Genomic DNA, 178141 nt, shown 5'->3' with positions numbered 1-178141 from the left:
CCCGTTCGCGTTCGACCAGCAGGGGCAGCGGCTCGGAGGCGGTGAGCAGGTCCCGCAGCGGATACCGGGCCAGGACCGCGTCCACCTCCGGCGTCGACGCCGCCGCCAGACGGGTCGCGACCGGGAGGGAGTCGTCGCCCAGGGCCCGCGCCGCCTTGAGGACCGTCGTACGGGGCCGGCCCCTCGGCACCCCGGCCGCCGCGCGCTCGTACAGCTCGGCGCCCTCCTCCAGGACCAGCCCCGCGTCGATGCCCGCCGGGACCTTGACCCGTGCCGTCCGGCGCCAGGTGGTGACCGGGTCGCTCCAGGCCTCGACGGCGTACGTCCAACGGCCCGGCGCGTCCGGGGTCACCTCGGCGCCCCAGCGGTCGCTGCCCGGGGCGAGTTCACGCATCGGCGTCCACGGACCGCGCCGGCCCTTGGGGCCGCGCAGGACGACATTCGCCGCCACCGCGTCCTGGCCCTCCCGGAACACCGTCGCCGTCACCTGGAAGCTCTCCCCCGGGACGGCCTTGGCCGGGCGTCTGCCGCCCTCCACCGCAGGCCGCACGTCGCGGACCGGGATCCGGCCGATGACAGGGGTCGGGCTCATTCGTCTCACCTTCGTTGTGCTCATGGCCGGGCTAACGGCCGGATCGGCCGCGCGGTTCTGCACCGGGTCGTCCGTCCGGCCCGCGGCCGGGTCTGTCGTCGTGTTGTCCGCCGGGCCCGCCGCCCGGCTCCCGCTCCGCAGCCGGAACGGGTCCGCCGTCACGGCATCGCCGGAGCGAGCCGGGCCACCGCCCGGCCACCGCGCCGCACGGCCCCGGTCGGCCGCGGCCGACCGTCCTGCTCCTGCAGATAGACGGCGAGCGTGGTGCGCAGATACCGCTCCGCCGCGTCCGCGGCCTCGCGCGCGCAGCGCTTTCCCATGAGCACACACAGGGTGTAGCCCGAGTCCTCGAAGGTGGCCCGCACCGCGCGGTCGGCCGGGGAGGCGAGCATGACGCGCTCCCACGCCCGGTACCGCCGCAACTGCCTGGCGACCTCGGTCTTGGCCGGTAGCAGCATGACGCAGTCACCTTTCGGGCTCGATGAATGTTTCACTCATGGTGCACGCGCCGACACCCAGCGTCTTGTTGGATCTTCAATCACCCCGGAGTGCGCTCGTGTTGCACGAATGGACTAACACCCGCACTGTGGGAGGTGACTCAGAAGCGATCAGCGCTCACCCTCCGTATATTCGGCCCGCGGGGCCCCACGGAGCGGGAGCCTCGCCGGTGAGGAGCGAACGACGATGAAGACCGCAGTTCCCTGCTACTACCACCTCGACGTGGACGTCAGTCCGGAGCGCGTCGCACAGGTCGGCCGGATCCTGGCCGCCCATCTGAGGTACTGGGACCTCGAAACCCTCGTCGCCCCCGTCTGCGGCGGCGCCGGGATGCTGTTGAAGGCCATCGACGAGCATGCGAGGGACAAGTCCCTCTCGATCGAGATGTGGTGGAACGGCCAGCATCTGATCACGGCCGTCGGCGGCAACGACCGTGAGCTGCGCCCGGACCAGGACCTGCGGAGCTGCCTGGAGCGGATCGCCGCGATGAGCGACGGCTGGGGCTGCTGCGCCACCGACACCGGAGCCAAGGTCATCTGGTTCTCGCAGCGCGCCCGTTCCGGCGAGCGCGTCCCGCTGGTGCCGACCGCGCCGTCGCCCAGTCTGCGCGAGGGGCGCCGGGTGCCCCGCGCACTCCCGGTGGCGGCGCTGGCCGCACCGGCGGCCGAGGAGTCCGGGGTCCTGGAGGCCGCCCGGTGATCTCACCGCCGTACCGGAACGCAGGGGTGCCCGCGTGGAGTGGGCACCCCTACCCGCTGGGCGCCGACTTCGACGGGAAAGGCACCAACTTCGCACTGTTCAGCGAGGTCGCCGAGCGGGTCGACCTGGTGCTCGTCGAGGACGACGACAGTCACCGGAGCGTCCCCCTCACCGAGGTCGACGGCTTCGTCTGGCACGGCCACCTGCCCGGAGTCGGCCCCGGACAGCGCTACGGCTACCGGGTGCACGGCCCCTGGGACCCGGCCGCCGGACACCGCTGCAACCCGGCGAAGCTGCTCCTGGACCCCTACGCACGCGCCGTCGACGGCCGGACCGACAACCACCCCTCCCTCTTCGAACGCGCCGGGGACGGCCCCGACCCCGCCGACAGCGCCGGGCACACCCTGCTCGGGGTGGTCACCGACCCCGCCTTCGACTGGGGCGAGGACACCCCGCCCCGGCGCTCGTACGCCGACACCGTGATCTACGAGGCCCATGTCCGCGGACTCACCCGCACCCACCCCGACGTCCCGCGCGCCCTGCGCGGCACCTACGCCGGCCTCGCCCACCCGGCGGTGACCGAGCACCTCACCTCGCTGGGCGTGACGGCGATCGAGCTGATGCCGGTCCACCAGTACGCGCAGGACGGCGTGCTCACCGACCGCGGCCTGTCCAACTACTGGGGCTACAACACCATCGGCTTCTTCGCGCCGCACCACGCCTACGCCGCCCACGGCACCCGGGGACAGCAGGTCACCGAGTTCAAGGAGATGGTGAAGGCGCTGCACACGGCCGGCCTCGAGGTGATCCTCGACGTCGTCTACAACCACACCGCCGAGGGCAACCAGAAGGGCCCCACGCTCTCCTTCCGCGGCATCGACAACGCCTCGTACTACCGCCTGGTGGACGGCGACTGGGCGCACTACTACGACACTACCGGCACCGGCAACAGCCTGCTCATGCGCCACCCGTACGTCCTTCAGCTGATCATGGACTCGCTGCGCTACTGGGTGACCGAGATGCACGTCGACGGCTTCCGTTTCGACCTCGCGGCCACCCTGGCCCGGCAGTTCCACGAGGTGGACCGGCTGTCGGCGTTCTTCGACCTGATCCAGCAGGACCCGGTGATCAGCCGCGTCAAGCTGATCGCCGAGCCCTGGGACGTGGGCGAGGGCGGCTACCAGGTGGGCAACTTCCCGCCGCTGTGGTCGGAGTGGAACGGCAAGTACCGGGACGCCGTACGGGACTTCTGGCGGGCCGAGCCGCACTCCCTCGGCGAGTTCGCCTCCCGGCTGACCGGCTCCTCCGACCTGTACGCCCACAGCAGGCGCCGGCCGCGCGCCAGCGTCAACTTCGTGACCGCGCACGACGGTTTCACCCTGCGCGACCTCGTCTCGTACAACGACAAGCACAACCAGGCCAACGGCGAGGGCGACCGCGACGGCGAGAACCACAACCGCTCCTGGAACTGCGGGGCGGAGGGCGAGACCGACGACCCGGCCGTCCTCGCCCTGCGAGCCCGCCAGCAGCGCAACCTCCTCGCCACGCTGCTGCTCTCCCAGGGCATCCCGATGATCGGCCACGGCGACGAACTCGGCCGCACCCAGCACGGCAACAACAACGCCTACTGCCAGGACAACAAGGTCTCCTGGGTCGACTGGCGGCTCACCGAGGAGCAGCGCCGGCTCACCGACTTCTGCCGCCGCCTCGTCGCCCTGCGCGCCGCCCACCCCGTGCTGCGCCGCCGCCGCTTCTTCCTCGGCGAGACCGTCACCCACGCCGGACAGCCGCTGCCCGACCTGGTCTGGCTCCAGCCGGACGCCCGCGAGATGCGCGACCGCGACTGGCAGCGCTCCGACGCCCACAGCGTCGGCGTCTTCCTCAACGGCGACGCCATCGCCGAACCCGACCCCCGGGGCCGTCCGGTGGTGGACGACTCCTTCCTCCTGCTCTTCAACAGCTACTGGGAACCGGTACCCTTCCGCCTGCCCGGCACCGCCTACGGCGAACGCTGGACGGTCTGCGCGGACACGGCGGAACCGGACGAACCCCGGGACGAGACGGAGTACAAGGCGGGCGGAGAAGTGACCCTGGAGCCCCGCAGCCTGATCGTGTTGTCCCGCCCCCCACGCCGATCGGAGTGACCGAAGGGGCGCGAGGCTCCCCCTTCAGGGGCGCGGCTACCTCTGACGACGCGACGTCACAGTGAACTGCGCCCCATCCGGATCCCGGAGAATCGCCTCCTCCTCCGACTCCCGCAACACACTCCCCCCGTGCTTCTCGGCGGCCCGCACCGCCCCCGGAACTTCGCCGACGGCAAAGTGCACCTGCCAGTGCGGCCGAATGGTGGGATCCGGCGCCGCCTCCAACGCCCCCGACTCGATCCGGGCCACGACATCGCCCCCGCTGCGCAGCACGACCTCGCCGCCCTCGTACCGCACCTCGCAGCACCCGGGCCGGTCCGTGGCCCAGTCGAGGATCTCGCCGTAGAAGATCGCGGAGTCGAACGCGTCGCGGGTGTGCAGCCGGATGAAGGAGGGGGCGGCCTGCCGCCACGCCTCCCAGTTGCCGATCAGCTTGCCCTCCCAGACGCCGAAGGTCGCCCCCTCCCGGTCGGCCAGCAGGGCCGCCCGGCCCGGCGGCAGCGAGATCGGCCCCACCGCCACGGTCCCCCCGCGCTCCCTGGTCCGGGAGGCGGCCTCGTCGGCGCTGGGGACGGCGAAGTACGGCGTCCACGCCACCGCCATCTGCCACATCGCGGCGACGGCGGCGATCCCGGCCACCGGGACGTCGTCGACCAGCGCCGTACGGAAGTGTTCACCCAGCGTGCCGCGGCGCCACCGCCAGCCGAGGACGGCCCCGTAGAACTCCTGGGTGGCCTCCAGATCGCGGCTGGTGAGACTGACCCAGCAGGGCGCGCCGAACACGGAGTGGGTGGAGAGGACTTCTTTCGGACCGTGGGCTGAGGACGGGTGATCGTTCATGGGGGCTCGCGTTCCTGTCTCCCGGCTCTCCCGGCCGACGGCCGGAGGCTCTCCTCCAGTGTCCGGCCGGAGTCGGCGGCGGCGCCTGCCGAGGACGTGGTGGCACGATGGAGTGGTGGACCGAGTACCGCGCGACCCGGGCGACGAAACGGCCCGGATCCTCCAGCTCCAGCAGGAGGTCGACCAGCTCAAGGAGGCGGTCGCCTCGCATGCCGTGGTGGATCAGGCGATCGGTGTGATCGTCGCGCTGGGGCGGGTGTCGCCGGACGAGGGCTGGGTGATCCTCAGGGAGGTCTCCCAGCACACCAACATCAAGCTGCGCAATGTCTCGGAGCTGATCCTCATCTGGGGGCGCAGCGGAGAGATGCCCGAGCGGATCCGGGCGGAGCTGGAGGTCCTGCTGGACCAGCACGGCCCGACGCAGATCCCCGGCGCGCCGCCATGGGAGTGAGCGCTCGGGATGAGGCGCTCGGGACGGGGGCGCTCGGGAGGGGGCGCTCAGTCCGCCTCCGGCACGACCTCCTCGCGCAGCCGGGCGAAGCAGCTGCTCAGCAGCCGTGAGACATGCATCTGCGAGATGCCGAGCCGCTCGGCGATGGTGCTCTGGGTCATGCCCTGGAAGAACCGCAGATAGAGGATGGTCCGCTCGCGCTCCGGCAGGGCCCGCAGGCAGGGCGCCGCGGCGACGCGGTCGACGACGGTGTCGTAGCCGGGATCGGGATCGCCGAGGGCGTCCGTGAGGGCGTAGCCGTCGGTGCCGGGCATCTCGGCCTCCAGCGACAGCGCGGAGAAGCACTCCAGCGCCTCCATGCCGGTGTGCACCTCGTCCTCGCTGAGCTGCGCGTACGCGGCGATCTCGGCGACGGTCGGCGCCCGGCCGGGGGTCGTCTGGGCGAGTTCCTTCGTGGCGTGCCGTACCCGGTTGCGCAGGTCCTGGACCCGGCGGGGCACATGCAGCGTCCACATGTGGTCGCGGAAGTGGCGCTTGATCTCCCCGGTGATCGTGGGCACCGCGTAGGCCTCGAAGGCACGGCCGCGGTCGGGGTCGTAGTGGTCGACGGCCTTGACCAGGCCGAGGGCCGCGACCTGGTACAGGTCCTCCAGCGTCTCGCCGCGCCCGCGGAAGCGGACGGCGATCCGCTCGGCCATCGGCAGCCACAGCCGGACCAGTTCGTCCCGCAGCGCCTGGCGCTCCGGCCCGTCGGACAGGGCGGCCAGCCGTGCGAAGGACTCGGTGGTGTCCGGGGCGTCGTCGTGGGGGTGCTGCCGGGTTCTGACGGTGGTACGCATCGCGCGTGCCTTCCCGAAGGGGGTGCCGAACGATGGAAGGACACCGTGGAAGACGCGCACTCGGACGGATTCGGCGATCGCCCGGGACGGCCCGCTCGGCGGGGATCCCACGGACGTGCCTCCTGTCCGAAGCACAACGTTGCGCTTTCCCTCTGATGGGCGTTCTGAAACTGTTGGTTCATATATGCCCGAAATCTTTTTTGACTTTCTCCGGGGGAATTTACCTCTGACTCAGAGGTAATCTCGACGGTGTGGACGAGGAGACCTTCCCGGAAGAGCTCGCCGACGCGCTCGTCGGCATCCAGCGACTGCTGCGGCGCCGGCTGCGCGCCGGGCTGACCGTGCCCCGGCTGCGCGGCGCCGAGGTCGAACTGCTGCGGCTCGTCGAGTCCCGCCCCGGCATCGGCGTCTCCGACGCCGCCAAGGAGCTGTACCTCGCGGGCAACTCCGTCTCGACCCTGGTCAACCAACTGGTCAGGGACGGGTACCTGGTCCGCGAGACCGATCCCGCCGACCGGCGCGCCGCCCGGCTGCTGCTCACCGAGGCCGCCGAGACCCGGCTGCGGGCCTGGAAGGAGCGGCGTGCCGCGCTCGTCCGCCGGCATGTCACCGGGCTCGACGCCGCCGACCAGGAGAGCCTGCGCGCAGCCCTCCCGGCGCTGCGCTCGCTCGCCGTCAGTCTGCACGAGGAGGCCGAGGAATCATGACCGCCGCCGTCACCTGCACCGCGCTCGCCCACGCCTTCGGGGACACCAGGGCCGTCGACGGGCTCGACCTCACCGTCCGCGAGGGCGAGGTCTTCGGTCTGCTCGGCCCCAACGGGGCGGGCAAGACCACCGCCCTGCGCTGCATCACCACCCTGCTGCCCGTCCCGTCCGGCATGGTCGCGGTCTTCGGCCGGGACGCCGCCCGCGACCGCATGGCCGTACGGCGGCTGCTTGGGTACGTCCCGCAGCAGCTGTCCGCCGACCAGAACCTCACCGGCCGGGAGAACGTCGCCCTGTTCGCCCGAGTCTTCGACGTGCCCCGCCGGGAGCGCGCCGCACGCGTCGCCCAGTCCCTGGCCGCCGTCGACCTCACGGACGCCGCCGACCGGCTGGCCGGCACCTACTCCGGCGGTATGGTCCGCCGCCTCGAACTCGCCCAGGCCCTCGTCAGCGCACCCCGGCTGCTGATCCTCGACGAGCCGACCATCGGCCTCGACCCGATCGCCCGCACCGGCGTCTGGGAGCACATCGCCGCCGTACGGGAGGCCACCGGCATGACCGTCCTGGTGACCACGCACTACATGGACGAGGCCGACCGGTACTGCGACCGGGTCGGTCTGATGCACCGCGGCCGCATCCGCGCCCTCGGCACCCCCACCGAGCTGCGACAGGGGCTCGGCGAACGCCGCGGCCTCGCGCCCACGGACCCGCTGCCCAGCCTGGAGGACGTCTTCCGGGACGTCGCCGGCAGCGGCCTCGACGACACGTCAGGAGACTTCCGCGATGTCCGAAGCACCCGCCGCACCGCGCAGCGCGTCGGCTGACCGGGCCCACGAGCGAGGCATCGACCTGCTGCTGAAGCCGCCCGTGCCGCGGGCCGGCTGGCGGTGCTCCCGGCCCGGATCGGCGCCCTGTGCACCGTCGAACTGCAGAAACTTCGCCATGACCGCACCGAGCTCTACACCCGGGCCGTCCAGCCCGCCCTCTGGCTGCTGATCTTCGGCCAGACCTTCAGCCGCATCCGGGCGATTCCGACGGGCGGCATCCCCTACACCGACTACCTGGCGCCCGGCATCATCGCCCAGTCCGCCATGTTCATCGCCATCTTCTACGGCATCCAGATCATCTGGGAGCGTGACGCCGGGGTCCTCGACAAACTCCTCGTCACGCCCACCCCGCGCTCGGCGCTGATCACCGGCAAGGCGTTCGCGGCCGGGGTGAAGTCACTGATCCAGGCCGTCGTCGTGATCCTCATCGCCGCCCTGCTCGGGGTCGCCCTGACCTGGAACCCGCTGAAGCTGCTCGGGGTCGCCGGGATCGTGGTCCTCGGCTCGGCGTTCTTCTCCTGTCTGTCCATGACCATCGCGGGCATCGTCCTCAGCCGCGACCGGCTGATGGGCATCGGCCAGGCGATCCGGTACCGCTTCCAAATGCCGGGGGAGTGGTCTGGGGTGATGCGCGATCAGGGGCCGCGTCTTGACTGCGGGCGGTTGGTGTCAGTTCGCTGATGGCCGGAGGCCGGGGAAGAGCATATGTGCGCTCTCGTGCACGATCTCGATGGCTTCCCGGCCCTTCAGCGGTGCGCTCTCGTCGATCTTGGGGACGGTGGCTCCCAGGTGTTCGACGAGTGTGAGGAAGCCGTGGAACATGGCGGTGGCGAGGGGGTTCAGTGGCGCGTCGGGCGGAATCATCGCCTGGTTGAACTCGGGGACCGGCCGGGCCGTGACATCGGGCCAGTCCTGTGGGTCGCGGGGCTCGTCGAGGGTCAGGAGGGAAGTGAGGTCGGGGGCGTTGGCGTCCCTTGCGGTGAGGGCGTGCCCGAGGCTCCACCGTTCGCGCAGGGTACGGATGACCGATGTGTGGTGGTGCACTCCGTTGATCACTGTCCGGGCGGGCAGCCACGCGGAGATCGCGATCGCGGGCAGACGGACGCCGAGCCGGTCGAAGGCGAAGCCCATCTGTCCGGGCGGCGCGGCGGGGTCCGGAGGGACGGCCGCGGGCGGGGGTACGTGGTCGTAAGTGCCGCCGTGCTCGTCGAAGACGACCATGAGCAGCGTGTTGTACGCGTTGGACCCGTCGGACGAGGTCGAGGAGCGGACGGCGTCGTACACCTTGGCCAGCAGTGCCTCCCCGCCCAGCAGCGACGAGGGCGCATCAAAGGGGATCCCCTGGAGCAGAGCGGATTCCGGCGGGTGCATGTCGTTGTGGCCGTGCCAGAGGTTGGGCTCGATGAAGGAGTAGGTCGGCAGCGTGCCGGCGGCGGCGTCCTCCAGGAAGCGGTCCATGGTGACGAAGTGGGTGGCGAACCGCTGCCGCAGCCTCGGGGCGTGGATCAGGCCGGTGAAGGGCAGGGGGCTCGGCGCGTCGACGTAGACCCGCCAGGTCAGGCCGCTGGCCTCCAGTCGCTCGAAGACCGTTTCGGCGTTGTTCTTTATCGGGAAGGTGCCGTAGGGCGCGTTGACGACGAAGCCCGACGCCTGTGCGGCGTGGAAGAACGAGCGGTTCGTGAACGTCTGCGACGGCACTTCCGCGAACCAGTGATCGAACGTGCCGAAACCACGCGCCAGCGCTGAGATCACAGGGAGCTGGTCCGGAGTGTACCCAGCCATGATCTGTGCGTATTCGTGGTGCTTCGGCTGCCGACCCATCTCCGCCGTGAAAGCGCTGATGTAATCGGTGACGAAGCCGTCCATCGTCGGCGTACGTCCGGGCGGTGGCGCGTTGAACGGGGCGGCCATGTGCTCGGCCAGCACCCCGCGGTTGGCTTCGGGGTCGATCACATTGAAGAGCTGTGTGTTGACGTGCTGGTACTCCTCGCCCGGATCCGGGTTGGGCGTGTCCATCGTCTCGGCAACGCCGAACGGGACGCTCTGGTGGCCGGAACGGTCCTCGGCCCAGTCCGGGATCGGATTCGACAGGTTCCTTCCGAGAACACCCTCGAACCTGGGAACCTCATCGGGCTGGTAAAGCTGTCCGAGAAGCGTGTCGAACGAGCGATTCTCGAACATCAGGGCCACGACGTGGTCCAAGGCCTGGCTGCGGTCGCGGGGGGCCATCGACGACCTCCGATCGGTCGAGCGATCCGTCCCGAGAAGTCCACTCCACTTTTGTCCGCTCAGGGGTGGGTGTCAAAACCTGGCCGATCGCGCGGGCCGCGCCCAGCCCATCGGGCGATGTCGGTAACGAGGGTGCCGTCTCCAAGCCGGGTGGTGTGCGGCTGCGTGGTGGCCGTTGGATCGAAGGCGAAGATCTTGTCGTTGCCCAAGAGTCCGCAGCACACCGACTCACTGGAACAGCTTGTGGACCGGCATTGACCCAGGCCATCACCATGCCGCTGTTCTTCGGGTCCAACGCCCTCTACCCGGTCGCCGTCATGCCGGGCTGGCTCCAGGCGATCAGCAGGATCAACCCGCTCAGCTACGAGGTGGACGCCCTGCGCGGTCTCCTCCTCGGCACGCCCGCGCACCTCGCGCTCGACTTCGGGGTGCTCGTCCTGGCCGCCGCGCTCGGCATCACCGCCGCCTCCGCACTGCTCGGCCGGCTGGCCCGGTGAACCCGGCCGGGATCCCGCCCCGTGATCTTGCCCGCCGATCTTGGCGCGACGTGATGTGCGGCACGCCCGCGGCACGCCCCGCGGCGGCCTTCGGCGGATTCTTCCTGCGCACGGCTTGATCGACGATCAAAAGGGGTGAACCCCCTGGCCACAGCGCATTCCGCTCATTTGACAGTGCGCTGAGCACACGGATAGGAAGCAGCCGGTAGAAGTCGAGAGGTGGACTGTGGACGAGCCGAACGTGGTCGGGGACTGGCAGGAGTACGACGAGCATGCCGGTCTGCGGGTCCGTGTCCACCAACTGGAGCAGTGCGAGCCGCCCAGGGGCCGTGACGACGCGGCCGAGGGGCTGACCTATTTCCGGCTGCGGGTGACCGTCGAGAACCGCGGCACGGGACACTCCACCATCCACCTCGAGGACGGCCAGATCGACGTACGGATCGGGCCCGACGGCGACAGCGCGTTCATCGACTGGCGCAACTCGCAGTTCATCGAGGGCTTCGACGTCTACCCGCTGCGCCGCGCCACCGCCGTCCTCTACGCCGCCGGCCCCGAGGCCGCGCTCGGTCAGGTGGATGTGCAGATCCAGCTGCGGGTCGACGACGAGTGGGCCGACCGCCGGCTGTGGACCGGCGGCATCGGCCTCCAGGACGGGGCGCCGCCGACGGGGACGTGCCGGGACAGCCTGGCCCGCCAGGTGAGCAACTTCCTGCGGGACCAGGCCGAGGAGGGCACCGCCTGAGGGTGCCCCGGGCCATGAAAGCGGCGCTCAGTGCGGAATGCCGTCGATGATCTCGCGGGCGCCCTGCCGCAGCAGCGCCACCGCCACCGACGTACCGAGCGTCGCCGGGTCGAGCCGCCCCGCCCACTCGTGGGCGTTGAGCCGCACCTTGCCGTCGGGCGTGAACACACAGGCCCGCAGCGACAGTTCCCCGCTGCGGTCCACCCGGGCGAACCCGGCGATCGGGCTGTTGCAGTGCCCCTGGAGCACATGCAGGAACATCCGCTCCGCCGTGGCCTCGCGGTGGGTGGCCGGATCGCCGAGCCCGCTGACGGCGTCGATCAGCTCGGTGTCGCCCTCCCGGCACTGGAGCGCGAGGATGCCCGCGCCGATCGGCGGCATCATCGTCTCCGGCGAGAGCACCTCGCTGATCACGTCCGTGCGGCCGATGCGCTCCAGACCGGACACCGCCAGCAGCAGCGCGTCCGCCTCGCCCGCCGCCAGCTTCTCCAGCCGTCGGTTGGCGTTGCCGCGGAACGGCACGCACTCCAGCTGCGGGTGGGTGGCGGCCAGCTGGGCGACCCGGCGCACCGAGGACGTGCCGATCCGGGTGCCGTCCGGCAGTTCGTCGAGGGTGAGCCCGCCCGGGTGGATCAGGGCGTCGCGGATGTCGTCGCGGCGGAGGAACGCGGCGAACACCGTGCCCGCGGGCAGCGGCCGGTCCGCCGGCACGTCCTTGACGCAGTGCACCGCCAGATCCGCCTCGCCGGCCAGCAGCGCGGCGTCCACCTCCTTGGTGAACGCGCCCTTGCCCTCGACCTGGGACAGATCGCCCATCCACTTGTCGCCGGTCGTCTTCACGGGAACGACCTCGGTGCGCACCCCGGGATGCAGGGCGGCCAACTCGGCTCGGACACGCTCCACCTGGGCCAGCGCCATGGGGGAGTCACGGGACACGATGCGGATCAGTTCCGGAACGGACATGCGGGACACGATAGACCCTCGTGCCCCGCACTCCGCACCGCTTCCCGCTTTCCGGCCACGCGTCACGGTGTGAAGCGTGGCCGGACCGGGTAGAACGGACCGTTCCGCACCGCTCTACGCGTTGGGGTCGAAGGTGATCCCCGACGGCTTCGCCGACGTCAGATGGGCGGCGAAGTTGGCGTCCTTGAGGCCGAAGTTGGCGCTGCCGAAGTCGTACGCGCTCAGCTTGTCGCGCAGGCCCGACGGGTAGCCGTTCCAGCCGACCAGCGGCGGGTACTGCCAGGTGTGCTTGTCGTTCTCCGGCGGCTCGTCATTGGAGTTGCCCAGCCGGAAGCAGTGCGTGCTGATGCCGTCCTTGTGGTAGACGATCTTCGCGTGCGTGCCCTCGAAGCGGACGTCGGACACGGGGTGCACGGTGAACGAGCCGTGGTTGGACGTCGACACGTACTGGATCGTGCCGTTCTGCACCCAGACCACGACGTGCTCCCAGTCGTGCCGGTGCCCGCCGATGCTGCTGTTCGCGAGCGCCTGGTCCTTCTCGAAGTACAGGCCGTACATGTACGCGCACCAGCCGTTGTTGCACTTGTAGCGCGAGTAGCTGTTGGTGTTGTCCAGGTCGGACGCGTCATGGCATTCGCCGCTGAGCGAACCGGTCGGCTTCAGCCCGCCGTTGACGGTGCCGTCCGGGCCGATGGCCGGGGTGGAGTAACAGCCGTCCGTGTCGTAGTCGAACGCGGGCTGATACGTGAGTTCGGCCGCCTCGGCGTTCTGCGGCAGCGCCGCCGGGGGAGCCGCGAAGGCGACCGAGGGGACGGCGAGCACGAGCGCGGCGGCACCGGCGAGTCCGGTGAGCCATCTCCTGCTGTGGGCCTTGAACGTAGATGACGACACTGCGTCCTCCTCGTGATCCGGGCGCAGCCGAACGGCTGTGGGGGAAGGGGGAGTTGAAGGAAGCTCAGCTTCCACGGTTTTCGCTCCCACGCCAAGGGGTCGCAGGCGTATCAGTGGTGAAGCACAGCCCAACAGTTGGCCATTCGGTGCCGTGTCAGGCGGAGTTGTCCGGAAGGTCCGCCGCCGACTCCTCCGCTGTGAGGTCGGTGCGCAGCCGCAGCCAGGAGGGCTGGCGCAGCAGTCCGGCCCGGGTCCGGGTGCTGTAGCGGACCTCGCCGACCAGCCGGGGTGCCACCCAGCGGGCGCCGGGAGCCGGCGGTACGGGATCGAAGGGGCACACGTCGGTGGCCTCGGCCCGCAGCAGCGCGGCGAGTTCGGTGCGCTCGGCCTCGCTCCAGCCGGTGCCCACACTGCCGACGTACCGCAGCGCGCCCGCGGAGGTCCGCTGTCCGACGAGGACCGCCCCGGGCAGCCCGGTCAGCCGTCCCTTCCCCGGCGACCAGCCGCCGACCAGCACATCGGCGGTGCGCATGTTGCGGATCTTGATCCAGGCCCGGGAGCGCACCCCGGGCTCGTACACCGAGTCCAGTCGCTTGCAGACGAGACCCTCCAGACCGTGGACGCGGGTCGCCTCCAGGGCCTCGCGCCCATGTCCGACGAGCGCGCGCGGCGTCGACCAGAACGGCCCCTCCAGCCCGAGCGCCTCGAGCCGCGCCCTGCGCTCCCCGTACGGCACCCGCAGGAGCGGGTCCCCGCCGAGGTGCATGACGTCGAACAGCACGAGGTGCACGGGCACCGAGGCCGCCATCCGCGCCGCCTTCCCCGGCGCCTGCACCAGCCCCATCCGGGACTGCAGCAGCTGGAAGTCGGCCCGGCCCCCGGCGTCCAGCGCCAGCACCTCCCCGTCCAGCACGGCGGCCGTCGCCCCGAGCGCCCCGCCCAGCGGCCGCAGCTCCGGATAGGCCCCGGTGATGTCCTCGCCCGACCGGGCCCGCAGCCGGAGCGTCCCGTCCCCGGCGAGATACACCACGGCCCGCTGTCCGTCCTGCTTGGTCTCGTAGGCCCAGCGTGCGTCCTGGGCGACGGGCGGCAGCCGGCCGGGCGTGGCGAGCATGGGCGGGATGAGAGGGAGCGTCACGGGTGAGGTGTCGACCCCCGTGCCCCGCGCCACGCGCCCGGCGCGGCGGTTTCCCCCGAACGGCGGCTCAGTCGCCCGAACAGCCGAAGATGCCGAGGTGGCTCGGCCGGTCGCCGGTGTAGAGGACGACGTACCGGCCCGTCCAGCGCATCGCGCACTCGGCGCTCAGCGCGGGCCCGGAGTCGTACACCTCCCGGAACCGCTGCGGTGTGGGTCTGTCGGTGCCGAAGTGGTGTCTCACCCGGCCCGGGGCGAGCGGCCGCAGGGTGTTGTGGTCGTCCGCGGCGTGTTCGTTCGGCGGTGTGCAGGCGCCGACGACATGCAGGATGTCCAGGATCGAGTGCGTCCCCTCCTCGCTCATGAACTCCGCGTCCGCCCAGAGCTCCTCCAGGCTCGCGTACGTGTCGTCGTCGCCGTACTCCCGTGCGAACTCCTCGGCGTGCAGAGCCCTCAGGGACTCCTCGACGTCGCCTGTGTACGCGGTGACGTAGTCCCAGCCGCTCGCGCCCATCGCGCCCCCCTTGGCCCTCGGTGATCGCCCTCGGTGAACCACCCTGTGATCGCAAAGGTAGGGCAGGGCACTGACAACGGGCCGTCAGCTCTCCGCGCCCGGCGGGGGCGGGGCCTGGACCAGGCCCGTCTGGTAGGCGATGACGACGAGTTGGGCGCGGTCGCGGGCACCGAGCTTGGTCATCGCCCGGTGGACGTGGGTGCGCACGGTGAGGGGGCTGACGAAGAGTTTCCCGGCGACCTCCTCGTTGGAATGCCCCTCGGCCACCCAGGCCATCACCTCGCGTTCGCGGGCGGTGAGCACGGCGAGGTCGGCCGGGACGGCGAGCCGCGCGCCCTCCGCGGGGGCGGCGAGGAAACGGGTGATCAGGGAGCGGGTGGCGAGCGGGGAGAGCAGGGACTCGCCGGACGCGACCGTGCGGATGCCGTCGAGCAGCGCGTCGGCGGTGACGTCCTTGCCGAGGAAGCCGCTCGCCCCGGCCCGCAGCGCGTGGGCGACGTACTCGTCGATCTCGAACGTCGTCAGGATGAGCACGCGCGTGTCCGACAGGCCGGGGTCCGCGCAGACCGCGGCCGTCGCGGCGAGCCCGTCGGTGCCGGGCATGCGGATGTCCATCAGGACCAGGTCCGGACGGTGGCTGCGGGCGAGCGCGACCGCCTCCGCGCCGTCGGTGGCCTCGGCGACCACCTCCATGTCGTCGCAGGAGTCGATCAGGATCCGGAAGGTGGCCCGCAGCAGGGCCTGGTCGTCGGCGAGGAGCACGCGGATGGTCATGGGGTCCGTTCTCGGGGTGCGGGGGTGTCGGGGTACAGGGGGAGCCGGGTGGTGACCTGGAAGCCGCCCTCGGGGCGGTGTCCGGCCTGGAGCGCGCCGCCCACCGACTGGGCCCGCTCGCGCATGCCGATCAGACCGAAGCCCCGGCCGTCGCCGGACGCGGAGGGCGCCGCGGTGCCGTCGTCGGTGACCGTGATCGTCAGCCGGTCGCGGCCGAACCTCAGCCGCACCTGGGCCGTGCGCGCCGCCGCGTGCCGGGTGACGTTGGTCAGCGCCTCCTGCACGATGCGGTACGCCGTCAGATCGACGCCGGGGGTGAGCGGCCGCGCCGTGCCCTCCAGGGCGACCCGCACGTCCAGCCCCGCCGAGGCGCAGGACTCGGCCAGCTCGGACAGCTGTCCGAGGCCGGGGCTCGGGGCGAGCGGCGCCTCGCCCTCGTCCGCCTGGCGCAGCAGGCCCACGGTCGCCTTCAGCTCGCGCAGGGCCGAGGACGTCGTACCGGTGAGGTCCGTCAGGATCCGCTGGGCCTGGTCGGGGTGGGTGCGGGCGAGATGGGCCGCCGTGCCCGCCTGGGCGTTGGCCAGGGCCAGATGGTGGGCGACGACGTCGTGCAGCTCGCGCGCGATGCGCACCCGCTCCTCCACGACCCGGTGCCGCGCCTCCTCCTCCCGGCCGCGTTCGGCGTACTCGGCCCGCGCCTGCACGGCCTCCACATAGCGCCGCTGCAGCCGGACGAGGCTGCCGGTGACGACGGGGAACAGCAGCCAGACCGCGGGGCTGACCGTCTTCATCACCCAGGGGTGCGCGACGGGATCCAGGAGCAGGGCCGCCGGGACGATCAGCGCGAGGGCCGTGAGATAGCAACGGCGGGTCGTGCGGCGGCGGGTGGTCGCCGCCACCCGGTACAGGGCGACCATCGTCGGCCCCAGCAGCAGCGGGGTGATCAGATGCCCGAGCGCGGCGGCGCCGGCCACACAGCACGCCGTCACGGCCGTGGTCGTACGGGGCCTTGTGCGCTGCCCCAGCAGCAGGGTCCCGCACGCGACGGCCGCGAGGACGATCGTGGGGACCGTCGCGTCCGGCTGGTCCGTGTGGGGCATGGTGATCTCGCTGCCGAAGAGGAAGACGGCGAACAGCAGGGCGGCCGTCATCGTGTCCACGGTGCGGGCGTGACCGTCCGCGTAGCGCTGCCAGGAGGTGAGCATCGGATTCTCCGGTCGGGCTGGTCCCATGGCGGGCGGCTCCTCCGCCCCTTGGAAGACAGGGGGAGCGGTCAGAAGCGGTCAGACAGGGGCAGCCTCCCGTTCCGCCGGCGCGGCCCGCCGGGTGAGGGACTCGCCCTCCACGGCGACGCCTGGCAGCAGCCGGGTCGAGCCACTTCGGCAGCCACCACGCCGACCTCCCGAGCAGGGCCGGCACCACGAACGCGTCGAGCAGCACGGCCGCCGCCGGTCCGAACCCGATCCGGTCAACGCCATCCGCGACGACCGGCCGCGCCGATCATGATCGCGGTGTCCGGCAGGCGGACCGTGCGGTCGCTCACCACACGCACGGCAGGTCCACCTCCACCACCGTCGGCCCGCCCACCGGGCTGGTGAGCCGTACCGTCCCGTCGAGCGCGGCCACCCGGCGCCGCATCCCCAGCAGGCCCGAGCCCGCGCTCTCGTCCGCGCCCCCGCACCCCTCGTCCCGCACCCGCGCGCTCAGCCCGGTCCGGGAGCGGGCCAGCACCACCTCGGCCCGCTCGGACCCGCTGTACTTCGCCGCGTTGGTGAGCGCCTCGGCGATCACGAAGTACGCGGCGGCCTCCACGGCGGCGGGTGGGCGCGGCCCGTCCGCCACCCCGTCGTCCCGCACGGTCACGTCCAGCCCGCTGCTCGCCGCCAGCGCCCGTACGGCCCCCACCAGCCCCCGGTCGGTGAGGATCGGCGGATGGATGCCCCGGACGACGTGCCGCAGCTCGGTGAGCGCCTCCTCGGCCTGCGTCTGCGCGTCGGCGAGCAGCTTGCGCGCCGCGTCCGGGTCCGCGCCGTAGGCCCGCTGGGCCAGCCCGATCCGCATGGACAGGGCGACGAGACGGGCCTGTGCGCCGTCGTGCAGATCGCGCTCGATACGGCGCAGCTCGGAGCCGTGCGCGGCCACCGCGCCCGCGCGGGTGGCGGTGAGCTGCTCGACCCGCTGGGCCAGCAGCGCCTTGGGGGAGGGCCGCAGCAGCGCGGCCGACCAGGCCGTCTCGACCTCGGCCAGCCGGACGATCAGCGGCAGGACGAGCGCCCGCCGGCCCAGCAGGGCGCACCACACCCCGTCGACGACCAGCCCGACCGGCCACAGCGGCAGCATCAGCACGGTCAGCCAGGCGTAGCCGTAGTACGCGGCCATCCAGCGCGCGTCGGTGAGCGTGCCGGGGTCGCGCACGGCCGTGCGCAGCCGCTGCCGCAGCGGACCGGTGAGCGGCGCGTACGCCTCGGGGATCTCCCGGCCGGTCCAGGACGCCGTCAGCCGTCGCTTGGCCCCGGCGATCCGCCGGATCAGCAGCACGGTCTCCGGCACCAGCCAGATCCCGACCAGCACGGCGGCGCCGGTGGCGGTGATCAGCAGGACGGTGATGAAGATGTACGACCCGAAGGCCATGGCAGCGGCCAGCACGAGGTGGACCGAGGCCCGCGCCGCCTGTCGCAGGGTCGCGCGCATACAGATTCCCGGGGGTGAGGGGGAGAGGGGACGGGGACCGGCCGCCGGGCGCACCCGGCGGCCGGTTCACGGACCGTGGGCTCAGGCCTCCAGCGTGACGACGACCTTCTCCGCGGCGCCCGGCGTCAGCGCCAGCTCGAAGGCGCGGTCGGCCTCCGCGAACGGCACCCGGTGGCTGATCAGCCGGGCGAACCGCTCCCGGTGCTCGACCAGCTCCGGCGTCACCTCGAAGATCTCGGTGGGGTAGCCCTGGGAGGGGACGAGGGTCAGCTCGCTGCGGAGCATGCCGCCGAGGTCGATCTCGCCCTTCTTCTGCACGGCCACCATGACCAGCTTGGCGTGCCACTTGGCGTTGGCCACGACGGTGTTGAACACAGCCGGCGCGCCGGCCGCGTCGAGGTAGATGTCGGTGCCGACGCGGGGCTGGCCGAGCGCGTTGACGGCCTCGCCGTGCAGCTCGGTCAGCCGCGCGGTGACGTCCTCCTCCGCCGAGTTGATCACGGCGTCCGCGCCCACGGCCAGTGCCTTCTCCAGCCGGGAGGGGATGACGTCGGCGACGACGACGTGCTTGACGCCGCGCAGCTTGAACCAGATGGCCGCGCCCAGGCCGATGGGTCCGGCGCCGAAGACCACCACCTTGTCGTCGGGGCCCGCCTCGGAGCGGTTGACGGCGTGCCGTGCCACGGCCATCGGCTCGTTGAGCGAGGCCACGTCGAAGGGCACGGTGTCGGGGAAGACGGCGACGCTCCTGCCGACCTCGGCGTTCTCGATGAGCAGGAATTCGCTCATGCCGCCGTACTTCCCGCCGCAGCCGATGATGCCGGTGGGGGCGTCCTGCGGGTTGACGACCACCCGGTCGCCGATGTTCAGGCCCTCCACCTCGGAGCCGAGCTCCACGACCTCACCGGCCGGCTCGTGGCCGAGCGCCACCGGGACCGTCTCGCCGCCCAGATGGGCGCGGGCGGGCATACCGCCCATGTGGAGGAACGTGACGTCGGTGCCGCAGATGCCGCAGGCGCGGATCCGGACCAGGACGTCCTTGGGGCCGGGCACGGGCCGCTCGACGTCGACGACCTCGATCTTGTCGACGCCACCGGTCTGGACGGACTTCATCGTGCTCATGGGGAGAACCTCTCTCAGGTGTCGCTGGTTCGCTTGTCGCTTGTCGCTCATCGGTTATCGGTTATCGGGCATCGGCCGTGCACAGCGGTGGTCACACGCCGAGGCGCTCCAGGACGGCGTCCGCCATGCCCTGTTCGCCGCGTTCGTCGGGGTGGACGGCGGCGGCCGGGGCCGGCGGCACGAGCGGCTCGACCCGGCGCACCCGGCGGCCGGCGCAGGCGTCCCGCCCGACCGAGGGCGTGTGCGTGTCCACACAGCCCGCGGTGAGCCCCGTCTCGGCGCCGCAGCCGGCGGTGTGCGGGGGCAGGACCGCCGGGTGGCCGACGACGTGGACTCGGGCCTTCGGTGCGCCGCCGGACCTCGGCCGGAGCCGTCGCCGGCCGCGCGTCCGCCGCGTCGATCCGCTGCCGTATCCCGTCGGTGCCCTCGGAGACGTACCGGGCACGACAGAGCGCCTCGCTTCCCGGGCCGGCCCGCAGGGCCTGTTGCGAAAGTCCCTCCCCCAAAGGGGGTACCCCCAGCCCGGCGACGCCTGGCACGGCCTCCCGCCGCGCCGGGCGAAGCCCCAGGTGCAAGACCGGTCCGGCCGGTGAGCGCGGACAGCTGTGCGGGGTTGGTGCCGCGGTCCGTGGACTGCGGCGCGGTCAGGTCCGCCAGGGTCGCGCCGCTGCAGCTGACGTCACGGAAGTCGGCCGCGGGGGCCGGGTGGTTGCGGTCGGAGCGGTCGCAGCCGATGGGGGTGCCGGTGCGGTCCGGGATCTCGGGGCGCGCGGTGCGGGAGTCGCCCAGCGCCCCGTACGGGCCGCGCGGCGGTGGGGGGTCGGCCGGGGCGTCGTGCCGGCCGGCCACGATCGCGGTGGTGAGCACGCCGCAGGCGAGCGCCCCGGCCGGCGCGGCGCGTACGGGGGTCTTCATACGGAGGTCTCCAGGGGAGGGGGGTCGGTCGGTCGTCCCGGGGGATCCACGCCGGAGGTGGTGTCCCCGGGCCCGGGGCCGACAGGGGGGAGCGCGTCGGCGGCCGGGCCCGGGGCGTGGGCCGCTCCCCGTCCCCACGGGTGCGGCGCCGGGGAGCCGCCTCCGCTCAAGGCGGCTCCGGTCCGGGTTGCTTGAGTTAGGCAAACACATGTGGATTACTTGAGTCAAGCAAACTTGAAGATTTACTTGAGTTAGGCAAGCAGAAAGGTAGGGTGAGACCCATGTCCCCCTCACCGCCCGCCGTGCCGGTCGCCTCGCCCGCAGTGGTCGAGATCGAACGGTCCCTCACGCGCGTCGCCTATCTGAGCGTCCGCGCACGTCGGCACGACCGGCTGGTCGCCATGGCGGGCGTACCGCTGGACCGGGCCGCCGTCGCGATGCTGCGCCGGATCGCCGAGCACGATCCGCTGCGCCCGGGGGAGCTGGCCCAGGTGCTCGCCGTCCAGGCCTCGCACGTCACCCGTCAGGTGCAGCGGCTCCAGCAGGCCGGATACGTCACCCGGGTCCCCGACCCCGAGGACCCCCGCGCCCGCCGGATCCGCCTCACCGCCCTCGGTGAGGACGCCGTGGCCCGGCTGGGGGAGGCGGGCGCCCGCGGCATGCAGATGGTCCTCGCCGACTGGTCACCGACAGAACTGAGACTGCTCGCCCGACTGGTGCGCCGTATGGCGGATGTCCTGCTGTCGGAGAAGGCCGTATCCGACAGTCCCGCTGCCTCTGGGGATCCCGCCGGGGTCGCCGACCCCGCTGCGGTCGCCTGCCCCGCCACGTCCACCACCTCCACCACGCCCCCAGGGGAAAGGCCCGGTTCCTGATGCGTGCACCCCGACAGTCCCGGCGTGACGATCGTCGGGTCAGCGGTCTGCGGTATTCCGGCGGTCCCGCCGAACCGCCCGGGCCGTTATCCCGTCCCGGACTCTCGCGTACGGTCTCGCCCATGGCCGCCGACCCGCCCGTGAAACCCTCGCTCGCCCGGGGGGCCGGGCAGTATGTGCTGATCCTCGCCGGTGAACCCGACACCGCCGAACTGCTCGCCACCACGCTGGAGTTGGCCGGCTACCGGATCGGCCTCACGGGCACCGCCGCCGACGCGCTGGCCCGGCTCGACGCGGACCGCTTCGATCTGCTGGTCGTCGACACCACCCTGCCCGATCTGCCCGGCATCGCCCGCGCGGGCCGCCCGGTGATCGCCCACCGGCCACCGGTCCTCTATCTCACCCCGTACGACTCCCTCGGCAGTCTGCTGCCCGAACTCGGCCTGGGGGAGAAGGACTACGTCACCAAGCCGTTCAGAGTGGCCGAGGTGCTGGCCCGGATGCAGGTCCTGCTGCGCGGCACCGCCGCCCCCGGCCGCCCCGGCCACTCCCCGTGCTACGACGACCTCGTCCTGGACGACACCCTCTGCCGGGCCTGGCGCGGCACCCGCGCCCTCGACCTCACCCCCGCCGAGTACCGCCTGCTCCGTCACCTCCTCGTCAACGCGCACCGGGTGCTCTCGAAGGAGCAGATCAGCCGGTACGTCTGGGGCGACTTCCGCGGCGACAACGCGATCGAGCAACTCCTCTCCCGGCTGCGGCGCAAGGTGGACCGGGACATGCCGCCGCTGATCCACACCCGCAGGGGTTTCGGCTACTGGCTGGGGAGGTCGGACGTCGAGGACTGACGGACCGTCGGGCGGCGGGTGGGCCGCCCTCAACTCGCCATGTGATCCAGGTCACGTCAGGTTTCTGTCAGGGAACTGACCGCAAGCCGTCAGCCCCCTCTGTTTGCCTGGGCCCATCGAGGACTCGACCCCCTTCCCTCCCCCAGTTCGACCCGGCGTTCCGGCCCGGCCGGAAGCCCCCCCCACCACCGAGGAGAGCCATGGCCGACACGCTGACCGGGCCGGTGCCCGGAGCCCCGGACGCGGTCCCCGAGTTCCCGATGCCGAGGGCGGCCCGCTGTCCCTTCGACCCGCCGCCCGCCCTGCGGGAGCTCCAGGAGCGGGCGCCGCTGTCCAAGGTGCGGCTCTGGGACGGCACCGAGCCCTGGCTCGTCACCCGCTACGCCGACCAGCGGGCGCTGCTGGGCGACCCCCGGGTCAGCGCGGACACCGACAGCCCCGGCTACCCGACCAAGGCCAGCCCCGAGGGCGGTGAGGGCAAGCTCGGCTTCATCATGATGGACGACCCCGAGCACGCTCGGCTGCGCCGGATGGTGACGGCGCCGTTCGCCATCAAGAAGGTCGAGGCCATGCGCCCGGCGGTGCAGCGGATCGTGGACGACCTGGTCGACAAGCTGCTGGCCGGCCCGAAACCGGTGGACCTGGTGGAGGAGTTCGCGCTGCCGATCCCCTCGCTGGTGATCTGCGAACTGCTCGGCGTGCCCTACGACGACCACGCCTTCTTCCAGGACAACACCAAGACGATGGTCCACCGGGACGCGACGCCCGAGCAGCGCGGGGTGGCCGGCCGCGAGATCGCCGCGTACCTCGGCGGACTCATCGGCAAGCGGCTCGCCGAACCCTGCGACGACCTGCTGTCGAGCATCGCCGGCCGGGTCGCGGCCGGCGAGATCGACCACCAGCAGGCCATGGAGATGGCGCTGCTCCTGCTCTTCGCCGGCCACGAGACCACCGCGAACATGATCGCGCTCGGCACCCTGGCCCTGCTCCAGCACCCCGACCAGCTGGCCCTGCTGCGCGAGACCGACGATCCCAAGCTGGTCGCCTCCGCCGTCGAGGAGCTGCTGCGCTATCTGCACATCACCCACCTCGGCCGGCGCCGCGCGGTCCTCGAGGACATCGAGATCGGCGGCCGGGTCATCAAGGCCGGCGAAGGCGTGATCATGGTCAATGAGATCGGCAACCGCGACCCCGAGGTCTTCGCGGACCCCGACCGGCTCGACATCACCCGGGACGCGCGCCGCCATGTCGCCTTCGGTTTCGGCGTCCACCAGTGCCTCGGCCAGCCGCTCGCCCGGATGGAGCTCCAGGTCGTCTACGGCACCCTCTACCGGCGCATCCCGACCCTGAAGCTGGTCGGCTCGCTCGACGACGTCCGCTTCAAGCACGACGCCTTCATCTACGGCGTCCACTCCCTGCCCGTGACCTGGTGACGGTTCCCCGTCCCGCACAGCACGACCGCAGTCGCACACGGAACGCGAAGAACAGAAAGAACAAGGGGAATCCCATGACCTCCCACAAGGTGGAGCTGGAAGCCGACAAGTGCGTCGCCTCGGGACAGTGCGTGGTCGCCGCCATGCAGGTCTTCGACCAGGACGACGACGGCATCGCGATCCTGCTGGAGGAGTCGCCCGGGCCCGAGCTCCTCGACGACGTCCGCGAGGCCGTCGCCGTCTGCCCGGCCGCCGCGATCCGCCTGGTCGAGCAGTGAACCGGATCGTGGTCGTCGGGGCCTCGGCCGCCGGACTCGCGGCGGTCGAGACCCTCCGCCGCGAGGGGTACGACGGCATCCTCACCCTCGTCGGCGACGAGGCGCACCTGCCGTACGACCGCCCGCCGCTGTCCAAGCAGCTCCTCGCCTCCGAATGGGAGGAGGACCGCCTCGCCCTGCGCCGCCCCGAGGACCTCGCCGCCCTCGGCCTGGACCTGCGGCTCGGCACCGCCGCCCACGGCCTGGACGTGGTGGAGCGCCGGGTGCGGCTGGCCGACGGCACCGCGTTGCCGTACGACGGACTGATCGTCGCCACCGGTGTACGGCCGCGGCGACTGCCCGGCGAGGGGGCGCATGTGCTGCGCACCCTGGAGGACGCCCTCACCCTGCGGGAACGGCTGGAGCCGGGCTGCCGGCTGGTCGTCGTCGGCGCCGGTTTCCTCGGCGCGGAGGCGGCGGCCGTCGCCTGGCGGCTGGGCGCCCTCGTCACCCTGCTGGAACCGGCGGCGGTGCCCCTGGCCCACGCCGTAGGCGAGGACGTCGGACGCGTGCTGTCCCAGGCCCATCGCGACCGGGGCGTCGACCTGCGCTGCGGGGTGACCGTCACCGAGGTGACCGAGGACGGCGTCCGGCTCGCGGACGGCGCGGTCGTCGACGCCGACGAGGTGCTCGTGGCGGTCGGCTCGCTGCCCAACACCGACTGGCTGGCGGGCAGCGGACTGCCGGTCGGCGACGGTGTCGTGTGCGACGAGTACCTGGAGGCCGCCCGGGGTGTGTACGCCGCCGGGGACGTGGCCCGCTGGTACAACCCGCTGTTCGGCACGGCGATGCGGATCGAGCATCGTACCAACGCGGCTGAGCAGGGCATGGCCGCCGCGCGCAATCTGCTCGCCGCCCCGGAGGCCCGCAAGCCGTTCGCGCCGGTGCCGTACTTCTGGTCGGACCAGTACGACATGAAGATCCAGGCCCATGGCTTCCTGCGCGGCCACGACGAGGTGGCCGTGGTCGAGGGCGACCTCGCCGCAGGCCGGTTCGTGGCCGCGTACCGCACCGGCGACCGGGTGAGCGGGGCCCTCGCGGTCGGCATGCCGCCGAAGGCGATCCGGCCGTGGCGCCAGGCGATCGCGACGGGAGCGGCCTGGGGCGAGAGCGTCCGCGTCCCGGCGTAGGGAGCCGGCGTAAGAGTGACGAGCGGGGCCCCGGCGGGCGGTGCGAGCCTGCCGGGGCCCTTACGCTTGCCCCGGCATCGTCCTTCAGAAGGAGATGTGCGTCAACGCACGCAGTAACTTACTTGAGTTACGCAACAAGATGGTAAAGTGGGTCGCATGTCCACCGAACCGCTCCCCCTGCCCGCAGTGGCCACCCCGGAAGTGACCGAGATCGAGCGCGCGCTCACCCGGATCACCTATCTGAGCACCCGTGCCCGCCAGCACGACCGGCTGATGGCGCTGGCCGGCGTCCCCCTGGACCGGGCCGCCGTGGCGCTGCTGCGCCAGGTCGCCGACTCCGAGCCGCTGCGCCCCGGGGAGCTGGCCCAGCGCCTGGGCGTGGAGGCCTCCCATGTGACCCGCACGGTGCAGCAGCTGCAGAAGTCCGGCTATGTCACCCGGGTCCCCGACCCCGACGACGGCCGGGCCCAGCGGATCCAGCTCACCGACGCCGGCCGCGAGGCCATCGACCGGGTCCGGGACGCGGGCGCCCGCGGAATGCAGCTCGCCCTGGCCGACTGGTCCCCCGAGGAGCTCGGCCAGCTCGCCACGCTCTTCCACCGCATGGTCGACGACTTCCTCTCCTACGCCATCGACGAGGAGAACGAGCAGCCGACACTCAGCGCCTGACCCGCTCCGGGCCGGCCGCGGGGGCGGCGGCCCCGCCCGGCTCCGGCAGCCCCCGCAGCAGCAGCCAGGCCACCACCGGCGGGAGCAGCAGGGGGACCAGGCCGGTCCGCAGGCTCGTGGCGTCCGCGAGCGCCCCGAGGGCCGGAGCGGCGAGCCCTCCGACGCTCACCGTCAGCCCCAGGGTGACGCCGCTCGCCGTGCCCATGTGCCGGGGCAGACAGTCCTGGCCCAGGGTCACATGCAGCGAGAACGGCACGTACAGCCCGGCCGAGGCGAGCGCCACGCACCCGTACAGCGCGGGCCCCGGCACCAGCAGCACCCCCGCGACGGCGATCAGGGTCACCCCGTACGAGCCGCGCACCACCGGGAGCCGGCCGTACCGCTCGGCCAGCCTGCTCCCGGCCAGCGTCCCCACCGCGCCGCCCGCGTAGAGCACGCACAGCGCGACCGTGCCGGCCGCCGCACCGCCCCCGGTGCGCTCCCGCACGTACAGCGCGACGAACGTGCTCAGCCCGACGAAGACCACCGAGCGGCACAGCACGGCACCCGACAGCCGCAGGAACGCCGGCCAGTCGTCCCGGCCCGCCGCCTCGGTCCCGCCGGCCCCCGCGGCCCGGGCGCCCGTCGAGCGCACCGCAGCCGCGCACAGCACCACCCCCACCACGGCGGGCACGGCCAGCAGGGGAGTCGCCCGCAGTCCCCAGGTCGCCACCACGCCCGACACGAGCAGCGGGGCGCACGCGAAGCCGACGTTCCCGCCGAGCGCGAACCAGCCCATCGCCGTATGGCTGCCGCCCGACACGGCCCGCGCGGCCCGTGCCGCCTCCGGGTGGTAGGCCGCCACGCCCACCCCGGACACCGCGACCAGCGCCAGCGTGAGCGCGTACGAGCCGCCGGTCCCGCTCAGCGCCACGCCGGTCCCGGCCGCCGCCGCGCTCAGCGGCAGCAGCCGGGGCAGCGCCCGCCGGTCGGTGAGCAGCCCGAACAGCGGCTGGGCCACCGACGACAGCAGCGAGGCCGCGAGGACCACGCCCGAGGCGGCGGCATAGGACCAGGCGCGCTCGGCGACGAAGAAGGGGACCAGGGCGGCCACGGCCCCCTGGTACACGTCCACGCACGCATGGCCCAGGGACATCAGGGTGAGAGGCCGGTTCACCGGCGGTCGCTTCGGCACACCGCGATCCTCGCGACCTCCGCCCCTGTCGCGCTTCCGATAATCTGCCCGACTGTGTCGAACATCCGCCACACCGCCCCCGGTGAGGGCCACGCCCCGGCCGCCGTCCGCCACGCCGCCACCGCCCCGACCCGGGCCAGGGTCCTGGCCCCCGGTGAGCGCATCGACGCGCACCGCCACGACGACCACCAGATCGTCTACGCCGGTTCCGGCGTCCTCGCCGTCACCACCGACGCCGGCACCTGGTTCGCGCCCGGCACCCGCGCCCTGTGGGTGCCCGCGGGCACCGCGCACGCCCACCGGGCCTACGGCCATCTCGACCTGCACCTGGTCGGGCTGCCCGCCGAGGACAACCCGCTCGGCCTCGACACCCCCGCCGTCCTGGCCGTCAGCCCCCTCCTGCGGGAACTGATCCGCGCCTACACCGCCGACCCCGAGGACACGAGCCCCGAGCGGGCCCGGCTCCTGCCCGTCCTCCGTGACCAGCTGCGCGTCTCCCCGCAGCAGCCGATGCGTCTGCCCACCCCCGCCGACCCCCGGCTCGCCGCGGTCTGCGCGCTCGTCCACGCCGACCCGGCCGACCAGCGCACCCTCGCCGCGCTCGGCGCCGCCACCGGCACCGGGGAGCGCACGCTCAGCCGCCTCTTCCGCCGCGAGTTCGGCATGACCTTCCCCCAGTGGCGCACCCAGTCCCGGCTCTACCACGCCCTGCGGCTGCTCGCCGACGGCACCCCCGTCACCACGGTCGCCCTGCGCTGCGGCTGGTCCTCCGCCAGCGCCTTCATCGACGTCTTCCGCCGCTCCTTCGGCCATACACCGGGCCGCTACGGCCGCGAGGACTGACCGGGGCGCCATCGGCACCGGCGGGCAAGGGAGTTGCTGCTCCCGTACGGTCGTACCCCCGCCTCCGGAGCCTCGACTACCGTCCAGTAATGTCGGCTGCCAGGACTTCAGAGGAGGAACCTTGTCCCGGTCCGGACGCTCACCCCTGCTGCTGGCCGGCCTGCTGGCCACCGCGGGCGTGGCGCACTTCGCCGCCCCCCGCTCCTTCGACGCGACGATCCCGCGCGCCCTGCCGGGCTCGCCCAGGGCCTGGACGTACGGCAGCGGCGCCGCCGAGCTCGCGCTGGCGGCCGGACTGGCGCTGCCCCGGACCCGCAGGGCGGCCGCCCTGGCCAGTGCCGCGTTCTTCGTCGGCGTCTTCCCCGCCAACGTCAAGATGGCGCTGGACTGGCGCGACCGTCCCACCCCCCTCAAGGCCGCCGCGTTCGGTCGGCTGCCCCTGCAGGTGCCCCTCGTGCTGTGGGCCCGCAGCGTCGCGAACGGCACGGAAGGACGGTCATGACGAAGACGCTGGAGACCGGCGACAAGGTCGAGGACTTCTCGCTCCCCGACGAGACCGGCACGCCGCGCAGCCTCACGGAACTGCTCGCCGACGGCCCCGTCGTCCTCTTCTTCTACCCCGCCGCCCTCAGCCCCGGCTGCACCGCCGAGGCCTGCCACTTCCGCGACCTCGCCGCCGAGTTCGCCGCCGTGGGCGCCCGGCCGATCGGCATCAGCGGGGACTCCGTCGACCGCCAGCAGGAGTTCGCCGGCCGCCACACCCTCGGCATGACCCTGCTCTCCGACACCGACGGCAGCGTGCGGGAACGGTTCGGCGTGAAGCGGGGCGTCTCCCTGATGCCCACCAAGCGGGCCACCTTCGTCATCGCCCAGGACCGCACCGTCCTGGAGGTCGTCCGCAGCGAACTGCGCATGAACACCCATGCCGACCGCGCCCTGGACGCCCTGCGCGCCCACCGCGCCTGACCGGCCCCGCGCGGAACCCTCCGCTCCACGACCGGCCCCGCGCGGTTGATGCACCCGGGCAAAGGGACCATTCTGGACGACATGGAGCATGTCGTCGCTGCGGCGGTCATCGATGCCCGGGGCGTCGTGACGGGCTGGAGCGAGGGTGCCCGCCTGCTGACGGGCCATCCGGCCGAGGAGGCCGTGGGGCGGGCGGCGACCGACCTGCTCGCCGAGGAGCTCCCCCGGCTTCCGGCGCCGGGGTGGACGCGGCCCGTCGTCGTACGCCACCGCGACGGCCACCCCGTCGCCCTCACCGTCACCGCCTGCCCGGTCCTCGGCCCCGACGGGGAGCCGGTCGGCTGGACCCTCACGGCCGTCCGGCCCTCGGCCCTGGAACCGACCGTCGCGGGACGGGCCTTCCAGCAGGCGTCCATGTCGATGTCCGTCTTCGACCCCGACCAGCACTATCTGCGGCTGAACGAGGTCGCCTGCAAGGTCATGGGCGTGCCCGAGGACGTCCTGCTCGGCCGCCACTTCCCCGACACCGTCGCCGAGGCCGAGCACAGCCGCGGCTTCAACTGGCACCTCCGGCAGGTCGCCGAGACCGGCCGTCCGCTCCGCTACGAGAGCTGGACCGGCGCCCCCTCCCTCAACCGGGAGCACGCGTGGACCACCGAGATGTGGCCGGTGCGCGAGCCCTCCGGAGAGGTCGTCGGGGTCGCCCTGGCCGCGTTCGACAGCACCGAGCAGTACCTGGCCCGCCAGCGGCTGGCCCTGCTGAACGAGGCGGCGGCCTCCATCGGCACCACCCTCGACGTGGTGCGCACCACCGAGGAGGTGGTCGATCTCCTCGTCCCGCGGTTCGCCGACTTCGTCAGCGTCGACCTGCTGGACTGGGTCCTCGGCGCCGACGAACCGCCGCCCGTCCCGGACGGCGAGGTCGTGCTGCGCCGCGTCGCGCACGGTTCCGCCCGCGAAGGCACCCCAGAGGCCGCGGTCCGGCTCGGCGAGACCGACGTGCATCCGCCCTTCAGCCCGCCCGCGCGCGCCCTGCGGGAGGGGCGCGCCGTCCGCATCCAGGCGGGCGAGCCCGACTTCATGCGCTGGCTCGTCGAACGCAACACGCGCGCTCCCGAGGGCCGCCGCTTCCGCACCGGGGTCCACTCGGTGATCTCGGTGCCGCTGCGCGCCCGGGGCACCACCCTGGGCGTCCTGGTCGGCGTCCGCATCGCCCACCCCGACGACTACGAGGACGACGACGCCGTCTTCGCCGAGGAGCTCGCCAGCCGGGCCGCCGTCTGCATCGACAACGCCCGCCGCTTCGCCCGCGAACGCAGCACCGCGCTCGCCCTCCAGCACAGCCTGCTGCCGCGCGGACTGCCCGGACAGGCCGCCGTCGAGGTCGCCCACCGCTATCTGCCCAGCGGCTCCACGGCCGGCATCGGCGGCGACTGGTTCGATGTGATCCCGCTCTCCGGCAGCCGGGTCGCCCTGGTCGTCGGGGACGTGGTCGGGCACGGCATCCCGTCCTCGGCCACCATGGGCCGGCTCTGCATGGCCGTCCGCACCCTCGCCGACGTGGACCTGCCGCCCGACGAACTGCTCACCCACCTCGACGACCTCGTCACCCATCTGGCGGGCTACCAGGAGGGCGGCGACGGCGAGGAGGTCGCCGAACTCGGCGCCACCTGCCTGTACGCCGTCTACGACCCCGTCAGCCGCCGCCTCGCCCTCGCCGCAGCCGGCCATCCCTCGCCGGCCGTCCTGCTGCCCGACGGCCGCGCCGAGCTGGTCCGGATGACCCCCGGCCCGCCGCTCGGGGTAGGCGGGCTGCCCTTCGAGGCGGTCGAGCTGGAGCTGCCCGAGGGCGCGGTCGTCGCCCTCTACACCGACGGCCTGATCGAGGACCGGGACCGGGACGTCGACCGTGCCACCAGTGAGCTGTGCAGCGCCCTCACCGCACCGGCCGCCACCCTCGACGCCCTGTGCGACACCGTGCTCAAGGCCGTCCTGCCGGAGGAGCCCGGCGACGACGTGGCCCTGCTGCTGGCCCGCACCCGCGCCCTCGGCGCCGACCGGGTCGCCACCTGGGACGTGCAGCCCGACCCCGCCCATGTCGCCGCCACCCGGCAGGCCGCCACCGAGCAACTCGCCGCCTGGGGGCTGGAGGAGACCGCGTTCGTCACCGAACTCGTCGTCAGCGAACTGGTCACCAACGCCATCCGCTACGGCGAACCCCCCATCCAGCTCCGGCTGATCCGCGACCGCAGCCTCATCTGCGAGGTCTCCGACGGCAGTTCCACCTCCCCGCACCTGCGCCGCGCCCACGCCTTCGACGAGGGCGGGCGCGGCCTGCTGCTGGTCGCACAGCTCACCCAGCGCTGGGGCAGCCGGCAGACGGACCGGGGCAAGACGATCTGGGCGGAACAGAGCCTCGACCCGCAGTGACCCCCAGCACGCCTTCGCAACGCAACGCCTCGGCCGCCGCTGTCCCGGTTTTGAACCTCAGAACTCCTCGTGGGTCTCCGGATCGCCGCCCAGCCGCTCATGGACCCGGTCCGCGATCGCGCTCATCTGGGCGGGACCGAGGTCGAAACCGAAGACGTCCAGGTTGGCGCCCTGACGGCCGGGATCGGCGGACTTCGGGATGGGGACCGCGCCGAGCTGGACGTGCCAGCGCAGCACGACCTGCGCGGGGGTGACCCCGAGCGCCTCGGAGACCTGCACCACCGCGGGGTCCTGGAGCAGGGCCGAGCCCCGCCCCAGCGGGCTCCAGCTCTCCGTGACGATGCCCTTCGCCGCGTGGAAGGCGCGCAGCTCGTCCTGCGGGAAGAGGGGGTGCAGCTCGATCTGGTTCACCGACGGCAGGACACCCGTCTCCTTCGCCAGGCGCTCGATGTGCTCGGGCGTGAAGTTCGAGACGCCGATCGAACGGACCAGGCCCTGCTCGCGGAGCTCGATCATCGCCCGCCAGGAGTCGACGTACCGGCCGACCCGGGGGAGCGGCCAGTGGATCAGATAGAGGTCGACGTGGTCGAGGCCGAGGCGACGGCGGGACTCCTCGAAGGAGGCGAGGGTCTCCTCGTAACCGTGATGGCGGCCCGGGAGCTTGGTGGTGACCACGAGCTCCTCGCGCGCCACCCCGCCCCGCGCCACCCCGCGCCCGACCCCGCTCTCGTTGCGGTAGTTCGTCGCCGTGTCGATCAGCCGGTAGCCCCGCCCGAGCGCCCCGGCCACCGCCTCCTCCGCCTGCGCGTCGTCCATCGGCCAGGTCCCCAGACCGAGGGCCGGGAGTTTCGTACCGTCGTTGAGCGTGTACACCGGGATGTCGATCACCGTCTGCCCTTCCGCTGGAACGGGACTCGTCACTCCAGCCTCACGGATGAAGAGGTCACGATCAACCGGGCCCGCCTCCCGGGGCACTGTCGCCACGGCGGCGATTCACTGTCACGATCTTCGGCGAGGGTGTTCACGACGATCGGAGCGGGCATGACGACGGACTTCGACAGCCAGGCGACGGGGGCGGCCGGGGTCGAGGTGAAACCGGTCGCCGGGCACATCGGCGCCGAGATCGAGGGCGTGGACCTGGCCGCCGGCCTGGACGATGCCCAGGTCGCCGTGATCCGGGCGGCCGTGCTGCGCTGGAAGGTGGTGTTCTTCCGCGGACAGCGCCTCGACCACGCCGGACACGTGGCGTTCGCGCGACGGTTCGGCGAGCCCGTCGTGCTGCGCAAGCGGGGCGGCGCCTCGCCGGCGGACTTCCCGGAGATCGAGACCACCGCCGACCGGCTCGAACTGGGGGGCAGGTTCGGCATGGAGCACGACGAATGGCTCCAGCGCCGGCGGCACACCCTGCTGCGCGGCTGGCACTGCGACCACGGCGCCCGGATCGACCCGCCCGCCGCGACGATCCTGCGCGCCGAGACGGTCCCGCCCTACGGCGGCGACACCACCTGGTCGAACCTGGCCGCCGCGTACGCCGGACTGTCCGCGCCCGTACGGCAGTTCGTGGACGGCCTCAGGGCCGAGCACCGCCTCGGCGTCGGCTACCAGCCGCGGCCCGGTGAGGACGCCTACGTCCGCCATCTGCTCGACCACCAGGTCGCCGCCCTGCACCCGCTGGTCCGCGTCCACCCGGAGACCGGGGAGCGGATCCTGTACGTCAACGGCTACTACGTCGAGCAGATCGCCGACGTCTCCCGGGCCGAGAGCCGCGCCCTCCTCGATCTGCTGCTGGAACAGGCGGTGCGCCCCGAGTACACCGTCCGCTTCCGCTGGGAGCCCGGCAGCGTGGCCTTCTGGGACAACCGGGCCACCATCCACCTCGCCCCGTCCGACAACGCCCACCTGGGCTTCCCCCGCACCATGCACCGCGTGATGCTCACCGGCGACATCCCGGTCGGGGTGGACGGCAGGCCCTCGGAGCCGATCACGGGCACAGAACCGGGCCGCTGGTGAGGCTCGATCCGGGCCGCTGAAACAGGAGGGAGCCGGCACAGCGCAACGGCCGCCCGCTCGTGACCCGGCCGCCGCACATCCCGTGGAGAGGCCCGCGCCCCGGTCCGGAACACCGCCCTCCCGTCCGGGGTCCGCGACGGTCAGCCGGTCGCCGTCGGGTGCCACCCCAGCGCCGGGCCCAGCTTCGTCGCCGTGTCGGTGAGGATCTGTACGTAGTCCTCGTGCTCGAAGGTGAAGGGCAGCGCGAAGGCCACCTCGTCGATCTCGCGGAACGCGGCGTGCGCGTGGAGCCGCTCGGCGATCTCCTCGGAGGTGCCGACCAGGTCCGGTGCGAACAGCAGCCGTGCCGGACCCTGCGGGGACCGGGTGCGGGGCAGCCGCTTCGCCGCGAACTCCTCGTACCTGGCGCGCTGTTCGGGCGAGGCGGAGTCGGTGGGGATGACCACGAGCCCCTGGGAGACGCGGGCGGCCTCACCGTCGGGGTGCGCGGCGCGGAAGGCCTGCACGTGGGAGAGCTGGATCTCGGCGAAGTCCCGTGTGTCGTCCGGGCCTTCGGCCTTGACGACGCTGCTGGTGAGGAAGTTCATGCCGTGTTCCCCGGCCCACCGGGCCGAGCTCACGCTGCCGCCGCCGTACCACAGCCGCCGCCCGAGGCCGGGGGAGTGCGGCTGCACCCGGTCGGAGAACACCTCGAAGCCCTCGACCCCGCTGAAGTCGCTCGCGGACTTGCCCCGCACGAGGTCCAGCAGCCGCCGCACCCGCTCGTAGCCGAAGTCCTCGGCGTCGGCCGTGTCCGGGTACAGGGCGTCCTTGACCTGGTCGTAGTGCATCGGCGGGCCGACGCTCACCCCCGGGTTGAGCCGGCCGCCGGACAGGACGTCGACCGTGGCCAGGTCCTCGGCCAGCCGCAGCGGGTTCTCCCAGCCCAGCGGGATCACCGCGGTGCCGAGCTCGATCCGGCGGGTGCGCTGCGAGGCGGCCGCCAGGACGGCGACGGGGGAGGAGATGCCGTACTGCAGATGGCGGTGGCGCACCCACGCGCTGTCGAAGCCGAGCCGCTCGCCCAGCTCGATGATCTCCAGCGTGGTCTCGTGCCCGCGGCGCGGGTCGTCCCCGTCGAACAGCCCGATGGTGAGGAATCCCAGCTTGCGCAACGGGCGTGAGGCGGGCGGCACGGGCTCCTCCAACGGTCGTACAGCGGTTCTCCCCCGATTGTGACAGCCGAACATTGCGGGCGTGTGATCAGATCGCGAGCGGGATGACCACCTCGTCCTCGACCGGGGGGTTCAGCTCCTGGGCGCGGTTGCCGGTGGCCGCGTGACAGCGGAGACGGATCGACTCCGGGGTGACGTCCAGGCGCAGGAAACACTTGAAGAAGGGCGGGCTGTACGTCGCGGAGCTCGGGGAGAACAGCTGCGTGTAGATCTTGCGCACCGGGAGGCGCAGGCGCCGCCGGCGTTCCGGACGGCTGCCGGTGCCCAGCAGACCGGCGATCAGCCGGATCCGGCGGGTGACCCGGACCTCCGGCCCGGGGGTGCGGGTGGCCGGGATGCCGAGCCGTTCGGCGACGACGGCCTGGGCCTCGGCCTCGCTGAGGGCGAAGAGGCGGCGCAGCCGCAGCCGGCGGCCGTAGAGCCTGCTGTAGAAGGCGAGGGAGTCGCCGCGCAGCGGGTAGCAGCGGAAGTCCCGCTCGGTGACCCCGGCGATCGAGACCCGGGGAATGGTGTGCGTGGCGTGCATGAAGGCCCCGCCGCCGCCCGACACGACGTACTGCAGGGTGCGGCCGTCCGCCAACCGCACCGGATAGCGCTGGTAGTTGTGGATGTCGCCGCCGATCGCGGCCACATAGTGGTGCTCCGGCGCGCGCACGATCTCGTCGACCGTCCCCCCGCCCTCGATGGGGCAGGGGTGGTGCTCTCCGTCGACGTACAGCGGCGAGCCGGTGACGAGTATCTTCGGGCGGGGCCCCCGGGACACCTCGCGCAGCCACGCGCCCTGTGCGGCGTCGAGGGTGCCCAGCAGACCGGTGTCTATGCCGATGATCCGCACCGGCCCGGCGTCGATCGCCCAGTACGGCCCGGGCTGTACGGCCTGTTGGTCCGCCGCCGACCGTGACTTGCGGGCTTCGTCGAGGTGCCGGCCGTCGTGCGGGCGCGGCCGGTGCCACAGCAGCGAGCGCAGCCAGGCGCCGGTGAGCGGGCGGGCCGCGGGTTCGGCGGGCAGCGGCGGGGCGTCGTCGCAGAAGACGCGCATGAACCCGCCGAGGTCCTCGTACCAGTCGTGGTTCCCCGGTATCGCGTAGATGGGCGCGCGGTAGTCCCGGTACGGGCGGAAGAACTTGGTGCCGTAGTCGTCCGCGCTGCCGACCGGGTAGATGACGTCGCTGGCGAGGACGGTGAAGGCGGTGCCCTGACTCACCTTCAGGAATCCCGGCACGACGGCGTACTGGGGATCGTCGCCCTCTCCGGTGTCGCCGATGACCATGAAGGAGAAGCGGTCCGGGTCCGCGCGTCGGATCACCTTGTCGGCGGGTGCCCCGGCGGCCTGCCGCTGCTCCACCCACCGGTCCCGGGTACGGCCCGTGGGGTCCCCGAACCAGGAGGCCAGCACCCCGTTGCGGGCGGCCCACAGCATCCGTGGATCGAGCCAGGAGATCTTCTCGACCCGGCCGGGCATCAGCGTCCGGTACGCGCCGGGTTCCGCCTCGCCCCAGCCGGCGCCCGCGGCGGTATCACGTGAGGAGTCAGACACGGGGTGCACCGTAGCAATGATCGACGCGCGCCTCTCAACCGCCGCTCCACGACCGGCTGACCTGCCTCTTGGCGGTCTCGGTCCGCTCCTTCGGCGCGAGCCGGTTCCACTCCCCGTCGCCGAGCACCAGCAGCGGGTCGAACATCACCACCACACCCGCGAGGAGCAGGAAGATCACCGGCCCGATCAGCATCGGCAGCAGCAGCGAGGTGGGGGAGTCGCCGGCCCACGACGACGTGGTGCCGTGCACATGGACGCCGACCGCGGCCATCGCCGTGTAGTGCATCCCGGACACCGCGAGGCCCATCAGCAGGCTGGCGCCCAGACTCGTCAGAAGGCCGCGGACCGTGACGGCCGCCCACAGCGCGGCGGTGGCCGCGACGACCGCGATCAGCACCGAGAGGGCGACCAGGAGCGGGTCGTAGGCGATGCGGCCGTTGAACCGCATCGCCGCCATGCCCAGGTAGTGCATCGCGGCGACACCGAGACCGGTGAGGGCACCCGCGAGCGGCAGCGCGCCGCGGCCCGCTCCCCGGCGGCCGACGAGGAACACGCCGACACCGACCACGGCCACCGCGACCACGAGGCTGAGCACGGTCAGTCCGACGTCGTAGCCGATCCGGGTCTCCTTCACCCGGAAGCCGATCATCGCGATGAAGTGCATGGTCCAGATGCCGCAGCCGATCGACGCGGCCCCGAGCGCCAGCCAGCCCGCCCTGAAGGAGTCCTTGTCCATCAGCGACCGCACGATGCAGCGCAGCCCCAGGGCCCCTCCCAGGCACGCCATCAGATAGGCCGCCACCGGCGTCACGATGCCGTACCGGAAGCCGTCAATCGTGCCTTCCATCGCCAACTCCCCCCAGAGTCACGCATGTTCGTGGAGGATTGTCTACGTGTAAGAGTGGGGTGAGGGCAAGCGGTTCCCGCGTGTCGCGCACGACGGACAGTGAAGACACAGCCTGCTCACAGACATGCCGGGGGGTGACGGTCCGCGTCGGGCCCGGCACCGAGGGATAACCCTCGAAGCGTCCTGCTCGGGCTGACATGTAACCGTCAACCCTGCCATCCTCCCTCCCAACTACCGCACACCAGCGGCACGTTGCCCCCACCTTGTTCCACGGTCCCGCACAACTCGGCTCGTCCCGGACAGCACACCCGTCTGCCCGGTCTGTCACCGGCCGTACCCCGCGGCCGCCGCAGTAGGAGAACGAGTGAGATCCAACCCCCGCAAGCGGACCGCGGTCGGAGCAGCCCTGCTCTCCACCGCCGCCCTTCTGGCCCTCGGCGTCCAGTCGGTTCCGGCAGCCGCGAAGCCCGCAGCCCCCCACCCCACCCCCCTGCGCAGCGGCGGCCTCGCCGCCGACGTCACGCCCGCCCAGCGCACCGCGCTCATCAAGGGCGCCCAGGCGAAGACGGAACAGACGACGGAGTCCCTGGGCCTGCCCGCCCAGACGAAGCTCATCGTCAAGGACGTCGTCAAGGACAACGACGGCACCGTGCACACGCGCTACGAGCGCACCTACGCCGGACTGCCCGTCCTCGGCGGCGACTTCGTCGTGCACACGGCCCCGGCCTCGCTGGCCGCCGGCACCGTGAGCACGACGTTCAACAACAACCGCCGCGCCATCTCGGTCAAGTCGACCAAGGCGACGTACAGCAAGGCCTCCGCCGAGACCAAGGCCCTGAAGCGGGCCGCGGCGCTCGACGCGACGGACCCCGCCACGCAGAGCGCCCGCAAGGTGATCTGGGCCGGCGAGGGCACGCCGAAGCTCGCCTGGGAGACGGTGGTCAGCGGTCTGCAGGACGACGGCACGCCGAGCCGCCTGCACGTCGTCACCGACGCCCTGACCGGAGCGAAGCTCTCCGAGTTCCAGGACATCAAGACCGGTACCGGCAACAGCCAGTACAGCGGCACCGTCACCATCGGCACCACGCTGTCCGGGTCGACGTACCAGCTGTACGACACCACGCGCGGCGGCCACAAGACGTACAGCCTCAACAACGGCACGTCGGGCACCGGCACCCTGATGACCGACACCGACGACGTGTGGGGCACCGGATCCGGCTCCAACACCCAGACCGCCGGTGTCGACGCCCACTACGGCGCGCAGGTCACCTGGGACTTCTACAAGAACACCTTCGGGCGCAGCGGCATCAAGAACGACGGCGTCGCCGCCTACTCGCGCGTCCACTACAGCACGGCGTACGTCAACGCCTTCTGGGACGACGACTGCTTCTGCATGACCTACGGCGACGGCTCCGGCAGCACCCACGCGCTGACCTCGCTCGACGTCGCCGGCCACGAGATGAGCCACGGTGTCACCTCCAACACCGCGGGCCTGAACTACTCGGGCGAGCCGGGCGGTCTGAACGAGGCGACCTCGGACATCTTCGGCACGGGTGTCGAGTTCTACGCGGCCAACTCCAACGACGTCGGTGACTACCTCATCGGCGAGGAGATCGACATCAACGGGGACGGCACCCCGCTGCGCTACATGGACGAACCCGACAAGGACGGCGGCTCCGCCGACAGCTGGTACTCCGGCGTCGGCAACCTCGACGTCCACTACTCCTCGGGCCCGGCGAACCACATGTTCTACCTGCTCTCCGAGGGCAGCGGCAGCAAGACCATCAACGGCGTCACCTACAACAGCCCGACCTCCGACGGCGTCGCCGTCGCCGGCATCGGCCGGGCCGCGGCGCTGCAGATCTGGTACAAGGCGCTGACGACGTACATGACGTCCAGCACCAACTACGCGGGCGCCCGCACCGCCGCCCTGAACGCCGCCACGGCGCTCTACGGCTCCAGCTCCACCCAGTACGCGGGCGTCGGCAACGCCTTCGCCGGCATCAACGTCGGCAGCCACATCACGGTCCCGTCGACCGGCGTCACGGTCACCAACCCGGGCAGCCAGTCCACGACCGTCGGCACCGCGGTCAGCCTGCAGATCTCGGCCAGCAGCACCAACAGCGGCACGCTGACCTACGCCGCGTCCGGTCTGCCCACCGGCCTGTCGATCAGCTCGACCGGTCTGATCTCGGGCACACCGACCACGGCCGGCTCCTACAGCACCACCGTCACGGTGACGGACTCCACCGGCGCCACCGGCACCGCGTCCTTCACCTGGACGATCAGCTCCTCGGGCGGCGGCTCCTGCACCTCGACCCAGCTGCTGGGCAACAACGGCTTCGAGTCCGGCAACACCACCTGGACGGCGTCGAGCGGTGTCATCACCAACTCGAGCAGCCAGGCGGCCCGCACCGGCTCGTACAAGGCGTGGCTCGACGGCTACGGCTCGACGCACACCGACACGCTGTCCCAGTCGGTGACGATCCCGAGCGGCTGCACCAACACCACGTTCACCTTCTACATCCACATCGACACGGCCGAGACCACCACCAGCACCCAGTACGACAAGCTGACGGTCACCGCCGGATCGACCACCCTGGCCACGTACTCGAACCTCAACGCGGCCTCCGGGTACGTCCAGAAGTCCTTCAGCCTCGGCTCCTACGCGGGCTCGACGGTGGCGCTGAAGTTCACCGGCGTCGAGGACTCCTCGCTCCAGACCAGCTTCGTCATCGACGACACCGCCGTGACGACCGGCTGATCCGCACCACCTGACCGACGTCCCGCACGCAGGCTCCCCCCGCGTGCGGGACGTCGTCGTGGACGAGGGACTCCTGCTGTCCCACGTCGTCGAAGGCGAACGTGTACGCCTTCCCGTCGGCCGTCCGAGCGTGGATCGCGCGGGCGTAGTGGTTGGTCACCGCGTCCTGGTGGAAGTTCGCCGCGGTGGTGTCCGGCTGGTCGGGGTCGATCAGGAGCGTCGACCGGTTGAAGCCGGCGCACAGCGTGCGCGAGATCGGCCCGCGCACGGCGTCGTTCGGGGCCACCAGCAGCTTGTGGCAGCCGAAGACACTGGCCGCGTCCGGCTTCCGGAAACCGGTGACGACCGCGCCGGAGGCGTCGGTGAAGTTCATGACCCCGCCCGAGACCCGGCCGTGGTACTTCGTGCCGGGCTGGTCGGCGAACGGCGTCACGGTCAGCGTCGTGGTCGTGTACTTCTGCCGGACGCGGTCGACGTAGTCGTCCATGACGGTCGCCGGAAGGGCGCCGGTCTCCACCCCGTACAGCGGCGAGAGCGCACGCAGGACCGTGTCGTCGGAGCGGGTCCGGATCAGGTTCGCCCAGCCGCCGGACCGACCGCGCAGGGCGTCGAGGACCCCGTTGTAGCCGCCCGCCTTGAGGTGCCCGGTGCTCACCGTGGCGCCGTCGGCGCGCTGCACACCGACCGCGTAGGGCGCGGAGAACATGTCGACCTGGGTGCTGTTCAGCCACAGGCCGGAGTCGTCGAGCGTGTACTCCGACCAGTTGAACAGGATGTCCCGGTTGGGGTCGCTCGGGTTCTGCACGGCCGGCTGCACCAGCCCGCCGGTGGTCAGCTGGAACACGAGCTTGCGGCCGTACGAGAAGTAGATCCGGCCGGAGAACCTGGGGATCCGGATGGTTGTCGACCGCCCGGCCGCAGGGCCGGGGATCGAGGCGTCCGGGGCCGGTGTGGGCGGGTTGCCTCCGGCGGGCCAGGCGTGGAAGCCGCCGTTCGCGTCCGCCCAGCCCTGCTGACCGGTCGTCAGCAGAGTGCCGGGGTCGTAGACGTAGAGGGCCTCGCCGCGGCCCGAGTCGTTGGTGATCGTGAGCGGGACGGCGTCGGGGACGGCGGCCCCGGCCGGTGGTCCCAGGGTGAGCAGCGCGCCGACGAGCGCGACCGCCCCGAGCAGTGCCGTGATGTCACACCGGGGTGTGCTCATGTCAACGAAACGGACCGAAGAGGGCGCCCGGGGACGTGGCCGGCCCCGGGCGCCCCGCCGTCAGAAGGTCCGCTTCAGCAGGTCCAGCAGCGCCGCCCAGTGCCGCTCCGCCGCCGCCTCGTCGTACGACGCGGTGTCGGCCTGGGTGAAGCCGTGCCGCGCGCCCTCGTAGACCTCGCAGGTGTGCCGTACGCCGGCCGCCGTCAGGGTGTCCTCCAGCCGCTGGATCTGCTCGGGCGGCAGCGACTGGTCGTTGTCCGCGTGACCGAAGTAGAGCTCGGCGGTGATCCGTTCGGCCACCAGGTGCGGGCTCTCCGGGGTGTCGGTGGCGAGCCGTCCGCCGTGGAAGCCCGCCGCCGCCGCGACCCGCTCGGGATGGGTGCCGGCGGTCAGCAGGGAGAGCCGGGCGCCCATGCAGTACCCGGTGAGCGCGACCGGGCCGTCCGCGACCAGCGGGCTCTCCTCCAGCCAGCGCAGATAGGCGCCGGCGTCCCGCTCGGTGAGGTCGTTCGTCAGGGACTGCATGATCGGCATCAGACTGCCGAAGATCTCCGGCCGCGCGGCGGGGTCGATGAACTCCGGCATCTCCACCACCGGCGCCCGCCCGTGACGGTAGAACACGTTGGGCACCAGGACCGTGTAGCCCGCCGCCGCGAGCCGGTCGGCCATCGCCTTCAGATGCGGGCGCAGTCCGAACGCGTCCTGGTACAGCAGAACGCCCGGCCGGGGCGTCCCGTCGCCGGGATGGGCGAGGTAGGCGTCCGCGACGCCGTCCTCGGTGGGGATGTCCACGGCGGTTCCCTGTACGGAGGTCATGGGGGGTGCCTCTCTGCGCGGTTCACGGGTGCGGCGGCACTCATCGTTGCACGCACCACCCAACCGCCCACGAGGCCCCCCGCCCAGCCGCCGTTGCCGTTCCGTTATCGCTCGGTCCAGGCCCGGTCACAAGCCCGCTGCACCCTCGTGGACCGTGATCATGCACGGCCTCCCCGCGGCCCTTTCCGAGATGAGACAGGTGATCAGCATGTCCGGATCCCCCAACAGAGGTTTACGAGTCGCGGCGGTGATCGCCATGGCGGTCGTCCTGGCCGCGACCGGGACACCGGTCATGAGCCAGACCTTGGCGGCGGCCGCCGACGCGCCGATCGGCGCGAAGAGCGTACGCACGGTGACGCTGATCACGGGTGACAGGGTGTCGGTCGCCCCGGACGGCTCCGTCACCGGGATCCAGCGGGCCAAGGGCCGCGAGAAGGCCTCGTTCCAGGTCCGGAAGATCGACGGGGACACCTATGTCGTTCCCGGCGACGCGGCGCTGCCGATGATCCAGGGCAAGCTCGACCGGCGGCTGTTCGACGTGACGCGGCTGCTCGCGGACGGCTACGCCGACAAGAACGGGTCCGACCTGCCGCTCATCGTCACCTACACCGGGGACGGGACGCCCGCCGCGAGCGCCTTCCGCCCCGCGCGGGCGAAGGTGAGCAGGACGCTCGACGAGGTCAACGGCGTGGCGCTGCGCGCCGACCGGCGCGGGGGTGCCGCGTTCTGGGACACCTTCACCGACGGCGGCGACCGCGGCGAGGGCACCGCGCGCCTGACCGGGTCGCCCGCGGTGAAGAAGGTGGAGAAGGTCTGGCTGGACGGCAGGCGCAAGGTCACCCTGGACCGGAGCGTGCCCCAGATCGGCGCGCCGACCGCCTGGGACGCGGGGTACGACGGCACGGGCGTCAAGGTCGCCGTCCTGGACACCGGTGTGGACCGCAACCACCCCGACCTGGCGGGCCAGGTGATCGCCCACCGGAACTTCTCCGATCCCGGCTCCGAGGACAACGTCGACGTCAACGGCCACGGTACGCACGTCGCCTCCACCATCGCCGGTACGGGCGCCGAGTCGCAGGGCAGGTACAAGGGCGTCGCGCCGGGCGCGCGCATCCTGGACGGCAAGATCCTGAACGACCGGGGTTACGGCTGGGACTCCGACATCATCGCGGGCATGGAGTGGGCGGTCGCCGAGGACGCCGACGTCGTCAGCATGAGCCTGGGCGGCACCGACACCCTGGGCGTCGACCCGCTGGAGGAGACGGTCAACCGTCTCTCGGCCACGACGGACACCCTGTTCGTCATCGCCGCGGGCAACGAGGGCTACGCCGGCGAGAGCACCGTCGGATCGCCCGGCAGCGCCGAGTCCGCGCTGACGGTCGGCGCGGTGGACAAGGACGACCGGCTCGCCGACTTCTCCAGCCGCGGCCCGCGCGTCGGGGACGGCGGGCTCAAGCCGGACCTGACCGCACCGGGTGTCGACATCACGGCCGCGGCCTCCACCACGAGCGACATCGAGGACCACTACCCCTCCGGGACGCCCGGCTACGCCACGCTGAGCGGCACCTCGATGGCCACCCCGCACGTCGCGGGCGCCGCCGCCCTCCTGGCGCAGGAGCACCCGGACTGGACCGGTGAGCGGATCAAGGCCGTGCTGACCGGCTCCACCGAGCCCGGCCCGTACAGCGCGTACCAGCAGGGCACCGGCCGCACCGACGTGGCGCGGGCGATCGGGCAGACCGTCGTCGCCGAGAACGGCCCGATCGGCTTCGGCCGGCCCGCGTGGCCGCACACCGACGACGAGCCGGTGACCAAGGAGATCACCTACCGCAACCTCGGCACCGCGCCCGTAGTCCTGGACCTGTCGATGGACGCGCTCGGAGTGGACGGCAAGCCCGCCCCCGAGGGCCTGTTCGCCATCTCGGCGCGGCAGGTGACCGTCCCCGCGGGCGGTACCGCGAGCGTCACGGTGACCGCCGACACCCGGGTCGGCGGCGAGGTGTACGGCTCCTGGGGCGGCTCGGTGACCGCGGCCTCGGCCGACGGCCGCACCTCGGTGCGCACCGCGTTCGGCGTGGAGCGCGAGGCCGAGTCGTACAACCTGACCATCAAGCAGCTCGACGACGAGGGCAAGCCGTCCGGCAACGGCTACACGATGATCGACGGCCGGGACCGCGCCTACACCGCCGACCTCGCCGAGTCGGACGGTGAGGCCACCGTGCGCCTGCCCAAGGGCAGTTACGCCCTCACCGGGATTCTCGGCGGGGCCGACGAGTCCGCCGCGGACTCGTACTTCCTGGCCCCGACCGTGGAGCTGGACAAGGACACCACGATCGTCATGGACGCCCGCGAGGCCGAGTCCGCGCGGATCACCCTGCCCGACGCCGAGGCGAAGAGCACCCACGCCCAGCTGATGCCGGGCTACACGAACACGGACGGGACGGCCCTCGACACCGTCTCCGTCTTCGCCTTCCCCGACTTCCAGAGCTTCAAGGTCGGGCAGATCGGCGACGAGACGCCGAAGGACGTGGCGTACGCCCAGTACAGCGGCTTCTGGACGCGCGAGGACGCCGACGGGCGCGCCGTGACCTACCGCATGGCGTGGAACCGTACGGGTTCGCTCGGCGGCTTCACCGCGGACGTCCGGCGCGAGGACCTCGCCAGGATCGACATGACGTTCGGCGCGCCCCTCCGGGACACCGGGATGGTCTACGCGATGCCCTACTCGCCCGACGAGCGGATCGCGGCCGACTTCAGCACCCCCGTCTGGCGGGACCTGCCGCAGCGGACCACCGAGTACATCCTCGGCAACGGCGTGAAGTGGGCGTACGCCGCGGAACAGTGGAACTCGCTGTCCTCGCTCCAGGGGCAGTTCAAGGCGTACGAGCCGGGCAGGAGCTACACCAAGCGGCTCAACATCGGTGTCTTCGGTCCGTCCCTGCCCTCGTCCCAGGGCGAACCGGCGGACCTGCGTCCCGGGCTCGCGCGGCGCGGGAACACCGTGAAGGCGGTCATGCCCCTGTTCGGCGACGGCGAAGGGAACGTGGGCTCCAGCCCCTACACGCTGGACGCCTCGCTCCGCGCCGACGGCGAGGAGATCCCCGTCAACGGCGATCCGCTGTACCGCGCCGAGTACACCGTTCCCGCGGAGGCCCACCGGTACGAGCTGACCCTCGACGCGACCCGGGACCCCGAGATGCACCCGGTCAGCACCCGGGTGCGGGCGCGGTGGACGTTCCGCTCGGCGGAGGCGGCCGACGACAGCTGGACCAGGCTGCCGCTGTCCGTGGTCCGGTTCTCCCCCGAGCTGTCGCCCACCAGCACCGCCAAGGCGGGCCGACGGTTCGAGGTGCCCTTCACCGTGGAGGGCGCCGCCGACCGGCGGACCGTCAAGAAGCTGACGTTCGAGGTGTCGTACGACGAGGGCGGGACCTGGACGCCCGCGCGGACCGTGCACGGCAACCGGCTGTCGCTCGAGCACCCCGCCGCGCCGGGCACCGTCTCCCTGCGGGCCAGGCTGACCGACCGTGACGGCAACACCCTGGTCCAGACGATCGACCGGGCCTACCTCACGGTCCGGTAGGCGGACGAGCACACGGCGTGTCGGGGACCCGCTCCCGTCCCGGACACGCCGTCCTCGGCCGTGCGGCTGTCGCCGGCCGCCGGCTCACTCGAACCGCGAGGTGTCCCCGGCCCCGTGCCGGACGACCACCGCCTCGCCCTCGGAGAAGTCGATGACCGTGGTCGGCTCGGTGCCGCAGTCCCCGGAGTCGACCACCCCGTCCACCACATGGTCGAGCTGGTCCTTGATCTCCCAGCCCTGCGTCATCGGCTCCTCCTCGCCGGGCAGCAACAGCGTGCTCGACAGCAGGGGTTCGCCGAGCTCGGTGAGGAGCGCCTGGGTGACGACGTGGTCGGGGATGCGCACGCCCACCGTCTTCTTCTTCGGGTGCTGGAGCATGCGCGGCACCTCCCTCGTCGCCGGGAGGATGAAGGTGTAGCTGCCCGGCGTCGTCGCCTTGACCGCGCGGAACACGTCGTTGTCCACCCGCACGAACTGCCCGAGCTGGGCGAAGTCCTGGCACACGAGTGTGAAGTGGTGCCGGTCGTCCAGTTTGCGGATGGCCCGGATCCGGTCGATGCCGTCCTTGCTGCCCAGCCGGCAGCCCAGCGCGTAGCAGGAGTCCGTCGGGTACGCGATCAGCGCGTCCTCCCGGATGGCCTGCGCGATCTGAGCGATGGTGCGCGGCTGGGGGTTGTCGGGGTGCACGTCGTAGTACTTGGCCATTGGCCGAGCTTATCCGTGGACCCTATTCCGTGGATCGGCCGAGCAGCTGCACCCAGCTGTCCGTGAGCAGACCGAGCGCGGTCTCCGGCTCGCCCTGCCAGCCGTGCCGCATCCACTGCCGGGCCAGCCGGTCGAGCTGGGCGAGCGCGAGGAAGCCGCGGATGCGCCGGGAGCCCGGATCGAACCGGCCGGCCCGGTCGAGGGCGGCCTGGACGTCGGCGACCAGCCCGTCGAACCGGCCCTCCACCAGCTCACGCACCTCCGCGTCCACGGCCGCCGCCTCCTCCGCGGCCAGGACGTACGGCCGGGTCGCCGGCCAGCGCTCCGCCGTGGCGCCCAGCCAGGCCCCGATGCCGTCCCGCCCGCCCTCGCGCACGACGCCGACCAGACCCTCGGTGTCCTCGACGGTCAGCTCCGCCAGCTCGGCGCAGAGCGCCGTCATCAGGGCCGTGCGGGAGGGGAAGTACGCGTAGAAGGTCACCCGGGTGGTGCCCGCGGCCCTCGCGATGTCGTCGACCGTCGTCCCCGCGTAGCCGTGCTTCCCGAACAGCTCCAGGGCCGTCGACAGCAGCAGCCGACGGGTCCTCTCCTTCTGGGCGGCACGCAGATGGGCCACGGCCCCATCGTACGGCGCACCTCTCGCCCCACCCCCACCGACGACGCGAGGGATCCGCGCCGCGTGTCCGGGGTCCCGTCCCGCCACCCCCTGAGATCGCGCCCCAGCCGCCTGAGCTCGGACCCGGTGTTCGTGTGAGGTAACGTCCCCGACCGAAATGACTGGTCCCGGTCCCGAGCGGGCCGGGCGGGACGAGAAGAGCGCGCGCATGGCCGGCCGGGACGACGGGAACCGCCACACCGAGGCGACGGGCGGCGCGGACTCCTCATGGGCGCAGGAACTCCTCGACCACCTGCGCCCCGCCGGGTCCGGCGTCCGCCGGATCGTCGGCTGGCTGGCCACCACCCTCGACGCGAGGGTGTCCCTGCTGGACCGCGGCGGAGAGCCCCTCGCCGGCGAGCGGATGCCGCTGGACGAGGACCTGTTCGCCGACCTCGTCTGCGGCCGCCTCGCCTCCGCCGCCTGGGAGGGCGACGGCCGCCATCTGCGGCTCGTCAGGGTCGAGCTCCCCGGCCCCGGCACGGCCGGTGTCCTCGCCGTCAGCCGGACCTCCCCCTACGACCGGCGCGCCGCCGACATCCTCCAGCGCGCCGCGAGCGTCCTGGAGCTGCTGCTGCGCGCCCAGCAGACCGTGGCCACCGGAGACCGCCTCGCCCGCGCCACCGCCGACCTGCGCCTGGCGATCCTGCAACTGCTCATGGTCGAGGACATCGTCTCCGCCCGCCGGGTCGCCGCCGGACTCTGGCCCGGCCTGCTCGACACCGACACCGCCTGCGTCTACGTCGTCGAGACCAGCCCCGCCGACCGCGACCGCCTCGCCGAGGCCTGCGTCGCGGCCACCGGCGACGAGGCCCTCGTCGTCCGCTGCCCGGCCATGGACGGCCATGTCATCGTCGTCGTCCCCGACGACACCACGGCCGCCGCACTGCGCGCCGTGTGCCACGACACCCCCGACGCGCTGCTCGGCGGCAGCGCCCGGCAGAGTCTCGCCGGCACCGCCACCGCCTACGGCCAAGCCGTCAGCGCGCTCGCCGTCGCCCGCTTCCGCCCCGACCAGAGCGCCGTCTACGCCGAGCGCACCCACCCCGAACGCCTGATGGACCCCGACGTCCTGCGCTCCTGGACCACCCGGCTGCTGCGCCCCCTCGACACCCTCCCGCACCACACCCGTGCCGAACTCCTCGCCACCACCCGGCTCGGCCTGGAGTTCACCGCCGTCAGCGCCGCGAAGGTGCTCGGCGTCAGCCGCAACACCGTCCGCGCCCGCATGGAACGCGTCGAGAACCTGCTCGGCACCGACTTCTCCGACCTCACGGTCCGGGCCACCGTCCATCTGGCACTCAACACCGAGGTCGCCCTCACCGAGGACGCCACGGGCCGCCAGGCCGCCCCCGCCCGGCTCGGCGACCTGCTCACCGGACCCGCCCTCGGCACCTGGGCCAGGGACCTGCTGGCCCGCCTGGACACCGACGCCCGCGATCTGCGCCGCACCCTGCGCGCCTGGATCGCCGCCGGCGGCAACGCCGAACGCGCCGCGCAGCTGCTCGGCGTGCACGCCCAGACCGTGCGCGAACACGTCCGCAGCGCCGAACCCGTCCTCGAACGCCAGCTCCTCGCCTCGGGCAGCGACCTCTACGAAGTCGTCCTCGCGCATCTCGCGACCCGTGAACTCGACCAGCCCGACCTGCGCGGGGACCGCTGAGGGCCAGGGACAGGCCATGGAATCGGGCCATCCGGACTCACCTGTGCACAACTGAGTCCTCGGCACCCGCAAACGGGCATTGCCACGATTCACAAGCCCGTCATCAGGCACGTAGGTTCGAAGCACCGCGGGGGCGCGACCGGTACGGGGGACTGGTCGCACCCTCGCGTGCGCCGTCAGCCGCGCAGCCGCACGGGGATCTCCTGCCAGCCGTACGCGATGAACGACGGCACCTGCTCCAGCTTTCCGTCCGCCGCCCGCAGTTCCGGGAACCGCTCGAACAGCGCGCTCAGCGCGATCGACGCCTCCATCCGCGCCAGCGGCGCCCCGATGCAGCGGTGCACCCCGATCCCGAACGACAGATGGTCCTCCGCCGCGCGCGTCGCGTCGAACACGTCCGCGTCGGGCCCGTAGTGCTCCGGGTCCACATTCGCCGCGGCGTACGTCGTGATGATCGCGTCCCCGGCCGGGATCGTCACCTCGCCGACCTTCAGATCACTCACCGCGAACCGCAACGGCAGCGAGGCGATCGAGGGGTGCGCCCGCAGCGTCTCGTCGATCACCGCGTCCCAGGAGATCTCCCCGCCGCGCACCGCCGCCAGCTGCTCGGGCCGGCCCAGCAGCGCCACCACCGCGTTCCCGACGAGGTTCACGGTCGTCTCGAACCCGGCCCCGATGACCAGCAGCAGCGTGTACAGCAGCTCCTCGTCGCCGAGGCGGTCCCCGTCCTCGTCGCGCACCCGGATCAGCTCGGTCGTCATGTCGTCGCCCGGGTGCTCCGACTTGTGGGCGATCAGCCCGCCGAGGACCGCGCCGATCTGCTCCTGCACGAAGGCGGCGTGCTCCGGGCTCGGATCCGAGGTGTCCATGATCGCCGCGATCAGCCGGGCGACGGAGTCCCGCATCTCCTCCGGCACCCCGAACAGCTCGCAGATGATCCGCATCGGCAGCGGGTGCGCGAGCCCCGCCCTCAGGTCCACCACCTCGCCGCCCCGCTCCAGGTCGTCCAGCAGCTCGGCGGTGATCGCCTCCACCCGCTCCCGCAGCGCCTCGGTGCGCCGGTGCGTGAAGCTCGGCGCGACCAGCCTGCGCAGCCGCGTGTGGTCGGCGCCGTACGTGGACAGCATGTTGACCACCCCGACCCAGCCGAGGATCCAGCCCCAGGACGGGTGCTCGCCGAGCTCCGGCCACAGCCGCCAGTGCTTGCGCGGGTCCTTGCTGACCTCGGGGTCGAGGATCAGCTGTTTCAGCGTGTCGTACCGGGTGGGCGCCCAGGCGGGGATGCCGCCGGGCAGCTCGACGGGCACGACCGCGCCGAGGGCACGCAGCCGGGCGCTCTCGGCGGTGATGTCGGCACCGAGCGGGTCGAGGGCGATGCGGTCGGTCACGGTCACGAAGGCACTCCTGGCTGGTCGAACGGCTGGTGCAACCGCTGGTCGAACGGCTGGTCGGACGAGGGCGAGCGCGGGCTGAAACGGACGGGCAGGGCGGTCAGCGAGCGATGGAACGGCCCGGGCCGCCAGGACAGCCGTGCGCGGGGCAGCACCGGGTCCAGGTCCGGCAGCCACTGGGTGAGCTGCTCGATCGCCTCGGTCACGAGCAGCAGCGTGTGCTGCTTGACCGGGCAGGCGTGCGCGCCCGCGCCCCACGACAGGTGCGAGGCGTCGTTCGGATGCCGGCCCTCGGTGACCTCCTGCTCCGAGAAGTGCCCGAGCGCCCCGTACGACACCACCACGGGCACCGCGTCCCGCAGCCACACCCCGTGGAAGGAGACGGGTCTGCGCGCGTAGTAGATGCCGTAGTTGGCGAGCGGGGTCTCGTGGTGCAGCACCTCCACCACCGCGTCCAGCACCGGGCGGGCGCCGCTGGTGAGGGTGGAGTAGTAGGCCGGGTTGCCGAGGATCCGGGACAGGGTGTTGGACAGCAGGTTCGCGGTCGGCTCGTAGCCCGCCCCGAGAGTGAGGAACACCTGCCAGGTGACCTCCTCGCGGGTCAGCCGGGCCGGATGGTCCAGCAGCCGGCTCGGCAGATCGTCCCCCGGTGTGCGCGCCTTGGCGTCGATCAGTTCCAGGACGTACTGGGCGTACTGGGCCTCGCCCTCGGCGGCCTGCGCGCCGCCCTCCATCATCTTGCCCAGGCTGTCGTTGAGCCGGTCGCCCTCGTGGTCCGGCAGTCCGAACAGGTCGTTGAGCACCAGCGCCAGCAGCGGGCGCGCGAAGTCCCCGACCAGATCGGCCTCGCCGCGCGGACCGATCCGGCCCGCGAGCAGGCGTACCGCCCGGTGCACCCGGCCGCGCAGATCGTACGGCTCCACCAGGTCGAACACATCGATCAGCGTGGTGCGGTAGCGGGCGTGGGCGGCGCCGTCGGAGAACAGCGCGTTGGGCCGCCAGCGCATCATGCCGAGCACCGGCGAGTCGACCGGGACGGTGGTCTCCCAGGCCCTCGGGTCGTGCGAGAACGTCTCGTCGTCGTGCAGCACGTCCAGCGCGGCCCGCCGGTCCGTCACCACGTACGCGGGCACCCCGGGCGCCAGCTCCGCCCAGCCCACCGGCCCCTGGGCGCGCAGCGCGCCGTAGTAGTGGCGCGGGTCCGAGGCGAAGCCCTCCTCCCACAGGCGCACCGGCGCCGAGCGCGAGAAGTCCCGCCGGTCCGGGGGATAGGCGGTCACCGGGCCTCCACCGGGTCACGGGTGAGCAGATGGTCGACCAGCGCCAGTAACGCGTCGATCGAGGAGTTCGCGTCCCGCGCGTCGCAGGTCACCATCGGGGTGTCCGCCTCCAGGTCCAGGGCCCGGCGCAGCTGCTCCACCCCGTGGTGCCGGGGCGCGTCCGGGAACTCGTTGAACGCCACCGCGTACGGCAGTCCGCTCTCCTCGACCAGCCCCAGCACATCGAACGACGCGTCGATCCGGCGGCTGTCCACCAGGACCAGCGCGCCCAGCGCCCCGTAGGCGATGTCGTCCCACAGCGCCCGGAACCGCTCCTGGCCGGGCGTGCCGAACAGATACAGGACCACCCCGCCGGGCAGGCTCAGCCGGCCGAAGTCGATCGCGACGGTCGTCGTCGTCTTGTCCCGCACCCCGGCCAGATCGTCCACGTCCGCGGACGCCTCGCTCAGATGCTCCTCGGTGTGCAGCGGCCGGATCTCCGACACCGAGCCGATCAGGGTCGTCTTGCCCACCCCGAACGGCCCCGCGACCAGGATCTTCACCAGGTCGCGGGCGGTGTCGGGAAGATGGACGCGATCCGTCGTCCGGGGTGCGCCGGTGGTGCTCGAGGGTGCGCTAGTCGTGCTTGAGGGCGCGGAGGCCATCGGCCACTCTCTTCAGCAGGTCGGGGTCGAACCGCCCGGCGGGCGGGATGGGCGGCCGGGCGAGTACCAGGCGCCGGTCGGCGAGGTCGGCCGCCAGCACCCGCACCGCGGACACCGGGAGCCGCAGCAGCGCCGCCGCCTCCACCACGGCCAGCGAGCCGCCCTCCAGCGCTTCCAGCAGGGCGAGTTCCGCGGCGGGCAGTCCCTCGGGCGGGCCTTCGGGCGGGCCCTTGGGCGGCGGCTCGCCGGTGAGGGCGAGCACCGTCAGCCGCTCCATGTGCGGGCGGCTGGGCCGGGCCACGCCCCCGGTCGACAGATACGCGGGGACCAGGGGGCGCCCGGCCGGGCGGCCGGTCATGCCGGCGGGGTGTCGTCGGCTCCTCTGGGCGCGGCCGTCATGGCCTTCTCACCCAGTCGCGCCACCTGGGAGTGCACGCGGTGCGCCAGCAGGTCGAGGCGCGCCTCGACGCCGCCGTACGCCGCGACACAGGTGCCGTGGTCCGTCGGCACGATGAGGACGTACCCGTGGTCGGACTCGATGACGATCTGCCGCACCTCCGCCCGATCCCGGTCGGCGAAGGCGGCCGCGGCGGTCCGGCACGCCCCCTGTACGGTGCTGGTGATGGCGGCCACCCGTTCGGCCGACGGCTGCGACAGCGCGTCGGTGTATCCGGTCACGAGACCGTCCCGGGTGAGCATGACGGCGGCCACCACGTGCGGCACCTGCAGGATCGGCTCCAGCACCCATGCGGTGTCGCCCGTGTCGCGGCTGGTCATCGGGCCGCTCCTCCTTCTGCGTGGTCGGTCTGGTCGGTCTGGTCGGTGTCGACCCCGGCCACCTGCTCGGTGACGGGTTCGTCCGCGCCGGAGCGGGCCGCCGCGGTCCCGGACTGCAGCGCGCCGAGTGCGGCGGCGGCCTCCTCCGGACGGCGGGCCGGCCGGACGGCCGCGGAGTCCTCGGGCACGGCCGCCCGGGTACGGCGGCGGCGCTGGGGCAGGCCGTCGGCGTCCCGGGAGCCGTGGTGCCCGGCGGGCTCCGCGACCGGGTTCTCCGTTCCGTACGTGTGGGAGGGGGCCGTGCGTTCAGGTGCCGGTCTGCGCGTGGTGCGCGGGGCGCTGGCCGCCGGGGGCCGTTCCTCGGGGTCGACCTTGCTGAGCAGATGGCTGTCGACGCGCAGCACCGCGCGCACCCCGCCGTAGGGGGAGGCCGAGGAGACGTCCACGCCGAGGTCGAACTGGCGGGTGAGGCGGCCGATCGCGGCCAGTCCCAGGCGCGGCGGATCGCCCAGCGCGGTCAGCAGGATCGGCTCGTCGCCGGCCACCAGCCGCTGGGCGCGCTCGCGTTCGTCGCGGGTCATGCCGAGGCCCGCGTCGTCGATCGTGACGCACACGCCGTGGTGGACGTGTTCCAGGCCGACCACGACGTCGGTGTCGGGGGAGGAGTGCCGCAGCGCGTTGTCGAGGAGCTCGGCGACGATGATCGCGACCGGCTCGACGGCGTGCGAGACGAGCGCGGTGCCGGGCTCCAGATGGTTGTGGACCCGCACCCGCTGGTAGCCCGCGAGCCGGGCCTGCCCGCCGGTCACCGCGTCCACGACATGGGACTCCTCGCGGGCGAGCCCCACCCAGGCTCCGCAGACCACCGCGGTGACCTGGGCGCGGCGCAGCGACTGCTCGTTCTCGTGGTCGAGCCGGAACAGGGTCTGGGCCAGCTCCGGGTCGTCATAGCGCTGTTGCAGCACGCGCAGCGCGTCCTGGAGGCGGTACAGGGCGGCCTGGATCTCCCGGGTGGCGCCGCGCATCCCGGCCTGCGCGGCGGCGTCGACCCGGGTGCGCTGGGCGAGCACCTCGGACTGCAGCGCGAGCAGCACGTTCTCCAGGGCGATACCGAGCGGGGTGCCGACGGTCAGCGGCTGGAGCGGGCCCGGGACGTCGAGATGCCGATGGGCCACCTGGCGGGCGGCGGCGGGTACGCGGTGGGCCGCCAGATGCTCGACCTCGGCCGTGAACGCCCGGACGGTGCCGTCGAGTTGGGTGCGCAGGGCGGCGATCTCCGCGTGGGCGCGGGCGCGTTCGCGCCGGGCCCGCAGCAGGCCGCCGCCCAGGGCGAGCGCGGACAGTGTGCCGACGGCCAGACCGCCGGCCACCAGGTCCGGTAATTCGATCATCGATTCGGGTTTTCCAGGAAGGGTCGCATCAGGAGGGGTCGCATCGGGGTTCTCGCAGCACAGTACACACCGTCATTCGTCGATCTCGCACGGCCGGGCGAGACTTCGGTCCGAAAGCGACCGGCTTCTGTTCGGTTCTGCGTCGAGTGCCTGAAATGCCGTTGCCCGTTGATGAGTTGAAAACCCCGGAGGCTACTCCGCGCCGAGCGGGGTCAGCACGGCCAGTGTGCCGTTGGCCTGGCGCAGTGCCAGTTCCAGCGTGCCGGGCGCGTGCAGGGCGCCGGTGCCGTCCGGTGGCACGAGCCACTCCAGGAACCGGGCCGACCGGTACGGCGGAGGCACCGCGACCCAGGACCCCCGGCGGGCGTGCCGCAGCCCCGCCCCGATCCATCGGCTGCCCGGGTCGGGCGGCAGGAAGAAGCCCACCCGATGGGCCGCGGTGTCCACCAGAGTCGGCCCCGGCACCGGCAGCGCCGGCTGCCACAGCAGATCCAGGGTGAGCAGACCGAGCCGGTCGGGGACGCTCAGCACGTCCCAGTACCGGCCGGCCTGGAGCAGGGCGATCCCGTCGCCCTGGTCCCACTCCCGTTTGCAGACCCGAGGGTCCGTCGCGGCGGCGGAGAGCCACTCCACGCCGCGTTCCCACATCGTTTCGCTCATCGTTCGTCCGGCTCCGTGTGCTGTCCCCAGGGACCCGGCGACGCGGACCAGCGCGGCACCGGGCAAAGCCGTCGGCCGCACTGTGCCGACTCGGCATATGCATGCTGGTAGATATTTCTACCTGGCGGAAGGGGTGGCGGACCGTGGCGTTTTGGTCTGTTTCGTTCGACCTCCGCACCGGCGTTCGACCGGGAACGACGACCGGCCCTAGTGGTCGTTCTCCAGGTGCAGCTTGAGCAGGTCCACGCCGTAGTCGCCGCCGTTGGGGGTGCGGATGATGGTGTGGATGTGCTGTTGGGTGGGGTTGCGGTTCTGGGTCTCGTAGGCGATGGGGGACTGGGCGTCGTACTCGATCAGGACCACCGGACTGTGCACGCGGTAGTAGAAGGCGGAGGAATCCTTTGTCTCGCCGATCCAGTGGAAGTATGTGTCGTCGAGGTGCTTCTCGACCTCCGTCAACTTCACCTCGGCGTGGCCGTCGTCCAGGTTGCCGACATAGACGCGGACGAGGTCGAGGAGGTTGTTCCGCTGCTCCTCGGTCCAGTCCTTGGCCGCCAGCCCCTGATAGGCGATCCGAGCGTTGTCCTGCCCGGCGCCGGCCTTGAAGTTGTCGCCGGCCTTGGCCTCCGAGGAGACGACCTTCTTCTGCTGGGCGGCGGTCAGCGACCGCAGCAGCGTCAGCCCGGCCTTGGTCTCGGTCCTGAAGAGGGTGATCTTCTCGCCGTTGTAGGTGGCGGAGGTCGGCTCCGAGCCCATGAAGGTCGGTGTCATCACGACCTGGTCGCCGAGGACGAAGTAGTTGATGGCCAAGTGGTGGCCCTCGTACTGGAAGCCCCAGGGCTTGGTGGTGGACGGGGTCCCCATGAAGGTGAAGAAGTACGCGCCCTCGGTCAGGGTCTCCTTGCCGCCGCCGCTGTACTCGCCCAGGTAGCCGTTGAGCTTCATGATGTTGCGGGACCGGGTGAGCCCGTCGGCGGACAGAGCGGCGCCGAGCAGGGCGAAGCCGAGGTTCCGCTTCTTCTCGGTCAGGTCTCCCATCCGGGCGCCCTGACGCTCGTACCCGTCGACGTTGCTCCATTTCAGCCACTCGTCGTCGTCCACGTCGAAGACGGACGCCTTGCGCTCCTTGCCGGTCAGCCCGTCCAGGAAGTCCTGCGCGGCCTGGACGACCTTGTCGGTGGAGACGTCGGTCGAGTGGACGGAGTACAGGTCGTCGACGACCTTGCCGTCCGTGGTGACCCCGGTGAAGTCCGCGTACTTGACCTCGCTCGCCCCGGGACCCATGCCGCCGGCGCCGCCGCCGGGCCCTCCGGAGGGCATGCCCGAGGGCATCTGGCCGCCGGGACCCCCGTACGAGGCGGAGGCCGCCGCGCCGGAGGAGTTCGAGGAGCATCCCGTCATCGTCGCCACGGCGGCGACTCCGCCGGCGAGCAGCGCCTTGTTCATGAACCAGCGGCGGCTGCGCTCGGCTTCGGGGGTGCGGGGTCGGTGTCCGTGGTCGTGTCCGTGCATGCGGCCGAGGCTCCAGGGCCCACCTGAAGCGAAGCTGAAGACGGCCGCACACCGTCCGTCACGGCCCGCGCCGGGTCCACCGTCACGGCCGTCGGACACCGCCGTGCGGTACCGGCAGCGGCGGATCGGCCTGGCGCAGCTCGGCCAGCAGCTCGTTCTGGCCGGCGAGGAGTTCGGTGAGGATGCGTCGGGCCGCCCGCAGCAGTTCGGCCACGTCGCCGCCGGCGAGCGCGTAGCTCACGGTCGACCCCTCCCGGATCGACACCACGATCCCGGAGCGCCGCAGCACGGCCAGCTGCTGGGACAGGCTGGACGGTTCGATCTCGATCTCGGTGAGCAGGTCCCGTACGGGGACGGGGCCGCCCTGCAGCAGTTCGAGGACCCGGATGCGCACCGGGTGCCCGAGCATGCGGAAGAACTCGGCCTTGGCCTGATAGAGGGGGACCTGCATGGTCAATCGCTCGCTCCTGCCGCGTTCGCTGGATGGTTCCCGCCTGCGCGGCGGCCCGGCGTCGTCCGCCGCCGCGCATGGTCCTGCGTCGGGATCCCGCGTCCCGATCCTCCTGGCTGGGGGCTCCGCACACCCGTGTGATGCGCTGATCTGGATGTGTCGAGATGAAGAAATCTTCAATTCGTGGGCGTGCGAAGCCGAGGATCCCGGGGGGTGTCTACACCTCGATCTCGTTCTCGATGCGCTTGAGCTGGTGGCGGGCCATGGCCAGGTTGGAACGCTCCCGGTCCAGCACGAGATAGATGAACAGCCCGCTGCCCGTACGGCCCTTGACGAGCCGGATGAGGTGGTACTGACTGCCCAGGGTGATCAGGATGTCCTCGATCTCGCCCTTCAGGCCCAGGTGTTCCATGGTGCGGACCTTGGCCCGGATCACATCGGTGTTGCCCGCGGCGGCCACGGCCAGGTCGAGGTCCTTGCCGCCGCCCATGGTGCCCAGGGCCATCCCGCTCGTGTAGTCCACGACGGCGGCTCCCATCGCGCCCTCCACCGCGGTCATCATCTCCTTGAGAGAGATCTCCACATTCGCCATGGCGCTCCTCCTGCCGGTTGCACGGGCCCGGACCGCTCCGGACCCGCTCGTGCCACCGAACGTACGGACCGGGTGCGCCGTGAGGGCCGTGTGCTCCGGGACTGGCCCAAGGACGTTCGAAATACGAAGATCCACGCGACTTTTTGACCGCCGGGATGTGGGAGTTGACCGGATGCCCCTCGCTTGCGGTGGGTCGGATCGGCAGGCAGGGTTCCGTGCCGTGGCCACCTTGCTGATCGTTCATCACACCCCGTCCCCCCACTGCCAGGCGCTGTTCGAGGCAGTGGTCTCGGGGGCGACCGACCCGGAGATCGAGGGCGTACGGGTCGTCCGGCGGGCCGCCCTCGCCGCCACCGCCTCCGACGTCCTGGAGGCCGACGGCTATCTGCTCGGCACCCCCGCGAACCTCGGGTACATGTCGGGCGCGCTCAAACACTTCTTCGACCAGGTCTACTACCCCTGCCTCGACACCACCCGGGGCCGCCCCTTCGGCTACTACGTCCACGGCGGCAACGACGTCACCGGCGCCGTCCGCGCCGTCGAGACCGTCACCACGGGCCTCGGCTGGCGCCGCGCGGCCGAACCGGTCGCCGTCACCGGGGAGCCGGGCAAGGCGGATCTCCAGGCCTGCTGGGACCTGGGAGCGACGGTGGCCGCGGGCCTGATGGGGTGAGCCCGGCTCAGTCCCAGAGCGGGTAGGTCACCACACGCGGGAAGTGGTCCGGCCGGGCCCCGGTGTAGGTGAGGGTCATCCGGCTGTAGTGCTGCACCTGCGGGTGCTTCTTCCACGGCTTGGGATGGTCGAGCGTCACCTTCACGGCGTACGGGTGGAAGTGCCCGGCCGCGCAGTACGGATCGCAGTCGTTGACGACGTTGATCCCGCTCGCCCGTGCCGACTGCGTGCCCCAGTGGCTCCAGTGCAGCGAGGTCAGCCGGCTGTTGCCGTCGCCGCAGGCCAGCAGGAAGGCGCTCGGCCGGACCTGCGGGTGCCAGAAGCAGTCCACCAGGACCGGCGCGGCCACCTGCCGTGCCGTGGCGGCCGGCGCGCCCGGCGTGGCCGAGGCGGTGCCGATCGCCGCGGTGAGTCCCAGTGCCGCACAGAGCATCACCGCTGTCCTCGTGACGTGTCGCATGTCGGCTCCCGCCCGCCTGCCCGTCCCGGGACCGGGTGCGTCCCGGGGAGTTCCGTACCGACGCTACGACGATGTGCGGACGGCGACCACTCGAACGGAGCAGTGCTTACCCGTATGGCGTATCCCGCCGACGGCGGGCGGCCGAAAATCTGCGTCCGCGGAGCCGAATCCCCAGTCGGGCCTGGTCATTTCCGGCCGAAGTTTTGGCATTCCCATGACAAAGCTGTGCACCCGGTGCCACTCTGCTGCGGGCATTCACCCTTCCTTCACATCCACCTCATCAGGTGGATGCCCCCTCACCCCCCACTCCGCCACCCCCCACCTCCTTCCACCCGCCTGTCGTGCAGCGCACCGGACCGGCCCATCCCGTCGGTCCGCCCCACCTCGGCCCCGACCAGAGGCCGACCGTCGCACCGAAGGAGAAACCGTTGCCCCGGCGACACCCTGCCACCCCCCGGCGCAGACGCGCCTCACTCATCGCCCTCGCCACCGCCGGCACCCTGCTGACCCTCGGGGTCCAGACCGGCACCGCCTCCGCGGCGCCCGACGACCGAGGGCCCGCGAAGATCACCGCCACGCCCCGTGCCGGCGCCGAACCGATCGCCCTGTCCCCGGCCCGCCGCGCCTCACTGATCAAGAGCGCCCGGACCGCCGCCGGTACGACCGCCCAGCGGCTCGGCCTCGGCGGACAGGAGAAGCTCGTCGTCAAGGACGTCATCCAGGACGCCGACGGCACCACCCACACCCGCTACGAGCGCACCTACGCCGGGCTGCCCGTCCTCGGCGGCGACCTGGTCGTCCACGTCAGGAGCGGCCGCACCACGGTCAGCAGGGCGAGCGATGCCACCCTCGCGGTGTCCTCCCTCACCCCGAAGCTCTCCGCGGCCTCCGCCGACGGCAAGGCACTCGCCGCCGCCAAGAAGGCCGAGGTCAAGAGCGCCGGGACGGAGAACGCGCCCCGCCTCGTCGTCTGGGCCGGCACCGGCAAGCCGGTCCTCGCCTGGGAGACCCTCGTCGAGGGCGTGCAGCAGGACGGCACCCCGAGCGAGCTCCAGGTCGTCACCGACGCCGGCACGGGCAAGCAGATCCTCGCCGCCGAGAAGGTGCACACCGGCACCGGCACCGGCCAGTACGCCGGCAGCGTCCCGCTCGGCACCACCGCCTCCGGATCGACGTACCAGCTCGTCGACGGCGAACGCGCCGGACACAAGACGTACGACCTGAACCAGGGCACCTCGGGCACCGGGACCCTCTTCACGGACGACAACGATGTCTGGGGCGACGGCACCCCGTCCAACCGCCAGACCGCCGGTGTCGACGTGGCCTTCGGCGCCGCCGCCACCTGGGACTACTACAAAGAGGTTTACGGCCGCAACGGCATCCGTAACGACGGGGTCGCCGCCTACAGCCGCGCCCACTACGGCAACTCCTACGTCAACGCGTTCTGGCAGGACAGCTGCTTCTGCATGACGTACGGCGACGGCTCGGGCAACACCCACCCGCTGACCGCCCTCGACGTGGCCGCCCACGAGATGAGCCACGGCGTCACCGCCGCCACCGCCAACCTCACCTACTCCGGGGAGTCCGGCGGTCTGAACGAGGCCACCTCGGACATCTTCGCCGCGGCCGTCGAGTTCTACGAGAACCTCCCGGCCGACCCCGGCGACTACCTCGTCGGCGAGAAGATCGACATCAACGGCAACGGCACCCCGCTGCGCTACATGGACAAGCCCTCCAAGGACGGCTCCTCCCGCGACAGCTGGAGCTCCACCCTGGGCAGCGTCGACGTCCACTACTCCTCGGGCCCCGCGAACCACTTCTTCTACCTGCTCTCCGAGGGCAGCGGCGCCAAGACGATCAACGGCGTCTCCTACGACAGCCCGACCTACGACGGCCAGGCCGTGTCCGGCATCGGCATCACCAACGCCGCCGCGATCTGGTACCGGGCGCTGACGACGTACATGACCTCGTCGACGAACTACGCCGGGGCCCGCACCGCGACCCTGTCGGCCGCCGCCGACCTCTTCGGCGCCTACAGCCCGACCTACCTGGCCGTCGCCGACGCCTGGGCGGCCATCAACGTCGGCAACCGGATCGCCCTCGGCGTCAACGTCGCCCCGATCGCCGACCAGACCAGCGGCATCGGCCAGGCGGTCAACCTCCAGGTGGACGCCTACACCACCAACTCGGGCGCCGGCCTGACCTACGAGGCGAGCGGACTGCCGGACGGGCTGAGCATCAGCGCGAGCGGTCTGATCTCGGGCACGCCGACCACCCTCGGCACCGGTGACGTGACCCTCAAGGTCACCGACAGCACGGGGGCGTCCGTCACGGACACCTTCAGCTGGCGGATCGCGTACATCTACGCCAACGCCACCCGGGTCGACATCCCCGACAACGGCGCCGCCGTCGAGTCCCCGGTCACCATCACCGGCCGCGACGGCAACGCCTCCGCCACCACCTCGGTCTACGTCAACATCGTCCACACCTACCGCGGTGACCTGACGGTCGACCTCGTCGGCCCGAACGGCACGGTCTACTCGCTGCTCAACCGCAGCGGCGGCTCCGCCGACAACGTCGACCAGACCTTCACCGTCAACGCCTCCGCCCAGCCGCTCAACGGCACCTGGAAGCTCCGCGTCCAGGACCGTGCGTCGATCGACGTGGGTTACATCCAGAACTGGCAGCTGACGCCCTGACCCCGGTCATCAGCCATCCCTGACCTGGCCATTCATCGATCTCGGGTCAGGACAACGCTCCACGACCGCCGCCCGGGCCCTCGAGGCCCCGGGCGGCGGCCCGTTTCGAGCCCCCGCCAGGGGCGGGCGGCTCACCGCCGGGCGCGCCGGGGCAGGGGAGCGGCGTCCGCGGCGAGCTGGGCCAGGGGGGTGCCGCCCGCCCACAGCAGCAGCCGGGGGCCGTCGATCAGATGCGTGTGGCCCCGGCGCGCGGCCCACACCTCGTCGCGGTGGGTGAACGTGCCCCGGTGCACCACGAGCCGCAGCGCGGGCCCGGACCACCCGCGCGCCGCCGCCCGCGCCCGGCAGGAACAGGCCTCGTCCTCGTCGGGCAGCGGTTCGGCCACCGGACGGAACGCCACGTCGAGTACCCGCCCCCGGCCGTCCCGGGCGGCGAGGTGCAGGGTGTCGTGGCGCGGCGGCGGCAGCACCCGCCAGCCGTCCCGCCGCAGCATCCGGGCCACCGCCACGACCAGCGCCGGCATGTCCAGCTCCGCCAGCTCCTGCGCGGTGTAGCGGCCTGCGCGCCGCCGGGTGTACGGCCGTGACCGGCGCCGTACGACCGTACCGGTGGCGGCCAGTACCAGCAGGACCGGGACACAGGCCCCGGCGCCGAAGGTCCGGGCGACCAGCACCAGCCCCACGACCAGCGCGCACACGGCCACGACCAGCAGGGCGAGCGCCGGCAGGACCTCCGCCAACCGGGGCCCGGCACGGCCCGCCGCTCGCAGCTCCCGCACCGCCCGGCGCCGCCGGGCCCGCCCCGACGCGCCCTCCGGTAATCGCTCCCGCCCGCCTGCCGTCACGGTCGCCCCCCAGCCCGTTGCACCCCGATGTGCGAGTGAGAGCGGGCTACCCGTCGACGCGCGGGCGATGCGGAGAACGCTTCCGTGCGCCCCTTTCCGCCCCGCACTTTGGCCGAAGACCGCTCCTGCCGCTTCCACCGCTCCTGCCGCTCCCATGTCCCATGGCCTCGCCCCCGCTCCGGGCGGCTGTCCCGGGGCGTTGTCAGTGGGTCGTGCCAAGCTGCTCGTCATGGACGAGGCTGAGTTCTTGCGGGGCCGGGTGTACGGCGCCGATCACGACGACGCGGGCCCCCGCCCGGACCGCGCGTACGCCGAGCTGGTGGGCGGCCCGCTCGACGGCCTGCTGCTCGACGTCACGGACCGCACCGACCACGAGCGGGGCGAGGTGGAACTCACCACGGAAATAGGCCGCTACGGCCCGGGCGGCCGGACCCTGTACGTGCGGCGGCCCACCGACACCGCCCGCTTCGACTGGCGCGGTGACACTCCGGGGAGTCCCTGACGCAGTGTCACGGAGCGTCTGTACCCGACCACTGTCCGCTGCTACCATCAAATCGACTGGGCTCAAAGAGGAGATCTGGAGGCCGAGGTTGATCGTGAAAGCGCAGGAAGTTGCGGCGCGAAGCGTCAATGCCGACTTAGAGATCCTGCCTCTGTACAACGAGGTGGACTTCGCTTTCGATGTGGCGCGGGCGAAATTGGACGGACGTCATCCGGTATGCGTCAACCACGTCAGCGACAGAATGTACTACTTCCTCTCCGGTGAAGCCACCGTCACCATCGGGAAGAAGACCTACACCGCCCGCGCGGGTGACACAGTGATCATCCGAAAGGGAGAGTGTCATGGTCTGCTGGGCTCCGCTGAATACCTCGTGGTGACCTCACCGTCCTTCAAACCGGAAAACGAGTCCTGGCTTTAAGGAAGCCACATGAGGACGATCAGGATCGGGAATCCTGGCAGAGGCCGTCGGCCCCTTCCCTGCGGTGCAGGCGAACGTACGGTGATCATTGCGAGCGTCGGCACATCGCAGTCGTCCGATTCCACCGAAGTGGAGTTCAAGAAGTGCGTGGCCGCGGCGAACGCCGGAGCGGACGTCGTCGCCGACCACAGTTTCTACGGTGACATACCCGCATTCCACGCCCGCGTCGCCGCGGACGTCGACGCCTGTCTGTCGACCGTGAGCTGTTACGAGTTCGCCGGCCGCCATCCCAAACGGGAATGGCCGCGGCTCGACTCCCGGCGCATGGTGGACCTCGTGGCCGAGCAGGCCGCACGCGGCGTGGACCTGATGACCGTCCACGCCTCTCTCACCCGCGCGGAGACCGCTCGGATCGACCGCAACGCCCGGCTCATCCCCACGACGAGCAAGGGCGGCGGAATCATCGCCAACTACATGCGCCTCACAGGACGCGAGAATCCCTACTACGAGCACTTCGACGAGCTGCTCGACGTCCTCGCCGACGCAGGAGTCACGCTGTCCCTGGGCACCACCTTCCGGGCCGGATCGGTCTGCGACGGGTGGGACGAGCTGATGGCCGGTGAGATGCGGCGCATGGGGGAACTGGTCGAGCGCGCGCTGGCGCGCGGGGTGCCCGTCATGGTCGAGGGCCTCGGCCACGCCGCACTGTCGGCCATCCCCACCTACATCCGGCTGGCCAAGGCGTACTGCCGCGGAGTGCCGTACCGCGTGCTCCCCATGGCGACGGACCGCGCGCTCGGCTACGACCACATCTCGGGAGCGATCGCCGCCAGCGTCGCCGTCGCGCACGGCGCCGATGTCGTGACCGCCATGAGCCGCGCGGAACATATCGGTCTTCCGAACTGGGAAGACATGGAGGAAGGCATCATCGCCACCCGGGTGGCCGTGGCCTGTGGGGAACTCACCAAGCTCGGGGATTTCGAGCGCGAGCGACAGATGAGCCGCGCCAGATGGGCCCAGGGGTGCAAGGGGGACTGGAGAATGGCCGTGTATCCGGAAGGCGCCGAAAGAGCCCTGGCGCAACGGGGGCGCCGGCACGATCATTTGATCCAGTGCGGTATGTGCGGTGATTTCTGTGGAATCAACGCCGGGATCGCCGCGGTCAAGCTCGGTCCCACACGGTTGACCGATGATTGACTGGATATCGCGTCGCGCACATCTGGCCACCCTCGTCATCACGTTTCTGGTGGCCGCGGTGTCGGGACTGTACATCAATGTGCTGACGTCCCGTATGGACGAGGACCGGGGGATCGGCTTGGGAGCCGCTTTCTCGGATCTCGGCATGTGGCATGCGGTCGGCCTGCTCGCCTTCGCCCTGCTGGCGTTACAGTACCGGATCTCCACACACGCCGACCGGACCCTCGTCGCCAGTTCGGACGACCTGATCAAAGAAGTTCTCAAAGCCGCCGCGAAATCCCTGGTCTTTCCGAGCACCCTCAGTAACATCCGCGGTTTTGTCAAGATATTCGACCCCGACGGCGACCGGCTCCGGGTGCATTATTCGTATCACGCTTCGGGTGACGCCGAACGCATCGTTTCGTATCCCGCGAGCTTCGGCGTCAGCGGGCAGGCATTCACCCAGCGGCATGCCGTGTTCAGTGAACTTCCGCCCGATCATCTGAACCAGTACAGCCCCGAGCTGCGCGGCCAGATCCATCCGGACATCCGCACGGTCATCGCGGCGCCCCTCATGCGATCGTTCCACGACCGCTCCCGGCCCCTGGGCGTGCTGACCTTCGACAGCACCCTGCTGCCCCATGAACTCGGGATGGACCGGCCCGAGGCGAAGGTCCTGGTGCAGCAATGGGCCGACGTCATCGCGCAGTTGCTCATCGCGAAAGGCGTCTGATCCATGGCCCCCATCGAGCTGCGCCTCGCACCGGGATTTCCCGGCTACGCCCGGCACCTGTTGGAGAAGGCGGCACGGCTGATCGCCGACCCGCACGAGAACGCGGGGGCGGTACTGCTCGACGGCACCGGCGCCGAGTTCGCCGCCTCCACGGCCGACCTCGCCGACGGCTGCGCGGAGCCCGTCGTGGTCGACATGGCCAGGCGGGCCGGTCTGCTCGACCTTCGCGTCCTCGCCCTGGTCACCGCCGGCGCACCCAACACCGGCGTCACCCTGCCCTGCGGCGGCTGTCGGCAGATCCTCTGGGAAGCCGCCTTCGCCAACGACAGGGACATCGAGATCTACTGCGCCGACGCGTCCCTCTCGGAGATCGTCCTGGTCACCGCCACAGAACTCCTTCCCCGATAGGACGCCGCGGTGATGCGAGAGTACGGATTCGTCCGCACCCCCCGTGCCGTCTACCGGCTGTTCGGCCGGCATCACCCGCCGGGAAAGGCCCTGCTGCTCCTGCGCTACCACCACTCGGCCGGACGCTGGCACAAGCCCGGCGTCTTCGAGGCCGAGGTGATGTCGGGAGCCGTGCTCGACCTGTACGACGTACCCCTGTATCCCGTCCATCACTACGGAATCGCCCTCGGGGTCGCACCGCTGGATTCGGACACGTTCACCGAGTACTTCGATCCCCTGACCGCGGCCCGGGGATCCGCCGTTCGCACCCTCTGCCTGGCTGCCGGGCTCCCCGAGGGCATGGTGGGGGTCACGGGATCACGCCTGGTCGGCCTCGCGCACCGGAACTCCGATCTGGACCTGGTCGTGTACGGGCCGAACGGGCCCGCGGCCGGGGCGGAGCTCCTGAGAACGAGTTCCCTCTCGCAGGACCGAGCAGCCGAAATGTCGTCCACGATGCGACGGATGCGCTCCCTGAACGGCATCCCCGTTCCCCGCGAGACCGAACGGAACATCTTCAAAGGAGTCATCCGCGACGGCGACCTGCCGCGCAAGCTCGATCTGCACTACGCGGAGAGCGACGAGGACGCCACCTCGCTTCCGCTGCCCGCAAGCATCCCGGTCGCGGAGCGGCACCTTCGGCAGGTCACCGTCGTCGACGCAGGACGACGGCACCTCTTTCCGGGGCATCTGGAGTGCCGGACGGCGGACGGCCGGGCGTGCCGTATGGGGATCAACGACCATGTGCTGAGTCTGCTGCTCCCCGGAGACCGTTTCTCCGCCCTGTGCACCGAGGTCAGGGGTGAGTCGGACGACGTGGCGCGGTATGTCGCCCGCACCGTCACCGAGGTCGCCCTGCGATGACGGCCGGGAAACTCATCGCCTTCGAGGGCCTGAACGGTGTCGGCAAGACGACGCTGGTCCGTGGCGTCGCGGAGGCGCTCGCCCTTCCCCGGGTAGCCACCCCGCCGGCCGCGGCCTCGGCCGCGCGCGCCGCCTTCGACGAAGCCCCCTTCTCCGAAGCGGCGTTGCTCTTCTATCTGAGCTGGGTGAAGCACACCAGCGACAGGCTCGCGGTCGGCGACCCGGGCCCGGTCGTGCTGTGCGACCGGTACGTGGCCTCCACCCAGGCGTACTTCACGGCCGCGGGACTGCCCCTGGCCCGGACGCTGATCGCCGGCCTGGACATCATTCCGCCCGCACTCACCGTCCTGGTCACCGCCGACGAGCCGGTCCGTGTGGAGCGGCTGGGGGCACGTGACCGCCGCCGGGCGATCGACAGGGCGACGTGCGACGACGATTTCCGTACCGTCGTACTGCGCGTCTACCGGTCCCACAGCCCGCTCTGCGAAGTCGATTCGACCAGGTGCTCGCCGCGGGATCTGATGGACCGGACCGTCGAGCAGATCCGTGGTTTTCTGTGACGCAGTGCCCCCGGACTTCTTGGGAGACCCCGTCATGACCCATGTCGCGCACCCCGAGCGATACGACAACGGAATGCTCTACCGCCGCACCGGACGCTCCGGCCTCGACCTCCCCGTCCTGTCCCTCGGGTACTGGCACAACTTCGGTGACGACCGGCCGTTCGAAAAGCAGCGGGAGATCGCGCTGCGCGCCTTCGACCTCGGGATCACCCACCACGATCTGGCGAACAACTACGGTCCCCCCTACGGCTCCGCCGAGCTCAATTTCGGCCGCCTGATGAAGCAGGATCTCGGGCCCTACCGCGACGAGCTGGTGATCTCCACCAAGGCCGGATGGGACATGTGGCCCGGCCCCTACGGACAGGGCGGCGGCTCGCGCAAGCACCTCCTGGCCTCGCTGGACCAGTCCCTGCGCCGCATGGGCCTCGACCACGTCGACATCTTCTACTCCCACCGCCTCGACACCACCACGCCCCTCGAAGAGACGATGACGGCGCTCGCCACGGCGGTGCGGCAGGGGAAGGCCCTCTACGTCGGCATCTCGTCCTACGACGCGGAACGCACCCGCGTCGCCGCGGGCCTGCTGCGGGAACTGGGAACGCCGCTGCTCATCCATCAGCCGTCGTACAGCATGCTCAACCGCTGGATCGAGACCGACGGCCTGCTGGACGCCGCCCAGGAGGAGGGGGCCGGAGTCATCGGATTCACGGCGCTGGCCCAGGGCATGCTGACCGGGCGTTATCTCGACGGCGTCCCCGAGGACTCGCGGGCGGCGCAGGGCACCTCGCTGGACGCGGCCTGGCTCTCGGACGACATGCTCGGGCGTCTTCGTGCCCTCGACGACATCGCGGCACGCCGCGGCCAGAGCCTGGCGCAGATGGCGCTCGCCTGGGCGCTGCGCGACCCGAGGGTCACCTCCCTGGTCATCGGGGCCTCCAGGACCGGGCAATTGGAGCAGAACGTGGCCGCGCTGAAGAACCTTCACTTCGGCGCCGAGGAACTCGCCGAGATCGACCGGTACGCCACCGACGCCGGCGTCGACCTGTGGCAGGACGCCCGCCTCGGCAGGCTGCGCTGAGTCCCGGGGCGCCACAACGCGAGGTGGCCGAAAGTGTGTTCGTTCGATCGTACGAACATGCTCGCCATGGGGTTACTTCTCTGACAGTGGCTTGATAGGAAACTTTCCTGTCAGTTCGCTCACCCCCCACTCCCTGGAGCCACTGTGGTGCCCATACCCGCCTCCCGCCGTACCTTCCTCGCCCTCACCGGAGCCCTGGCCGGGGCCGTGGCGGCCACCCCGCTGCTCGCCCCCTCCCGGGCGGGCGCCGTGGCCGCGGCCGGGCTCGACGACCCGGCGAAGAAGGAGATCGCGATGAAACTGGTGTCGAGCGCGGAGAACTCCTCGCTCGACTGGAAGGCCCAGTACAAGTACATCGAGGACATCGGCGACGGCCGCGGCTACACCGCCGGGATCATCGGCTTCTGCTCCGGCACCGGCGACATGCTCGACCTGGTGGAGCTCTACACCGACCGCAAGCCCGGCAACGTCCTCGCCAAGTACCTCCCGGCGCTCCGCTCGGTCGACGGCAGCGACTCCCACGCGGGGCTCGATCCGAACTACCCCAAGGACTGGCGCAAGGCCGCCCAGGACACCGCCTTCCAGCGGGCGCAGAACGACGAACGCGACCGGGTCTACTTCAACCCGGCCGTCAAGCAGGGCAAGACGGACGGCCTGCGGGCCCTCGGCCAGTTCGTCTACTACGACGCGATCGTGATGCACGGCGACGGCGACGACCCCACCAGCTTCCGCAACATCCGCAAGCGCGCCTTGCGCAGCGCCAAGCCGCCCGCCCAGGGCGGCAACGAGACGACGTACCTCAACGCCTTCCTCGACGCGCGCGTCTGGGCCATGAAACAGGAGGAGGCGCACAGCGACACCAGCCGCGTCGACACCGCCCAGCGGGTCTTCCTGCGCAAGGGCAACCTCGACCTCGACCCGCCGCTGGACTGGAAGGTCTACGGCGACAGCTACCACCTCGACTGACCGGCGCCGGCGCTACCCGGGACCGGGCGGTGCCTCGACCACGTCGAGCGTCGCCCGGCCGACGGTCAGCACGCCGTCGGACAGCGGCGTGCACCGCACACCACCCTTGTCGCGCAGCGCGCGCCGCGCCCCCGGCCCGACCGTGACGTCCATCCAGGCGCACGGCCGGGCCGGCCGGTTCACGGCGAACACCACGGGACCTGCCCCACTGTCGAGCGCGATCGTCGAGCCCACGCAGGCGTCGATGTCGAAGCCCCGGAGCAGGATGTTCCGCCGGGTCTGCCGCAGGCCCAGGAAACCTCCTGGCCGCTCCGGCAGACTCTCGGCCGCCATGATGGTGACCGCCGCGTCGCGGTGGGCCGGACGGCCGAAGTACCGGTCGCCGACCAGCCCCAGGCCCCGCCGGACCTCCACCCGCGACACCCGCTCGTCCTCGGGCCCGTCCGCCGGTCCGGCCGAGGGACGTCCCGCGAACCGGTGCGCGGTCGACACCAGCAACTCCACCACCTCGACCTCGGTCATGACCTCAGCCTAGGGCCCTGCTGACGGATCTCCGCGGCGTCGCGACCCCCGGTGCTATGGCTTCAGCGGCAGCGTCGAGCAGTTCGACGACGCGGGCCGGCCGTCGAGCCGGTCGGTCAGCCACGAGATCGCGTCGCCCTGGTCGGTGAGCAGGGGAGCGAAGTGGTTGAGCAGCGCCCGGCCCAGGCCGGGCAGCACCACCGGCTTGTACGTGACGTCCACGCCCTTCGCGCACCAGGCCACGGCGAGCGCCCGCGCCTGGGCGTGGGGGACGAGATCGTCGGCCGTGCCGGTCGCCAGCCGCACCGGGGACGTCGGCCTCAGCGTGCCGATGCGCTGGTCGGCGAGGAACGACTGGAGCGCCGGCTCCTCCTCGACGATGTCGCTGATCGAACTGCCGTCCGTGGTCCAGGAGGTGCTGCGGGCCGAGTTGTAGGCGAGCAGGGCGTCGCCCACGCACATGGTCGACAGGTCCTTGAGGGCCGCCTTGCCGGCCGCGTTGAGATGCGCTTCCGCGATCGGCTTCAGCCTGGGGTCGGACTCCACGAACCCGTTGACCGACCAGCCCAGCGCCCCCGCGAGGTCGCTGCCGTCGATGGCCCGGGTGACCGCGGCCAGATCGGCGGGCGGGGCGCCGGTGTAGGTTCCGGCGAGGGTGACGTCGGGGGCGTAGGAGGGCTGGAGTTCGGCGGCGGCCGCCGTGGCCCCGCCGCCCTGGCTGTAGCCGTACAGCGCGACCCGGGAGGCGGTCGTGAGGGACGTACCGCCGAGGGAGCGGGCGGCGCGGACGGCGTCGAGGACTGCGTGCGCCTCGTCGACCCGGTTGACGTAGGTGTGCAGCCGGTCCGTCGCGCCCAGGCCGGGGTAGTCGGTGACCACGACGGCGATGCCGCGCGCGAGCAGCCGGTAGATCGCCAGGTTCTCGTAACCGACCGACAGCGTCTGCAGATTGACGGTGAGCGGGTGCTCCAGTCCGAGGGAGGCGGCGCACTGGTCGCCCTGTCCCATCGTGCCGGGGGCCACCGCGACCAGCGGCCGGGCCCCGCTGCCCCGCCAGGCGGCCGTCGGCTCGATGTAGGCGCCGGTGACCGCGACGGGCCCGCCCGCGGAGTCCGTGGACTTGTACATCAGCCGGGTCGCCGTGCCGGGGAGCGGGCCGTCGACGCCGGGCAGGATCAGGGCGAGGGGGAGGGCTTCGGTGCGGACCAGGGCGCCGTCGGCCGCCGGGAGGGTGGCGGGCGGGTTGTAGAAGGTGGGGACGGTGACACCGCGCGAGACGACGGCGTCCGTGGCCGTGTCGTCGGCGGCGGCGGCCGGGACGGCCGTCGTGCCGAGGCAGGCGGCCACGGTCACGGCCGCGGCCAGCAGTCTGGTGGGGGTGGGCATGGCGGACCTCCGGGGGAGAAGGGAGGCCCGAGCCTTCCTCTGCGGCTCGGGTGGGGGACGGCACGGAGTGCCGGTCGTCCCGACCGCAGCCCCGTACCGCTCTTAGACGAACTGTCAGGACGGTACCGACCAGGGGGTTACCGCGGGTACCAGCCGGTAGGTTACGGTTCGGTAATATGACTGCGGGTGCTCGGGGGGCCACCCTCAACAGGGGCTACGACCTGTGTGGTTGACTGCTTGAATGTTGCGAGAGTCGGTCTTCCGAACCATGGACCTGCCGCCGCGCGACCGCTTCGACGCCTGGGCCCAGCGCATGGGGAGCACCCACGCACCCATGCGGCTCACCACCGACCGCACCGAGGACTACCGCGGCCATCAGCGCGTGATCGAGCTGGGCGAGGTCGTCGTGTGGCCGGCGACCATGGACCCCCTCAGGTTCCACCGCACGGCCAGACTCGTCCGGCAGTCCGACCCCGAGACGTACCATCTGTCGCTCCTGCTGAAGGGCGAGGGCGCGGCCGTCTGGGACCGGCGCCAGGCCGTCTACCGGATCAACGACTTCCACACCAATTCCTCGTCGCGGTCCTGGGAGGTGTCCACCGGCCCCGACCCCGTCACGATCGTCGGCGTGGAGATCCCGCGCACCCTCGTGGCCGTACCGGGGCACCGCGTCGACCGGATCCTGGGCGGCCTCGTCTCGGGCCGCGAGGGCAGCGGCGCGCTACTGGCCCAGTTCCTGCGCCAGCTGATCTCGGACACCGGGCCCTACCGGCCCTCCGACGCCCCCCGGCTCGGCACGGTCGTCGCCGACCTGGTCACGGTCGCCTTCGCGAACGCCGTGGACGCCGACCCGAGCCTGCCGCCGGAGACCCGCAGCCGCACCCTCGTCCTGCACATCAAGGACCATGTCCGCCGCCACCTGGCCGACCCGGACCTCACACCCGCCCGGATCGCCGAGGCCCACCACATCTCCCGCAGCTATCTGTACCGCCTCTTCCAGGACGAAGGCGTCGGCATCGCCTCCTACATCCGCGACCAGCGGCTCGCGGGCGCCCACCGCGACCTCACCGACCCGGCCCTGAGCGGCCTGCCGATCCACGCGGTGGCCGCCCGCTGGGGCTTCTTCCGCGCCGCCGAGTTCACCCGCGCCTTCCGCACCGCCCACGGCCTCCCGCCCAGCGAAGTACGGGAGCGGGCGCGGGCTTCGCGCACCGGCGAGCCGGGCGCGGGGGTCGTGACTGCGGGGGTGGTGACTGCGGGTGTGGTGACTGCGCGCGACGGCGCGCGGGACGCGGACGTGGTGACGGCGTGAGGCGGTGCTCCCGGTGCGGCCGCGGTGCCGTCGCGCGGCGGTGAGCCGAAGTCGGCCGCGGTGACGTCGTACGAGGACTAGCCGGATGTGGACGCGGTGCCAACGAGCCGTGGACCGTGCGCCAACGACATACCGCCTGCACCTGGCGCATCCTGGTGATCAACCGCGGCACGGATATCCGCGGGGCCGGCGCCGGGCCAGGACTGCGGGGGAGTCCTGGCCCGGCGCCGCCGTGTCCCCCGGGTGATCGAGTGGTGACGGCCTGGGCGGGGGCGTACGGTCGAACGGTGGATCCGGCCCTGGACACCACCGTCCACGGTCACCTCCCTCGGGCCCGCTCCGGGCGGGCTACACGACGCCATGACCAGCGCTCCGCAGCCGACCCCCGCGACCGAGACCACCGCCCCGCAGAACGGCGGTGGCGGACACGCGATGGCGCTGCTGGTCATCGCCTCGTGCCAGTTGATGGTGGTCCTCGACATCACCATCGTGAACATCGCGCTCCCCGACATCCAGCGCTCCCTGGACTTCTCCACCACCAGCCTGTCGTGGGTCGTCAACGCCTACACGCTGACCTTCGGCGGCCTGTTGCTGCTCGGCGGCCGGGCGGGAGACATCCTCGGCAGACGGCGCGTGTTCATCGTCGGCGTGCTGGTGTTCGTCCTCGCGTCCCTGCTCGGCGGCCTCGCCCAGAACGAGGGCCAACTCCTGTCCGCGCGGGCCCTGCAGGGCGTAGGCGGAGCCATCGCCTCCCCGACCTCCCTCGCCCTGATCAGCACCACCTTCCGTGAGGGGCCCGAACGCAACCGTGCCTTCGGCGTGTTCGCGGCGGTCTCGGCGGGCGGCGGCGCGATCGGCCTGCTCGCCGGCGGCATCCTCGTCGAGTATCTGAACTGGCGGTGGGTGCTCTTCGTCAACGTCCCCATCGGTCTGCTCATCGCGCTCGCCACCCCCCGCTACATCAAGGAGTCCGAGCGCCACCCGGGCCGCTTCGACCTCGCCGGCGCGTTCACCTCCACCCTCGGCATGGTGCTGCTGGTCTACGGCTTCATCCGGGCCGGACAGGACGGCTGGCGCGACACCCTCACGCTCGCCTCGTTCGGCGCGGCCGTCGTCGTCCTCGCCGTGTTCATCCTGATCGAGCGGCGCTCCCGGCAGCCGATCACCCCGCTGCACATGTTCGCCGACCGCAACCGGGCGGGCACGTACGGCATCATGCTGTGCCTGGCCGCCGCGATCTTCGGCATGTTCTTCTTCCTGACGCTCTTCGTCCAGAACGTGCTCGACTTCAGCCCGCTCGCCGCCGGCTTCGCGTTCCTGCCGGTCAGCGCGGTCATCGCGGTCGGCGCCGGACTCGCCTCACGGTTCCTGCCGACGTACGGCCCCAAGCCCTTCATGGTCGTCGGCGCGATCCTCGCCGCGGCGGGCCTCGGCTGGCTCACGCTCACGGACGTCGACTCCACCTACGCGGGCAGCATCCTCGGCCCCATGCTCGTCTTCAGCCTCGGCATGGGCATGGAGTTCGTGTCGCTGACCCTGATGGCCCTCTCCAACGTCCCCACGCCCGAGACCGGCGCCGCCTCCGGCCTCCTCAACGCTACGCAGCAGGTGGGCGGTTCGCTCGGCCTGTCCATCCTGGTCACCATGTACGGCACGGCCAGCCGCAACGAGGCGAACGACCAGATCCCGGCCTTCCTCGCCCAGGCCACCCCCGCCGAACGCCTCCGCTTCCAGCGCACCGGCCAACTCCCCGCCCCCTGGTCCGACCACGTCCTCACCGCCGGCGTCTCGGCCGCCTTCGTCATGGCCGCGATCTTCACCGTCCTCGCCGCCCTGATCGCCATGGTGGTCATCCAGGTACGCCCCTCGGACCTGGAACGCCTCCAGGGCGGCGCGGGACCGCCCGGGGCCTGAGCGGCTGCCGCCGCAGGGGTGGCGCAGGGATGGCGCAGGAATGCCGCAGGGATCAAGCGCCGTCCTGCGATCCGGTCGAGGCCGGAGCGGTCCGTCGGTAGATGGTGCCGCCGGGGGCGTACCAGCCCGCCTTCTTGCGTACCGCGCGGCTCGGGTCGTTCGCGTGGGACGCCCGCAGGGCCGCGGCGGCGCGTGCGTCGGAGTGGGCGAACTTGCCGACCAGTTCGGCGGCCCTCGCCCGGACCTGTGGGTCGGGGTCCGCGGCCAGGTGACGGAGGGCGGGTTCGAGGACCCGGTCCGGGCCCGGAGCGCAGGTCTCGCCCTTGCACCGGTCACAGGCCAGCGCATGGAATGCCGCGATCCTGACGCGAGCGTCGGGGTCGTCCGCCATGGCGACGAGTTGACCCATCGACCCGGTGTCGACCAGGTGATCGAGAAGGCGGCAGCAGCCCTCACGGACGGCCGGATCCGCGTCGCGCAGGCCGACGCGGATCGCGCTCAGCGCGTTCTCCCCGCGGCGCAGCAGCTCGCGGTATGCCGCCACGGTGCGTTGGGGATCACCGAGGCATGAGACGAGGGCTTCGTTGTCGGTCCTGACGAATCCGAGCATGCCCTCAGTCTCGGTTCACGGGGCGAAGTCCGGCAAAGGGATTTTTCAGGTCATCGCCCCGCGTCCCGGCGGCGCAGGATCACACGCCCCTCCCGCACCGCCGCCGCCATCGCGAAGTCGTGCGTGTCCGCCTCCAGGCACAGGGTCATGTCCTCCGGGTGGATCCCGCGGTGGCCGCGCCGGACTCCGTCGGCGAGTCCCGCGGCGGCGGCGGAGGCGGCCGCGCGGTGCAGATACGGTGCCGGGTCCGCCGTACGCCCGGCGGTCAGGTCGGCGATGTACTCGGCGCAGGCGAGGTCCTCCTCGGCGCGCCCGTCCCGGCCGGTGATCACGTACGTCACCCGCCGGGGCCGTACGGCGCGGAGGGCGCCGGCGGTCGCGGCGGCCACGGTGAAACCGGCGCACAGCAGCAGCGGGGCGTTGCGTGCGGCGTGCGCGCCGACGGTGCCGTGGGTCGTCTTCTGCACGAGCGTGCGCCCGGCCAGGTCGAGGGAGCGCACCAGGGCGGGGGAGTTGACGGTGTCGAAGCCCGGCTCGGGTGACCCGTCCTTGAGCGTGATCCACTCGGGGTTGCCCGACTTGAGGGCGCGCGCCTCCTCCAGCGACTCGGCCAGGAAGATCCGCTCCGCGCCCCGGGTGAACGCCCAGGCGGCCGTGGTGAAGGCCCGCAGCACGTCGATCACGACGACCGCCTCGACGCCGTCCCAGCCGTCATCGCATTCGGGTATGCCGATGAAACGTTGCTCCATCCCGTCATGATGACCGACTCGGCGCCTCAACGGGGCGTGAATGCACGCCTCTTGACCTCGTGTGAGAGGGCGGCATAACGTTCCGGCGTTTTGAGAAGGGGATTGAAACGATTCACTCCATGCTTCACTCCTCCTCTCGTGGTCACGACCCTGGGGAGCGTCCTGTGCCGGAGAGCGTCTCGTCGCGCGGCCTGTCCCGCCGTACCGTCCTGGCCGCCGGGCTCACGGCGGGAGCCGTCGCGACGGTGGGACCGGGACCCGCTGCGGCGGCGGCCGTGGCGGGTCCGGAGACCGCCCATGAACACGGCCCGTCCGCCGGCTGGTTCGCCGATCCGGTACGCGGCCTGCGCCCGAAGTTCCGCTGGTGGTGGCCCGACGGTCTGGTCGACCCCGACGAGATCGCCCGGGAGGTCGACGCGATCGCCGACGCCGGGTTCGGTGGCGCGGAGATCGCCGCGGTCCACCACAGCGTCAAGGACAAGTCGGTCCTGGACACCGCCCACCACGGCTGGGCGAGCCGGCCGTGGCGCGAGGGCGTCGAGGCGGCCCTGCGCCGCGCCGCCCGCCGGGGCCTCACCCTCGACCTCACCCTCGGCCCCAGCTGGCCCGTCGCCGTCCCCGGCCTCACCCCGGACGACGAGGCCGCCGCCCGCGAACTCGTCCTCGGACGGGTCCGGTTGACCGCCGGAACCCGCTACGAGGGCCCGGTGCCCGCCCCCGGCCGCGCCCCCGCCACCGGCGTGACCCGCCAACTGCTCCTCGCCGTGCAGGCCGCCCGGATCGAGCCCGCGTACTCCACCCGCAAGGAACTGGGCCTCGACCCCTCCAGCGTCCGCGACCTCACCGCCACCGTCACCGGCGCCGGCCTGACCTGGACCGCGCCGGACGACGGCGACTGGGTGCTGCTCGCCTACTGGCTGCGCGGCTCGGCCCAGCAGCCCGAGTCCGGCCCCCACTCCGCGCCCGCCGCCTACGTGGTCGACCACCTCGGCGCGGCCGGCACCGCCGCCGTCACCGGCTTCTGGGAGCGGGAGATCCTGACACCGTCCCTGCGCGGCCTGCTGAGGGCGGCCGGCGGCGCCTTCTTCGAGGACTCCGTGGAACTGGAGACCGCCGGGCTGACCTGGACGCCCGCTCTGCCGGAGGCCTTCGAGCAGCACACCGGACGCCCCCTGCTGCCGTATCTGCCCGCCGTGATCCTCGACGGCTCCAACCAGGTGTTCGCCTTCGAGGCGCAGCTGACCCGGCAGATCCGGCACGACTTCTGGGAGACCGTCTCCGGCCTCTTCAACCGGCACCATGTCCGCGCCCTGCGCGACTGGGCCCACTCGCTCGGCATGAACCTGCGCGCCCAGCCCTACGGCCTGCAGACCGACGCCATCGCCTCGGCCGTGATCCTCGACATCCCCGAGGGCGAGTCCCTCGGCTTCAAGAACCTCGACGACCATCGCTGCCTGGCCGGCGGCCGGGACATGGCCGGGCGCACGGTCCTGTCCTGCGAGGCGGGCGCCTACAACGGGTCGGCGTACAGCACCACGTGGGACCGGTTCCTGCGCACCATGGGCGGCGCCTACGCGGCCGGCGTCAACCAGACCGTCGTGCACGGCTTCTCCTACGCCACCGTCCCCGGGGCGAGCTGGCCCGGCTTCGCCGCCTTCAGCCCCTACAACGGCGGGCCCGGCTACGGCGAGTCATGGGGCCCGCGCCAGCCGACCTGGCGCCACCTCAACGACATCGCCGACTACCTGGGCCGCGTCCACACCGTCCTGCAGTCCGGCACCGCCCGCGCGGACGTCGCGATCCTCCGCCAGACCGGCTACACCGCGACCGGCATCGGCGCCTCCTGGTTCACCGCCACCGGGGTCCCGCTCGGCTGGACCCACCAGTTCCTCAGCGGCCCCCTGCTGAGCCTGCCGAACGCCACGGTGCGCGGCGGCCGACTCGCCCCCGAAGGACCCGCCTACAAAGCCCTGTTCGTCGAAGGGGACTTCTTCTACGGCTCCACCCCCACCCTCGCCCTCACCGACGCCCGCAGACTGCTGGCCCTGGCCAGCGCCGGACTGCCCGTCGTCCTGCTGGGCGCCTTCGACCAGGCCGTCACCCCCGGCGTCCCCGACGACGGCGAGACCGAGCGGCTCCGGGACGTCCTCGCCCGTCTGCTCGCCCTCCCCACCGTCGTCCGCGTCACCGACAAGGCGGCCGTCGGCGACGCCCTCGCCGGCCTGGGCGTCACCGCCGACGTACGCCACGCCACCGCCTCCACCCTCCTCAACGCCCACCGCGCCACCGAGGACGCCGACTTCTACTACCTCTGCAACGGCAAGCACGCGGAGACGGTCAAGCCGCCCGTGGCCGCGCTCGACCACGACGTCACCCTGCGCCGCACCCGGGGCCGCACGGCCGTGCCGTATCTGCTCGACCCCTGGACCGGGCGGGCCGTGCGCCTGGCCCGCTACACCGAGGACGGCGACGACCTCACCCTGCGGGTCACCCTCCAGCCCGGACAGGTCGTGATCGTGGCCCTCGGCCGCCCCGGCCTCTTCGGCGACCGCCACGGAGGCCGCCCGTACGCCGTCACCACGGACGCCCCCGAAGTCCTGTACACCGAACGGGGGTTGACGGTCCGCACCGCCACGCCCGGCACGTACACCACCCGTCTCTCCACGGGCCGTACCGTCACCTCCACCGTCGCGTCCGTGCCCGACCCGATCACCCCGGAGCGGTGGGACCTGGAGGTCGAGGACTGGTCGCCGGGGGCCGGACCGACGCAGACCGAACGCCTGCGCCGCACCCTCACGCTCGACACCCTGCTGCCCTGGTCGCGCATCCCCGACCTCGCCGACTCCGCCGGCATCGGCCGCTACCGCACGACGGTCACCCTGCCGAAGGCATGGACGGCCGCCCACGACGCGCGGCTGGAGCTCGGCGTGGTCAGCGACACCGTACGGGTGACGGTGAACGGGACACGCGCACCGGCGGTCGACCGGCTCCACCCCGTGGTGGAGGTCGGCGCGCTGCTGCGCCCCGGCCGGAACCTGATCGAGGTGGAGGTCGCGACCCCGCTGGTCAACCGGCTGAGGGTGGCGCAGCCCGCCGTCTTCGGCAGCGTCGCCCGCCAGGACCACGGACTGTCGGGGCCGGTACGGCTGGTGCCGTACGCCCGCAGAGCGCTCGCCTGACGGGCGCCGGGGTCAGCGGCCGTACCGTCCCCTGCCGAGGCGGTACAGCACGGCGTCCGCCATGGCGGCCTCGCCCTTGGCGTTGGGGTGGGCGGGCGCCGCCGGGGAGGCGGGCCTGAGCGGCTCGATCCAGCGGTCCGCCGCGGGCTTGCACATGTCGTGCCCGACGGTCGGCCCGTAGGTGTCGACGTACTCCGCCCGGCTTCCGTACGCCACCAGACGCAGCATCAGATTGAGACGCTTCTCGGTGTCCCGGAGGTAGGGGAAGTCCCCCGCCGCGAAGGGCACCGAGGGCGCGCAGCCGCTGCCGTCGTCGGGCAGGAGGTCCGGGTAGCCGACGACGAGCACCCGCGCGTGCGGCGCCCGGCGGTGCACGTCCCGCAGCACCTGGGCCACCTTGGGCGCCGTCCTGGCGATCGTGACGCTCAACTGGTCGACCCCGGAGGCCCCGTAGTACTTCTGGCAGGGGTTGCCGGCCGGGTCCTGCGCGGCCAGCGTGGCGCAGGTCCCGATGATGGTGCCGAAACCGATGTCGTTGCCGCCGATCTGCACGGTCACCAGGTCGGTGTTGCGGCCCACCGCGTCGAGCTGGGGACCGTTGGTGCCCTGCGCCTTCCACATGTGCTCGGTCGTCGCCCCGGAGCAGCTGACGTCCTTGAAGGGGGTCGCGCCGAGCCGCGCGGTCACGAGCGACGGGTAGTTGTGGTCGGACCGGGCGCAGTTGACGTCTATCTGCTGCGGGATGAAAGGACCGGAGGTGTACGAGTCCCCGAGGGCCACGTACTCCTTCGTCTTCCCACCGCCCTCACCGCCCCCACCGTGCGCCGCCGCGGGCACCGCCGAGGCGGCGACCAGGGCGCAACCACCCAGCGCCGCAAGCAAGGTGACCCCTCTGTGACGCCGTCCGAGCGAAACCTCTCCGCGTACCTCGCGCTGCATCGCAGCTCCTCCCCCCGAGCCCACCCGGGCCGGCGCCGGCGGCCCGAACGGCCGCCGTGCTGTTCGCCGGAGTTTGTATACCGCCCGGTAGCCCGCCAGGGCCAGAGGTGGGAGGGACTGTGTTCGCGCGCGTGTACGGGAGTTGAGGATCCGGGGCCCGCAGGTGCGGGCCGTCCGTCACGGGATCAGCCGGCGGCCGATGTCACGCGCTGCCGGGCCGGTGCCATCGCCCAGCGGATCGTCGCGGTCGTGGCCCGGCCGAGGGGCAGCAGGCAGACGTCCTCGACCAACGGCAGCCTGGGCAGCCGTAGTTGCTCGGTCGCCCACCGGGGCAGCAGCGCCACGGCGTTGGCGGCGAGCACCCCGTACGGGAGCCGGACGACGAGCGGCACGGGCGGGTGCAGCAGCAGGAAACGGGCGGCTTCCCGGGCCTGTTCGGTGACGGCCAGCTCCGGGCGGTAGGCGGCCAGCCGCTCGGAGAGTTCAGCCCTGCTCCGGGGCGGATCGGGGATGCCCAGCTCCACGGCGACCCGCGCCATGTCCTCGACATAGCCGTCGCACTCCGCGTCCGACAGCGGATGCGCGCCGTAGCGCTGATGGGCGCGCAGGAAGCTGTCCGTCTCGGCGATGTGCACCCATGCGAGCAGATGCGGATCGGAGGCGTGGTACGGCTCACCGCTCCCGGTGAGCCCCCGCACCCGCTCGTGCACCGCCCGCACCCGGGCACACGCCTGCTCGGCGTGCTCGGCGGTGCCGTACGTCGTCGTGGCCAGGAAGGCGCTCGTGCGCTGGAGCCGGCCCCACGGGTCGCCCCGGTACCCCGAGTGGGCGGCCACGGCGGCCATGGCGAGCGGATGCAGCGACTGCAGCAGCAGCGCGGACAGACCGCCGATGAACATGGAGGCGTCCCCGTGCACCCGGCGGACCGGACGCTCCGGCCCGAACCAGCGCGGGCCGGGGGTGCCGTGGATACGGGCCCGGCGGCGTTCGCCGTCCGGTCCGGCGACCCGGGTGAAGAGGCCCTCGCCCAGACGCGCGCGGGGGCCGCGGCCCCCTGCTTCGGCCGGTCTCATGGGTGCGGTGACCTCCTTGTCGCCGCGGTGGGCGCCCGTCGCCGCCCACCGCCCGGAACCGCGCCCTCCGCGGCCATGGCCCAAACGGTTCGAAGTGCCTATATTTCTTTCTACCTCCGCCGGGCCCGGCGATGCGAAGGGCGTCGCGCAGTCGGGCTGCCCCGCGGAGGCGGCGAAGCGGTCGCCGGAGGTGCCGATGAACTCCTTTCCCTCCCTGAACTGGCGTGAGGCGGCGGCCTGCCGTTCCGAGGACCCCGAGCTCTTCTTCCCGATCGGCGAGGACGGCCCGTCCCGGCGGCAGATCGAGCAGGCACGGGCGGTCTGCCGCCGGTGCCCGGTGATGCGCGCCTGCGGGACCTGGGCGGTCCGGCACGGCGAGCGGCACGGGGTGTGGGGCGCGATGACGGCCGGGGAGCGCCGGAGTCTCCGGCCCAGCCTGCCGCCGCTGAGCGCACCCTGAGAGGTACCGGTCAGGCGCGCACCCCCCGCATCAGATTGCCGACCAGGCTCGCCGCGAACTCCTCGGTGACCGGCAGGTCGGGCAGCAGCAGCCGGTGGTAACAGGCGCCCCAGAGCTGGTCCACGAGGACCTCGGGATCGACGTCGGGGCGCAGCTCTCCCTGCTCCCGTGCCCGCCGCATCCGCCGGACCGCCAACTCCCGGCGCGGTCCGGAGTAGCGCTGCCGGAGGGCGGCGGCGAGATCCGGGTCGGTCTGGGCCTGGCCGATCAGCTCGGCGATCACCCGGCCGGCCGGGGTCCCGGTGAGGACCCGGACGAACGACCGCAGCTGTGCCGTCAGGTCCGCCTCCAGATCACCGGTGTCCGGGAAGGCCGGCGCGGACTCCACGGCGTGGAAGTAGCCGTCGAGCGCGAGCGCCCCCTTCGACGGCCACCATTTGTAGATCGTGGTCTTGCTGGCCCCGGCCCGCTCGGCGACCGCCTCGATGGTGAACGCGCCCATGCCCCTGTCGAGCAGCAGGGCACCGGCCGCGTCGAGGACGTCGGCGCGCACCTCGTCGGCGGCGGCTTTGCCGGTTCTGCTGGTTCCGCTGGTCCCGCCATTCGGTGCCGACCTCCCGGGTTTCGTCCGACCGGCTCACCCTGAGTGAAGGTGTTCAGTGAAGAGTGGGGGCAAGGCATGAACATGCCCGAGAGCAAGCGGACCCCGCGGGTCGCCCTCGTCACCGGTGCCTCCGGTGGCATCGGCCGGGCCGTCGCCCTGCGGCTCGCCGCCGACGGCATGGCCGTCGCCGTGCACTACGCGGGCAACAAGACCGCGGCGGACGAGACCGTCGCCGCCGTCGAGGCCGCCGCCGGCAGCGCGGTCGCGGTCGGCGGGGACGTCGCCGACGAGGACGCGATGGCCGCGGCGTTCGACGCGGTGGAGCGGGCCTTCGGCGGGATCGACGTCGTGGTCCACACCGCGGGCGTCATGGTCCTCGGGCCGGTCGCCGAGTACGACCTCGACGCGTTCGACCGGCTGACCCGGACCAATGTGCGCGGCACCTTCGTGGTGGCCCAGCAGGCGGCCCGGCGGGTCCGTTCCGGTGGCGCGGTCGTCACCTTCTCCACCTCGGTGACCCGGCTGTCCTTCCCCGGCTATGCCGCCTACGCGGCGAGCAAGGGGGCCGTGGAGGCCATGACGATGGTGCTGGCCCGTGAGCTGCGCGGCCGGGACATCACGGTGAACGCGGTGGCCCCCGGGCCCACCGCCACCCCGCTGTTCCTGGAGGGCAAGGACGAGGAGGCGATCGCCCGCCTCGCCGCGCAGCCCCCGCTGGAGCGGCTGGGCACCCCGGAGGACATCGCCACCACCGTGGCCTTCCTCGCCGGTCCGGGCCGCTGGATCAACGGGCAGATCGTGTTCGCCAACGGGGGCATCGCCTGAGCGACGGCGGCATGCACCGGTCGGCCTTCGCCCTGGTAGGGCCTGTCCGGGAGCCGTCTTCAGGGCCGCGAGCGCGCGACACGCCGAGCGCTGTCACTCACACGGGTTGTCCTTGCCGTGGATCCGCCGCGATCCCGAATGCCCAGGTCATATGCGGAGCAGCATCCGGCCATGGAGAATCCCGCATCCGACAGTTCGCCCGAGGCCACCGCGGCCCGGCGCGGACCCGCGGCCGTCTTCACCGCGGACTTCACCTCCACCAGCCAGTGGGTGGCGGGGCGTTCGTGGGCGTATCCGAACGGCGGACCGATCAATCCCGACGACAACAAACTGGACTACCTGGTCTCGGATCCCGCCTACTCCCGGTCGGGGACGTTCCGGGCCACCCGCCGCCGCGACGGGCGGTGGAACGCGGGCCTGCTCACCACGGAGGGGAGCGAGGAGGCCTTCACCGTCCGCACCGGTGACGTGCTCGAGGCACGGGTGAGACTGCCGTACGAGATGGGGGCCTGGCCCGCCATCTGGACCTGGCGGGACGGCGACCAGGAGATCGACGTCTTCGAGTACCACCCCGACAACCCCGATCTCCTGGAGCTGAGCAACCACGTCCGCGGCGGCAACCTCTACTACCGGGACCCGGCGATCCGCCCCGGCGCCTGGATCGACCTGCGCGTCGAGTTCGGCAGACGGTCTGTCGTCTGGTGGGTCGACGGCCGGCAGGTGTTCGTCGACCGGCGGGGAGTGGGACGCGGCTGGTACGCGTACCTGATCGTCAACCTCTCGGTGTGCGCGGGCCGCTACCACCCGCCGCCCGATCCCGGGGTCACCGAGATGTCGTACGAGGTGCAGCGTCTCGTGGTCATGCGCCCGCCCTACCTGCTGGAGGAGGACGACGAGTCCGAGGAGCCCGAGGAGTTCGCGGGGGTCGAGGCGGCCAGGGAGGTCGAGGAGCTCGAGATCGACGGGGATCCGGTGTGAGCCGGAGGGCCGCTAGGCGGGGGTGTCGGAGTCCAGGATGCCGCCGAGCTCCGCCACCAGCGCGGGCATCTCCCGGCGGAAGGCGGCCAGGTCCAGGCCCTCGTCCGCCATGACGGCGAGCAGCGCGCGCTCCCCGACCGCCGTGACGATCACATGCCCGGCGCTGCACTGGGCGCTCATCTCCCGCAGGGTGCCGGTGGAGGCCTGGTCGGCGAGGCGGCGCCCGAGGGACAGGGTGGCCGCGGCGACGGCGGCCATGGACTCCGCGTGTGTCTTGCTGACGTCGCTGGCGACCACCAGTCCGTCGACGGTCGCGAGCGTGCTTTCGGTGACACCCATCACCTTGTCCCGCAAGGAGATGAGGATGTCGTTCACGGGGTCGCTCATGTTGTCTTCTTCCTGGTGAGCGGTTCGGGCGGGGACGGGACGGGCGCGACGGGGGAACCGGCCGCGTCAGGGGCGGCGCTCGGAGGGGTCCGGGGCGGCCGGCTGAGGGCCGGGGCGGCGCGTCAGGCGCCGGGGGAGTCCGGTCGTCGCGGGGGCGGGCGGGGCCGAGGGGGAGGGGGCGGGGGTACGGGGCGCGGTGCTCGGGCGTCCGGCGGCGCCCGGCGGGGTCGGGTACTCGACGAGCCGGAGCCCGAGCAGGTACCCGAGGTCGAGGAGGACGGCGAACAGACCGCGGCCCAGCGAGAACGCGAGGTCCCGGGGCGTCCGGCGCCCGTCGACGGCGGACAGGAGGTCCAGGTGGCGGGGAGAGAGCCGGGCGGTGGACTCCGGCAGGCCGGCGGAGGGGGTCGGGTGGACACGGTCGCGGGCGGACCGCGCGATCGCGCCGGGCTCCTTGTCCAGCATCCCGAAGCGGCGCGTCGTCTCGGCGACGAGCCGCTCCGGCGGCACCCCGGCTCCGGCGTACAGCACGGGGACGGGATCGCCGACCTCCCAGTCCGTCGGCCGGTTGAGGGAGAGGGCGAAGGCCGCGTCGAACAGCGCGCCGAGGCTGACGACCTCCAGCTCCCCGGCGCCGATCAGCTCGGCGGCGACCAGCTCCCGCGCCAGATGCTCGTGGGTGCTGTCGGTGGCGCGTACGGCCGTCCACGCCTCCTCCGTGAGACGGCCGGACTTGAGCAGGATCGCCTCGGCCCCGGGGGCCCCCGGAGTCTCCATGGCGACCACCAGCCCCTGGCGGACATGGATGGTGCCGCCGGGACTGCCGGAGACGGCGACGGTGCAGGAGCGGCGCTGAGCGTGCAGACCGGACAGGAGGGAGGGGAGGTTGCGGGGGGCGGGGGACTTCTCGGCGTCGTCGTTCCCGCTCATGCCAGCAGTGCGTCCGCGTGCCGGGTGAGGTCCTGCAGTACCCAGGCGAGGTTCGTCCGGTCACGGTCCACGGTCGCGCACAGCAGGACCGGATCGCGGTCCCGGGCGATGCTCAAGGTCACATGGTGGGTGCTCGGGGTGGTGACGACGATGCTCTCCAGCTCGTCGGCGCATCCCGCCTGCCGCAGGCCGCCGTCGGCGATACCGACGAGGGCGTGGGCGTCCCGGCTCGCGCCCGTTTCCCCCAGCGAGGCGTAGGAGAGGCCCGTCACCGAGTCCACCACAGCGGCGCCGGCGATGCCGGGCGTCTGCAGAACTCGGGCGAGGGCGGTCTCGAGTAGAGCCATTGGTTGCCCCTTCGCTTGCCCTGCCGAGCACAGTACTTTATTTGCCAACTATCGCAAGGCTGGCCAAAGATGAGCTCGTTCGAAATCAACGCTCCCAGAAATAACACTGGTAGTCGTTGTAAACGATCAACCCCGGTCGGTCTGTACGGAAATGAGGCACCAGCGTGAACATTGAGAGCACGCTCAAGGAAGCGATGAGCATCGAGGGTGCCCTGGGGGTGGCCCTCGTCGACTACGAGAGCGGGATGTCGCTCGGTGTGCTGGGCGGTGGGCCCCAGCTGGACCTGGAGCTGGCGGCGGCCGGCAACACCGAGGTCGTCCGGGCCAAGCAGCGCACGCTGAAGTCGCTCGGCATGCAGGAGGAGATCGAGGACATCCTGATCACCCTCGGCCAGCAGTACCACCTGATCAGGCCGCTGGCCCGGGCGCGCGGCGGGCTCTTCCTGTACCTCGCGCTGGACCGGGGCCGCAGCAACCTCGCCCTCGCCCGCCACCGGCTCAGGGCGCTGGAATCCGAACTCGAGATCTGAACCCGGTAACACGCGGACCCCGCACCACAGTAGGGGTGCGGGGTCCGTATCCGAGCGCCGGGCAGGCCTTGCACCTGCATTTCCCCGCAGGAAGCGGGGCGTCTTTCCTTGGACCACCAACGCATCACCGAGGAACGGAAGTTCCGCTCTTCAGCTCTGGCCTTAGCTTAGCGCATGGTTACAGCATCGCTGCACCATGAAACGGAGTCATAGCCTCCGATTTGTCAGAGGCGGCCATCCATGGTCATGGCACTGGGCCGAACCGGGGACAATGCGATGATGTCGTCGACACCGGTTTCGCTGCGGGCCGTCAGGCGACGTCACGGCAGCGCCGATTCGCCCGCCGGATCGGTGCCGTGTCCGAAGCCGTTCCACCGCGTCGGCCCGTCCGACCGTCCACGAAAGCAGAGCCCGCCCGTGTTCTCCGTCTTCGACGACACGCCGATCTACCACCGCCTCATCAGTGAACGCGGTGACATCCCCGCCCAGGTGCGCGGCGAGGCCGAACGCATCAAGCGCGACCTCGACCGCGTCATGGCGGGCGGCCCCTCGCTCAGCCCCGGCCTGCCCGCACCGAGGGGCTTCTTCTCCTGACGGCGAGGACGAAGTGACCACCGCACCCCGTCCGCTCACGCTGTCCGACGGCCGGCCCGCGCAGGCGGGCTGGACCCTCGACCCCGGCCTGCGCCACCTCAACCACGGATCGTTCGGCGCGGTCCCGGGCGTGGCGCAGGACCGGCAGAGCGCGCTGCGCGCCGAGATGGAGCGGGCCCCCGTGGTCTGGTTCCCGACGCTGCCCGCCCGGCTCGCGGCGGCCAGGGCGGAGATCGCCGACTGGCTGCGCACCGACCCCAAGGACCTGGCGCTCGTCCCGAACGCCAGCGCCGGCGCCAGCACCGTCTACGCCGCGCTCGCCGACCGGCCCGGCGGGGACATCGTGGTCACCGACCACGGCTACGGCGCCGTCACCATGGGCGCCGACCGGCTCGCCCGCCGCTGGGGCGGCCGGGTGCGCACCGCGCGGGTACCGCTCGCCGCGGACGCCGACCAGGCGTACGACGCCGTGCTGGCCGAGGTGGACGATCGGGTCGCGCTCATCGTCCTCGACCAGATCACCTCCGCCACGGCCCGCCTGATGCCCGTGGAGCGCGTCGCGGCCGAGGCGGCACGGCGCGGCATCACCCTGCTCGTCGACGGCGCGCACGCCCCCGGCCTCCTCGCCGCGCCGCTGGCCGGCCTGGACTGCGACGCCTGGGTCGGCAACCTGCACAAATGGGGCTGCGCACCGCGCGGTTCGGCCGTGCTCGTCGCCCGCGGCCCGCTGCGGGACGACCTCCACCCGCTGATCGACTCCTGGGGCGCGACCGCGCCCTTCCCCGACCGCTTCGACCACCAGGGCACGCTCGACGCCACCGGCGCCCTCGCCGCGCCCACGGCGCTGCGGTTCGTCGAGGACACCTGGGGCTGGGACACGGCCCGCCGCGCCATGGACGAACTGGCGGAGTACGGCGCCCGGGTGGTCGCGGACGCCTTCGCCCGCACCGGGACCCCGTCCGAGCCGGTCGACGTGGGCATGCCGGTCCCCGGTATGCGCCTCGTCCGGCTGCCCGGCGGCCTGGGAGCGAGCCGGATCTCGGCCGACGCACTCCGCGACCGGGCGCCCGCCGAACTCGGCGTCGAGGCCGCGTTCACCAGCTTCGAAGGCCTCGGCTACCTCCGGCTGTCCGCCCACGTCTACAACACGCCCGAGGACTACGAGCACTTCGCCGAGACCTGCGTCCCGGTCGTGGCTCGCTGGGCCGGCGAGATGTCCGGATAGGGCGGACGCCGACTTCCGGCACCGGAACCGCGCCCTCCGTCGTCCCGCGGTCGCCGGAGCACCCACCTTCGTCGCAGCGGCGCCGACCATCGGCCGACTGCGCGCGCCTCCTCGCCCCGACACCGTGGAGGCATGGAGAACACCGAAGGGATCAGCCGGGCCCGCTTCCTGGGCGGGGCCGCGGCGGCCGGCGTGGCGGCCGCAGTCGGACCGGCGGGAGCCGCCCGCGCCACCGGAGCGCGCCGCGGCCTGCGGCACCGGGGCGTCGTCTACACGGTGGGCGAGGGCGAGACCCCGGCGACCGCCTGGAACGCCCACCGGATGCGCGCCGACCTCCACGCCGTCCGACGAGACCTGCACGCCGACACGGTCGACGTCACCGGCGACGGTGTGGAACGCCTCGAGGCCACCGCCTGCGAGGCCGCCGAACGCGGACTGCACGTGTGGCTGCAGCCCACCCCGGCCGACATCCCGCAACGCGACATCCTCGAACACCTCGCCGAGACCGGCCGGTTCGCCCGGCACCTGCGCCGCCAGGGGGCGAGCGTCGACCTGAGCGTCGGCTGCGAGTTCCAGCTGTTCGTGCCCGGCATCGTCCCCGGCGACACCGTGCTCGAACGGGTGCGCAACCTCATCGACGGCGCCTACGACCCCGTGGCCACCCGGCGCAGGCTCGACGCCTTCACGGCCCGCGCCGCCCGCACCGCCCGCTCGGTCTTCGACGGACGCCTCGGATACGCCGCCGCGCAGGACGACCACGTCGACTGGTCCCTGTTCGACGTGGTCGGCATCGACTACTACTCCGCCCACCCGCGCCCCGCCGACCATGTGCGCGAACTCCGCCGCCACCTGCGCCCGGGCAAGCCCCTGGCCATCACCGAGTTCGGCACCTGCACCTACCGCGGCGCCCCCGAGGCCGGCGGCATGGGCTGGGACGTGATCGACCACGACAGGCGACCGCCGGAGATCAAGGGCGACCTCGTGCGCAGCGAGCGCACCCAGGCCGAGTACCTCACCTCGCTGCTACGGGTCTTCGAGTCCATGGGCCTGTACGCGGCGATGGCCTTCGAGTTCGTCACCCCGGACACCCCGCACCGCGCCGGCGATCCCCGCCACGATCTCGACATGGCGAGCTACGCCATCACCCGGACCGTCCAGGACCGCCCCGGCGACCCCCGCTCCGACTGGCACTGGGAACCCAAGCAGGCCTTCCACGCCCTGGCCCGCCACTACGCGGCCGCCGCCCGGGCCGGCGGCCGCGGGCGAAGCGCTACGGACAGTCGTAGGTGAAGGCGGCCCGCGCCGTCCGGCCGGCCGGGGACAGCACACGCAGCTCCGCCGTCGCCGCGTAGTGTCCCTGCCCCTGGAAGGTCCACAGCAGATGCACCCGCACCTCCCGGCGCCCCTCGGCGACCGTGGCGTGCAGGACGTCGGACCGGGTGCCGTCGTTGCGGATCCAGCGGTAGGACAGCCGACCCGCGTGGCCGTCGGTACGGACGACCCCGACGACGTCCGCCGTCGTGTCGCAGCCGGTGCTGCCCCGGGCGGCCGCCGCCGACACGCCCCGTACCGAGAGGCCGGGGGTGTCGTACTGCCGCCACAGCAGGAACAGTACGGCGGCGACCAGCACGAGCGCGGGCAGCGCGTGCCGGCGCAGACGGCGGTGCCGACGGGCCGGGGGCGCGGCGGGCACGGTCACCGTGTGCACCCCGGACACCGACCCCGCGGTCACGCCCGGCCTCGCGGTGACGCCGGGCCCGAACCGCAACACGGTTCCGTCGACCCGCCCACGCGGAACGGCGTCGCCTTCGTCGGCGCGGTCCGCCATCACCGCCGTACGCTCGTCGGACGCGGGGTCCAGCATCGCCGTACGCTCGTCGGACGCGGGGTCCAGCATCGCCGTACGCTCGTCCGACCCGGGGTTCAGCACCGCCGTACCGTCGTCGGAGCGCGCATGGACCACCGTCGTGCCGTCGTCGCCGCGTTCGACCCAGAAGCTGTCCAGTGCGGTGGCGCTGTAGTCGTCTCCGTCGTGGTTCTCGCGAGGGGTGGTCATCGGAGTTCGCACCCCCGGGTCAGGAGTTGCTGGGAGGCGCCGCCGTCCGCGGAGGCGGGGCTGGTGGAGGCCTGCACGGTCCAGTAGCAGCCGGTTCCCCGGAAGGTGTGCTCGACCGTCAGCGAGTACTGCCGGGCACCACTGCGCCGGTACGACTCGGTGCCGTCCGCCGTCCCCGCCTGTCCGGCCACGTTGCCCGTGAACCAGGCCAGGGTGACGGTGATCGGGCCCGTGCCGTCGGCGGTGACCGTGATCGTGGTGGTCGCCGTGGTGGGGCCCGTCTGCCGGAAGGCGGACACCGTGACGTCTTTGACGGCGGTGGAGACGGACGGGGACGAGGACGGGGACGGGTCGGCCGACGGGCTCGCCGGATCGCTCGGGGTGGGCGCGGTCGAGGACGCGTCCGGTGAGGCCGCCGGGTCGGTGGCGACCGCCGAAGGCGAGGCGGGCCCGGCACCGGCCGAGTCCGACGGCGAGGCGCTGGGCAGTGCGGAGGACTCGGTCGCCGACGGTGAGGCCGAGGCCGAGGCCGTGGCCGACGGCGGCGGACCGGTGTCGGCCGGCGGGGTGGGGCTGGTCGTGGCCGACGCCTGCGTCTCCTGCCGGGAGTGCGCGCCCGCGCCCTGGCCCACCCCCTGGCCCAGGAGCAGCGCCACGAGCACGGCGGCCGTCGCCACGGCCGCGCCCGGCACGGTGGGACGCCACGGGCGCAGCCGTCCGCCGGAGGCGTCCCGGCCGAGCACGGTGCGTGCCTCGTCGGTGGTGGTGCTCGTACCGGACTGGGTACGGCCCGAGGGCAGCAGGAAGAGCAGCGACGCCACGAGGGCGGCCAGCCGGCCCCGCCCGCGTTCCTCCCACTCCTCGCCGTACTGCCCCACGGCGGCCCGCTCCAGGTCCGCCACGAAGGCCGCCGCGTCCGAGGGGCGTTCCGCCGCCGACTTGGCCAGTCCACGGCGGACCAGGGCGCGTACGGCCTCGGGCACCTCCGCCGCCGGGACGGGGTCCTCGGCGTGCTGCACCGCCAGCTCGGCCATGTTCTGGCCGGGGTAGGGCTTGCGGCCGGTCAGGCACTCGAAGAACGTGGCCGTGGCCGCGTACACGTCTCCGGCGGGGGAGGCCGGTGCGCCGGTCCACTGCTCCGGCGCCATGTAGGCCGGCGTGCCCGCGACGCCCGCGCTGAGACCGGAGTCCACCGCGATCCCGAAGTCGACGAGCTTGGACGCGCCCTCCGGGGTGACCAGGACGTTCGCCGGCTTGTAGTCGCGGTGCACCACACCGGCCCGGTGCGCGTCGGCCAGACCGAGCAGCGATCCCTTCAGGACGGCCAGCGCCGACTCCGGCGACAGGGGGCCCTGCCGGGCGAGCAGCGTCCGCAGGGACACGCCGTCCACCAGCTCCATCACGATGGCGGCGCCCTCGGTGGCCTCCACGTACTCGTAGAAACCGGCCACGTACGGGCTGTGCAGACCGCCGAGCAGTTCCGCCTCGGCGCGGAAACCGCGCAGGAAACCGGGGCGAGTGCGCAGCGACTCGCTGAGGTACTTCACGGCCACCGGCACACCGGTCGGCTCGTGCAGGGCGAGCACCACCCGTCCACCGGCTCCGGAACCGAGTTCCAGCGACTCGGAGTACCCCGGTACGGCCCATGTGCTCATCGCCACCCCCCTTCCTAGGCGCGCCCGCGCCTTTCCGGCCCCGGGATCCGTCGGGCCACGGCTGCTGAGACACGTTTTCGGCCACGACGGTTGCACTCCCGCCGCCGATCGGAAAGGGGTCCGCCCCACTATCGCACCCGTGTGCGATAGTGGGGCGCCATGTTCGCCACGGCGCCCGATCATCCACACCGGACGAGACACATGGGCAGGTTCACCCCGGCCGTCTTCGTCGCCGCCGGTCTGCTGTTCTTCACCGGCTGCGAGGACGTCCTGGGTCCGCCGCCCCCGCCCCCGGACGGGCCGTCCTCCGTCACCGCCTGTGTGACGGACTCGGGCGAACTGATCGCGGACCTCAACGACGACGGCCGCCCCGACCGGGTCGCCGACCCGACGAGACAGGGTGCCGGCCTGACCGTCGCCTTCGGGTTCGGCACGCCGTACGAGAACAGGGCCGGGCGGCGCGCCCTCGCCGATCACGCGGGGACCCACCAGAACTACGTCCGGGCCGCCGTGGCCGACTTCGACCGGGACGGCTGGAGCGATCTGGTCGTCGTCGCCGGCGAGAACCAGCTCGGCGACGACCCGATCCCCCCGAAAGTCGCCGAACTGCGCTTCGGCCCCTTCTCGAACACCGGCCGCGCCCGCAGGATCCGTCAGCTGGACCTCGGCCCCACCAAGGACATCGAGGTCGCCGACTTCAACCACGACCGCTACCCCGACCTCTCGGCGTACACCTACACGGGCGACGGCGTGTACGCCTGGGAGGCGCGGCTGGGGGAGCCCGGTCGCGGACTCGGCCCCGACACCCGGGAGTTCACCGTCGACGACACCGGCCAGGCGGACCCGTCGACCTTCCCGGCCACGGATCCGGCCCTGTTCTACCCCCGCTGCTGATCCGGTTCGTCCGTCAGCAGACCGACGAGCGCCCGTACGGCGTCGGCCACGACGGGAGTGGCCAGCACCAGCACGGGATCCGGTTTCAGGAAGGGGCGTCCGCTCCAGACCCGGAAGACGGCGACGGCGACGGCGTCGGTCCGGTCCCAGGCGAAGGAGACGAACCCCGGGACATCCCGCACGTCGTCGCGCCCGCCGGGCATCCAGGGCGGCGGTCCCTCCGCGAGCCGCAGCGAGTTGTGGCTGAACGACGGATACCACCGCCTCAGCGCGCTCTCCCGCGCGACGGCCCGCAGCAGTTCCCCGGCGACCGGAGCGATCCAGGAGTCGGTGCCCCGCACCGAGGAGTCGAGGGTCCGCGCGTCCACCCGGGCCGAGGCCCAGGCCTCGTCCAACGACCATGTTCCGCCCTGCGTCATACCCCCAGTGTGGACAAAGCGCCGCATCCGGGAAAGCCTTCCCGTGACAGCGCAACGGTAATGTCACTGTCCTGTTGAAGAATGCGCGGAACAGAGATCAACTTCGCTCCAACGGGGTAGACGGTGTACAGCCGTTGTCCCTGAAAGAGGTCACCGCCCATGCCGCCCGCCGACGCTCCGCGCCTGTCCGACGCCCCTCGCCGCAACGCCCCGCTCACCCGGGCCGAGGCGGACGTACTGCGGATCGTCAGTGATGCGAGCCATCCCGTCTTCGTGACCGTGCAGGCGAACGGGCGGCATCGGTACAGCTATTGGCGGCCGCTGGACTCCGCCACCGGCAAGGGCGGTTGCTATGTGGCCCTGCCGACCGCCGAGTGCGACCAGCTGCGCGCCACGGGCCGGATAACCCTGGGCGAGCCCGTCGCCGACCGGAGCCGCACGACCTACCGGGTACGTGCCGTACGACCCCAGGCGGCGCCCCCTCGCCTCCAGGCCCCGCCCCAGTCCCCGCCCGTGCCGGCCACCGTCCCGGTGCTCGCGGCCCGCCGCCGGGCACGCGCGGCCTGACCCGGATCCCGGCCGCACGCCGCCCCCTCGCTGCACCGAGGGGCATTGTCAGTGGTGGCAGGCAGGATGAAGGGCATGACGACACCTGGTGCAGTTGCAGTGATTGTGGACGCCGAGGCCTACGCGCGTGCCGTGCGGGACGCGGTGCGGGCGGCCGCCGCCTACTACGCGGGCGGTACGTCGGCGCTGGACGACGACGCCTACGACCGGCTGGTGCGCTCCATCGCCGAGTGGGAGGCCGAGCACCCCGAGGAGACGCTGACCGACTCGCCGGCCGGAAAGGTCGCCGGCGGCGCGGCCGAGGGCGATGTGCCGCACACGGTGGCGATGCTCAGCCTGGACAACGTGTTCTCCCCGCAGGAGTTCACCGCCTGGACCGCCTCACTGGCCCGGCGCGTCGGCCATGACGTCACCAGGTTCAGTGTGGAGCCCAAGCTCGACGGCCTCGCGATCGCCGCCCGCTACACCGAGGGCCGTCTGACCCGGCTGATCACCCGGGGCGACGGGACGGCCGGGGAGGACGTCTCGCACGCGATCGGCACCATAGAGGGCCTCCCGGACCGGCTCACCGCACCCGTCACCGTCGAGGTGCGCGGCGAAGTCCTCATGACCACCGCCCAGTTCGAGCACGCCAACGAGGTGCGCACGGCACACGGCGGACAGCCCTTCGCCAACCCCCGCAACGCCGCCGCGGGCACCCTGCGCGCGAAGGACCGCGCCTACACCGTGCCGATGACGTTCTTCGGCTACGGCCTGCTGCCCCTGCCCGCCACGGAACCGGCCCTCGCCGCGTCCCTCGCCGACGGCGCGCACAGTGACCTGATGACCCTCACCGGTTCCTACGGCGTGAACACCACCGCCACCACCGCCGTCCCCGGCACCACGGCCGCCGACGCCGACGAGGTGCTGGCCCGCGTCCAGGAGATCGCCGCGCTGCGGGCCGAGCTGCCGTTCGGGATCGACGGGATCGTCGTCAAGGCCGACCTGGCCGCCGACCAGCGCACCGCCGGCTCCGGCTCCCGCGCCCCGCGCTGGGCGATCGCCTACAAGCTCCCCGCCGTCGAGAAGATCACCCGCCTGCTCGCGGTCGAGTGGAACGTCGGCCGCACCGGTGTCATCGCCCCGCGCGGCGTCCTCGAACCCGTCGAGATCGACGGCTCCACCATCACCTACGCCACCCTCCACAACCCGGCCGACATCACCCGCCGCGACCTCCGCCTCGGCGACCACGTCATGGTCCACCGGGCCGGTGACGTCATCCCCCGCATCGAGGCCCCCGTCGCCCATCTGCGCACCGGCGACGAACAGCCCATCGCCTTCCCCGAGTCCTGCCCCCGCTGCGGCGCCGGCATCGACACCAGCGAGCAGCGCTGGCGCTGCGAGAACGGCCGCAACTGCCACCTCGTCGCCTCCCTCTCCTACGCCGCGGGGCGCGACCAGCTCGACATCGAGGGCCTCGGCCACACACGCGTGGTTCAGCTCGTCGAGGCGGGCCTGGTCGCCGACCTCGCCGATCTGTTCACCCTCACCCGCGACCAGCTCCTCGGCCTGGAGCGGATGGGGGAGACCAGCACCGACAACCTCCTCACCGCGCTCGGCAGAGCCAAGGACCGCCCGCTGTCCCGGGTCCTGTGCGCCCTCGGCGTGCGCGGCACCGGCCGCTCCATGTCCCGCCGTATCGCCCGGTACTTCGCCACGATGGACGCCCTGCGCGCCGCCGACGCCGAGGCGGTCCAGCGGGTCGAGGGCATCGGCACCGAGAAGGCCCCGTCGATCGTCGCGGAACTCGCCGAACTCGGCCCGCTCATCGACAAGCTCGCCGCGGCCGGCGTCAACATGACCGAGCCCGGCGCCACACCGCCGTCCGCCGCGGACACCGACACCGACACCGGCCCGGAGGGCGACGCCGCCGCCCCGGCCGCGCAGCCGGCCGCGGCCGGTCCGCTCGCGGGCATGGCGGTGGTGGTCACGGGCGCGATGACCGGCCCGCTGGAGAAGCTCAGCCGCAACGAGATGAACGAACTGGTCGAACGGGCCGGGGGCCGCGTCTCCTCCGGCGTCTCCAAGAGGACCTCGCTGGTCGTCGCGGGAGAGGGCGCCGGCTCCAAGCGGACCAAGGCCGAGACCCTCGGCATCCGCCTCGCCACCCCGGACGAGTTCGCCGTCCTGGTCGCCGACTTCCTCGGCACGGGGAACTGAGGACCGCCCGGGCGGCCTCTCACCTCACGGCTTGCGGGCCAGCCCGCCGTGCTCGCCGATGACCTGCGGCTCCGGGGAGCCGGCCTCGGGACGCCACAGCGGGACCGGGACGACACCCGGCTCCAGCAGCTCCAGACCGTCGAAGAAGGAGGTGATCTGCTCGGGCGTCCGCAGGTTGTACGGGACGGCCCCGCTCTCGTTATAGGCGTTCTGGGCCCGCTCGAAGACCGGATCGATGCCCAGCGAACCGTCGTTGACGGAGAGATGGCTGCCGGACGGCAGAGCGCCCATCAGCCGGTCGACGACCGAGCGGGCCTCGTCGTGGTCGGCGACATGGCCCAGGATGTTGCTGAGGATCAGGGCGGTCGGCCGGGAGAGGTCCAGTGTCTCGGCGGCGGCCGCCAGGATCCGCTCCGGGTCGAGCACATCGGCGTCGACGTAGGCGGTCGCCCCTTCCGGCGAGGAGTACAGCAGGGTACGGGCGTGCGCCAGCACCATCGGATCGTTGTCGACGTAGACGATCCGGGTCTCGGGCGCGATCCGCTGCGCGACCTGGTGGGTGTTCTCGGCGGTCGGCAGACCGGTCCCGACGTCCAGGAACTGCCGGATGCCCGCCTCGGCGACAAGATGGGTGATGGTGCGCTTCAGGAAGGCGCGGCTGCTGCGGGCGATGGTCACGATGCCGGGGAAGACGGCCGTGTACGCGTCACCCGCCTCCTTGTCGACGGGGTAGTTGTCCTTCCCGCCCAGCCAGTAGTTCCAGATGCGGGCCGAGTGGGGCACCGACGTGTCGATCTGCTCGTGCGCCGCCGCTCCGGGCGTCGCCCTGTGCTCGGTCATGAGGAGCGTCCGTCCTCCGGTCGGTTCAAGGGTCGGTCACCGCACAACATACGTCCCAACGTCCCTTCTGCGTACACCAGTTCACGCTTTCCGCAGGGGTGCGCGCGGCGGACGGCGGCCCCATCGCCGGTAAGGTGGCGAGGGTGATGGTGGGCACCGCGCAGACCCGGCTCGTCGTCCTGCGCGGGAACTCGGCCTCCGGAAAGTCCTCGGTCGCGGCCGGTCTGCGCGACCGCTTCGGACGGGGGCTCGCGCTGGTCGGCCAGGACCACCTCCGCCGGATCGTCCTGCGGGAACGGGACCGGCCGGGCGCGGCGAACATCGGCCTCATCGACACCGTCGCCCGCTACTCCCTCGACGCCGGCTACCACGTCGTCCTCGAGGGCATCCTGTACGCCGACCGCTATGGCGACATGCTCGCGCGGCTGCGCACCGACCACCGCGGCCCCACCCACGCCTACTACCTCCATGTGCCGATGGAGGAGACCCTCGCCCGGCACGCGACCAAGCCGATCGCCCACGAGGTCGGCGAGGCCGAGCTGCGCGACTGGTACCGGGAGCTGGACCTGCTGCCCGGCGGTGTCGAGACCGTCATCGACGCCGCGAGCACCCTGACCGAGACCGTCGACCGCATCCTGCGCGAGACCGGTCTCGACGCCATCCCGGCCCGGGAGTAGGGAGGGCCGCCTCCCTACCGGCTCTCAGCGCAGGGGAGCGGTCTCCAGCAGCTCGCGCGCCCTGCGCAGGGCCGGTGCCTCGGTCTGCTCGGCCACCTGGCGGAAGGTCTCCCGGGCGGCGCGGGCCGGCCACGCGGGCGGCAGATGGCGGGCGGGCAGCCGGGGGTCCGTGCGGATGGTCCACAGCCATTCGCTGACCAGCCGCAGCCGGGTGCCGATCGGATCCTCCCCGGAGCCGGCGCCCAGGTGCGCGGTCCAGCGCTTGTCGAAGGTGACGTACCGGGCGGCGATGCCCTCCAGGTCCCAGGTGTCACGGATCATCAGCTCGATGTCGGTGGCCTGGTCGGCCCGGGCGTGGAAGATCTTGACGTGGTCCGCGAGCCCCAGCTCGCCGACGACGGCGGACACGTCGACGTCGCCCGGGGCGATCCACAGCCCGCTGTACAGCGCGCCGAACCCGGACCAGGCCAGCCGGGAGCGCAGATCGTGGCGCTGGCGCTTCCAGGAATCCGGGAGGGAGAAGCCCAGCAGGGTCCAGGAGCCGTCCCAGTCGTCGTTGACGGCGCCCTGCCGCCAGATGCGGGTGCGGCCGTCATGCAGGATGCGCGTCGCGTGCGGGGTCAGGCCGAAGTACATCCGGCGGCCCTCCCGCTGCCGTCGGAGCAGCCCCCGGTTGACCATACGGGTCAGGGTGGACCGTACGGCCTGCTCGCCCACCCCGACCCGGCCGAGGACGTCGATGATGCTGCCCGAGTACACGCACAGCTCGCCCTCCTCCAGCACGTGGTTGCCGAAGAAGGCGAGCATGAGCGACTGCGGGCGCGACTGGGGAGCCTCCGAGGAGTCGCTGTCCGAGGTGTCCAGGATGTCGTTGTCCGCCACGGGAGCAAGCGTACGACCGCCCGCCGGTCCTGCGGCGGGCGGTCGTACCAGGTCACCGGCCGTCGGCCGGGTGGGCAAGGTCGTAGGGCCGCAGGTACGGGGTGGGGCGGTAGGCGGTGTAGCGGGCGGGTGAGGTCGAATCGGCCGCCGCGGCCCGGGAGTTGAGCGCGCCGGCGTCCGTCGCCGGCCAGTGGCCGGTGCTGAGGCGGTCCTCCAGGGTGTGCAGTGCGGCGAGCTGTTCGGCGGCGCTGAAGGTGCAGTGCCCGGCGTTGTCGGTGTACGCCTGCCGCAGCAGCGCCGACGACCCGGCGGCGGTGACGGCCCGGCGCAGGGCGCTCTCGGTCTGCACCGGGACGAGCGCGTCGCCGGTCGTGTGGACGGAGAACTGCGGCTTGGTCAGTTTCCCGGTGAAGGAGCTGGTGCGGCTCATCCAGGCGACGGCCTCCGGGTCGGCGCCGATGCGCGGGGCGCGGTTGAGGGTCGCGAGATCCTTGCGCAGGGACAGCCCGGCCTTCCGGTACAGCTCGGTGACCTCCTTGTGTACGGACGACTCGGCGAGGAGCCGCGCGTAGTCGACACCGGTGTTCCACGCCATGTTGCCGCCGGCGCGGGCCTCGGCCTCCTGGCGCCGGTTGAAGCCGGCGTTCAGCAGGCCCCTGACGGCCGTGTACTGGTTGGCCTGCTGCGCGTCCCAGTCGGTGGCCGCGGGCCGGACCTGCGAGGGCTGGTTCCAGACGGGGATGTTGTGCAGGGCCGCGGCGAGCGCGATGCGGGCCCGGCCCTGGGCGGTCGTCTGCGCGGAGTCGACCGCCGCCGTCAGCACGGTCGCCGCGGCGGTCGCGGTCTGCTGGTCCGGCAGGTCCACGAGCGGGACGTCGGAGCCCGGCGCGAGGAGCGTCTTCAGGGCGAAGACCGGGTCGAGGGTGTTGTTCCAGTTGGCGACGCCGCCGTGGACGAGGCCGCACAGGGAGAGCGAGCCGTCGATGCTCTGCGGGGCGCGCTCGGCGAGGGCGGTGGTGACGAGTCCGCCGTACGAGCGCCCCCAGGCGATCGTGCGGGAGGCGGTGCCGAACCGCTCGGTGAAGGCGGTGAGCGTGGCGAGCTGGTCGGGGACGGCGTCGGTGACCGCCCAGCCGGTGGTGGCGTAGGAGGAGCCGATGAGGGCGTAGCCCTGCTGGAGGAGCAGCGCCTTGGTCGCCTCGTCGGGGGCGTCCTGGGCGGGGTTGGCCGGGCCGGCCGCGTAGCCGTGGCTGAACAGCAGGACCGTGCCGTTCCAGTCGGCGGGGACGTCCATCAGGTACGTCGCCCCGGAGGGGAGCCGGCCCTCCACCCGGGCCGGCTCGGCCGTCGCCGCTCGGGCCGTGGCCTGCGGTGTGGTGAGTAAGAGCAGGAGCGCTGCCACGGAGGCGGTGCGGGTGCGGATCGTCATGCGGTGATCTCCTGGGTGTGGGGGGCGGAGGAACTCTCGGCGGGGTCGCCGGAGAGGGACGTACGGCTGGTCTCGCGGACGAAGCACACGGTCAGCGCGGTGATGAGGGAGCCGCCGCAGAGCAGCACGGCGACGGGGGTGCTGCTGTGGCTGCCGGCGACCAGGCTGCCGGCGATCATCGGGGAGAAGCCGGCGCCGATGAGGGTCGCTCCCTGGTAGCCGAGGGAGGCGCCCGTGTAGCGGACCCGGGTGCCGAACATCTCGCTGAACAGGGCGCCCAGCGGCCCGTACATCGTGGACTGGGCGATGCCGTGGCCGAGGACGACGGCGAGGATCAGCAGACCGGGGGACTTCGCGTCGACGAGGGCCATCACGGGGAAGGCCGTCGCCGCCGAGAGGAGGGCGCCGACGAGCACGACCGGGCGGCGCCCGACCCGGTCGGACAGCGCGGAGACGCAGGGCAGGACGACCAGGGCGACGGCGGCGGAGACCGTGAGCGCGGTCAGCACCTGCGGGCGGGCGTAGCCGATGCCGGTGGCGTAGGCGATCAGATAGCTGGTCAGCAGCGACTGGGCGGTGAAGGCGCCGATGCCGACACAGCAGGCCAGCAGCACGGGACGCGGCTGCCGCAGGACGTCGAGGATGGGCAGCCGTGCCTCGGTGCGCCGCTGCTTCACCTCGGCGAAGAGCGGGCTCTCCACCACCCGCAGCCGGACGAACAGCCCGACGCCGAGCAGCAGCACGCTCAGCAGGAACGGCACACGCCAGCCCCAGGCGGTGAACTCGTCCTTGGGGAGGGTGACGACGAGCGCGACGACGGCGGCGGAGATCAGGGAGCCGAGCGGCGCCCCCATCTGGGTGAAGCTGGACCACAGGCCGCGCCGCCGCTCCCCGGCGTGCTCGACGACCATCAGCGTGGCGCCGCCCCACTCGCCGCCGATGGCGATGCCCTGCACCACCCGCAGGGTGATCAGCAGGACCGGCGCCCAGACGCCGATGGTGTCGTACGTGGGCAGCAGACCGATGACGAAGCTGGCGCCGCCCATCAGGCCCATCGTGAGCAGCAGCATCGACTTGCGTCCGAGCCGGTCGCCGAAGTGGCCGAAGAGGATGCCGCCGAGCGGGCGGGCGACATAGCCGGCGGCGAAGGTGCCGAACGCGGCGATGGTGCCGACGGCGGGATCGGCGCCGGGGAAGAACAGTTCGCCGAAGACGAGGGCGGCGACCGTGCCGTAGACGAGGAAGTCGTAGAACTCCACGGCGGTGCCGAGCAGTCCGGACAGGGCGACCCTGCGCAACTGGCGGATCTGTTCGGAGGACGGGATCGGGGACGGGGTGGGGGACGGGGACATCGCGGTCTCCCTTGAGCGGGGGGAGGGACAACCGCGAAGTTAGGCTCTCTGGTGATGCTCGTCAAGAAAGTGCACAACATTGGCTGATGGAGGCGGCCGTGTCGGCGAGGGGGAAGCGCGCGCCGAGATGTCCGTCCGGGCGGACGACGAACCCGGTCGGCCCGTCGGGTCGGTACAGCCGGGCGAACTCCCCGCCGGTGTCGCGGTACGCGGCGACGGCCAGCGTGTCGGGGGCGACCGCGGCGGCCTCCCGGGCGAGGACGGCCACGGTCGTCGGCCCCGCCGCCCCCGCCGGTTCCACGGCCGAGGCGACCGCGTCCGCCGCCTCGGCCAGATCGCCCGCGTGGGCGGCGTACAGCAGCACGACATGCCCGGCACGGCCGCGCATCACGTCGAGCAGCCGCAGCGGGAACGCCGCCAGGGGCAGCGTCAGCCCGGTGCAGTCCGGTGCCCGGTCGCCCGGCTGGGGCGCGTCGGCGGGCCCGTACGGACGGCCGGCGAGCGGACCGCCCCGGTAGCCGACGAGCAGCTGGGCCTCGCGCAGCAGGAGGGTCCGCGGGTCGTCGGGGTCGGCCTCGATGCCCCGCGTGGCGTGTCGCACGGTCCGCCTGACGACCTCCTCGCCCACCGGCCGCCGCTCGGCGTCGTACGTCTCCAGCAGCCCGGGCCCGGCCCGGCCCCGCAGGACGAGGGCGAGTTTCCAGGCCAGGTTGACGGCGTCCTGGATGCCCGTGTTCATGCCCTGGGCGCCGGTGGGCGGATGGATGTGGGCGGCGTCGCCCGCGACGAAGACCCGCCCGTCGCCGTACCGGTCCACGATGCGATGGCTGATCCGGAACACCGAGGACCAGCGCAGCCGGGACAGGACGGCCCGCTTGGGGGCGAGCCGGTCGACGACGGCCTGGAGATGCGACAGCTCGGGGGCCCGCCCGCCTTCCAGGCCGTGCGCGACCCCGTCCCCCTCGCCGGACGCCCGCGTGGACAGCTCCGGCGGCACCAGCATCGACATGCGGTACCGCCCGGCGCCCGGCAGCGGGATGCACACCAGCACATCGTCGGTGGAGCCGTCGTCCGCGCGATGGCTGGAACGGATGCCGTACCCGTGCGGCATGTCCCAGTCCGCCTCGACGTCGCCCAGCATGTACTCCTCGGCGAAGGCGGCCCCCTCGAAGGCGAGCCCCAGCCCCTTGCGGACCGTGCTGTGCGCCCCGTCGCAGCCGACGAGATACCCCGCCCGCAGCTCCTCCTCGCCCCCGGCGGCGGTCCGCAGCCGTGCGGTCACCCCGTCCGGGTCCTGGACGAAGTCCAGCAGCTCGCTCCCGCGCTCGACGACCGTGCCGAGGCCCGCGAGGTACTCCTCCAGCAGCCGTTCCGTCGCGTACTGCGGCAGCGCGGCGAAGCCGTACGGCACCTCGGGCGGCAGCGCCAGCTCCCAGCGCGCCGTCTCCCGGCCGTTGACGTGGACCAGCTGGCCGCGCAGCACGGCCGCCGCCTCCAGAACCGCACGGGCCAGGCCCATCCGGTCCCAGATCTCCAGGGTGCGTGGCTGGATTCCGACCGCCTTCGCGTACGGCAGCCGGGCCGGCAGCCGGTCGACCAGCCGGCACCGGACGCCGTGCCGGCCCAGCTCGGCGGCGGCGCTGAGCCCGACCGGGCCCGCTCCCGCGATCAGCACGTCGACGGTCGGTGTGTGCGCCACGGGTGCCTCCCAGTGTCTGACGGTATGTCAGCGGTCGGTCGGTGACCGGTCAGTCGACGGGCCAGGTGTGCACGGGGGCGTTGAGATGCATGTAGTCGATGTACTGCTGGGTCATCAGCCGCAGCGCCTCATGGCGGTCCAGGTGCGCGGCCGTGCCGATGCGATGGAACATCTCCTTCTGCCAGACGGCCCCGTTGCGGGCGGTGACACAGCGCTGCTCGATGACGCCGAGCAGCGGCTCCCGCCAGGCCGCGTCCATGCCCGACAGCTCCAGTCCGCGGTGCGCCAGCGGCAGCAGCCGGCGCAGCACGAGTTCCGGCACCGGCACCTCGCCCATGCCCGGCCAGTACAACGGGGCCTCGATGCCATGGCGGGCGGCGGTGTGCAGATTGTCCTCGGCGGCCTGGAACGACATCCGCGACCACACCGGCCGCTCCTCCTCCACCAGGGCGCGGGTGAGCCCGTAGTAGAACGCGCCGTTGGCGAGGGTGTCGGCGACGGTCGGCCCGGCCGGCAGACAGCGGTTCTCCACCCGGACGTGCGGCTGGTCGTGGGCGACCGCGTACACCGGTCGGTTCCAGCGGTAGATGGTGCCGTTGTGCAGGGTCAGCTCGCCCAGCTCCGGGATGTCGCCCTCGTCGAGGGTCCGGGCCGGATCCTGCTCGTCGCACAGCGGCAGCAGCGCCGGGAAGTAGCGCAGGTTCTCCTCGAACAGGTCGAACACACTGGTGATCCACCGCTCCCCGAACCACACCCGGGGCCGTACGCCCTGCGCCTTGATCTCCTGCGGGCGGGTGTCGGTGGCCTGCTCGAACAGCGGGACGCGGGTCTCGTGCCACAGCTCCTTGCCGAACAGGAACGGTGAGTTGGCCGCCAGCGCGACCTGGACCCCGGCGATGGCCTGGGCCGCGTTCCAGTAGGCGGCGAACTCCTGCGGGGAGACCTGGAGATGGAACTGGGTACTGGTGCAGGCGGCTTCCGGGGTGATCGTGTCGGCGTAGGTGCGCAGCCGGTCGACGCCGTCCATCTCGATCCGCAGATCCTCGCCGCGCGCGGCGAAGACCTGGTCGTTGAGCAGCCGGTAGCGCGCGTTCTCCGACAGGGTGTCCTCGCCGACGTCCTCCTGGCGCAGCGTGGGCAGGATGCCGATCATGATGAGCCGGGCGTCGGCCGTCCTGGCCCGCTGGTCGGCGTGGTTGAGCGCGGCGCGGATCTCGGACTCCCAGGCGTCGGGGCCGCCCTCCGTCAGCCGCCGGGGCGGAACGTTGATCTCCAGGTTGAACCGCCCCAGCTCGGTGGACCAGGCCGGGTCCGCGATCGCCTCCAGCACCTCGCTGTTGCGCATCGCCGGCTCGGCCTCGTCGTCGACCAGGTTCAGCTCGATCTCCAGCCCCACCCGGGGCCGCTCCGACTCGAACCGCTCCTCGCGCAGCATCTGCGCGAGGACCTCCAGACAGTCCTGCATCTTGATCCGATAGCGGCGGCGGTCCTCGCGGGTGAAGACCAGCGCCGGGACGTCGCGCCCCATCGGTCCTCCCGGCTGCTCCTAGGACGCCCCTCACCTCCAGCGTCCCACCACGTCCGGCAGCTGACCATGCGAGCGGCCCCGAGGGGCTCCCACCGGCCGCGGGCCCGTGCTTCTCCGCGGCCGGCAGACGGGCGGGTGTCAGTCGGCGTTCGCGCGGAGCCTCAGGTGGTTCTGCGGGTCCCGCAGCAGCTCGGCGGCGGCCGGGTCGGCCAGCATCCGGCGTACCGCGGGCGTCGGCATCCGGACGACCACCGGCTCCGGCAGCGTGACGTCCTGCACGGCCGTCGACCGCTTCCCGGAGCGCACCCGGTCCGTCACCTCCGCCACCACCCGTACGTCCAGCGTGAACTGCACCAGCACCGATTCCGACTTGGGCTTGTGCAGCGGCATGGAACCGGCCGCGTTCGCCGCCGTCGAGGTGGCGCTGCCGGAGCCGTCCACGACCCCGAGGAGCTGGTTCATCCGGAACTCGTCGGCGTTCAGCGTGCCCGCGCCGAACAGACCGCGCGCCGACCTGCCGTGCTCGTTCGCCTGCTGACCGTCCGTACCCGTCGGGCGCGGCGCGTCCAGCCCGCTCTGGGCGACGGTCTCGAACGTCATCTTGTCCCCGACGCCCAGCACCCGCCCCGAGCGAAGCCGGGCGTGCAGCGAGGCGCGCAGGTCCTGCCCCGACGCACCGGTCGCATGGATCGGCGGAAGATCCACGCCCGCCGAGGTCAGCAGCGGCAGCGCCGCGATCAGCCACTCCGTGGACACGGCCTCGCGCAGCAGATGGAACGCCGCCTCGCCACCGGTACGGAAGCGCGCGTTCCCGCCCGCCCGCTCGACCGCGTCGTCCACCGCCTGCCGTACCCGGGGCGTGCCCGTGAACCCGTTGACCTGCGCCTCCATGGGCAGCCGGGCCCCCGCGCGCCGCCACGGGCCGAGCCGGTCGGCGCCGCCCTCCTCGGGATCGGCCGCGTGCCGGCCGGCCTGCCCGGGCGGGACCGGGGCGAGCCGCGACAGGGCGCGCAGGTCGGCGGCGAGGGCGCGGTGCGTCAGGCTCAGGCCGTCCATACGGGCCAGGGCCACCCGGCGGTTGCCCGAGAAGATCTCCAGGGTCGCCTCGATCGGTACGTGCATCCGGGCCGACGGCGCGGCAGACGCCTCGGCGACGGTCTTCACCCCCAGCTGGGCCCGCCCGACGCTCGTCGAACGGCGCGAGTCGCTCGCCGAGAGGCCGAGACCGGCGGCCGCGCCGACGCTCTTCACCTGACCGGTGCCGCCGTCCGGCTTCCCGGAACCGGCGAGCACGGCCTCGACGCCCCGGGTGTCGCTCTCGTCGTGGGCGGCGGCCCGCTGGGCGGCGGCGGAGGTGACGTACTCCATGTCCCGGCCGTCGGACGCCGTCTCGGCGAAGCTGCCCCGCCCGGTCCTGCGGATGCCGAACACCGCCCGGTACGGCCGTTTGCGCCCGTCGAACAGCTCGACGCCCACGCCCCCGTCCATCGCGCTCGACAGCAGACCCGCCGAACCGGCCCGGTCCAGCACCCGCAGCAGCCGCTGGACATTGTCGTTGCGGTCCGTCAGCCGGGTGCGCGGCAGCAGATCGTCGGCGAGGGAGGCGCCCAGCCGGCCCCGGATCCGGTCCAGCAGCGGCACGAAGTCGGGCAGGTCCTCGATCATGCCGAAGCCGAGGGGGAGGGACTGCGCCAGCGCCGGGACGGTGACCGGCGGCAGCATGGACGAGCCCGCGGACGTGCCACCGGAGGTCTCCGGGGCGTGGCCCTTCCCGGCTGTCTTCGCGCCGCTGTCCGGCTTCGCCGACGAGGTGTCCGACCCGGAGGCGACCGCGGCCCCGCGGCCCTCCTCGCCCGGCACCTTCAGCCCCGCCGCCCGCAACTGGCGCTCGGTCAGCCACACGCCGACGGCCGCCGGCACCGTACGGCCGCCCCGCGCCACGTAAGGACCGCCGCCGGCCACCGCGACCTCCGCGACCATCCGCACCACGAGGTCGCACCGGACCAGGTACAGCGGGCTCTTGCGCGAGGTGTGCGCGTTGCGTTCGACGGTGCCGACGAGGGTGGACGCGGTCGTGTCGCCGTGCCCCAGGGAACGGCCGGCCGCGACCCCCTCGGCGATACGCCACTCGGTGCCGTTCTCCGCCCCCGTCAGACCGCCCTGCGCCGAGACGGTACGACTCGTGCCCTCCTGCCCCGTCACCTGGTGTCCGCCCAGGACGAAGGTCTCGGTGCCCGCCCCCGTGCCCTGGTGGACGACCCGCGGCGCGGTCAGCGCGAGACGGGTGCCGACCGCGCCGTTCAGCGCGGCCAGCCGCCGCGCGTACCGCAGGTTCTGCACCACCCAGCCCGCGGAGACGGCCTGCCGCAGCGCGGCCGTCACGGCCTGCGGGCCGAACCGCTCCTCGATCGCCAGCCGCGGCGCGAGCCCCTCGGTCTGCAGCGCCCGGTCCTCCCGTGCCTGCCGGTTGCGGGCGGCCGCCTGCGCCAGCAGCTCGAACGCCAGGTCCCGCAGCGGCTGCCCGTCCCCCACGGTCTCCACCAGTGTCCAGTCCCGGACACGGCGGCCGCTCAGCTGCCGAGGGAGCAGGCCGGCCAGGTCGCCGATGCCCGCCGCCGCGAAATCGGCGGGTGGGTCGTGCCGGCCGGCCGTGCGCGCGGAGCTCCCGGTGTCCAGCCGCCGCTTGGCCTCGTCGTCCAGGGTGAACGCGGTGGGGGTGAGCAGCCGCACGTCCTGCGCGTCGAGGGGCAGCGTCCCCAGCTCCTCGACCTCGGGCACGTCCCGGCCCGGCGCGCCGGGCGTGAGGGAGCGGGCCGTCTTGCGCTGCCGGGTCGTCATCGTGACGCCGACGTTCAGGCTCAGCGCGCCGCCGAACACGCTCGCGTCCTCGGACCCGTTGGTGAGGACGTCGGTGCGCAGGGTCGGCCCCGCCTGGCCGCGCCGGGTCGTCGTACGGCCCTTCTCGCCCCGCGCCGACAGTGTGAGGGCGCCGGGGATCAGCCGGAACTGCCCCAGGGCCATCCCGCCGACGCTGCGCGAACTGGCCCGCCCGCTCTGCAGGTTGCTGTTGACACCGGAGTGGCTGCGCACCAGCCAGTCCTCGGTGTCGCCGAGGTGGCCGGTCTCCCGGAGCGAGCCGGTCACCCTCAGCTGTACGTCATGGGTGTGGAGGCGGGACTTGCGGCGCAGCCGGACCCGGATGCCCGTCGACAGCAACTGGTCCTTGTTGACACGGAGGTTGGTCTCCGACAGTACGGTGACCAGCTCACGGTAGTTGCGCCGCTGGACCTCGGCCTCCTCCGCGCCGGGCTCACGCGGCTGCGCCTCCTCGCCGAAGGCGGGCAGATAGCCGGCGAGCCGGGGATCCGTGGCGAACAGCTCCCGTACGGCCCGCATCATCGGCGCGGTGTCCAGCCGGCTGATCGCCACGCTGGAGCCCATCGCGCCGAAGGGCAGATGCCGTACGAGGTGCTGGGGCGCCGCGCTCGCTGCCGCGTCCCGCCCGGCCGCCTCCTGTTCGGTCGCCCGTGCCTTGCCCTTGGTGTCGCCGCTGCCCTGCTGCTCCTCGCCCTCGGTGTCCTGCGCGGTCCGTGGCGGACGTTTCACGAACTCCCCGGCCGTCACGCCCTCGGGCAGTGGCAGCCCCAGTTCCTGGGCCTCGTCGGCGCGCAGGCTGATCCAGACCTGCATGCTGTGCCGCGCGGTCCGACCGCCGCCGTGCGCCCGGGTGAGGGGGGACGAGGGCCCGGCGCCCTCGACGGTGAACAGCACGGTGCCCAGATAGAGCACCTTGTCACCGCGCACCTCCGCGCCCTGCCTGCTGGAGAGCGTCTGCTCGGTCACGCTGAACCGGCTCTGGCGCGCGCCCACGACCGGCATGACGGTGCCCCGCACGGCCGCCGCGTTGCCGAGGACACCGAACCCGCCCGCCGGGCCGATGCCGAAGGCGCCGCCGCGCCCCTTGCCCGCGGTGTCCGTCACCCCGTGCTGCGCCTGCTGGTGGGTGCGCAGCTGGGTCTTGCCGGTGCTCCAGCCGGGGGCCAGCGCGGTGATCGTGGCGTGCATCCGGTAGGTGCCGGTGGTGGTGCCGTCCCGGCTGGTCAGGTCCTCGCCCACGATCCCGTCCCGCAGCAGCCGGGGCAGGTCCTCCAGCACGGTCGCGGTGGCCGTGGCCTCGTACAGCCGGGCCCGGCCGGGGGCGCCGGGCCAGGTCAGCGACGGGTGCAGGGCCGAGGCGACCGCGTCGAACAGCCCGCCCCCGCCCTGGTGCGGGGCGGCGGAGTCGGAGACGGCGAGCGGGGCCATGGAGTCGGCCCCCGACACCGCCCGCGCGGTGTCGGGGGCCAGCGGCGCCGGACGCGGGGCGGGCGCGGCGTCGCCGGCCGGCACCAGATGCTCCACCGGCACCCGCATGGTGAGCGTGCCCGGCCCGCTGAAGTGCTGTGCCTCCCGTGCGCCGTCCTTCATGACCCGCACGCCGTAGTGGATCCTGCGCGGCGCCTCGACGGACCCCTTGTCGCTGCGCAGCACGCGCGGCTCGGCGATGTTCCGCTGGGCACGGGAGTCCCGGGACGACTGGAACGGCTGGGCGTTGACGGTCGCCGCCCCGCCGACCCAGACGCCCGGCGCCACGGGGGCCATCCCGAACGCCGTGAAGGCCGCGCCCTTCGACGCGGACGAGCCCGTGCTCTGGGACACCGTGGCGGCGGTGTTGTGCTGCACGTCCACTTTGGTGGCCGCGTCCTCGGCGCCGGGACCGTCGGGGGAGAAGAGGGCGTGAGGGTCGTCGTCGGCGCGGGAGACGCGGACCGTGACGTCGTAGCGGTCCGCGCCCCGCGCACCGGTGACGGCGAAGGCCCGTCCGCTCCCGTAGAAGGACTCGGGCCGCCCGGCGAGCTCGGCGGCGATCTCGGCGACCACGCCGTCGCGGTGCCCGACGGCGTCGGCCAGCGTGGCGGTGACGAACTCCTGGCCGGTGAGCCCGTACGCGGTGGACAGCCCCGGCGCCGCCATGTCCCGCAGATACGGCGGGAGTTCCAGGGCCCCCTCCTCGACGACGGCCGGCAGCGCCGCCATCGGGGCCCGGTCGCGGACGGCGGCCGGGCCCGCCGCGCTCATGGCCGCGACGGTCGCCGCGTTGCCCGCGGTCTGCTGCAGTCCCAACAGGGGGTTCGGGCGACCGTTCCGCCCGGCCGAGCGGGGCGCCGGAACCGTCGGGGAGGACCGGGGGGACCGCTCGCGGGCGCTGCCGTGGCGGCCGTCGCCCGCCTGTAGATGATCTCGCACGCGCGTCAGCGTAAGGACGCCCCACGGCCCGTGCGGGTCTCGCGGCCAGTGTTCAACTTCCGTATACCCAGGGGTCGTTCGCGCCGCCAAAGGGACACCCCCTCGGAGCCGTCGCCCGCCGTGCGCCCGTCGCGCCCGACCGCCTCGGGGTGCGTCCCCGCGCGTGCCGTCGCAGACCGGCCGGGTCAGCCGAACGCACACGCGAGGCAGTGGGTGGTCAACGCCTACCTGCTGGCCCTGGCCGCGTTCTTCGGCCTCGGCGGTCGCGTCGCCGACCTGTGGGGCCCGCGCCGTGCGGTCGTCGCGGGCACGCCGATCTTCGTGATCTCCTCGGTGCTGTGCGGCTGTGTTCCCACCGGGGACTCCGCGCTGACCTGGCTGGTCGTGTTCCGGGCGACCCAGGGCCTGGGCGCGGCGCTGCTCTTCCCGGCCGCGCTCGCCGTCGTCGTCGCGGTGTTCCCGGTCGACCGGCGAGGGCGCGCCCGCGCCCTGTTCTTCGGCGTCACTGGCGCCCTGGCCGCCCTCGGACCGCTGCTCGGCGGCTGGCCGGCGGGCCGGACCGGGCGCGCGATCTTCCGGGTCGACGTCCCCGTCGCGGTCGTCGCGCTGATCCTCACCGCGCTCGACCGCATCTCCGACCGGCGCCGCGACGAGCCGCTCGACGTCAGGGGAGCCCTGCTCATCGGGGTCGGCACGGGCGCGAGCGTCCTCGGCTTCCAACAGGCCTCGGTCTGGGGCCGGGACAGCGCGGCGACCTGGGCCTGCGTCATCGGCGGGCTCGCCGTCCTACGCCCGGAGGCGCCCTCACCCCGCCCCGTCCGTCAGCAGCCGCCACCCCGGCGCGTAGTTCCCGTGCAGGACCAGTGACGCGGCCCCGATCGCCCCCACCGTGTCGCCGATGACGCTCTGCTCGATCGCCACCGGGCGGATGGAGCGGGCCACCGAGGTGCGGTTGACGGCGCTGTCGATCTCCTCCAGGAGGATCGGCTCGATGCCGCGCAGCGCCTCGCCGCCGAGGACGACCCGGCCGACGTCGAGCAGGCTGGCCGCACCGCGCGTGGCCTGGGCGATCAGGCGAGCGGCGCGTCGTACGACGTCACCGGCGGCGGGGTCACCGGCGCGGGCGGCCCGGCGCAGCGCCTTCCAGTCGTCGTGGAGCGAGGCGGCCGCGCCGGTCACCCCGATGCGGTCGGCGGCGACCGGGCCGTACCGCCGCAGCAGATCGTCGATGATCGCGGACGGGCTGCAGTAGGGGCCGAGGCAGTCCATGGCGCCGCAGTGGCAGACCCGGTCGCCGGGCTCGACGGGCATATGGCCGAACTCCCCGGCGTTGCCCGAATCCCCGTGCAGGACGGTGTTGTTGAGGACGATCCCGGCGCCGATGCCGGTGCCCAGGTAGATGAAGAGGAAGCTGCCGGCCCGCGCCTCGCCGCCGATCCAGCGCTCGCCGATCGCGGCGGCCGTCGCGTCGTTGTCCAGGGCGACGGGCAGACCGGTGGCCTTGGCGAACATCTCGACCAGCGGCACCCGGTCCCAGCCGGGCAGGTTCGGGGGCGCGACGACACAGCCCGAGGAACCGTCGATCGGGCCGGGCGCGGCGATGCCGAGGCCGAGCAGCCGGGCCGGGTCCACCGCGGAGCGGACGATCAGCCGCTGCACCGCGCGGGAGACCCGGTCCACGACGTCGGCGGGCACGTCCGGCGCGGTGAGCCGCAGCCGACGGCTGACGATCACCTCGCCCGCCAGGTTCACCAGCACGATCACGGCCGAGTCGGGATCGAGATGGACGCCGACCGCGTACGCGCCGTCCGGGCGGGGTGAGAGCAGCGTACGGCGTTTGCCGCCGCTGGACGGGGCGTGCCCGGTCTCGGTGACCAGACCGGCGTCGAGCAGCTTGCGGACGACGTTCGACACCGTCTGGTTGGTCAGACCGGTGAGCGCGGCCAGCTCGACCCGGCTGACCGCGCCGCGCGTGCGGATGGCGTCCAGCACCACGGCCTGGTTGTAGCCGCCCACCCGCGGCAGATTCGTTCCGCCGAGCGTCGTCACCTGTCCATCACCTGACCCCCGCCTCATGTCCACATCGCGACGTTCCCGCCATCACACCACGCCGCATGGCCGGAAGTTTACATGCCGGAGGCGTTGACTTAGTCCATCCATTGGATTTAGCTGTCGCCCACCAGACCGGGTCGAAGGGACCGGGCGCGCAGGGTGGCGCAAGGGAGGCGCCGTCCGCACCGAGCCGGCGCGTTCGCGTCCTACGCGGCTTCCCACAGGTTTTTTCGTTCCGGAGGAAACCCAGTGCGCTCGAAACTCGCCATCATCACCGCCCTCACCGCCGCCACCGCCCTCGCCGCGACCGCCTGCGGATCGGGCTCCACCGGGAGCTCCGACAAGTCCATCAAGGTCGTCTACTGGCAGAACCTCAACAGCAGCAACAAGCTCCAGGCGAACTACCTCGCCTCGATGGTCAAGGAGTTCACCGAGGCCCACCCCGGCACCAAGGTGAACCTCGTCCCCGTCACCGCCTCCGAGAACGACTACTACACCAAGATCCAGCTCATGATGCGGTCCCCCTCGACCGCCCCCGACCTGGTCTACGAGGACACCGCGCTGATCAACTCCGACATCGCGGGCGGCTACCTCAAGCCCCTGGACGCCTACACCGCGAAGTGGGCCGACTGGTCGCAGTACGCCACCGCCGCCAAGGGCGCGGTCAACGGCGCCTCCGACGGCAAGGTGTACGGCGTCCCGGACAACACCGACACCCGCGGGATCTGGTACAACAAGACGCTCCTCGCCAAGGCCGGGATCTCCGTGCCCTGGCAGCCCAGGACCTGGGACGACGTCCTCGCCGCCGCCCGGAAGATCAAGGCCGAGCTGCCCGGCGTCACCCCCCTGAACATCTACACCGGCACCGCCGGCGGCGAGGCCTCCTCCATGCAGGGCTTCGAGATGCTCCTGTACGGCACCCCGGCCGCCGACAAGTCCCTCTACGACGCGAGCCGGAAGAAGTGGGTCGTCGGCAGCCAGGGCTTCAAGGACGCGCTGACGTTCGTCCACACCGTCTTCAGCGAGAAGCTCGGCCCCTCCGTGGACCAGGCCCTCGGCGCCAACTTCGGCACCACCGTCGGCACCGAGCTGATCCCCGAGGGCAAGCTCGCCATCGACATCGACGGCTCCTGGATGCCCAACAACTGGGGCTCGACCAGCGCCAAGCCGTGGAGCGCGTGGCAGAGCACCATGGGGACGGCCGCCATGCCGACGCAGAACGGACAGGCGCCCGGCAAGACATCGATGTCAGGCGGCTGGGCCTGGTCGATCCCCGCCAAGGCGGGCAACGCCGACCTCGCCTGGAAGTTCCTGGCGTCCATCCAGACCAAGACCAACTCGGCGAAGTGGAACGCCCTCAACGCCACCATCGCCACCCGCACCGACGTCGCCACCGACCCGACGTATCTGAAGGCCGTGCCCACCAACGAGTTCTTCACCGCCCTCGTCGCCGACACCCACTACCGGCCGGGCCTGCCCGCCTACAACCAGGTCTCCACCGCCATCCAGAAGGCCATGGAGTCCGTGACCACCGGCCAGGCCTCCGTCGACAAGGCCGCCGCCACCTACGACAGCGACGTGGCCGCCGCCGTGGGCGACGACAAGACGGTCAAGGGCACCTCGTGACCGCACTCGCCCCGACTTCCCGCGGGACCGACGGCCACCGCCGGTCCCGCGGGGTCCCCGCACCCGTCCGCGGCCTCCTGCGGGGCCTGCCGCTGCTGCCGGCGGTGGTCCTGCTGGCCGTCTTCCTCGCCGGACCGATCGCCTACTGCGTGTACTACGCCTTCACCGACATGCAGTTGACCGGCGCCTCCGGCACCCACTTCACCGGCTTCGACAACTTCACCCGCGCCTTCCGGGACTCCGACTTCCTGAACGCCGTACGCCTCACCCTGGTGTTCGTGGTCGGCTCCGCCGTCGTCGGACAGAACACCCTGGGACTGGCCCTGGCCGTCCTCATGGAGAAGGCGTCCAAGCCGGTCCGCTCGCTCACCAACGGCGTGGTCATCGCCGCTTGGGTGCTGCCCGAGGTCGTCGCCGGCTACCTCATGTACGCCTTCTTCTACGACCAGGGATCCCTCAACTCGCTCCTCCAGACCCTGCACCTGCCGCGGCAGAACTGGCTCTACACCCTGCCGATCCTCGCGGTCTGCCTGGCCAACGTCTGGCGCGGCACCGCCTTCTCGATGATGGTCTTCTCCGCCGCCCTCAACGACGTGCCGAGGGAACTCGTCGAGGCCGCCGAGATGGACGGCGCCGGCCCCTGGCAGCGGCTGTGGCGGGTCACCCTGCCGGTCATCCGGCGGTCGATCCTGACCAACCTGATGCTGATCACGCTCCAGACGCTCTCCGTCTTCGGCCTGATCTACACCATGACCCGCGGCGGCCCCGGCAACAAGAGCGAGACCCTCCCCGTCTTCATGTACCAACAGGCGTTCCAGAACAGCCTCATCGGCTACGGCACCGCCATCGCGCTCGTCCTGCTGGTGGTCGGCGCCCTGTTCTCCGCCGTGTACATCCGGCTGCTCCGACTGGAGGACGAGTGATGGCCGTCGCCGTCAAGACGCCCACCGGCACCGCCCGCCGCGACCGGTCCACCGCACGCCCCGCCTCCCTGCGGCGCCGCTCCCGCCTCGGCCGGATCGGGGTGAACCTCGTCCTGCTCGCGGTGTCGGTGACGTACGTCCTGCCGCTGCTGTGGATGGCCCTCGCCTCCGTCAGCGACCTCAACACCTTCCGGCTGAAGTGGCCGGACACCTTCACCCTCGACAACTTCGACGCGATCCTGAACGTCGACACCACCTACCGGCCGATGCTCAACAGCCTGCTGCTGTGCGGCTTCGGCACCCTGATCACGGTCGTCGTCTCGATCCTCGCGGCCTACCCGCTGTCCCGCTACCGCTCCCGCCTGCGCCGGCCGTTCCTCTACACGATCCTGTTCTCCACCGGGCTGCCCATCACCGCCGTGATGATCCCGGTCTACAGCATGTTCGTGCAGGTCGACCTGATCGACTCGATGCCCGGCACGACCCTGTTCCTGGCGGCCTCCGCGCTGCCGTTCGGGATCTGGCTGATGAAGAACTTCATGGACGGCGTGCCGATCGTCCTGGAGGAGGCGGCGCGCATCGACGGCGCGCACGCGATGCAGGTGCTGTGGCGGGTCGTCCTGCCGCTGATGCGCCCCGGCGTCACCGTGGTCACCATCTTCACCTTCATCGGCATGTGGGGGAACTTCTTCGTCCCCTTCATCCTGCTGCTGTCCCCGGAGAAACTCCCCGCGTCCGTCAGTGTGTTCACCTTCCTCAGCGCCCACGACCAGACGCAGTACGGACAGCTCTCCGCCTTCTCGCTCATCTACTCGCTGCCCGTCGTCATGCTCTACCTGCTGCTCTCCCGCAAGCTCGGCGGCGGCTTCGCCCTCGGCGGAGCTCTGAAGGGCTGAGCGCCGCCGCCAGGAGATCAGCACCCCTCACGCGACCCCCCACGGAGAAGACAGCCATGCACAACGACCGTGAACTCACCGAGCAGCGACTGCGCCGGGTGCTCGACGAGCGCATACGGCCCGCCGTCCACGCCCGCTCGGTCCCGCTGCGCGTCGAGGTCTGGGACGTCCCCGGCGAACCCGTGCCCGTACGCGAGGGCCTGACCGCCCCCTACCGCCCCGCCCGGACGGGCGACCGGTGGGGCCCGGCCTGGACGACCAGCTGGTTCAAGGTGAGCGGCACGATCCCGGCCGACTGGGCCGGACTCCCCGTCGAGGCCGTCCTCGACCTCGGCTTCGCCACCCACTCGGCCGGCTTCTCCGCCGAAGGGCTCGTCCACCGCGCCGACGGCACCGCCGTGAAGGCCCTCAACCCCCGCAACACCTGGCTGCCGGTGACCGGATCCGCCGTCGGGGGAGAGGAGTTCAGCGCCTACATCGAGGCCGCCGCCAACCCGGTCGTGATGCACACCGCGCCCGGCGAACTCACCTTCGGCCCGACCTCGGTGGGCGGCCGCGCCCCCTGGCTCGGCGACCCCGCGGCCGACCCGGGCGAACCCCTGTACCGGCTGCGGCGGTTGGACCTCGCGGTCGTCGACCGACCGGTGTACGAGCTCGTCCAGGACCTCGACGTCCTCGACCAGCTCATGCACGAACTCTCCCCCGACTCACCCCGCCGCTGGCAGCTCCTGCGCGCCGCCGAACAGGCCCTGGACGCCGTCGATCTCCAGAACATCGGCGGCAGCGCGGCGGCCGCCCGCGCCGCGCTGGCCCCCGCCCTCGCGGCCCCCGCGCACGCCGGCGCCCACCGGATCTCCGCCGTCGGACACGCCCACATCGACACCGCCTGGCTCTGGCCGCTGCGCGAGACCGTCCGCAAGGTGGCCCGTACGGTCTCCAACGTCACCCAACTCATGGACGACCACCCGGAGTTCAAGTTCGTCATGTCCCAGGCGCAGCAGCTCGCCTGGCTCAAGGAACACCGTCCCGAGGTCTACGCCCGCGCCCAGGAGAAGGCGAAGACCGGGCAGTTCCTGCCCACCGGCAGCCTCTGGGTCGAACCCGACACCAACATCAGCGGCGGCGAGGCCCTGGTCCGCCAGTTCGTCCACGGGAAGCGGTTCTTCCTCGAGGAGTTCGGCGTCGAGACCGAGGAGATGTGGCTGCCCGACACCTTCGGCTACAACGCCGCCCTGCCCCAGCTGATGAAGCTCGCCGGGGTGCGCTGGTTCCTCACCCAGAAGATCTCCTGGAACACCACCAACAAGTTCCCGCACCACACCTTCTGGTGGGAGGGCATCGACGGCACCCGGATCTTCAGCCACTTCCCGCCCGTCGACAGCTACAACGGCGAACTCTCCGGTGCTGAAGTCGCCCACAGCGTACGGAACTTCCAGGACAAGGCCGGCTCCAACAGCTCCCTCATCCCGTTCGGCTACGGCGACGGCGGCGGCGGCCCCACCCGCGAGATGCTCTCCCGTGCCGCCCGGATGGCCGACCTGGAGGGCTCCGCCCGCATCACCGTCGAGGGCCCCGCCGACTTCTTCCCGCGCGCCCACGCCGAGTACCAGGCGGGCGGCGGCGCGCCCGTCTGGTCCGGCGAGCTCTACCTCGAGTTCCACCGCGGCACCCTCACCAGCCAGCTCGCCACCAAGCAGGGCAACCGGCGCAGCGAACACCTCCTGCGCGAGGCCGAGTTGTGGGCCGCGACCGCCGCCGTACGGCACGCACACCCGTATCCGTACGACGCCCTGGACCGGCTGTGGAAGACGGTCCTGCTCCACCAGTTCCACGACATCCTGCCCGGGACGTCCATCGCGTGGGTGCACCGGGAGGCGGAGGAGACCTACGCGGCCGTCGCCCGGGAACTGGAGGACCTGATCGACGCGGCGCAGGGGAGCCTCGCGGACGACGGCGAAGGCACCCTGGTCTTCAACGCCGCCCCGCACGCCCGCGCCGGCGTCCCCGCCTTCGGCGCCGTACCCCGCGCCGACGACCCCGCCGCCCCCGTGCGTCCGCGCGCCACCGCCGACGGCTTCGTCCTCGACAACGGGCTCGTCCGCGTCACGGTCGACCCCCAGGGCCTGATCACCTCCGCCCACGACCTCACCGCCGACCGCGAGGCCCTCGCCCCCGGCGCCCGCGCCAACCTCCTCCAGCTCCACCAGGACTTCCCCAACCAGTGGGACGCCTGGGACATCGACGCCTTCTACCGCAACTCCGTACGCGACCTCACCGAGGCCGACTCGGTCACCGCCGGCGAGGACGGCGCCGTACACGTCGTCCGGTCGTTCGGGGCGTCCCGGATCGAGCAGACCCTCACCCTCCCCGCCGGGTCACGGCGGCTGCTCGTGGACACGGTCGTCGACTGGCACGAGCGCGAGAAGCTCCTCAAGGCCGCCTTCCCGCTGGACGTGCGGGCCGCGCACTCCACCGCCGAGATCCCCTTCGGCCACGTCGAACGCCCCACCCACACCAACACCAGCTGGGACGCGGCCAAGTTCGAGGTCTGCGCCCACCGCTTCCTCCACGTCGGCGAACGCGACTGGGGCGCCGCCCTCGTCAACGACTCCACCTACGGCCACGACATCACCCGTGACGTCCGCCTCGACGGCGGCACCACCACCACGGTCCGCCTCTCCCTCCTGCGGTCCGCCCGCTTCCCCGACCCCGACCAGGACCAGGGCGTGCACCGCCTGCGCTACGCCCTGCTGATCGGCGCCGACCTCGCCGACGCCGTCCGGGAGGGCTACCACCTCAACCTCCCCGAACGCACCCGGCCCGGCCGCACCCCGGTCGCCCCCCTGGTCACCGTCGACCACCCGGGCGTGGTCGTCGAGGCCGTCAAACTCGCCGACGACCGCGGCGGGGACGTCGTCGTCCGCCTCTTCGAGGCCCACGGCGTCCGTGCCCGGGCCACGCTCACCCCCGGCTTCCCCCTCGCCTCCGCCGAGACCACCGACCTCCTGGAACGCCCCCTGCCCGACCCGGCGAGCCACCGCGTCACCGACGGCGAGGTCCACCTCACCCTGCGCCCCTTCCAGATCCTGACCCTGCGCCTGCGCCGCTCGGACGGGCCCGTTGTCAGTGGCGGCTGACACACTCGGCACCATGACCAGTACACCCCAGCACTTCGCACCCCGATGGAGTGACGACGACCGCCCGGCCCTTCCCGGCGCCGGGGGCGAGCGGGAGACCCTGAGCGCGGTCCTGGACTGGCACCGGGCGACCCTCGCGCTCAAATGCGCCGGCCTGTCACCGGAACAGTTGAACGAACGGGCGATCCCGCCGTCCACGATGTCCCTGCACGGCCTCGTACGGCACCTCGCCGGTGTCGAGCGCTGGTGGTTCCGCATCCAGTTCGCCGGCGAGGACATCCCCCTGCTCCACTACTCCGACGACGACCCCGACCAGGACTTCGACGACCTGGACGGCGATGTCGCCGAGGACTTCGCCCTCTGGCGCGCGGAGTGCGACAGGTCCCGGCAGATCACGGCGGCCGCGGCCTCGCTGGACGCGACCGTCGTCCGCAGGAGCACCGGTGAGCCGTTCTCGCTGCGGAGGATCATGATCGACCTCATCGCGGAGTACGCCCGGCACAACGGCCACGCGGACCTCCTCCGCGAACGCCTCGACGGGACCACCGGCCAGTGACCACCTACGACGCCCCGGCCCCTGACCCGTAGGCTGTGCGGCGTGCCGCCCTCCCGCCTCCGACGCGTCGCCGTCCTCGTGCTCGAAGGCGCCAAGCCGCTCGACGTCGGCATCCCCGCACAGGTGTTCACGACCCGCGCCAGCATGCCCTACGAGGTACGGGTGTGCGGGGCGGAACCCGGCCTGGTCACCGGGGGCGACGGGCTGTCGTACCACGTGGCCCACGGTCTGGAGGCCCTGGAGTGGGCCGAGATCGTCTTCCTCCCCGGCTACCGGTCCCCGGACCGCGAGGACCCGTCGCCGCAGGTCGTCGACGCCCTGCTCGCCGCCCACGCCCGCGGCGCCCGGCTGGCCGCCATCTCGACCGGGGCCTTCGCGCTCGCCGCCACCGGCCTGCTCGACGGCAGACGCGCCACCACCCACTGGCACTACACCCGGGCCCTCGCGGCCAAACACCCGCTCGTGCGGGTCGACGAGAACGTCCTGTTCGTGGACGAGGGCACGGTCCTCACCTCGGCCGGCGCGGCCTCCGGCATCGACCTGTGCCTGCACATCCTGCGCGGCGACCTCGGCGTCGCCGCCTCCAACCACGCCGCCCGGCGCCTGGTCGCGGCGCCCTACCGCAGCGGTGGCCAGGCGCAGTACGTGCCGCGCAGCGTGCCGGAGCCGCTGGGCGAACGGTTCGCCGCCACCCGCGAATGGGCCCTGCACCACCTCGACGAACCCCTCACCCTCGACACCCTCGCCCGGAACGCGGCGGTGTCCCCGCGCACCTTCTCCCGCCGTTTCGTCGAGGACACCGGATACACCCCCATGCAGTGGGTGATGCGGGCCCGGATCGACCGGGCCCGTGAGCTGCTGGAGCGGTCCGAGCGCGGGGTCGAGCAGATCGCGGCCGACGTAGGACTCGGCACCGGCGCGAACCTGCGGCTGCACTTCCAGCAGATCCTCGGCACCACCCCCAGCGAGTACCGGCGCACCTTCACCCGCGGCGAATAGCACCGCCCCCCACGGCTGGCGAGATCCTTGCGAACCATGGCGCTCACGCCGTGGCCGCGGCCGTCCGCCGCAGGCGAGGCTGGGGGCGACTCGAAGGGACACGATTCATGACTCGCATCGCCATCAACGGATTCGGCCGCATCGGACGCAACGTGCTGCGTGCGCTCCTCGAGCGCGAGACCGGCCTCGAGGTCGTCGCCGTCAACGACCTCACCGAGCCGACCGCCCTCGCGCGCCTCCTCGCCTTCGACTCGACGTCCGGCCGCCTCGGCCGTCCGGTCACCGTCGAGGACGGCGCGCTCGTCGTCGACGGCCGCCGGATCCAGGTGCTCGCCGAGCGCGACCCGGCACAGCTGCCGTGGGCCGCGCTCGACGTCGACCTCGTGCTGGAGGCGACCGGCCGCTTCACCTCCGCCAAGGCCGCCCGCGCCCATCTCGACGCGGGTGCGCGCAAGGTTCTCGTCAGCGCGCCCTCCGACGGCGCCGACGTCACCCTCGCCTACGGCGTCAACACCGACGCCTACGACGCGGAACTGCACACGATCGTCTCGAACGCCTCGTGCACGACGAACGCGCTCGCCCCGCTGGCCGCGGTGCTCGACGAGCTGGCCGGCATCGAGCACGGCTTCATGACGACCGTGCACGCCTACACCCAGGAGCAGAACCTCCAGGACGGCCCGCACCGCGACCCCCGCCGTGCCCGCGCCGCCGGGGTCAACATCGTGCCCACCACGACGGGCGCCGCCAAGGCGATCGGCCTGGTACTGCCGAACCTCGACGGCAAGCTGTCCGGCGACTCGATCCGCGTGCCCGTCCCGGTCGGCTCGATCGTCGAGCTGAACACCACCGTCGCCCGTGACGTGACCCGCGACGAGGTCCTCGCCGCCTACCGCACGGCCGCCGAGGGCCCCCTCGCGGGCATCCTCGAATACTCCGAGGACCCCCTGGTCTCCTCCGACATCACGGGCAACCCGGCCTCGTCGATCTTCGACTCGGAGCTCACCCGTGTCGACGGCCGCCACATCAAGGTGGTCGCCTGGTACGACAACGAGTGGGGCTTCTCCAACCGGGTCATCGACACCCTGCAGCTCCTCGCCGCCCGCTGACCCCGCGGCCTCCCGTCCCCTACGGCACGTCGATGCCGTGGCCGTAGGGGAAGACGGGGTTCGTAGGGCCTACGCCGAACTCGTCGTCGTCATGGCGGCCTCCCCGCAACGCGCCGCCGAAAGCGGCGAGTCGAAGGAGGCCACCGACGTCACCGAGGTCGCAGAGGAGACCGGCGCGGTGATGGACGGACCGCGACTCCAGTGGGTCCTCGACCCACGACGCTTCGACCTGGCCGGCCGCTTCCGCGCCTGCGCCGACCGGCTGCCGCGCTCGATCACGACGCGGGCGACGGGACTTCCGTAGCGGCCGGGTACCCCCTAGCCGATCGGCACGGCCCGGCCCGTGACCCGGGTCCGCTCGAGCTCCGGGGCCACCTCGATGAGCAGATCGCTGGGGCGGCCCATGGCCTCTCCCTGACGGATCGTGATCCTGGCCGGGGCCGTGACGAGCCCGAGCGCGCGGAGGTAACCGCCGAAGGCCGCGGCCGCCGCGCCGGTCGCCGGGTCCTCCACCACACCGCCGACGGGGAACGGATCACGCGCGTGGAAGCGCTCCGCCGACTCGCGCCACACCAGGTGGACGGTGGTCCAGCCGTGCCGCCGCATCACCTCGGCGAGGCCGTCGAAGTCGTAGTCGAGGTCCGCCAGACGAGCCCGGGAGGCGGCGGCCAGGATCAGGTGGTCATTGCCGGCGAACGCCACATGCGGCGGCAGCGCCGGGTCGAGATCGCCGACCGCCCAGCCCAGGGCCGCGAGTGTCGCGTCCAGTTCGGCGCCGGAGGCGGGGCGGGAACGCGTCGGGACACTGGTGAGGGTGGCCAGCACCGCGCCGTCCTCACCCTTTTCGGTCGCCACGGGGATCTCACCGGCGGGGGTGTCCAGCACGATCTCCCCGGGACCCAGCCGCTCGGCGAGGGCCACCGCGAGGGCGACGGTCGCGTGCCCGCAGAAGGCCACCTCGGCCAGTGGGCTGAAGTAGCGCACCCGGAACCGCCGCGCCGCGTCGTCGCGATCCGTGACGAAGGCCGTCTCGGAGTAGCCGACCTGCGCGGCGACGGCGAGCATCGCCGCCGCGTCGAGCCCGGCGGCGTCCAGCACGATCCCGGCGGGATTGCCGCCCGCCGGGTCGCGGGTGAAGGCCGAGTAACGCAAGGTCTCGACGGCCGCTTCGGGCCGCTCCACGGGGCTCGCCCCGTCGGCATCGATGGTCATGGGCCCACGCTGCCACCCCGCGCGGACCGAGTCCACCGGGAAGATCGAACTGTTCCGGGTCCATGTGCCGAAGGCGCGGCGGACGCCGCGAAATGATGTCGCCGTCCGCAGGAGGCGCCTGGCAGGCTGGCGGCCATGGTGGACACGCAGTTCTCCGACTCCCGGATCGCCGCGCTGTACGACCTCTACTGTCCCTGGGACGCGCGCGGGGACTTCACCCTCTATCTGCCCCTGGTGATGGCCGCTCGGTCCGTCCTGGACGTCGGATGCGGGACCGGCGCGCTGCTGCGCAGGGCACGGGAGGACGGACACACCGGCCGGCTGTGCGGTCTGGACCCGGCCACCGGGATGCTGGAGGTGGCCCGGACGCGCCCGGACATCGAGTGGATCCTCGGCGACCTGACCGCGGCACCGGACTGGGACCGTGAGTTCGACCTCGTGGTGATGACCGGTCACGCCTTCCAGGTCCTCCTCGACGACGCCGAACTGCGCGCCGCGCTGACGAGGATCGCCGCCGCCCTGACCGACCGGGGCAGCTTCGCGTTCGAGATCCGCAACCCTCTCGTACGGGAGTGGGAGGACTGGCGCATCCGGTACTCGGGCGAGGTCGTGGACCCGACGGGCACCGTGGTGCACTGCGCCTGCGAGGTCGAGACCCCGGTCCGCGGCGACCGCGTCGCGTTCACCCACACCGACACCGGCCCCGACTGGACCGTCCCGCACCGCAGCCGAAGCGTGCTGCGCTTCCTCGCCCCGGACCCCCTCTCCCGCTTCCTGACGGAAGCGGGCCTGGTGGTGTCGGAACAGTACGGCGACTGGGACCGCAGCCCAGGTCAGCGGCTGCGGATCGCACTGGTGGCGAAGAATCCGGTCGCGGCGGCGGTGATGAGGGCACAGACGGCGAGCAGCGTGGTACGGCGCATGGAACGGCCTTTCCCTAGGAATGGAGGTGCGTCATGTGCAACGCCGGTCGGGCCGCCGTTGACGTGCCGCGGCCCCGTTTCCCACCCGCTTGGCTGTCACATGGACGGCCGAGGGCGGCCCCGGCGAGGGCCGGGGACGCCGGGAACCGAAAGCCGGCCCGCCGCACCTGCGGGGAAGTCGGGGCGCCGCGATTGAAGACCGCTTCCGTTGAACAGGTACTCCCCATGGCTGACATGGTTTCCGCGGTGACCGGGATCGGCGGTGCTCTGCTGGGCACCGCGGTCGGTGCGTTCGTCACGCACTTCCTGCAGCGGCGCAACACGTCCATGGCCCGTCTGCACGAGGAGCGCATCTCGGCCTACGTCGCCTTCGCGGAAGCGGTCATGGAGCTCCGCAGGGAACTCATGGATCGCTGGTTCGCCGAACACAACGGCGCCGCCCACGACTCCACCCCGGTCTACTCGGCCCGCAGCACCATGTGGACCGCCTACTACCGGGTGACCCTGCTCGCCGGCGACGAGGACATACGGCAAGCGGCCGCAGCGGCACGGGAGACCGTTTCCTCGATCAAGAAGGCAGCGGACGTGGACCTCATGAAGGAGCGCTCCGACCTGACGCGCGACGCGGTACGCCGGTTCGTCGACAGCGCCCGTACCGAAGTGTCCCGCTAGGGGGTTTCGTCACCCCGTAGCACCTTCCATCCCTGCAGTCCAGATCCTTTGCCCGGCCCTCACCCGCCTGCCACGATGGCCGGGTGACGGACAGCGACCGGGCGACACGCCGGGCACCCAAGGCATCCCCCCTCGACACCATCATCACGGCCTTACGCACGCACGGAGTCCCCCTGCCCGGAGACCTGTCACCGGCCATGCGGAAGTGCGTGCGTCCTGTGAGGCTGGACGCCGTCTCCGTGGATCCGGCGCCGGACGACCTGGTACGGGCCTGGAAGGCGACCAGAGAGCATCGGAACAAGGAACCGCGCGAGGCGGTGTGGATTCCTCTGCTGTACATGTTCCGCGAGTACTTCTCCCGACGTGGTCCCGGCCTTGAGGCAGCCCTGCGGGCCGAGGGGATGCCGCTCATGCTCACCCGGCGCGAGGTCTCCCTGCAACTCGGCAGCAGATGTTTCCACCTCGGGCAGAAGCTTTTCATGGACGGGCAGCGCGAGCCCGGCCGGTTCCTGTTGAACGAGGCCGTCCGGGCCCTCGAATGGGGCGACCGCAACGGACAGAAGATGCCGATCGCAAGGCGCTGCACCTGCAACGGCCAGCTCGCCGTCGCACTCGTCCTGCTCGCCCGGGATCTGGACGAGACCGATCCCGAGGCCGTCGGCCTGCTGCAGCGCGCCGAACGCCACTCGGCCTTCGCCGAGCAGGAGGACAAGAGCGAGGAACACTTCGCCTACCGGGCCGAGATCCATCTCCGTCTGTTCCGCGCCGAGCGCACAACCGCTCACCTCGAGAAGGCTCACACCGTCCTCCTCGCGCTCCGCCGTCCACCGGCCTCGAGAGGGCTGCGGGCGACAAGGGCGGACGTCCTGGCCGGGCTCGGCCTCGTCAGGCTGCGCAGCGGGCAGTTCGACGAAGGGATCCGGCTGCTGCGCGAGGCGGAGGCCGCGTACTCCGACGCCCGGGCGACGGGCGGACCGTCGAACCTCCAGGGGGCCCACCCCGGGTACCTCCTGGCCCGGCGCGGCCACGTGCGGCACCAGCTCTACCGCTTCGACGTCGACGCCGTCGGCCGCCGCAGCACCGCACGACTCGAGGACGCGCTCAGCGACCTGCTCGCTCCTGAAACCGCCGGTCACATGAGCGGCCGAGTGATCGCCGCAGCCCTGGTGGACCGCTCCCGGGTCCGGCAGCGACGCCGCGACCGGGCCGGTTCGGCCGCCGACCTCGTCCAGGCGCGCGCCCTGCTGGACACCTCGCCGGAATCAGCCGGCCTCGCCGTGAAACTGCGCGTACGGGAACTCGACGACGCGGTGGATCGTGCCGTGGCGGACAGGGACACCGACGCACTGCGCCGACTCGCCGGAGAGATCGTCGCGTTGCCGTCCGACACGCCCATTCCGAGTACGGCTCTGGCCCGTGCGTGCCGGAGCATGGTCGTCGCAGAGGGCATCGACCGGTGCCGCCTCCTGTTGGAGGACGCGCTGGACCGCATCGAAATCGACATCGTCCACCCGGAGTTGTCGCCGCCCGGGCAGCGTCACGTGGCGGGCAACGCCGCACTCGTCGCCCGCCTGCTCGCCCGGGCCGACGAAGAGGCCGCACCCGCCGCCCTCGACCGAGCTCTGACCCTGTACCGGCTCAGCTTCGACGCGTTGGACGACCCCGCCGGCACCGATGCCTACGCCGACGCCGGTGCCTGCGCCCTCGACCTGGCCAAAGCACTGGCCGCCGGCGACGACGCCGACAGCGAGGACGCCGCCGGACTCCTGCACGAGGCGGTCGGCTGGCTGCAGAAGTCACTGGCCAAGGCCGGCAACGCCTCGTCCGTGGTCCGCCCCGACTACGACCCGGTCATCGTCCACAGCCGCCTGGGCGAGGCCGCACTGCGCTCCTACGCACTCACCCCCACCGACCGTCTGCTCGAGCTGGCGATCAAGAACCTGGAGGAGTCGCTGGCACTCGAGTCCGCAGACGGGGAGACGGCGCGCCTCCGGCCGGAACGGGATCGGACCGCGATCGTCGGCCACCTGGGAGACGCCTACTACCGACGCGGTACGAGGAACCGCGACGCCGACGATCTGAAGCGCGCCCTCGAGCTCAAGGAAGAGACCTACACCGGCGGCAACCGGGCCCGCGAGAACCGTAGTCTTGCCGCGGCTGCCGCCGAACGCCTGCACCGCATCACCGAGGACGACACCCAGCTCACCCGCAGCGCGGGATGCGCACTTCAGGCGGCGACCTGCGACCCCGCCTGGCCCTGGCCGGTGCTGCAGCTCGCCGACCTCGCCCGGCAGCACGAGACCCTCGACCCGTCCCACCTGGCCGGTCTGCCCCCGGCCTTCCTGTCCGAGCCGCTCCTCGCGGGCGACCGGCCGGCGCTTCTGCAGCGGGCCGCCGAACTGGCCGCCCGCAACCGTGAGTTCGCCGCCTCCGTCCTCGGCGGCCAGCGGAGGACCGGAGAACAGGGGGTGTTCGTCCTCAACGACGGTCACCGGCTGATCGAGCAGACCATCGTCCTCAAACGACTGGACGCGGCGGCAGCGGCCCGGGAGTGGGAATGGACGCAACGCTTCCGTCAGTGGCTCACCGAACGGCACGCCCCGGCGGACTGGCAACTGCCCGAGCCCCTCGGACTGGTCCCGGTCGAAGCACCGCCCGAGACAGTGCTCGAACAGGAGGCGGTCTATGTCATGCGGCGCATGCAGGGACGGCTCCTGGGCGCGACCGTGACCGACCGGATCGCCGGCGGTGAGGGAGATCCGCTTCCCCACTTCGCCCGTGCCCTGCGTTACCTCGCCGCCTTCCAGGCCTGGCGCGCCCTCGACGACGCGGGCACACCCCGCACCGCGACCGCCCGGCACGCGCAGGACTGGGCCGCCCAGGTGACCAAGGCCTGCGACAAACTCGACGCGTCCGGCGGCCTTCGCAAGGCGCTGCAGGACTTGGTTCACCCGCTCGCGGCGCCGGGCAGGGCGGTCGTGGCCAAGAAGGATCCCCACCCCGGGAACTGGATCCTCACCCGGCACGAAGCCCTCGTCCTCATCGACGTGGAATCCAAGACGACCCTGCCGCTGCTGCAGGAGGCCGTCACGGTCATCGACGACCTTCCCCTCGTCCCCCTGGACGAGGAGGGCTGGGCGCTACGAGAAGAGCTCTGCGCCGAATACCTGGCGGCACTGACCGAGTTCGGGCTGCCGATGCCCGCCGGGGCGGACGTCCTCGCCGACAGCCTGGAAGCCCTCGCCGTCCTCCACGCGGTGAAGGGCATCGGCCGTATCCGGCGCTGGAGCCACGACGTCTCCTCGTTCACCCTCTCCTTGCGCGGTGTGCAGTACGCGCACTACTGGAGCATCCTGGACCATCTCGCCGCCCACGGGCGCGACCGGACCGCGCGTGCCTTCTGCCGGCTCTTCCTCACGGAGTTCCGGCGCGAGCCCGCCGCGATGGGCTGACCCCGCCCGGCTTTCCCGGCCTCACCGCTCCAGACTCAGATCGAAGGAGGGGAGGCCGGGACGCTTGCGGTCCTCACGGATCGCGTCGACGCAGACGGTCAGCTCCGTGCCCCGCGCATAGGAGGAAGGCCGCCGTCCCGGTTCCAGGTCACGTGCCCGGATCAAGCCGTTGAAACCGGGGAGCACCTCGACGAAGACCCCCACCGTGTCGACGGCATTGCGTACGCGTCCGGTGAGAACGACGCCTTCCCGTACACCCGCGTCGGCGAGCTGCTGCTCCAACGGGGGAGTCTCCAGGTTCCGCAGATCCAGCTGGATCTGCGGAGTGTCCCGATGCAGGGTGACCGCCTTCACCGTGCCGGTCACTTCCTGTTCCGGCGTCAGGATGTGGGGGAGTACGAGGACGCCGTGGACGCCCACATCGGCGGCGAGCACGGTCGCCGTCAGCCCGTCCGGGAGCCGGAGCCACGCACGGCGGAGCTCGGCACTGACCCGGTGGACCACGGCACCGACCCACGCCCCGACCGGGTAGCGTGCACCTGCCTCGGCCAGGGTCGGGACCGGATCCCCTCCGCCGTCGGTCTCCTGCCCGGCCGTGCCGGTGACGGGACCGGCGGCGCCGTCCGTCGGTCTGAGCGTGAGCATGCCGTAGCCCTGTCGGTCGAAGACACCGGTCACGAGACCGGTGAACTCGCCTCCGACGACAAGGGCGTCCGCGATCGTTCCCTGACCGGCCCCCAGGTCGCGCTGGGAGACGGTCGCGGGAACACCGTCGAACAGGCGCAGCCAGGCGCGGCCCAACTCCGCCTTGACGGCCGTCACGACGGCGGTGACCCGCGTGCCCACCGGATGCATCACTGTGACCTCGGCCGCGGGCAGACGCAGTTCGGCAGGCAGTTCCACGCGGACGGCGGCGGGCAGATCGACGGGCTCGCGGTCGGTGCCCGGACGCAGCACGGGTTCCGTCCGCGACGGACTGTGGTGACGGCTCCGCGCCCACCACAACCAGACGTCACGGACCCAGGTGGCGTCCAGGGCCAGTTCGGCGAGTGCGATGGCGCTGCTGCGGCTGACGACGCGCTCCGCCCTCAGGAAGACCCCGCTGCCCCCCACTTCCGGCAGGGGCCCGTCCGGCAGGCCGAGCAGGGACGCGTCGGGCAGATCCTCGACGACGTCTGCGACGGGACGCAACGAGCGCCCCTGCAAGGAAAGACGAGAGCGTTCCTGGTACAGGCGCACGACGACGGGCGCCTCCGGCTCGGGCGGTGACGCCCCGGCCGACGCGCTGATCACGTGGCGCAGTCCCGTCCCGCTGTCGTGGGTCAGCAGACGGACGTTCACGAAACCGCTGCCGTTGGGAACGCCGGTGACCACGCCGGCCACGTCACGGGCGCCCTTGGCGGCCGCCTGGACATGGTGGTGGGCCAGGTCGACGAGTGTGACGGTGAAATGCCCCGACTGGCTGCGCGGCAGGACGGTCGCGGTGACCGTGGTGCCCTCGACGAGGTCGGCCAGCTGACCGGTGTCCCGCCGGTGGAGGGCCACGGCGAGCTGGGCTCGTTCGTCCTGCCGTGCCGGATTCGGATCGGCCTCCCGCAACAGGAACCGGCCCCGGCCGTCGGCACGCGTCAGCACGCGCAACTCCCCGTCGTGGTCGCCGACCAGGGGACCGACGACCACGTCGATGTGGTCACCCGCCTGCAGATCGGGGTGGGCTCCAGGACCGTCGGTGTCCTCGGGGCGGCGCCAGTCGGGACGCAGACAGACCAGTGGTTCCCCGTCGGGCGTGACGTGGTACCCGACCACCTCGTACCAGCCGTCGCCGTTCAGGCCGCCTTCCTGCGCCAGGACGAACGGCCGGGAGACGTCGGTGCTCCCGGCCGACGCCGGCCGTCCGGGCCCGCGCGGGACGCCGGGCGCCCCACCGCCCGCGGCCGTACGGGGGGCGTCGCACGCGGCCAGGTCACCGGCGAGGCAACGGGAACACCGCCCGCACGCCGTCTCGTCGGCTTCGACGTCACGGTGATCGAGGACAGCGGTGCGGGCCAGGGCCTCGACGTCGGGGATCCGTTCCTCGCTCGTGGGCCAGCTGCGATCGGTTTCCGGAGAGGCGTCCACAAGCGTCGCCGCCCCTCCGTGAGCGAGCTGCTCCTGAGCGTCCAGCGCGGCGAGTTCCCGTGCAGCCTCGGGGAGGGGAGACGGAGCGTGCCGGGCTTCGACGTGTCCGGCCACGGGCCGACCGACGGCGTCCCGGTCCAGGTGCAGCAGGGCCCGTGTGCCGGCGGGCCATTCCGCCAGGAGGGCGCGGATGACATCGCGGCGCGGTTCGGGCCGGGCGTGGAGGGCGCCGAGGGCCAGGAGGCGGGCGGCGTCGGCGGGTCCCGTGGTGTCGGACGCCCCGTCCAGCGCCCACGGCTCGGCGGTGACGAGGTGTGCCAGGCGGGTCCCGTCGCGGCCTCGGACTCGGGAGAGGGGGATGACCCGTTCGGGCAGCCGGGTCAGCTGCCCGGCATGGGCGGCGCACGGTGCGGCCTGCCCGCCGTGGACGGCGACGTAGTCGGTGCCGTGCAAGACGTGCTCCAGGTCGGCGAAGGCCCGGGTGATGGCTCCGCGGGCGCGGCGCAGCAGCGACGGCTCGACGAACCGTTTGACTTCCTCCTTCATGGCCGGGGACAGGCCGCCGAGGATGTCCCGGCGGGTGGCGGCCGCGGTCACCAGACGGTCGTTGCCGACCCACCAGCGACGTGCCCATTCCGTCCGGGCGGGGGAGGCCTCCCACGGTGGGGTGTCGGGATCGGCGCGCTCCCAGCCCGCGACGATCTGCAGCACCAGTTCCGCGTCGTCCTCGCAGCCACTGGCGAGGGCACGATGGCGCTCCGCGGCCTCGTACCGCCATTCGTCCGGCCAGGAGAAGTCGGTCAGCAGCAGGCCGGTCGGGCCGACGAGACGTGACGGCGCGGTGAGCAGGGCCAGAACGGCGGTCACCTCGGGCAGACACGCCAGACGGTCGGCGTGCATGACGGCCAGCGCGGCACCGGTGGAGCCCAGGACCTGGAGGCGGTTCAGCTCCTTGCCGAACGTCGTGGGATGGCCTCCCGCGTCGAGGGAGCCATTGGTCTGAAGAGCCCGGTCGGCTCGGTGCAGCTCTTCGACGAACGTCTTCCGGGACGCTTCGGCGGCCTCGCCGAGCGCGAGGGGCGGCGGGGGGACGAACGCGGCCGGCCAGGGGAAGTCGACGACGGAGTCCAGGCCGCCCATCTTGGCGGTCATCACCAGACGTTCGAGGTTCTCACGGGTGGAACCCGGAGCGGTGTCCTCGGCGAGCCTGAGCAGCTGTTCCTTGCTGTACAGCGGAAAGACCCAGCCCGGAGCCTTGCGCCCGACCCGCCCCCAACGCTGTTTGATCCCGGCCTGCGAGTGGGCCTTGGTCCTGATGCTTCCCTGGGCCGTGTCCACGTCCCACTCGGACTGGGCGATGAGCCCGGAGTCGACGACGAACCGGACCCCCTCGACGGTCAGGGACGTCTCCGCGAGGTTGGTGGATATGACGATCTTGCGGCGGTCGCCCTTGCGCCGCGCGGCCAGGGCGGCGCGCTTGTCCTCCACCGGCAGGGACGACAGCAGCGCGTACACGTCGACGCCGTCGCCCAGACCGGCGCGTATCAGCTCGCAGGCCTCCTCGATCGCCTTGCCGGTGGGAAGGAACCCGAGAATGTCGCCGAAGATGTCCGCGGCATCCAGCCCGCGGGTGAGCCGGACCACGAACTCCGCCAGCACGGAGGGCATCTCGCGCTGGACGGTCACGGCCCGGTAGAACCCGACGACCGCGGAGTCCAGGCCCGTCTGGTACATGTGCAGGGTCAGGGTGCGCCGCCCGTGATCGGTGAGGGCCGCCAACTGGTCCAGGCTCGTGCCGTACACGAATTCATCCGTCTGTGCGGCGGGCCGGGGCCGGGAGACCTCGGCGTTGCGCAGCCACGCACCGTCGATGAGGACGTCCATCTCGCTGTGCCGGATCGACAGCAGTGCCAGACGCAAGGTGACATCGGCCCGTGCGGGCGGCTCGTCGGCCAGGCGAAGGCACCTGAGGGGAAACGGGTGAGCGGCGGCGGAGCCGTCGCGGTAGGCGACGGGTACGTCGATGCGTCGGTCGGGTTGTCCGTCGACGTACTGCCGCAGCACCCGGGTCAGTACGCGGTTGTGCACCCCGGAAGGACTGACGGCCCGTCGGTCGGCCGCGTCGGGGCGGACGGCGGCCGCCACTTGGGCCCGGAACCGCGCCTCCACGGCCCGTCGGCCCTCCACGCCGTCGGGAGCGCGCCAGGGGTCCGCCACCTCGGGAGCGGGCGCCCGGCCGGGCGGGTGGCGGTCGGTGCCTCCGGGCGCGAAGGGGACGGTGACGGCCACGACGATGTGGCTCTCGGCCAGCCAGCCCAGAACCAGACGCGCCGCGTGGCCGGGCACGCGGTCGGCCAGCGGAGAGCCGAGCGGATCCGGCAGGTCGGGGGCGGCCACCGGCAGGCCGGGGCCGTCGGGTGGTTCGTCCAGGACCACGCAGGGGGCACCCGTGGCCGCGGCGTGCCAGGCGTGGCTCTCCAGTTGGGAGCACAGACGCTCGTAGCGGACGACGTCGGAGCGGTCGCCGGGCTCGGCGACGGCCGACCGGCGGGCGGCTGTGGCGATGTCTCCGACGAGCGCGCGGAGGTGCCCGTCCCCGGGCAGGGACACGAGCGTGGTGGTGTGAGTGGTTGCCGTCATCCGCGTGCGAGCCTCGAAGTGAGCAGTTTTTCCTCGATCGCCCGGTCCAGGTCGGCGAGGCGGTCCGGACAGCGCAGCACGGGCACGTCGGCTTCGAAGGGCAGCCGGGTGTCCTGCGGAAGCAGCAGTGCTCCGGCGGTGCCGCGGGTGCGCAACGCCCGTACGACGGCGCGATCACGGTCGCTCACATGGACCCTGGGGAGCACGGTGAGCGATCGGGCGGCGGGAAGGGCGCTGTCATGGGCCGACCAGGGCGGGATCACCGGGTCCGGCATGTGGTACTCGACGGCGGCGGTGTCCTCGTGGACCGTCCAGGTCACTCCCGCACTGACGTCCTCCGCGATCCGTACGCCGTCCGTGGCACCCGCACTGTCGCGGCCGTTGAGCCGGCGGAAGTACATGCCGGCCATGAGGGCCGCACGGCAGACATCGGATTCCGCCTGCCGCAGGGACCGGTGGGTCCAGTCGGCGCCGCCGGCAAGAACGGACGCACCCTGTTCACTCGTCGCGAGCAGCAACTCGAGTTCGAGCTCACGCCATACCTGGGAGAGCAAGGCGTAGCAGACGCGCTCTGGGCCGATGCCGTCGGTGGCCACGGCCGATCGAACCCGTTCACGCAGCCCCCGGGGCATGGGGGTGACGGCCAGGAACAACTCCCTCGCCTCGGCGGGGCTGATCGACGCGGGGTCATCGGCTCCCAGAGGCACACCCCGGGTGCGTCCGTAACGACGGAGGCCGGCAGGGACACGGCCTTCGGGATGGCCGGCGTAGCGGATCGTGCGTCCGTCGAGGTGCACCGACGCCGGCCGGTCGAACCGGACCTCGATGGTGCCGCCGCGGGCGAAGGCGTCGCACAGCATCAGCGCCGCCAGGGCGCGGTTGGCCTCGTGAGTGGCGACATGTGGCACTTCGGCCGTCATCCAGGCGGGCACCGACAGACCGTCGAAGGCGCTGTCCTGGGCGATGGCCGCGTAGCCGACGACGACGTTCTGGCAGGCCAGCCGCACCGGCCGGACGACGAAGTCGCGGGGGCGTCTGTCATGGTCGATGAAGGCGCGTTCGTAGGCGGGGCCGATCTCGTCCAGCATGCGGGTGAGCCCGGCCTCCCGCGCCGACAGCTCCTCTTCGAGAGAGGCGATGTAGAGCAGCGGATCGACGTCCAGAAGAGCGAGTTGGCGACTCGGCGGCACATCACCGAGAAACAGGCGTACGACCGTGCCGGGAGCGAGGGTGCGGTCACCGTCGCTCAGGGGCTTCAGCACCGCACAGGCCAGGGAGGCTTCGTCGACGACCGCCAGGGGGACCAGCGAGGAGAGCAGATCGGCGGGCACCACACGCCGTAACGTCTCCCGCGCGTCTTCGAGCGTGTGCGCGGTGCCGTGCGCGGCGGGAGCGAGCAGCAGCTCCCGCACGGATGCGGACCACTGATTGACGTACGTGAAGGCCAGTGAGCGCAGGACGTCCTGATCCAGGGCCCCGGCGGGGCCCGTCACCGGTAGGGCCCGGTCTCGCGCAGGATGCCGGCGAGTCTCTCGATCTCCTCGTTCACCCTCGTGCCGCTGAGATCTCCCGTCAAGGTGACCTTTTCCGTAGCAGGCGTCTTTGCGACGTTGGTGGATTCAGGGCCCTTGAGACGGCGGATGAGAACCCTCACCTCGCCCTTGTACGGGTCGTGAATCACGTGCAGGTGAGGGTAGGCGTTGCCCTGCACGGGCTGTCCTCGCTGGTCGAGCCAGGAGTGGACGAGATCCTCCGTGCCGGGAACGGGTTTGTCGCCCTTCCAGTCACCCATGCGGCTGTAGGCCGGCTCGTCTTGAGCGCTTTTCAGCCGCATGCCCTCGGGAGGGACGTCCGTGGCCCGAGCCGCCTTCCAGTTCTCGATCGAACGCTGCACCGCGGCGGCGCGCTCCGTTCGCTGGAACTCCTCGATCGCGATGCGCCCCAAGTCGTGGACAGCCGTGGGAGCTTGGGACAGATGTGATCGACCGACGTGATTGTTGCCGCAAGCCACGGCCCGCACCCCCGAGATGTACCTGCGCCCCGATCCCGGCCCCGCTGTGCTCTCGGTTTCGTGAAGCACAGGTGGTCCGGAGACACCATAGATACCTGTATTCCCTGTCGCCGTCCCTGAAATCAGCAAACATCGCCCCAAATTTGCTCGGGGCGGCCGACGGAACGGCGGCTCACGGCGACGCTGGTGACGGGACTTCAGCCTCCCGCAACACCCCGGTGCTCCCCCGCACGATCACCCCCGGCACCGGCACCCGCACGGTCCCCGCCGGCCCCCCGTCCAGCAGCGCCACCAGCTCACGCGCCGCCGTCCGGCCGAACTCCCCGGCCGGAGGTGTGGGCGCGGGTGAAGAAGGCGGTCGCGGACGGGCGGTTCGTGCCGGCCGGCGGGATGTGGGTGGAGTCGGACACCAATACGCGTGCCGTGCAGGTGCTGTCGCTGCCGCCGGGGGAGCGTCGGCTGGTGATCGACACGGAGGTCGACTGGCACGAGACGGAGAAGTTCCTCAAGCTCGCCTTCCCGCTCGACGTGCACGCCGAACGGTACGCGTCCGAGACCCAGTTCGGGCACGTCCGCCGGCCCACCCACACCAACACCAGCTGGGAGGCGGCCCGGTTCGAGGCCTGCAACCACCGCTTCGTGCACCTGGAGGAGCCGGACTGGGGCGTCGCCGTCGTCAACGACTCGACGTACGGCCACGACGTCACCCGCACCGTCCGCGACGACCCCGGCGCCGACGGCGGGACCACCACGACCCTGCGGGTCTCCCTGCTGCGCGCCCCGCGCTTCCCCGACCCCGAGACCGATCAGGGCGTCCACCGCTTCCGGCACGCCCTGGTGCCGGGCGCGACGATCGGCGACGCCGTGCGCGAGGGCTGGCGGATCAACCTGCCCGCCCGCACGCTCACCGGCGCGACACCGGTCGCCCCGCTGATCGGCGTCGACCGGGACCAGGTGGTGGTCACGGCGGTGAAACTGGCCGACGACGGCAGCGGCGATGTGATCGTCCGCTTCCACGAGGCGCACGGCGCCCGCGCCCGGGCGACGCTCACCGCCGGCTTCGGCATCACCGGCGCCATCCCCACCGACCTGCTGGAACGGCCGCTCGCCGACGCCCCCGCACTCGAGGTCGAGGGCGCGCGGATCGCCGTACGACTGCGGCCGTTCCAGCTGATGACGGTCCGCCTGCGGCGGGACACGTAGGAGGCCCTGGAGCGTGTACGGGACGGTCCGCGCTCGGACCGTCCCGTACGGGGTGGCGGCTAGCCGCCGACGGCGCGCCTGCGCCTGATCCACAGGAGTGCCGTGCCGACGGCGACGAGGGCGGCGGCGATCCCGGCGACCGTCAGGACCCGGCTGCCCGTGTCGGCCATGCTGCCGCCCCGGTCGCCGTTCCCGGCCGGCGTGCTGCCGTGGCCGCCGTTGCCGGACGGCGCCGGCGCCGGGGTGGCGGTGGACGGCGGGGTGCCCGTCGGCCGGTCGGAGGGCTTGCCGGTCGGGCTGCCCGACGGCGACGGCCCGGGCGCACCGCCGCCGGAACGGCCGCTGTTGTCACCGCCCATCACCGTGGTGCCGGTCGCCTGGTAGCCGAGGGCCTCGCCCCGCGAACCCCTGGTCACCGAGGGCAGGTTGGGCTTCTCGGCCTGGAACTGTGCCTTGCTCACCTTGCGCTGGGGCTGCTTGGTCAGGTCGACACCGCCGACGGTGTACACCCATACCTCGCCCCCGACGGGGATCTCGTACTTGAAGTCCCCCTCGGTGTACGACCGTTTCATCTCCTTCCAGACGGTCATCTTGTCCCAGTCGGCGTTCTTGCCGCGCAGGGGCCAGCGCTTGACCTCGTTGCTGTCGATGATCTTCTTGAAGGAGCCGCCGAAGGCGTTCCGGTCCTGCGCGACGGTCTGGCGGACGTACTCGGCGGCGATCCGGGCCTTGTAGACGCGGCGCAGATCGGCGTACTTGGCGTCCTCGTTGACCTGCTTCTCGACCACCGGCAGGATCGTCTGCCGGTAGACCTCCATGTTGTGCGCGGTCTGCGCCTCGGTCAGGGTGCAGGGCATGCCACCACCGGGGCCCGGAGTGCTGTAGTCCTGGGCGACGGTCTTGACCTCGAGCGGGGCGCTCAGGATGTAGGCGCCGTCGTCCTCGATGCGGACCTCGGCCTTCTTCGGGACGATCCAGTTGCGGGTGGAGCCCATGCAGGGCTTGCCGTCGACCCGCGTGATCCCGTCCCAGAACCGCTTCCCCGCCTCGGTCTTCGGATCCTCGGCCCGACCGAAGTCGTGCTTCATTTCCATGTCGGCCTCGAGGAGGACGCGACCGGCGTCGGTCTTGTCGAACGGCGCCTTCATGATCGTGGCCGGGTCGTCCGGGTTGAGGTTGACCCAGAAGTGATCGGGCGTCAGCGCCAGCCAGGTGAAGAAGGCGTCCGAGATGAGCTCGGCCTTCTCCTTGCCGCCGTAGCCCGGGGCGGTCTCCTCGTCCGCGTTCTTCGCACCGAACGCGTACGACAGGTTCCCGGTCTCCGTCTGCCCGATGTAGGAGATGTCGAGGGTGGAGAAGTCGACCCCGCCGGGGCTGCGCAGACTGTTGCCCGGCTGCTGGATCAGACCGCGCGCCCGCTCGATCTGGCGGCGGGCGTCCTCCGGGGTGGGGGCGGACCTGCGGGCCATGTCGGCGCCCGAGCCGAACGACGGCCGGTTCGGGTCCGGGGTCATCAGCCGGTTGTCGCGGGGCGTGTATGTGCCGACGGTGTAGCGCGGGTTGGGAGTGGCCGCGTGCCGGTAGTACTTCACGCCGGCCTCGGTGTACTTCGCGATCGTCCTCGCGTCGGGCTCCTGCCCGTTGATGTACACGACCCGCCAGCCCCGGCGCACGAGTTCGGCGTCGATCTTCAGCTGGCGGGAGTCGTAGCCCACCCCGGACTTGATCTCGTAGACCGTCCGGGTCCGCTGGTTGACCGCGTCGAAGACCCGGCCGTCCTTCATGACGTCCCGGCCGAGCGTCCGCTCCAGGTCCCTGTACAGCGAGGGGTTCAGGTCACGGAGGTTCTTCTGGCAGATCCAGTCCACCCCGCCGAGGTCGAAGTACTTGACGACCTCGGACTCGAAGGCGTTGCCCCGCTTGTTGTTGCCCTCGTTGCGCGAATAGACGTTGTTCAGCCACTCGTTGAACGAACCCGCGTAGGGCTTGCTGCCGGCCTGCTTCTCCTTCCAGGTGGCCACCGCGTTCTCCGGCGTCCCCCACCCGTACTTCTTCGGGTTGTCGCCCTCGGGCAGGTCGATCAGATCCGGGTCGGTGAGGGCCTCGAAGCCCTTGGCGAGATTGTCGTAGGAGTAGAAGCGGTCCTCCGCGTTCGGTGACTTCCACTGATTCGGGCCCGCGGGCTTGTAGCCGGGCAGCCGGTACGCCGGCGGCGGCGTCGCGCCCGTGCCGTACTTGTCCATACAGCGGCCCAGCATCGGCCCCGGCGCCGCGTCGGCGGCGTCGTCCAGGCCCGGCAGCGGACCGGCGACCAGCACGGTCGCGCCGAGCACGACGGCCGCCGCACGGACTCTTAACCAGCCGCGGAGATGTATCGCAGAAAGCATGGTGTGTTTCCCTCGTGGGGGCGGGTCGCAACCCCTGTACGCAGGGCGAGGAAAGGAAGAAGGTCGGGCGGTGCATGGCCCCCGTCGATGCCACCGCCCTCGGCACCCTAGACCCTGACTCCCGTCGCCCACAGGAGTTGCACAGGTACGGCGCACAACAACCACACCTTCCGCGAAGCCACTTGAGAGGCCCTAGGCTTCGCGGCCATGACCACCAACCCGGACTCCCCGGCCCGTGAGCGGCTCCTCGACCGGTGGCTCGACGATCTGCAGGTGCTCGCCGCACGGCTGGAACAGGTGCATCTCCCGGACGACTTCCCCTTCGACTACACGCCCGCCTCGCTGACCGCCCTCGAACAGCGGCTGCTCGACGAGGGGCCCGAGGACGACGTGCGCCGGGCCGTGCTCCCCTACCTCGGGGAAGTCCTCATGGACGTGTGCGGGGGCCGGTGGGACATCGACCCCGACACGGGAGGCGAGGACGGCGACCCGCTGGTCCGGCCCGATCCCGCCCTCGGTCTGCCACCGCTGTCCGTGGGCACCCTCGTCGACGTCGCCCTCGCCGAGGGCAGCGGCGAGGTGTTCACCCGTGAGCTGGAGCAACTCGCCGACGCGGTCGCGGCGTTGCGGGCGACCGTCCCCGGCTGGGAGCCGGTCAAGGAACGCTCCCCGCTCGACCCCGTCGGCCCCCAGCCCATGGACGACCGGCTCCGGCGGTGGCTCGCCGACCGGCAGGACGACCACCCGCACTGGGCCGGCTCCGGTGACAGCGGGCCGTGGGACTTCTCCGCCGGCAGCCTGGACGCGCTCGAACGGCGGGTACGCGACCGGTACCGCACCCTCGCCGACTTCGACGCCGACCGCGAGGGCCCCTTCCTCCAGGGAGCCGTCTGGTACCTGGGCCAGATCCTGTGCCTGCACCACGACAGCACCTGGGTCCACTGGGCGATCGAGCCGGACGCCCCGCTCGGCAGCCACCACCACGCGGACAACCCCTGGTCCGGCATCCCCTTCACCCACCAGCCCCACCGACGCAAGGCCCGCCCCTGCAACCCGTACGACACCCTGCGCGGCCTGCTCCGCTACGGCCCCGGACACCACCTTGCCGACGTGACCGCCGACATCTGAGCCGCCCGCGCGAAACCCCTGGTCGACCGGCAGACGGACCCACTGTCAGTGGCGGGCCGTACCTTGGCGAGCAGTGGAACACCCGAGGACAGGAGCACTTCTCATGGCGTCCAGCGACAGCCCGGCGGCCGTCCCCACCCCGTGGGAGGCCACGCTGAACGGTGCCTTCGACATCCTCCTCGGCGGCAAACCCGCAGCCGACGACCCCGCCACGAGATACGGCGTCCACTACGCCGACGACTCCCTCGACGAGTTCCTCTTCCCGAACACCTGGATCACCCCGGAGACGCTCACCGACCCGGAACCGAGGGAACTGCCGCTCCAGGGCGGGGGCGAGTACGTGTTCTCGCCGTCGGGATGGCGCTTCGACCTGAGCGAGTCGCTGTTCCGCTTCGACGCCCACCTGCTGGACGGGACGGGACCCTGGGGCGAGGGCGGACACAAGGGACCCCGGCCGTTCGGGGACGACTTCGTCGCCGACGTACGGGCCGCCTCGCTCGACGGCGCCCGTGAGGTACTGCTCCGCGGCGCGGAACTCGGCCCGCTGCTCCGGCGGCACGGCGTGGACCCGGCCGACTCCGGCTGCAAGAAGCTCAACATCTGGCTGACCGTGCTGCTGCGCGTCGCCACCGACGGCACGCTCACCGACGCGATGCGCGCCGCGACCTTCACCGCGCGCGGCCCCGGACATCTGACCCCGTTCGACCAGGAGGACCACGGCGTGACGGCCGAACCGCGCTGGGAGGAAGCGCTCACGGCGATACCCCATCCCGGACTCCGTGACCACCTGCGCATGCTCTGCCTCGACGAGGAGGACGCCCGCGACGGCGGCGCCCACTACAGCGGTGGCGACCGCTGGCCCTTCACGACCGACATCCTCGACGACCTCGGGTGCTCCCTCGTCGCGGGATGGGAGTTCGGCGAGTCGCAGGCCGGCACCGCCGTCGTACGGCTGCCCGTGGCGCCGCCGGCCGGCTGACCACGGCGGCCGCCCCGGCTCAGCCGCGCTCAGGAGCGGCGTTCCAGGAGGACGTACCCGTAGGCGGCGTCGAGGAGGCTGTATCTGGCGTCCGGATGGAGCTGCCGGGCGTACGCGTCGATGTCGCGGATCCCGTGGCCGGAGTTGTCGAGAGCGATGTAGTCGGGGGTGATGCGCCCGGTGCCGCCGGTCCAGAAGACACGGCACCGGGAGGTGAGGCGGCTGGTGGGGCCGATGTTGGCCTCGACCGTCGCGCCGTCCGGGATCCGGTGGAGGAGGCGCTCGACGCGGGTGACGCGTGCGGGGACGTCGTAGGCGGCGCGCTCGGTCAGGGCGGAGAGGGGGAGCGTGGTCGTCAGGGCCAGCGCGGCCGAGGCGACGGCCGCCGGCAGCTGCTGGGCGTACGCACGCAGCCACGGCCGGGGACTCGTCCGCGCACGGGGGAGCGCGTCGGCGAGGGCCAGGAAGACGACCGGCATGAGGATCGCGCTGTAGTGCCAGTCGGAACCCCAGTAGTGGCTGTCGGAGGAGAGGAAACGCCAGCCGAGGGTGGGCAGGGCGACGACGAACAGGGGGGAGCGCAGGGCGAGGAGCCCACTGGTCGGGATCACCAGCCACAGGAGGGTGCGGATTTTGGTGTCCGTGCCGTCGAGGGGGGAGAAACCGCCGTCGACCTTGGTCCAGTAGTCGTAGTCGCCGGTCGTGTTGAAGGCCGGGACGACGGCCAGGAGCGTGACCACGGTGGCCATGACACCGAGTACGGCGAGAGCGAGGGCGTACAGGGCGGCGCGGGGGTGTCGGCGGCGGGCGCGCAGGGCGACGACCAGGGCGACGGCCGCGACCGTCAGGCCCAGATCCTCCTTGACCAGCACCAGCGGGGCCGCCCACAGCAGCGCGTGGCGCCACCGGCGGGCCAGGACGTTCTCCAGGCTGAAGGCGACCAGGGGGACGGCGCAGCAGATCTCGTGGAAGTCGAAGTCCACGGCCTGCTGGAGTCCCCAGGACAGGCCGTACGCGATGCCGAGTGCGAGGCCCTGCCGGCGCCCCAGCATCCGGGCGGCCGCCCGGGTCACCGGTACCGCCGAGAGCGCGAACAGGGCGGCCTGGGCGACGAGCAGGGTGACGGGAGTGGGGAAGAGCCGGTAGGCAGGGGCGAAGAGAGCGGTGACCGGGCTGAAGTGGTCCCCGAGGATGTTGAAGCCGGGGCCCTTCAGATCGACGATCGGGGCCCGCAGATGCGCGTACGCACGGACCGCCTGTTCGAAGATGCCCAGGTCCCAGGAACGGGTGCCCAGGTGGCGGTAGCGGAGGGTGGAGAGCGTCGCGTACACGGCGAACAGGGCCGTCGCCAGGACGTACGGGTCCCTGCGGCCGGGCGGGGCGGGGCGCCGGTCACGCGGGGGAGGCGTGACCGGCGCCGGTATGGAGGGCGCGGGCGGCGGCGGTGCGGGGAGCGCGGGTACGGGCGGGGCGTCCTGGGGAGCCTGGGGCACGGGCGTGACGTCCTTACGAGCCGGAGGCCGGGGCGAGCGCGGCGGCGGACCCCGCCGAGGTGTCCGAGGGCCGGGCCGACCCGACCGGGTCGGAGGCGGCGCTGTCGTCCGGGGACGGCGAGACGGCCGCGCGTCCGGAACCCTCCGCGCGCGGGGCCGTGGGCGCCATCGAAGGCGAGGCCGAGTCCGTGGCGCCCGTGCCCCCGGACGGGGCGCCTCCGTAGGCCGGGGCGCCGGAGCCCGTCGGCTGCGGTGCGAGGGAGGAGGAGGCGGACGGGGAAACGGTGGGCGACGGGGACGGCGAGGGCGTGAGCGGGGGAGACGGGGGAGGCGTGAAGACCGGCGCGGCCGGGCGGGTATCCGGCTGCAGCCGTACGGCGGCCACGGCCCCGGCCGTGCCCAGCACACCCACCGCGCACACCACGGCGGTCGCCAGCATCCGGTGCCTTCGCCGGGCGCCCAGGGCCTCGATGCGGGCGACCGGCACCGGCACCACCCGGTCGTGCACGTCCGCGGCCCGCTTGAGGGCGGCGGCCAGGGCGTCGTCCGGTCGCCGGCCGTGGGGCTCGGTGGGCTCAGACACCGTGGTCCTCCTTGTACGCGGCATCGGACAACTGCGCGGCGAGCTGGGTGCGGGCCCGGGAGAGATGGGTCTTCACCGTGCCGGCGGAGATCCCGGTCTCGGCGGCGACCTGGTCCACGGTGAGATCGCAGACGTAGAACAGGACGGCGATCCGGCGCTGCCGCTCGGAGAGCCGGCGCAACGCCGTCACCAGGGCGACGGTGTCGGGCTCGGGGGCCGGTCCGCTGTCCGCCCGCCCGCCCGCGTGACGCCGCCAGGCCTCCAGGGACCTGCCGCGCCTGCGCCACCGGCTGACGGCGAGCCGCCAGGCGACGGTACGGATCCACGCCTCCGGCCCGGCGTCCCGGTGCAGCCGCGCCCGCCGGGCCCAGGCCCGCACGAACGCCTCCTGCACGACGTCCTGCGCCTCGTGCAGATCGCCGGTCATCAGATAGAGCTGCCCCACCAGGGACTGCCGGGAGCGCGCATAGAACTCCTCGAACTCCTCGACGGTCATGGGACTCCCCGCTGGTGATCACGTTTCACGGTCTGTACGCCCCGGGGAGGCACTCGGTTGACACCACGCGGGAACTTTTTTCACGGATCCCGGCACGGTACGAGGGCGCGCTGTGAGAGACCGTCAGAGCGCGGCGGAACGCGTCAGCGCGCCGAGGAGGGTGAGGGCCTCGGCGTCGGGCCCGGTGGGGTCGGCCTGGTAGACGACGAGTTGCTGGCCGGGGGAGTCGCGGACGTCGAGGGCCAGGTAGGTGAGGGTGAGGGGGCCGACGTCCGGGTGGAGGAAGTGCTTGGCCTCCTGGGTCTTGCCCCGCACGGTGTGGGTGTTCCACAGGCGGGTGAAGTCGGCGCTGTGGGCGGAGAGAGTCCGTACGAGTTCGCCGAGTCGGGGGCTGTCCGGATCGTGGCCGGCCGCCTCGCGCAGGTGGCCCACGACGGCCTGGGCCGTCCAGTTCCACCGGGTGTAGAACAGGCGGCCGGCCGGGTCGAGGAACGTCATCCGGGCGAGGTTGTCCAGTTCCTCGAAGGGCGAGTGCAGGGTCTCGGCGAGGGCGTTGGCGGCCAGGACGTCCAGGGTGCGGTTGACGACGTACGCCGGAGAGCCGGGGTGGCCGTCCAGGAGCCGGCGCAGGGCGGGGCTCACCCGGTCCGTGGTGTGGCCGAGGGGCAGGGCGGGGGCCGTGCCGGCCAGCCGGTGCAGGTGTGCCTGGGCGTCGGCGTCCAGCCGCAGGGCGCGGCCGAGCGCGTCGAGGACCTGGGCCGACGGCCGGCGTTCACGGCCCTGTTCCAGACGGGCGTAGTAGTCGGCGTTCACCCCTGCCAGGACGGCGACCTCCTCGCGGCGCAGACCGGCGACCCTGCGGACGCCGTACGCGACCATCCCGACCTCGTCCGGCCGCAGGGCGGCCCGGCGGGCGCGCAGGAACTCTCCCAGGTGGTTGTCGGCCATGCCCGCACCCTAGGCCAAGGGCACGACGGCCTGCCTGGGTGCGGTGCACCCGGGCTGCACACGTCCTGGCCGGCGGTCGTCGGCCCGCCCAGACTCGGTGGCGCAACCCCACTGCCCTCACCGAACGGAAGTACAGGCATGACTCACGCATCCAAGGTCGTCGCGGTCACCGGAGCGAGCAGCGGCATCGGAGAGGCGACCGCCCGCCGGCTCGCCGCCGACGGCCACCGTCTGCTCCTCGGGGCGCGCCGCACCGACCGGCTGGAGACGCTCACCAAGGAGCTCACCGCGGCGGGCGGCACCGTGTCCTTCCGCCACCTGGACGTCACGGACGCCGCCGACGTCCGCTCCTTCGTGGCCACGGCCCGCGAGCGCCACGGCAGGCTGGACGTCATCGTCAACAACGCCGGCGTGATGCCGCTCTCCCCGCTGGAGGCGCTGAAGGTCGACGAGTGGGACCGGATGATCGACGTGAACGTGCGGGGTGTGCTGCACGGGATCGCCGCCGCCCTGCCGGTGATGCGCGCCCAGGGCGGCGGGCACGTCGTGAACATCGCCTCCGTCGGCGCGTACGAGGTCTCGCCCACCGCCGCCGTCTACTGCGCCACCAAGTTCGCCGTCCGCGCGATCACGGAGGGGCTGCGCCAGGAGTCCGCCGGCGACATCCGGGTCACTCTCGTCTCCCCGGGTGTCACGGAGTCCGAACTCGCCGACGGCATCTCCGACCCGGCCGCCCGCGAGGCCATGAAGGCCTACCGGGCGGTCGCCCTCCCCGCCTCCGCCGTCGCGGACGCCGTCGCCCACGCCGTCTCCCAGCCGGTCGGGGTCGACGTCAACGAAATCGTCGTACGGCCGACGGCCAGTGCCCAGTGACCGCGCCCGGCCGGGTCCGAAGGGCCCCTGCTCATGCGTCCCGGTCGACGGGCGCCAGGCGTTCCGTCGGGCCGCCGAACGCGAGGTGGAGGGTTCGGGTGGTGAGCAGCCAGGTGTCGTCGATCCGGCGGAACGTGTCCTCGTAGTGGCCGATGTTGGCGGGCAGCCGGGGGGTGACGAAGGTGCCCTCCGTATGGCCGTCGACCCGGTAGGTGGCGAAGTAGGTGGTGGCCGTGGCGGTGTCGGGCGTGTCGACGGTGACCAGGAGGTTGGTGCAGACGCGGCGGGAGAGGCGGTCGGCGGGGCGGGAGCCGAAGTAGGCGCGGAGCGCCTCGCGGCCCTCGACGCGCCGGGAGTCGTGCGGCCACTCCCAGACGCCGTCGGGGGTGAAGAGGTCGCAGACCGTGCTCGGGTCACCGAGGTCGAGACGGCGGACGAACTCCAGGATCACCCGCTCGCAGGCGCGTTCGGCGAGAAGTCGCTGCGACGGGTCGAGATCATGAGAGGCCATCTGCCCTTCCTACCAGGCGCGCGAACAGATCCACGACCCCTTTGGCCTGGCCTTTCGGCCCCACGATTCGGACAGATGGTCGTAGCCGGTCGCGCTGTGACAGGGCTGTGACTGGAAAAGTGACGTGCGTCACGGCCGGGGGATCGTGCGCACATCAAGATCATCGGGTGCGAAGAAACTTTTTACCGGCCCGTCTGACGGGCCGTCCGGTCGTCGCGGGTGCGGCGGCCATCGGCGTGGTCGCGGGAGTGCTCATCGGCTGGCCGGGTCTCGACACCGTCAACGGCTGCGGGATCGCGGTCAATCGCTATCCGTCGGAGACGGCGAAGGACTGGGTGCGGTACGCCGACGTGGTGGTCGTGGGCCGCGCGGTCCAGGAGCGGGAGAGCGGGCGGGAGGAGCTGTCGGCCGGAAGCTACAGCTACGAAGTGGAGCGGACGGTCGAACTGGAGGTCCAGGACAAGCCGTTCACCTCCACCGCCCGCTCCCATCCCGCCGTGGGGTCCTCCCTGGACTACATCGGCCTGGGCTGGAACCTGCTGCGCTCCGACGGAAAGACCCTGATCCCCGAGCTGACCGGCGACGCCCCGCGCGTCGTGCCGGACCACACCTACATCCTCGCCCTGCGCTGGGAGGACGAGCGGTGGGTGTCGCTGGGGGAGGGCGCGGTGGTGCCGTTCGACGGGCAGTCCGTCGGCAACGGCGAGTGGTGCGGGGAGGTCGTGGACACCGACGGCTTCGCCCAGGGCGAGCGGACGGGCCGCAAGAGCGACCACAGCCTGGAGAAGACACTTCTCGGGGAGGGGGTGCCGGCCCTGAAGCGTGCTCTCGACGCGGCGGCCGGGAAGTCGTCCTAAGGGGTGCGCCCCCCGCGTGCGCTCGGTGTTGCGGACGCCCCCGGCGCCGCCCGTCCATGCCCCGGCCGTCGTCCCGGGTCATGTGAAGGCCGGGGCGTTGCGGGCCGCCCACTCGGTGAAGGGGCGGGCCGGGCGGTCCAGGAGCCGTTCGACGTCCGGGCTGACGCGCAGGAGTCCGGCGGACGGTGTGCCGAGTATGTCGAGGGTGCGTTCCACGATCGGCTCGGGCATGAACCGCGCCATCGCCGCCCTGGCCTCGTCCCGGCTCTGTTCGACGAACCGCACCGGTTCGCCGAGCGCGTCCGCGATCGCGGCGGCCTGCTGCCGGGGTGAGACCGGGGCCGGTCCGGTGAGTTCGTAGACCTTGCCGGTGTGCGCGGCGTCCCGCAGGGCCACCGCGGCGACCTCGGCGATGTCGGCCGGGTCGACGACCGGCAGGGCCACATCGCCGAACGGGGCCGTCACCACCCGGCGTGTGCGCACCCCGTCGGCCCACTGCAGGGTGTTGGAGTGGAAGCCGCCCGGCCGCAGCAGCGTCCAGTCCAGGCCCGACCGGGTGACGGCATCCTCCAGTTCGGGGGAGTGGTCGCCCGTGCCGACCCCCTGCGAGGACAGCAGCACGACCCGGCGGACGCCGGCGGCCCGCGCCGTTTCGAGGGCGCGGCCGAGGTCGCCGCCCGCCGCCACGAAGTCGCCGGAGGTCAGCAGGAACAGCGCCTCGGCCCCGTCGAGGGCGGGCGCGAGACTCCGCGGCTCGGCCAGGTCCCCCTGGTGCTGCCGCACCCCCGTCGGCACCTCGTTCGCCGGGACGCGCCGGGAGACGGCCGTCACCCTTTCGCCCGCCGCCGCGAGCGCCCGCACCAGCGGCTGTCCGACATTGCCCGTCGCACCGGTCACCACGATCATCTGCACTCCATTCCGAGTTCCTGGGGACACGGCGAAGCTACTATCGACAGGACAGTAGGTACCTAGAGGAAAGTATCGGGAGAAGGGACTGGATGTGACGGAGAGCACACCTGGAGAGGACGAGGTCGCGCCGGAGAACGCCTGCCCGATCGCCCCCGTCGTCGACATCGTCTTCAGCCGCTGGACCACCCCGATCCTCTGGACGCTCAACGAGTACGGCCGCCAGCGTTTCGTCGAGCTCGAACGCCGGATCGCCACGATCACCCCCAAGGTGCTCACCGAACGCCTGCGCCGGCTGGAACGGGACGGTCTCGTGGTGCGGACCTACCACCCCGAGGTGCCCCCGCGCGTGGAGTACGAGATCAGCGCACTCGGCCGCAGCCTCGCCCCGTTGTTCGCGACTCTCGCCGAGTGGTCGCCCAACCTGGACAAGGTCGAACAGGCCCGCCGCGCCTACGACGCCAGAACCGGCACCCGATAGCACCGAGGGCGGCCGGGGAGCCCGGCCGTCGAGGCCGGATCAGGTCCGTGTTCGGGGCGCCTACCGGTCCAGCCGCAGCACGAGCCGCAGGGTGTCCGTGAGGACGGCCGTCGGGACGGACGGGTCGGCGACGCGCTGGAGGCCGAGGCCGATGCCCAGGCTGAGCAGGGTCATCGCGGCCTGCTCGGGCGGCATGGCCGGCGAGGTGCCCAGTTCCTGGGCCAGCGCCTCGATGAGCAGGGCCAGCGCCGCACGGATCGCGGTGACCCGGGCCGTGATCTCGCGCCGGAGTTCCTCGTCGTGCCGTGCGCCGGTGAGGAACTCGACCTCGAGCACGGTCCACGTCTCGGCGCCGATATGGGCCTCGCTCCAGGCGGCGAAGGCCGCCAGCCGGTCCTCGGCCCCCGGATCGCGCATCACGGATTCCGTGAGCAGGGCGAGCTGTTCGGCCCGGATGTCGTCGAGCACGGCCAGACACAGATGGCCCTTGCTGCGGAAGTTGGAGTAGACGGCGCCCTTGGAGTAGCCGGCCGTCTCCGCGACGTCGCTGAGCGAGGTCACTGCGTAGCCGTCGCGCAGGAAGAGTTCCCGTGCGGTGGCGACGAGTCGCTCGCGCGTACGCTCCTGGCTCTCGACGCGGCTGAGCCGGGCCATGTCTCGCTCCCTCTCCCGACCTGCGCGGTGTCCTGTGTCTCGGGGCGGCCCCCGAACCCCTCGGATCTTAACTCCGCCGAAGGGCTGCCCCCGGCTTTCGGATACCGCTAGTATCCCGATCTCGTCGGTATCCCGAAGAGGCCAACAGGGCGGAGAATCCACGTGACCGCGACGGGCACACGTACGACCCCTTCCCGAGGACTGGTGCTCGGCTGTGGCGGAACGCTCGGCGCGGCCTGGACGGTCGGCGCACTGCACTCCCTCCAGCGGGCCCTGCAGTGGGACCCCTGCCGCGCCGAGGTGCTGGTGGGCACGTCGGCCGGGGCGGAGCTGGCCGCTCTGCTCGGCAGCGGTGTCACCGTGGACGAGCTGCTGGCGGCGCAACTCGCCGCCGAGGACGCGCGTGCGGAACTGGTCCGGCACTTCGCGGGCCCGCCCCGGGCGGTCCCGCCGCGGCCCGCCTTCTTCCCGGGCTCGCCGGAGCTGGCGCGCCGGGCCCTGCGGCGCACGGCTCCCGCACTGGCCGGGCTGTCCGGCCTGCTGCCGCAAGGGCGGGGCGACAGCGGGTGGTTGGGGGCCCTGGCCGATGTGCTGGCCCCCGGCGGCGGCTGGGTCGGGCATCCGGCGACCTGGCTGGTCGCCACCGACTTCGACACGGGACGCCGTACCGTCTTCGGACACCCCGACACCCCGCCCGCCGCGCTCCGGGACGCACTGCGCGCCTCCTGGGCGGTCCCCGGCTGGTTCCCGCCCGTGCGCATCGGCGGCCGCCGGTTCGCCGACGGCGGCATCCTGTCCACCGCCTCCGCCGACCTTCTCGTCCCCCTGGGCCTCGACGAGGTGTACGTCGTCGCCCCCATGAGCTCGGTCGCCCCGGGTCCGCGCCGGGGACTGGGCCGGGCCGAGGCGCTGCTGCGCCGGGCCATGACCCGCACCCTCGACGCGGAGTGCGCCGCGCTGCGCGCCGCCGGCACCGAGGTCGTCCGGATCGAACCCACCCCCGCCGACCTGGAGGTGATGGGCGGCAACTTCATGGACCCGCGGCGGCGGCTCACCGTACTGGAGACCGCCCTGCGCACCACGCGCGCGCTCGTCCGCGACCGAGTCCGCCGGACCGCCCCGACCGCCCTGTCAGCCGCCTCCACCCCGACTGCCGACCCCCGCCCCGACACCCACCCCGGCACCCGGACAGGAGCCTGACATGCCGCACCCCGAGCATCCCACCGCGGCGACGAGCCCCCGGCCGCGCACCGTCGAGGCGCTGATCATCGGAAGCGGTCTGTCCGGCATCGGGGCCGCCGTCGAACTGCGCCGGGTCGGCGTCCAGGACCTCGTCGTCGTCGAGAAGGCGGACGACCTCGGCGGCACCTGGCGGGACAACACCTACCCGGGGTGCGCCTGCGACGTCCCCTCCGCCCTGTACTCCTACTCCTTCGCACCGAACCCCGAGTGGTCCCGGGCCTTCGCCGGCCAGCCCGAGATCCGCGCCTACCTCCGCGACACGGCGGCCAGGCACGGCGTCACGCCCCTCATCCGCTTCGGCACCGAGGCGCGGCGCGCCCAATGGGATCCCCGGGAGGCCCGCTGGCGGGTCGAGACCACCCGCGGCGACTACCTCGCGCGCTTCCTCGTCGCGGCGGCGGGCCCCTGGCACGAACCCCTGCTCCCCGACATCCCGGGTCTGGCCGGTTTCCCCGGCGAGGTCTTCCACTCCGCGCGCTGGCGCCACGACCACGAACTGACCGGCGCCCGGGTCGCCGTCGTCGGCAGCGGCGCGTCCGCCGTGCAGTTCGTGCCCGCCATCCAGCCGCGCGTCGCCCGGCTGCACCTGTTCCAGCGCACCGCCCAGTGGGTGCTGCCCAAGCCCGACCACCACGTCCCGACCGCCGAGCGCCGGCTGCTGCGGCGCCTCCCGGCCGCCCAACGGGCCCTGTGGGGCGCGGAGTACGCCGCTCTGGAGGCCCTCGGCATCGGCTTCCGTCACCCCTCCCTCCTGCGCGCGGTGCAGAAGGTGGGCGCACTCCATCTCAGGGCCGCCGTCAGGGACCCGCTGCTGCGCCGGGCCCTGACGCCCGACTACACCCTCGGCTGCAAACGGCTGCTGCTGTCGAACACCTACTATCCGGCCCTGACCCGGCCCAACGTCACCGTCCACCCCACCGCGGTCAGGGCCGTCGACGGCAGCCGCGTGATCGGCGCGGACGGCAGCACGGCGGACGTGGACACCATCATCCTCGGCACCGGCTTCCACATCCTCGACATGCCCATCGCCGGGCGCGTGTTCGACGCCGACGGGGTGAGCCTCGACGACCACTGGAAGGGCAGCCCCGACGCCTACCTGGGCACCACGGTCACCGGTTTCCCCAACGCGTTCATCCTGCTCGGCCCGCATCTCGGGACCGGCCACTCCTCCGCGTACACCATCCTCGAAGCCCAACTCGCCTATCTGACGGGGGCGGTACGGCACTTCCGCTCGGCGGGCTGGACCCGGATGGACGTGCGCCCCGAAGTGCAGGCCGCCTTCGGCGCGGAGGTCCAGCAGGCCCTGCCCTCCACCGTCTACAACGCGGGCGGCTGCTCGAGCTACTACCTCGACGGCAACGGCCTCAACAGCTTCAGCTGGCCCTGGTCGACGGGCCGGCTGCGCCGCAGACTCGCCCGGTTCGACCCCGAGGCGTACGACGTCTCGTAGGACCTCCGCCGGCAGGCTCAGCGCCCACACCGCCGGCATCGGCTTCCCCGGCCCGGCCCTCCAGGGGTCCGGGCCGGTCCGGCCGGGACGGCATCGCGCCGGGCCGGCACCGTCTCCTCAGAGTCGCCAGGGTCGTACGGGGCAGCCTCCCGCTACACCGCCGCGCCCCACTCCCCGCCGCGCGCGGCCGCGCGCGCCAGCACGCCGGCGGCACCCTGACACGCCTCCCCCGTACGCCCCTGACGCGCTGTCACCAGCTGTGCCTTCTCCCGTACAGTCCGCAGTGCCGGTGCTCCGACCCGAGCGCGACGGCAACGGTCGACCAGGAGAAGGAACTTGGACAGCGAAGCAGGCCTCCGCCCCCTCTCGGACGTTCCCACGGCTGGACACCCGCTCCCGGAAGCCAAGCCGGGGCTCGTGGCGCGGTGGCACGCGGCCGGAGGCGAACTGGTCGACCTGTTGACCCAGGTGCGGGAAGAGGTCGGCGGGGTCGCCGGGTTCCGGCTCGGGCCGGGCCTCACCGTGCTCGTCACCGACCCGCACGCGGTGCAACATGTGCTCGCCCGGCAGCCGGACCGCTACGTCAAGCGCTCGCACCGGGCCCGGCTGCTGGTCGGTGACGGTGTCCTCTCCGCCACCGGCGAGGCCTGGAAGCGGCAACGCCGGTTGCTCCAGTCCCAGTTCACCGGGACCGGGATGCGCCGCTACGACGGGCGGATCTCCGAGGCCGCCCGGCTCACCGCCGCCCGCTGGAGCGCGTACGCCCGTACCGGGGAGACCTTCGAGGTCGAGCAGGAGATGCGCCGGTTCGCCCTGGACGTCATCTGGCGCTCCCTCACCGGGCACCCCCTCGACGAGGAGACCGAGCGCGAACTGACCGCCGTCGGGGCGGTGGCGGCCGCCCTGCCGACGCTGCCCGCCGACGCCACGGACGCGCGGGACGCCGTGGCCGCGGACCTCGCGCGGATCGACGCGGTCGCCCTGCGCGCCATCGAGGCGGCCCGCGCGGGGGTGGCGGGTCCCGACGGCCCGGGCCTGCTGCACGTCCTGCTCGACGCCGCCACCGATCGGCCGGAGTACACCGACCGGCTGATCCGCGACGAACTGGTCACGCTCCTCGTCGCCGGGCACGAGACCACCGCCACCACCCTCACCTGGCTCCATCTCCTCCTCGACCGGAACCCGGCCGCCCGCGAAGAGGCGCTCGCCGCCGGCGCCGGCGCCGACGGCTCCGCGCAGCGCCGCCAGGCCCTCCAGGCCCTGGTCCACGAGACGCTCCGGCTGTACCCGACCGCCTGGATCCTGCCGCGCCACGCCGCGGAGGACGACGTCCTCGCGGGCCACACCGTCGAGGCGGGCACCGACATCCTCGTCTGCCCCTACCTCACCCACCGCGACCCCGAACTCTGGCCGGATCCGGAGCACTTCGACCCCCGCCGCTTCACCACCCCGGACGGCCGGCCCACCCAACCGGGCGCCTACCTCCCCTTCGGCATGGGTCCCCGCGCCTGCCTCGGCCTGCAGTTCGCCCTCCGTGAATCCACGGTCCTGCTCGAACACCTCCTCCCCGCCCACACCGTGACGTTCCACCGCACCCCCACGAAGACGTCCTACGGCATCACGGTCCGCCCCGAGGGCCCCACCACCGCCACCCTCGCAGCACCCCGCACCTGAACTGACATCGTGTGCCGTATGGCTGAACTGGTCGACCGAGTCGACGAACAGGACCGGGTGCTGGGGGTGGTCGATCGCGCGGAGGCGATACGTCGTCGCTGGCTGCACCGCATCGCGACGATCGTGTGCCGTGACGCGGACGGGCGGTTCCTCGTCCACCGCCGTCCGGACCGTGCGAGCCGTTTCCCCGGTCACTACAACTGGATGCTCGGCGGAGCCGCCGACGCCGGCGAGTCGTACGAAGAGGCGGCGACGCGAGAGCTCTCCGAGGAAGTGGGGGTGTGTGCCGCCCCGCGCCTGGTGCTCACGTTTCTGTGCGAGGGCGTGATCAGCCCCTACTGGCTCGGTCTGCACGAGGTCGTCATCACCGAGCCGATACGGCCGGACCTCGAGGAAATCGCCTGGCACGACTGGCTCACCGAGGGGGAACTCGAAGCGCTCGTGCGGCGGCGGGAGTTCGTGCCGGATGCGCGGGAGGCGTTCGATCGGTACCGGGTCGCGGTCAGATGATTGTAAAGAACCTTGACAGTTAAATGGTCTAGTCCAACGATGGTCGCTGTTCACCCGTGGGCCCCGTGCCGCCGTGGCCCCGTCCCGCCCCTTCACCACGGGAGCGTCAGTGAGACGACCTGGTTCTGTGCGTACGTTGCTGTCCTGCCTGAGCGCGACCTCTCTGTCCATCGGACTCCTGGCCCTCGGGGGAGGGGCCGCGCTCGCCGCCCCGGGCCCGCTCCCGGCCTCCGCCAAGCCCATGCCGGCCCAGGTGGTGGCGCCGTACTTCGAGGCCTGGACCGGGGAGAGCCCGGCCGAGCTCGCCGCCGCCTCCGGCAACAAGTACCTCACCCTGGCCTTCCTGCAGACGGCCACGCCGGGCTCCTGCACCGCGTACTGGAACGGTGAGCCCGGCCAGCCGATCTCGAAGGACACCTTCGGCCGGGACATCGCGCGGATGCAGGCGCGCGGCGGCAACGCCATCCCGTCCTTCGGCGGCTGGTCCGCGGACACCACGGGCACCGAACTGGCCGACAGCTGCACCGACGTCGACGCCATCGCCGCCGTCTTCAAGAGCCTCGTCACCACCTACGGCATCACCCGCATCGACCTCGACGTCGAAGGCGACTCCATCGACAACGCCGCCGGAATCGACCGCCGCAACAAGGCGATCGCCAAGGTCCAGCGCTGGGCGGAACGCACCGGCCGCAGCGTCCAGTTCTCCTACACCCTGCCGACCTCCACGACCGGACTCGAGGCCAACGGCCTCGCCGTGCTCCGGAACGCCGTCGACAACGGCGCACGGGTGGACGTCGTCAACCTCATGACCTTCGACTACTACGACGGGGCCACCCACGACATGGCCGCCGACACCGCGACGGCCGCCGCCGGTCTGCACGGCCAACTCGCCGCGCTCTACCCGAAGAAGAACTCCGCCAAGCTGTGGAACATGATCGGCGTCATCGAGATGCCCGGCATCGACGACTACGGCCCCGAGGAGACCTTCACCACCGAGGACGCCGTGACGGTGGAGAAGTGGGCCGCCGCCCGGCACATCAACACCCTCTCCTTCTGGGCGCTCCAGCGCGACAACGGCGGCTGCGTCGGCACCGGCGGCTCCGACTCCTGCTCCGGCATCGCCCAGGACACCTGGTACTTCAGCCACACCTTCGAGGCGCTCACCGCGCCGCACCGCCCGCGGTACTGACGACACGACGACGCCGGGGTGCCCTGCGGCACCCCGGCGTGAGGTCGGGGGAGAGGAAAGCGAACGGACTGGATCAGGGAGAGTGAGGAGAAGGAAGCCCGTTCATGGCCTCGCCCGAAGGCAACGGTAACAGTCAGCGGGGGATCAGGTCGCGCAGGTTTTCCCGGGTCACGACCACCGAATCCGGGTGCAGCCCCTCGGGCCGCTCCAGACCGACGTACATGACCGGCCCGTCCGGGACCGTCCCGCCGTCCCACACCGTGATGGTCGCGTCGGCCATGAGGTCGATGAGGTGCCGGACCGTGAGCTGGTCCCGCTCGACGACGGCACGCACCAGCCTCGCGACCGAGACCCGGTTGCCCTCGACGCGGTTGAAGGCCACCCTGCCCCGCAGATACAGGTGCAGCCACTTCGCCCGCCAGCCGCCGTCGGGGCCGCGCAGGAACACCAGCGGCAGCGCGACCCGGCCCGGGCCCCGCAGCTCCGACTTCATCCGCACGGTCCGCGCCTCGAAGGGCCGCCCCCGCTGCTCGGCGTCCCGCAGCATGAAGCCGAAGAACGACTCCTCCACCTCCTCGAACCCCTCGCCCGAGAAGATGTTGACCTGCGGAACGATGAAGTCCCCGCGCGCCGCCCCCAGCCGCAGATCGATGAATTCCGAGGCGCCGTCCGGGGCGTCGGTGATGTCTCCCGAGTGCTCGCCCTCGACCTGGGTGAGCTCGGTGTACGACAGCCGGCCGAGGCCTTCGTACGAGGCGTCCAGGAACAGCGCGGACAGATCGAAGTCGGTGGTGCGGCTCGTCTGCTTCCAGTACACGAAGAACCGCAGCAGCTCCCCGTCGACCCGGGACAGGGAGCCGCGCGGCAGCACGCCGAGCCCGGCCGCCGTCGCCTTGCCGCTGAGCGGCAGTGCCACGTCGAGCACATCCGGGTCGACCAGCAGATGTGCCGGCTCCGGAAGGCGACGGCGGGTCTCCGCGTCCAGCACCTCGATCAGCCGCGCGCGTTCCGGCGCCGTCACCGGCGGCCGGCTGTCGGCCGTGACCCAGCCGCGGCCCGTGCGGTTGACGAACACCCGGCTCCCGGCGGGCTCCCCGGTCCGGTTGTGGAAGTGCTCACGCACCGACAGCAGCACCCGCCCGGAGACCTTCGGGGCGACCCGCTCGGCGGCGGCCACGACGGTGTCGCGCTCGTCCTGGGTACGGCAGACGCGCAGCAGACGGTCCAGGGAGCGGAACAGCCTGCCCGGGGCCGCCGTCAGCAGCTGCGCCGCCGCACCGACGTCGTGCGCGCCCAGCCGCTCCTCCACGCGGCTGTCGAAGGACGGGGCCGCCTGTTCGCCCCGCGCCACCGCGAACACCTCGGCGGCGTGCGGCCACTGCGGGTACTCGTGCGGATGCAGCCGCTCGCCGAGTCGCTTGAACGCCTCGCGGTGCGCGCTGACGTCGGCCAGCTTGGCGGGGGCCGCGGCCACGACCCCGTCGAGGCCGGCGAGCAGGGCCCGCCGCACCGGCCGGGACGGCGACCGCAACCGCGTCGGCTCCACGAGGGTCACATCACCGCCCGACAGCGCGCAGGCCAGCCGGAGCACATCGGTGACCGTGTCCAGCAACAGGTCCGCGCCGACGCGCAGGCGCGCGAGGTTGACGACGGCGCGGTTCTCCCGGACGGGAATCGCCTCGGGCCGGGGACCGCCGACGCAGCACTCCGCGAGTACCCCGAGGTCGCGCAGACCCGCCTCGCCCAGCGGGGTGACGCTGCCCGCGAGGGCCAGATACAGCGCGGTCACCTCGTCCTCCGGGGAGCCGCCCAGGTGCAGGACCGTCAGACGGTCGCCCGCGGCGGCGATCAGCTCCTCGTGCGCGGCGAGCATCTCCTCGTACGAGTGCTGGTAGACGCCGTACGACGGGAGGGTGAGGAGGTCGATCACGCCCGTGCTCAGCTGGGCGAGCGTGCTCTCGCGGGACGCGTCGTCGGCGAGCGCCTCGTTGATGCAGCGTGTCCAGAAGTCGTACGTGTCCGGCACGTTGGCCGGGAAGTCGACGAAGTAGACGTTGTGCCGGACGTGGTCGCCGACCATCTCGCGGACGGTCTCCAGCGTCCGCACGGCGGTGTCCACGACGGTTTTCGCGTCCAGTCCCGACAGATGCCCGAGCAGGTCCGCCGAGAGCTTGAAGCCCACCGACAGCAGAGCGGCGTCCAACTGCCGTGCCGCGCCGCCTCCTTCACCGGCCGGACCGGAGAGGGCGGGAAGTCGGTACGTATGACGGATGACCAGGTGTTCGAGGGACCGGAACATCCCGGCATGATCGCAGAACGGCACCGCTTCGGGCATTCGGGTTATCGGACCCGCTGAGACACGCCGGGACCGGGCCCGGGCACGACCTGCCTAGGCCCGGATCCCGTCGCAGGCGATCCGCAGCTGCCGGGGCCCGCGCAGTACGGCGTTCTGGCGGTACGGCGGCGGATCCTCCAGCAGTCGCGGGTTCTCCAGCCGCCGGGCCAGCTCCGCCAGGGCGAACTGGGCCTCCAGGCGGGCGAGGGGCGCGCCGAAGCAGCTGTGGATGCCGCTGCCGAGGCCGAGGTGCTGGATGTCCCGGCGGTCCGGGTCGAAGCGGTCGGCGTGCTCGAAGCGCCGGGGGTCCCGGTTGCCGGACGCCAGCACCAGCCAGAGGGAGGCGCCCTTGGGGATGGTGACCCCCCGCACCTCGATGTCGGCGAGGGTGACGCGCTGCGGAACGAGCTGCACCGGCGGCTCGAAACGCAGCAGCTCCTCGACGACGGGCACCGCCAGCCGGGGATCGGCCCGCAGCCGTTGCAGTACGTCGGGGTTGCGCAGCAGGGTCAGCATGCCGTTGGTGACGAGGTTGACGGTGGTCTCGTGGCCCGCGATCAGCAGCAGCGCGGCGGTGCTGAGCAGCTCCATCGTGGTCATCGAGCCGTCCTCGCCCTTGGCCGTCGCCAGCGCGGAGAGCATGTCGTCACCGGGCTTTCTGCGGCGCTCCTCGATCAGCCCGGCCAGATACATGCCCAACTGCATCCGGGCGTCGTGCGCGCCCTTGCCCCGCTCGGCGGGATCCGCGTCCGGATCGGGGTCCAGGCTCTGGGCGATGGCGTCCGCCCAGGTGTGGAACCGCGCCTCGTCCTCGCGGGGGATCCCGAGCAGCCGGCAGATCACCGTCACGGGGAAGGGGTACGAGAACCGGTCCACCAGGTCGAAGCCGTCCGGATCGCCGATGCCGTCGACGAGACCGGTGACGATGTCGCGCAGTTCGCCCCGCATCCCGTCCACCCGGTGCGGGGCGTGCGGCGGTCCGAAGGGACGGTTCGTCATCCGGCGCAGCCGGTCGTGCTCCGGCGGGTCGAGCCGCAGGAAGCTCGGCGGCAGCGCGCTCTCCTGCTGGTCCGGCTCGGCCAGCGGATCGTGCGCGGCCCGGGGCAGATTGCGGGAGTCGGAGCTGATCCGGGGATCGTGCAGCAGACCGAGGATCTCGTAGTAGGTGCTGACGACGTACGGCCCGTCCTCCTCGTGATGGACCGGCGTCTTCCGCAGCTCCTCGTAGATCGGGTACGGATCGGCCCGGTTGGCGTAGTCCAGGATCTGGTGCAGCGGCGATGGCGTCATGGCGGGTCCTCGTGGCTCGTGGCCGTGGCGGGTCGGTGCGCGGGGGTCAGTGCGCGGGGGTGAACGTCATCCGGCGGTCGGCCGGCGAGTACCCGCTCAGGGTCACGGTGGGGCCGTGGGTCGGCACCGACGGGTCGGGGAAGTCCGCGTCGAGCGCGCGCCGGCCCTCCGCCCGCCGGTCGACCGTGGCGAACTCCGGCGGGAACGGCGCGGTGGTCTCGATCAGCCCCTGGTAGAACGGCAGCCAGCGGGCCTGGTCGAAGGCGACCGCGCCGATGACCCGCCCCTGGTACCCGTACACGCCCACGAACCGGCGCTCCTCCAGGGAGCCCTGGGCGATCAGGATCTCCGTCCCCAGCGACGGCACCCCGACCGACTTGATGTTCACCCCGAACTGCGAGGACCAGAAGGCCGGCACCTCCATGTGGGGGATCCGGTCGGTGCTCTCGTTCAGCATGTTGTGCGCCGCCACCCGTGCCTGGGAGACGGCGTTGCCCCAGTGTTCCAGCGACAGGAACTGATAGCCGAACAGCGGGTGCGGGCAGCGGGCGACGTCGCCCGCCGCGAACACGTCGTCGGTGACGATCCCGCGGATGTCGAAGGCACGGCAGCCGGCGTCACAGGCGATACCGCGGGGCCCGGCGCCGAGTCCGGACCCGGCCAGCCACTCGGTGTTGCGGATGGCGCCCAGCGAGACGACCACCACGTCCGTCTCCACGGTGGAGCCGTCGGACAGCTGCGCGGCCCGCACCCGTCCCGAGGCGTCGCCCTCCAGCGCGGTCACCATCACCCCGCACCGCAGGTCCACCCCGTGCCGCCGCTGCAACTCGGCGGCGACCGCGCCGACCACCCCGCCGAGCGCGCCGACCAGGGGCGAGGCCCCGCGCTCGGCGACCGTGACGGCCAGACCGCGTTCGCGGCACGCGGCGGCGATCTCCGAACCGGTGAACCCGGCCCCGACGACCAGCACCCGCTTGGGCCCCGCGGCGAGCCGCCGCGCGAGCGCCGCGCCGTCGTCACGGGTCCGCAGCAAGAACACCCCGTCGAGCTCCGCCTCGGCCTCCCGCGGCCATGGCCGCGCCCGCACACCGGTGGCGATCAGCAGCCGGTCGTACGGCACCTCGTCGCCGTCGGCCAGCCGCACCCGCCGGCCCGCCATGTCCAGCCCGGTCGCGGCGACGCCGAGCCGCCAGGTCGCGTCGACGGCCCGGAGCCCGGGCAGCGCGGTGCGCTCGGCGGCCGCCCTGCCGAGCAGCACCGTCTTGGAGAGCGGAGGCCGGTCGTACGGCTCGTGGGGCTCGTCCCCGATCATCGTCAGGGAGCCCGCGAAGCCCTTCTCGCGCAGGGTCTCCGCGGCCCGCAGACCCGCCAGCGAGGCGCCCACCACGACGACCCGGCCCTCGCGCCGGAACCGTTCCAGCGACCCGTCACCGATCATCGCCCGGACACCGCCTCGGCCCGCCCGTCAACCGCGTTCACCACGTCCACCGCATCCACCAGGACGGCTTGCACCGGGCAGGCCGCTGCGGCCTGCGCCAGCTTCTCCCGCTGCCCCTCGTCGGGCTCCGGGTCGTACAGCAGCGCCTCGTCCCCGTGCATGGCGAAGACCTCGGGGGCGAGGAACGCGCACTGCGCGTATCCCTGACAGCGGTTCAGATCGACGGCAATCCTCGGCACGGGATCGCTCCTCTCCTACGGCCCGCTCGAGCCCCCTGCGACCAGCCTCGGGGGCCGAAGGCCGGGCGGCGACGAGGAGCGGCCCGTTCGGGTGAGAGCGGCGGCCGGCCCGCTCACGCCGAGGTGGCCCGCCGTCCGGTCGGCGTGGCGCGTCGGCCCCGGAGGATGTCGATGCCGACGATCAGCGCCCAGGCCGGGAAGACCATCTCCGACCAGGGCAGACTCGTCCCGGCGAGCAGCAGCGTCAGGCCCGTGGCGAAACCGAGGAGCACGAGCGGGCGCGGCAGGACGCCGAGCCGGCGGCCGATGGTCGAGGTCGTGATGATGAACACCGCCGCCATCCGCATCGAGTACGTGGTCAGCAGGGTGTAGGCGAAGTTGCGGCCGAAGGGGGCGTTCTGCTGGTCCTCGTCCAGCACGGTCACCGCCGCCGCGGCGCACCCGAACAGGGTGGCGACGAAGATCAGGCCGCTGCCGAGGAACACCGTGGACATGAACCGGTCCTCCGCCTCCCCGGCCTGCTCGCGCAGGGCCCCCATGAACCACAGGAACGCGATCCCGGCGTACGGCAGCAGCCCCAGCGCCGTCTGCACGGTCTTGCGCTGGGCCGCGTCGACGGTGATGTGATGCCCGCCGGCCCCGCCGGGCAGGGCGGTCCGCAACAGGACGATCGCCACGCCCATCAGGACCGCGAAGACGACACCGGCGATCCCGGCGGCCCGGGCTGTCCCGAGGGGCTCGCGCTTGCGCTCCATGGTCTCCCGCTCTCTGTGCGCACCTCTTGCGTCCAGACACCCGCGATCCGGGGAGTTCCGCCACCGGGACCACCCGGGAGGGAGCGAGCGGTGGGCCGTACAGGTCACACGGCGCGCTCCATGCACACCAGCCGCCCCCGCTCGTCCCATGACTCGACGACGGTGAAACCGAGCCGCTCGTACAGCGCGATCGCCCCCGTCCGCCACTGCCACACGGACAACCGCACCGTGCTCACCCCACTCGCCCCGGCCTCGGCGAGCGCGGCCCCGATGAGGGCGGACGCGACACCGCGGCCCCGCAGCGCCGGCTGCGTCCACAGCCGCTTCACCTCGCACAGCCCGTCGACGGGCCCGGTCACCACCAGACAGCCCACGGCGACGCCCGCGCTCACGGCGACCAGCACGACATCACCCTCGAACGCGGCCCTCGGGTCGAGCACCTCGCCCCGATACCGGTCCGGCAAGGCGTCCACATCGTCGACGGCCTCCCCCTTCTCGGCCTGCGTCCGCAGGTGGTAGGCCGCCAGCAACCCGGCGAGTCCGCGTTCCAGGGAAGGGTCCTGATCCGCCCGGCGGACCAGGACGGCCTCATGTCGATCCGTCACGCCGCCAGCATCACACACCGCGCCGGGTCCGGAGCGGGCGGCCCGGTCACTGCGGGCGGGCCATCAGGACCGCGACATCGTCCTGGGCGGGGTGCGGCAGCATCTGTTCGAGGACGCCGTCGCAGAGCGCGGCGAGCGACGGGGCGGGGCGGCGCAGGGCCCGGGCGAGGCGGTCGAGGCCCTGGTCGAGGTCGCTGCCGCGGGCCTCGATGAGCCCGTCGGTGTACAGGACCAGCAGGCTGCCCGGCGGCAGCGGGACCTCCTCGGTCGCGAACCGGCGGCCTCCGGTGCCCAGCGGGGTGCCCGGCGAGCCGTCGAGGAAGGTGATCGCCCCGTCGGGGGACAGCACCGCCGGCGGCGGATGACCGGCCCGGGCGATCAGACAGCCGCCGGTCGCCGGATCGTGCACGGCGTACACGCAGGTCGCCATCTGGTCCTCGCCCATGTCGGACACGACGGCGTCCAGCGAGCGCAGCATCCGGGCCGGACGGATCCCGTGCCGGGCGAGCGACCGCACCGCCGCGCGGAGCTGGCCCATCACCGCCGCGGCATGGATGCCGTGCCCCATCACATCGCCGATGACCAGCCCGGTCCGGTCGTCCGGCAGCGCGATCACGTCGTACCAGTCGCCGCCGACGTCGTGCTCACTGGCGGGCAGGTACCGTCCGGTGAGATCGAGCCCGGGCACGTCCGGCAGCGCGCTGTTGGTCAGGCTGCGCTGCAGGGTCAGGGCCGCCGCCCGCTGCCGGGTGTACATCAGGGCGTTGTCGATGTTCAGGGCGGCGCGCGCGGCCAGCTCGTCGATGAGCACGCAGTCCTGCTCGTCGAAGGGCTCACGGCTGCGCAGCCGGGTCACCACGATCGCGCCCAGCGCCTTGCCCCGGGCGACCAGCGGGACGAGCCGGGCCGAGCCCAGACCCATCAGGTACGCGCGGAGCTCGTCGGCGCGCGGGTCGGTCACCAGGGCCCGGACGTCCGACCGGTACAGGTTGGTGGGACGCCCCTCGGTGATGACCCGCTCGTACAGGGAGCCCTGCTCCAGCCGGGACGTCAGGCCCGGGCGCAGCTTCGCCCGCGGTGCGGCGGGGTCGGCGAAGAGGGCGGCCATCCGCCGCACCACGCCGTGCACGGCGTCGGCGGGCTCGTCGGGGGCCAGCACCTCCTCCAGGAGCTGGACGTCGGCGGAGTCCGCGAGCTGCGGCACCAGCATCCGGACGATCTCCTCGGACGTCTGCTGGAGGTCCAGGGTGGTGCCGACCCGGGTGCCGGCCTCCGCCAGCAGCGCGAAGCGGCGCCGGGCGCGTTCCGCATCGCGTTCGGCCTGCTGGCTCTCGGTGATGTCGATGAGGGACGCGATCAGCCCCAGCGTGCGGCCCGCGCCGTCGAGCAGCGGGGCGTAGGAACAGGACCAGGTGCGCTCCCGATGGGGGTCGGCCGAGGTGTGCCCGCTGCGGCGGACGTCGACGACGGCCGTGCCCCGGTCCAGCACCTCCTGCATCGTCGACTCCAGGGCCGGCGCGTTGACCCCGGGCACGACCTCCGTGAGCCGCTTGCCGACGTGCTCGGCGGCGGAGACCCCGTTCATCCGGGCGAGCGCGTCGTTGACGCGCAGGAACCGCAGATCCGTGCCGAGCGTGGCCAGGCCGATCGGCGACTGGCTGAACAGGCTCTCCAGCGCCGCCAGCGAGTCCCGCATCCGCAGGACCTGGGAGGTCTCCACGGCGATCAGCATCGCCCCGGCCCGCCCGTCCGGACCGGCGGCCGGGACGATCCACATCTCCATCGTGACCTGATGGCCGTCGCGATGCCGCACGGACAGGGTCCCGACGACCGTCTCCCCGCCGTGCACGCGAGAGGTGAGCTGATCGGCCAGCTCACGGTTGCCCTCGGGCACCAGCAGCGCCGAGGCGGGCCGGTCGAGCACGTCCTCGGCCCGGTACCCGAGCAGATCCTGGGCCGCGAGCGACCACTCCACGATCAGGCCGTCCGCGTCCTCCCGCCACAGCGCGATCGGCAGCAGCTCACGCAGCACGCCCGCGTACCCGACCGCCTCCAAGGGCTGTTCCGGCACCTGGCCCGTCCTCTGGGGAGCATCCACCGTATGACCTCACCCTGGGCAACATTTCATACGAAAACACCATATCCGGAACCGTGGCGACCGCCGTGTCCGGCGGCGTCGACGCCGGCCGCCGCGACCGGTGCCCCCCGTCTCCGGGTCAGGGCCGTTCGACCCTAGCGACGCCTGCGGCGCCCTGACTTCACTGATCGCCAGGACCGAACGGAAGGGCGCCGGGACGGCGTCGTACGGCGGGAAGGAGCGGTGGATGATCGCGGTCGTGGGCCACGCCGACGTGACCTCGGAGAGCCTCGGGCTGCTGGAGGCCGAACTGGTGGCCTCGCTGGAGCGTGCGCCCGACGGGGAGCCCGGAGTGGTGCGCGCGGGCGGGGGCGCCCCGGTGGCGTTCGGGCGGGCGCTGCGGGAGGCGGGGCGGGACCTGGTCGTGGTGATCCCGACCCGCGGCATGGTGCCCGCGCTGCTGCCGGAGCGGGACCGGGTGCCGACGGGGGAACTGCTCCTGCTCGCCCGGGAGGTACGGCTGCTGACGTACGACCCCGGCGACCGCGACGCGTGCGTCGGCGCCGACGAGGAGATCATCGCGGGCTGCCGGCGCCTGGTGGCCGTGTGGGACGGCTCGCCGTCCAACGGCCGGGACGCCACCGCGCATCTGGTGGCCTACGCCCGCTCCCGCGGCGTCGAGGTCGAGGTGCTCTGGCCGGCGGGCGCGACCCGCGCGGGTCTGCGCGCGGCCCCGGGGCCCCGGTGACGCCCGCGTCCGGCACGGCCGCCACGGAGGTCCCCGGGACACGCGAGCCGGTGCTCGCGGCCCCGGGCGCGACCGGCGCCTCCCGCGCCCTCGCCTGGCTGCTGATCGTCACCGCGACCCTGGGCGTCCTGGCCTCCTTCGTGATCACCGTGGACAAGTTCCGGCTGCTCCAGGAGCCGGGCTTCGCCCCCTCGTGCAATCTCAGCCCCGTGCTGTCGTGCTCGAACGTGATGCGCAGCGACCAGGCGTCCGTGTTCGGCTTCCCCAACCCGCTGCTCGGCCTCGCGGCCTGTCCGGTGGTGATGTGCACCGGGGTCGCGCTACTGGCCGGGGCCCGCTTCCGGCGCTGGTACTGGCTCGGACTGAACCTGGGCACGCTGGTGGGCGCGGGCTTCTGCATGTGGCTGATGACCCAGGCCCTGTACGAGATCGGCGCGCTGTGTCTGTGGTGCTGCCTGGCCTGGGCGGTCACGATCGCCATGTTCTGGTACGTCACCGTCCACAACCTCCGGCACGGCGTCCTCGGGGCGCCCCGAGGGCTGGTCGCGGGGGTGCGGGAGTTCCACTGGGTGGTGCCCGTCACCTGGTGTCTGAGCATCGTGACGCTGATCGGGACCCGCTTCTGGCCGTACTGGCAGACCCAGCTCTGACCTGGGGCAAGAGAGGACGTTGGGCCCCCGCCTCCGGGACCGGCAGGGACCGTTCGACCCTATCGGCGCCTCCCTCCCCTGCGGTGATCTTGGGTCGGCACTGACCCAAGGGGAGGACACGAACCGGTGGACGAGGTACGTACGGAACAGGTGGAGACCGCGCGAGCCGGCGCCGCGCCCAGGCCCTCCTGGGTGGAGTGGCTGACCACCACCGACCACAAGAAGATCGGCACGCTGTATCTGGTCGGCGCGTTCGTGTTCTTCGTCGTCGGCGGCGTCCTGGCGCTGCTGATGCGGGCCGAACTCGCCCGGCCGGGACTGCAGGTGATGTCGAACGAGCAGTTCAACCAGGCGTTCACGATGCACGGACGTCGCCTTCCCCCGGCTGAACATGCTGGCCTTCTGGCTGTTCCTGTTCGGCTCCTCGATCGCGGCCTTCGGGTTCCTCACCCCGGGCGGGGCGGCGTCCTTCGGCTGGTTCCTCTACGCGCCGCTGTCGGACTCCGTGCACTCGCCGGGCCTCGGCGCCGACCTGTGGATCATGGGCGTGGCACTGTCCGGGTTCGGTTCGATCGCCGGCGCCGTCAACTTCATCACCACGATCATCTGTATGCGCGCCCCCGGCATGACCATGTTCCGGATGCCGATCTTCACCTGGAACGTGCTGCTGACCGGCGTACTGATCCTCATCGTGTTCCCGGTCCTCGCGGCGGCGCTGTTCGCGCTGGAGTGCGACCGCAGGTTCGGCAGCCATGTCTTCGACGCGGCGAACGGCGGCGCCCTGCTCTGGCAGCACCTGTTCTGGTTCTTCGGCCACCCCGAGGTCTACATCCTGGCGCTGCCGTTCTTCGGGATCGTCTCCGAGGTCATCCCCGTCTTCAGCCGCAAGCCGATGTTCGGCTACATGGGGCTCATCGGCGCGACCATCGCCATCGCCGGCCTGTCGGTGACCGTGTGGGCCCACCACATGTACGTCACCGGCGGGGTGCTGCTGCCCTTCTTCTCCTTCATGACGTTCCTCATCGCCGTCCCGACCGGGGTGAAGTTCTTCAACTGGATCGGCACGATGTGGAAGGGCAGCCTGTCCTTCGAGACCCCGATGCTCTGGGCCACGGGCTTCCTCATCACGTTCGTCTTCGGCGGACTCACCGGAGTGATCCTCGCGTCACCCCCGATGGACTTCCATCTCTCCGACTCGTACTTCGTCGTCGCCCACTTCCACTACACGGTCTTCGGCACGGTCGTGTACGCGATGTTCGCCGGCTTCCACTTCTGGTGGCCCAAGTTCACCGGCAGGATGCTCGACGAACGCCTCGGCAAGATCACGTTCTGGACGCTCGCGGTCGGCTTCCACCTCACCTTCCTGATCCAGCACTGGCTCGGCGCGGAAGGCATGCCCCGCCGCTACGCCGACTATCTGGCCGCCGACGGCTTCACCGCCCTCAACACCCTGTCCACCATCGGCGCGTTCCTGCTCGGCCTGTCGATCCTGCCGTTCTTCTACAACGTGTGGAAGACCGCCAAGTACGGCAAGCCGGTCACCGTGGACGACCCCTGGGGCTACGGCCGCTCCCTGGAGTGGGCCACCTCCTGCCCGCCACCGCGCCACAACTTCACCAGCCTGCCCCGCATCCGGAGCGAGTCGCCCGCCTTCGACCTGCGCCACCCGGAGATCGCCGCGCTCGAGACGGAGGGCTAGCCGTGGTCCAGCCCGTCGCCGCGCTGGGTGTCGCGATGGTCACCGTGTCCGGCTGTGTCTGGTATCTGCCGGCCCTCGTCGATCTGCGGGCCGGCGCCGACCGCCCCGACTCCCGCCGCACCGCCGCGGCCTCCTGTCTGAGCGGCTGGGGCACGACCGGGGTGATCGCCCTGCTGCTCCTCCTGGTGGAGATGTGGTGGGCGCCCGTCGCCGCGGCGGTCACCGGGGCGGCCGTCACGGCGGGCCTGCGGGGCCGTGCCGTCGTACAGCGGCGGCGCGAGACGCGGCAGGCCGCGCACGACTGGGCGGAGTTGCGCGCGGACCCGCGTCCCGTCGGCACCGGCCGGGCCCGGCATGTCGTCGCCGTCCTCCTCGCCTGCGGGCTGTGCACGGCGGCGACCATGGCGGCACTGGAGCAGGCCGTCGCGGGGGAGCGGGGCGCGGCCTCGTGGGCGCTCGCCGTGGCGCCGACCGGGATCGTCGCCCTGTCGGTCGCCCTCGCGGTCACGTACGCGGGCCTGGCCGGGCGCCGTGCCGGGCCGCGGGGCTACCGGAGACCGTAGAAACGCAGGGGCGAGTTCGGCGCGAAGCCGATGCGGGGATAGACGGGCGCCCCGGCCACCGTCGCGTGCAGGGTGGCCCGGGTCGGTCCGGTGGCCCGGGCGCCTTCGTACAGGGCCTTGCGGGTCACGGCCTCGCCGTAGCCCCTGCGCTCCCACTCCGGGGCCGTGGCGACCAGGAGGACGAACAGCCGGCCGTCGGCCTCGACGGTCCCGGCGCAGGTCACCGGGACGCCGTCCCGCAGGCCCAGCCAGGCGTGCACGCCCCGCTTCCAGAGCGTGGAGCCGGCGAGTCCGTCGCGCCCGTCCTCCAGCGGGAAGCCGTAGGCGCGGGAGTTGAGGTCGGCGTAGGCACGCAGATGTGCGTCGGTGCTCACGCGGACGAACGTGAGGTCGGGGTGGGCGGGTTCGGGGACCGGGAGCAGGTCGCCGGCCATGCCGGTGCCGGGGAAGACGTGGGCGAGGCCCGCTCGTTCGGCCGCCGCCGTGAGTCCCGCGCGTGCCTCGGCGTCGAGGAGATCCTCGAAGACCCAGAGGAAACCGGGGTGTTCCTTCGCCCGCATGACGTCCGCCGCCTCCGCCAGGCGCCGTTCCGTCAGGGCCGCGTCCGCCCCCGCCTCGGTGAGCGTGACACAGTTCCAGAAGGCGAACCGGCAGTCCGCCCAGCGCACGGCGATCCCCGGAAGGTCCCGGACGTCCGCGCCGGGGTCACGGTCGAGGACCATGGCCCGCCAGACCGTGGCGAGCTGCTCCATCGACTCGACCGCGTCCGCGAGATCCGTACGAGGGGGCACAACGACTCCTTTGCTCGTGGTGGGGGCGTCGAGCCCACGCCGGCCGTCCTACTCGCCCGTGACGAACCGGAGGCGGAGGCGGGGGCGGGTGCGGGGGTCCTTCCGTCGGGCGAAGACCTCCCGCACGACGGCGATCAGCACGACCACACCCCAGGCGACCGAGAACACCGCGATCTGGCCCTCGGCGTCGAACGCCAGCCAGCCGACGCCCGGACCGCCCAGGGTCACACCGGCGGCCGCCGCGAGGGACGAGGGGCGCCGCGCGCTCAACGCGTGGATCAGACAGAGCACGCCGAGGGCGAGCAACGGAACGGCGAAGACCTCGATGTGGTCGAGCCCGGTGTAGTCGTAGCCGTACTCGCTGTCGTACGAGTAGCCGTACTCGTCGGTCGAGCCGCCCGCCTCGACGCTCGCGACGACCAGGGCCCCGGCTCCCCACCACAGCAGCGTGGAGGCGAGGGGGAACCAGCGGAACAGGGCGAGCCCCAGGACGGCGGTCACCACCCACACGGTGATGAGTTCCTCGGTGGAGCCTTCGTACAGCTGGTCGTGGCCGATGCTGACCACACCGGAGGCGACGATGCCCAGCAGGGCGACGATCCTGTTGAGGGCCACCGTCAACCGCCGCTCGTCCGGCGGGCCGGCCGGCCTGGGCGGTGCGGGCGCGGTGCGGGTCTCCTGGTCGGCCAGCGCGGTGTGTCCGGGGCCCGGCGGCGCTGCGGCCGCGGCGCGCGCGGGCGGCACGCCGGGTGTGGGCGGTGTGGAAGGCGCGGGCGGCGCGACCGGGGCCGGAGCCGGAGTCGGGGCCGCGGGCCGCCGGGCCGAGGCGGCGGCCGGAACGGTCAGCGTGGCGAGCAGTTCCGCCAGCGCCTCCCGCAGCTCCGTCGCGCTGCCGAACCGCTCCTCGCGGTCCTTCGCCAGGGCGCGCAGTACGAGACCGTCGACCGCGGCCGGGATCTGCGGACGCAGCCGGGACGCCGCGACGGGCTCCTGGCTGATGTGCTGGTGCATCACGGCGAACGGGGAGTCGCCGATGAACGGCGGGCGCCCGGTCAGCAGTTCGTACAGCAGACAGCCGGTGGAGTACTGGTCGGAACGGCCGTCCACCGACCGCCCCGTGAGCTGCTCGGGGGAGAGATAGGCGGGGGTGCCGACCGTCATGCCCGTGGCGGTGAGCCGGGTTGTGGTCTCCGCGACGACCTTGGCGATCCCGAAGTCCAGGACCTTGTTGTCGCCCCCGGACGTCAGCATGACATTGGAGGGCTTGATGTCGCGGTGGATGAGGCCCTGACCGTGGCTGTGGGCGAGGGCGTCGGCGATGTCCCTGCCGATGGCCAGCGCCCGTTCGACCGTGAACGGCCCCTCGGCGAGCGCGTCGGTCAGCGTGCGCCCCTCGATGAACTCCATGACCAGGAACGGCGTCGTCTCGCCGTCCGTGGTGTCCTCGCCGACGTCGTGCAGCACGGCGACGTTGCGGTGGTTGAGCGAGGCGACGGTGCGCGCCTCCCGGCGGAACCGGACGCGGAACTCCTCGTGGCGGGTGAGGTCCGGCGGCAGGACCTTCACCGCGACCGTGCGGCCGAGCTCCCGGTCGGTGGCGCGCCAGACCTCCCCCATGCCACCGCGCCCCACGGCCTCGACCAGTTCGTATCTCTCCGCGAGCACCCGTATGACTCTGCCCCCCTGATGGCATGCGGCAGCCCGACGTCGGACCGGCTGCCGTGGATTTCGCCCGCCACCATACTGGCGAAAATCCACCCAGGGGACATTCATGAACTTGCCGCACAAATGTGCGTATATCGGGTGGCCTCGAGGCTCCGCGTCACCGGCGGGGGATCACGTCGGCGTGGGCAGCGCCCCGCCGTCGATGCACTCCCACTCGACGCCGGACAGGCCGGTCAGCCATCGATCGGCGATGCGCGCGAGCCGCTCGGCGGAAGGGGGTGGCGTGGGTCCGAGCCCGATCGCGTACCGGGCGGTCGTCGGCTCGGCGGGCAGCGCCCGCGGCCAGGCGTGGGCTTCCGCCACGCCCGACTCCGCCAGCGCTCCGAGCAACGCCCGCATCCGTCCCCGTACGCGCCCGTTCAACTGGTCGAAGTCCTCCGGGCGGCGGGGCCGGACCGTCACCACGGCCCAGGCCGCGTGGCGCCGGTGCAGGGGCGGCGGCGACAGCAGCGCGGGCCGGGGATCCGCGCCGGAGTCGGCCGCCGCCTCCACGGCCTCCCAGGCCCGGTACAGCTCCTGGCTCAGCAGATCCCTGGTGCCGGAGCCGACCTGGCCGGTGCAGGAGCGCACGGGCGCGCTGGGCGTCAGCACGGTCAGGGCCGCGTCGTCGGCCGCCGGGCCCTCCCCGCCGAGGGCGACCGGCTCCCGCCAGTCCCACGCGGCCCAGGTGCCGAAGAACCGCCGCAGCAGCTCGCCGTCGTCGGCGACGTCCGGCGCCTCCCGGACCGTACGGGCCGCGAGCACCGCCCACGCCACCCCGGGCAGCCCGCCGAACGGAGCGGAGTCCAGCCCGCGCGCCCTCGCCCACGCCTTCACGGCGCGCGCCAGCGACGCGAACCCCGGCGTCCGCTCCGCGCCCACGGCCGCCAGGACCGCGTCCGCGTCGGAGACCGCGCTCAGCGCGATCGCCGCGGCCTCGCCCAGCTCGGCCCGCCGGGCCACCGCGTCCCGCGGCGGCAGCGGCCCCGTGCCCACGACCACCAGGTCCACGTCGAGCCCCTCGGCGCGCAACCGCAGCCCCGGCACGCGCGCGCCGACGACCTCGCGCACCCGCGTCGCGTCCGGCAGCGCCGCCATGACCCGCTCCCGTACGACCGTGAGGTCGACCGTGCCCGGCAGCGCGGCCACCACGTCCAGGTCCGCGCCCGCGAGAGCGCAGCCCATGCGCCGGGACCCGGCCGCCTGCACGGCGCCCTCGGGGAACGCGTCCGTCAGACGTCGTACGACCCGCCCGGCCGCCGCCTCGTCGGTGGTGGGCAGGACGTCCTGGCCGGCGGCGGGCGTGGCCCAGTCCGCCCAGTCCCGGTCGGGGCGGCCGACGGCCGGCTCGGGCAGCCACCGCATCTCGCCGGTGCCGAGGGCGACCGTGGCCCGCGGGCGCATCGGTTCGTCGCCCCGCCGGGACAGCAGGACCAGCTCGCCGACCCGCGCGGTCATGGGGGAGAGACGGGCCGCGCAGTCGACCTCGACCGCGTGCGGGTCGGAGGTGCGGCCGAGGCTCAGATGCGGGGTGAAGCCCTCGTGGCGTCCCCGGCAGCGCGGGAACCGCCGGACGAGGGCCTGCCACAGTTCCGCCCACGGTGTCTCGTCGGCCGCGGCGGGGTCCAGCCACACGGTGGCGCCGTGCCGGTGCCCGAAGGTGTGGAGCCCGTCGAGCCGGGCCGTGAACGGCCGGACCTGCGCGGCGGCCGCGGCGAGCAGCGGCGCCGCCCGCTCGAACTCCGCCTCGGGGACGAAGCCGAACAGCACGTTGACATGCGGCGGCCAGCGCCGGATCTGCACGTCGTGGTCCCGGCGCACGTCCTGGATCGCGGGCCACAGCTCACGCGGCGGAACCCAGGCGAGTGCCGTACGGGGCGTCGGCGCGAGGTCGAGCACGTCGACGGGGGCACCGGTGCCGCAGTACAGCTCGGCGGCGACCCCGTAATGGTCGGAGACATACAGCCCCTGCGGGGAGGGCGTGTCGCCGAGCAGCGCGGCGCCGGTCACGCGCGGGCCGTCGGAGGGGCGGACGAAGACCCGGTCGAGGCGGGAGGCCCGGCCGCTGAGGGAGGATACGGCGGCCAGCGGGTTCACGCCCGGATCGAAGGTGGGGGAGTCGTCGCCGGGGCCGTGGGTCTCGGTCCAGGCGTCGAGCATGCCGAGGGTGCGCGCCGGGCCCGGCCCGCCGTCGTTGAAGTCGCCGGCCAGGACCAGACCGCCCGGCACGCCCGACAGCCCCTCGGCGAGCCGGGTCAGTTCGGCGGCGCGCCGGGCCGGCCCGTCCTCGGAGTGGTCGCTCGTCAGATGGGTGGCGGCCACGGTCAGCGGCCCGGACGCGGTGTCCACGACGAGGGCGGTGACGGCCTTGTGGTGCCCGAGGACGTGCACGGCACCCTCCCGTACGGGGATGCGGCTGAGCAGGAGCAGCCCGCACTCGTCGACGTCCTTCCCGTAGGGGTCGGCGGCGAGGGTGTACCGCGCCCGTACCCACTCCGCGTCCAGCAGCATCGTCAGCAGCCCTGCCTCGACCTCCTGCAGGGCGATGACGTCCGCGTCGGCGCGCTCCAGCGCCCCGAGCAGCAGCGGGCGGCGCCGGGCGGTGTCGATGCGGTGGCTGTCGTAGCGGTCCCAGAGCGTGTTCCAGGTCAGGATCCGCACCCGGTCCGGCCCCGCGTCCGGCCCCGCGTCCGGCCCCGCGTCCGGCGCCGGGGGCGGCGCGGGCCGCCATCGTCCGGCCGCCGCGTCCCAGGCGTGCGGGGTGCGCGCCGTGAAGAAGGGCGCCCGCAGCCGCCGTGCCTCGCGCACCCGGCCCGCGCCGGAGGCGTCGATACGGTCCACACCGGAGGCGCGGTCCCACACCAGCTCGCCGTCCGCCTCCACGAACAGCACCCGGTGCCAGGGGATCTCGCCGCCCGGCACGAACGCCGGCAGCGGCACCCGCTTCGGCGCGGCATGGCGCTGGTTGATGCCGAGCACGAACCGCGCGGGGTCGAAGCGCGGGTCCCAGCGCACCCGGTGGTAGATCTCCTCGCTGGTACGCATCAGGCGTCCTCCCCCTCCAGTGTGCCGTCGCGGTCCTGCACGGTCCCGTCCGCGCCGACGTACCAGGTCCGGTGCGCCTGGCCGGGGTACGGCGGCACGAACCGGCGCAACTGCCCCGCCAGGACGCCGGCCGGCACCGGATGCGCACGCCCGGCGTTGCGTCGTACGAGCTCGTCCTCGTCCGTGACCAGCACGGCGTGCGTGACCAGCGCGTCGCGGCGGCGGGCCACGGCGTGCACCAGGGACCGCTGGTGCGGGTTGAGCGAGGTGGCGTCCCACACGACCGTGCCGGCACCGGCCGCGAGGGCCCGGTCCAGCCGGTCCAGGCCCTCCCGCAGCACCTCCCCGTTGGCCCCCTGGTCCGCCCGCGCGCCACGCGCCTCCCGCAGCCCGTCCAGGGAGACGCATGCCGAGACGCCCTCCAGCCGGGCCGCGAAGGCGCTCTTGCCGCTGCCGGACGGCCCCACGAGGTGCACCAGCCGAGGGGATTCCCCGCCACGCCACCGCCAGGTCGCCGCGACGGCCTCCTCCGCCGTGCGGACCCGCCCCTCGGCGTACGCCTCCCGCGCCTGCGCCCAGCAGCGGTCCGCCGCCGCGCCGCCGATCCCGTCGCGCTCCAGCGCCTCGCGCAGCCCTGCCCGCAGCGCGCCGAGCGGCGCCTCGCCGAACAGCCCGGCCTCCTGCGCGTGCAGCGCGGACCACTCCACCTGCTCACGCGCCTCGTCGTCCCCGGCGACCGCCCCCGCGACGGTGTGCAGCACCCCGAGATCGGCCGCGAAGGACATTCTCACGAGCCCGGCCCGCCGCTCCGCGTCCGGATAGGGCCGGTGCAGCGCGCCGTGTAGCCCCACCAGATCGGCGACCCGCCGCGCGAGCGGCACGCCGAGCACCCCGGCGGCCCCGCTCATCAGCCTCGTCCGGGGCACGCGGTGCAGCAGCGCGGCGAGCACCCCCGCGAGCCGGGCGTCCCCACCGCGCCCGAGTACATCCAGCCGCGCGCCCACCTCCACGGCGGCGACCGCGGCGAAACCGGGGGTCGCACCGAGGCCGGGCATGCCGAGACACGCGGCCAGCGTCTCCGCGTCCGGGGCCGCTCCGGACCGTACGGCCCACAGGGGCGCCGCCGGGCCGAGTCCGTTCGCCACGACGGCCGCGTGCATCCAGTGCGTGTCCGTCGTGACATGCCCGGACCGCACCCACTTGGCGACCCGCCCGGCGAACTCCGCCCGCGCGAAGCCCTCCACCGTCCGTACGACGAACCCCTCCTGGCGTCCGGTCTCCACCCGCAGCCGCCGCAGCGTCCGTTCGTCGAACACACCGCGCCACAGCACCGGCGGCACGGGCACCCCCAGCCCGCGCAGGAACCGCACGGTGTCGTCCCAGCCCAGGCACCGGTCGTGCGCGTCCCAGACGGAGAAGCCGTAGAAGTAGCCGTCCAGGGTGTCGTACGCAAGGGAGTGGCGCGCGTACAGGTTCTCGCCGCACACCCGCCAGCCCGCCGGTATCCGCGCCCCCACGCGCCCCTGGAGCGCCTTGACCCACGCCCGTGACGGATGGTGCGCGGAGTCGACGGACCGCGCGTGCAGTCCGTCCGCGTACAGCGTGGTGTTCTCCCCGTCGAGCTTCTCGGTGACGACGACCTCCCGCCCGACGAACCCCTCTAGGCCCCCGGTCCGCACATCGTCGGCGGAGACCCCAGGTGACCAGGGCAGATGGGGAGTTCGGGGGTAGGCGGTGCGCATGGCGGCCACTATAGGAGCGCGGGAAACGGGGCCTCCAACGGTTTACGGGGCGGGCGGGGCGGCGTGGCCGCCGCCGTTGTCCTGTCACCTGTCGGCGGAGGCGGAGGCGGATGCCGAGTCCAGGGCCAGTGACGCCCAGATGGTCTTGCCGGTGCCGGTGTGGCGGGTGCCCCAGGCGCGGCTGAGCTGGGCCACGAGAAGGATGCCGCGGCCGCCCTCGTCGTAGGTGCGGGCGCGGCGCAGATGCGGGGCGGTGTTGCTGGAGTCGGACACCTCGCAGATGAGCCGGCGGTCGCGGAGCAGCCGCAGCCGGATGGGCGGTTCGGCGTGCCGGATCGCGTTGGTGACCAGCTCGCTCACCACCAGTTCGGCGACGAAGGACACCTCCGGCAGGTCCCAGGTGTCGAGCTGGGCGGTCACGAGCTTGCGGGCGCGGGCCACCATGGACGGCTCCGCCGGCAGGTCCCAGGTGGCCACCCGACCGGGGTCGAACGCCCGGGTGCGGGCGACGAGCAGGGCGATGTCGTCGCCGGGACGCTCGGGCGGCACCGAAGCGAGCACGGTGTCGCACACCTCGTCCGGTGACGCGGCCGGACGGGCGAGGGCCCGCCGCAGCCGTACGGTCCCCTCGTCCAGGTCCTGCTCACGGGACTCGAGCAGCCCGTCGGTGTACAGGGCGATCAGACTGCCCTCCGGAAGGACGAGCTCGGTCGTCTCGAACGGCACCCCGCCCAGTCCCAGCGGGGGGCCGGGCGGCACGTCCGGGAACTCGACGTCTCCGCCGGGCCCGACGACGGCGGGCGCCGGGTGGCCGGCGCTGGCCAGGGTGCAGACCCGGGAGACCGGGTCGTAGACGGCGTACAGACAGGTGGCGCCGAGACCGGTCGCCAGCTCGGCCGCCTGGTCGGGCGGTACGTCGTCGTCCGGGGCCGCGTCCCCGGAGAGCCGGATCACCAGATCGTCCAGGTGGGTGAGGAGTTCGTCGGCCGGGAGGTCGATGTCGGCGAGGGTGCGTACGGCGGTCCGCAGCCGCCCCATGATCGCCGAGGCCTGGATGCCGTGCCCGACCACGTCCCCGACGACCAGGGCGACCCGGGCGCCGGACAGCGGGATCAGATCGAACCAGTCCCCGCCCACCCCGGCCAGGGTGTCCGAGGGCAGATAGCGGAAGGCCGCCTCCACCGCGGCCTGGGCGGGCAGCCGCTGGGGCAGCAGGGTCCGCTGGAGCGTCAGCGCGGTGTCCCGTTCGCGGGTGTACCGGCGCGCGTTGTCGATGCAGACGGCGGCGCGCGCGGTGATCTCCTCGGCGAGCAGCAGATCCCCCGCGCCGAACGACTCCGGCCGCTGGTGCCGCAGGAAGACGGCCACGCCCAGGGTGTGCCCGCGGGCCGTGAGCGGTACCGCCATGACGGAGTGGATGCCGAAGGCGCGGACCGCGGCCGGCCGCCCCGGGTGCCCCGCCGACCAGTCGGCCGACCACGGGTCGAACTCGGCCCGGAGCACCGCCCGGCCCGTGGCCAGGCACTCCGCCGTCGGCGAGTCCGCCGGCCAGTTGTCGGTCTCGCCGGGGCTCAGCACGGCCTCGGCGACACCCGGCAGCACCGACTGCTGGGCGGCCCGCCGGAGCCGGAACACCCCCTCCAGCGCCTGCCCGTACCCGGGCTCCCCGGCTTCCGCCCGCTCGACGTCGGGGAGCAGCTCGACGGTGACGAAGTCGGCGAACTCCGGGACGGCCACGTCCGTCAGTTCCTGTGCCGTGCGGGTGACGTCCAGCGTGCTCCCGATCCGGGCACCGGCGTCGCTGAGCAGCTGCAACCGCTTGTGCGCCCAGTACTGCTCGGTGCGGTCGTGCGCCGACAGGCCCACCCCGCGCAGCACGCCGTGTCCGTCCTTCAGCGGGAAGAGCGAGAGCGACCAGGCCTGCTTGCGGGGTTCGCCCGCGACCCGCACCTGGACCTCGACGTCCTGCGGGCGTCCCGTCCGCAGCACCTCCGCCATATGGCGCTCGACCCGGTCGAACTCCGGGTGGGCCACGATCTCGGCGTGCCGCAGCCCGCGCATCTCCGCCTCGCCGAGGTTCATCGCGTGCTCGGAGAAGCGGTTGGCGTGGACCAGGCGCAGCCGGGTGTCGTAGATCTCCATCGAGCAGCAGGAGGCCTGGTAGAAGCTCCACGCGGCCAGTTCGTCGGACTCCGGGGCGGGCACGGCGTCGGCGAGCGCGGACAGCACGAGCCAGTCGCCCCGGCCGCCCTGCGCCGTCCGGTGGTGGGCGAGCAGCCGGACGCCCACGCCGTGCCCGTCCCGGTGCCGCAGCCGGACCGTGCCGGTCCACCTCGGCAGGTCCGGCAGCCGGCGCAGCGTCTCGGCGGGCGGTTCTCCGTCGACCAGGGTGGCGGCCGGACGGCCGACGATCTCCGCCGCCGGGTGGCCGAGCAGCCCTCGGGCGCCCTCGCTCCACTCGGTGACCGTGCCGTGCTCGTCGACGACGGCCCGGGCCGTCAGCTCCTCGCCGGGCACGTGGAGCGGACCGTCGGGCGGCCGGTCTCCGTCGCCGTGCGTCCGTCCCACCACCGTCTCGCCTCCACCCGTGCGAGGGCTTCCCTTCCCACCCATACTGCGCGGCCGGTACCACGGGGCGCGAGGTCAGCCCTCGCGGTACAGCGCGGTGAGCAGTTCGATCGCCCGCTGGGCGGCCGGGTGGGGATCGTCCCGCCACCAGGCCAGGCGCACCGCGATGGGTTCGGCGTCGCGGACCGGCCGGTAGACGACGCCCGGCCGGGGGTACTGGTGGGCGGTGGACTCCGCCGTGACCCCGACCCCGCGCCCGCCGGAGATCTCGTTCAGCCAGTCGTCCACGTCGTGGATCTCCTCGATCGCGGGGCGGGAGCCGGCCGGCCACAGCTCGGGCGTGGTGGTCCCGGTCCGCCGGTCGATGAGCAGCGTGCGGTCGCTGAGATCGGCCAGACGCAGCGAGCGCCGCCCGGCCAGGGGGTCGTCGGACGACAGAGCGCACAGGCGTCGCTCCAGGCCGATGATGGCCGAGTCGAAACGGCGGTCGTCCAAGGGCCTGCGGACGATGGCGAGGTCGCAGACGCCCTCCACCAGTCCGGCGCTGCCGGAGTTGAAGCGGACCAGGTGCAGATCCGTGCCGGGGTGCTCCCGGGCCCAGCGGCGCTGGAACGCGGGGGTGTGCCGGCCGAGCGCCGACCAGGCGTAGCCGATCCGCAGGCCGGCCCGGCCCGAGGTGGCGGCCTGGACCAGGCCCTCCACCTCGCCGAGCACCCGGCGGGCGTGCGCCAGCACCCGCAGCCCGGTCGGCGTCGGCGCGACCTCGCGGGAGGTGCGCCGCAACAGCCGTACCCCCAGGTTGCGTTCGAGTGAGGCCAGACTCCGGGACACCGCCGCCTGGGAGACGCCGAGGGCGATCGCCGCGTCGGTGAAACTGCCCTCGTCGACGATGGCGACCAGACAGCGCAGCTGCCGTACCTCCACACCCATGGCTCCATCCATAACCAGAGTGTATGGATAAGGTCGTGGACGCATTTTGCGTATGAGGGGTCGCGCTGCACGATCCGAGCATGGACAGCGCATCCGGCACCCTCTCCGAGTCTTCCGGCACGGCTCCGCGTACGGCGTCCCCCGAGCCGGCGCGCGGACGGTCGGCCGGGGTGGCCACCATGGTCGGCAGCGGTCTGTCGAACCAGGTGGGCGCCGCCATCGGCTCGCTCGCCTTCCCGGTCCTCGGCCCGCTGGGCGTCGTCGCCGTCCGGCAGTACGTCGCCGCCCTCGTCCTCTTCGCCGTCGGCCGCCCCGGACTGCGGGACCTCACCTGGGCACAGTGGCGTCCGGTGCTGGGGCTGGCCGTCGTGTTCGGGACGATGAACCTCTCCCTCTACACCGCCATCGACCGGATCGGCCTCGGGCTGGCGGTGACGCTGGAGTTCCTCGGCCCGCTGACCATCGCCCTCACCGCGGCGCGCCGCCGCGTCGACGCCCTGTGCGCGGTGATCGCCGCCGCGGGGGTGGTCACGCTGATGCGCCCGCGGCCCTCGACCGACTACGCGGGGATGGGCCTGGGCCTGCTCGCCGCCTGCTGCTGGGCGTCGTACATCCTGCTCAACCGCAGCGTCGGCCGCCGTGTCCCGGGAGCGCAGGGCTCCGCCGCGGCGGCCGGGATCTCCGCGCTGACCTTTCTGCCGATCGGCGTGGTCCTCGTCCTGCGGCAGCCGCCGGGCGCCGCGGCGGTCGGCTACGCCGTCGCGGCAGGTGTGCTCTCCTCGGCCGTGCCCTATCTCGCCGATCTGTTCACCCTGCGCCGGGTCCCCGCCCAGGCCTTCGGGCTCTTCATGAGCGTCAACCCGCTGCTGGCCGCCCTCGTCGGATGGATCGGCCTCGGCCAGGATCTGGGTCCGACGGAATGGGCGAGCATCGGCGCCATCGTGGCCGCGAACACGCTGAGCATGCTGGTACGGCGGGACTGACTCAGGGCTCGACCGCGCGGCCGGCGTCCAGCTCCACCTCGTGCAGCACGAGCCGGCTGCGCACCTCGCGCACACCCAGTTCCGCCTTGAGGCGGTCCACGACCGTCTCGAACTCACGGGCGTCGGCACACGCCACCCGCAGCTGGAAGTCGTACTCGCCGGTCATGCGCACGGCGCTGATCACCTGCGGCACATCGCCGAGCTGTTCCTCGAAGGCCCAGCGGTCCACCGCCTCGCGCAGCCGGATGTCGCTGATGAGCTGCATGCCGCGGCCGAACGCCGCCAGGTTCAGTTCGGCGCGGTAGCCCTGGATGACACCGGACGTCTGCAGCCGGCGCACCCGGTCGGCCACCGTGTTCGCCGACAGGCGCACCTGACGGCCCAGCTCCTGATAGGTCGCCCGGCCGTCCCGGAGGAGCAGGGCGAGCAGCTGTCGATCGATACGGTCCACGGTCCCATTCTAGGAATTCTCACCCCTTGCAGAAAAGTGGCGAGTATTCCTCGGCCAGAAGGCCTCCATGCCCGATATATCCGCAACAAATTCGGGCGGATCGGCGCGAAAATCACCGGTATGGAATCCGTGCTTCTCCGGGCCGCTCTCGCTCCCTCCCTCGCTCTGCTCGCCTCCCTCGTCGCCCGCCGTATGGGCCCGCGGCGCGGCGGCCAACTGCTCGGCGCGCCGACCACCACGGGGCCGTTCCTCGCGATGACCTGGATGAACTCCGGCCCCACGACGACGGCGTCGGCCGCGCAGGGCGGTGTCGCCGGGATGCTGGTCGTGGCCTGTTACAGCCTCGCGTACGCCCGGTTCGCCCCGGCCCGCCGCCCGGCACGGACACTGCTGCTCGCCCTGCTCTGCGCGCTGGGCGCGGCGGTGGTCGGGCCGGCCTTCGGCAACGTCTGGCTGTCCGCCGCACTGACCTCGTCCGTGATCGTCCTCGGGCTGCTGACCTGGCCCGACGCCGATCCCGCCGGGCGGTCGCCGGGTCCCGCCCGGCGGTGGGAGATCCCGACGCGGATGGCGCTCTCCGGCGTGATCGTGACAGCTGCGCTGATCACGACCGCCGTGATCGGGCCCCTGGTCGGCGGTGTCCTGGCCGCGCTTCCGGTGCTGCTGTCGGTCATGGGCCCCTCGATCCACCGCACGGCCGGAGCCGCGGCGGCGGCCGACCTGATGCGCGGCGCGCTCACCTCCGTCGCCGGGACCCTCGGCTTCCTGCTGGTCCTCTCTTTCGCCCCGCTCACGCTCGGACCGGCCATGGCCTTCCTGCTCGCCCTGGCCGCGTTCGCGGCGACCGACTCGCTGGTCCGGCACGGCGTGGCCCGTGTCCGCACCCTCGCCCTGGCCCGGTCGTGCGCCGTACGGGGTGGCTCCTGAGGCGTGAACGGGCGGGCCGTGACGGTACATTGCGCCGATGAGCGAAGAACTGCCGCCCGGCGGTGTCGTGTTCGGCGCCGACGAATGGGAGGCCCGGTGGGCGGACGCCTGGCGGCCGGAACAGGTCGCCGAGCGGCTGGCCGGGGTCGGGACGCCCTGGTGCGTGGCGGCCGGATGGGCGCTGGATCTGTTCCGCGGGCGGCGGACCCGGCCGCACGGTGATCTGGAGATCGCGGTGCCCTCGGCGGACTTCCCGGAGGTGCGGGACCGCTTCCCCGCGTACGCGTGGGACGCGGTGGGGTCGGGACACGTCTGGGCGGCGGCGGGGCCCGCGGCACTGGCGGCCACCCACCAGACCTGGCTCCGGGATCCGGCGAGCGGGCGGTTCCTGTTCGACGTCTTCCGCGAGCCGCACGAGGGCGGGACGTGGATCTGCCGACGGGACGAGAGCCTGCGGCTGCCGTACGACGCGATCATCGAGCGGACGCCGGACGGGATTCCCTATCTGATCCCGGAGCTGGTGCTGCTGTTCAAGGCCAAGGCGGTACGGGCCAAGGACCAGGCGGACTTCGACGGGGTGCTGCCGGAACTCGGGCGGGCGCGCCGGGACCGGCTGGCGCAGTGGCTGGGGCGCGTGCATCCCGGGCATCCGTGGCAGGAATCGTTGATCGGGTGACGGGCGGCCCGTGGGCCCTCAGCGGCCCACGGGGCGCCGGGGCAGCGGGGACGAGTACACGACGCTGGTCGTCACGGAGCCCAGGCCGCCGATGCGCCCGCTGACCTCCTCCAGATGGCGCA

General features: G+C 72.6%; 155 protein-coding genes and 6 pseudogenes (1 of these 161 running past the window's edge). 78 read left to right on the top strand and 83 right to left on the bottom strand.

The features are described from left to right. Together ABZ464_RS20705 and ABZ464_RS20700 are read right to left on the bottom strand one after the other, a co-directional pair. A partial coding sequence (locus ABZ464_RS20705; protein WP_359278987.1) for a maltotransferase domain-containing protein occupies positions 1-592 on the bottom strand: 592 nt, incomplete at its 3' end. A gap of 158 nt (positions 593-750) precedes the next feature. Continuing rightward, on the bottom strand, positions 751-1050 hold the full coding sequence (locus ABZ464_RS20700) for a DUF5133 domain-containing protein (RefSeq protein ID WP_359278985.1): 300 nt from the start codon (positions 1048-1050) through the stop codon (positions 751-753). 226 nt (positions 1051-1276) lie between these two features. Between ABZ464_RS20700 and ABZ464_RS20695 the strand changes: the two genes are divergently transcribed. Together ABZ464_RS20695 and glgX are read left to right on the top strand one after the other, a co-directional pair. Continuing rightward, positions 1277-1789 carry a pep a2 gene (locus ABZ464_RS20695; RefSeq protein WP_359278984.1) on the top strand — a complete coding sequence of 171 codons (513 nt, stop codon included), beginning with the start codon at positions 1277-1279 and terminating at the stop codon, positions 1787-1789. Positions 1790-1815: 26 nt separating this feature from the next. Continuing rightward, positions 1816-3933 (top strand): glycogen debranching protein GlgX, encoded by a 2118-nt coding sequence (gene glgX / locus ABZ464_RS20690; RefSeq protein WP_359278982.1) that lies wholly within the window; start codon positions 1816-1818, stop codon positions 3931-3933. Between the two features lie 36 nt (positions 3934-3969). Here glgX and ABZ464_RS20685 read toward each other — a convergent pair whose 3' ends face one another. Continuing rightward, positions 3970-4773, bottom strand: coding sequence for a VOC family protein (locus tag ABZ464_RS20685; RefSeq protein WP_359278980.1), 804 nt, complete (start codon positions 4771-4773; stop codon positions 3970-3972). A gap of 115 nt (positions 4774-4888) precedes the next feature. Here ABZ464_RS20685 and ABZ464_RS20680 point away from each other — a divergent pair, with 115 nt between their 5' ends. Continuing rightward, positions 4889-5224 carry an ANTAR domain-containing protein gene (locus ABZ464_RS20680; RefSeq protein ID WP_359278978.1) on the top strand — a complete coding sequence of 112 codons (336 nt, stop codon included), beginning with the start codon at positions 4889-4891 and terminating at the stop codon, positions 5222-5224. A gap of 47 nt (positions 5225-5271) precedes the next feature. Here ABZ464_RS20680 and ABZ464_RS20675 read toward each other — a convergent pair whose 3' ends face one another. After that, positions 5272-6063, bottom strand: a complete 792-nt coding sequence (locus ABZ464_RS20675; protein WP_359278976.1) for an RNA polymerase sigma factor SigF — start codon at positions 6061-6063, stop codon at positions 5272-5274. 251 nt (positions 6064-6314) lie between these two features. On the opposite strand from ABZ464_RS20675, the gene ABZ464_RS20670 reads away from it, so the two are divergent. The 3 genes and pseudogenes from ABZ464_RS20670 to ABZ464_RS20660 form a co-directional block, all read left to right on the top strand. Beyond that, on the top strand, positions 6315-6770 hold the full coding sequence (locus ABZ464_RS20670; protein ID WP_359278974.1) for a MarR family transcriptional regulator: 456 nt from the start codon (positions 6315-6317) through the stop codon (positions 6768-6770). Continuing rightward, the gene (locus ABZ464_RS20665; RefSeq protein ID WP_359278972.1) at positions 6767-7594 is read left to right on the top strand and encodes an ATP-binding cassette domain-containing protein; all 828 of its coding nucleotides are present in this window, start codon (positions 6767-6769) and stop codon (positions 7592-7594) included. The genes ABZ464_RS20670 and ABZ464_RS20665 overlap by 4 nt, the downstream gene beginning before the upstream one ends. Then, positions 7554-8185 (top strand): annotated as a pseudogene (locus ABZ464_RS20660) (ABC transporter permease); the annotation flags it as partial. The gene ABZ464_RS20665 and the pseudogene ABZ464_RS20660, both read left to right, overlap by 41 nt. A gap of 81 nt (positions 8186-8266) precedes the next feature. Here ABZ464_RS20660 and ABZ464_RS20655 read toward each other — a convergent pair. Beyond that, entirely contained in the window at positions 8267-9826 is a 1560-nt protein-coding gene (locus tag ABZ464_RS20655) for an alkaline phosphatase family protein (protein ID WP_359278970.1), read from the bottom strand. Positions 9827-10086: 260 nt separating this feature from the next. Here ABZ464_RS20655 and ABZ464_RS20650 point away from each other — a divergent pair. After that, positions 10087-10323 (top strand): annotated as a pseudogene (locus ABZ464_RS20650) (ABC transporter permease); the annotation flags it as partial. 226 nt (positions 10324-10549) lie between these two features. Then, complete coding sequence (locus ABZ464_RS20645; RefSeq protein WP_359278968.1) at positions 10550-11065, top strand: hypothetical protein; 516 nt, start codon at positions 10550-10552, stop codon at positions 11063-11065. A 27-nt stretch (positions 11066-11092) separates the two neighbouring features. Here the strand turns inward: ABZ464_RS20645 and hemC are convergent, their stop codons facing one another. The 9 genes from hemC to ABZ464_RS20600 form a co-directional block, all read right to left on the bottom strand. Beyond that, entirely contained in the window at positions 11093-12028 is a 936-nt protein-coding gene (gene hemC, locus ABZ464_RS20640) for a hydroxymethylbilane synthase (RefSeq protein WP_359278966.1), read from the bottom strand. 114 nt (positions 12029-12142) lie between these two features. Beyond that, the gene (locus ABZ464_RS20635) at positions 12143-12919 is read right to left on the bottom strand and encodes an NPP1 family protein (RefSeq protein WP_359278964.1); all 777 of its coding nucleotides are present in this window, start codon (positions 12917-12919) and stop codon (positions 12143-12145) included. Positions 12920-13073: 154 nt separating this feature from the next. Further along, the gene (locus tag ABZ464_RS20630) at positions 13074-14033 is read right to left on the bottom strand and encodes an ATP-dependent DNA ligase (RefSeq protein ID WP_359279017.1); all 960 of its coding nucleotides are present in this window, start codon (positions 14031-14033) and stop codon (positions 13074-13076) included. Positions 14034-14124: 91 nt separating this feature from the next. Beyond that, the gene (locus tag ABZ464_RS20625; RefSeq protein WP_359278962.1) at positions 14125-14568 is read right to left on the bottom strand and encodes a hypothetical protein; all 444 of its coding nucleotides are present in this window, start codon (positions 14566-14568) and stop codon (positions 14125-14127) included. An 84-nt stretch (positions 14569-14652) separates the two neighbouring features. After that, on the bottom strand, positions 14653-15342 hold the full coding sequence (locus ABZ464_RS20620) for a response regulator transcription factor (protein WP_359278960.1): 690 nt from the start codon (positions 15340-15342) through the stop codon (positions 14653-14655). Beyond that, the gene (locus ABZ464_RS20615) at positions 15339-16547 is read right to left on the bottom strand and encodes a sensor histidine kinase (RefSeq protein ID WP_359279015.1); all 1209 of its coding nucleotides are present in this window, start codon (positions 16545-16547) and stop codon (positions 15339-15341) included. The genes ABZ464_RS20620 and ABZ464_RS20615 overlap by 4 nt, the downstream gene beginning before the upstream one ends. Before the next feature lie 334 nt (positions 16548-16881). Beyond that, entirely contained in the window at positions 16882-18033 is a 1152-nt protein-coding gene (locus ABZ464_RS20610; protein WP_359278958.1) for a histidine kinase, read from the bottom strand. 81 nt (positions 18034-18114) lie between these two features. Beyond that, complete coding sequence (locus ABZ464_RS20605; protein WP_359278956.1) at positions 18115-19155, bottom strand: alcohol dehydrogenase catalytic domain-containing protein; 1041 nt, start codon at positions 19153-19155, stop codon at positions 18115-18117. Positions 19156-19246: 91 nt separating this feature from the next. Then, complete coding sequence (locus ABZ464_RS20600; protein WP_359278954.1) at positions 19247-19600, bottom strand: hypothetical protein; 354 nt, start codon at positions 19598-19600, stop codon at positions 19247-19249. A gap of 751 nt (positions 19601-20351) precedes the next feature. On the opposite strand from ABZ464_RS20600, the gene ABZ464_RS20595 reads away from it, so the two are divergent. The 6 genes from ABZ464_RS20595 (at position 20352) to ABZ464_RS20570 (ending at position 25342) form a co-directional block, all read left to right on the top strand. Then, positions 20352-20945 (top strand): MarR family transcriptional regulator, encoded by a 594-nt coding sequence (locus ABZ464_RS20595; protein ID WP_359278952.1) that lies wholly within the window; start codon positions 20352-20354, stop codon positions 20943-20945. A 122-nt stretch (positions 20946-21067) separates the two neighbouring features. Continuing rightward, positions 21068-21793, top strand: coding sequence for a response regulator transcription factor (locus ABZ464_RS20590; protein WP_359278951.1), 726 nt, complete (start codon positions 21068-21070; stop codon positions 21791-21793). Between the two features lie 200 nt (positions 21794-21993). After that, positions 21994-23226, top strand: a complete 1233-nt coding sequence (locus ABZ464_RS20585; RefSeq protein ID WP_359278949.1) for a cytochrome P450 — start codon at positions 21994-21996, stop codon at positions 23224-23226. A 74-nt stretch (positions 23227-23300) separates the two neighbouring features. Then, positions 23301-23504, top strand: coding sequence for a ferredoxin (locus ABZ464_RS20580; RefSeq protein ID WP_359278947.1), 204 nt, complete (start codon positions 23301-23303; stop codon positions 23502-23504). Beyond that, positions 23501-24673 carry an FAD-dependent oxidoreductase gene (locus tag ABZ464_RS20575; RefSeq protein WP_359278945.1) on the top strand — a complete coding sequence of 391 codons (1173 nt, stop codon included), beginning with the start codon at positions 23501-23503 and terminating at the stop codon, positions 24671-24673. Before ABZ464_RS20580 ends, ABZ464_RS20575 begins: the two co-directional genes overlap by 4 nt. A 156-nt stretch (positions 24674-24829) precedes the next feature. Then, positions 24830-25342: a MarR family transcriptional regulator gene (locus ABZ464_RS20570; RefSeq protein ID WP_359278943.1), complete on the top strand. Its 513-nt coding sequence runs from the start codon at positions 24830-24832 to the stop codon at positions 25340-25342. Here ABZ464_RS20570 and ABZ464_RS20565 read toward each other — a convergent pair. Further along, positions 25332-26477, bottom strand: a complete 1146-nt coding sequence (locus ABZ464_RS20565; protein WP_359279013.1) for an MFS transporter — start codon at positions 26475-26477, stop codon at positions 25332-25334. The two genes, ABZ464_RS20570 and ABZ464_RS20565, sit on opposite strands and share 11 nt — an antisense overlap. Before the next feature lie 93 nt (positions 26478-26570). On the opposite strand from ABZ464_RS20565, the gene ABZ464_RS20560 reads away from it, so the two are divergent. From ABZ464_RS20560 to ABZ464_RS20545, 4 genes are all read left to right on the top strand, one after another. After that, positions 26571-27359, top strand: a complete 789-nt coding sequence (locus ABZ464_RS20560) for a helix-turn-helix transcriptional regulator (RefSeq protein WP_359278941.1) — start codon at positions 26571-26573, stop codon at positions 27357-27359. Between the two features lie 121 nt (positions 27360-27480). Further along, entirely contained in the window at positions 27481-27861 is a 381-nt protein-coding gene (locus tag ABZ464_RS20555; RefSeq protein ID WP_359278939.1) for a MauE/DoxX family redox-associated membrane protein, read from the top strand. Further along, the gene (locus tag ABZ464_RS20550; RefSeq protein WP_359278937.1) at positions 27858-28325 is read left to right on the top strand and encodes a peroxiredoxin; all 468 of its coding nucleotides are present in this window, start codon (positions 27858-27860) and stop codon (positions 28323-28325) included. The genes ABZ464_RS20555 and ABZ464_RS20550 overlap by 4 nt, the downstream gene beginning before the upstream one ends. 81 nt (positions 28326-28406) lie before the next feature. After that, on the top strand, positions 28407-30755 hold the full coding sequence (locus ABZ464_RS20545) for a SpoIIE family protein phosphatase (RefSeq protein WP_359278934.1): 2349 nt from the start codon (positions 28407-28409) through the stop codon (positions 30753-30755). Positions 30756-30812: 57 nt separating this feature from the next. Here the strand turns inward: ABZ464_RS20545 and ABZ464_RS20540 are convergent, their stop codons facing one another. Beyond that, on the bottom strand, positions 30813-31643 hold the full coding sequence (locus tag ABZ464_RS20540) for an aldo/keto reductase (protein ID WP_359278932.1): 831 nt from the start codon (positions 31641-31643) through the stop codon (positions 30813-30815). A 153-nt stretch (positions 31644-31796) separates the two neighbouring features. On the opposite strand from ABZ464_RS20540, the gene ABZ464_RS20535 reads away from it, so the two are divergent. Next, the gene (locus tag ABZ464_RS20535) at positions 31797-32765 is read left to right on the top strand and encodes a TauD/TfdA family dioxygenase (RefSeq protein ID WP_359278930.1); all 969 of its coding nucleotides are present in this window, start codon (positions 31797-31799) and stop codon (positions 32763-32765) included. 140 nt (positions 32766-32905) lie between these two features. Here the strand turns inward: ABZ464_RS20535 and ABZ464_RS20530 are convergent, their stop codons facing one another. The 3 genes from ABZ464_RS20530 to ABZ464_RS20520 all read right to left on the bottom strand — a co-directional run bounded on the left by ABZ464_RS20530 (position 32906) and on the right by ABZ464_RS20520 (position 36363). Next, on the bottom strand, positions 32906-33940 hold the full coding sequence (locus tag ABZ464_RS20530; RefSeq protein ID WP_359278928.1) for an LLM class flavin-dependent oxidoreductase: 1035 nt from the start codon (positions 33938-33940) through the stop codon (positions 32906-32908). A 67-nt stretch (positions 33941-34007) separates the two neighbouring features. Beyond that, entirely contained in the window at positions 34008-35516 is a 1509-nt protein-coding gene (locus tag ABZ464_RS20525; protein ID WP_359278926.1) for a metallophosphoesterase, read from the bottom strand. 34 nt (positions 35517-35550) lie between these two features. Beyond that, positions 35551-36363 carry an MHYT domain-containing protein gene (locus ABZ464_RS20520; protein WP_359278924.1) on the bottom strand — a complete coding sequence of 271 codons (813 nt, stop codon included), beginning with the start codon at positions 36361-36363 and terminating at the stop codon, positions 35551-35553. A gap of 364 nt (positions 36364-36727) precedes the next feature. Here ABZ464_RS20520 and ABZ464_RS20515 point away from each other — a divergent pair, with 364 nt between their 5' ends. Then, the gene (locus ABZ464_RS20515) at positions 36728-39127 is read left to right on the top strand and encodes a M4 family metallopeptidase (protein WP_359278922.1); all 2400 of its coding nucleotides are present in this window, start codon (positions 36728-36730) and stop codon (positions 39125-39127) included. Here the strand turns inward: ABZ464_RS20515 and ABZ464_RS20510 are convergent. After that, positions 39096-40328, bottom strand: a complete 1233-nt coding sequence (locus ABZ464_RS20510) for a beta-1,3-glucanase family protein (protein ID WP_359278920.1) — start codon at positions 40326-40328, stop codon at positions 39096-39098. The two genes, ABZ464_RS20515 and ABZ464_RS20510, sit on opposite strands and share 32 nt — an antisense overlap. 60 nt (positions 40329-40388) lie before the next feature. After that, complete coding sequence (locus ABZ464_RS20505; protein WP_359278919.1) at positions 40389-41144, bottom strand: dienelactone hydrolase family protein; 756 nt, start codon at positions 41142-41144, stop codon at positions 40389-40391. A gap of 208 nt (positions 41145-41352) precedes the next feature. Between ABZ464_RS20505 and ABZ464_RS20500 the strand changes: the two genes are divergently transcribed. Further along, a complete protein-coding gene (locus ABZ464_RS20500) occupies positions 41353-44727 on the top strand; it encodes a S8 family serine peptidase (RefSeq protein WP_359278917.1) in 3375 nt (1124 codons plus the stop codon). 84 nt (positions 44728-44811) lie between these two features. Here ABZ464_RS20500 and ABZ464_RS20495 read toward each other — a convergent pair whose 3' ends face one another. Both ABZ464_RS20495 and ABZ464_RS20490 read right to left on the bottom strand, forming a co-directional pair. After that, entirely contained in the window at positions 44812-45432 is a 621-nt protein-coding gene (locus tag ABZ464_RS20495) for an L-threonylcarbamoyladenylate synthase (RefSeq protein ID WP_359278915.1), read from the bottom strand. A 22-nt stretch (positions 45433-45454) separates the two neighbouring features. Further along, positions 45455-46048 carry a helix-turn-helix domain-containing protein gene (locus ABZ464_RS20490; RefSeq protein WP_359278913.1) on the bottom strand — a complete coding sequence of 198 codons (594 nt, stop codon included), beginning with the start codon at positions 46046-46048 and terminating at the stop codon, positions 45455-45457. A gap of 208 nt (positions 46049-46256) precedes the next feature. Here ABZ464_RS20490 and ABZ464_RS20485 point away from each other — a divergent pair, with 208 nt between their 5' ends. After that, the gene (locus ABZ464_RS20485; RefSeq protein ID WP_359279011.1) at positions 46257-47750 is read left to right on the top strand and encodes a helix-turn-helix domain-containing protein; all 1494 of its coding nucleotides are present in this window, start codon (positions 46257-46259) and stop codon (positions 47748-47750) included. A gap of 176 nt (positions 47751-47926) precedes the next feature. On the opposite strand, the gene ABZ464_RS20480 is transcribed toward ABZ464_RS20485, so the two are convergent. From ABZ464_RS20480 to ABZ464_RS20435, 10 genes are all read right to left on the bottom strand, one after another. Beyond that, positions 47927-49144 (bottom strand): cytochrome P450, encoded by a 1218-nt coding sequence (locus ABZ464_RS20480; RefSeq protein WP_359278911.1) that lies wholly within the window; start codon positions 49142-49144, stop codon positions 47927-47929. Beyond that, positions 49141-50421: a cytochrome P450 gene (locus ABZ464_RS20475; RefSeq protein ID WP_359278909.1), complete on the bottom strand. Its 1281-nt coding sequence runs from the start codon at positions 50419-50421 to the stop codon at positions 49141-49143. The genes ABZ464_RS20480 and ABZ464_RS20475 overlap by 4 nt, the downstream gene beginning before the upstream one ends. Further along, positions 50418-51065 (bottom strand): ATP/GTP-binding protein, encoded by a 648-nt coding sequence (locus tag ABZ464_RS20470; RefSeq protein ID WP_359278907.1) that lies wholly within the window; start codon positions 51063-51065, stop codon positions 50418-50420. The genes ABZ464_RS20475 and ABZ464_RS20470 overlap by 4 nt, the downstream gene beginning before the upstream one ends. Then, positions 51037-51423 (bottom strand): DUF742 domain-containing protein, encoded by a 387-nt coding sequence (locus tag ABZ464_RS20465; protein ID WP_359278905.1) that lies wholly within the window; start codon positions 51421-51423, stop codon positions 51037-51039. Before ABZ464_RS20465 ends, ABZ464_RS20470 begins: the two co-directional genes overlap by 29 nt. Beyond that, positions 51420-51842 (bottom strand): roadblock/LC7 domain-containing protein, encoded by a 423-nt coding sequence (locus ABZ464_RS20460; protein ID WP_359278903.1) that lies wholly within the window; start codon positions 51840-51842, stop codon positions 51420-51422. The genes ABZ464_RS20465 and ABZ464_RS20460 overlap by 4 nt, the downstream gene beginning before the upstream one ends. Further along, positions 51839-53233, bottom strand: a complete 1395-nt coding sequence (locus ABZ464_RS20455; protein WP_359278901.1) for an ATP-binding protein — start codon at positions 53231-53233, stop codon at positions 51839-51841. Before ABZ464_RS20455 ends, ABZ464_RS20460 begins: the two co-directional genes overlap by 4 nt. 192 nt (positions 53234-53425) lie before the next feature. Then, entirely contained in the window at positions 53426-53893 is a 468-nt protein-coding gene (locus ABZ464_RS20450) for a hypothetical protein (RefSeq protein ID WP_359278899.1), read from the bottom strand. Positions 53894-54100: 207 nt separating this feature from the next. Further along, positions 54101-55405 carry a DUF3500 domain-containing protein gene (locus tag ABZ464_RS20445; RefSeq protein WP_359278897.1) on the bottom strand — a complete coding sequence of 435 codons (1305 nt, stop codon included), beginning with the start codon at positions 55403-55405 and terminating at the stop codon, positions 54101-54103. An 82-nt stretch (positions 55406-55487) separates the two neighbouring features. Next, entirely contained in the window at positions 55488-55856 is a 369-nt protein-coding gene (locus ABZ464_RS20440; RefSeq protein WP_359279009.1) for a metalloregulator ArsR/SmtB family transcription factor, read from the bottom strand. Positions 55857-56073: 217 nt separating this feature from the next. Continuing rightward, the gene (locus tag ABZ464_RS20435; RefSeq protein ID WP_055633293.1) at positions 56074-56448 is read right to left on the bottom strand and encodes a hypothetical protein; all 375 of its coding nucleotides are present in this window, start codon (positions 56446-56448) and stop codon (positions 56074-56076) included. A gap of 220 nt (positions 56449-56668) precedes the next feature. Between ABZ464_RS20435 and ABZ464_RS20430 the strand changes: the two genes are divergently transcribed. Further along, positions 56669-57121: an NAD(P)H-dependent oxidoreductase gene (locus ABZ464_RS20430; protein ID WP_359278895.1), complete on the top strand. Its 453-nt coding sequence runs from the start codon at positions 56669-56671 to the stop codon at positions 57119-57121. A 7-nt stretch (positions 57122-57128) separates the two neighbouring features. Here the strand turns inward: ABZ464_RS20430 and ABZ464_RS20425 are convergent, their stop codons facing one another. Beyond that, entirely contained in the window at positions 57129-57581 is a 453-nt protein-coding gene (locus tag ABZ464_RS20425; RefSeq protein ID WP_359278893.1) for a hypothetical protein, read from the bottom strand. 428 nt (positions 57582-58009) lie between these two features. Here ABZ464_RS20425 and ABZ464_RS20420 point away from each other — a divergent pair, with 428 nt between their 5' ends. After that, a complete protein-coding gene (locus tag ABZ464_RS20420) occupies positions 58010-60280 on the top strand; it encodes a M4 family metallopeptidase (protein ID WP_359278891.1) in 2271 nt (756 codons plus the stop codon). 131 nt (positions 60281-60411) lie between these two features. On the opposite strand, the gene ABZ464_RS20415 is transcribed toward ABZ464_RS20420, so the two are convergent. Beyond that, on the bottom strand, positions 60412-61125 hold the full coding sequence (locus ABZ464_RS20415; protein ID WP_359278889.1) for a hypothetical protein: 714 nt from the start codon (positions 61123-61125) through the stop codon (positions 60412-60414). Positions 61126-61354: 229 nt separating this feature from the next. Between ABZ464_RS20415 and ABZ464_RS20410 the strand changes: the two genes are divergently transcribed. The 9 genes from ABZ464_RS20410 to ABZ464_RS20370 all read left to right on the top strand — a co-directional run bounded on the left by ABZ464_RS20410 (position 61355) and on the right by ABZ464_RS20370 (position 67869). Continuing rightward, positions 61355-61627, top strand: coding sequence for a hypothetical protein (locus ABZ464_RS20410; protein WP_359278887.1), 273 nt, complete (start codon positions 61355-61357; stop codon positions 61625-61627). A gap of 94 nt (positions 61628-61721) precedes the next feature. Next, positions 61722-62045 (top strand): cupin domain-containing protein, encoded by a 324-nt coding sequence (locus ABZ464_RS20405; protein WP_359278885.1) that lies wholly within the window; start codon positions 61722-61724, stop codon positions 62043-62045. Positions 62046-62054: 9 nt separating this feature from the next. Further along, positions 62055-63242 carry a phosphomethylpyrimidine synthase ThiC gene (locus ABZ464_RS20400; protein ID WP_359278883.1) on the top strand — a complete coding sequence of 396 codons (1188 nt, stop codon included), beginning with the start codon at positions 62055-62057 and terminating at the stop codon, positions 63240-63242. Beyond that, positions 63235-63954: a GAF domain-containing protein gene (locus ABZ464_RS20395; RefSeq protein ID WP_359278881.1), complete on the top strand. Its 720-nt coding sequence runs from the start codon at positions 63235-63237 to the stop codon at positions 63952-63954. Before ABZ464_RS20400 ends, ABZ464_RS20395 begins: the two co-directional genes overlap by 8 nt. Positions 63955-63957: 3 nt before the next feature. Continuing rightward, positions 63958-64362, top strand: coding sequence for a hypothetical protein (locus ABZ464_RS20390; protein ID WP_359278879.1), 405 nt, complete (start codon positions 63958-63960; stop codon positions 64360-64362). Between the two features lie 12 nt (positions 64363-64374). Then, complete coding sequence (locus ABZ464_RS20385; RefSeq protein ID WP_359278877.1) at positions 64375-65265, top strand: nucleotidyltransferase domain-containing protein; 891 nt, start codon at positions 64375-64377, stop codon at positions 65263-65265. After that, the gene (locus ABZ464_RS20380) at positions 65262-65825 is read left to right on the top strand and encodes an AAA family ATPase (protein WP_359278875.1); all 564 of its coding nucleotides are present in this window, start codon (positions 65262-65264) and stop codon (positions 65823-65825) included. The genes ABZ464_RS20385 and ABZ464_RS20380 overlap by 4 nt, the downstream gene beginning before the upstream one ends. Before the next feature lie 34 nt (positions 65826-65859). Next, positions 65860-66903 carry an L-glyceraldehyde 3-phosphate reductase gene (gene mgrA / locus ABZ464_RS20375; RefSeq protein ID WP_359278873.1) on the top strand — a complete coding sequence of 348 codons (1044 nt, stop codon included), beginning with the start codon at positions 65860-65862 and terminating at the stop codon, positions 66901-66903. Between the two features lie 147 nt (positions 66904-67050). Further along, on the top strand, positions 67051-67869 hold the full coding sequence (locus ABZ464_RS20370) for a chitosanase (RefSeq protein WP_359278871.1): 819 nt from the start codon (positions 67051-67053) through the stop codon (positions 67867-67869). Positions 67870-67881: 12 nt separating this feature from the next. Here ABZ464_RS20370 and ABZ464_RS20365 read toward each other — a convergent pair whose 3' ends face one another. Both ABZ464_RS20365 and ABZ464_RS20360 read right to left on the bottom strand, forming a co-directional pair. Next, entirely contained in the window at positions 67882-68391 is a 510-nt protein-coding gene (locus ABZ464_RS20365) for a molybdenum cofactor biosysynthesis protein (protein ID WP_359278869.1), read from the bottom strand. 54 nt (positions 68392-68445) lie between these two features. After that, the gene (locus ABZ464_RS20360) at positions 68446-69777 is read right to left on the bottom strand and encodes an alpha/beta fold hydrolase (protein WP_359278867.1); all 1332 of its coding nucleotides are present in this window, start codon (positions 69775-69777) and stop codon (positions 68446-68448) included. Between the two features lie 268 nt (positions 69778-70045). Here ABZ464_RS20360 and ABZ464_RS20355 point away from each other — a divergent pair, with 268 nt between their 5' ends. Both ABZ464_RS20355 and ABZ464_RS20350 read left to right on the top strand, forming a co-directional pair. Next, the gene (locus ABZ464_RS20355; RefSeq protein WP_359278865.1) at positions 70046-71089 is read left to right on the top strand and encodes an AraC family transcriptional regulator; all 1044 of its coding nucleotides are present in this window, start codon (positions 70046-70048) and stop codon (positions 71087-71089) included. Positions 71090-71449: 360 nt separating this feature from the next. After that, positions 71450-73003 (top strand): MFS transporter, encoded by a 1554-nt coding sequence (locus tag ABZ464_RS20350; protein WP_359278863.1) that lies wholly within the window; start codon positions 71450-71452, stop codon positions 73001-73003. A gap of 52 nt (positions 73004-73055) precedes the next feature. On the opposite strand, the gene ABZ464_RS20345 is transcribed toward ABZ464_RS20350, so the two are convergent. Then, the gene (locus ABZ464_RS20345; protein ID WP_359278861.1) at positions 73056-73613 is read right to left on the bottom strand and encodes a HEAT repeat domain-containing protein; all 558 of its coding nucleotides are present in this window, start codon (positions 73611-73613) and stop codon (positions 73056-73058) included. Between the two features lie 50 nt (positions 73614-73663). Then, complete coding sequence (locus tag ABZ464_RS20340) at positions 73664-74362, bottom strand: 2-phosphosulfolactate phosphatase (protein ID WP_359278859.1); 699 nt, start codon at positions 74360-74362, stop codon at positions 73664-73666. Positions 74363-74526: 164 nt separating this feature from the next. Here ABZ464_RS20340 and ABZ464_RS20335 point away from each other — a divergent pair, with 164 nt between their 5' ends. Next, on the top strand, positions 74527-77541 hold the full coding sequence (locus ABZ464_RS20335; protein ID WP_359278857.1) for a glycosyl hydrolase: 3015 nt from the start codon (positions 74527-74529) through the stop codon (positions 77539-77541). 12 nt (positions 77542-77553) lie between these two features. Here the strand turns inward: ABZ464_RS20335 and ABZ464_RS20330 are convergent, their stop codons facing one another. Both ABZ464_RS20330 and ABZ464_RS20325 read right to left on the bottom strand, forming a co-directional pair. After that, positions 77554-78480: an SGNH/GDSL hydrolase family protein gene (locus tag ABZ464_RS20330; protein WP_359278855.1), complete on the bottom strand. Its 927-nt coding sequence runs from the start codon at positions 78478-78480 to the stop codon at positions 77554-77556. Positions 78481-78665: 185 nt separating this feature from the next. Beyond that, on the bottom strand, positions 78666-79553 hold the full coding sequence (locus ABZ464_RS20325; protein WP_359278853.1) for an oxygenase MpaB family protein: 888 nt from the start codon (positions 79551-79553) through the stop codon (positions 78666-78668). 196 nt (positions 79554-79749) lie between these two features. Here ABZ464_RS20325 and ABZ464_RS20320 point away from each other — a divergent pair, with 196 nt between their 5' ends. Beyond that, positions 79750-80013 (top strand): WhiB family transcriptional regulator, encoded by a 264-nt coding sequence (locus tag ABZ464_RS20320; protein WP_359278851.1) that lies wholly within the window; start codon positions 79750-79752, stop codon positions 80011-80013. 10 nt (positions 80014-80023) lie between these two features. Here the strand turns inward: ABZ464_RS20320 and ABZ464_RS20315 are convergent, their stop codons facing one another. Beyond that, positions 80024-80566: a TetR/AcrR family transcriptional regulator gene (locus ABZ464_RS20315; protein ID WP_359278849.1), complete on the bottom strand. Its 543-nt coding sequence runs from the start codon at positions 80564-80566 to the stop codon at positions 80024-80026. A 126-nt stretch (positions 80567-80692) separates the two neighbouring features. On the opposite strand from ABZ464_RS20315, the gene ABZ464_RS20310 reads away from it, so the two are divergent. Both ABZ464_RS20310 and ABZ464_RS20305 read left to right on the top strand, forming a co-directional pair. Next, complete coding sequence (locus tag ABZ464_RS20310) at positions 80693-81442, top strand: SDR family oxidoreductase (RefSeq protein WP_359278847.1); 750 nt, start codon at positions 80693-80695, stop codon at positions 81440-81442. Between the two features lie 171 nt (positions 81443-81613). Then, entirely contained in the window at positions 81614-82420 is an 807-nt protein-coding gene (locus ABZ464_RS20305; protein WP_359278845.1) for a beta-glucanase, read from the top strand. Positions 82421-82432: 12 nt separating this feature from the next. On the opposite strand, the gene ABZ464_RS20300 is transcribed toward ABZ464_RS20305, so the two are convergent. The 3 genes from ABZ464_RS20300 to ABZ464_RS20290 all read right to left on the bottom strand — a co-directional run bounded on the left by ABZ464_RS20300 (position 82433) and on the right by ABZ464_RS20290 (position 84084). Then, complete coding sequence (locus tag ABZ464_RS20300) at positions 82433-82807, bottom strand: roadblock/LC7 domain-containing protein (RefSeq protein WP_359278843.1); 375 nt, start codon at positions 82805-82807, stop codon at positions 82433-82435. Positions 82808-82873: 66 nt separating this feature from the next. Next, positions 82874-83737 (bottom strand): hypothetical protein, encoded by an 864-nt coding sequence (locus ABZ464_RS20295; RefSeq protein WP_359278842.1) that lies wholly within the window; start codon positions 83735-83737, stop codon positions 82874-82876. Continuing rightward, entirely contained in the window at positions 83734-84084 is a 351-nt protein-coding gene (locus ABZ464_RS20290) for a hypothetical protein (RefSeq protein ID WP_359278840.1), read from the bottom strand. Before ABZ464_RS20290 ends, ABZ464_RS20295 begins: the two co-directional genes overlap by 4 nt. A gap of 164 nt (positions 84085-84248) precedes the next feature. On the opposite strand from ABZ464_RS20290, the gene ABZ464_RS20285 reads away from it, so the two are divergent. The 4 genes from ABZ464_RS20285 to ABZ464_RS20270 all read left to right on the top strand — a co-directional run bounded on the left by ABZ464_RS20285 (position 84249) and on the right by ABZ464_RS20270 (position 87723). Next, positions 84249-84614: a hypothetical protein gene (locus ABZ464_RS20285; protein WP_359278838.1), complete on the top strand. Its 366-nt coding sequence runs from the start codon at positions 84249-84251 to the stop codon at positions 84612-84614. A 417-nt stretch (positions 84615-85031) separates the two neighbouring features. Then, on the top strand, positions 85032-85208 hold the full coding sequence (locus ABZ464_RS20280; protein WP_359278836.1) for a hypothetical protein: 177 nt from the start codon (positions 85032-85034) through the stop codon (positions 85206-85208). Positions 85209-85221: 13 nt separating this feature from the next. After that, a complete protein-coding gene (locus tag ABZ464_RS20275) occupies positions 85222-86433 on the top strand; it encodes an aminotransferase class V-fold PLP-dependent enzyme (protein WP_359278834.1) in 1212 nt (403 codons plus the stop codon). A gap of 132 nt (positions 86434-86565) precedes the next feature. After that, positions 86566-87723 carry an abortive phage infection protein gene (locus ABZ464_RS20270; protein ID WP_359278832.1) on the top strand — a complete coding sequence of 386 codons (1158 nt, stop codon included), beginning with the start codon at positions 86566-86568 and terminating at the stop codon, positions 87721-87723. Here the strand turns inward: ABZ464_RS20270 and ABZ464_RS20265 are convergent. Next, on the bottom strand, positions 87704-88489 hold the full coding sequence (locus tag ABZ464_RS20265) for a hypothetical protein (RefSeq protein WP_359278830.1): 786 nt from the start codon (positions 88487-88489) through the stop codon (positions 87704-87706). The genes ABZ464_RS20270 and ABZ464_RS20265 overlap by 20 nt on opposite strands. Continuing rightward, on the bottom strand, positions 88486-90144 hold the full coding sequence (locus ABZ464_RS20260) for a serine/threonine-protein kinase (protein ID WP_359278828.1): 1659 nt from the start codon (positions 90142-90144) through the stop codon (positions 88486-88488). The genes ABZ464_RS20265 and ABZ464_RS20260 overlap by 4 nt, the downstream gene beginning before the upstream one ends. Before the next feature lie 201 nt (positions 90145-90345). On the opposite strand from ABZ464_RS20260, the gene ABZ464_RS20255 reads away from it, so the two are divergent. Continuing rightward, positions 90346-91038 (top strand): VCBS repeat-containing protein, encoded by a 693-nt coding sequence (locus ABZ464_RS20255; RefSeq protein WP_359278826.1) that lies wholly within the window; start codon positions 90346-90348, stop codon positions 91036-91038. Here ABZ464_RS20255 and ABZ464_RS20250 read toward each other — a convergent pair. Next, a complete protein-coding gene (locus ABZ464_RS20250; protein WP_359278824.1) occupies positions 91023-91457 on the bottom strand; it encodes a hypothetical protein in 435 nt (144 codons plus the stop codon). The genes ABZ464_RS20255 and ABZ464_RS20250 overlap by 16 nt on opposite strands. A gap of 159 nt (positions 91458-91616) precedes the next feature. On the opposite strand from ABZ464_RS20250, the gene ABZ464_RS20245 reads away from it, so the two are divergent. Both ABZ464_RS20245 and ligA read left to right on the top strand, forming a co-directional pair. Then, on the top strand, positions 91617-92024 hold the full coding sequence (locus tag ABZ464_RS20245; RefSeq protein WP_359278822.1) for a hypothetical protein: 408 nt from the start codon (positions 91617-91619) through the stop codon (positions 92022-92024). A 66-nt stretch (positions 92025-92090) separates the two neighbouring features. After that, a complete protein-coding gene (gene ligA, locus ABZ464_RS20240; protein ID WP_359279007.1) occupies positions 92091-94223 on the top strand; it encodes an NAD-dependent DNA ligase LigA in 2133 nt (710 codons plus the stop codon). Positions 94224-94247: 24 nt separating this feature from the next. On the opposite strand, the gene ABZ464_RS20235 is transcribed toward ligA, so the two are convergent. Continuing rightward, the gene (locus ABZ464_RS20235) at positions 94248-95063 is read right to left on the bottom strand and encodes an SAM-dependent methyltransferase (protein WP_359278821.1); all 816 of its coding nucleotides are present in this window, start codon (positions 95061-95063) and stop codon (positions 94248-94250) included. Positions 95064-95209: 146 nt separating this feature from the next. On the opposite strand from ABZ464_RS20235, the gene ABZ464_RS20230 reads away from it, so the two are divergent. Then, positions 95210-95740 carry an AAA family ATPase gene (locus ABZ464_RS20230; RefSeq protein ID WP_359278819.1) on the top strand — a complete coding sequence of 177 codons (531 nt, stop codon included), beginning with the start codon at positions 95210-95212 and terminating at the stop codon, positions 95738-95740. A 24-nt stretch (positions 95741-95764) separates the two neighbouring features. Here ABZ464_RS20230 and ABZ464_RS20225 read toward each other — a convergent pair whose 3' ends face one another. The 6 genes from ABZ464_RS20225 to ABZ464_RS20200 form a co-directional block, all read right to left on the bottom strand. Next, on the bottom strand, positions 95765-96622 hold the full coding sequence (locus ABZ464_RS20225) for a PaaX family transcriptional regulator C-terminal domain-containing protein (RefSeq protein ID WP_359278817.1): 858 nt from the start codon (positions 96620-96622) through the stop codon (positions 95765-95767). 52 nt (positions 96623-96674) lie between these two features. Next, the gene (locus tag ABZ464_RS20220; RefSeq protein ID WP_359278815.1) at positions 96675-98051 is read right to left on the bottom strand and encodes a hypothetical protein; all 1377 of its coding nucleotides are present in this window, start codon (positions 98049-98051) and stop codon (positions 96675-96677) included. Next, positions 98048-99403 (bottom strand): MFS transporter, encoded by a 1356-nt coding sequence (locus ABZ464_RS20215; RefSeq protein WP_359278813.1) that lies wholly within the window; start codon positions 99401-99403, stop codon positions 98048-98050. Before ABZ464_RS20215 ends, ABZ464_RS20220 begins: the two co-directional genes overlap by 4 nt. Before the next feature lie 61 nt (positions 99404-99464). Then, the gene (locus ABZ464_RS20210; RefSeq protein ID WP_359278811.1) at positions 99465-101102 is read right to left on the bottom strand and encodes an FAD-dependent monooxygenase; all 1638 of its coding nucleotides are present in this window, start codon (positions 101100-101102) and stop codon (positions 99465-99467) included. Positions 101103-101151: 49 nt separating this feature from the next. Further along, positions 101152-102630, bottom strand: coding sequence for a glutamate-cysteine ligase family protein (locus tag ABZ464_RS20205; protein ID WP_359278809.1), 1479 nt, complete (start codon positions 102628-102630; stop codon positions 101152-101154). A 138-nt stretch (positions 102631-102768) separates the two neighbouring features. Beyond that, positions 102769-107916, bottom strand: a complete 5148-nt coding sequence (locus tag ABZ464_RS20200) for a hypothetical protein (RefSeq protein ID WP_359278807.1) — start codon at positions 107914-107916, stop codon at positions 102769-102771. 207 nt (positions 107917-108123) lie between these two features. Here ABZ464_RS20200 and ABZ464_RS20195 point away from each other — a divergent pair. Next, positions 108124-108705, top strand: a pseudogene (locus tag ABZ464_RS20195) (MFS transporter); the annotation flags it as partial. Positions 108706-108720: 15 nt separating this feature from the next. Here the strand turns inward: ABZ464_RS20195 and ABZ464_RS20190 are convergent. Then, complete coding sequence (locus ABZ464_RS20190) at positions 108721-109965, bottom strand: ROK family transcriptional regulator (protein ID WP_359278805.1); 1245 nt, start codon at positions 109963-109965, stop codon at positions 108721-108723. 252 nt (positions 109966-110217) lie between these two features. On the opposite strand from ABZ464_RS20190, the gene ABZ464_RS20185 reads away from it, so the two are divergent. From ABZ464_RS20185 to ABZ464_RS20150, 8 genes are all read left to right on the top strand, one after another. Then, complete coding sequence (locus ABZ464_RS20185) at positions 110218-111594, top strand: extracellular solute-binding protein (RefSeq protein WP_359278803.1); 1377 nt, start codon at positions 110218-110220, stop codon at positions 111592-111594. A 77-nt stretch (positions 111595-111671) separates the two neighbouring features. Then, entirely contained in the window at positions 111672-112517 is an 846-nt protein-coding gene (locus tag ABZ464_RS20180) for a sugar ABC transporter permease (protein WP_359279005.1), read from the top strand. Continuing rightward, positions 112517-113413 (top strand): carbohydrate ABC transporter permease, encoded by an 897-nt coding sequence (locus ABZ464_RS20175; RefSeq protein ID WP_359278801.1) that lies wholly within the window; start codon positions 112517-112519, stop codon positions 113411-113413. Before ABZ464_RS20180 ends, ABZ464_RS20175 begins: the two co-directional genes overlap by 1 nt. Before the next feature lie 56 nt (positions 113414-113469). Beyond that, the gene (locus ABZ464_RS20170; protein ID WP_359278799.1) at positions 113470-116550 is read left to right on the top strand and encodes a glycoside hydrolase family 38 C-terminal domain-containing protein; all 3081 of its coding nucleotides are present in this window, start codon (positions 113470-113472) and stop codon (positions 116548-116550) included. Between the two features lie 13 nt (positions 116551-116563). Further along, positions 116564-117106: a DinB family protein gene (locus tag ABZ464_RS20165; protein WP_359278797.1), complete on the top strand. Its 543-nt coding sequence runs from the start codon at positions 116564-116566 to the stop codon at positions 117104-117106. 42 nt (positions 117107-117148) lie between these two features. Continuing rightward, positions 117149-118105, top strand: a complete 957-nt coding sequence (locus ABZ464_RS20160; RefSeq protein WP_359278793.1) for a helix-turn-helix domain-containing protein — start codon at positions 117149-117151, stop codon at positions 118103-118105. A gap of 107 nt (positions 118106-118212) precedes the next feature. Further along, complete coding sequence (gene gap, locus ABZ464_RS20155) at positions 118213-119211, top strand: type I glyceraldehyde-3-phosphate dehydrogenase (RefSeq protein WP_359278790.1); 999 nt, start codon at positions 118213-118215, stop codon at positions 119209-119211. Between the two features lie 37 nt (positions 119212-119248). After that, positions 119249-119515: a TetR family transcriptional regulator C-terminal domain-containing protein gene (locus tag ABZ464_RS20150; protein ID WP_359278787.1), complete on the top strand. Its 267-nt coding sequence runs from the start codon at positions 119249-119251 to the stop codon at positions 119513-119515. A 14-nt stretch (positions 119516-119529) separates the two neighbouring features. Here the strand turns inward: ABZ464_RS20150 and ABZ464_RS20145 are convergent, their stop codons facing one another. After that, positions 119530-120423 carry a PhzF family phenazine biosynthesis isomerase gene (locus tag ABZ464_RS20145; protein WP_359278784.1) on the bottom strand — a complete coding sequence of 298 codons (894 nt, stop codon included), beginning with the start codon at positions 120421-120423 and terminating at the stop codon, positions 119530-119532. 135 nt (positions 120424-120558) lie between these two features. Between ABZ464_RS20145 and ABZ464_RS20140 the strand changes: the two genes are divergently transcribed. From ABZ464_RS20140 to ABZ464_RS20130, 3 genes are all read left to right on the top strand, one after another. After that, entirely contained in the window at positions 120559-121542 is a 984-nt protein-coding gene (locus tag ABZ464_RS20140; protein WP_359278781.1) for a class I SAM-dependent methyltransferase, read from the top strand. 29 nt (positions 121543-121571) lie between these two features. After that, positions 121572-122018: a hypothetical protein gene (locus ABZ464_RS20135; RefSeq protein ID WP_359278778.1), complete on the top strand. Its 447-nt coding sequence runs from the start codon at positions 121572-121574 to the stop codon at positions 122016-122018. Between the two features lie 209 nt (positions 122019-122227). Continuing rightward, positions 122228-125470: a hypothetical protein gene (locus tag ABZ464_RS20130; RefSeq protein ID WP_359278775.1), complete on the top strand. Its 3243-nt coding sequence runs from the start codon at positions 122228-122230 to the stop codon at positions 125468-125470. A 21-nt stretch (positions 125471-125491) separates the two neighbouring features. Here the strand turns inward: ABZ464_RS20130 and ABZ464_RS20125 are convergent, their stop codons facing one another. From ABZ464_RS20125 to ABZ464_RS20115, 3 genes are read right to left on the bottom strand one after another with little or no spacing between them, the layout of a single operon-like run. Beyond that, positions 125492-130228 (bottom strand): helicase-related protein, encoded by a 4737-nt coding sequence (locus ABZ464_RS20125; RefSeq protein ID WP_359278772.1) that lies wholly within the window; start codon positions 130226-130228, stop codon positions 125492-125494. Beyond that, positions 130225-131721 (bottom strand): hypothetical protein, encoded by a 1497-nt coding sequence (locus ABZ464_RS20120; RefSeq protein ID WP_359278769.1) that lies wholly within the window; start codon positions 131719-131721, stop codon positions 130225-130227. The genes ABZ464_RS20125 and ABZ464_RS20120 overlap by 4 nt, the downstream gene beginning before the upstream one ends. Continuing rightward, positions 131718-132173, bottom strand: coding sequence for a hypothetical protein (locus tag ABZ464_RS20115; RefSeq protein WP_359278767.1), 456 nt, complete (start codon positions 132171-132173; stop codon positions 131718-131720). The genes ABZ464_RS20120 and ABZ464_RS20115 overlap by 4 nt, the downstream gene beginning before the upstream one ends. 399 nt (positions 132174-132572) lie before the next feature. On the opposite strand from ABZ464_RS20115, the pseudogene ABZ464_RS20110 reads away from it, so the two are divergent. Both ABZ464_RS20110 and ABZ464_RS20105 read left to right on the top strand, forming a co-directional pair. Next, positions 132573-132617 (top strand): annotated as a pseudogene (locus ABZ464_RS20110) (hypothetical protein); the annotation flags it as partial. 33 nt (positions 132618-132650) lie between these two features. Then, positions 132651-133442, top strand: a pseudogene (locus tag ABZ464_RS20105) (glycoside hydrolase family 38 C-terminal domain-containing protein); the annotation flags it as partial. Between the two features lie 59 nt (positions 133443-133501). Here ABZ464_RS20105 and ABZ464_RS20100 read toward each other — a convergent pair. Next, the gene (locus ABZ464_RS20100; RefSeq protein WP_359278764.1) at positions 133502-135829 is read right to left on the bottom strand and encodes a hypothetical protein; all 2328 of its coding nucleotides are present in this window, start codon (positions 135827-135829) and stop codon (positions 133502-133504) included. Between the two features lie 207 nt (positions 135830-136036). Here ABZ464_RS20100 and ABZ464_RS20095 point away from each other — a divergent pair, with 207 nt between their 5' ends. Continuing rightward, positions 136037-136957, top strand: coding sequence for a hypothetical protein (locus ABZ464_RS20095; protein ID WP_359278761.1), 921 nt, complete (start codon positions 136037-136039; stop codon positions 136955-136957). A gap of 103 nt (positions 136958-137060) precedes the next feature. Further along, the gene (locus ABZ464_RS20090) at positions 137061-137936 is read left to right on the top strand and encodes a hypothetical protein (RefSeq protein ID WP_359278758.1); all 876 of its coding nucleotides are present in this window, start codon (positions 137061-137063) and stop codon (positions 137934-137936) included. Between the two features lie 29 nt (positions 137937-137965). Here the strand turns inward: ABZ464_RS20090 and ABZ464_RS20085 are convergent, their stop codons facing one another. The 4 genes from ABZ464_RS20085 to ABZ464_RS20070 all read right to left on the bottom strand — a co-directional run bounded on the left by ABZ464_RS20085 (position 137966) and on the right by ABZ464_RS20070 (position 141456). Next, the gene (locus ABZ464_RS20085) at positions 137966-139288 is read right to left on the bottom strand and encodes a DUF2079 domain-containing protein (protein WP_359279003.1); all 1323 of its coding nucleotides are present in this window, start codon (positions 139286-139288) and stop codon (positions 137966-137968) included. A 154-nt stretch (positions 139289-139442) separates the two neighbouring features. Further along, on the bottom strand, positions 139443-140012 hold the full coding sequence (locus ABZ464_RS20080; RefSeq protein WP_359278755.1) for a hypothetical protein: 570 nt from the start codon (positions 140010-140012) through the stop codon (positions 139443-139445). After that, positions 140005-140508: a SigE family RNA polymerase sigma factor gene (locus ABZ464_RS20075; RefSeq protein ID WP_359278752.1), complete on the bottom strand. Its 504-nt coding sequence runs from the start codon at positions 140506-140508 to the stop codon at positions 140005-140007. Before ABZ464_RS20075 ends, ABZ464_RS20080 begins: the two co-directional genes overlap by 8 nt. 123 nt (positions 140509-140631) lie before the next feature. Next, entirely contained in the window at positions 140632-141456 is an 825-nt protein-coding gene (locus tag ABZ464_RS20070; RefSeq protein ID WP_359278749.1) for a helix-turn-helix transcriptional regulator, read from the bottom strand. 138 nt (positions 141457-141594) lie between these two features. Here ABZ464_RS20070 and ABZ464_RS20065 point away from each other — a divergent pair, with 138 nt between their 5' ends. Further along, entirely contained in the window at positions 141595-142329 is a 735-nt protein-coding gene (locus ABZ464_RS20065; RefSeq protein ID WP_359278746.1) for an SDR family oxidoreductase, read from the top strand. Between the two features lie 31 nt (positions 142330-142360). Here ABZ464_RS20065 and ABZ464_RS20060 read toward each other — a convergent pair whose 3' ends face one another. Continuing rightward, positions 142361-142840 (bottom strand): nuclear transport factor 2 family protein, encoded by a 480-nt coding sequence (locus ABZ464_RS20060; protein WP_359278743.1) that lies wholly within the window; start codon positions 142838-142840, stop codon positions 142361-142363. 167 nt (positions 142841-143007) lie between these two features. On the opposite strand from ABZ464_RS20060, the gene ABZ464_RS20055 reads away from it, so the two are divergent. Continuing rightward, on the top strand, positions 143008-143697 hold the full coding sequence (locus ABZ464_RS20055) for a hypothetical protein (RefSeq protein ID WP_359278740.1): 690 nt from the start codon (positions 143008-143010) through the stop codon (positions 143695-143697). 78 nt (positions 143698-143775) lie between these two features. On the opposite strand, the gene ABZ464_RS20050 is transcribed toward ABZ464_RS20055, so the two are convergent. Beyond that, a complete protein-coding gene (locus ABZ464_RS20050) occupies positions 143776-144603 on the bottom strand; it encodes an NAD(P)H-binding protein (protein ID WP_359278737.1) in 828 nt (275 codons plus the stop codon). Positions 144604-144691: 88 nt separating this feature from the next. Here ABZ464_RS20050 and ABZ464_RS20045 point away from each other — a divergent pair, with 88 nt between their 5' ends. Then, entirely contained in the window at positions 144692-145084 is a 393-nt protein-coding gene (locus ABZ464_RS20045) for a helix-turn-helix domain-containing protein (RefSeq protein ID WP_359279001.1), read from the top strand. 60 nt (positions 145085-145144) lie between these two features. Here the strand turns inward: ABZ464_RS20045 and ABZ464_RS20040 are convergent, their stop codons facing one another. Continuing rightward, entirely contained in the window at positions 145145-145738 is a 594-nt protein-coding gene (locus tag ABZ464_RS20040; RefSeq protein WP_359278736.1) for a TetR family transcriptional regulator, read from the bottom strand. A 162-nt stretch (positions 145739-145900) separates the two neighbouring features. On the opposite strand from ABZ464_RS20040, the gene ABZ464_RS20035 reads away from it, so the two are divergent. The 5 genes from ABZ464_RS20035 (at position 145901) to ABZ464_RS20015 (ending at position 151803) form a co-directional block, all read left to right on the top strand. After that, positions 145901-146938, top strand: coding sequence for a patatin-like phospholipase family protein (locus ABZ464_RS20035; protein ID WP_359278733.1), 1038 nt, complete (start codon positions 145901-145903; stop codon positions 146936-146938). A gap of 1 nt (position 146939) precedes the next feature. Next, entirely contained in the window at positions 146940-148430 is a 1491-nt protein-coding gene (locus tag ABZ464_RS20030) for an NAD(P)/FAD-dependent oxidoreductase (protein WP_359278730.1), read from the top strand. Positions 148431-148766: 336 nt separating this feature from the next. Then, complete coding sequence (locus tag ABZ464_RS20025; protein ID WP_359278727.1) at positions 148767-150104, top strand: cytochrome P450; 1338 nt, start codon at positions 148767-148769, stop codon at positions 150102-150104. A gap of 18 nt (positions 150105-150122) precedes the next feature. Next, the gene (locus tag ABZ464_RS20020; protein ID WP_359278724.1) at positions 150123-150614 is read left to right on the top strand and encodes an NUDIX domain-containing protein; all 492 of its coding nucleotides are present in this window, start codon (positions 150123-150125) and stop codon (positions 150612-150614) included. A 127-nt stretch (positions 150615-150741) separates the two neighbouring features. After that, on the top strand, positions 150742-151803 hold the full coding sequence (locus tag ABZ464_RS20015) for a chitinase (protein WP_359278722.1): 1062 nt from the start codon (positions 150742-150744) through the stop codon (positions 151801-151803). A gap of 133 nt (positions 151804-151936) precedes the next feature. On the opposite strand, the gene ABZ464_RS20010 is transcribed toward ABZ464_RS20015, so the two are convergent. The 7 genes from ABZ464_RS20010 to ABZ464_RS19980 form a co-directional block, all read right to left on the bottom strand. Continuing rightward, on the bottom strand, positions 151937-154102 hold the full coding sequence (locus ABZ464_RS20010; RefSeq protein WP_359278999.1) for a hypothetical protein: 2166 nt from the start codon (positions 154100-154102) through the stop codon (positions 151937-151939). A 90-nt stretch (positions 154103-154192) separates the two neighbouring features. Continuing rightward, on the bottom strand, positions 154193-155428 hold the full coding sequence (locus ABZ464_RS20005; protein WP_359278719.1) for a cytochrome P450: 1236 nt from the start codon (positions 155426-155428) through the stop codon (positions 154193-154195). 46 nt (positions 155429-155474) lie between these two features. Then, entirely contained in the window at positions 155475-156866 is a 1392-nt protein-coding gene (locus ABZ464_RS20000; RefSeq protein WP_359278716.1) for an FAD-dependent oxidoreductase, read from the bottom strand. Beyond that, complete coding sequence (locus ABZ464_RS19995; RefSeq protein WP_359278714.1) at positions 156863-157105, bottom strand: ferredoxin; 243 nt, start codon at positions 157103-157105, stop codon at positions 156863-156865. Before ABZ464_RS19995 ends, ABZ464_RS20000 begins: the two co-directional genes overlap by 4 nt. Positions 157106-157218: 113 nt before the next feature. Beyond that, positions 157219-157860, bottom strand: a complete 642-nt coding sequence (locus tag ABZ464_RS19990; RefSeq protein WP_359278711.1) for a hypothetical protein — start codon at positions 157858-157860, stop codon at positions 157219-157221. 104 nt (positions 157861-157964) lie between these two features. After that, positions 157965-158465: a GNAT family N-acetyltransferase gene (locus ABZ464_RS19985; RefSeq protein ID WP_359278708.1), complete on the bottom strand. Its 501-nt coding sequence runs from the start codon at positions 158463-158465 to the stop codon at positions 157965-157967. Positions 158466-158511: 46 nt separating this feature from the next. Next, positions 158512-160536 (bottom strand): SpoIIE family protein phosphatase, encoded by a 2025-nt coding sequence (locus tag ABZ464_RS19980; RefSeq protein WP_359278705.1) that lies wholly within the window; start codon positions 160534-160536, stop codon positions 158512-158514. Positions 160537-160789: 253 nt separating this feature from the next. On the opposite strand from ABZ464_RS19980, the gene ABZ464_RS19975 reads away from it, so the two are divergent. The 4 genes and pseudogenes from ABZ464_RS19975 to ABZ464_RS19960 all read left to right on the top strand — a co-directional run bounded on the left by ABZ464_RS19975 (position 160790) and on the right by ABZ464_RS19960 (position 164202). Further along, the gene (locus tag ABZ464_RS19975) at positions 160790-161290 is read left to right on the top strand and encodes a hypothetical protein (protein ID WP_359278702.1); all 501 of its coding nucleotides are present in this window, start codon (positions 160790-160792) and stop codon (positions 161288-161290) included. A 50-nt stretch (positions 161291-161340) separates the two neighbouring features. After that, positions 161341-161940: a vitamin K epoxide reductase family protein gene (locus tag ABZ464_RS19970; protein WP_359278997.1), complete on the top strand. Its 600-nt coding sequence runs from the start codon at positions 161341-161343 to the stop codon at positions 161938-161940. Between the two features lie 192 nt (positions 161941-162132). After that, positions 162133-163639: pseudogene (locus ABZ464_RS19965) on the top strand (cbb3-type cytochrome c oxidase subunit I). Between the two features lie 2 nt (positions 163640-163641). After that, a complete protein-coding gene (locus tag ABZ464_RS19960) occupies positions 163642-164202 on the top strand; it encodes a hypothetical protein (protein ID WP_359278699.1) in 561 nt (186 codons plus the stop codon). Here ABZ464_RS19960 and ABZ464_RS19955 read toward each other — a convergent pair. The 6 genes from ABZ464_RS19955 to ABZ464_RS19930 all read right to left on the bottom strand — a co-directional run bounded on the left by ABZ464_RS19955 (position 164187) and on the right by ABZ464_RS19930 (position 174982). Beyond that, positions 164187-164954, bottom strand: a complete 768-nt coding sequence (locus ABZ464_RS19955; RefSeq protein WP_359278995.1) for a GNAT family N-acetyltransferase — start codon at positions 164952-164954, stop codon at positions 164187-164189. The two genes, ABZ464_RS19960 and ABZ464_RS19955, sit on opposite strands and share 16 nt — an antisense overlap. A gap of 87 nt (positions 164955-165041) precedes the next feature. Continuing rightward, positions 165042-166658 carry a serine/threonine-protein kinase gene (locus ABZ464_RS19950; protein WP_359278696.1) on the bottom strand — a complete coding sequence of 539 codons (1617 nt, stop codon included), beginning with the start codon at positions 166656-166658 and terminating at the stop codon, positions 165042-165044. Positions 166659-166829: 171 nt separating this feature from the next. Beyond that, positions 166830-169742: a poly(A) polymerase gene (locus tag ABZ464_RS19945; RefSeq protein ID WP_359278693.1), complete on the bottom strand. Its 2913-nt coding sequence runs from the start codon at positions 169740-169742 to the stop codon at positions 166830-166832. Further along, complete coding sequence (locus ABZ464_RS19940; RefSeq protein ID WP_359278690.1) at positions 169742-171484, bottom strand: RNA ligase family protein; 1743 nt, start codon at positions 171482-171484, stop codon at positions 169742-169744. The genes ABZ464_RS19945 and ABZ464_RS19940 overlap by 1 nt, the downstream gene beginning before the upstream one ends. A gap of 84 nt (positions 171485-171568) precedes the next feature. Then, a complete protein-coding gene (locus ABZ464_RS19935) occupies positions 171569-174055 on the bottom strand; it encodes a SpoIIE family protein phosphatase (protein ID WP_359278687.1) in 2487 nt (828 codons plus the stop codon). Positions 174056-174127: 72 nt separating this feature from the next. After that, positions 174128-174982, bottom strand: a complete 855-nt coding sequence (locus ABZ464_RS19930; RefSeq protein ID WP_359278993.1) for a LysR family transcriptional regulator — start codon at positions 174980-174982, stop codon at positions 174128-174130. Positions 174983-175161: 179 nt separating this feature from the next. Here ABZ464_RS19930 and ABZ464_RS19925 point away from each other — a divergent pair, with 179 nt between their 5' ends. Further along, positions 175162-175965, top strand: a complete 804-nt coding sequence (locus ABZ464_RS19925) for an EamA family transporter (RefSeq protein WP_359278991.1) — start codon at positions 175162-175164, stop codon at positions 175963-175965. A gap of 1 nt (position 175966) precedes the next feature. Here ABZ464_RS19925 and ABZ464_RS19920 read toward each other — a convergent pair whose 3' ends face one another. Next, entirely contained in the window at positions 175967-176416 is a 450-nt protein-coding gene (locus ABZ464_RS19920; RefSeq protein WP_359278685.1) for an Lrp/AsnC family transcriptional regulator, read from the bottom strand. Between the two features lie 120 nt (positions 176417-176536). Here ABZ464_RS19920 and ABZ464_RS19915 point away from each other — a divergent pair, with 120 nt between their 5' ends. Next, entirely contained in the window at positions 176537-177343 is an 807-nt protein-coding gene (locus tag ABZ464_RS19915) for a hypothetical protein (protein ID WP_359278682.1), read from the top strand. A 37-nt stretch (positions 177344-177380) separates the two neighbouring features. Further along, positions 177381-178019: a hypothetical protein gene (locus ABZ464_RS19910; protein ID WP_359278679.1), complete on the top strand. Its 639-nt coding sequence runs from the start codon at positions 177381-177383 to the stop codon at positions 178017-178019. 18 nt (positions 178020-178037) lie between these two features. Here ABZ464_RS19910 and ABZ464_RS19905 read toward each other — a convergent pair whose 3' ends face one another. Then, positions 178038-178141, bottom strand: the final stretch of a protein-coding gene (locus tag ABZ464_RS19905) for an Lrp/AsnC family transcriptional regulator (protein WP_359278676.1). 352 nt of this gene lie beyond the right edge of the window; 104 of the gene's 456 nt are visible here — the last part of the coding sequence; its start codon lies off the right edge, out of view — the gene reads right to left on this strand; it ends in the stop codon at positions 178038-178040.

Source organism: Streptomyces sp. NPDC005820 (genome assembly GCF_040630255.1).
Lineage (GTDB): Bacteria > Actinomycetota > Actinomycetes > Streptomycetales > Streptomycetaceae > Streptomyces.
This window is presented reverse-complemented; position numbering and strand designations above follow the sequence as displayed.

Excerpts from the sequence above, each read along its gene's own strand:
- ABZ464_RS20700 (WP_359278985.1), bottom strand. The coding sequence starts at position 1,050 with ATGCTGCTACCGGCCAAGACCGAGGTCGCCAGGCAGTTGCGGCGGTAC.
- ABZ464_RS20695 (WP_359278984.1), top strand. The coding sequence starts at position 1,277 with ATGAAGACCGCAGTTCCCTGCTACTACCACCTCGACGTGGACGTCAGT.
- ABZ464_RS20685 (WP_359278980.1), bottom strand. The coding sequence starts at position 4,773 with ATGAACGATCACCCGTCCTCAGCCCACGGTCCGAAAGAAGTCCTCTCC.
- ABZ464_RS20675 (WP_359278976.1), bottom strand. The coding sequence starts at position 6,063 with ATGCGTACCACCGTCAGAACCCGGCAGCACCCCCACGACGACGCCCCG.
- ABZ464_RS20665 (WP_359278972.1), top strand. The coding sequence starts at position 6,767 with ATGACCGCCGCCGTCACCTGCACCGCGCTCGCCCACGCCTTCGGGGAC.
- ABZ464_RS20655 (WP_359278970.1), bottom strand. The coding sequence starts at position 9,826 with ATGGCCCCCCGCGACCGCAGCCAGGCCTTGGACCACGTCGTGGCCCTG.
- hemC (WP_359278966.1), bottom strand. The coding sequence starts at position 12,028 with ATGTCCGTTCCGGAACTGATCCGCATCGTGTCCCGTGACTCCCCCATG.
- ABZ464_RS20630 (WP_359279017.1), bottom strand. The coding sequence starts at position 14,033 with ATGCTCGCCACGCCCGGCCGGCTGCCGCCCGTCGCCCAGGACGCACGC.
- ABZ464_RS20625 (WP_359278962.1), bottom strand. The coding sequence starts at position 14,568 with ATGGGCGCGAGCGGCTGGGACTACGTCACCGCGTACACAGGCGACGTC.
- ABZ464_RS20620 (WP_359278960.1), bottom strand. The coding sequence starts at position 15,342 with ATGACCATCCGCGTGCTCCTCGCCGACGACCAGGCCCTGCTGCGGGCC.
- ABZ464_RS20615 (WP_359279015.1), bottom strand. The coding sequence starts at position 16,547 with ATGCTCACCTCCTGGCAGCGCTACGCGGACGGTCACGCCCGCACCGTG.
- ABZ464_RS20610 (WP_359278958.1), bottom strand. The coding sequence starts at position 18,033 with ATGCGCGCGACCCTGCGACAGGCGGCGCGGGCCTCGGTCCACCTCGTG.
- ABZ464_RS20605 (WP_359278956.1), bottom strand. The coding sequence starts at position 19,155 with ATGAGCACGATGAAGTCCGTCCAGACCGGTGGCGTCGACAAGATCGAG.
- ABZ464_RS20595 (WP_359278952.1), top strand. The coding sequence starts at position 20,352 with ATGTCCCCCTCACCGCCCGCCGTGCCGGTCGCCTCGCCCGCAGTGGTC.
- ABZ464_RS20590 (WP_359278951.1), top strand. The coding sequence starts at position 21,068 with ATGGCCGCCGACCCGCCCGTGAAACCCTCGCTCGCCCGGGGGGCCGGG.
- ABZ464_RS20585 (WP_359278949.1), top strand. The coding sequence starts at position 21,994 with ATGGCCGACACGCTGACCGGGCCGGTGCCCGGAGCCCCGGACGCGGTC.
- ABZ464_RS20580 (WP_359278947.1), top strand. The coding sequence starts at position 23,301 with ATGACCTCCCACAAGGTGGAGCTGGAAGCCGACAAGTGCGTCGCCTCG.
- ABZ464_RS20570 (WP_359278943.1), top strand. The coding sequence starts at position 24,830 with ATGTCCACCGAACCGCTCCCCCTGCCCGCAGTGGCCACCCCGGAAGTG.
- ABZ464_RS20565 (WP_359279013.1), bottom strand. The coding sequence starts at position 26,477 with ATGTCCCTGGGCCATGCGTGCGTGGACGTGTACCAGGGGGCCGTGGCC.
- ABZ464_RS20550 (WP_359278937.1), top strand. The coding sequence starts at position 27,858 with ATGACGAAGACGCTGGAGACCGGCGACAAGGTCGAGGACTTCTCGCTC.
- ABZ464_RS20545 (WP_359278934.1), top strand. The coding sequence starts at position 28,407 with ATGGAGCATGTCGTCGCTGCGGCGGTCATCGATGCCCGGGGCGTCGTG.
- ABZ464_RS20535 (WP_359278930.1), top strand. The coding sequence starts at position 31,797 with ATGACGACGGACTTCGACAGCCAGGCGACGGGGGCGGCCGGGGTCGAG.
- ABZ464_RS20520 (WP_359278924.1), bottom strand. The coding sequence starts at position 36,363 with ATGGAAGGCACGATTGACGGCTTCCGGTACGGCATCGTGACGCCGGTG.
- ABZ464_RS20510 (WP_359278920.1), bottom strand. The coding sequence starts at position 40,328 with ATGAGCACACCCCGGTGTGACATCACGGCACTGCTCGGGGCGGTCGCG.
- ABZ464_RS20505 (WP_359278919.1), bottom strand. The coding sequence starts at position 41,144 with ATGACCTCCGTACAGGGAACCGCCGTGGACATCCCCACCGAGGACGGC.
- ABZ464_RS20500 (WP_359278917.1), top strand. The coding sequence starts at position 41,353 with ATGTCCGGATCCCCCAACAGAGGTTTACGAGTCGCGGCGGTGATCGCC.
- ABZ464_RS20495 (WP_359278915.1), bottom strand. The coding sequence starts at position 45,432 with ATGGCCAAGTACTACGACGTGCACCCCGACAACCCCCAGCCGCGCACC.
- ABZ464_RS20485 (WP_359279011.1), top strand. The coding sequence starts at position 46,257 with ATGGCCGGCCGGGACGACGGGAACCGCCACACCGAGGCGACGGGCGGC.
- ABZ464_RS20470 (WP_359278907.1), bottom strand. The coding sequence starts at position 51,065 with ATGGCCTCCGCGCCCTCAAGCACGACTAGCGCACCCTCGAGCACCACC.
- ABZ464_RS20465 (WP_359278905.1), bottom strand. The coding sequence starts at position 51,423 with ATGACCGGCCGCCCGGCCGGGCGCCCCCTGGTCCCCGCGTATCTGTCG.
- ABZ464_RS20460 (WP_359278903.1), bottom strand. The coding sequence starts at position 51,842 with ATGACCAGCCGCGACACGGGCGACACCGCATGGGTGCTGGAGCCGATC.
- ABZ464_RS20455 (WP_359278901.1), bottom strand. The coding sequence starts at position 53,233 with ATGATCGAATTACCGGACCTGGTGGCCGGCGGTCTGGCCGTCGGCACA.
- ABZ464_RS20450 (WP_359278899.1), bottom strand. The coding sequence starts at position 53,893 with ATGAGCGAAACGATGTGGGAACGCGGCGTGGAGTGGCTCTCCGCCGCC.
- ABZ464_RS20445 (WP_359278897.1), bottom strand. The coding sequence starts at position 55,405 with ATGCACGGACACGACCACGGACACCGACCCCGCACCCCCGAAGCCGAG.
- ABZ464_RS20440 (WP_359279009.1), bottom strand. The coding sequence starts at position 55,856 with ATGCAGGTCCCCCTCTATCAGGCCAAGGCCGAGTTCTTCCGCATGCTC.
- ABZ464_RS20435 (WP_055633293.1), bottom strand. The coding sequence starts at position 56,448 with ATGGCGAATGTGGAGATCTCTCTCAAGGAGATGATGACCGCGGTGGAG.
- ABZ464_RS20425 (WP_359278893.1), bottom strand. The coding sequence starts at position 57,581 with ATGCGACACGTCACGAGGACAGCGGTGATGCTCTGTGCGGCACTGGGA.
- ABZ464_RS20410 (WP_359278887.1), top strand. The coding sequence starts at position 61,355 with ATGGACGAGGCTGAGTTCTTGCGGGGCCGGGTGTACGGCGCCGATCAC.
- ABZ464_RS20400 (WP_359278883.1), top strand. The coding sequence starts at position 62,055 with ATGAGGACGATCAGGATCGGGAATCCTGGCAGAGGCCGTCGGCCCCTT.
- ABZ464_RS20395 (WP_359278881.1), top strand. The coding sequence starts at position 63,235 with ATGATTGACTGGATATCGCGTCGCGCACATCTGGCCACCCTCGTCATC.
- ABZ464_RS20390 (WP_359278879.1), top strand. The coding sequence starts at position 63,958 with ATGGCCCCCATCGAGCTGCGCCTCGCACCGGGATTTCCCGGCTACGCC.
- ABZ464_RS20385 (WP_359278877.1), top strand. The coding sequence starts at position 64,375 with ATGCGAGAGTACGGATTCGTCCGCACCCCCCGTGCCGTCTACCGGCTG.
- ABZ464_RS20380 (WP_359278875.1), top strand. The coding sequence starts at position 65,262 with ATGACGGCCGGGAAACTCATCGCCTTCGAGGGCCTGAACGGTGTCGGC.
- mgrA (WP_359278873.1), top strand. The coding sequence starts at position 65,860 with ATGACCCATGTCGCGCACCCCGAGCGATACGACAACGGAATGCTCTAC.
- ABZ464_RS20365 (WP_359278869.1), bottom strand. The coding sequence starts at position 68,391 with ATGACCGAGGTCGAGGTGGTGGAGTTGCTGGTGTCGACCGCGCACCGG.
- ABZ464_RS20360 (WP_359278867.1), bottom strand. The coding sequence starts at position 69,777 with ATGCCCACCCCCACCAGACTGCTGGCCGCGGCCGTGACCGTGGCCGCC.
- ABZ464_RS20355 (WP_359278865.1), top strand. The coding sequence starts at position 70,046 with ATGGACCTGCCGCCGCGCGACCGCTTCGACGCCTGGGCCCAGCGCATG.
- ABZ464_RS20350 (WP_359278863.1), top strand. The coding sequence starts at position 71,450 with ATGACCAGCGCTCCGCAGCCGACCCCCGCGACCGAGACCACCGCCCCG.
- ABZ464_RS20345 (WP_359278861.1), bottom strand. The coding sequence starts at position 73,613 with ATGCTCGGATTCGTCAGGACCGACAACGAAGCCCTCGTCTCATGCCTC.
- ABZ464_RS20340 (WP_359278859.1), bottom strand. The coding sequence starts at position 74,362 with ATGGAGCAACGTTTCATCGGCATACCCGAATGCGATGACGGCTGGGAC.
- ABZ464_RS20330 (WP_359278855.1), bottom strand. The coding sequence starts at position 78,480 with ATGCAGCGCGAGGTACGCGGAGAGGTTTCGCTCGGACGGCGTCACAGA.
- ABZ464_RS20325 (WP_359278853.1), bottom strand. The coding sequence starts at position 79,553 with ATGAGACCGGCCGAAGCAGGGGGCCGCGGCCCCCGCGCGCGTCTGGGC.
- ABZ464_RS20320 (WP_359278851.1), top strand. The coding sequence starts at position 79,750 with ATGAACTCCTTTCCCTCCCTGAACTGGCGTGAGGCGGCGGCCTGCCGT.
- ABZ464_RS20310 (WP_359278847.1), top strand. The coding sequence starts at position 80,693 with ATGAACATGCCCGAGAGCAAGCGGACCCCGCGGGTCGCCCTCGTCACC.
- ABZ464_RS20305 (WP_359278845.1), top strand. The coding sequence starts at position 81,614 with ATGGAGAATCCCGCATCCGACAGTTCGCCCGAGGCCACCGCGGCCCGG.
- ABZ464_RS20300 (WP_359278843.1), bottom strand. The coding sequence starts at position 82,807 with ATGAGCGACCCCGTGAACGACATCCTCATCTCCTTGCGGGACAAGGTG.
- ABZ464_RS20295 (WP_359278842.1), bottom strand. The coding sequence starts at position 83,737 with ATGAGCGGGAACGACGACGCCGAGAAGTCCCCCGCCCCCCGCAACCTC.
- ABZ464_RS20290 (WP_359278840.1), bottom strand. The coding sequence starts at position 84,084 with ATGGCTCTACTCGAGACCGCCCTCGCCCGAGTTCTGCAGACGCCCGGC.
- ABZ464_RS20270 (WP_359278832.1), top strand. The coding sequence starts at position 86,566 with ATGGAGAACACCGAAGGGATCAGCCGGGCCCGCTTCCTGGGCGGGGCC.
- ABZ464_RS20265 (WP_359278830.1), bottom strand. The coding sequence starts at position 88,489 with ATGACCACCCCTCGCGAGAACCACGACGGAGACGACTACAGCGCCACC.
- ABZ464_RS20260 (WP_359278828.1), bottom strand. The coding sequence starts at position 90,144 with ATGAGCACATGGGCCGTACCGGGGTACTCCGAGTCGCTGGAACTCGGT.
- ABZ464_RS20255 (WP_359278826.1), top strand. The coding sequence starts at position 90,346 with ATGGGCAGGTTCACCCCGGCCGTCTTCGTCGCCGCCGGTCTGCTGTTC.
- ABZ464_RS20250 (WP_359278824.1), bottom strand. The coding sequence starts at position 91,457 with ATGACGCAGGGCGGAACATGGTCGTTGGACGAGGCCTGGGCCTCGGCC.
- ABZ464_RS20245 (WP_359278822.1), top strand. The coding sequence starts at position 91,617 with ATGCCGCCCGCCGACGCTCCGCGCCTGTCCGACGCCCCTCGCCGCAAC.
- ligA (WP_359279007.1), top strand. The coding sequence starts at position 92,091 with ATGAAGGGCATGACGACACCTGGTGCAGTTGCAGTGATTGTGGACGCC.
- ABZ464_RS20235 (WP_359278821.1), bottom strand. The coding sequence starts at position 95,063 with ATGACCGAGCACAGGGCGACGCCCGGAGCGGCGGCGCACGAGCAGATC.
- ABZ464_RS20230 (WP_359278819.1), top strand. The coding sequence starts at position 95,210 with ATGGTGGGCACCGCGCAGACCCGGCTCGTCGTCCTGCGCGGGAACTCG.
- ABZ464_RS20220 (WP_359278815.1), bottom strand. The coding sequence starts at position 98,051 with ATGACGATCCGCACCCGCACCGCCTCCGTGGCAGCGCTCCTGCTCTTA.
- ABZ464_RS20215 (WP_359278813.1), bottom strand. The coding sequence starts at position 99,403 with ATGTCCCCGTCCCCCACCCCGTCCCCGATCCCGTCCTCCGAACAGATC.
- ABZ464_RS20205 (WP_359278809.1), bottom strand. The coding sequence starts at position 102,630 with ATGGGGCGCGACGTCCCGGCGCTGGTCTTCACCCGCGAGGACCGCCGC.
- ABZ464_RS20175 (WP_359278801.1), top strand. The coding sequence starts at position 112,517 with ATGGCCGTCGCCGTCAAGACGCCCACCGGCACCGCCCGCCGCGACCGG.
- ABZ464_RS20170 (WP_359278799.1), top strand. The coding sequence starts at position 113,470 with ATGCACAACGACCGTGAACTCACCGAGCAGCGACTGCGCCGGGTGCTC.
- ABZ464_RS20165 (WP_359278797.1), top strand. The coding sequence starts at position 116,564 with ATGACCAGTACACCCCAGCACTTCGCACCCCGATGGAGTGACGACGAC.
- gap (WP_359278790.1), top strand. The coding sequence starts at position 118,213 with ATGACTCGCATCGCCATCAACGGATTCGGCCGCATCGGACGCAACGTG.
- ABZ464_RS20145 (WP_359278784.1), bottom strand. The coding sequence starts at position 120,423 with ATGACCATCGATGCCGACGGGGCGAGCCCCGTGGAGCGGCCCGAAGCG.
- ABZ464_RS20140 (WP_359278781.1), top strand. The coding sequence starts at position 120,559 with ATGGTGGACACGCAGTTCTCCGACTCCCGGATCGCCGCGCTGTACGAC.
- ABZ464_RS20135 (WP_359278778.1), top strand. The coding sequence starts at position 121,572 with ATGGCTGACATGGTTTCCGCGGTGACCGGGATCGGCGGTGCTCTGCTG.
- ABZ464_RS20125 (WP_359278772.1), bottom strand. The coding sequence starts at position 130,228 with ATGACGGCAACCACTCACACCACCACGCTCGTGTCCCTGCCCGGGGAC.
- ABZ464_RS20100 (WP_359278764.1), bottom strand. The coding sequence starts at position 135,829 with ATGCTTTCTGCGATACATCTCCGCGGCTGGTTAAGAGTCCGTGCGGCG.
- ABZ464_RS20095 (WP_359278761.1), top strand. The coding sequence starts at position 136,037 with ATGACCACCAACCCGGACTCCCCGGCCCGTGAGCGGCTCCTCGACCGG.
- ABZ464_RS20090 (WP_359278758.1), top strand. The coding sequence starts at position 137,061 with ATGGCGTCCAGCGACAGCCCGGCGGCCGTCCCCACCCCGTGGGAGGCC.
- ABZ464_RS20075 (WP_359278752.1), bottom strand. The coding sequence starts at position 140,508 with ATGACCGTCGAGGAGTTCGAGGAGTTCTATGCGCGCTCCCGGCAGTCC.
- ABZ464_RS20070 (WP_359278749.1), bottom strand. The coding sequence starts at position 141,456 with ATGGCCGACAACCACCTGGGAGAGTTCCTGCGCGCCCGCCGGGCCGCC.
- ABZ464_RS20065 (WP_359278746.1), top strand. The coding sequence starts at position 141,595 with ATGACTCACGCATCCAAGGTCGTCGCGGTCACCGGAGCGAGCAGCGGC.
- ABZ464_RS20060 (WP_359278743.1), bottom strand. The coding sequence starts at position 142,840 with ATGGCCTCTCATGATCTCGACCCGTCGCAGCGACTTCTCGCCGAACGC.
- ABZ464_RS20050 (WP_359278737.1), bottom strand. The coding sequence starts at position 144,603 with ATGATCGTGGTGACCGGTGCGACGGGCAATGTCGGACAGCCGCTGGTG.
- ABZ464_RS20040 (WP_359278736.1), bottom strand. The coding sequence starts at position 145,738 with ATGGCCCGGCTCAGCCGCGTCGAGAGCCAGGAGCGTACGCGCGAGCGA.
- ABZ464_RS20030 (WP_359278730.1), top strand. The coding sequence starts at position 146,940 with ATGCCGCACCCCGAGCATCCCACCGCGGCGACGAGCCCCCGGCCGCGC.
- ABZ464_RS20020 (WP_359278724.1), top strand. The coding sequence starts at position 150,123 with ATGGCTGAACTGGTCGACCGAGTCGACGAACAGGACCGGGTGCTGGGG.
- ABZ464_RS20010 (WP_359278999.1), bottom strand. The coding sequence starts at position 154,102 with ATGTTCCGGTCCCTCGAACACCTGGTCATCCGTCATACGTACCGACTT.
- ABZ464_RS20005 (WP_359278719.1), bottom strand. The coding sequence starts at position 155,428 with ATGACGCCATCGCCGCTGCACCAGATCCTGGACTACGCCAACCGGGCC.
- ABZ464_RS20000 (WP_359278716.1), bottom strand. The coding sequence starts at position 156,866 with ATGATCGGTGACGGGTCGCTGGAACGGTTCCGGCGCGAGGGCCGGGTC.
- ABZ464_RS19990 (WP_359278711.1), bottom strand. The coding sequence starts at position 157,860 with ATGGAGCGCAAGCGCGAGCCCCTCGGGACAGCCCGGGCCGCCGGGATC.
- ABZ464_RS19975 (WP_359278702.1), top strand. The coding sequence starts at position 160,790 with ATGATCGCGGTCGTGGGCCACGCCGACGTGACCTCGGAGAGCCTCGGG.
- ABZ464_RS19955 (WP_359278995.1), bottom strand. The coding sequence starts at position 164,954 with ATGGAGCAGCTCGCCACGGTCTGGCGGGCCATGGTCCTCGACCGTGAC.
- ABZ464_RS19945 (WP_359278693.1), bottom strand. The coding sequence starts at position 169,742 with ATGCGTACCAGCGAGGAGATCTACCACCGGGTGCGCTGGGACCCGCGC.
- ABZ464_RS19940 (WP_359278690.1), bottom strand. The coding sequence starts at position 171,484 with ATGCGCACCGCCTACCCCCGAACTCCCCATCTGCCCTGGTCACCTGGG.
- ABZ464_RS19930 (WP_359278993.1), bottom strand. The coding sequence starts at position 174,982 with ATGGGTGTGGAGGTACGGCAGCTGCGCTGTCTGGTCGCCATCGTCGAC.
- ABZ464_RS19925 (WP_359278991.1), top strand. The coding sequence starts at position 175,162 with ATGGTCGGCAGCGGTCTGTCGAACCAGGTGGGCGCCGCCATCGGCTCG.
- ABZ464_RS19915 (WP_359278682.1), top strand. The coding sequence starts at position 176,537 with ATGGAATCCGTGCTTCTCCGGGCCGCTCTCGCTCCCTCCCTCGCTCTG.
- ABZ464_RS19910 (WP_359278679.1), top strand. The coding sequence starts at position 177,381 with ATGAGCGAAGAACTGCCGCCCGGCGGTGTCGTGTTCGGCGCCGACGAA.